The sequence below is a fragment of the Streptomyces sp. NPDC056144 genome (assembly GCF_042264145.1).
GTDB lineage: Bacteria > Actinomycetota > Actinomycetes > Streptomycetales > Streptomycetaceae > Streptomyces.
In genome coordinates, this window is sequence record NZ_JBHJVF010000002.1 from 628693 (window position 1) to 852283 (window position 223591).

At 73.5% G+C, this 223591-nt stretch carries 199 protein-coding genes, 4 pseudogenes and 1 riboswitch (2 of these 204 running past the window's edge); of the genes and pseudogenes, 103 read left to right on the forward strand and 100 right to left on the reverse strand.

Going from position 1 to position 223591, the window contains the following annotated elements; genetic code table 11:
• From ACFC0Z_RS09310 to ACFC0Z_RS09325, 4 genes are all read right to left on the reverse strand, one after another.
• Positions 1-28 carry the 5' end (the start) of a LysR family transcriptional regulator gene (locus tag ACFC0Z_RS09310; RefSeq protein ID WP_376434449.1) on the reverse strand. 887 nt of this gene lie to the left of the window's left edge, so only the first 28 of its 915 coding nucleotides appear in the window; the start codon lies at positions 26-28; its stop codon lies beyond the left edge, outside the window.
• Between the two features lie 60 nt (positions 29-88).
• Positions 89-1288, reverse strand: coding sequence for a glycine C-acetyltransferase (locus ACFC0Z_RS09315; protein ID WP_376434451.1), 1200 nt, complete (start codon positions 1286-1288; stop codon positions 89-91).
• 3 nt (positions 1289-1291) lie between these two features.
• A complete protein-coding gene (gene tdh / locus ACFC0Z_RS09320; RefSeq protein WP_376434453.1) occupies positions 1292-2326 on the reverse strand; it encodes an L-threonine 3-dehydrogenase in 1035 nt (344 codons plus the stop codon).
• Positions 2327-2494: 168 nt separating this feature from the next.
• Entirely contained in the window at positions 2495-4090 is a 1596-nt protein-coding gene (locus ACFC0Z_RS09325) for a phytoene desaturase family protein (RefSeq protein ID WP_376434455.1), read from the reverse strand.
• A 129-nt stretch (positions 4091-4219) separates the two neighbouring features.
• On the opposite strand from ACFC0Z_RS09325, the gene ACFC0Z_RS09330 reads away from it, so the two are divergent.
• Complete coding sequence (locus ACFC0Z_RS09330; protein WP_376434457.1) at positions 4220-4441, forward strand: hypothetical protein; 222 nt, start codon at positions 4220-4222, stop codon at positions 4439-4441.
• 284 nt (positions 4442-4725) lie between these two features.
• Positions 4726-5454, forward strand: coding sequence for a DUF6585 family protein (locus ACFC0Z_RS09335; RefSeq protein WP_376434459.1), 729 nt, complete (start codon positions 4726-4728; stop codon positions 5452-5454).
• A gap of 110 nt (positions 5455-5564) precedes the next feature.
• Here ACFC0Z_RS09335 and ACFC0Z_RS09340 read toward each other — a convergent pair whose 3' ends face one another.
• On the reverse strand, positions 5565-5834 hold the full coding sequence (locus ACFC0Z_RS09340) for a hypothetical protein (protein WP_376434460.1): 270 nt from the start codon (positions 5832-5834) through the stop codon (positions 5565-5567).
• A 113-nt stretch (positions 5835-5947) separates the two neighbouring features.
• Between ACFC0Z_RS09340 and ACFC0Z_RS09345 the strand changes: the two genes are divergently transcribed.
• A complete protein-coding gene (locus ACFC0Z_RS09345) occupies positions 5948-6610 on the forward strand; it encodes a M15 family metallopeptidase (protein ID WP_376434462.1) in 663 nt (220 codons plus the stop codon).
• 7 nt (positions 6611-6617) lie between these two features.
• Here the strand turns inward: ACFC0Z_RS09345 and ACFC0Z_RS09350 are convergent, their stop codons facing one another.
• The 3 genes from ACFC0Z_RS09350 to ACFC0Z_RS09360 form a co-directional block, all read right to left on the reverse strand.
• Positions 6618-8885 (reverse strand): tetratricopeptide repeat protein, encoded by a 2268-nt coding sequence (locus ACFC0Z_RS09350; RefSeq protein WP_376434464.1) that lies wholly within the window; start codon positions 8883-8885, stop codon positions 6618-6620.
• A 91-nt stretch (positions 8886-8976) separates the two neighbouring features.
• Positions 8977-9858: an oxygenase MpaB family protein gene (locus ACFC0Z_RS09355; protein ID WP_376434466.1), complete on the reverse strand. Its 882-nt coding sequence runs from the start codon at positions 9856-9858 to the stop codon at positions 8977-8979.
• Positions 9859-9953: 95 nt separating this feature from the next.
• Entirely contained in the window at positions 9954-12476 is a 2523-nt protein-coding gene (locus ACFC0Z_RS09360) for an ATP-dependent Clp protease ATP-binding subunit (RefSeq protein ID WP_376434468.1), read from the reverse strand.
• 255 nt (positions 12477-12731) lie between these two features.
• Between ACFC0Z_RS09360 and ACFC0Z_RS09365 the strand changes: the two genes are divergently transcribed.
• Positions 12732-13121, forward strand: coding sequence for a VOC family protein (locus ACFC0Z_RS09365; RefSeq protein WP_376434470.1), 390 nt, complete (start codon positions 12732-12734; stop codon positions 13119-13121).
• A 145-nt stretch (positions 13122-13266) separates the two neighbouring features.
• The gene (locus ACFC0Z_RS09370; RefSeq protein ID WP_376434472.1) at positions 13267-14175 is read left to right on the forward strand and encodes a potassium channel family protein; all 909 of its coding nucleotides are present in this window, start codon (positions 13267-13269) and stop codon (positions 14173-14175) included.
• Here ACFC0Z_RS09370 and ACFC0Z_RS09375 read toward each other — a convergent pair.
• The 3 genes from ACFC0Z_RS09375 to ACFC0Z_RS09385 form a co-directional block, all read right to left on the reverse strand.
• Complete coding sequence (locus tag ACFC0Z_RS09375) at positions 14172-14585, reverse strand: nuclear transport factor 2 family protein (RefSeq protein ID WP_376434473.1); 414 nt, start codon at positions 14583-14585, stop codon at positions 14172-14174. The two genes, ACFC0Z_RS09370 and ACFC0Z_RS09375, sit on opposite strands and share 4 nt — an antisense overlap.
• Positions 14586-14692: 107 nt before the next feature.
• A complete protein-coding gene (locus ACFC0Z_RS09380) occupies positions 14693-15883 on the reverse strand; it encodes an acyl-CoA dehydrogenase family protein (RefSeq protein WP_376434475.1) in 1191 nt (396 codons plus the stop codon).
• A gap of 193 nt (positions 15884-16076) precedes the next feature.
• Positions 16077-16277: a hypothetical protein gene (locus ACFC0Z_RS09385; RefSeq protein ID WP_376434477.1), complete on the reverse strand. Its 201-nt coding sequence runs from the start codon at positions 16275-16277 to the stop codon at positions 16077-16079.
• 169 nt (positions 16278-16446) lie between these two features.
• Here ACFC0Z_RS09385 and ACFC0Z_RS09390 point away from each other — a divergent pair, with 169 nt between their 5' ends.
• Together ACFC0Z_RS09390 and ACFC0Z_RS09395 are read left to right on the forward strand one after the other, a co-directional pair.
• Positions 16447-18534, forward strand: a complete 2088-nt coding sequence (locus ACFC0Z_RS09390; protein ID WP_376434479.1) for a SpoIIE family protein phosphatase — start codon at positions 16447-16449, stop codon at positions 18532-18534.
• A gap of 10 nt (positions 18535-18544) precedes the next feature.
• Positions 18545-19588: a PHP domain-containing protein gene (locus ACFC0Z_RS09395; protein WP_376434481.1), complete on the forward strand. Its 1044-nt coding sequence runs from the start codon at positions 18545-18547 to the stop codon at positions 19586-19588.
• A 21-nt stretch (positions 19589-19609) separates the two neighbouring features.
• On the opposite strand, the gene ACFC0Z_RS09400 is transcribed toward ACFC0Z_RS09395, so the two are convergent.
• Together ACFC0Z_RS09400 and ACFC0Z_RS09405 are read right to left on the reverse strand one after the other, a co-directional pair.
• Positions 19610-21007: an NADP-dependent succinic semialdehyde dehydrogenase gene (locus ACFC0Z_RS09400; protein WP_376434483.1), complete on the reverse strand. Its 1398-nt coding sequence runs from the start codon at positions 21005-21007 to the stop codon at positions 19610-19612.
• Between the two features lie 175 nt (positions 21008-21182).
• Positions 21183-21842: a ThuA domain-containing protein gene (locus ACFC0Z_RS09405; protein ID WP_376434485.1), complete on the reverse strand. Its 660-nt coding sequence runs from the start codon at positions 21840-21842 to the stop codon at positions 21183-21185.
• Positions 21843-22043: 201 nt separating this feature from the next.
• On the opposite strand from ACFC0Z_RS09405, the gene ACFC0Z_RS09410 reads away from it, so the two are divergent.
• Positions 22044-22856 carry a DUF3626 domain-containing protein gene (locus tag ACFC0Z_RS09410; protein WP_376434487.1) on the forward strand — a complete coding sequence of 271 codons (813 nt, stop codon included), beginning with the start codon at positions 22044-22046 and terminating at the stop codon, positions 22854-22856.
• Here the strand turns inward: ACFC0Z_RS09410 and ACFC0Z_RS09415 are convergent.
• On the reverse strand, positions 22826-23464 hold the full coding sequence (locus tag ACFC0Z_RS09415; RefSeq protein ID WP_376434489.1) for a TetR/AcrR family transcriptional regulator: 639 nt from the start codon (positions 23462-23464) through the stop codon (positions 22826-22828). The genes ACFC0Z_RS09410 and ACFC0Z_RS09415 overlap by 31 nt on opposite strands.
• Before the next feature lie 102 nt (positions 23465-23566).
• On the opposite strand from ACFC0Z_RS09415, the gene ACFC0Z_RS09420 reads away from it, so the two are divergent.
• Genes ACFC0Z_RS09420 through ACFC0Z_RS09430 form a run of 3 tightly spaced genes read left to right on the forward strand, consistent with a single transcriptional unit; the run spans position 23567 to position 27903 of the window.
• Complete coding sequence (locus ACFC0Z_RS09420) at positions 23567-26086, forward strand: FHA domain-containing protein (protein ID WP_376434491.1); 2520 nt, start codon at positions 23567-23569, stop codon at positions 26084-26086.
• A 3-nt stretch (positions 26087-26089) separates the two neighbouring features.
• On the forward strand, positions 26090-26893 hold the full coding sequence (locus ACFC0Z_RS09425) for a hypothetical protein (protein WP_376434493.1): 804 nt from the start codon (positions 26090-26092) through the stop codon (positions 26891-26893).
• On the forward strand, positions 26893-27903 hold the full coding sequence (locus tag ACFC0Z_RS09430) for a serine/threonine-protein kinase (protein ID WP_376434495.1): 1011 nt from the start codon (positions 26893-26895) through the stop codon (positions 27901-27903). The genes ACFC0Z_RS09425 and ACFC0Z_RS09430 overlap by 1 nt, the downstream gene beginning before the upstream one ends.
• A gap of 42 nt (positions 27904-27945) precedes the next feature.
• Here ACFC0Z_RS09430 and ACFC0Z_RS09435 read toward each other — a convergent pair whose 3' ends face one another.
• On the reverse strand, positions 27946-29283 hold the full coding sequence (locus ACFC0Z_RS09435) for a streptophobe family protein (RefSeq protein ID WP_376434497.1): 1338 nt from the start codon (positions 29281-29283) through the stop codon (positions 27946-27948).
• 107 nt (positions 29284-29390) lie between these two features.
• On the opposite strand from ACFC0Z_RS09435, the gene ACFC0Z_RS09440 reads away from it, so the two are divergent.
• A complete protein-coding gene (locus ACFC0Z_RS09440; RefSeq protein WP_376434499.1) occupies positions 29391-31022 on the forward strand; it encodes a DUF6777 domain-containing protein in 1632 nt (543 codons plus the stop codon).
• Between the two features lie 3 nt (positions 31023-31025).
• On the opposite strand, the gene ACFC0Z_RS09445 is transcribed toward ACFC0Z_RS09440, so the two are convergent.
• The gene (locus tag ACFC0Z_RS09445) at positions 31026-31175 is read right to left on the reverse strand and encodes a hypothetical protein (protein WP_376434501.1); all 150 of its coding nucleotides are present in this window, start codon (positions 31173-31175) and stop codon (positions 31026-31028) included.
• Between the two features lie 98 nt (positions 31176-31273).
• Here ACFC0Z_RS09445 and ACFC0Z_RS09450 point away from each other — a divergent pair, with 98 nt between their 5' ends.
• Both ACFC0Z_RS09450 and ACFC0Z_RS09455 read left to right on the forward strand, forming a co-directional pair.
• Positions 31274-32746: a PLP-dependent aminotransferase family protein gene (locus tag ACFC0Z_RS09450; RefSeq protein WP_376434503.1), complete on the forward strand. Its 1473-nt coding sequence runs from the start codon at positions 31274-31276 to the stop codon at positions 32744-32746.
• A gap of 20 nt (positions 32747-32766) precedes the next feature.
• Positions 32767-33306, forward strand: a complete 540-nt coding sequence (locus ACFC0Z_RS09455) for an FBP domain-containing protein (protein ID WP_376434505.1) — start codon at positions 32767-32769, stop codon at positions 33304-33306.
• Positions 33307-33335: 29 nt separating this feature from the next.
• On the opposite strand, the gene ACFC0Z_RS09460 is transcribed toward ACFC0Z_RS09455, so the two are convergent.
• The gene (locus tag ACFC0Z_RS09460) at positions 33336-34517 is read right to left on the reverse strand and encodes an acyl-CoA dehydrogenase family protein (RefSeq protein WP_376434507.1); all 1182 of its coding nucleotides are present in this window, start codon (positions 34515-34517) and stop codon (positions 33336-33338) included.
• Positions 34518-34740: 223 nt separating this feature from the next.
• On the opposite strand from ACFC0Z_RS09460, the gene ACFC0Z_RS09465 reads away from it, so the two are divergent.
• From ACFC0Z_RS09465 to ACFC0Z_RS09480, 4 genes are all read left to right on the forward strand, one after another.
• Positions 34741-35925: a CaiB/BaiF CoA transferase family protein gene (locus ACFC0Z_RS09465; protein WP_376434509.1), complete on the forward strand. Its 1185-nt coding sequence runs from the start codon at positions 34741-34743 to the stop codon at positions 35923-35925.
• Between the two features lie 54 nt (positions 35926-35979).
• Positions 35980-36651, forward strand: a complete 672-nt coding sequence (locus tag ACFC0Z_RS09470; RefSeq protein ID WP_376434511.1) for a GntR family transcriptional regulator — start codon at positions 35980-35982, stop codon at positions 36649-36651.
• Positions 36652-36709: 58 nt separating this feature from the next.
• On the forward strand, positions 36710-37303 hold the full coding sequence (locus ACFC0Z_RS09475) for a TetR/AcrR family transcriptional regulator (RefSeq protein WP_376434513.1): 594 nt from the start codon (positions 36710-36712) through the stop codon (positions 37301-37303).
• 134 nt (positions 37304-37437) lie between these two features.
• Positions 37438-39510, forward strand: a complete 2073-nt coding sequence (locus ACFC0Z_RS09480; RefSeq protein ID WP_376434515.1) for a discoidin domain-containing protein — start codon at positions 37438-37440, stop codon at positions 39508-39510.
• Between the two features lie 30 nt (positions 39511-39540).
• Here the strand turns inward: ACFC0Z_RS09480 and ACFC0Z_RS09485 are convergent, their stop codons facing one another.
• Positions 39541-40806: a YncE family protein gene (locus ACFC0Z_RS09485; protein WP_376434517.1), complete on the reverse strand. Its 1266-nt coding sequence runs from the start codon at positions 40804-40806 to the stop codon at positions 39541-39543.
• A gap of 137 nt (positions 40807-40943) precedes the next feature.
• Here ACFC0Z_RS09485 and ACFC0Z_RS09490 point away from each other — a divergent pair, with 137 nt between their 5' ends.
• Positions 40944-41582: a CBS domain-containing protein gene (locus ACFC0Z_RS09490; RefSeq protein ID WP_376434519.1), complete on the forward strand. Its 639-nt coding sequence runs from the start codon at positions 40944-40946 to the stop codon at positions 41580-41582.
• On the opposite strand, the gene ACFC0Z_RS09495 is transcribed toward ACFC0Z_RS09490, so the two are convergent.
• Positions 41579-41878 (reverse strand): DUF1876 domain-containing protein, encoded by a 300-nt coding sequence (locus ACFC0Z_RS09495; RefSeq protein ID WP_376434521.1) that lies wholly within the window; start codon positions 41876-41878, stop codon positions 41579-41581. The genes ACFC0Z_RS09490 and ACFC0Z_RS09495 overlap by 4 nt on opposite strands.
• A 123-nt stretch (positions 41879-42001) precedes the next feature.
• On the opposite strand from ACFC0Z_RS09495, the gene argG reads away from it, so the two are divergent.
• Positions 42002-43447 (forward strand): argininosuccinate synthase, encoded by a 1446-nt coding sequence (gene argG / locus ACFC0Z_RS09500; protein WP_376434523.1) that lies wholly within the window; start codon positions 42002-42004, stop codon positions 43445-43447.
• Positions 43448-43890: 443 nt separating this feature from the next.
• Here the strand turns inward: argG and ACFC0Z_RS09505 are convergent, their stop codons facing one another.
• Complete coding sequence (locus ACFC0Z_RS09505; protein ID WP_376434525.1) at positions 43891-44532, reverse strand: MerR family transcriptional regulator; 642 nt, start codon at positions 44530-44532, stop codon at positions 43891-43893.
• A gap of 124 nt (positions 44533-44656) precedes the next feature.
• Here ACFC0Z_RS09505 and ACFC0Z_RS09510 point away from each other — a divergent pair, with 124 nt between their 5' ends.
• Positions 44657-46015, forward strand: a complete 1359-nt coding sequence (locus ACFC0Z_RS09510; protein ID WP_376434527.1) for a YhgE/Pip domain-containing protein — start codon at positions 44657-44659, stop codon at positions 46013-46015.
• Here ACFC0Z_RS09510 and ACFC0Z_RS09515 read toward each other — a convergent pair.
• The 14 genes from ACFC0Z_RS09515 to ACFC0Z_RS09580 all read right to left on the reverse strand — a co-directional run bounded on the left by ACFC0Z_RS09515 (position 46008) and on the right by ACFC0Z_RS09580 (position 64218).
• On the reverse strand, positions 46008-47375 hold the full coding sequence (locus tag ACFC0Z_RS09515) for an alkaline phosphatase family protein (protein WP_376434528.1): 1368 nt from the start codon (positions 47373-47375) through the stop codon (positions 46008-46010). The genes ACFC0Z_RS09510 and ACFC0Z_RS09515 overlap by 8 nt on opposite strands.
• On the reverse strand, positions 47372-48574 hold the full coding sequence (eboE, locus tag ACFC0Z_RS09520) for a metabolite traffic protein EboE (RefSeq protein ID WP_376434530.1): 1203 nt from the start codon (positions 48572-48574) through the stop codon (positions 47372-47374). The genes ACFC0Z_RS09515 and eboE overlap by 4 nt, the downstream gene beginning before the upstream one ends.
• Positions 48574-49431, reverse strand: a complete 858-nt coding sequence (locus tag ACFC0Z_RS09525; RefSeq protein ID WP_376434531.1) for a TatD family hydrolase — start codon at positions 49429-49431, stop codon at positions 48574-48576. The genes eboE and ACFC0Z_RS09525 overlap by 1 nt, the downstream gene beginning before the upstream one ends.
• Positions 49418-50851, reverse strand: coding sequence for an EboA domain-containing protein (locus tag ACFC0Z_RS09530; RefSeq protein WP_376434533.1), 1434 nt, complete (start codon positions 50849-50851; stop codon positions 49418-49420). Before ACFC0Z_RS09530 ends, ACFC0Z_RS09525 begins: the two co-directional genes overlap by 14 nt.
• Positions 50848-51729 carry an SCO3242 family prenyltransferase gene (locus ACFC0Z_RS09535; protein ID WP_376434535.1) on the reverse strand — a complete coding sequence of 294 codons (882 nt, stop codon included), beginning with the start codon at positions 51727-51729 and terminating at the stop codon, positions 50848-50850. Before ACFC0Z_RS09535 ends, ACFC0Z_RS09530 begins: the two co-directional genes overlap by 4 nt.
• A complete protein-coding gene (locus ACFC0Z_RS09540; protein ID WP_376434537.1) occupies positions 51726-52913 on the reverse strand; it encodes an inositol-3-phosphate synthase in 1188 nt (395 codons plus the stop codon). The genes ACFC0Z_RS09535 and ACFC0Z_RS09540 overlap by 4 nt, the downstream gene beginning before the upstream one ends.
• The gene (locus ACFC0Z_RS09545) at positions 52906-53964 is read right to left on the reverse strand and encodes a sugar phosphate isomerase/epimerase family protein (protein WP_376434539.1); all 1059 of its coding nucleotides are present in this window, start codon (positions 53962-53964) and stop codon (positions 52906-52908) included. The genes ACFC0Z_RS09540 and ACFC0Z_RS09545 overlap by 8 nt, the downstream gene beginning before the upstream one ends.
• A 134-nt stretch (positions 53965-54098) precedes the next feature.
• The gene (locus tag ACFC0Z_RS09550) at positions 54099-57635 is read right to left on the reverse strand and encodes a ThuA domain-containing protein (protein ID WP_376434541.1); all 3537 of its coding nucleotides are present in this window, start codon (positions 57633-57635) and stop codon (positions 54099-54101) included.
• A 43-nt stretch (positions 57636-57678) separates the two neighbouring features.
• Complete coding sequence (locus ACFC0Z_RS09555; protein WP_376434543.1) at positions 57679-58512, reverse strand: sugar phosphate isomerase/epimerase family protein; 834 nt, start codon at positions 58510-58512, stop codon at positions 57679-57681.
• Complete coding sequence (locus tag ACFC0Z_RS09560; protein WP_376434545.1) at positions 58512-59744, reverse strand: substrate-binding domain-containing protein; 1233 nt, start codon at positions 59742-59744, stop codon at positions 58512-58514. The genes ACFC0Z_RS09555 and ACFC0Z_RS09560 overlap by 1 nt, the downstream gene beginning before the upstream one ends.
• A gap of 10 nt (positions 59745-59754) precedes the next feature.
• Positions 59755-60702 carry an ABC transporter permease gene (locus ACFC0Z_RS09565; protein WP_376434547.1) on the reverse strand — a complete coding sequence of 316 codons (948 nt, stop codon included), beginning with the start codon at positions 60700-60702 and terminating at the stop codon, positions 59755-59757.
• The gene (locus ACFC0Z_RS09570) at positions 60699-61688 is read right to left on the reverse strand and encodes an ABC transporter permease (protein ID WP_376434549.1); all 990 of its coding nucleotides are present in this window, start codon (positions 61686-61688) and stop codon (positions 60699-60701) included. The genes ACFC0Z_RS09565 and ACFC0Z_RS09570 overlap by 4 nt, the downstream gene beginning before the upstream one ends.
• On the reverse strand, positions 61685-63133 hold the full coding sequence (locus ACFC0Z_RS09575; RefSeq protein ID WP_376434550.1) for a sugar ABC transporter ATP-binding protein: 1449 nt from the start codon (positions 63131-63133) through the stop codon (positions 61685-61687). Before ACFC0Z_RS09575 ends, ACFC0Z_RS09570 begins: the two co-directional genes overlap by 4 nt.
• Positions 63127-64218 (reverse strand): Gfo/Idh/MocA family protein, encoded by a 1092-nt coding sequence (locus ACFC0Z_RS09580; protein WP_376434552.1) that lies wholly within the window; start codon positions 64216-64218, stop codon positions 63127-63129. The genes ACFC0Z_RS09575 and ACFC0Z_RS09580 overlap by 7 nt, the downstream gene beginning before the upstream one ends.
• A gap of 110 nt (positions 64219-64328) precedes the next feature.
• On the opposite strand from ACFC0Z_RS09580, the gene ACFC0Z_RS09585 reads away from it, so the two are divergent.
• On the forward strand, positions 64329-65528 hold the full coding sequence (locus ACFC0Z_RS09585; protein ID WP_376434554.1) for an ROK family protein: 1200 nt from the start codon (positions 64329-64331) through the stop codon (positions 65526-65528).
• A 33-nt stretch (positions 65529-65561) separates the two neighbouring features.
• On the opposite strand, the gene ACFC0Z_RS09590 is transcribed toward ACFC0Z_RS09585, so the two are convergent.
• Entirely contained in the window at positions 65562-66266 is a 705-nt protein-coding gene (locus ACFC0Z_RS09590) for a FadR/GntR family transcriptional regulator (RefSeq protein WP_376434556.1), read from the reverse strand.
• Between the two features lie 194 nt (positions 66267-66460).
• Between ACFC0Z_RS09590 and ACFC0Z_RS09595 the strand changes: the two genes are divergently transcribed.
• The 3 genes from ACFC0Z_RS09595 to ACFC0Z_RS09605 all read left to right on the forward strand — a co-directional run bounded on the left by ACFC0Z_RS09595 (position 66461) and on the right by ACFC0Z_RS09605 (position 69755).
• A complete protein-coding gene (locus ACFC0Z_RS09595) occupies positions 66461-67048 on the forward strand; it encodes a dihydrofolate reductase family protein (protein WP_376434558.1) in 588 nt (195 codons plus the stop codon).
• The gene (locus ACFC0Z_RS09600; protein ID WP_376434560.1) at positions 67045-67686 is read left to right on the forward strand and encodes a TetR/AcrR family transcriptional regulator; all 642 of its coding nucleotides are present in this window, start codon (positions 67045-67047) and stop codon (positions 67684-67686) included. The genes ACFC0Z_RS09595 and ACFC0Z_RS09600 overlap by 4 nt, the downstream gene beginning before the upstream one ends.
• Before the next feature lie 104 nt (positions 67687-67790).
• Positions 67791-69755, forward strand: coding sequence for an alkyl/aryl-sulfatase (locus ACFC0Z_RS09605; RefSeq protein ID WP_376434562.1), 1965 nt, complete (start codon positions 67791-67793; stop codon positions 69753-69755).
• Positions 69756-69778: 23 nt separating this feature from the next.
• Here ACFC0Z_RS09605 and ACFC0Z_RS09610 read toward each other — a convergent pair whose 3' ends face one another.
• Together ACFC0Z_RS09610 and ACFC0Z_RS09615 are read right to left on the reverse strand one after the other, a co-directional pair.
• Positions 69779-70381: a TetR/AcrR family transcriptional regulator gene (locus tag ACFC0Z_RS09610; protein WP_376434564.1), complete on the reverse strand. Its 603-nt coding sequence runs from the start codon at positions 70379-70381 to the stop codon at positions 69779-69781.
• Positions 70382-70540: 159 nt separating this feature from the next.
• The gene (locus tag ACFC0Z_RS09615; protein WP_376434566.1) at positions 70541-71911 is read right to left on the reverse strand and encodes an alanine racemase; all 1371 of its coding nucleotides are present in this window, start codon (positions 71909-71911) and stop codon (positions 70541-70543) included.
• 105 nt (positions 71912-72016) lie between these two features.
• On the opposite strand from ACFC0Z_RS09615, the gene ACFC0Z_RS09620 reads away from it, so the two are divergent.
• Positions 72017-73354: a D-arabinono-1,4-lactone oxidase gene (locus ACFC0Z_RS09620; RefSeq protein ID WP_376434568.1), complete on the forward strand. Its 1338-nt coding sequence runs from the start codon at positions 72017-72019 to the stop codon at positions 73352-73354.
• Between the two features lie 79 nt (positions 73355-73433).
• Here ACFC0Z_RS09620 and ACFC0Z_RS09625 read toward each other — a convergent pair whose 3' ends face one another.
• Entirely contained in the window at positions 73434-73640 is a 207-nt protein-coding gene (locus ACFC0Z_RS09625) for a hypothetical protein (RefSeq protein WP_376434570.1), read from the reverse strand.
• 421 nt (positions 73641-74061) lie between these two features.
• Between ACFC0Z_RS09625 and ACFC0Z_RS09630 the strand changes: the two are divergent.
• Positions 74062-74236, forward strand: a pseudogene (locus ACFC0Z_RS09630) (CorA family divalent cation transporter); the annotation flags it as partial.
• A 139-nt stretch (positions 74237-74375) separates the two neighbouring features.
• Here the strand turns inward: ACFC0Z_RS09630 and ACFC0Z_RS09635 are convergent.
• The 5 genes and pseudogenes from ACFC0Z_RS09635 to ACFC0Z_RS09655 all read right to left on the reverse strand — a co-directional run bounded on the left by ACFC0Z_RS09635 (position 74376) and on the right by ACFC0Z_RS09655 (position 78707).
• Positions 74376-74876 carry a hypothetical protein gene (locus ACFC0Z_RS09635; RefSeq protein ID WP_376434572.1) on the reverse strand — a complete coding sequence of 167 codons (501 nt, stop codon included), beginning with the start codon at positions 74874-74876 and terminating at the stop codon, positions 74376-74378.
• A 214-nt stretch (positions 74877-75090) separates the two neighbouring features.
• Positions 75091-75219, reverse strand: a pseudogene (locus ACFC0Z_RS09640) (RacP protein); the annotation flags it as partial.
• Positions 75220-75867: 648 nt separating this feature from the next.
• The gene (locus tag ACFC0Z_RS09645; protein WP_376434574.1) at positions 75868-76779 is read right to left on the reverse strand and encodes an N-acetylmuramic acid 6-phosphate etherase; all 912 of its coding nucleotides are present in this window, start codon (positions 76777-76779) and stop codon (positions 75868-75870) included.
• 43 nt (positions 76780-76822) lie between these two features.
• A complete protein-coding gene (locus tag ACFC0Z_RS09650) occupies positions 76823-77713 on the reverse strand; it encodes a MurR/RpiR family transcriptional regulator (RefSeq protein ID WP_376434576.1) in 891 nt (296 codons plus the stop codon).
• Complete coding sequence (locus ACFC0Z_RS09655; RefSeq protein WP_376434577.1) at positions 77703-78707, reverse strand: hypothetical protein; 1005 nt, start codon at positions 78705-78707, stop codon at positions 77703-77705. The genes ACFC0Z_RS09650 and ACFC0Z_RS09655 overlap by 11 nt, the downstream gene beginning before the upstream one ends.
• 269 nt (positions 78708-78976) lie before the next feature.
• Between ACFC0Z_RS09655 and ACFC0Z_RS09660 the strand changes: the two genes are divergently transcribed.
• The 4 genes from ACFC0Z_RS09660 (at position 78977) to ACFC0Z_RS09675 (ending at position 83083) form a co-directional block, all read left to right on the forward strand.
• Positions 78977-80035, forward strand: a complete 1059-nt coding sequence (locus ACFC0Z_RS09660; protein ID WP_376434579.1) for an ABC transporter substrate-binding protein — start codon at positions 78977-78979, stop codon at positions 80033-80035.
• 95 nt (positions 80036-80130) lie between these two features.
• Entirely contained in the window at positions 80131-80994 is an 864-nt protein-coding gene (locus ACFC0Z_RS09665; RefSeq protein ID WP_376434581.1) for an ABC transporter permease, read from the forward strand.
• Positions 80973-81728: an ABC transporter ATP-binding protein gene (locus ACFC0Z_RS09670; RefSeq protein WP_376434583.1), complete on the forward strand. Its 756-nt coding sequence runs from the start codon at positions 80973-80975 to the stop codon at positions 81726-81728. The genes ACFC0Z_RS09665 and ACFC0Z_RS09670 overlap by 22 nt, the downstream gene beginning before the upstream one ends.
• Positions 81729-81844: 116 nt before the next feature.
• The gene (locus ACFC0Z_RS09675; protein ID WP_376434585.1) at positions 81845-83083 is read left to right on the forward strand and encodes a discoidin domain-containing protein; all 1239 of its coding nucleotides are present in this window, start codon (positions 81845-81847) and stop codon (positions 83081-83083) included.
• A gap of 261 nt (positions 83084-83344) precedes the next feature.
• Here ACFC0Z_RS09675 and ACFC0Z_RS09680 read toward each other — a convergent pair.
• Positions 83345-83488 (reverse strand): annotated as a pseudogene (locus ACFC0Z_RS09680) (flavoprotein); the annotation flags it as partial.
• Positions 83489-83787: 299 nt separating this feature from the next.
• Between ACFC0Z_RS09680 and dhaK the strand changes: the two are divergent.
• The 10 genes from dhaK to ACFC0Z_RS09730 all read left to right on the forward strand — a co-directional run bounded on the left by dhaK (position 83788) and on the right by ACFC0Z_RS09730 (position 93082).
• Positions 83788-84780 carry a dihydroxyacetone kinase subunit DhaK gene (dhaK, locus tag ACFC0Z_RS09685; protein ID WP_376434587.1) on the forward strand — a complete coding sequence of 331 codons (993 nt, stop codon included), beginning with the start codon at positions 83788-83790 and terminating at the stop codon, positions 84778-84780.
• A 5-nt stretch (positions 84781-84785) separates the two neighbouring features.
• Positions 84786-85406 carry a dihydroxyacetone kinase subunit DhaL gene (gene dhaL / locus ACFC0Z_RS09690; RefSeq protein ID WP_376435064.1) on the forward strand — a complete coding sequence of 207 codons (621 nt, stop codon included), beginning with the start codon at positions 84786-84788 and terminating at the stop codon, positions 85404-85406.
• The gene (locus ACFC0Z_RS09695) at positions 85403-85819 is read left to right on the forward strand and encodes a PTS-dependent dihydroxyacetone kinase phosphotransferase subunit DhaM (protein ID WP_376434589.1); all 417 of its coding nucleotides are present in this window, start codon (positions 85403-85405) and stop codon (positions 85817-85819) included. The genes dhaL and ACFC0Z_RS09695 overlap by 4 nt, the downstream gene beginning before the upstream one ends.
• Positions 85820-85882: 63 nt before the next feature.
• A riboswitch (cobalamin riboswitch) is annotated at positions 85883-86120 on the forward strand.
• 28 nt (positions 86121-86148) lie between these two features.
• Positions 86149-86850, forward strand: coding sequence for an energy-coupling factor ABC transporter permease (locus ACFC0Z_RS09700; protein WP_376434591.1), 702 nt, complete (start codon positions 86149-86151; stop codon positions 86848-86850).
• Complete coding sequence (locus ACFC0Z_RS09705; protein WP_376434593.1) at positions 86847-87272, forward strand: energy-coupling factor ABC transporter substrate-binding protein; 426 nt, start codon at positions 86847-86849, stop codon at positions 87270-87272. The genes ACFC0Z_RS09700 and ACFC0Z_RS09705 overlap by 4 nt, the downstream gene beginning before the upstream one ends.
• 6 nt (positions 87273-87278) lie before the next feature.
• Positions 87279-88028 (forward strand): cobalt ECF transporter T component CbiQ, encoded by a 750-nt coding sequence (gene cbiQ, locus ACFC0Z_RS09710; RefSeq protein ID WP_376434595.1) that lies wholly within the window; start codon positions 87279-87281, stop codon positions 88026-88028.
• Positions 88025-88909 carry an ATP-binding cassette domain-containing protein gene (locus ACFC0Z_RS09715; RefSeq protein WP_376434597.1) on the forward strand — a complete coding sequence of 295 codons (885 nt, stop codon included), beginning with the start codon at positions 88025-88027 and terminating at the stop codon, positions 88907-88909. Before cbiQ ends, ACFC0Z_RS09715 begins: the two co-directional genes overlap by 4 nt.
• 98 nt (positions 88910-89007) lie before the next feature.
• Complete coding sequence (locus ACFC0Z_RS09720) at positions 89008-91029, forward strand: FAD-dependent oxidoreductase (protein ID WP_376434599.1); 2022 nt, start codon at positions 89008-89010, stop codon at positions 91027-91029.
• A gap of 26 nt (positions 91030-91055) precedes the next feature.
• Entirely contained in the window at positions 91056-91586 is a 531-nt protein-coding gene (locus ACFC0Z_RS09725) for a PadR family transcriptional regulator (RefSeq protein WP_376434601.1), read from the forward strand.
• A 101-nt stretch (positions 91587-91687) separates the two neighbouring features.
• A complete protein-coding gene (locus tag ACFC0Z_RS09730) occupies positions 91688-93082 on the forward strand; it encodes an NAD(P)/FAD-dependent oxidoreductase (protein ID WP_376434602.1) in 1395 nt (464 codons plus the stop codon).
• A 110-nt stretch (positions 93083-93192) separates the two neighbouring features.
• On the opposite strand, the gene ACFC0Z_RS09735 is transcribed toward ACFC0Z_RS09730, so the two are convergent.
• Positions 93193-94533, reverse strand: a complete 1341-nt coding sequence (locus ACFC0Z_RS09735; protein ID WP_376434604.1) for a DUF2252 domain-containing protein — start codon at positions 94531-94533, stop codon at positions 93193-93195.
• 187 nt (positions 94534-94720) lie between these two features.
• On the opposite strand from ACFC0Z_RS09735, the gene ACFC0Z_RS09740 reads away from it, so the two are divergent.
• Complete coding sequence (locus ACFC0Z_RS09740; protein WP_376434606.1) at positions 94721-95518, forward strand: GntR family transcriptional regulator; 798 nt, start codon at positions 94721-94723, stop codon at positions 95516-95518.
• 24 nt (positions 95519-95542) lie between these two features.
• Here ACFC0Z_RS09740 and ACFC0Z_RS09745 read toward each other — a convergent pair whose 3' ends face one another.
• Positions 95543-97075 (reverse strand): amino acid permease, encoded by a 1533-nt coding sequence (locus ACFC0Z_RS09745; RefSeq protein ID WP_376434608.1) that lies wholly within the window; start codon positions 97073-97075, stop codon positions 95543-95545.
• 78 nt (positions 97076-97153) lie between these two features.
• Positions 97154-98128 carry a hypothetical protein gene (locus tag ACFC0Z_RS09750; protein ID WP_376434610.1) on the reverse strand — a complete coding sequence of 325 codons (975 nt, stop codon included), beginning with the start codon at positions 98126-98128 and terminating at the stop codon, positions 97154-97156.
• Between the two features lie 318 nt (positions 98129-98446).
• Between ACFC0Z_RS09750 and ACFC0Z_RS09755 the strand changes: the two genes are divergently transcribed.
• From ACFC0Z_RS09755 to ACFC0Z_RS09775, 5 genes are all read left to right on the forward strand, one after another.
• Complete coding sequence (locus ACFC0Z_RS09755) at positions 98447-99895, forward strand: FGGY family carbohydrate kinase (protein ID WP_376434612.1); 1449 nt, start codon at positions 98447-98449, stop codon at positions 99893-99895.
• Positions 99892-101310, forward strand: coding sequence for an FAD-dependent oxidoreductase (locus tag ACFC0Z_RS09760; RefSeq protein WP_376434614.1), 1419 nt, complete (start codon positions 99892-99894; stop codon positions 101308-101310). The genes ACFC0Z_RS09755 and ACFC0Z_RS09760 overlap by 4 nt, the downstream gene beginning before the upstream one ends.
• Positions 101307-102503 carry an FAD-dependent oxidoreductase gene (locus tag ACFC0Z_RS09765; RefSeq protein WP_376434616.1) on the forward strand — a complete coding sequence of 399 codons (1197 nt, stop codon included), beginning with the start codon at positions 101307-101309 and terminating at the stop codon, positions 102501-102503. The genes ACFC0Z_RS09760 and ACFC0Z_RS09765 overlap by 4 nt, the downstream gene beginning before the upstream one ends.
• Before the next feature lie 23 nt (positions 102504-102526).
• Positions 102527-103003, forward strand: coding sequence for an NUDIX domain-containing protein (locus ACFC0Z_RS09770; protein ID WP_376434618.1), 477 nt, complete (start codon positions 102527-102529; stop codon positions 103001-103003).
• Between the two features lie 118 nt (positions 103004-103121).
• Positions 103122-103367: a hypothetical protein gene (locus ACFC0Z_RS09775; RefSeq protein WP_376434620.1), complete on the forward strand. Its 246-nt coding sequence runs from the start codon at positions 103122-103124 to the stop codon at positions 103365-103367.
• 47 nt (positions 103368-103414) lie between these two features.
• On the opposite strand, the gene ACFC0Z_RS09780 is transcribed toward ACFC0Z_RS09775, so the two are convergent.
• Both ACFC0Z_RS09780 and ACFC0Z_RS09785 read right to left on the reverse strand, forming a co-directional pair.
• Positions 103415-104620 (reverse strand): cytochrome P450, encoded by a 1206-nt coding sequence (locus ACFC0Z_RS09780; RefSeq protein ID WP_376435067.1) that lies wholly within the window; start codon positions 104618-104620, stop codon positions 103415-103417.
• Positions 104621-104743: 123 nt separating this feature from the next.
• Positions 104744-106813, reverse strand: coding sequence for an NAD-binding protein (locus tag ACFC0Z_RS09785; protein WP_376435069.1), 2070 nt, complete (start codon positions 106811-106813; stop codon positions 104744-104746).
• Between the two features lie 1301 nt (positions 106814-108114).
• Here ACFC0Z_RS09785 and ACFC0Z_RS09790 point away from each other — a divergent pair.
• The gene (locus tag ACFC0Z_RS09790) at positions 108115-109458 is read left to right on the forward strand and encodes a D-alanyl-D-alanine carboxypeptidase family protein (RefSeq protein WP_376434622.1); all 1344 of its coding nucleotides are present in this window, start codon (positions 108115-108117) and stop codon (positions 109456-109458) included.
• A gap of 90 nt (positions 109459-109548) precedes the next feature.
• Positions 109549-110196, forward strand: coding sequence for a DUF6058 family natural product biosynthesis protein (locus tag ACFC0Z_RS09795; protein ID WP_376434624.1), 648 nt, complete (start codon positions 109549-109551; stop codon positions 110194-110196).
• A gap of 12 nt (positions 110197-110208) precedes the next feature.
• Here the strand turns inward: ACFC0Z_RS09795 and ACFC0Z_RS09800 are convergent, their stop codons facing one another.
• Both ACFC0Z_RS09800 and ACFC0Z_RS09805 read right to left on the reverse strand, forming a co-directional pair.
• On the reverse strand, positions 110209-112629 hold the full coding sequence (locus ACFC0Z_RS09800) for an ATP-binding cassette domain-containing protein (RefSeq protein ID WP_376434626.1): 2421 nt from the start codon (positions 112627-112629) through the stop codon (positions 110209-110211).
• Positions 112630-112738: 109 nt separating this feature from the next.
• Entirely contained in the window at positions 112739-112951 is a 213-nt protein-coding gene (locus ACFC0Z_RS09805; RefSeq protein WP_376434628.1) for a DUF5133 domain-containing protein, read from the reverse strand.
• 169 nt (positions 112952-113120) lie between these two features.
• Between ACFC0Z_RS09805 and ACFC0Z_RS09810 the strand changes: the two genes are divergently transcribed.
• A complete protein-coding gene (locus ACFC0Z_RS09810; protein ID WP_376434630.1) occupies positions 113121-114158 on the forward strand; it encodes an NAD-dependent epimerase/dehydratase family protein in 1038 nt (345 codons plus the stop codon).
• A gap of 90 nt (positions 114159-114248) precedes the next feature.
• Here the strand turns inward: ACFC0Z_RS09810 and ACFC0Z_RS09815 are convergent, their stop codons facing one another.
• The gene (locus tag ACFC0Z_RS09815) at positions 114249-115118 is read right to left on the reverse strand and encodes a glutathione S-transferase C-terminal domain-containing protein (RefSeq protein ID WP_376434632.1); all 870 of its coding nucleotides are present in this window, start codon (positions 115116-115118) and stop codon (positions 114249-114251) included.
• Between the two features lie 422 nt (positions 115119-115540).
• Here ACFC0Z_RS09815 and ACFC0Z_RS09820 point away from each other — a divergent pair, with 422 nt between their 5' ends.
• The 4 genes from ACFC0Z_RS09820 to ACFC0Z_RS09835 all read left to right on the forward strand — a co-directional run bounded on the left by ACFC0Z_RS09820 (position 115541) and on the right by ACFC0Z_RS09835 (position 119350).
• Positions 115541-115996 carry an RrF2 family transcriptional regulator gene (locus ACFC0Z_RS09820; protein WP_376434634.1) on the forward strand — a complete coding sequence of 152 codons (456 nt, stop codon included), beginning with the start codon at positions 115541-115543 and terminating at the stop codon, positions 115994-115996.
• A 215-nt stretch (positions 115997-116211) separates the two neighbouring features.
• Positions 116212-117525 (forward strand): acyl-CoA dehydrogenase, encoded by a 1314-nt coding sequence (locus ACFC0Z_RS09825; RefSeq protein WP_376434636.1) that lies wholly within the window; start codon positions 116212-116214, stop codon positions 117523-117525.
• 145 nt (positions 117526-117670) lie between these two features.
• Complete coding sequence (locus ACFC0Z_RS09830) at positions 117671-118543, forward strand: universal stress protein (RefSeq protein ID WP_376434638.1); 873 nt, start codon at positions 117671-117673, stop codon at positions 118541-118543.
• Positions 118544-118684: 141 nt separating this feature from the next.
• A complete protein-coding gene (locus tag ACFC0Z_RS09835) occupies positions 118685-119350 on the forward strand; it encodes a CAP domain-containing protein (RefSeq protein WP_376434640.1) in 666 nt (221 codons plus the stop codon).
• Positions 119351-119376: 26 nt separating this feature from the next.
• On the opposite strand, the gene ACFC0Z_RS09840 is transcribed toward ACFC0Z_RS09835, so the two are convergent.
• The 8 genes from ACFC0Z_RS09840 to ACFC0Z_RS09875 all read right to left on the reverse strand — a co-directional run bounded on the left by ACFC0Z_RS09840 (position 119377) and on the right by ACFC0Z_RS09875 (position 126844).
• Positions 119377-119670, reverse strand: coding sequence for a hypothetical protein (locus ACFC0Z_RS09840; protein WP_376434641.1), 294 nt, complete (start codon positions 119668-119670; stop codon positions 119377-119379).
• Between the two features lie 108 nt (positions 119671-119778).
• Positions 119779-121998 (reverse strand): NADP-dependent isocitrate dehydrogenase, encoded by a 2220-nt coding sequence (locus ACFC0Z_RS09845; protein ID WP_376434643.1) that lies wholly within the window; start codon positions 121996-121998, stop codon positions 119779-119781.
• Positions 121999-122044: 46 nt separating this feature from the next.
• Complete coding sequence (locus ACFC0Z_RS09850; protein WP_376434644.1) at positions 122045-123115, reverse strand: phosphatase PAP2 family protein; 1071 nt, start codon at positions 123113-123115, stop codon at positions 122045-122047.
• 121 nt (positions 123116-123236) lie between these two features.
• Positions 123237-124088 carry a serine protease gene (locus ACFC0Z_RS09855; protein WP_376434646.1) on the reverse strand — a complete coding sequence of 284 codons (852 nt, stop codon included), beginning with the start codon at positions 124086-124088 and terminating at the stop codon, positions 123237-123239.
• Positions 124089-124182: 94 nt separating this feature from the next.
• A complete protein-coding gene (locus ACFC0Z_RS09860; protein ID WP_376434648.1) occupies positions 124183-124479 on the reverse strand; it encodes a hypothetical protein in 297 nt (98 codons plus the stop codon).
• A gap of 105 nt (positions 124480-124584) precedes the next feature.
• On the reverse strand, positions 124585-125619 hold the full coding sequence (locus ACFC0Z_RS09865) for a LacI family DNA-binding transcriptional regulator (protein WP_376434650.1): 1035 nt from the start codon (positions 125617-125619) through the stop codon (positions 124585-124587).
• An 82-nt stretch (positions 125620-125701) separates the two neighbouring features.
• Entirely contained in the window at positions 125702-126031 is a 330-nt protein-coding gene (locus tag ACFC0Z_RS09870) for a putative quinol monooxygenase (RefSeq protein WP_376434652.1), read from the reverse strand.
• Positions 126032-126076: 45 nt separating this feature from the next.
• Positions 126077-126844: an IclR family transcriptional regulator gene (locus ACFC0Z_RS09875; protein ID WP_376434653.1), complete on the reverse strand. Its 768-nt coding sequence runs from the start codon at positions 126842-126844 to the stop codon at positions 126077-126079.
• A gap of 162 nt (positions 126845-127006) precedes the next feature.
• Between ACFC0Z_RS09875 and ACFC0Z_RS09880 the strand changes: the two genes are divergently transcribed.
• From ACFC0Z_RS09880 to ACFC0Z_RS09895, 4 genes are all read left to right on the forward strand, one after another.
• On the forward strand, positions 127007-128749 hold the full coding sequence (locus tag ACFC0Z_RS09880; protein WP_376434655.1) for a VanW family protein: 1743 nt from the start codon (positions 127007-127009) through the stop codon (positions 128747-128749).
• 126 nt (positions 128750-128875) lie between these two features.
• Positions 128876-129901, forward strand: a complete 1026-nt coding sequence (locus ACFC0Z_RS09885) for a serine hydrolase domain-containing protein (protein WP_376434657.1) — start codon at positions 128876-128878, stop codon at positions 129899-129901.
• Between the two features lie 121 nt (positions 129902-130022).
• On the forward strand, positions 130023-130676 hold the full coding sequence (locus tag ACFC0Z_RS09890; RefSeq protein WP_376434659.1) for a GNAT family N-acetyltransferase: 654 nt from the start codon (positions 130023-130025) through the stop codon (positions 130674-130676).
• Between the two features lie 58 nt (positions 130677-130734).
• A complete protein-coding gene (locus ACFC0Z_RS09895; RefSeq protein WP_376434661.1) occupies positions 130735-132180 on the forward strand; it encodes a glyceraldehyde-3-phosphate dehydrogenase in 1446 nt (481 codons plus the stop codon).
• Positions 132181-132267: 87 nt separating this feature from the next.
• Here ACFC0Z_RS09895 and ACFC0Z_RS09900 read toward each other — a convergent pair whose 3' ends face one another.
• The gene (locus ACFC0Z_RS09900) at positions 132268-133491 is read right to left on the reverse strand and encodes a S8 family peptidase (protein ID WP_376434663.1); all 1224 of its coding nucleotides are present in this window, start codon (positions 133489-133491) and stop codon (positions 132268-132270) included.
• A gap of 281 nt (positions 133492-133772) precedes the next feature.
• Here ACFC0Z_RS09900 and ACFC0Z_RS09905 point away from each other — a divergent pair, with 281 nt between their 5' ends.
• Positions 133773-134255 (forward strand): GreA/GreB family elongation factor, encoded by a 483-nt coding sequence (locus tag ACFC0Z_RS09905; protein WP_376434665.1) that lies wholly within the window; start codon positions 133773-133775, stop codon positions 134253-134255.
• Positions 134252-135070 (forward strand): hypothetical protein, encoded by an 819-nt coding sequence (locus tag ACFC0Z_RS09910; RefSeq protein WP_376435071.1) that lies wholly within the window; start codon positions 134252-134254, stop codon positions 135068-135070. The genes ACFC0Z_RS09905 and ACFC0Z_RS09910 overlap by 4 nt, the downstream gene beginning before the upstream one ends.
• Before the next feature lie 31 nt (positions 135071-135101).
• On the opposite strand, the gene ACFC0Z_RS09915 is transcribed toward ACFC0Z_RS09910, so the two are convergent.
• From ACFC0Z_RS09915 to ACFC0Z_RS09940, 6 genes and pseudogenes are all read right to left on the reverse strand, one after another.
• A complete protein-coding gene (locus ACFC0Z_RS09915) occupies positions 135102-136733 on the reverse strand; it encodes a CocE/NonD family hydrolase (protein WP_376434667.1) in 1632 nt (543 codons plus the stop codon).
• Positions 136734-136923: 190 nt separating this feature from the next.
• Complete coding sequence (locus ACFC0Z_RS09920) at positions 136924-137559, reverse strand: DUF1345 domain-containing protein (RefSeq protein WP_376434668.1); 636 nt, start codon at positions 137557-137559, stop codon at positions 136924-136926.
• Between the two features lie 3 nt (positions 137560-137562).
• Positions 137563-138390 carry a family 1 encapsulin nanocompartment shell protein gene (locus ACFC0Z_RS09925; RefSeq protein WP_376434670.1) on the reverse strand — a complete coding sequence of 276 codons (828 nt, stop codon included), beginning with the start codon at positions 138388-138390 and terminating at the stop codon, positions 137563-137565.
• Positions 138387-139418, reverse strand: coding sequence for a Dyp-type peroxidase (locus tag ACFC0Z_RS09930; protein WP_376434672.1), 1032 nt, complete (start codon positions 139416-139418; stop codon positions 138387-138389). The genes ACFC0Z_RS09925 and ACFC0Z_RS09930 overlap by 4 nt, the downstream gene beginning before the upstream one ends.
• A 130-nt stretch (positions 139419-139548) precedes the next feature.
• Positions 139549-140136 (reverse strand): hypothetical protein, encoded by a 588-nt coding sequence (locus ACFC0Z_RS09935; RefSeq protein ID WP_376434674.1) that lies wholly within the window; start codon positions 140134-140136, stop codon positions 139549-139551.
• 151 nt (positions 140137-140287) lie between these two features.
• Positions 140288-141073 (reverse strand): annotated as a pseudogene (locus ACFC0Z_RS09940) (hypothetical protein); the annotation flags it as partial.
• On the opposite strand from ACFC0Z_RS09940, the gene ACFC0Z_RS09945 reads away from it, so the two are divergent.
• Positions 141072-141509, forward strand: a complete 438-nt coding sequence (locus ACFC0Z_RS09945; RefSeq protein ID WP_376434676.1) for a nitroreductase family deazaflavin-dependent oxidoreductase — start codon at positions 141072-141074, stop codon at positions 141507-141509. The pseudogene ACFC0Z_RS09940 and the gene ACFC0Z_RS09945 overlap by 2 nt on opposite strands.
• A 38-nt stretch (positions 141510-141547) precedes the next feature.
• Here the strand turns inward: ACFC0Z_RS09945 and ACFC0Z_RS09950 are convergent, their stop codons facing one another.
• A complete protein-coding gene (locus ACFC0Z_RS09950) occupies positions 141548-141973 on the reverse strand; it encodes a MarR family winged helix-turn-helix transcriptional regulator (protein ID WP_376434678.1) in 426 nt (141 codons plus the stop codon).
• 120 nt (positions 141974-142093) lie between these two features.
• Here ACFC0Z_RS09950 and ACFC0Z_RS09955 point away from each other — a divergent pair, with 120 nt between their 5' ends.
• The 5 genes from ACFC0Z_RS09955 (at position 142094) to ACFC0Z_RS09975 (ending at position 147583) form a co-directional block, all read left to right on the forward strand.
• A complete protein-coding gene (locus ACFC0Z_RS09955) occupies positions 142094-142858 on the forward strand; it encodes a crotonase/enoyl-CoA hydratase family protein (protein ID WP_376434679.1) in 765 nt (254 codons plus the stop codon).
• Positions 142855-144882 (forward strand): acetoacetate--CoA ligase, encoded by a 2028-nt coding sequence (locus ACFC0Z_RS09960; protein ID WP_376434681.1) that lies wholly within the window; start codon positions 142855-142857, stop codon positions 144880-144882. The genes ACFC0Z_RS09955 and ACFC0Z_RS09960 overlap by 4 nt, the downstream gene beginning before the upstream one ends.
• Positions 144879-145763: a 3-hydroxyacyl-CoA dehydrogenase NAD-binding domain-containing protein gene (locus tag ACFC0Z_RS09965; protein WP_376434683.1), complete on the forward strand. Its 885-nt coding sequence runs from the start codon at positions 144879-144881 to the stop codon at positions 145761-145763. Before ACFC0Z_RS09960 ends, ACFC0Z_RS09965 begins: the two co-directional genes overlap by 4 nt.
• A 7-nt stretch (positions 145764-145770) precedes the next feature.
• On the forward strand, positions 145771-146640 hold the full coding sequence (locus tag ACFC0Z_RS09970; RefSeq protein WP_376434685.1) for an amidohydrolase family protein: 870 nt from the start codon (positions 145771-145773) through the stop codon (positions 146638-146640).
• Between the two features lie 109 nt (positions 146641-146749).
• Complete coding sequence (locus ACFC0Z_RS09975) at positions 146750-147583, forward strand: RICIN domain-containing protein (protein WP_376434687.1); 834 nt, start codon at positions 146750-146752, stop codon at positions 147581-147583.
• A gap of 1 nt (position 147584) precedes the next feature.
• Here ACFC0Z_RS09975 and ACFC0Z_RS09980 read toward each other — a convergent pair whose 3' ends face one another.
• A complete protein-coding gene (locus ACFC0Z_RS09980; RefSeq protein ID WP_376434689.1) occupies positions 147585-149024 on the reverse strand; it encodes a family 43 glycosylhydrolase in 1440 nt (479 codons plus the stop codon).
• 218 nt (positions 149025-149242) lie between these two features.
• Between ACFC0Z_RS09980 and ACFC0Z_RS09985 the strand changes: the two genes are divergently transcribed.
• Positions 149243-150163, forward strand: coding sequence for a hypothetical protein (locus ACFC0Z_RS09985; RefSeq protein ID WP_376434691.1), 921 nt, complete (start codon positions 149243-149245; stop codon positions 150161-150163).
• A gap of 78 nt (positions 150164-150241) precedes the next feature.
• The gene (locus tag ACFC0Z_RS09990; protein WP_376434693.1) at positions 150242-150694 is read left to right on the forward strand and encodes a hypothetical protein; all 453 of its coding nucleotides are present in this window, start codon (positions 150242-150244) and stop codon (positions 150692-150694) included.
• Positions 150695-150708: 14 nt separating this feature from the next.
• On the opposite strand, the gene ACFC0Z_RS09995 is transcribed toward ACFC0Z_RS09990, so the two are convergent.
• On the reverse strand, positions 150709-152109 hold the full coding sequence (locus ACFC0Z_RS09995) for a tetratricopeptide repeat protein (protein ID WP_376434695.1): 1401 nt from the start codon (positions 152107-152109) through the stop codon (positions 150709-150711).
• A 255-nt stretch (positions 152110-152364) separates the two neighbouring features.
• Positions 152365-155817: a BTAD domain-containing putative transcriptional regulator gene (locus ACFC0Z_RS10000; RefSeq protein WP_376434697.1), complete on the reverse strand. Its 3453-nt coding sequence runs from the start codon at positions 155815-155817 to the stop codon at positions 152365-152367.
• A 157-nt stretch (positions 155818-155974) separates the two neighbouring features.
• On the opposite strand from ACFC0Z_RS10000, the gene ACFC0Z_RS10005 reads away from it, so the two are divergent.
• From ACFC0Z_RS10005 to ACFC0Z_RS10020, 4 genes are all read left to right on the forward strand, one after another.
• Entirely contained in the window at positions 155975-156532 is a 558-nt protein-coding gene (locus tag ACFC0Z_RS10005; protein ID WP_376434699.1) for an SDR family NAD(P)-dependent oxidoreductase, read from the forward strand.
• A gap of 130 nt (positions 156533-156662) precedes the next feature.
• Positions 156663-157964, forward strand: a complete 1302-nt coding sequence (locus ACFC0Z_RS10010; protein ID WP_376434701.1) for an MFS transporter — start codon at positions 156663-156665, stop codon at positions 157962-157964.
• Positions 157965-158249: 285 nt separating this feature from the next.
• Positions 158250-159401, forward strand: coding sequence for a transposase (locus ACFC0Z_RS10015; RefSeq protein WP_376434703.1), 1152 nt, complete (start codon positions 158250-158252; stop codon positions 159399-159401).
• A gap of 1 nt (position 159402) precedes the next feature.
• A complete protein-coding gene (locus tag ACFC0Z_RS10020; RefSeq protein ID WP_376434705.1) occupies positions 159403-160116 on the forward strand; it encodes a response regulator transcription factor in 714 nt (237 codons plus the stop codon).
• Positions 160117-160188: 72 nt separating this feature from the next.
• On the opposite strand, the gene ACFC0Z_RS10025 is transcribed toward ACFC0Z_RS10020, so the two are convergent.
• Complete coding sequence (locus ACFC0Z_RS10025) at positions 160189-160947, reverse strand: arylmalonate decarboxylase (RefSeq protein ID WP_376434707.1); 759 nt, start codon at positions 160945-160947, stop codon at positions 160189-160191.
• A 240-nt stretch (positions 160948-161187) separates the two neighbouring features.
• On the opposite strand from ACFC0Z_RS10025, the gene ACFC0Z_RS10030 reads away from it, so the two are divergent.
• From ACFC0Z_RS10030 to ACFC0Z_RS10085, 12 genes are all read left to right on the forward strand, one after another.
• On the forward strand, positions 161188-162339 hold the full coding sequence (locus tag ACFC0Z_RS10030; RefSeq protein ID WP_376434709.1) for an isopropylmalate synthase: 1152 nt from the start codon (positions 161188-161190) through the stop codon (positions 162337-162339).
• Between the two features lie 160 nt (positions 162340-162499).
• Entirely contained in the window at positions 162500-162685 is a 186-nt protein-coding gene (locus tag ACFC0Z_RS10035; RefSeq protein WP_376434711.1) for a lysine biosynthesis protein LysW, read from the forward strand.
• Between the two features lies 1 nt (position 162686).
• Positions 162687-163541, forward strand: coding sequence for a RimK family alpha-L-glutamate ligase (locus ACFC0Z_RS10040; RefSeq protein WP_376434713.1), 855 nt, complete (start codon positions 162687-162689; stop codon positions 163539-163541).
• Positions 163538-164593: an N-acetyl-gamma-glutamyl-phosphate reductase gene (gene argC, locus ACFC0Z_RS10045; RefSeq protein WP_376434715.1), complete on the forward strand. Its 1056-nt coding sequence runs from the start codon at positions 163538-163540 to the stop codon at positions 164591-164593. The genes ACFC0Z_RS10040 and argC overlap by 4 nt, the downstream gene beginning before the upstream one ends.
• Positions 164590-165429 carry an acetylglutamate kinase gene (locus ACFC0Z_RS10050; protein WP_376434717.1) on the forward strand — a complete coding sequence of 280 codons (840 nt, stop codon included), beginning with the start codon at positions 164590-164592 and terminating at the stop codon, positions 165427-165429. Before argC ends, ACFC0Z_RS10050 begins: the two co-directional genes overlap by 4 nt.
• Positions 165426-165989 carry a type 1 glutamine amidotransferase gene (locus ACFC0Z_RS10055; RefSeq protein ID WP_376434719.1) on the forward strand — a complete coding sequence of 188 codons (564 nt, stop codon included), beginning with the start codon at positions 165426-165428 and terminating at the stop codon, positions 165987-165989. The genes ACFC0Z_RS10050 and ACFC0Z_RS10055 overlap by 4 nt, the downstream gene beginning before the upstream one ends.
• Before the next feature lie 50 nt (positions 165990-166039).
• Positions 166040-167155, forward strand: coding sequence for a Glu/Leu/Phe/Val dehydrogenase dimerization domain-containing protein (locus tag ACFC0Z_RS10060; RefSeq protein WP_376434721.1), 1116 nt, complete (start codon positions 166040-166042; stop codon positions 167153-167155).
• Positions 167155-168882, forward strand: coding sequence for an AMP-binding protein (locus tag ACFC0Z_RS10065; RefSeq protein ID WP_376434723.1), 1728 nt, complete (start codon positions 167155-167157; stop codon positions 168880-168882). The genes ACFC0Z_RS10060 and ACFC0Z_RS10065 overlap by 1 nt, the downstream gene beginning before the upstream one ends.
• A 106-nt stretch (positions 168883-168988) precedes the next feature.
• A complete protein-coding gene (locus tag ACFC0Z_RS10070; RefSeq protein ID WP_376434725.1) occupies positions 168989-170299 on the forward strand; it encodes a pyridoxal phosphate-dependent aminotransferase in 1311 nt (436 codons plus the stop codon).
• A gap of 67 nt (positions 170300-170366) precedes the next feature.
• Positions 170367-171341: a fumarylacetoacetate (FAA) hydrolase gene (locus tag ACFC0Z_RS10075; protein WP_376434727.1), complete on the forward strand. Its 975-nt coding sequence runs from the start codon at positions 170367-170369 to the stop codon at positions 171339-171341.
• Between the two features lie 133 nt (positions 171342-171474).
• Positions 171475-172857 (forward strand): NtaA/DmoA family FMN-dependent monooxygenase, encoded by a 1383-nt coding sequence (locus ACFC0Z_RS10080; RefSeq protein ID WP_376434729.1) that lies wholly within the window; start codon positions 171475-171477, stop codon positions 172855-172857.
• Entirely contained in the window at positions 172854-174113 is a 1260-nt protein-coding gene (locus tag ACFC0Z_RS10085; RefSeq protein ID WP_376434731.1) for an LLM class flavin-dependent oxidoreductase, read from the forward strand. The genes ACFC0Z_RS10080 and ACFC0Z_RS10085 overlap by 4 nt, the downstream gene beginning before the upstream one ends.
• Here the strand turns inward: ACFC0Z_RS10085 and ACFC0Z_RS10090 are convergent.
• The 6 genes from ACFC0Z_RS10090 to ACFC0Z_RS10115 all read right to left on the reverse strand — a co-directional run bounded on the left by ACFC0Z_RS10090 (position 174095) and on the right by ACFC0Z_RS10115 (position 180738).
• Positions 174095-175987, reverse strand: coding sequence for a helix-turn-helix domain-containing protein (locus ACFC0Z_RS10090; protein WP_376434733.1), 1893 nt, complete (start codon positions 175985-175987; stop codon positions 174095-174097). The genes ACFC0Z_RS10085 and ACFC0Z_RS10090 overlap by 19 nt on opposite strands.
• A 92-nt stretch (positions 175988-176079) precedes the next feature.
• Entirely contained in the window at positions 176080-176874 is a 795-nt protein-coding gene (locus ACFC0Z_RS10095; RefSeq protein WP_376434735.1) for a 3-hydroxybutyrate dehydrogenase, read from the reverse strand.
• Between the two features lie 55 nt (positions 176875-176929).
• The gene (locus tag ACFC0Z_RS10100) at positions 176930-177412 is read right to left on the reverse strand and encodes an NUDIX domain-containing protein (RefSeq protein ID WP_376434737.1); all 483 of its coding nucleotides are present in this window, start codon (positions 177410-177412) and stop codon (positions 176930-176932) included.
• An 83-nt stretch (positions 177413-177495) separates the two neighbouring features.
• Positions 177496-179112: an apolipoprotein N-acyltransferase gene (gene lnt, locus ACFC0Z_RS10105; protein WP_376434739.1), complete on the reverse strand. Its 1617-nt coding sequence runs from the start codon at positions 179110-179112 to the stop codon at positions 177496-177498.
• 142 nt (positions 179113-179254) lie between these two features.
• The gene (locus ACFC0Z_RS10110; protein ID WP_376434741.1) at positions 179255-179878 is read right to left on the reverse strand and encodes a hypothetical protein; all 624 of its coding nucleotides are present in this window, start codon (positions 179876-179878) and stop codon (positions 179255-179257) included.
• Positions 179879-179940: 62 nt separating this feature from the next.
• A complete protein-coding gene (locus ACFC0Z_RS10115) occupies positions 179941-180738 on the reverse strand; it encodes a glutamate racemase (RefSeq protein ID WP_376434742.1) in 798 nt (265 codons plus the stop codon).
• Positions 180739-180796: 58 nt separating this feature from the next.
• Between ACFC0Z_RS10115 and ACFC0Z_RS10120 the strand changes: the two genes are divergently transcribed.
• The 6 genes from ACFC0Z_RS10120 (at position 180797) to ACFC0Z_RS10145 (ending at position 188679) form a co-directional block, all read left to right on the forward strand.
• The gene (locus tag ACFC0Z_RS10120) at positions 180797-182026 is read left to right on the forward strand and encodes a glycosyltransferase (RefSeq protein WP_376434744.1); all 1230 of its coding nucleotides are present in this window, start codon (positions 180797-180799) and stop codon (positions 182024-182026) included.
• A 134-nt stretch (positions 182027-182160) separates the two neighbouring features.
• Positions 182161-183588 (forward strand): amidase, encoded by a 1428-nt coding sequence (locus ACFC0Z_RS10125; protein WP_376434746.1) that lies wholly within the window; start codon positions 182161-182163, stop codon positions 183586-183588.
• A gap of 294 nt (positions 183589-183882) precedes the next feature.
• Positions 183883-184413, forward strand: a complete 531-nt coding sequence (locus ACFC0Z_RS10130) for a DUF6643 family protein (RefSeq protein ID WP_376434748.1) — start codon at positions 183883-183885, stop codon at positions 184411-184413.
• 103 nt (positions 184414-184516) lie between these two features.
• Complete coding sequence (locus ACFC0Z_RS10135) at positions 184517-185344, forward strand: MOSC domain-containing protein (protein ID WP_376434750.1); 828 nt, start codon at positions 184517-184519, stop codon at positions 185342-185344.
• Positions 185345-185471: 127 nt separating this feature from the next.
• Positions 185472-186080 (forward strand): hypothetical protein, encoded by a 609-nt coding sequence (locus tag ACFC0Z_RS10140; RefSeq protein ID WP_376434752.1) that lies wholly within the window; start codon positions 185472-185474, stop codon positions 186078-186080.
• A 175-nt stretch (positions 186081-186255) separates the two neighbouring features.
• Complete coding sequence (locus ACFC0Z_RS10145) at positions 186256-188679, forward strand: right-handed parallel beta-helix repeat-containing protein (protein WP_376434754.1); 2424 nt, start codon at positions 186256-186258, stop codon at positions 188677-188679.
• On the opposite strand, the gene ACFC0Z_RS10150 is transcribed toward ACFC0Z_RS10145, so the two are convergent.
• The gene (locus tag ACFC0Z_RS10150; RefSeq protein WP_376434756.1) at positions 188649-191009 is read right to left on the reverse strand and encodes a hypothetical protein; all 2361 of its coding nucleotides are present in this window, start codon (positions 191007-191009) and stop codon (positions 188649-188651) included. The genes ACFC0Z_RS10145 and ACFC0Z_RS10150 overlap by 31 nt on opposite strands.
• A gap of 136 nt (positions 191010-191145) precedes the next feature.
• Between ACFC0Z_RS10150 and ACFC0Z_RS10155 the strand changes: the two genes are divergently transcribed.
• The 3 genes from ACFC0Z_RS10155 (at position 191146) to ACFC0Z_RS10165 (ending at position 193023) form a co-directional block, all read left to right on the forward strand.
• Positions 191146-191976 carry a DeoR/GlpR family DNA-binding transcription regulator gene (locus ACFC0Z_RS10155; RefSeq protein ID WP_376434758.1) on the forward strand — a complete coding sequence of 277 codons (831 nt, stop codon included), beginning with the start codon at positions 191146-191148 and terminating at the stop codon, positions 191974-191976.
• Positions 191973-192419: an SRPBCC family protein gene (locus tag ACFC0Z_RS10160; protein WP_376434760.1), complete on the forward strand. Its 447-nt coding sequence runs from the start codon at positions 191973-191975 to the stop codon at positions 192417-192419. Before ACFC0Z_RS10155 ends, ACFC0Z_RS10160 begins: the two co-directional genes overlap by 4 nt.
• 103 nt (positions 192420-192522) lie before the next feature.
• On the forward strand, positions 192523-193023 hold the full coding sequence (locus tag ACFC0Z_RS10165) for an SRPBCC family protein (protein WP_376434762.1): 501 nt from the start codon (positions 192523-192525) through the stop codon (positions 193021-193023).
• Here the strand turns inward: ACFC0Z_RS10165 and ACFC0Z_RS10170 are convergent.
• On the reverse strand, positions 192983-194113 hold the full coding sequence (locus ACFC0Z_RS10170) for a PLP-dependent cysteine synthase family protein (RefSeq protein WP_376434764.1): 1131 nt from the start codon (positions 194111-194113) through the stop codon (positions 192983-192985). The genes ACFC0Z_RS10165 and ACFC0Z_RS10170 overlap by 41 nt on opposite strands.
• 207 nt (positions 194114-194320) lie before the next feature.
• Between ACFC0Z_RS10170 and ACFC0Z_RS10175 the strand changes: the two genes are divergently transcribed.
• Together ACFC0Z_RS10175 and ACFC0Z_RS10180 are read left to right on the forward strand one after the other, a co-directional pair.
• Positions 194321-194602: a hypothetical protein gene (locus ACFC0Z_RS10175; RefSeq protein WP_376434766.1), complete on the forward strand. Its 282-nt coding sequence runs from the start codon at positions 194321-194323 to the stop codon at positions 194600-194602.
• A 105-nt stretch (positions 194603-194707) separates the two neighbouring features.
• Entirely contained in the window at positions 194708-195286 is a 579-nt protein-coding gene (locus tag ACFC0Z_RS10180; RefSeq protein ID WP_376434768.1) for an ATP-binding protein, read from the forward strand.
• 16 nt (positions 195287-195302) lie between these two features.
• Here the strand turns inward: ACFC0Z_RS10180 and ACFC0Z_RS10185 are convergent, their stop codons facing one another.
• The 3 genes from ACFC0Z_RS10185 to ACFC0Z_RS10195 all read right to left on the reverse strand — a co-directional run bounded on the left by ACFC0Z_RS10185 (position 195303) and on the right by ACFC0Z_RS10195 (position 197880).
• The gene (locus tag ACFC0Z_RS10185) at positions 195303-195584 is read right to left on the reverse strand and encodes an SHOCT domain-containing protein (RefSeq protein WP_376434770.1); all 282 of its coding nucleotides are present in this window, start codon (positions 195582-195584) and stop codon (positions 195303-195305) included.
• 141 nt (positions 195585-195725) lie between these two features.
• A complete protein-coding gene (locus tag ACFC0Z_RS10190) occupies positions 195726-196508 on the reverse strand; it encodes an SAM-dependent methyltransferase (protein ID WP_376434772.1) in 783 nt (260 codons plus the stop codon).
• 145 nt (positions 196509-196653) lie between these two features.
• Complete coding sequence (locus tag ACFC0Z_RS10195; protein ID WP_376434774.1) at positions 196654-197880, reverse strand: ROK family protein; 1227 nt, start codon at positions 197878-197880, stop codon at positions 196654-196656.
• A 234-nt stretch (positions 197881-198114) separates the two neighbouring features.
• Between ACFC0Z_RS10195 and ACFC0Z_RS10200 the strand changes: the two genes are divergently transcribed.
• Positions 198115-199410, forward strand: a complete 1296-nt coding sequence (locus ACFC0Z_RS10200) for an MFS transporter (RefSeq protein WP_376434776.1) — start codon at positions 198115-198117, stop codon at positions 199408-199410.
• A 103-nt stretch (positions 199411-199513) separates the two neighbouring features.
• Positions 199514-200251, forward strand: coding sequence for a maleylpyruvate isomerase family mycothiol-dependent enzyme (locus ACFC0Z_RS10205; protein ID WP_376434778.1), 738 nt, complete (start codon positions 199514-199516; stop codon positions 200249-200251).
• Positions 200252-200266: 15 nt separating this feature from the next.
• On the opposite strand, the gene ACFC0Z_RS10210 is transcribed toward ACFC0Z_RS10205, so the two are convergent.
• The 3 genes from ACFC0Z_RS10210 to ACFC0Z_RS10220 all read right to left on the reverse strand — a co-directional run bounded on the left by ACFC0Z_RS10210 (position 200267) and on the right by ACFC0Z_RS10220 (position 203033).
• Positions 200267-200932 (reverse strand): response regulator, encoded by a 666-nt coding sequence (locus tag ACFC0Z_RS10210; protein ID WP_376434780.1) that lies wholly within the window; start codon positions 200930-200932, stop codon positions 200267-200269.
• Positions 200929-202218: a sensor histidine kinase gene (locus tag ACFC0Z_RS10215; protein WP_376434782.1), complete on the reverse strand. Its 1290-nt coding sequence runs from the start codon at positions 202216-202218 to the stop codon at positions 200929-200931. Before ACFC0Z_RS10215 ends, ACFC0Z_RS10210 begins: the two co-directional genes overlap by 4 nt.
• Before the next feature lie 116 nt (positions 202219-202334).
• Positions 202335-203033 (reverse strand): TetR/AcrR family transcriptional regulator, encoded by a 699-nt coding sequence (locus tag ACFC0Z_RS10220; RefSeq protein ID WP_376434783.1) that lies wholly within the window; start codon positions 203031-203033, stop codon positions 202335-202337.
• Between the two features lie 152 nt (positions 203034-203185).
• Between ACFC0Z_RS10220 and ACFC0Z_RS10225 the strand changes: the two genes are divergently transcribed.
• Entirely contained in the window at positions 203186-203665 is a 480-nt protein-coding gene (locus ACFC0Z_RS10225) for a nitroreductase family deazaflavin-dependent oxidoreductase (protein WP_376434785.1), read from the forward strand.
• A gap of 58 nt (positions 203666-203723) precedes the next feature.
• Here ACFC0Z_RS10225 and ACFC0Z_RS10230 read toward each other — a convergent pair whose 3' ends face one another.
• Entirely contained in the window at positions 203724-205190 is a 1467-nt protein-coding gene (locus tag ACFC0Z_RS10230) for a geranylgeranyl reductase family protein (RefSeq protein WP_376434787.1), read from the reverse strand.
• 167 nt (positions 205191-205357) lie between these two features.
• On the opposite strand from ACFC0Z_RS10230, the gene ACFC0Z_RS10235 reads away from it, so the two are divergent.
• From ACFC0Z_RS10235 to ACFC0Z_RS10245, 3 genes are all read left to right on the forward strand, one after another.
• Positions 205358-206722, forward strand: coding sequence for a dipeptidase (locus ACFC0Z_RS10235; RefSeq protein WP_376434789.1), 1365 nt, complete (start codon positions 205358-205360; stop codon positions 206720-206722).
• A gap of 91 nt (positions 206723-206813) precedes the next feature.
• Positions 206814-207515 (forward strand): MBL fold metallo-hydrolase, encoded by a 702-nt coding sequence (locus ACFC0Z_RS10240; protein WP_376434791.1) that lies wholly within the window; start codon positions 206814-206816, stop codon positions 207513-207515.
• Positions 207512-207994 carry a MarR family winged helix-turn-helix transcriptional regulator gene (locus tag ACFC0Z_RS10245; RefSeq protein ID WP_376434793.1) on the forward strand — a complete coding sequence of 161 codons (483 nt, stop codon included), beginning with the start codon at positions 207512-207514 and terminating at the stop codon, positions 207992-207994. The genes ACFC0Z_RS10240 and ACFC0Z_RS10245 overlap by 4 nt, the downstream gene beginning before the upstream one ends.
• Positions 207995-208025: 31 nt before the next feature.
• Here ACFC0Z_RS10245 and ACFC0Z_RS10250 read toward each other — a convergent pair whose 3' ends face one another.
• A complete protein-coding gene (locus tag ACFC0Z_RS10250; RefSeq protein WP_376434795.1) occupies positions 208026-209060 on the reverse strand; it encodes an NUDIX domain-containing protein in 1035 nt (344 codons plus the stop codon).
• Between the two features lie 243 nt (positions 209061-209303).
• Positions 209304-210227, reverse strand: a complete 924-nt coding sequence (locus ACFC0Z_RS10255; RefSeq protein ID WP_376435073.1) for an ROK family protein — start codon at positions 210225-210227, stop codon at positions 209304-209306.
• A gap of 208 nt (positions 210228-210435) precedes the next feature.
• Here ACFC0Z_RS10255 and ACFC0Z_RS10260 point away from each other — a divergent pair, with 208 nt between their 5' ends.
• The gene (locus ACFC0Z_RS10260; protein WP_376434796.1) at positions 210436-211482 is read left to right on the forward strand and encodes a LacI family DNA-binding transcriptional regulator; all 1047 of its coding nucleotides are present in this window, start codon (positions 210436-210438) and stop codon (positions 211480-211482) included.
• Between the two features lie 14 nt (positions 211483-211496).
• Here ACFC0Z_RS10260 and ACFC0Z_RS10265 read toward each other — a convergent pair whose 3' ends face one another.
• The 6 genes from ACFC0Z_RS10265 to ACFC0Z_RS10290 all read right to left on the reverse strand — a co-directional run bounded on the left by ACFC0Z_RS10265 (position 211497) and on the right by ACFC0Z_RS10290 (position 218209).
• The gene (locus ACFC0Z_RS10265; RefSeq protein WP_376434798.1) at positions 211497-213557 is read right to left on the reverse strand and encodes a protein kinase; all 2061 of its coding nucleotides are present in this window, start codon (positions 213555-213557) and stop codon (positions 211497-211499) included.
• Between the two features lie 100 nt (positions 213558-213657).
• Entirely contained in the window at positions 213658-214956 is a 1299-nt protein-coding gene (locus ACFC0Z_RS10270) for a DUF6986 family protein (protein ID WP_376434800.1), read from the reverse strand.
• 166 nt (positions 214957-215122) lie between these two features.
• Entirely contained in the window at positions 215123-216085 is a 963-nt protein-coding gene (locus tag ACFC0Z_RS10275) for an electron transfer flavoprotein subunit alpha/FixB family protein (protein WP_376434802.1), read from the reverse strand.
• A gap of 54 nt (positions 216086-216139) precedes the next feature.
• Positions 216140-216925, reverse strand: coding sequence for an electron transfer flavoprotein subunit beta/FixA family protein (locus ACFC0Z_RS10280; RefSeq protein ID WP_376434804.1), 786 nt, complete (start codon positions 216923-216925; stop codon positions 216140-216142).
• Positions 216926-217124: 199 nt separating this feature from the next.
• Complete coding sequence (locus ACFC0Z_RS10285) at positions 217125-217637, reverse strand: flavin reductase family protein (RefSeq protein WP_376434806.1); 513 nt, start codon at positions 217635-217637, stop codon at positions 217125-217127.
• A gap of 260 nt (positions 217638-217897) precedes the next feature.
• Positions 217898-218209, reverse strand: a complete 312-nt coding sequence (locus tag ACFC0Z_RS10290; protein ID WP_376434807.1) for a TlpA family protein disulfide reductase — start codon at positions 218207-218209, stop codon at positions 217898-217900.
• Positions 218210-218453: 244 nt separating this feature from the next.
• Here ACFC0Z_RS10290 and ACFC0Z_RS10295 point away from each other — a divergent pair, with 244 nt between their 5' ends.
• On the forward strand, positions 218454-219176 hold the full coding sequence (locus ACFC0Z_RS10295) for a lysophospholipid acyltransferase family protein (RefSeq protein WP_376434809.1): 723 nt from the start codon (positions 218454-218456) through the stop codon (positions 219174-219176).
• Positions 219177-219179: 3 nt separating this feature from the next.
• On the opposite strand, the gene ACFC0Z_RS10300 is transcribed toward ACFC0Z_RS10295, so the two are convergent.
• The 5 genes from ACFC0Z_RS10300 to ACFC0Z_RS10320 all read right to left on the reverse strand — a co-directional run.
• The gene (locus ACFC0Z_RS10300; RefSeq protein WP_376434811.1) at positions 219180-219779 is read right to left on the reverse strand and encodes a transglutaminase family protein; all 600 of its coding nucleotides are present in this window, start codon (positions 219777-219779) and stop codon (positions 219180-219182) included.
• Positions 219780-219872: 93 nt separating this feature from the next.
• Complete coding sequence (locus tag ACFC0Z_RS10305) at positions 219873-220952, reverse strand: threonine aldolase family protein (RefSeq protein WP_376434813.1); 1080 nt, start codon at positions 220950-220952, stop codon at positions 219873-219875.
• Complete coding sequence (locus ACFC0Z_RS10310) at positions 220949-221713, reverse strand: SDR family NAD(P)-dependent oxidoreductase (RefSeq protein ID WP_376434814.1); 765 nt, start codon at positions 221711-221713, stop codon at positions 220949-220951. Before ACFC0Z_RS10310 ends, ACFC0Z_RS10305 begins: the two co-directional genes overlap by 4 nt.
• Before the next feature lie 32 nt (positions 221714-221745).
• Positions 221746-223152: a DUF6421 family protein gene (locus tag ACFC0Z_RS10315; protein WP_376434816.1), complete on the reverse strand. Its 1407-nt coding sequence runs from the start codon at positions 223150-223152 to the stop codon at positions 221746-221748.
• A 168-nt stretch (positions 223153-223320) separates the two neighbouring features.
• Positions 223321-223591, reverse strand: the 3' end of a protein-coding gene (locus tag ACFC0Z_RS10320) for a GNAT family N-acetyltransferase (protein WP_376434818.1). 281 nt of this gene lie beyond the right edge of the window; 271 of the gene's 552 nt are visible here — the last part of the coding sequence; the start codon falls outside the window, past its right edge; the stop codon is at positions 223321-223323.

Consider the following 223591-nt stretch of genomic DNA (forward strand, 5'->3'; position numbering starts at 1 on the left):
GGATGTGCAACCGCCGCGCTTCGATCATGTTCCTATTTTCGCAGGCGCCGGGGCCTGCTCAGGACCCTTGCGGAGCCCTGTTCCCGCCTCAGCCCTGGAGGGCGGCGCGGGCGTCGACGAAGGCGTCGACGGCCCGGTTCACGTCCTCCGTGGAGTGCGCGGCGGACAGCTGCACGCGGATGCGCGCCTGGCCCTGCGGCACGACGGGGTACGAGAAGCCGATCACGTACACGCCGCGCTCCAGGAGCAGTTCGGCCATCCGTCCGGCGACGGCGGCGTCGCCGATCATGACGGGGGCGATGGCGTGGTCGCCGGGGAGGATGTCGAAGCCCTCCTCGGTCATGCGGGAGCGGAAGAGCGCCGTGTTGGCGTTCAGCCGCTCGCGCAGGTCGCCGGCGGACTCCAGGAGGTCGAGGACCTTGAGGGAGGCGGCGGCGATGACCGGGGCGAGGGTGTTCGAGAAGAGGTACGGGCGCGAGCGCTGGCGCAGCAGGGCGACGATCTCGGCGCGGGCGGCGACGTAGCCGCCGGAGGCGCCGCCGAGGGCCTTGCCGAGGGTGCCGGTGATGATGTCCACGCGGTCCATGACGCCGTGCAGCTCGGGGGTGCCGCGGCCGCCGGGGCCGACGAAGCCGACGGCGTGCGAGTCGTCGACCATGACCATGGCGTCGTACTGCTCGGCGAGGTCGCAGATCGCGTCGAGCGGGGCGACGTAGCCGTCCATGGAGAAGACGCCGTCGGTGACGATCAGCTTGCGGCGGGCGCCGCCCTCGACGGCGGCCTTGAGCTGCTGCTCCAGGTCGGCCATGTCGCGGTTGGCGTAGCGGAAGCGGCGGGCCTTGGAGAGGCGGATGCCGTCGATGATCGAGGCGTGGTTGAGGGCGTCGGAGATGACGGCGTCCTCGGGGCCGAGGATCGTCTCGAAGACGCCGCCGTTGGCGTCGAAGCACGAGGAGTAGAGGATCGTGTCCTCCTGGCCGAGGAAGGAGGACAGGCGCGCCTCCAGCTCCTTGTGGACCTCCTGCGTGCCGCAGATGAAGCGGACGGACGCCATGCCGTAGCCCCAGCGGTCGAGGGCCTCGTGGGCGGCGGCGACGATCTCGGGGTTGTCGGCGAGGCCGAGGTAGTTGTTGGCGCAGAAGTTCAGGACCTCGCCCGGGCGGCCGCCCGAGGTGACGGCGACGGTGGCCGACTGCGGGGTGCCGATGACGCGCTCGGGCTTGTGGAGCCCGGCCTCGCGGATCTCTTCGAGGGTGGCGCGGATGTCGTCGCGTACGGAATCGAACATGGGTCAGGCTCCCGCAGTCCAGTCGAGGATGATCTTGCCGCTCTTGCCGGAGGCCGCGTCGTCGAAGGCGGCCTCGAAGTCCGTGTAGTCGTACCGGCCGGTGATGACGGGGCTGAGGTCGAGACCCGCCTCCAGGAGCACCGACATCGCGTACCAGGTCTCGAACATCTCGCGTCCGTAGATGCCCTTGACCGTGATCATGGAGGTGACGATCTTCGCCCAGTCGACGGCGAAGTCCTCGGCGGGCAGGCCGAGCATGGCGATCTTGCCGCCGTTGGTCATGTTGGCGACCATGTCCCGCATCGCGTGCGGGTTGCCCGACATCTCCAGGCCGACGTCGAAGCCCTCCTTGAGACCGAGGGTGCGCTGGCCGTCGGCGATGGTCTGCTCGGCCACGTTGAGGGCGAGGGAGACGCCCGTCTTGCGGGCCAGGGCGAGGCGCTCCTCGCTGACGTCGGTGATGACGACGTTGCGCGCGCCGGCGTGCTTGGCGACGGCGGCGGCCATGATGCCGATCGGGCCGGCGCCGGTGACGAGGACATCCTCGCCGACGAGCGGGAAGGAGAGCGCGGTGTGCACCGCGTTGCCGAAGGGGTCGAAGATCGCGGCGACGTCGAGGTCGACGGGGACGCGGTGCACCCACACGTTGGAGGCGGGCAGCGCGACGTACTCGGCGAACGCGCCGTCGCGGCCGACGCCGAGGCCGATGGTGGCGCGGCAGAGGTGACGGCGGCCGGCGAGACAGTTGCGGCACTTGCCGCAGACGAGGTGGCCCTCGCCGCTGACCAGGTCGCCGACGGCGATGTCCGCGACGTCACGGCCGACGGAGACGACCTCGCCGACGAACTCGTGGCCGATCGTCAGCGGGGTGGCGATCGTCTTCTGCGCCCAGCCGTCCCAGGAACGGATGTGCAGGTCGGTGCCGCAGATACCGGTCCGCTTGACCTTGATGAGCACGTCCCCGGGGCCGGTCTCCGGCTCGGGCACGTCCGTGAGCCAGAGTCCCGGCTCCGCCTTCAGCTTGACCAGCGCCTTCAATGCAACGGCTCCCGACGTGCGTGTCCTGTGATGTACGGGTGCGGGCACACTTCGGCGCCCAAGATCCCTGGAACAAAATCTTCCGTACGTCGCGCTCGTGGTCCATCGAGGATTTCTTAAGCGCGCTCGCAGATCAGCTTCACACCCACGGCGGGAGGCCGCCACGCGTCAGCGACCGAGCACCGCCATGGCGGCGTTGTGGCCCGGGATGCCGCTGACGCCACCGCCGCGCACGGCACCGGCGCCGCAGAGGAGGACGTTGGCGTGTCCGGTCCCGACCCCCCACCGCCCACTGTTCCGGTCCTCGTCCGGCTCGTCCGGCTCGTACGGGAAGGAGAGATCCCGATGGAAGATGTGCCCGCCGGGCAGCCGGAGATCGCGTTCGAGGTCGAGCGGCGTCTTGGCCTCGACGCAGGGCCGGCCGTCGGCGTCGAGGGCGAGGCAGTCGGCGATCGGCTCGTCGAGGTGGGCGTCGAGCTGGGCGAGGGTCGCCTTGAGGAGCGCGGCGCGGGCGCCGTCGTTGTCGGCGGCGAAGAGCCGGGCGGGCGCGTGGAGCCCGAAGAGGGTGAGGGTCTGGTGCCCGGTGGCGGCGAGCTCGGGCCCGAGGATGGTCGGGTCGGTCAAGGAGTGGCAGTAGATCTCGGAGGGCGGGGCGGTCGGCAGCTGCCCAGCCGCCGCCTCGGCGTGGGCGGCGGCCAGCTGCCCGTACCCCTCGGCGACGTGGAAGGTCCCGGCGAAGGCCTCACGGGGATCGACGGACCGGTCCCGGAGCCTCGGCAGCCGGGTCAGCAGCATGTTCACCTTCAGCTGCGCGCCCTCGGGCGCGGGCGGCGGCGTCTCGCCGAGCAGGACGGCGAGCTCCTGCGGGGAGGCGTTGACGAGCACCCGGCCGGCCTCCACGCTCCCCTCCGTGTCGGCGGTCCGGTAGGAGACGGCGGCCCGTGCCCCGTCGCTCTCGATCCGGACGACCTCGTGCCCGGTGAGGATGCGGGCCCCTGCGGCCCGGGCGGCGTCCGCGAGCGCGTCGGTGAGGGCGCCCATGCCGCCGACGGGAACGTCCCAGTCCCCCGTACCGCCGCCGATCACGTGATAGAGGAAGCAGCGGTTCTGCAGCAGGGTCGGGTCATGGGCGTCCGCGAAGGTGCCGATGAGCGCGTCGGTGAGAACGACGCCTCGGATCAGGTCGTCCTGGAAGGTCCGCTCGACGGCAACACCGAGGGGCTCCTCGAAGAGCATCCGCCACGTCTCGTCGTCGCCGACGCGCGCGCGGAGGGCCTCCCGGGTCGGGAGCGGCTCGGTGAGCGTGGGAAAGATCCGCCGCGCGGCCTCGGCCGTACGCCCGTAGAACGCCCGCCACGCCTCGAACTCCCGGTCGGACCCGGTGAGCGCGGCGAAGGAGGCCCGTGTCCGCGCCTCCCCGCCCCCCACGAGCAGGCCCCCGTCCCCCCGGGGCGTGTACGAGGACACCGACCGCTTCCGCACGGCGAACCGCAGCCCGAGCTCCCGCACGATCTTCTCGGGAAGCAGCGAGACGAGATACGAGTACCGCGAGAGCCGGGCATCGACCCCGGCGAACGTCCGCGCGGACACGGCGGCCCCACCGGTGTGCCCCAGCCGCTCCAACACCACCACGGACAGTCCGGCCCGAGCCAGATAGGCGGCGGCCACAAGCCCGTTGTGCCCACCTCCGACGATCACGACATCGGCGGATCGAGGCGCGCCGGAGGCGCCAAGGGCACCGGAATGCGAGACGAGGTCGGTCATGACTCATGCTCACACGCCCCGGCGAAGACAGGGAAGAAGCCCGAGCTGCGCAAGCACATGGCGCGGGAAGAGCGGTTGCTGCGGGTGTGAACGACCGTAGCGGATCCGCGTGGGCGCATACTGGCAGCAATGACAAAGCCCAGTGCACCAAAGCGCTTCCTGCCCACCAGCCCCTTCAAAGCCCCCGTCGCGCCTCCTCCCAAGCTGTTCGCCGTAGGCGACCAGGTCACCCACGACGTGTACGGACTCGGCCGGGTCACCGGCATCGAGGACGGGATAGCGGCGATCGTGGATTTCGGTGCGACGCAAGAGCGGATCTTGAGTCCGTACGCCAAGATGAGCAAGCTCTAGGACCACGACGCCCGGTCACGGCACACCGGTATCCCGCGCGAAGAGGATCCCCGTCATCCGCTCCTGTGAGAAGGCCCAGGTCCGCGACCTGGGCCTTCGGCGTTGTCCGGATCTCGACGGGTGGCGGCCCTATCGGATGCGAACGCCGGACCTTCATAATGGAACGCCGGTTTCCGGGTGGGGAGGCTTGGGTGTCGTCGTCGTCGGAGCGTAGTACCGCAGGCGTCCCGGACGCGTTACGTGTCGCAGCACGGGAGCACGGGCTGGGGGCCCGCAAGGGGCTGGTGCAGAACGAGCCGAAGCGCTTCCCCTGGGGTGGCGTGCTGCCCGTGGGCGTGCTCGGCGTGTTCCTCGGGTGGCTGGCCCTGTCGTACGCGATCGAGGACCAGCGGGAGCAGGGCGCCTGGTACTACTCGCTTCCGCTGCTCATTCTCGCGGCGATCCCGCTGGTATTCGTCGGGTACTTCCTCCTTGTCTGGCTGCTCCGTCCCCGGCCGCCCCAGATCTGGGTGGCCTGGTACGAGCACGGCGCCCTCCGGCACGTCGACCGCGGGCAGACGGAGGCGTACACCTGGGACGAGATCGCCTCCGTCACCCGGCAGGACATCACGGTGAGCAATGGGGTCACCAGCGCCACCACGCACCGGCTGACCATCCAGCCCGAACAAGGTGCCGAGATCGTGGTGGGGGACGAGTTCGGCGGGATGGTCCCGTTCGCCGAGGGCCTCGACGACGCGTTCGGCCACGCACGGGTGCCGCGGGACGCTGCCCGGCTGGAAGCCGGTGAACGGATCGACTTCGGAGTCGTCGACATCGACATCTCCGGCGTCGGACAAGGCAGCCGCCGCATCGGCTGGCGGGAGGTGGCGCGAGTCGACGTGAAGCAGGGCCGCGTAGAGATCCACCGTCACGGCGACCGCAAACCGTGGATGACGCTCCCGGCCCCCGGCTTCCCCAACCTGACCGTCTTCCTGACCCTCGCCGACGCGCTGCGGCGGCACCACGCATCCTGAGAAGTGTCGGCCCCTCGCGTCGCGGTCCCGCGCACCATGCGGGCCTACGGCCTCCGTTTCCGCAGGCCAGAGGCCATCAGCATGCCCAGGTGCCGGTGCGATTCCCCAGCTCATGGCGCGGGTTCGCTTCTCGCCATCCCCTCGTGAACGATGCGTGGCCCCATGTCGCCGTGGACGGCGAGGCCGCCGTGCGGGGCCAGCCGGTCGAGGTCGGCCAGGCGGGCCGGACCGCCGACGGGGTCGGGGAACGCGGCGCGGGACGTCAGGTGGTCGTAGCCGAGGCCGGCCGCGTAGGCGGCCTGCTCGGCACCGCCGTCACCGCCGACGTCGACGATGCGGGTGGCGACGGCGGCTTTGGTCGTGCTGGGATCCCTCGGCACCCTCGTGGGTTACGTGGCCGCAGGTGTCCTCTTCGCCGTCGTCGTGGCCGTCGGTGTGGCCGTCGGTGTGGCGGGTCGGCGCCACGAGCGGGGCCGTGAGGGATGATCATCGGATGACTGAGATCATCCTGATGTCCGATCCGCGCGTCGCCGCGATACCCGTCGAAGAGTGCGGCGAAGCGCTCGTGGACCTCCGTCGGGACGGGCGGCTCGTCGTCGACGCGCGCAAGGAGGACGCCGACGGTGCCTTTTCGCACCTGAGGGCCGGCGTCGTCGAGCGGCTGGTGAAGGCTCAGGCCTTGTTGCCGGGCGGGGTGCGGCTGCTGTTCGTCGAGGGGTATCGGCCGCCGTCGCTCCAGCGGGCGTACTTCGAGGAGTACGCGGACGAGCTGCGCGCGCTGCACCCGGAGTGGGGTGCGGAGGAGATTCGTAGCGCTGCCAGCCGTTACGTGTCCCCGCCGGAGATCGCGCCGCACAGTGCGGGGGCGGCGGTCGATCTGACGCTCGTCGGGGCCGACGGGGGCGAGCTCGATCTGGGGACCCGGATGAACGCCGGGCCGGAGGAGAGCGACGGTGCCTGTTACACCGGGGCGGCGAACGTGAGTGCCGAGGCCCGGGCCAATCGGGAGCTGCTCGGGTCCGTGCTGACCGCCGCCGGGCTCGTCAACTACCCCACGGAGTGGTGGCACTGGTCCTACGGTGACCGGTACTGGGCGCTAGCGACTGGGGCGAGCGCCGCGCTCTACGGGCCGAAGGAGCTCGCGGCGGCCGGCTGAGCGTCGGTCACCCGGTGGTTCTCGCCTGGCAGCGGGCCTCGTCGGACAGGGCCGTGCGGGTGTCGGGGTGATCGGGGCCCAGGACGCGGATGCGGGCGGCGGCGATGTCCTGGTACGCCGCCAGGGCCTCGGAGGCGCGGCCCAGGCGCTCCAGGGCCACGGCGGTCTCGCGGTGGCTGGCGAGGGTGTCCGGGTGGTCGGGGCCGAGGACGCGCTCCCGGAGGGAGCGGACGCTCTCGGACTCGTCGAGGGCCTCCGCCCAGCGGCCGAGGCGGCCGAGGTTGACCGCCAGGGCATGGCGGGCGCGGAGGGTCTCGGGGCCGTCCGAGCCCTGCACGCGCGTGCGGGCGGCGACGACGTCCCGGCAGACGGCCAGGGCGTCCGCCGCCTGGCCGAGTCGGCCCAGGCAGACCCCCGTCTCGTACCGGGCGGCGAGGGTGTCGGGGTGGTCCTCGCCGAGGGCGGCGGCGCGTGCGTCGGCCACCGCGCGGTACTGCGCGAGGGCCTCCGTGCCGCGCCCGAGGCGCGCCAGCGTGAACGCGACCTCGTGGCGGGTCACGAGGGTGTCGGGGTGTCCCTCGCCGAGCAGTCCGGCCCGGGCCTCCGCGACCTCGTGCGCCGTACGGTACGACTCCTCCAGGCGGCCGAGGCGGCCGAGCGTGAAGGCCAGGTTGTGGCGGCAGCGCAGGGTGTCCGGGTGGTCGGCGCCGACCGTGCGCTCGCGGGCGGCGAGCACCTCCACGTACACCTCGTACGCCTCCGGGTGCCGGCCGAGGCGGCCGAGGGCGTACGCCCGCTCCTGGCGCGCGGCGAGCGTGTCGGGGTGGTCGGCGCCGAGCACGCGCGCGCGTCCCCGGGCGACCCGCTCGAAGACGGCGAGTGCCTCGGCGGGGCGGTCGAGCCGGGCGAGGGCGAAGCCGACCTCGTACCGGCTGGACAGGGTGTCCGGGTGGTCCTCGCCGAGCGCGCGGGCGCGGTGGTCGGCGACGGACCGGTGGACCGACTCGGCCTCGTCCCAGCGGTCGAGGCGGCCGAGGCCGATCCCGGCCCGGTGGCGTCCGGCGAGGACCGCGAGGAGCTCCGCCGAGGCGCCGAGGGCGGGGGCGGAGGCCGGCGCGGGGGTCTCGGACGCGAGGGAACTCGCGTCGGAGGCGTGCCGGGCGGTGGTCCACTCGGTGGTGAGGACGGCGGCGACCGGGTCCTGGAGGGCGGGTCGCGCCGACGCGGCCACGGTGGAGAGGCGGAGTCCGCCGCTCATGTCCCGGGCCCACGCGGGCGCGTGCGGGGCCCCGGGCGTGGCCGCGGGCGTGTGCGGCGCCTCGGGCACGCCGGGGACCGGGTAGGGCGCGGTGGGCGCGAGCCCGGTGCTCGCGCCTTCGGTCGCCGGGTCGTACGGCGTCCGCGGAGCGGGCGGCACGTGCGGGCCGACACGGCCGGAGACGATCCGGCGGCGCAGGTCGCCCGCGTCGGCCGGCCGCTCGGCGGGGGTCTTGGCGAGCAGGTCGACGACGAGCCGGTCGAAGTACGGCGGCAGCTCGGCACGGTGGGCGCGCGGCGGGCTCGGCACGGTGTCCCGGTGGCCGATGAGGATGGCCCAGGAGTCGCCGAGGTCGAACGGCGGGGACCCGGTGGCCAGTTCGTACAGCACGCAGCCCAGCGAGTAGAGGTCGCTGCGGTGGTCGACCTCACCGCCGCCGATCTGCTCCGGGGACATGTAGTGCGGGGTGCCCATGGCGATGCCGGTGCCGGTGAGCTTGGAGGTGAAGCTCATGTCGGTGCCGAGGCGCGCTATCCCGAAGTCGCAGATCTTCACCGTCCCGTCGTGCAGCCGCATGATGTTCGCGGGCTTGAGGTCGCGGTGCACGATGCCCTGCCGGTGCGTGTACGCGAGGGCGTCGGCGACCTGGTCGGCGATCTCGACGACGTCCTGGACGGGCAGCGGGTTCTGCGGGTCGGCCGCGAGGAGCTGGCTGAGGTTCCGGCCCTCCAGGAGCTCCATCACGAGGAAGAGCACGCCGTCGTACTCGCCGAAGTCGTGGACGACGGTGATGCCCCGGTGCTGGAGCGCGGCGGCGACGCGCGCCTCGCGCCGGAAGCGCTCGCGGACCACCGTGAGGAACTGGGGGTCGTGCTGCGGGCCGAGCGGCTTGAGGCACTTCACGGCGACCCGGCGGCCGAGCGCCTCGTCCGTGGCACGCCAGACCTCGCCCATGCCCCCGCGGCCGATGACCTCGTCCAGGCGGTACCGGCCCTGGATCAGCCTGGTCTCCCCCATCGTGTGCAGTCGCCCCCGTCGTTTCTTTATGTTCCCCCGACATGTCCAGTATGGCCGCCGCCTCTGACAGTGGGTACGGGCAGGGCGTGTGTCAGCGTCCGGAACCCTTCTCGCGGGCGTCCGTCCCACTCCCCGGGCCGAGGTTCGCGTACGGGTCGGGCCGGGTGTCGGCGCCGAGCCGGGCCATCGCGCGGAGGATGTGCCGGGGCGGCAGCCTCCAGCGGAGCCGGGCCGGGACGCAGCGCAGGAGGTTGGCCGTGGCGACGAGCCGGTGGGTGACGGTGTCCTCGTCGGGCGCGGCGGTGCCGTAGAGCGCGTGGGCGTACGGGGGCAGGGTGTCGTACGCGAGCGCCGCCACGCGCCGCCAGATCACCTCGCGCGCCGGTACCAGCACGGGTTTGACCGGTGGGCGGCGCAGGAAGTCCTCGACGGTGCGCGCGTCGGCGCCGCCGGCGAGCCGGGGCCGTATCTCCTCGAAGTAGGAGGCGAGTTCGGCCACGGAGGCCGGGGCGCCCTCCGGGTCGAGGCCGACGAGCCGGGCGGAGACGCGGTGCTCGTCGACGTAGCGGTCCGCCTGCGCGTCGGTCATCGGGACGCCGGAGCGACGGGCCACGGAGAGGTACGAGTCGACCTCGGCGCAGTGGACCCAGAGCAGCAGCTCGGGATCGTCCACGCCGAGCAGCCGGTGGATCCTGCGGACACGGGCGCCCGCCGCCTCGGCGGCCTCCGCGGTGCCGTAACTGAGGGTGCCGACAAAGCTCGCGGTCCGCAGGAGACGGCCCCAGGGGTCCTCGCGGAAGGTGCTGTTGATCATGATCCCGCGCACGGCGACGGGGTGAAGGGCCTGGAGCCACAGGGCCCTGACTCCGGCGATCCACATCACCGGGTCGCTGTGCAGCTGCCAGGTGACGGATTCCGGGCCGAAGAGTCCGGGGTCGGGACCAGGGAGTCCGGGGTCGACGTCCTGCCTCATGCCGCTCAGGCTACGCCGGAAGCAGTACCTCCAAACCGGGCCGGAGCGAACGAAAACGCCGGGCACGCGCGTGCGTGCCCGGCGTCTCCCTCCGGTCAGGCAGCCTCGGCGTCCTCACCACCGCCCGCCGTGCCCTTCCGGACCGTGCAGTGCAACGAGTCGTCGACGACGTCCGCCACGATCGTGTCGCCGGGTTCGGCCTCGCCGCCGAGCAGCAGGGACGCGACCCGGTTGTCCAGCTCCCGCTGGATCGTGCGGCGCAGCGGGCGGGCGCCGAAGGCCGGCTGGTACCCGTGCGCGACGAGGAGCTTCTTCGCCGCCTCGGTGACCTCGAGGGTCAGACCCTGGGCGTGGACGCGGTGCTTGCTGCGGTCGAGGAGGTTCTCCAGGATCTCCGACAGGTCGCCCTCGGTGAGGCTGTGGAAGACGATGATGTCGTCGATGCGGTTGAGGAACTCGGGCAGGAACTTCTGCCGCAGGTCCTGCATCAGCTCGTCCTTGAGCTCGGCCGCGTCGCCCTCGTGGGCGAGGATCCGGTGGGCGCCGATGTTGGACGTCATGATGACGACGCAGTGCCGGAAGTCGACCGTGCGGCCCTGGCCGTCGGTGAGGCGGCCGTCGTCGAGGATCTGGAGCAGCGTGTTGAAGACGTCGGGGTGGCCCTTCTCCACCTCGTCGAAGAGGACCACGCTGTACGGCTGGCGGCGGACCTTCTCGGTGAGCTGGCCGGCCTCCTCGTAGCCGACGTATCCGGGAGGGGCGCCGACGAGCCGGGCGACGGTGTGCTTCTCCTGGAACTCGCTCATGTCGAACCGGATCATCCGGTCCTCGTCGCCGAAGAGGAGCTCGGCGAGGGTCTTGGCGAGTTCGGTCTTGCCGACGCCGGTGGGGCCGAGGAAGAGGAAGGAGCCGACGGGACGGTTCGGGTCGCCCATGCCGGCGCGGTTGCGGCGGACGGCCTCGGAGACGGCGGTGACGGCCTCTTCCTGGCCGACGATCCTCGCGTGCATCTCCTCCTCCAGCTTGAGCAGCTTCTCCTTCTCGCTGGCGGTCAGCTGGGCGACGGGGATGCCGGTGCGGCGGGAGACGATCTCGGCGATGTCGGCGGCGGTGACGGACACGACGCCCTCGCGGCGCTCTTCCACTCCGGCGAGTTCGCCCTCGACCTCGGCGATCTGCCGCTTGAGGTCGGATGCCTTGTCGAACTCCTCGCCCGCGACGGCCTGGTCCTTCTCGCGGCGGAGCTTGGCGAGGCGGTCCTCGCGGCTGACGACCTCGGTGGAGCGGCCGGCGCTGCGGAGCCGTACGCGCGCGCCCGCCTGGTCCATGAGGTCGATGGCCTTGTCGGGCAGGAAGCGGTCGCTGATGTACCGGTCGGAGAGCTCGGCCGCCGCCGTCAGGGCGCCGTCGGCGAACCGGACCCGGTGGTGGGCCTCGTACGCGTCCCGGAGTCCTTCGAGGATCTGGACCGTCTCCTCGACGGTGGGTTCGGGGATGAGCACGGGCTGGAAGCGGCGTTCGAGGGCGGCGTCCTTCTCGACGTGCTTGCGGTACTCGTCGATCGTCGTCGCGCCGACGACGTGCAGCTCGCCGCGCGCGAGGGCGGGCTTGAGCATGTTGCCCGCGTCCATGGCGCCCTCGCCGGTGGCTCCGGCGCCGACGACGGTGTGGAGTTCGTCGATGAAGAGGATGATCTCGCCCTCGGACTCCTGGACGTCCTCGATGACCTTCTTGAGGCGCTCCTCGAACTGGCCGCGGTACTGGGCTCCCGCGACCATGCCGGACATGTCGAGGGAGACGACCCGCTTGTCCTTGAGGGTGTCGGGCACCTCGCCCGCGACGATCCGCTGGGCGAGGCCCTCGACGATGGCGGTCTTGCCGACGCCGGGCTCGCCGATGAGGACGGGGTTGTTCTTGGAGCGGCGGGACAGGATCTCGACGGTCTGCTCGATCTCGTCGGCGCGGCCGACGACCGGGTCGAGCCTGCCCGCCCGCGCCTCCTCGGTGAGGTCGCGGCCGAACTCGTCGAGGGTGGTGGCGGGCTGCTGGCCCTGCTTCCCGGCGGCGGGCGAGGCGTCCCCGCGGGAGGCCTGGTCGGCGAGGCCGCGCACCTTGGGTACGTCGACGTCCTCGGCGCGCAGGAAGCGGCCGGCGCCCGAGTCGGCGTCGCGCAGGAGCGCGCCGAGGATGTGCTCGGGGCCGATGTAGGAGACGCCGGCGGCCTGGGAGGTGGCGTGGGCGAGGGCGAGGGTCCGCTTGGCGGCGGGGGTGAGGCCGGGCTCGGCGGAGGGTTCGGCGGACTCGCTCGGAAGCGCCTTCTCGATCTCGGCGGCGAGGCCGGCGGGGTCGACGCCCGCCTGGGCGAGGAGCCGCCGCGAGGGGTCCACCTGGGTGGTGGCCCAGAGCAGGTGCTCGGTGTCGAGGTCGGCGGTGCCGTCCTCGGCGGCCTTGCGCGCGGCCAGGTTGAGCAGGTCGCGGGACGATTCGGTCAGCAACCGTCCGATGGGCACGCGCTGCACCGCCGGGGGAGACGAGGCGGGCGACATCCCGAAGAACCGGTTCAGCAGGTCACTGAAGGGATCGGACGAACCGAAGGGTGAACCGAACGCCATCGACATGACGGACTCCAGACGCACAGCGGCAACGGCCCCCCTGACTTTCCCCCACCGCCACGAAAACCCGTCGGCGCCTGCCCCGCAAACGCAGGCGGGCGGACGGCCGCAGGAGCCGGAATGCGCCGAAGCTCCGCGTTTCAGGCGCCGTTGTCAGAGGGCTGTGCCAGAGTGGATCATGACTGGGGCAGCAGGGAACACACCCGTACGGCCCGCCGCCGACCCGCGGCCGAGAGTCCCGACAAGAGCGGAGAATCACTCATGCGCGTCAAAGCCCTCGACCACCTGGTCCTCAACGTGACCGACGTCGAAAGGTCCCTGGAGTTCTACGTCGGCTCGCTCGGCCTGGAGCCCGAGCGCGTCGAGCAGTGGCGCGAGGGCAAGGTGGGGTTCCCGTCCGTGCGCATCGACGAGAGCACCATCATCGACCTGTTCTCGCGTCCCCGCGGCGAGTCGAACGTGGACCACATATGTCTGGTCGTGGACCCGCTGGACTGGCAGGAGGTCATCGACACCGGCGAGTTCGACGTCATCGAGGGCCCGGTCCCGCGCTGGGGCGCGCGCGGCTCGGCGCAGTCGGTGTACGTGAGGGACCCCGACGGCAACACGGTCGAGCTGCGCTGGTACCCGCAGGACGTCACCGAGGCCTGAGCGGCCCGTAGCCGCTCGGTCCCGGCCCGTACCGGCTCCGTACCGGCTCCCTACCGGCTCCTTGGCGTGACCGACCGCCCGCCGCCCCGTCCCCGTGCGGGGCGGCGGGCGGTCGCGCATGCTCGGAGCAGGGAAAGGGGCCGCCATGTCCTGGCTCGTGACGCCGCTGGGCGCCCTCCTGGTGCTGCTGGTCCTCAGGGACGTCTTCCACACGCTGTGGCACCCGACCCGGCACGGCGGACTGAGCAGGCTGATCATGCGGGCCGTGTGGCGGCTGTCGGCCCATCGCCGCGCGCGCTGGCGCCCGGCGGGGCTCGCCGGGCCGCTCGGGATGATCCTGGTGGTCGTCGCCTGGGCGGTGACGGTGTCCGTGGGGTGGGCGCTCGTCTACTGGCCCCGGATGCCCGGGGACTTCTCGTACGCGGACGGGCTCACGCCCTCCGAGCACGCGGGCCCGCTCGACGCCCTGTACCTCTCGCTGGTCACCCTGGCCACGCTCGGCCTGGGCGACATCGCGCCCACGGCGGGCTGGCTGCGCGTCCTGGCCCCCGTGGAGGCCCTCGTGGGCTTCGTCCTGCTCTCGGCGACGGTGGCCTGGATCCTCGGGATCTACCCGGCGCTCGCCCGCCGCAGGACGCTCGCCCTGCGCCTCTCCCACCTGCGCGGCAGCCGGGCCTCGGCCGGGGCCCTGGACTCCGCCGGCGGGGCGGCGGTCCTCGACGGGCTCGCCGCCGGTCTCGCCACCCTCACCGTCGACTTCCTCCAGTACCCGGAGTCGTACTACTTCCACGACGCCGACGAGGACACGGCGCTGCCCCGGCGGCTCGGGTACGCCCTGGGCCTCGCCGACCGCGCCGACGGGGCCGCCCATCCGGACGTCCGCCTCTCCGGCTCCGTCCTGCGCCGGGCCCTCGACGACCTCGCCGCCGTCCTCGACGAACGCTTCCTGCGGACCGGCGGGACGACCGACCGCGTCTTCGCGGCCTACGCCCGCGACCACGGGCATCCGTGGGCCGCCCAGGGCCCGCAGCCAGGCCCCGGCGCCGGGCGTTAGACCGCCCCCGCGGCCCCCGCAGCCCCCGCCGCCTCCGCCGCGATCCGGTCGAACTGGGCGCCCATCGCCTCGGCGAGCGCCTTGGCGGCGGACAGCGGCCGGACCATGACCATGAAGTCGTCGATCCTCCCCTCCTCGTCGAAGTGGAGGAAGTCGCAGCCCTGGATCTCCCGTCCGCCCACCGTGGCGGTGAAGACGAGCGCGTGGTCGCGGCCGTCCGGGTTCGCGATCTCGCGGACGTAGGTGAAGTCCTCGCAGACCCTGATCACCCCGCGCAGGATGGCGGCGGTGATCGCCTTGCCCGTGTACGGCGTGAAGGCGACGGGGCTGGTGAACACGACGTCCTCGGCGAGGAGCGCCTCGATGGCGGCCTCGTCTCGATCCTCGACGGCCTTGCGGAACGGATGCACGACACCCCCTGTACTCAATAAATTGACTAGGTGCGTCGGAGGCTATGTTCCCGCCCCGGGGGCTGTCCAGCCCTCCCCCGGGGCGACGCGCGGACGTCCGGGCCCGCTCAGCGGCGGACGCGGGGCATGCCCAGACCGATCCAGGAGATGATCTCGCGCTGGATCTCGTTGTTGCCGCCGCCGAAGGTGAAGATGACGGCGGAGCGGTAGCCGCGTTCCAGTTCGCCGTGGAGGACGGCGCCCTTCGAGCCCTCCTTGAGGGCGCCCGCCGAGCCGACGACCTCCATGAGGGCCGCATAGGCGTCGCGGCGGGCCTCGGAGCCGTACACCTTGACGGCGGAGGCGTCCTGGGGGGTGAGGGTGCCGTTCTGGACGGCGCTCACCATCTGCCAGTTGAGGAGCTTCATCGCGTCGAGGCGGGCGTGGGTACGGGCCAGGGTGCGGCGGACCCAGGGGAGGTCGAGGACCCGGCGGCCGTCGGTGAGCTCGGTCGCGGCGGCCCAGCGCTGGACGTCGTGGAGGGCGCGGATCGCCATCGTGCCGTGTGCCGCGAGGGTGACGCGCTCGTGGTTGAGCTGGTTGGTGATGAGCCGCCAGCCCTTGTTCTCCTCGCCGACCCGGCGGGAGGCCGGGACGCGGACGTCGTCGTAGTAGCTGGCGGTCGTGTCGTGCGAGGCCAGGGTGTTGATGATGGTGCAGGAGTAGCCGGGGTCGCTCGTGGGGACCAGGAGCATGGTGATGCCCTTGTGGGGCGGGGCGTCCGGGTCGGTGCGGACCGCGAGCCACACCCAGTCGGCCGTGTCGCCGTTGGTCGTCCAGATCTTCTGGCCGTTCACCGTGTAGTGGCCGGTCTCCGTGTCCCCCTCCCGCACCGCGCGGGTCTTCAGGGCGGCCAGGTCGGTGCCCGCGTCGGGCTCGCTGTAGCCGATGGCGAAGTCGATCTCGCCGGAGAGGATCCGGGGCAGGAACCAGGCCTTCTGCTCGTCGGTGCCGTACCGCATGATCGTCGGCCCGACCGTGTTCAGGGCCATCAGCGGCAGCGGCACGCCCGCCTGGGCGGCCTCGTCGAAGAAGATGAACTGCTCCATGGGGGTGAGGCCACGGCCCCCGTACTCCGTGGGCCAGCCGACCCCGAGCCAGCCGTCGGTGCCGAGACGGCGCACGGTCTCGCGGTAGAAGCGCTTCTGCGCGGCCGGCTCCTCGTACCGCGTGTGGAAGTCCTCGGGGACGAGTTCGGCGAAGTACGCCCGCAGCTCGGCGCGGAGGCGGTTCTGCTCGGGCGTGTATTCGAGGTGCATGCGGGCCTCCCGTGGCGGCGTGCTGCGACGGCGGCCACGGTAGAACGTGTTCCATAAATGCGGAAGCCCCCGCGGGGCCGAGCCCGCTGGGGAAGCCCCCGCGAGGCCGAGCCCGCGCGGCACGCACGCCGCTGCCCCGGTTCGCCCGCCGAACCGGGGTCGTGCGGCAAAGGGGCCGACTGCCCTCCCCTGTCTAGGGCAGCAGCTCGTCCATGGATGCCCGGCCCTTCTCGGCGATGCGCCGTTCGGCCCACTCCAGGTTCTTCGGATTCACGTCACGGCCTGATGCGAGGACCAGGTCCTCCGCCGTGAACTCGCCCTCCGAGCCGGCGTGGAGCAGCCGGTCCGGGGTCGGGCTCTCCCCCGGGGACGTCTTGTCGGGCTCAGCGTTCATGCCGCCTCCTACGTGTTCTTCCGACACCCGCCATTCTCGTGTGGCGCCCACGGGAGCGCATCCGGGACCTCCCGCGGGGGCCGCCGGACGGGCCACTCCGGCGGCGAACTCGCGCCACGCCGTGTCACCGCCATGGCGTCCGAGGGGTACGGGTTCGACAATGGGGACGATGACCGATGACGACCGGCTGACGCGCGGTGGCGAGATCGGGCCCGCCGAGCGGCTCGCCATGAACCGGACCGGCAGCTTCGACTGGGATCTCGACACGGGCACCATCGATGTCGACGAGGCCGGGCTGCTGGTCTTCGGGCTGTCCCCCGACACCTACGACGGCCGGACGGAGACGCTCGTCGCCCGTCTGGCCCCCGAGGAACGGACCCGCCTCGACACCATCGTCCGGGAGGCGATGCGCAGCGGCTCCGTCTCGTACACGGCGCACTTCCCCATCCCCCAGGACGACGGTTCCGCCCACTGGACGCACGTCCAGGCGCGGATCCTGCGCACGCCCGACGGGCGGGCGCAGCGGATCGTCGGGATGGTCCGGGACACCACCGCCGAGGTGACGCACTCCGCCTTCCTCCTGGAGCTGGAGAAGCGCCGCGAGGTGCAGACGAGCATCGTCGAGCGGACCACGAACGCGCTCTCGCGCGCGGTGACCGTCGACGACGTGACCGCCGCCCTGACCGGGCCCGGCGGACTCGCCCGGCTCGGCGCGGAAGGGCTCGCGCTCGGCCTCGTCGAGAACGGCTCGCTCAACGTGATCGCGCTGAGCGGCGAGTCCCTCGACGCCCTGAACGACTTCCGCACCCGGCGGCTCGACCGGGGCCTGCCGCTGGCCGAGACGGTGCTGAGCGGCCGGCCGCGCTTCGTCTCCTCGTTCGCCTCGCTCGGCCGGGAGTTCCCCGAGCTCGCCCCGTACCTCTCCCGGCTCGAATTCCGTTCGGCCTGCTACCTGCCGCTGGTCGCGCAGGCGCGCTCGCTCGGCGGGATGGCCCTGTTCTACCGGGGCCGGTCGTCCTTCAACGCCGACGAGCGGAACCTCGCGCTCGGCCTCGCGGCGATCGTCGCGCAATCCCTCCAGCGGGCGATCCTCTTCGACGAGGAGCGGGAGCTCGCGACCGGGCTCCAGGCCACGATGCTGCCGCGCCGGATCCCGGAGATCACCGGCGGCGAGATCGCCGTCCGCTACCACGCGGCCTGGAGCGGCCGGCAGGTCGGCGGCGACTGGTACGACGTGATCTCGCTGCCCCGGGGCCGGGTCGGCATCGTCGTCGGCGACGTTCAGGGGCACGACACGCACGCCGCCGCCATCATGGGCCAGCTGCGGATCGCGCTCAGGGCGTACGCGGGTGAGGGCCACGCCCCTTCGACGGTCCTCGCCCGGGCCTCCCGCTTCCTCGCCGAGCTCGACACCAACCGCTTCGCGACCTGCACGTACGCCCAGGTGGACCTGGCCAGCGGCACCCTGCGCGCGGTACGGGCCGGGCACCTCGGCCCGCTCATCCGGCACAACGACGGCCGGGTGGGGCAGCCCAACCTGCGTGGCGGGCTGCCGCTGGGGCTCGCGACGGTCTTCGGCGACGAGGAGTTCCCCGAGACGCGCCTCGACCTCGTGCCCGGCGAGACGCTCGTCCTGTGCACGGACGGGCTCGTGGAGCAGCCCGGCTCCGACATCGCGACCGGTCTCGACGCGCTCTCGGAGGCGATCCGCAGCGGCCCGCCGCAGGCGGAGGCGCTCGCCGACCACCTCTCCGAGCGGCTGTGGGAGCGGTGGGGCTCCGGCGACGACGTGGCGCTCCTGGTGCTGCGGCGCACCCCGGACCCGGGCACGCCCCGGGCGCCCCGCATCCACCAGTACATCCACCAGGCCGATCCGCAGGGCCTCTCGGACGCGCGGGCGGCCGTGGGGCAGGCGCTGCGGGACTGGGGCCTGCCGGAGCTGTCGGACGACGCCGAGCTGCTCACGGGCGAGCTGCTCGTCAACGTGCTGCTGCACACGGAGGGCGGCGCGGTCCTCACCCTGGAGGTGCTGCCCGAGCCGGTGCGGCGGGTCCGGCTGTCCGTGCAGGACCGTTCCAGCGCCTGGCCCCGGCGGCGTACCCCCGGCGAGGCGGCCACCTCGGGCCGCGGACTGCTGCTGCTCGACGCGCTGGCGTCGCGGTGGGGCGTGGAACCGCGGGGCGAGGGCAAGGCGGTGTGGTGCGAGATCGGACCGGAGCCGGCGGTGGCGGACGCCGGGGCCCCCGGCGGCAGGTGAGGAGGCTCCGATGGACCCCGTGGCCGCGCTCAACCGGATCGCCTTCCTCCTGGAGCGGGCGCAGGCGCCCGGGTACCGCGCGCGGGCCTTCCGCACCGCCGCGACCGCGCTGACCGCCCTGCCGGAGGGCGAGGCGGCGCGGCGGGCGGCGGACGGCACCCTGGAGGCGGTGAAGGGGATCGGCCCGAAGACGGCGGCGGTGGTCCGCGAGGCCCTGGAGGGCCGGGTGCCGGAGTACCTGGCGCGCCTTGAGGCCGAGTTGGAGGAGAGCCTCGGGCCCGGTGCGTCTTCGGACGGCGACGGCGGCGTCGGTGTCGGTACGGCCCTGAGGGCGGCGCTGCGCGGCGACTGTCACCTGCACTCGGACTGGTCCGACGGCGGGGCGACGATCGAGGACATGGGCCGTGCGGCGGCGTCGATCGGTCACGAGTGGGCGGTCCTGACGGACCACTCCCCCCGGCTGACGGTGGCGCGCGGCCTTTCCTCCGACCGGCTGCGCGAGCAGCTCGACGTGGTGGCGCGGCTCAACGCGGAGTGGGCGCCGTTCCGGCTGCTCACCGGGATCGAGTGCGACATCCTGGACGACGGTTCGCTCGACCAGGAGCCCGAGCTGCTCGACCGGCTCGACCTGGTCGTGGGCTCGGTGCACTCGAAGCTGCGGATGGACGCGCGATCGATGACCCGCCGTCTCGAACGGGCCGTAAGAAGCCCCCTGATGGACGTGCTCGGGCACTGCACGGGCCGGCTCGTGGCGGGCGGACGGCTGCGGCCCGCGTCGGAGTTCGACGCCGAGCGGGTCTTCGCGGCCTGCGCGGAGGCGGGCACGGCGGTGGAGATCAACAGCCGCCCGGAACGGCTCGATCCGCCCCGTGCGCTGCTGCGGCTCGCGGTGGAGGCGGGGACCCTTTTCGCGATCGACACGGACGCGCACGCCCCCGGCCAGCTGGAGTGGCAGATCCTCGGCTGCGCGCGGGCGGAGGAGTGCGGGGTGCCGGAGGACCGCGTGATCAACACCTGGCCCGCGGAGCGGCTGCTGGAGTGGGCGGCGGCCTGAGAAACCCCCGGGCCATGGGCGTCAGGCGCGCTGCCAGACCGTGGTCGCGTTGCAGAACTCGCGGATGCCGTGGCCGGCGAGCTCGCGGCCGTAGCCCGAGCGCTTGATCCCGCCGAAGGGAAGTGCCGGGTGGGAGGCGGTCATGCCGTTGACGAAGACGCCGCCGGCCTCCAGGTCACGGACGAAGAAGGCGATGTCCTCTTCCTTGCGGGTCCACACGTTGGAACTGAGGCCGAACGGGGAGTCGTTGGCGACGGCCACCGCCTCCTCGATGTCGCTGACCGGGTAGACGGTGGCGACCGGGCCGAAGGTCTCCTCGTGGTGGACGCGCATCGCGGGGGTGATGCCGGTGAGGACGGTGGGACGGTAGTACCAGCCGTTCGCGAGCTCCGGCTCCTCGGGCCTGCGCCCGCCGCACAGGACGGTCGCGCCCTTGCGCACGGCGTCGTCGACGAGGGCCTCCAGGTCGGCGCGGCCCTGCTCGGTGGCGAGGGGGCCGACGTCGGTGGACTCGTCGAGGGGGTCGCCGACGGTGAGGGCGTTCATGGCGGCGGTGAAGCGCTCGGCGAAGTCGTCGTAGACGTCCTGGTGGACGATGAACCGCTTGGCGGCGATGCAGGACTGGCCGTTGTTCTGCACGCGCGCGGTGACGGCGGTCTTCACCGCCCGCACCACGTCGGCGGAGGGCATGACGATGTACGGGTCGCTGCCGCCGAGCTCCAGGACCGTCTTCTTGATCTCGTCGCCCGCGACGGAGGCGACGGCGCGGCCCGCGGGTTCGCTCCCGGTGAGGGTGGCGGCGACGACCCGGGGGTCGCGCAGGACGGCCTCGACGTCGCGGGAGCCGATCAGGAGGGTCTGGAAGCAGCCGTCCGGGTATCCGGCGCGGCGGAACAGGTCACCGAGGTAGAGCGCGGTCCTCGGCACGTTGGAGGCGTGCTTCAGGAGGCCGGTGTTGCCCGCCATGAGCGCGGGCGCGGCGAAGCGGATGACCTGCCAGAGCGGGAAGTTCCACGGCATGACGGCGAGGACCGGGCCCAGGGGCCGGTAGTGGACGCGTGCGGTGTCGGCGCCGGAGTCCTGGACGTCGCTCTCGGCGGGGTGCTCGTCGGCGAGCAGCCGCTCGGCGTTGGCCGCGTACCAGCGCATGGCCTTGGCGCACTTGGCGGCCTCGGCGCGGGCGGCGACGATCGGCTTGCCCATCTCCAGGGTCATGGTGCGGGCGATGTCGTCGCCGTCCTCGTCGAGGAGGGTGGCGGCGGCGCGGAGGAGGCGGGCGCGTTCGGCGAAGGAGGTGGTGCGGTACTGGCGGAACGCCGCGTGCGCGGCGGCGACGCGCCGCTCGACCTCCTCGGGCCCGTGGGCCTCGTAGGTGCGCAGCGTCTCGCCCGTCGCGGGGTTCACCGTGGCGATGCCCATGCCGGTTCTCCTCCTGGCCCGGGGCCGTTCGGCCCCCACGGGAAACCTCCCGCGCCGGGCGCGGGGGCGCAACAGGGGTGGGGCGGTGGGGTGACCGCGCGGGACCTGACCGCCGGGGTCGGGCGGTAAGCCCGGGGTCGGGTGGCGCGCCCGGGGTCAGGCGGTGAGCCCGGGGTCAGGCGGTGAGCCAGTCCAGGGCGCCGCCGAGGTGCGCGCGGAAGGCGGGGTCCTCGTACGCCTCCGCCGCGTGCCCGAGCGCGGTGAAGAGGAAGCGGCCCCGGCCGACCTCCCGGCACCAGACGAGCGGGTGGTCGTCGCCGTGCGTGCCGCCCTCGTACGAGGACTCGTCGACGCGCGCCAGGACGTGGACGCCCGCCGCGCGCGGCGCCGACGTGAAGTCGTACCACTCGTCGGTCCACTCCCAGACGGCCGGGAGCGGCGCCGTCGCGGGGTGGCCGGGGTCCTCGACGAGGACCGTGCCGGGCTGGAGGTCGGGGTGGCCGGCGAAGCGGGTGCCGAGGAGCTCGCCGTAGAGCGGCCAGTCGGGCTCGGCGTTGGCCGCCGCGTGGACGGCGAGGAGCGCGCCGCCGCCCCGCAGGTATGCCTCGCAGGCGGTACGGCCCTCGGGGGTCAGGACGGTGCCGGTCGTGGACACCAGGACGACGGCGGGGCGGCCGGCGAGGCCCTCGGGCGTGAACGCGGCCGGGTCGTCGGTGATGTCGGCGCCCCAGCCCCGCTCGCGGGCGAGGTCGGCGAGCGCGGCAGCGGCGGCGGGGAGGGAGTCGTGGCGATAGCCCGCGGTACGGGTGTAGATCAGGACATCGGCGGTGGGCACGCGGCGAGCTCCCCGGTCGGTCATGGCAGGGGGACGTTCCCCGCCGGGGACCGTAACCAAGGACGTCATCCGGCCACAACTCACGTCCGGCGCCGCCGTGGTGAGCCAGGTGGACGGCGGGCGGCACCACGTCCCGCTCCCGTGCCCGGGGCTGCCGAAAACACCGCGCCTCGCGGCCGGCCCCTCGGGCAGACTGCCCTGATGACGCCCCTTCACGATCATGCCCGCCGCGCCCTCGCGCACGTCGCCGACCGCTCCACCGGCGGGCCGGTCGCGCCCGGTCTGCGGGTCACGCTCAACTTCCACCCGCACTTCCTCGACCGGCTCGCCGAGGACGGCGTCTACCGCTCGCAGTTCGTCACCGGGACCGGGAACGGCGGGCTGACGGCGCGGCCCGGCGGGGACCGGTGGCGGTGGGAGAGCCGGATCTTCGGCGGGGTGTACGACGAGGCGCCCGCGGACACCCGACCGGTGTACGGGGCCCTGAACTACGGCCGTCGCCCCTTCGGCGCCGCGCCCCGCTTCGGCTCGGCGCACCTGCGGCTCACGGCCGAGGCGGTGGGGCGGGCGTCGTTCTGCTACCCGGACAGCTTCCTGGAGCCCACCGACTTCGGCGTCGCCTCGCGCATGGGGCTCGTCGCCCTCGCCGAGGCCGATGACGCGGACCCGCTCGACGACTACGTCGAGGCGCAGGTCCACGGGCCCGTCGTCATCGGCCGTGACGTGGAGGCCCTGGTCCTCGACCCCAGCCACCGGGGTACGGAGGTCGAGGCGGCGGCCCTGCGGCTGGGCTGCCCCGTGGAGTGGCACGGCGGTTTCCGGCTCTCCGTCGAGGAGCTGCGCCTGCGCCCCGACTTCCGGGGCCCGGAGTACGTGGAGCTCGGCGCCCGGATCGCCGTCGACGGGTTCCTCGACGCCCGGACCGTGCAGGAGGCGGCGGGATCAGGGGCGTACGACCCCCAGGACGTGAAGCGGGTCTGGCACTACCTGGCCCGGTTCGGCGCTCCCAGCTGACGGGTCGAGGCCTCCAGGAGCGGGGCGAGGAACTCCCGCTCCAGGGTGCCGGGCGGCAGCGCCTCCGGCTCGACGTAGCTCTGCGCGAGACCGCCCTCCCGCAGGGCGATGACCAGGCGGGCGAACCGGTCGGCGTCCACCGTGAGTTCCCGCCCGGCCCGGCGCAGGACCAGCGTCAGGCCGCGGGCGATCTCGGCGCGCAGCCGCTCGTCGTGGCGGGCGAGGACCCAGGCCGTCTGCGGGTCGCGGATGGCCCGCAGGGTGAACTCGGTGGTCACCACGTACCAGTCCCGCTCGTCCGGTTCGATCCGCGCGGCGAGCTCCGCGATCCGCGGCAGTGTGCACTCCTCCGGGGTCAGCGCGTCGATGGCCTCCGAGAGCCGCCGCACGATCCGGTCGCTGTGCTCGTCGAAGAGGGCGAGGAAGAGCTCGTCCTTGCCGGCGAAGTTCGAGTAGTACGCGCCCCGCGTGTAGCCCGCGCGCTCGCAGATCTGCTCGATCGTCGCCGCGTGGAAACCGTGCTCGGCGAAGACCTCCAGGGCTGCCTTCAGGAGCGCCGCTCGGGTCTGGGGCCGGCGCCTGGCGACGCCGGGGGCATCTTTCGGCACGGCGGGGACTCCTCGGTGGTCGTGGGACGGACACCCACCTTACCGACGGCCCCGACGGCCCCTTCCCGGGCGCGGGCCGACGGCGGCGGATAAAGTTGACCCATGGGAGAGCGGCCCGTCGCGCCCGCCGCGCCCGCCTTGGTCCTCGAGATCGACGGGGACGCGACCCTCATGAACCCGGGCCGTGTCTATCGCATCGGACGCGACCCCACCAGCGACATCGTGCTCGCCGACGCCCGCGCGTCCTGGCACCACGCCCTGCTCCGTACCGTGGCCGGGCACTGGGATCTGGAGGACGAGGGCAGTACGAACGGGACCTACGCGAACGGTCTTCGGGTGGCGGGATCCCGGGAGACGGGCTCGCGGGCCGTCGGTCCCGGGACGGTCGTGCGGTTCGGGCACCCGGAGGACGGACCGAGAGCGGTGCTCTCGTCCCCGGCGGCGCAGCCGCTGCCCCCGGAGGCACCTGAGGCACCCGAGGTACGTGAGGCGCCTGAAGTGCCTGAGGTACGCGAGGTGCCTGAGGCACCCGCGGCCCAGGCAGCCCCGGAGACCCCAGTGGTCCCGGAGCCCGCGCCGCCCTCGCTCCCGCGCCCCTCCTCCGTCTCCCACCCCGCCGCCACCGGCACCTTCCGTGAGCCGACCTCTGTCCGCCCGCTTCCCGTCCGCAGCGTCCGGATCGGCCGCTCGCCCGACAACGACATCGTCGTCGACGACCTCGTCGTCTCCCGCCACCACGCCGAGCTGCGGGCCGAGCCCGACGGCACGTACCGCATCCGGGACCTCGGGAGCCACAACGGCACCTTCCTCAACGGCGGCGCCGTCGTCGACGCGCGGGTGACGCCCGACGACATCGTCGGCATCGGCCGGAGCGCGTTCTGCCTCATCGGCGGGCAGCTCGTCGAGTTCACCGACACCGGCGAGATCTCCCTCGACGTGCAGGAGCTCGCCGTCACCGTCGACCACGGGCGCAAGACCCTGCTCGACGGCGTCTCCTTCCCCGTCGGCCAGAAGTGCCTGCTCGCCGTCGTCGGCCCCTCCGGAGCCGGGAAGTCGACGCTCCTGGGCGCGCTGACCGGCCAGCGCCCCGCCGACCGGGGCACGGTGCTCTACGACGGCCGCGACCTCTACCGCGACTACGCCGAGCTGCGTCAGCGCATCGGGCTCGTCCCGCAGGACGACATCCTGCACCTCCAGCTCACCGTCCACCGCGCCCTCTCGTACGCCGCCGAACTTCGCTTCCCCGAGGACACCGACCCCGCCGAGCGCCGGGCCCGGGTCGACGAGGTGATCCGCGAGCTCGGGCTCGTCGAGCGGGCCGAGCAGCCCATCCACAGCCTCTCCGGCGGTCAGCGCAAGCGCGTCAGCGTCGCCCTCGAACTGCTCACCAAGCCGTCCCTGCTCTTCCTCGACGAGCCGACCTCCGGCCTCGACCCGGGCATGGACCGGTCCGTGATGCACATGCTGCGCGGGCTCGCGGACGACGGGCGCACGGTCGTCGTCGTCACCCACAGCGTGCTCAGCCTCGACGTCTGCGACCGGCTCCTCGTCCTCGCGCCCGGGGGCAAGGTGGCCTACTACGGGCCGCCCGCCGACACGCTCGGCTTCTTCGGGTACGACCAGTGGCCGGAGGCCTTCGAGGCGTTCGAGAGCGAACGGGACCGCGACTGGGCGGGGCAGTACCGTTCCTCCCGCTTCCACCGCCGGTACGTCGAGGACGCCACGCAACGCCCCTTCGTTCCCGTCGCGAGTCCCCACGGCGACGCCGCGACGCCGGGTCCGCAGGAGCCCGGGCCGCCGCCGAAGGCGCAGAGCTGGGGCTCGCAACTGCGGACCCTGGTCCGCCGGTACGCCGCCGCGCTCTCCGCCGACCGGACCTTCCTCGCGATCATGATCGCGCTGCCGTTCGTCATGGGCGCGATGGCCCGTGCCCTGTCCGAGGGCAGCCTGGGCCCCGAGTCGACCATGAACGTCCTGCTCATCCTCTGCGTGGGCGGGGTCCTGACGGGCGCGGCGAACGCCGTGCGCGAGCTGGTCAAGGAGCGGTCGATCTACCGGCGCGAGAGAGCCGTCGGCCTGTCCCGCTCCGCCTACCTCGCCTCCAAGGTGGTCGTCCTCGGGGTGATCACGGTCGTGCAGGCGGTCGTCCTGACCCTCGTGGCCCTGATCGGCGTCCCGCTCAACGTGCCCGGCGGCAAGGGCGTCCTCATGCCGCCGCTCGTGGAGATCACGCTCGCCGTAGCGCTGCTCGCCTTCACCGCGATGATGCTCGGCCTCCTCGTCTCGGCGGTGGTCCGCAAGGAGGAGGTGACGATGCCGCTGCTCGTCCTCCTCGCGATCGTGCAGGTGGTCTTCTGCGGCGCGCTGCTCTCCGTACGCGGTACGCCGGTCCTGTCGCAGCTGGCCTGGCTGGTGCCCTCCCGGTGGGCGTTCGCGGCGATGGGCGCGACGATCGACATCGGGAAGGTCGCGCCGAGCGAGAAGACCGACGATCCCCTGATGCGGCACACGGCGGAGGCGTGGCTGTTCGACATGGGCATGCTGGTGGTGCTCTGTCTCGTCCTCGGCTTCGTCGTGGCGCGGCTGCTGCGCCGCCACGAGCCGGTCGTGATGCGGAGGTAGGCCGTGAGCGTCCCCGTACCGGAGTACGTGCCGGACTTCCGGCCCACCCATGTCGTACCGCGCGACGGCCTGCCCGCCTGGGAGGCGCCGGACCCGGCGCTGCCGACGGCGCCGCTGGACGCGTTCCTGCCGGTGCGGCTGACCGAGCGGGCCGGCGACTGGGGACGGATCCTCTGCTCCAACGGCTGGTCGGCGTGGGTCGACGCGCGCCTGCTCGTCTCCGTGCCCGACGACCCCCCGGCGGCGGGCCGGCCGATGGCGAGGACGGCCGATCCCCGGCCGCTGATCGCCCGCGCCGAGGACGCGCTCGGCCGGTACCGGTGGGCGGCCGAGGAGCTGGGCGCGGGCCGCTCGGACGGCGAGGGCTTCCGGCTGCGGACGCGCGGGCTGCGGGTCGGGATGGTCGTGGACGGGGAGTCGGTGTGGCTGTACGACGCCGAGCACGAGCGGTGGGTGTACTGCGACGGGCTCGGGCTCCATACGTACGCGGCCTCGGCGAGCCCTTCGGTGACGGCACCGCCGACGGCGGTACGACATGCCCCGACGGCGGTGGAGCAGGCCCCGCCCGGACCCCCTGAGCCGTCCGATGCCCGCTCCGCGGCCCCGGCCGCCGCACCGGCGCCCTCCCCCGGCCCCGTCCCCGCCGCGTACGAGCCGACCCAGGTGGTGCCGCAGGTCGATCCGGCCGTGGCGGCCGGGCCGCCGCCGACGCAGGTCGTCGAACAGCCGCCGGGACCGCACGGCCCGCCCGGTGCGCACGGCTCGGGCGGCTCGGGCGGCTCGCACGGCGAGAACGGTGAGCGCTGATGGCGGGCGACGGCGGGACGCGCGGGGACGCGGACATCCCGGCGGGCCGCCCCTCGGGGCTCGTCGGCAAGGAGATCGCGGGCTACCGCGTGGAGGGCGAGATCGGGCGCGGCGGCATGGCCGTCGTCTACCGGGCCCGTGACCTGCGCCTCGGCCGTACGGTCGCGCTGAAGCTGCTCGCCCCCGAGCTGGCCCGTAACGACACCTTCCGCAAGCGGTTCGCGCACGAGTCGCGGGTGGCCGCCTCGATCGACCACCCGAACATCGTGCCGGTCTTCGGGGCCGGCGAGACGGAGGGCGTCCTGTACATCGCCATGCGGTTCGTGCCCGGGCAGGACCTGGTGGCGCTGCTCGACCGCGAGGGGCCGCTGCCGCCCCTGAAGGCGGGGCGGATCGCCGTGCAGGTCGCCTCGGCCCTGGACGCGGCGCACGCCCACGACCTGGTGCACCGGGACGTGAAGCCCGGCAACATCCTCGTCGACGAGGGCACCGACGGCGACCATCCCGAGCACGTCTACCTGACGGACTTCGGGCTGACGAAGAAGTCGCTGTCGCTGACCGGTTTCACGACGGTCGGCGAGTTCGTCGGGACGCTCGACTACGTGGCGCCCGAGCAGATCTCCGGGAAGCCGGTGGACGGCCGGTGCGACGTCTACAGCCTGGCCTGCGTGGTCTTCGAGACGCTGGCGGGGGCGCCGCCGTTCCGCCGTGACACCGACTACGCGGTGATGTGGGCCCAGCAGTACGACCCGCCGCCCCCGCTCTCCGAGCTGCGGCCGGGGCTGCCGGAGGCGGCGGACGCGGTCTTCGCGAAGGCGCTGGCCAAGTCGCCCGAGGAGCGGTACGGGACGTGCCTGGAATTCGTGACGAGGCTGCGGGCCTCGCTCGCGGAGGCGGGAACGCCGGGTGACGGGCCCGGACCCGGGGGGTCGGGGCGGCCGAGCGCCCGGCGGCCCGGTCCGCCGCCGGAGCCGCCCGCGTGGGCGCGGCCGGTGTTCCGGGAGCTGTGACAGCCGTCAGCGGTGCTGCTTCCGTCAGCGGTGCTGCTTCCGTCAGCGGTGCTGCTTCGCGTTCGCGGGATCAGTCCCGTTCCCGGTCCCGGTCTCGACCTCGCCCTTGCGGTGGACGCGGGTGGCGAGGAGCGCGCCGAGGAAACCCGTCGCCAGGCCCCAGAGGAGGGCGAGGCCGACCGTCTTCCAGATGTCCGGGCGGAGCACGACCTGGCCGCCCAGCGAGGAGAGGTCGCCGATGCCGAGGATCGAGAGGCCGAAGCGGGCCTCGACGAGAGTGAGCGGGGTGACCACCAGCATCGTCACGGCGAAGGCGACGCCCATGCGCAGCGAGTGCTGCCAGAGCCGGGTCCTGGCCGGGGAGCGGACGGCGGCGCCGAAGGCGGCGGCGAGGAGGAGGACGGCGGCGACGGGCAGCAGCCACCAGGCCCTGGCGTCCTCCGCGGCGAGGGTGGACAGGTCGACGGTGGAGAGCTTCGAGGCCGTGTCCCCGTCGCCTCCGCGCGCGCGGAGGACCGCGTCGAGGACCTGGGGCATGGGGAGGCCGAACGGGCCCTCCACGGTGCCCTGCCAGGAGCCGCCGATGCCGACGCCGAGGGCGAGCCAGGTGATGTTGGGCAGGCCGAGCAGGAGGACGGCGAGGGTCTCCGCCGCGTGGCCCTTGGTCGCCGCGACGACGAGGCCGATGACCAGGCCGAGGGCCACGTACGCGAGGAGCAGCAGGAGCATCGCGTGGGCGGCGGGCCTGACGGGCTCGTGGAAGCGCACGAGGCGGGCGGGGACCGGGGTCTTGCGGGAGACGAGGAGGGCGACGACGAGGACGCCGAGGATCCACAGGAGGCCGTAGAAGAGCGTGGGGCCGAGGTCGGTGCGGAAGCCGACGGTGGGGTTCGCGGCGTCCAGGAGGTCCCCGAAGAGGTCGCCCAGGGTGTCCCCGGAGTCCTGGGCGGTGTCGCCGCCCAGGGTGATCGGGAAGTCGTGCCGGGCGAGGGCGGAGAGGCCCGCGAGACCCGCCAGCCAGAGGGCGACGGTGGCGGCGGCGCGCAGCAGGAGTTCACGTCCGCCGGCCACGGCGTGGTGGCGCAGGGGGCGGAGGAAGCAGAAGCCGGTGACGAGGGCGCCCACCAGGGTCACGGTGAGCGGCATGGCGGTCAGTTCGGCCTGGGTGCCCGCGAGGGCCCCGGCGTCGCCGGAGAGGTCGATCTTTCCGCCGGTGGCCATGACGACGACGGCCGCGAGGACGGCGGTGAAGCCGCCCGGCAGGTCGGCGGCGCCCGCGGCCCAGAGGCCGAGACCGGCGACGACGCCCATGGCGACGTACCCGGCGAACACCGCCGCCAGCGCCTGGACTCCGACGCGGAGAGTGCTCACCCTGCCCACGCTAGTACGGTCGACGGCCGCCCGCAGTGCGGTCGGGAGCCGTCCGCTTGCGGGCGGGTACCCTCCCGCGCGCACAATGAGCGCGGAACGGAAGAAAGGGAACAAACATGACTTCCCACCCCCCGTCCGGCTCGTCGGGCCCCCCGCCCGGCTCCTCGCCGGGCCCTTCGTCCGGCCCCTCGTCCGGACCTTCCTCCGGGCCCCCGTCGGGCCCCCCTTCGATCCCGCCGTCGGGGCCGCCGTCCGGCCCGCTCTCGGGCCGGGGGACCAGCCCCGGCGCCGCCGGTCCCCCGCCGCCCGCCGGACCGCCCTCGGGCGGCGGAGGCGGCGGTGGGGGCGGTGGCGGCGGCTCCGGCGGAGGGGGCGGGGGCTCCCCAGGAGGCCCGGCCGGTGACGGCGCCGGCGGCGGCTCCTCGAAGGGCGGCGGCCCTTGGTGGCGCTCCGTCCCGAAGGTCGCCTCGGCCACCGCCGTGCTCGTCGCGGGCGTCGCCCTGGCCGTGGTCCTGACCAACCAGCCCGGCGACAAGAACGACACCTCGGGCTCCGGCGGCGGCGAGGTCTTCCTCCAGAACGCCTCGGCCTCGGGCCCCGACCCGTTCACGCAGTCCACGGCCCGCACCGACGGCGGTTCCGCCGCCCCCGCCTCGCTGCCGCCCCGCTCCTCCTCCGCCGAGGCCGGCACCCCGAAGGTCTCGGGCGCGGCGCCCGGGCTCTACGGCGGTACGCAGAACGTCGCGAGCTGCAACGTCGAACAGCAGGTCCGGTTCCTCGCCGCCGAGCCCTCGCGGAACGCGGCCTTCGCCTCGGTCCTGAGCATCAAGCCCGACCAAGTCCCTTCGTACCTGCGCTCCTTGACGCCCCTCCAGCTGCGGGCGGACACCCGCGTGACGAACCACGGCTTCAAGGACGGCTCCCCCACGACGTACCAGGCGGTGCTGCAGAGCGGGACCGCCGTCCTCGTCGACGAGCGGGGCATGCCCCGGGTGCGCTGCGCCTGCGGCAACCCGCTGACCGACGCGGTGGCGCAGAAGGCGCCGCGGACCTCGGGCACGCCGTGGCAGGGGTACAACTCCACCCAGGTCGTGGTCGTGGCGCCGTCGGTGACGGTCATGAACGTCTTCGTCGTGTACGACCCCCAGGACGACGACTGGTTCGCCCGGAAGCACGGCGACACCGGCCGGCACGACAAGCCGACCCCGCCGCCGCCTCCCCCGCCGACCCACTCGACGTCGCCGTCCGTCTCGCCGTCGACGTCGCTCTCCCCCTCGCCCTCGGAGTCGACGCTGTCGCCGATCCCGTGCGTGACGGTGACCGGTACGGAGACGCCCGCGCCCCGGAACGGCGTCACACCGTCGCCGTGCCCGTCGACGCTCTCGCCGACGCCGTCCACGTCGACACCGTCCACGGACTCGTCCTCCCCGTCCACGGACTCGTCCTCGCCGAGCTCGCCGTCCGACTCGACGAGCCCGTCCGACGAGTCGCCGTCCACGGACTCGTCCTCGCCGTCGGCACAGTCACTGGCACCCGAATCCGGTCCGGTGACGGACGGCACGTCGTCCTCGGCCGCCGGAACGGAGTCCGGAACGGAGTCCGGCACCGCACCCGGGACCGCGTCCCCGCTGTCCCCGTCCCCGCTGTCCCCGTCGCTGACGCTGTCGACCTCGCCCACCCCCACCGGGACGGCGACGACCTCGTCCTCGGCACCGGCACCCGGCCCCGGCGGCGTCCGCGCCGCCTGACCGTCACACCCCGCTGTGGCCCCTGCGCGCGTCGCGTCCCCGCGACGCGCGCAGGGCGCGGAGCCAGGCCGTGAGCGGGCGGGGGCCGGGCGGGCGCTCCTCGGCGCGCTGCTGCCACATCCGCTCGTCGCGGTCGGTGAACTGTCCTGACATCGCTCGTCTCCCCTCGTGATGGCATGGCCGGAGGGCCACTGAGAGAGACTCTGTACTCTTATTGGCCCGGACATCAGAGCCAATGAGGAGTGATTGGCATGGCAGTGGCACGCGTGGTCCACACAGCGGACCGGACCCTGACGGGCCGCCAGCTGGCGTCGCTCCTCACCCCGCCTCCGGACGGCCGTTTCGGCTACCGGGACCTGGCGCGGGCGGTCCGGGAGGCGCTGCTCGACGGCCGGGTGGCGCTGCGCCTGCGGCTGCCGGCCGAGCGCGAGCTCGCGACGGTCCTCGCGGTGAGCCGGACGACCGTGACGGGGGCGTACGACCTGCTGCGGGAGAGCGGGTACGCACACAGCCGCCGGGGCGCGGGGACCTGGACCGCGCTGCCGGACGGGCAGGTGCCGACGGCGCTCGGCGGCGCCTTCCAGGAAGACGCCGAGGCGACGATCGACTTCGCCCTCGCCGCGCCGCACGCCCCGGTGGCGGAGCTCTCCGCCGCCCTTGCCGCGGCGGCCGCCGAACTGCCCCGGTACGCGGGGGCTCCGGGCTACCACCCGTACGGACTGCCCGTCCTGCGGGCCGCCATCGCCGACCGGTACACGGCCAGGGGGCTGCCGACGCTGCCGGAGCAGATCCTCGTCACGACCGGGGCACAACAGGCCCTCTCGCTGGTCCTCACGCTGCTCGGACGGTCCGGCGACCGGGTGCTCGCGGAGAACCCCTCGTACACCAACGCCCTCGACGCGATGCGCGGCCGGATGCTGCGGATCACGCCGGTGCCGGTGACGGAGGCGGGCTGGGACTCCGGGCTCGTGGACGCGGCGCTGCGGCAGACGGCGCCGCGCCTGGCGTACCTGATCCCGGACTTCCACAACCCGACCGGGCACGTGATGCCGCCGGAGCAGCGGCGGGAGGTGGCGCGGTCCGCGCGGGCCAGCGGGACGTGGGTGGTGGCGGACGAGACCCTCACGGACATCTCGCTCGACGTGCCGCCGCCGGTGCCGTTCGCGGCGGCGGCCGGCGGGGGCGACGGGGAGCAGATCGTGTCCGTCGGCTCGCTGAGCAAGAGCTGCTGGGGCGGGCTGCGGGTCGGCTGGGTGCGGGCGGCCTCGCGGGTGGTGACCGAACTGGCGCGGGTACGGATCACGGCCGACTTCGCGGGTTCGGTCCTCGACCAGCTGGTGGCGGTCTCGCTGATCGGCGAGCTGGACACGATCCTGCCGAGGCGCCGGGCGGAGCTGCGGAGCCGCCGGGAGGCGCTGACGGCGGCGCTCGCCCGGCACGTACCGGAGTGGCGGTGGGTGACGCCGCCGGGCGGGATGTGCCTCTGGATCGACCTGGGCCGTCCGGTCGCCTCGACCGTGGCCGCGCGTGCGCTCCGGCACGGGGTACGGGTGGAGGGGGGCGCCCGGTTCGGGGTGGACCCGGGGACGCACGAGCACCGGCTGCGGATTCCGTTCACGCTGCCGGAGGAGGTCTACGAGCCCGCGACGGAGCGGCTCGCGGCGGCCCTGGAGGGGGCGCCGGGGCGGGTGGTGGGTCCGGCGCTGCCGGACTGGGTGGCCTGACGGGCCCCGCCGATATCCGGATGCCTGCCGCCGGAGGTCCGTGTACGGTCCACCGGGTGAAACCGCTGACCGACAAAGAGATCCGTTCGTCCTTCGTGAACTGCACCAAGGGCGAGGCGGCGCGTCTGAAACTGCCGCTCGACTTCGCCGAACTCCCCTGGGAGGACCTGGACTTCCTGGGCTGGGTGGACCCGGGCGCGCCGTTGCGCGCGCACCTGGTCCTGCCGCGCGAGGACGGTCCGCTCGGGGTGAGCCTGCGGGTCCCGGCCACCGCCCGGACGAGCGCGGTGAAGTCCAGCATGTGCCAGGTCTGCATGACCGCGCACGCGTCCTCGGGCGTCACGCTTCTCGTCGCGCCGCTCGCGGGTGCCCGGGGCCGCGAGGGGAACACGGTCGGGATCTACCTCTGCGCCGACCTCGCCTGCTCCCTGTACGTGCGGGGCAAGCGGGAGCCGAAGCTGCGCGGGCGGCGCCACGAGGAGTCGCTGACGCTCGACGAGCAGGTCGCCCGGCTGACGGGCAACCTGGATGCCTTCGTGAACCGCGTGACGGCGGGCTGACGCCGACCGTCAGCCCGTGAGAGCGCCGGTCAGCGGAAGGCCTGCTCGCCGGTGAGCGCCTTGCCGATGACCAGGGAGTGGACCTCGCTCGTGCCCTCGTAGGTGAGGACCGACTCCAGGTTGTTGGCGTGGCGCAGGACCGGGTACTCCAGGGTGATGCCGTTGGCGCCGAGGATCGTGCGGCACTCGCGGGCGATGGAGATGGCCTCGCGGACGTTGTTCAGCTTGCCGACGCTGATCTGGTCGGCGGTGATGCGGCCCGCGTCCTTGAGGCGGCCGAGGTGGAGGGCGAGCAGCATGCCCTTGCCGAGCTCGACGGACATGTCCGCGAGCTTCTGCTGCGTGAGCTGGTAGGAGGCGAGGGAGCGCTCGAAGACGACGCGGTCCTTGGCGTAGGAGATCGCGGTCTCCAGGCAGTCGCGGGCGGCACCGAGGGCTCCGAAGACGATGCCGAAGCGGGCCTCGTTGAGGCAGCCGAGCGGGCCGGAGAGGCCGCGGGCCTCGGGCAGCATCGCGTCGGCGGGGAGCCGGACGTCCTCGAGGACGAGCTCGCTGGTGACGCTGGCGCGCAGCGAGAGCTTCATCTTGATCTCGGGGGCGCTGAAGCCGGGGGTGCCGGCGGGGACGAGGAAGCCGCGGACGCCCTCCTCGGTGCGGGCCCAGACGACGGCGACGTCGGCGACGGAGCCGTTGGTGATCCACATCTTGGTGCCGTTGAGCACCCAGTCCGAGCCGTCACGCTTGGCGTTCGTCCGCATCGAGCCCGGGTCCGAGCCCGCGTCGGGCTCGGTGAGGCCGAAGCAGCCGATGTACTCGCCGGCCGCCATCTTCGGCAGCCAGCGCTGCTTCTGCTCCTCGGAGCCGTACTTCCAGATCGCGTACATGGCGAGGGAGCCCTGCACGGAGACGAGGGAGCGCAGGCCGGAGTCGACGGCCTCCAGCTCCAGGCAGGCGAGGCCGTACGCGACGGAGTTGGTGCCCGCGCAGCCGTAGCCCTCCAGGTGCATGCCGAGGACGCCGATCCCGCCGAGGGTGCGGGCGAGCTCGCGGGCGGGGATCTCGCCCTTCTCGAACCAGCCGGCGACGTGCGGGCGCAGCTCGCGGTCGGCGACGGCGCGCACGGTCCGGCGGATCTCGCGCTCCTCGTCGGTGAGCAGCCCGTCGATCGCGAGCAGGTCGAAGGGGTGGACGGGAGTGGACGACGACTTCACGGACGGCCTCCTGGCGACGGGCGGGCAACACCGAGTGGGCAACGCGGCGAGCGGCAGCCTAGCCGGAGATCGGATATTGGATCCAGTATTGAAAATCCGGCGCCAGCCCCCTACGGTCCCGATTGGATCCAATATTCGGATCCCATCTTTTGGATCCGCGTACGGGATCCAACCCCTGGATCCGCATACGGGATCCCATGTGCGGAGAGCGAGGAACCGACGCATGCGCGCAGACCAGCCGGAGACCCCCGAGGCACCCGCCCCCGGGGCCCTGTCCGGGATCGTCGTCGCCGACTTCGGCCGGGTCCTCGCGGGCCCGTACATGACGATGCTCCTCGCCGACCTGGGCGCGGACGTGATCAAGATCGAGCGGCCCGGCTCCGGCGACGACACGCGCGCGTGGGGCCCGCCGTTCGCCGGCGGCGAGGCCGCGTACTTCCTCGGAGTGAATCGCAACAAGCGCTCCGTCACGCTCGACCTCACCGACCCGGAGGACCTGGCGACGGCCCGCGCGATCGTCGACCGCGCGGACGTGCTCGTGGAGAACTTCCGCCCCGGGACGATGGAGAAGCTGGGGCTCGGGTACGAGGACGTCCGCGCCGGCAACCCCGGGCTCGTGTACTGCTCCGTGACCGGCTTCGGCACCGCCGAGGGCGCCCACCTGCCGGGTTACGACCTGCTCGTGCAGGCCATGGGCGGCCTCATGAGCGTGACCGGCGAGCCGGAGGGCCCCGGGACGAAGGCCGGGGTCGCCCTCGTCGACGTCATCACCGGCCTCCACGCGGGGCTCGGCGTCCTCGCCGCCCTCCGCCACCGCGAACGCACCGGCGAGGGCCAGCGCGTCGAGGTCTCGCTGCTCACCTCGCTCCTCTCCGCCCTCACCAACCAGGCCGCCGCCCACCTCGGCGCCGGGGTCGTGCCGCGCGCCATGGGCAACCGGCACCCGAGCATCGCCCCGTACGAGGTCGTCGAGGCCCGGGACCGCCCGCTCGCTCTCGCCGTCGGCACCGACCGGCAGTTCCGCACCCTGTGCGAGCGTCTCGGTCTCCCGGCGCTCGCCGAGGACGCGCGCTTCGCGACCAACACCGCCCGGGTCGCCCACCGCGAGGAGCTCCTCGCGGCCCTCGCGGGCCCGCTGGGGACCCGTACCGCCGACGAGTGGTTCGAGGAGCTGACCGCCGTCGGCGTGCCCTGCGGTCCCATCAACGACCTGGCCGGCGCCTTCGGTCTCGCCGACCGGCTCGGGCTCGCCGCGCGCGTCCCCGAGGCCGCCGCCGGACCCGGCCAGGTCGCCAACCCGATCGGCCTCGCCGCCACCCCCGCGGCCTACCGGAGCGCTCCCCCGCGCCTGGGCGAGCACACGGACGAGCTGCTCGCCGCCCTGGGGCGGCCCGCGCGCACGCCCTGATCCGTAGGAAGATGGGGCACGGTCCCCGAGCGAAGGAACGGAAGGTCACAGGCGATGAGCAGCGCGGAGCGGAAGCGGCGGCCGCAGACCGCCCAGCAGTTCGTCCTTGAGGAACTGCGGCGCGCCATCACCAGCGGGGAGCTCAGGCCGGGCGACCAGATCCGCCAGGAGACGCTCGCGGCCCGGCTCGACGTGAGCCGGGTGCCGCTGCGGGAGGCCCTGAAGTCGCTGGAGGCCGAGGGCCTCGTCGTGCACCGCATACACCGCGGGTACTTCGTCGCCGAGCTGTCGCTCGCGGACCTGGAGGAGATCTACCGGATCCGTGAGCTCCTGGAGACCGAGGCGGTCCGGGCGGCCATGCGGCGCATGCCGGACGGCACGCTGGACGCGCTCTGGGAGATCCAGCGCGAGGTCGAGCGGGCGGCCTCGGACGGGGACGTGACCGCGATGGCGGCGGCGAACCGGCGGTTCCACTTCGCGCTCGTCGAGGCCTCGGGGATGCCCCGTCTCATCCGTCTCATCGCGACGCTGTGGGACTCCACCGACGCCTACCGCTCGCTGTACTACACCGAACTCGCCCACCGCGAGCAGGCCGTGCACGAGCACCGCGCGGTGCTCTCGGCGCTGCTCCACGGCGACGAGGCCGCCGCCGTGCGGTGGCTCGACGAGCACCGCGCCCACGCGGTGGCGGCCCTGCGCGAGGTCCTGGACCTGGACCGGGGCTGACGCCTCGGACAGGCCCTGAGCAGGTCCCGTACCCTGGCGCCCGACGCGAGGAGGAACCATGGCGCGGATGCCGTCGGCCGAACGACGTGCCCAGCTGGTCGAGGCGGCGATCAGGGCGATGACCAGGGACGGGGTCGCGCGGACGACCACCCGGTCGATCTGCGCCGAGGCGGGTGTGTCGCTGAGCGTCTTCCACTACTGCTTCGACTCCAAGCAGGCGCTGCTCGAAGCCGCGATCCAGACGATCAACGCCAACTACGTGGCGCGGGTGAAGTCGGCGGTCGAGCCGAAGGCCACCCTCCGCGAGACGGTACGGGCCGGTCTGCGGACGTACTGGGAGCACGTCACGGCCCATCCCGGCGAGCACATGCTGACGTACGACCTCACCCAGTACGCCCTGCGCGAGCCGGGGTTCGAGCACCTGGCCCGCGCGCAGTACGAGCAGTACATCGCCTCGGCCGTCGTCCTCGTCGACCGGGTGCGCGAGACGCACGGCACGGAGCACCGGGTTCCAGCGGACGCCGTCGGGCGCTACCTGGCGGCGGCGATCGACGGGCTCACCCTCCAGTTCCTCGTCCTCGGGGACGAGCAAGGGGCCCTCCGGAACCTGGACATGACGGCGGATCAGCTGGTCTCCATGCTGGAGAGGTGACGAGCTCACGGACACCTTACCCATGAGTCACTTTCCCAACAGGTCATTTGACCCGGACTCTTGACTCACTGGCTCCGCACCGGGATTCTCGGGTCGCCCGGCACACCCCCCAACGACCGGAGGCCTGACCCGACATGACCCCACCCTCATCCCGGAGGACGGGCAGAAGAGCCTCTCTTCTCGCCCTCTTCCTCGCTCTCGCCGCCGTGCTCTTCGGATCCGGCCCGGTCCCCGCGCTCGCCGCGGGATCCGCGACCGGCTCCTGGTGGGAGCCGGTCTCCCGGCCCGCCCAGGACTCCCAGATCAACGTCACCGGCACGCCGTTCAGCGGCACCGACGCCCAGGGGCGGGTGCGCGGCTTCGTCGACGCGCACAACCACCTCATGTCCAACGAGGGCTTCGGCGGCCGGCTCATCTGCGGCAAGACCTTCTCCCCGGCCGGCATCGCCGACGCGCTGAAGGACTGTCCCGAGCACTACCCCGACGGCTCCCTCGCGCTGTTCGAGAACGTCACCGGCGGCGCGGACGGCAAGCACGACCCGAACGGCTGGCCGACCTTCAAGGACTGGCCCGCCCACAACTCCCTGACGCACCAGCAGAACTACTACGCCTGGGTCGAGCGCGCCTGGCGCGGCGGCCAGCGCGTGCTGGTCAACGACCTGGTGACCAACGGACTCCTCTGCTCGATCCAGCCCCGGGACCGCGGCTGTGACGAGATGGAGGCGATCCGCCTGGAGGCCCGCAAGACCTACGAGCTCCAGGACTACGTCGACGGGATGTTCGGCGGCCCCGGCAAGGGCTGGTTCCGGATCGTCACCAGCGCCGACCAGGCCCGCAAGGTCGTCGAGCAGGGCAAGCTCGCGGTCGTGCTCGGCGTCGAGACCTCCGAGCCCTTCGGCTGCAAGCAGATCCTCGACGTCGCCCAGTGCTCCCAGGCGGACATCGACCGCGGCCTCGACGAGCTGTACGGGCTCGGCGTGCGCAGCATGTTCCTGTGCCACAAGTTCGACAACGCGCTGTGCGGTGTGCGCTTCGACTCGGGCACGATCGGCACGGCCGTCAACATCGGCCAGTTCCTGTCCACCGGAACCTTCTGGCAGACGGAGCAGTGCGCGGGCCCGCAGCACGACAACCCGATCGGCAACGCGGCGGCGCCCGTGGCGGCCTCGAAGCTGCCCGCCGGGGTGAGCGTGCCCTCGTACGCCGACGGAGCCCAGTGCAACAAGCGCGGCCTCAGCCGGCTCGGCGAGCACGCCCTGAAGGGGATGATCGACCGCGGGATGATGCTGGAGCTCGACCACATGAGCGTCAAGGCCGCCGGCCGCGCGCTCGACATCCTGGAGTCGCAGGAGTACCCGGGCGTCCTGTCCACGCACAGCTGGATGGACATGGACTGGACCGAGCGGCTCTACCGTCTGGGCGGTTTCGCCGCCTCCTACATGCACGGCGCGCAGGGCTTCATCGGCGAGGCGGCCCAGAAGGCCGACCTGCGGAAGAAGTACGGCGTCGGCTTCGGCTACGGCACGGACATGAACGGGGTCGGCGGCTGGCCGGGCCCGGTCGGCGCCGACGCGCCGAACGCCGTGAAGTACCCCTTCCGCAGCGCCGACGGCGGCTCGGTCATCGACCGTCAGGTCACCGGTGAGCGGACCTGGGACCTCAACACCGACGGCGCCGCCCACAACGGCCTGGTCCCGGACTGGATCGAGCAGATCCGGCTCAGCGGCGGCCAGAGCGTCGTGGACGAGCTCGCCGGTGGCGCGGAATCGTACCTGCGGACGTGGCGGGCGACCGAGAAGCACGAGCCGGGCGTGAACCTGGCGGCCGGGGCCCCGGCGTCGGCGAGCTCCACCGAGTGGCACCCGTGGATCAGCTACGCGGCCGGTCGCGCCGTCGACGGCGACACGGACAGCCGCTGGGCGAGCGACTGGTCGGACGACCAGTGGATGCAGGTGGACCTGGGCGCGGTGCACCCGGTCGGCCGGGTGACCCTGGACTGGGAGCGGGCGTACGCGCGCGCGTACCGGATCGAGGTGTCGGAGAACGGCTCGGACTGGCGTCAGGTCTGGTCGACGGACGCCGGTGACGGCGGCTACGACACGGCGACGTTCGCCTCGACGCCGGCCCGCTACGTACGGATGCACGCCGTGGGCCGCGCGACCCAGTGGGGTTACTCGGTCTACGAGATGTCCGTCCACCGGGCCTGACGCGGCACCTGGCTCAGGGGCGCGTCCGGCTCAACTCCCCGCGGGTCCCGTCCAGTCGGCGGGGACGCGGGCGAGCCGGACGCGCTGGGGGTGGTCACCGACATCGACGGTGGCCACCTTCCGGCCGGTCGCGAAGTCGATCGCGGTCACCCGGTCGGCGCCGCTCTCGGAGATCACGCAGGACGTGCCGTCTCCGCTGACGGTCGCCCAGTAGGGCTTCGAGGCCTCGACGAGCGGACCCTCCCGCAGGGTCTTCCGGTCGACGACGGTGGCGTAGTCGTCCATCGTCCCGGCGACGCACAGCTTCGCGCCGTCGGGGCTGATGGACAGGCCGTGGTGACGCGAGTCGTTGACCCAGGTCGTGCGGTCCGGGTCGGTGGCGGGGTTGCCCGGGAGGTACTTGGCCCGGGTGATCCGGTCGGCGGCGATGTCGTACTCCAGGAAGCCGCTGAGGAAGGAGACCTGGAAGTACAGGGTCTTCTCGTCCGGGGTCAGGACCAGCGGCCGTACGGCGTCGGAGAGGTCGTCGCGGCCGAAGGCGTCCAGACGGTCGCGCATGTCGATGACGCGGACGGTCTCGAAGGTGGTGGTGTCGACGACGGTGATGCGGCGGTCGCCCTTGGTCCAGTCGAGCCAGGGCGCGTCGAGGGCGGTGGTCACCTCCCCGATCGACATGTTCCACAGGCGCCCGTCGGAGGTGAAGACGTTCTCGTGCGGCTTGTCGCCGGTGGCGAAGGAGCCGACCTGATGGCCGGTGGCGATGTCGAGGACGTGGACCTTGTTCGCCGTGGAGGCGGAGACGGCGACCCGGGTGCCGTCGGGCGAGACGGCCATGTGGTCGGCCCGGTAACCGGCCACGGGGAAGCGCCAGTTGATCCGGCCGGTGCGCAGGTCGAGGGAGACGACGTCGGCGAAGCTGGGGCGGGAGACGACCATGGCGGTGCCGTCGGGGGTCGCGTACATGTCGTCGACGAACTGGTCGTGCCCCTCGCCCGGACCGCTGCGGACACCGAGGAAGAAGGCGAGCCGGACGGGGTTCAGGTAGATCTCGCGCAGCCGTTCCGCCTTGTCGGGGACGACATTGACGCGCGCGATGCGGCGGAACGCGCCGCGGTCCTCGATGACGTCGGCCGTGCCGTCCCAGTTGTTGCCGACGAACATCACCTCCCGGAGGCCGGCCGGGCTCGTCCCCGCCTGGGAGGTGCCGGTGGCTCCCGTCGTCGCGAGCAGGGCGAGGGCCAGGGCGAGGGCGCCGCCGAACCGGCGGCGGCGACGGGGAACACGAGGGGACTCCATGAGGGGCCTTCTTCCATAGCGGGACCAGGACTTACCCGAAGTAACCATGTACATGTCAATCCAGGCAACCCCTCGTACCGGCACCGGGCCCGATGCGGGATCATGGAGGCAGGAACATCGAAGGGACGGAACGGACGATGAGGCACCGCAGTGTCGCCGACCTGATGACGCCGACCGCGATCGCGGTGCAGCGCGAGACCTCGTTCAAGGAGATCGCGCGGCTCCTCGACGAGTACGGCATCACGGCCGTCCCGGTCGTCGACGAGGAGAACCACCCCGTGGGCATCGTCTCCGAGGCGGACCTCCTGCGGCGGCACAGCGCGAAGGGCGGCCCCAGCACCGCCGAGGCGATGATGTCCACCCCCGTCCGCACGGCCCGCCCCTCCTGGACGGCGGTCGAGGCGGCCCGCCTCATGGAACGGCACCGGGTGAAGCGCCTGCCCGTGGTCGACGCGAACGGGCTGCTGATCGGCGTCCTGAGCCGCAGCGACCTGCTCCAGCTGTTCCTGCGGCGCGACCGCTCGATCCAGGAGGAGATCCGCGAGGACGTCGTCGTCCGCATCCTGCGCCTCTCCCCCGCCGCCGTCCACATCGACGTCGACGAGGGCGTGGTGACGCTCAGCGGCACGCTGGAACGGCCGGACCTGGGGCCGATCCTGGTCCGGCTGTGCGAGACGGTCGACGGCGTCGTCGAGGTCGTCGACCGGATCGCGTACGAGGACGAGGACGAGAACGAGAACAGGGGCGGGGACGGGAGCGAGGGCGGCGCGTCCTAGGAGACCGCCTCCGGCCAGCCGTATCCGGGGCCGGTGCGCCGGGGCAGGGTCCCCGAGCCCGCCGCCTCGATCTCGCGGTCGGCCTCCCTCGCGAGCTTCCCCGCCAGGTCCTTCATCGCCCGGCTCGCGGCGAGCTCGTCGCCGATGGCCGGGACGTTCCTGTCCGAGGGGTTGCAGCGGGCGGAGCCGTGGCCCGTGAGGGTCGACGCGCCGGTCCTCAGCCGCGCCTCGGCCTCGGTCCTGCTGCCCTCCTCGACCAGCTCCACGCCGACCGTCCATTCCATCTTGCGTGTCATGGCGCGCCTCCTCAGCTGTCGCGCTACCTCCAGCATCCGCCCCTCCCCGCCGTGGCGCACCGTCGCGCGGGGCTCCGGCGGCCCCACGTTGCATGACCATGCAGGATGATGCATACTCTTCCTATGTCTAAGGTCCTCACCTCCCTTCCCGCCGGCGAGCGCGTCGGCATCGCCTTCTCGGGCGGCCTCGACACCTCCGTCGCGGTCGCGTGGATGCGTGACAAGGGCGCCGTCCCCTGCACCTACACCGCCGACATCGGCCAGTACGACGAGCCCGACATCGCCTCGGTCCCGGGCCGCGCCAAGACCTACGGCGCCGAGATCGCCCGCCTGGTCGACTGCCGCGCCGCCCTGGTCGAGGAAGGCCTCGCCGCGCTGACCTGCGGCGCCTTCCACATCCGCTCCGGCGGCCGGGCCTACTTCAACACCACGCCGCTCGGTCGCGCGGTCACCGGCACGCTGCTCGTCCGCGCGATGCTGGAAGACGACGTGCAGATCTGGGGCGACGGCTCGACGTTCAAGGGCAACGACATCGAGCGCTTCTACCGGTACGGCCTGCTGGCCAACCCGCACCTGCGGATCTACAAGCCGTGGCTCGACGCCGACTTCGTGACGGAGCTCGGCGGCCGCAAGGAGATGTCGGAGTGGCTGCTCGCCCACGACCTCCCCTACCGGGACAGCGCCGAGAAGGCGTACTCCACCGACGCCAACATCTGGGGCGCCACGCACGAGGCGAAGACCCTGGAGCACCTGAACACGGGCGTCGAGACCGTGGAACCGATCATGGGCGTCCGCTTCTGGGACCCCTCGGTCGAGATCGCCACCGAGGACGTCACGATCGGCTTCGACCAGGGCCGCCCGGTGACGATCAACGGCAAGGAGTTCTCCTCCCCCGTCGACCTCGTCATGGAGGCCAACGCCATCGGCGGCCGCCACGGCATGGGCATGTCGGACCAGATCGAGAACCGGATCATCGAGGCCAAGAGCCGCGGCATCTACGAGGCGCCCGGCATGGCCCTGCTCCACGCGGCCTACGAGCGGCTCGTGAACGCGATCCACAACGAGGACACCCTCGCCCAGTACCACAACGAGGGCCGGCGTCTCGGCCGCCTCATGTACGAGGGCCGGTGGCTGGACCCGCAGGCGCTCATGGTCCGTGAGTCCCTCCAGCGGTGGGTCGGCGCGGCCGTCACCGGCGAGGTGACCCTGCGGCTGCGGCGCGGCGAGGACTACTCGATCCTCGACACGACGGGCCCGGCGTTCAGCTACCACCCGGACAAGCTCTCCATGGAGCGGACCGAGGACTCGGCTTTCGGCCCGGTGGACCGGATCGGCCAGCTCACCATGCGGAACCTCGACATCGCGGACTCGCGCGCCAAGCTGGAGCAGTACGCCACGCTCGGCCTGATCGGCTCGACCAGCCCGGCCATCGGCGCCGCGCAGGCCGCCGCGACCGGCCTGATCGGCTCCATGCCGGAGGGCGGCGCCGAGGCGATCGCCTCGCGCGGCGAGGTCTCCGGCGACGACGAGGCGCTGGACCGCGCCGCGATGGAGTTCGGCACGGACTGACCCGTACCCCGTGAGCACAGAGGGCCCGCCCGGCGCACCACGCGCCGGGCGGGCCCTTCGCGCTGCCCGCGCCCTCGGGGCCGATGGTCTCGCCGACGCGGCGGGCGGTGCCGGGGAGCGCGGCGCGGGCGAGGACGGCCCTGATCTCGCCCACGCGTCAGGCGTAGTGCGGGTACGCGCGGTCACTGACGGGCGGCGGGAGCCGGGAAAGTGGCGGGCCGTGCGGCCCTCGTACCCGCCGCAGTGGACGACCGCCCGCGCGTACGGCTCGGGGCCGTCGGTGACGAGGAAGCCGCCCTCGCCGGTGTTGATGGGCTGGTCGGCCAGGGGCCGCGGCGGCGAGCGGGGATCCGGCCGGCAGGTCCGGGGCGAGCGGGGCGAGCGCGATGGCGGCGGTGCGCTGGTGCGGGCCAGGGCGTGGGCGCGCCCGAGCCGCTCGGGTTTCAACCGCCCCCGGGGGGTGTCTCGGCCTTCCTCCGGCGGGCCTCGGCCTCCTGGGCGAGGCGGCGCAGGACGGCGAGGACGGGTTCGAGGAGGAGGACGACGATCGCGGCGTGCTCCGCGAGGCGGAGGCGGTCCTCGATGTTCTGGAGCCGGTCGAGGTCGAGTTCGGCCGCGGCGGCGGCGAGTTCGGCGTACGGGAGGAGGTCCTCGGTCGTGTAGTCCATGCCGAGTCGGCCGAGGTCCATGAGGCTCGCGGCGAGCGCGCGGCGGTGCGGGGACTGCGGGGAGACCTCCCAGCCCATCGCGTCGAGGAGCCGGTCGACCTCCGGGGCCCGCTCGTCGACGGCGTCCGTCTCGGCGGCGTCGACCGGGGTGGGCAGGGCGTAGTGGACGACCTCCAGGGTGGCGAGCGGGTCGAGGGGCTCGTCGAGCGCGGCGAGGACATCGCGGGTGGCGGCGATGGAGAGGCCGCCGCGCGAGGTGAGGGCGCGGATGAGGCGCAGCCGCTCGACGTGCTCGTCCCCGTACAGGGTCAGGGTCGCGCCGAGCGCGCGGCCGGGCGGGAGCAGGCCCTCGCGCAGGTAGTACTTGATCGTCCCGACCGGTGTCCCGGACAGGCGGCTGAGGTCGGAGATTCTCATGCGGCTCACTCGCTCGATCGGTCCTGTGTGAGCAGTCTCCCAGATTCCCAGGTGGGCGCGGAGACTGGAAAGTTTCACTGCTAGGTTAGAAAGTGCAACTTTCCAGAGCGTCATTGGGAGCCCCATGCCACCCCCCAGCCCCCACAAGCCGAGCCCCGCCCTCCGGGTGAGCGCACGCGGTCTGCTCCGCCGACGCAGCCTGTGGCTGACCTCGGCACTGACCGTCGGGCTGTTGTCCTTCGTCCTCTCGCTGCTCTACCTGGGTGCCAACAACGACCCCGTCGGCTCCCTGAAGGACCTGCCGGTCGCGCTCGTCGTCGAGGACCGCGGAGCCGAGGTCGGCGGCAAGCACGTCGACCTCGGGGCGCAGGTGGCGGAGCAGATCACGGCCTCCTCCCAGCTCGAGGACAAGGTCGCCTGGCAGCGAGTGGACCGGGCCGCCGCCGACGAGCTGCTCGACAGCAACAAGGTGTACGGCGCGCTCGTCATCCCCGAGGACTTCTCCGCCTCCGTCGCCGCGCTCGCGGGCCCGGTCCAGAACCGGCCCCACCCGCCGGCCATGACCGTGCTGACCAACCCCGCCGCCGGCAGCTTCGGCTCCTCGATGGCCGCCGAGATCAACCGCGAGGTCGTCCACACGACCTCCACGCAGTTGGGCGAGCGGCTCACCGCCCTGCTGAGCAAGCGCAGCGCCCACGCCGCCACGGCCGCGAAGCCCGGCGCCGCCGCGCAGCTGATGATCGCCGACCCGATCACGGTCACGGTCGAGGAGGGCCACCCCCTCGGTGACCACAGCGGCCTCGGTCTGAGCGCCTTCTTCTACACCCTCGTGCTCGTCCTCGGCGGCATGCTCGGCGCCAACGTGATCCACGCGCAGCTCGACACCGCGCTCGGCTACCTCGCCCACGAGACCGGACCGATCCGCAGGACCAGGCCGGTCCAGCACATCAGCCGCGTCCGGCACTTCGCGGTCGCCACCGTCCTGATGACCGTGGTCTCCGCGCTGACCTCGGCGCTCGCGCTGCTCGCCGCCGTCGGCGTCGTCGGCATCGACGCCGCCCACCTGACCCAGCTGTGGTTCTTCGGGACGTGCGCCACCGCCGCGATGGGCATCACCGCCCTGGCGCTGCTGGCCACCTTCGGCGCGCCCGGCCCGATCGTCTCCATGCTGGTCCTGATCGGCCTGGCCATCCCCTCGGCGGGTGCCACCATCCCGCTGGAGGCGCTCCCCGGCTTCTACCGGTTCCTCGCCGACTTCGAACCCTTCCGCCAGGTCGTCGACGGCGTGCGGTCGATCCTCTACTTCGACGCCCAGGCCGAGGCCGGACTCGGCCGTGCCTGGGCGATGACCGGTTTCGGCTTCGCCCTCTCGCTCCTCGGCGGTCTCGCCGTGACCCGGTTCTACGACCGCAAGGGCCTGCACCGGGTCGCGCCGGACACCCCCGCCCCGCGGCCGGCCCCGGAACCCCTCCCCGTCAGCTGACCTCCAGGCAGGACAGCAGGAAGTCCTTGACCTCGGTGGCGTGGAAACGTTCCCGCGCGTGCGCGGGCCGCGAGCAGAGGAGTACGGGCCCGTCCTCCGGGTCCTCCGGAAGGCGGCCGTGGCTGCCCCGGACGCAGGACGGGTCCGTCGGGACGACGGACATGCCGCCCCGGATGCCCAGCTTGAACTTGGCGACGCTCATCGCCGCCCTGGCCATCACCAGCGGGTCGGCCGGGTCGAAGAACAGTTCCGCCGGGTCGTATCCGGGCTTGCGGTGGATCTCGACGCCCCGGGCGAAGTCCGGGGCGCGGTCCTCGTCCAGCCAGTAGTAGTAGGTGAACCAGCTGTCGGCGGCGGCCACCGCGACGAGTTCCCCGGCCCGGGGGTGGTCGAGCCCGGCCTTCGCCTGCCCGTCCCGGTCGAGGACCTGCTCGATGCCGTCGACCTCCAGGAGGAGTTCCCGTACGCGTTCCACGTCCTCGGGGTCGGCGACGTACACGTGCGAGAGCTGGTGGTCCGGGGTCGCGAAGGCCCGCGAGGTCCAGGGGTCGAGGTACTCCATCCCCTGCTGCGTGTGGACGTTCAGGAGGCCCTCGCGGCGCAGGACCCGGTTGATGTCCACGGGCCGCCGGACCTCGGTGATGCCGTACTCGCTCAGCGCCACGACCGTGCTCCCGCGCGCCGCGAGGGCCGCGAGGAGCGGGGCGAGGACGGTGTCGAGCTCGCGGGCCGCGGTACGGGCCCGCGGGGAGTCCGGGCCGAAGCGCTGGAGGTCGTAGTCCAGGTGCGGGAGGTAGACGAAGGCGAGGTCCGGGTCGTGGTCGGCGAGGATCCGGCGGGTCGCGTCGACGATCCACCGGGAGGAGGCGAGCCCCGCCCGGGGCCCCCAGTAGTCGAAGAGCGGGAAGGGGCCGAGCGCCTCGGTGAGGGTGTCGCGGAGGCCGGCCGGAACGGTGTAGCAGTCGGGCGACTTGCGGCCGTCGTAGTGGTAGACGGGTCGCGGGGTGACGGTGATGTCGACGTCGGCCCCCATCGCGTACCACCAGCAGATGTTGGCGACCTTGAGGCCGGGGCGGGCGCGGCGGGCCGTCTGCCAGATCTTCTCGCCCCGGACGAGGGCGTTGTGCTGCCGCCAGAAGGCGACCTCGCCCATGTCGCGGTCGTACCAGCCGTTGCCGACGATGCCGTGCTCGGCGGGCATGAGCCCGGTGAGGAAGGTGGACTGGACGGAGCAGGTGACGGCGGGCAGGACCGTGTCGAGGGCGGCGGTGAAGCCGGTCTCGGCGGCGGCGCGCAGGTGGGGCATGTGGGCGAGCGTGCGCGGGGTGAGGCCCACGACGTCCAGGACGACGACACTCATCGGCTTCGGGTGCTCCTGTTCGGTTCGGGGACCACGGTGTCTCCCGCCAGTCCGAGGGCGAGGAGTTCGCGGCGCGTCCAGTCGAGTTCGGCGGCGATTCCGGCGGCGAGACCCGCCGCGTCGGTCGGGGGTTCGGGCAGCACGGACCAGGTGTAGGTCTCGGTCTCCAGGTGCCGGGTGACCGGCTGGTCGGCGCGCAGGAGCGCGGCGAGGGCGGCCCGCAGGACGGGCCGGGTGGAGACGAGCGGGGGAACGGGGTCGGCGTGCAGGGGGATGTGGAAGTGCGTACGCCAGGGGCTGTCGTCCCCGAGGCCGGTGAGGGCCTCCGTCAGGTCGTCGGTGCCGGTGGCGGGCCGCCCCGGACCGGCGGGGGTCCGGCGGGTCTGGTGGAGGAAGCGGGGTTCGTCGAAGGCGGCGAGCGCCGCCCTGGTGGCCGGGTCGGCCGGGTCCTCGGCGTGCAGGGCGCAGGAGATCTGGGCCTTGACCACGGGGATTCCGGCGTCGGCGAGCCTGCCCAGGGCCTCCTCGGGGGTCTCGAAGGCGACGGCGAGGTGGCAGACGTCGAGGCAGAGACCGAAGTGGCGCGGGTCGAGCCCGGACAGGTGCCGGACGGCGTCGTCGGTGGTCTCGACGACGCAGCCGGGCTCCGGTTCGAAGGCGATCCGGATGGTGCGTCCGGTCTCCCGCCGGATCGCGTCGAGTTCGTCGCCGAGGAGCTTGACCTGGTGGCCCGCCAGACCGGAGTGGTCCGGGAGCCACCCGTCGCGCCAGCCGAACGGGAGGGTGGAGATGCTGCCTTCCGGCACGTCGTCGGGCAGGAGTCCGGCGAGGACGCAGGCCAGGTTCTCGGTGTAGAGCCGTCGTTCGGGCGAGGTCCAGTCCGGGTGGTAGACGGCGTGCTTGACGACGGGCTGGTGGAATCCGCCGTACGGGAAGCCGTTCAGGGTCACCACTTCGAGTCCGCGCGCGGTCAGTTCGGAGCGGAGACGCCGGGTCAGGGCGGGGTCGGCGGCGAGCTCGGCGGCCGGCTCGTGGGCGAGCCACAGGCCGATGCCGAGGACCGGCTCGTCGAGGCGTTCGCGTACGGGCAGGGCGTGGGTGTCGAGCTGGGCGAGGATGCCGGCCAGGTCCTCGGCCGGGTGCACGTTGGTGCAGTAGCCGAGGTGGACGGTCGCGCCGCCGGGGTGGGCCAGCCGCATCAGCAGCCGCCCCGCCGTACGGAGTTCCCGGCGAACAGGTCCTCGGCGGCGGGGAGTTCGGGTTCGTCGAGGAGGAGACGGCCGCTCTGTCCGTAGAACTCGACGGGGTTGCGCCACAGCACCTGGTCGACGTCGTCCTCGGTGAACCCGGCGCCGAGCATCGCGAGGGCGGTGGCGTGGGTGCGCAGCGGGTCGCTGTGGCCCCAGTCGGCGGCGGAGTTGACCAGGATCCGGCGGGTGCCGTGCGTCCTGAGGATCGCGACCATGCGGTCCGGGTCCATCTTGGTGTCGGGGTAGATGGAGAAGCCCATCCAGCAGCCGGAGGCGGCGACGAGCGGCGCGGTGACCTCGTTGAGGTGGTCGACGACGACGAGCGAGGGGTCGATGCCGTCGGCGCGGACGATCTCCAGGGTGCGGGCGGTGCCGACGGCCTTGTCGCGGTGCGGGGTGTGCACGAGCGCGGGCAGGCCGTGTGCGCGGGCGAGCGCGAGCTGCGTGGTGAAGGCGTGCTCCTCGGCCTCGGTCATCGCGTCGAAGCCGATCTCGCCGACGGCGACGACGTTGTCCTTCACCAGGTAGCGGGGCAGGTCGTCGAGGACCGGGAGGCAGCGGGGGTCGTTGGCCTCCTTGGGGTTGAGGGCGAGGGCGCAGTAGTGCCGGACGCCGTACTGGGCGGCCCGGTAGGGCTCCCAGCCGAGGAGGGCGTCGAAGTAGTCGCGGAAGCTGCCCGGGCTGGTGCGCGGCTGGCCGAGCCAGAACGCGGGCTCGACGAGGGCGCGGACGCCGGCGGCGGCCATGGCGCGGTAGTCGTCGGTGGTGCGGGAGGTCATGTGGATGTGGGGGTCAAAGATGCGCATGGCGGTCTCCCGTGTCGTGGAGGTCGAGCCGCGTCAGCAGGTCCTCGGGTACGGCCCGGCCGGCGGCGGTGCGCTCGGTCGCGAACGCCCGGAACATGCGGACGAGTTCGGGGTCGGTGCGGCGGGCGAGGCCCGCGACGGCGTCCAGCGGGATGCCCATGAAGACGCATTTCAGGACGGCCTGGCGCCAGGCGGCCTGGTCGAGGTGCCGGGCCGCGTACGGGCCGACGGCGGCGGTGACGAGCCGCGCGTCGTTGGCGCGGAGGGCGTCGGCGACGAGCGGGAGCGCCCCGTCCCCGAGGGCTCCGTCGCGGTCGAGGAGCGGCAGGGCCCGCAGGACGGCGAGCCGTTCGGCGGCGTCCCCCTGCCCGTACACCTCCGCCAGGGCCTTCGCCCGCTCGGGCCCGGTGCCGGGCAGGGCCTGGAGCAGCTGGGCGCGTACGGCGTCCCCGGTGCCGGGGGCCGTCTGTCGGGCGGCGACGGGGAAGAGCGTGGCGAGCGCGCCCGGGTCGGCGGCGACGCGGCGGACCGCTTCGGCCGTCCAGGGGTGGGCGGAGGCGGCCCGCAGGGCGTCGAGCGAACGGGCGGCGGTGCGCGGGCCGCTGTGGCCGTGGCGCGGGAGTTCGACGGAGACGAGCCCGCCGTACCCGGACGCGGCGAGCGCGGCGAGGACCGGCGGGAAGTCGATCTCGCCGTCCCCGAACTCCAGGTGCTCGTGGGTGCCCCGCCGCATGTCCTCGATCTGTACGTTGACGAGCCAGGGCGCGGCGCGGCGTACGCAGTCGGCGGGCGCGGCCGTCTCCAGGCACTGGCAGTGGCCGATGTCGAGGGTGAGGCCGAAGGTGTCCGGGTCCCCGAGGGCCGCGCGCAGCCGCTCGTACCCGTCGAGGTCCTCGATCAGCATCCCGGGCTCGGGCTCGAAGCCGAGCCGGACGCCGGTGAGCCGGGCGGTCTCGACGAGGGCCGCGCAGCCCTCGGCGAGGTGGCGGAAGGCCTCCTCGTCGGGCGTCCCGGGCTCGGGGCTCCCGCTCCAGAAGGAGACCGCCTCGGCCTCCAGGTCGGCCGCGATGCCGACGGCCCGGCGCAGGTACCCGAGCCTGCGGGCGCGTCCCTCCGGATCGCTGTCGAGCAGGGTGGGGGCGTGCTTGCGCCAGGGGTCGAGGAGGTAGCGGGCGCCGGTCTCGACGACGACGGCGAGGCCCAGGGCGGAGAGCCGGCGGCGGGTGCGGGCGAGCCGGCGCCCGAGGTCGGCGGTGTACGGGTCCAGGTGGCCGCGGTCGAGGGTGAGGGCGACTCCGGTGTAGCCGAGTCCGGCGATCACCTCGAGGGCCTCGTCGAGGCGGTGGTCGCCGAGGCCGTTGGTGCCGTAGCCGAAACGGAGCGCGGCGGGCCCGCCGGGGGGTGCGGGGGGTGCGGTCATGTCGGGGACACCTTCCGGGACAGGCCCCTGGCCAGGGGGTAGGCGGCCAGGAGCGAGAGCGCGGCACGGATCGAGCCGCCGCGCGCGGTCAGCGCCGCCTGGAGCGGGATCATGGCGTGGATCCCGGCCCCGACGGCCCGCTGGAGGTGGGGGGCGTCGGGGCGGACGGTCGCGGCCAGCTGGGCGGAGCCGGCCGCGAGGGCGTAGCCGCCGAGGAGGGCGGTGGAGGCGGCGCGGTGGGCGCGGGCGGCGGTCGGCGGGGTGAGCGCGGCGGCGACGAGGCCGACCGCGCCGGTGGCGGCGAGCGCCCCGGCGGGCAGGGAGGCGCCCCCGCCGAGGGTCTCGCGGCGGCTGACCGCCGTGACCGCGTACGTGTGCCCGGCGAGGAGGGCGGCGGGGGCGAGGGCGCGGCGGGACCGGCGGGCGCCCGCGCCCATGAGGACGTCGAGGCCCCGGGCGGCGGCCATGGCGGCGGGCCCGTACCGGGTGTTCTTGAGGCGGAGGTCGTAGGCCCAGACGGTGGCGGCGAGCGGGACGGCGACCGCCAGGGTGTCGCGGCCCCCGGCCGCGGCGGCGGCGGTGAGCCCGGCCGTGGTGAGCACGGCGGCGGTCGCGAGGGCGGCGCCGGGGCCGACCCGGCCCGAGGGCACGGGGCGGCCGGGGCGTTCCTCGGCGTCCTCCTCGCGGTCGGCGTAGTCGTTGAGCGCCATGCCCGCCCAGTACAGGCAGGTCGAGGCGGTCGCGAGGCGGACCGTCGGAGCGGCGGGGCGTCCGCTCGCGGCGGCGCCCGCGAGGGTGTCGCCGAGGACGGTGAGCGCGGCGGGAGCCCGGACGAGCTCCGCGAAGGCGCGGGCCCGCGCGCGGAGTCCGGCGGTCACCGGGCCGCCTCCCCCGCGTACCAGGCCCGCAGCGCCTCGAACTGGGTGACCAGACGGTGTTCGGCCGCCGAGCCCTCCGCCCGTACCGGGTCCTTGAAGAAGAAGGACAGCTGCTCCTGCGGTCCGGTGGCGCCGAGCTCGCGGGCGCGGGCGAGGAAGCGGGCGAGGTCGAGGACGAGGGGCGCGGCGAGCGCGGAGTCGACGCCCTGCCAGGTGAACTGGAGGGTCATGGCGGTGCCGAGGAAGCCGTCGAAGGCGATGTGGTCCCACGCCGTCTTCAGTTCGCCCATGCTCGGTACGTAGTCGATGTGGGTGAGGCCCTCGACGCCGTCGCCGAGCATGGCGGTGAGGCCGCTGCGCTTGGAGGTGTTCTTGCTGAGGGCGGCCTGGGGGTCGGCGAGGGTCGCGCCGTCGCCGCCGCCGAGCAGGTTGGTGCCGGACCAGGACCGTACGCGCAGGGCGCGGTGGGCGAACATCGGTCCCAGGGCCGTACGGACGAGGGTCTCGCCGGTCTTCCCGTCGCAGCCCGCGTACGGCAGGCGGCGCAGCTGGGCGAGGGTGTGCAGGGCCGGGACGCGGAGGCCCTGGGAGGGGGTGAACCCGATGTGGGCGCAGTCGGCGCGCAGGGCCGCGTAGGCATAGAGGGAGCTGGCCGGGAGGACGTCGGGCTCGTGGTCGAGGGCTTCCTCCAGGCTGGTGAGGTCGCCGTGGGCCGGGTGGGCGGCGGCCGGGGGTTCGGTGGAGGAGACGTCGACGACGACGATCTGGTCGAGGCCGTGGCGCTCGCGGAAGGAGACGAGGTCCGCGGTGAGCGCGGTGGCCGCCTCGCGCAGGGGCCGGGCGGAGGGCGTGCGGGCGCCGGGGCGGATCTCGCGGTCGGCGGCGAGGAGCGCCGTCTCGACGGCGGGGAGCAGCATCGCGGGGAACACTCCCCCGGCGGCGAGCTGTTCGGCCCGCTTGGTCAGCGGCGTGTCGGTGACGTCGTGGCCGCCGAGGACGAGGCGGTCGAGGGCGGGGAGTCCGGCGCCGTCGAAGTCGTCGAGGGCGGAGACCAGGCCGGTGGGCGGGACGAGGCCGGCGGCGAGGGCGGCGGCGCCGACGGCGGCCGTGGTGGCGACGGAGCCTCGGGCGCCGACGAACCAGACGCCGACGCGGCCGGGTGCGGCGGGGGTGTTCTCACTCATGGCGGGTTCCCTCCTTCGGGTCTTCGGTGTCGGTGGTGTCTCCGGTGGCGGCGGTGGCGAAGGCGGCGTCGAAGGACGCGGCCGGGAGCCGGGTGGCCGCGAGGCGGCGGATGAGACCGACGGCCTCAGCAGCTCCGTCGAGGCGGTCCATTCCGGCGTCCTCCCACTCGATGGAGACGGGGCCCTCGTAGCCGATGAAGTTGAGCGCGCGGAAGCAGTCCTCCCAGGGCACGTCCCCGCGGCCGGTGGAGACGAAGTCCCAGCCGCGCCGGGGGTCGCCCCAGGGCAGGTGGGAGGAGAGGCGTCCGCGGCGGCCGTCGCCGACACGGACGCGGGTGTCCTTGCAGTCGACGTGGTAGATGCGGTCGGCGAAGTCGAGGAGGAAGGCGGCGGGGTCGATGTCCTGCCAGACCATGTGGGACGGGTCCCAGTTGAGGCCGAAGGACGGCCGGTGGCCGATGGCGTCGAGGGTGCGGCGGGTGGTCCAGTAGTCGTAGGCGATCTCGCTGGGGTGAACTTCGAGGGCGAAGCGGACGCCGTGCTCCTCGAAGACGTCGAGGACGGGGTTCCAGCGGTCGGCGAAGTCGCGGTAGCCGGCCTCGATCATGCCGGGGGTGGCGGGCGGGAACATGGCGACGGTGTGCCAGATCGACGAGCCGGTGAAGCCGACGACGGTGTCGACGCCGAGGAGCGCCGCCGCCCGGGCGGTGTCGGCCATCTCGCGGGCCGCGTTGCGCCGTACGGTCTCGGGGTCCGCGTCCCAGAGGCGGGCGGGCAGGATCGCCCGGTGCCGCTCGTCGATGGGGTCGTCGCAGACGGCCTGGCCGACGAGGTGGTTGGAGATCGCCCAGACGGAGAGGCCGTGTGCGTCGAGGACCTCCCGCTTCCGGCGGACGTAGGCGGGGTCGGCGAGGGCGCGGTCGACCTCGAAGTGGTCGCCCCAGCAGGCGATCTCCAGGCCGTCGTAGCCCCATTGGGAGGCGAGCCGGCAGACCTCGTCGAACGGGAGGTCGGCCCACTGACCGGTGAAGAGGGTGATCGGACGGGTCATGGCGTGTCCACTTCCGGCATCAGGAACAGGGGGTGTGCGTGTGGTGCGGGAGGGGCGGGGCCGAGGGCCGCCGGGGTGGGGCCCGGGGCCGTCCGCGGTCAGGGTGCGGGCGGCCCCGGGTGTCCGGGTGGGGCTCAGCCGATCAGGCCGAACCTCCACAGCTGGCTGGTCGCGCGGTTGGCGCAGCGGACCGTGGTGAGCTGGACGTCGTTCGCGGTGGAGGCCTGCGGGATGTCCAGGCACTTGCCGGTGGAGACCGAGACGATCTGGTAGGAGCCCGTGGTCTTCTCCACGAGCTTCCAGCGCTGGTCGGTCGCGGTGGCGGAGCAGGTCCACTGCTGGACGTTCACGGCGCCCTTGGCGTCGGGCAGGTCCAGGCACTTGCCGCTGTGGACCGCGGAGAGGGTGAAGGCGCCGGTGCCGGCCGCCGTGAGCCGCCACTGCTGGTTGGTGCCGCCGTTGGCGTCGTACTGGATGACGGCCGCGCCGTCGGCGGTGGATCCGCCGCGCACGTCCATCTTCTTGGCGCTGTGGGCGCTGGTCACGGCGTAGGTGCGGCCGCTCTGCGGCGGGACCGGAACGCCGGTGCCGGAGCCGTCGAACTCGATCGCGTCCACGTCGTAGGAGCGGTTGGTGGGCGCCTTGAAGACCGCGTACACCGTCTGCGTACCGCCCGGATCGGTGATCGGGACCGGCACGGTGGTGACGTACGTGTCCCAGTCGCCGGTGGCCGGGACGGGGGTGGTGGAGATCAGGGCGCCGGTCGGCGAGCCGGCCCGGAGCTCGATGGAGCCGCCGGTCGCGGTCGGGGCCGAGAGGCGGAAGGTGACGGTCCGCACGCCGGTCAGGTTCAGGGGCGAGAAGGAGACCCAGTCGCCGTCGTCGATGTCGCCGAGGCGCTTGCCGTTCTCGGCGCCGCTCTGCTCGACGACGCGGATGCCGGACTGGGCGGTGAAGTACTCGGCCTGCTTGTGGCGGGGCTGGAGCTTCACCGTCGTGGTGCCCTGGAGCCCGCCGTCGTCGACGTAGTCGGCCGAGAGGACGACGGAGGTGTCGGCGGTGGCGTCGTGGCCCGAGGCGCTGGTGGTGATCGTGCCGGTGCAGCCGGTGAACTGGCCGGTGTCGTGGCTGTGGCTGTCGTGGCCGAGGGCTGCGGTGACGACGACCCGGGAGCAGTCGACGGCGCCGTCCTCGGGGTCGGTCACGGAGACCGTGTAGGTGAGCGTGTCGCCGTAGTTGACGACGCTGCCGTTGGCGGGGGTGACGAAGGTGACCTTGGGGCGGGTGTTGCCGACGGTGATGGTGGTGCTGGCGATGCCCGCCTTGCCCGCGGGGTCGGAGACCGTGAGCCGGGCCGTGTAGGTGCCGTTGACGGTGTAGGTGTGCGTCGGGTTCGCGCCCGTGCCGGTGGCGCCGTCGCCGAAGTCCCAGGCGTAGGTCAGGCCGTCGCCGTCGGGGTCGGCGGAGCCGGCCGCGGAGAAGGTGACCTGGAGCGGACCCTGACCGGAGTCGGGGGTGGCGGCGATCTTCGCGAGCGGGGTGCGGTTGCCGGCGACGTAGTCGACGCGGTAGATGCCGTCGTCGGTGTTGGAGTGGCCGAAGCCGTTGCCCCACTCGGCGACGTACAGGGCGCCGTCGGGGCCGAACTTCATGTCGATCGGCGCGCGCGGGGCGAGCTCGGCGACGAACGGGCTGATCTTGAGGAGGCCGCCGGCCCCGTCGAGACGGAACTCCTTGACGACGTTACGGCTCCACTCGTAGAAGAACGGCGTCTTGTCGTAGTACTCGGGGAACTTCCGCTCCGAGGTGCTGGCAGCGTCGTAGCGGTAGAACGGGCCGCCCATCGGGGCCGCGCCGCCGGTGACCTCGATCTCGGGGAACTCCTCGGAGGCGTGGTAGTCGTACCAGACCGTGGCCGCCTTGGCCGGGGGCAGGTTCGTCAGGCCGGTGTTGTTCGGCGAGTTGTTGACGGGCGCCGCGCAGTCGAACTTCGCGCCGGAGGTGCTGGTGGCGAAGTCGTAGTCGTTGAACGGGGTGTTGTTCCCCACACAGTACGGCCAGCCGTAGAAGCCGGGGCCCTTGATCAGGTTCCACTCGACGGTGCCCTCGGGTCCGCGGTTGGGGTTCTCCTGGCCCGCGTCGGGGCCGTACTCGCCGGCGGAGATCCAGCCGGTGACCGGGTCGACGCCGAAGCGGAAGACGTTGCGGAAGCCCATGGCGTAGATCTCGGGCCGGGTCTTGGCGGTGCCGGGCGCGAACATGTTGCCCGCCGGGACCGTGTAGCCGCCGCCCGCCTCGGGGTGGACGCGCAGGATCTTGCCGCGCAGGTCGTCGGTGTTGGCGGAGGAGCGCTGGGCGTCGTACTTCTCGCGGCCCGGCCGCTCGTCGATCGGCGTGTAGCCGTCGGAGGCGAAGGGGTTGGTGTCGTCGCCGACGCCGATGTAGAGGTTGCCGCCGGGGCCGAAGTCGAGGCCGCCGCCGGTGTGGCCGGGCTCGTCGGTCTCGCGGTAGGCCGGGACCTCGATGACGGTCTTCTCGCTGGCCATGTCGAGGGTGTCGTCGCTCTTGACGGTGAACCGCGAGACCCGGTTGATCTCGGCGGTGCCGGCCGGCGAGTGGTTCACGTACACCCAGCGGTTGGTGGCGAAGTCCGGGTCGAGGGCGAGGCCGATGCCGCCGTCCTCGCCGCCGTCGTACACGTTGAGGCGTCCGGCCACGTGGGTCTCGGGCACGTCGTCGTGGGTGTGGATGAAGTTGACCGCGCCGGAGCGGGAGACGTACCAGACCTCGCCGTCGTCCGCCACGTCCAGCTGCATGGGCTGGTCGGGCGCGCTGTCGAGGGTGACCTTCTGGTAGCGGTTCCTGACCGTGCCGCCGCAGTCACCGGCCTCGTTTCCGGCCGCCCACTTGAGGCCGCCGAGGAGGTGCTGCTTGAACAGCGGCTCGCTGTACGAGGCGGTCTCGTGGCCCATGGCGGTGGCCCAGACCTTGCCGCCCTCGGTGTTGCGGCACCAGGAGATGGGGTGGTCGGCGCCCATCCTCGCGCCGCCCGCGTCGTACGTGGTCTCGTCGGCCGTGACGAGGACGTGCACGTCACCGCGCGCGTTCTTGTCGAAGTTGTACCACTCCTCGGCCCGCGTCCAGCGGTCCGGGAGGCCCTTCGTGGACGGGTGGGCCTGGTCGGCGACCTTGGCGGTGCCCTGCACGATGCTGGAGTGCGCGGTCATGTGGGCGCCGGCCATGAGGACGTCGTCCCACCAGGGGAACTGGGACTCGATGTTCATGTCCGTGGCGTTGTGGACGGCCACGATGCCGTGTCCGCTGCGCACGTACTCCTGGGCGGCGGCGCGCTGGGCATCGGTGTCCCACACCATGCCGGAGGTCTGGAGCATGACCACGGCGTCGTAGGAGTTCAGGGTGGCGGTGTTGAAGACGCTCGCGTCCTCGCTGCGGTCCACCTGGAAGTTGTTGTCGGCACCGAGCTGGTCGAAGGCCTGGACGGCCGCGTCCATGGAGGCGTGCCGGTACGCGCCGGCCGCCGTCTTGGTGAAGAGGAGGACCTTGAAGTCGGGATTCTCGGCCGCCTGGGCGAGGGTGCCGGGCAGGAGGAGGGCGCCGAGTGTGGTGACGGTCAGAGCCGCCAGGAAGCGGCTCCGTCGTGATGTCTGCACTGTGATCTCCGTGAAGGGGAGGGGAGAGACGTGACGCGCGGTGTCAGAGGGTGCGGAGGAACGCGAGTCCGCCCGTGGCCAGGTCGTCCTGACTGGCCGCGAGGGGGCGCCAGACGGAGGCCGCGGTCGCGATCGTGGTGTTGTCCGGTGTGAAGGACTCGATGACCCACGGGCCGGTGTACTCCGCGTCCTTGACCGCCGAGGCGAAGGCGGTCCAGTCGAAGTGGTCGGCGCCGGGGGCGCCGCGGTCCGTGCCGCAGACCTGGAGGAGCGCGATACGGGATCCCGCGTCCCGGATCGCCTGGGCGGGGCTCCTTTCCTCGATGTTCAGGTGGTAGGTGTCGAGCGCGACGCCGCACTCGTCGGGGAGGGCGTCGAGGGCCTGTTCGACGGTGTTGATCAGGCTGGTCTCGTACCGGTTGAGCGGCTCGACCCCGATCCGTACGCCGCGCTCCCCGGCGTACGCGAGGACGGGCGCGAGGTTCTCCCGGAGCTCGGCGAGGACGGCGCGCCGCTCGCCCGCGTCGAGCTTCCAGGTGCGGCCCACGGAGGCGTAGGCCGGGCCGCAGACGGTCGGGGAGCCGACGGTGACGGCGACGTCCACGCAGTGCCGCAGGTAGTCCTGGGTGTCGCGGATCGTCTCGGGCGAGGCCGCCACGAGCTCGCGGCCGGGAGGCATGACGAGGACGACCGAGGCGGCGAGGCCGTGCTCGTGGAGGAGGGCGGCGGCCCGCTCGGGCGACCAGTCGCCCGGCTGCTCGACGGGGAGTTCGACGGTGTCGAAGCCCCATGCGGCGACCTTCGGGACGAGCCGGCCGAGCGTCCCGTCGGTGGACGGCGAGTCCCAGACCCAGGTGTTGACGCCGATCGCGGGCACTACTTCCCGCCCCACTTCTGCGGGTAGCCGGCCATCTTCTCGCAGCCGCAGAGCGCGTAGTGCAGCGGCGGCATGCCGGGCTTCAGATAGGTGTCCAGGTTCTCCTGGGTGATCGTCGGCTGCGGCAGGTTCCAGACCTTCGGGACGCTCTCGCCCTTGAGGATCCTCAGCGCGGCGAGGACCGGGGTACGCCACTGGTACGTCGGGTAGGTCGGGGCGATCGCGGTGAGCTTCGCGTCCTTCCACTTCTGGAGGAAGTCCTGCTGGTCCTCGCCGTTGATCGGCGGGACGGGCAGACCGGCGTCCTCGAAGGCCTCGATCGCGGCGACGGAGGTCGCTCCGGCGTCCAGCCAGACGCCGTCGATCTTCCCGTGGCGCTGGATGTAGTTGGTGACGATGCTCTTCGTCTTGGCGGCGTCGCCGTCGGTGAACTCCACGCCCACCACGTCGAGTTCGCTCTTGTCGAAGGCGACCTTCGCCGCCGACCACCGGGTCTCCAGGACGTCGACGCCGGGCAGGATCCGCAGGGCGAGGATCTTCCCGCCGGGCTTGACCTTCTCGGTGAGGAACTCGGCGGCCTCGGCGCCGAAGGCGTAGCCGCCGATCGGCTTGATGAAGGTGACGGGGCAGTCGGTGCCGACGCCGCGGTCGAAGACGATGACCGGGACCTTCGGGCAGGCGCCCTTGACGGCCGGGGTGAGGGTGGCGGTGGTGTTGGGCGAGACGATGAGGGCGTCGCAGCCCTTGGCCTGGAGCTCGGCGATGTCGGAGATCTGCTTGTCGTCCTTGCCCTCGGCGTCGAGGACGGTGAACTTGGCGATCTCGGGGTGGGCGGCGACCTCGGCCTGCATGGCCTTCCAGCCGACCTGGCGCCAGGGGTTGTTCGTGGCCGCGTTGGAGAAGCAGAGGTGGTACGGACCCGCCTTCTTGTACGTGGCGGTGTCGACCGGCTTCGGGTCGATGGCCTGCTCCCACGGCTTGTCGGCGGGGCCGGTCGGGGTCGCGGTGCGCATGGCGAGCTGGGCGTCGTAGTCGGCCTGGACGAAGAAGTCGGACTGCTCGCCGGTCTTCTTCGGTCCCTCGGTGCTCGCCCCCGCGCCGGGGGTCTTCGAGGCGTCGCTGGAGGCGCCGGGGGCGGCGGAGTCGGCCGGCAGGTCACTGGAGCAGCCGGCCAGCGCCACGAGGGCGGCCACGGCGGAGGCGGCGAGAACGCGTCTGGGAATGAGCTGCATGATGCTTCCTCTAGGCGGTGGTGGTGGCGGTGCGGGGGGTCCTGGGGCGCCGCGGGAGCCGGACGTTCCCGAGCGCGACGGCGACGACGAGGATCAGGCCCTGGACGGTGTATTCGAGGGCGCCGGAGATCCCGTACAGGTTGAGGAGGGTGAAGAGCGCCTGGAGCGTGAAGGCCCCGGCGATGGCGGCGACGGCCGAGCCGCGCCCGCCGCCCAGGGCCACGCCGCCGAGGACGACCGCGGTGATCGCCTGGAACTCCAGCCCCTCGCCGACCTTGGCGGAGACCCCGGCGAAGCCGCCGAGGAGTACCGCGCAGACCGCCGCGGAGAGGCCGGACAGGACGAAGGCCAGGATCTTCACCCGGTGCACCCGCACTCCGGAGAGCCCGGCGGCGACCGGGTTGTCGCCGGAGGCGAGGAGCGTACGGCCGAAGTCGGCGCGCATGAGGGCCAGTACGGCTCCGACGACGGCGACGAGGACGATCACGGACCACGGCACCGGGCCGAGGGTGCCCCGGCCGAAGCGGCGGAACTCCTCGGAGAGCGCGCCCCGCGGCGAGCCGTCGGTCCAGAGGAAGACGGCGCCGGACAGGACGAGGAGCATGCCGAGGGTGACGATGAACGACGGCACCCTCAGGAGGGTGGTCACCGCGCCGTTGACGAGGCCGACGAGGGCGCCGAAGGCGAGGAGGAGGGCGATCACCGGCCAGGTGGCGCCGGATTCGCCGTCGATGAGCCGGGCGGCGATGACGACCTCGGCGGTGACGAGGGAGCCGACGGAGAGGTCGAACTCGCCGGAGACGATGACGAAGTACTGGCCGGCGGCGAGGATCGCGAGCGGGGCGGCCCGCTTGACGAAGGCGAGGAAGCCCTCGGGTTCGAGGAAGAAGGGGTTCGCGGCCGAGACCGCGACGAGGAGGACGGCGAGGACGCCGAGGATGGGCAGGTTGCGTCTCATCGTGCGCGCCTCCGGCGGGCGTAGAGCGCCAGGGCGGCGACGAGGACGACTCCTCGGACGACGTCCTTGGCGAAGGAGTCGATCTCCAGCTGGTTGAAGACGCTGTCGAGGACGGCGAGGAGGAGGACTCCGCCGACCGTCCCGGCGACGCCGCCCTTGCCGCCGGCGAGGGCGGTGCCGCCGAGGACGACGGCGGCGATGGACTCCAGGTCGTAGCCGCCGTCGGTGCCGACGGTGGGGGCGCCGGCGCCGAGCCGGGCGGCGAGGAGCAGTCCGGCGGCCCCGGCCGTGAGGGAGCAGAGGACGTGGGTGGCGACGAGGACGCGGTCGGTCCGTACGCCGGAGAGGCGGGCGACCTCGGGGCCGCCGCCGACGGCGTGGATGCGGTAGCCGAGGGGCGTGCGGCGGAGCAGGAACCAGGCGGCGGCCGCGATGGCGAGCCAGAGCAGGGCCGAGACGGGCACGGGGCCGATCCGGTCGTAGCCGAGGTGCTGGAAGGACTCGGGGACGCGGCCCGCGGGTCCGTCGTAGCGGTGTTCGAGGATGCCCTTGATGACGAGGGAGACGCCGAGGGTGGCGATGAAGGCGTGCACCTTGAGGGCGGTGATGACCAGGCCGTTGACCAGCCCGGTGAGGGCGCTGACGAAGAGGACGGCGCCGATGGCGGGGAGCACGCCGTACGCGGCCATGGTCTCGGCGGCGACGAGCGAGCTGAGGCTCATCAGGAACGCGACGGAGAGGTCGAGGGAGCCGGCGAGGATGGCGAGGGTCTGGCCGACGGCGACGATGCCGAGGGCGGCGGAGCGCTGCTGGATGCCGACGATGTTGCCCTGGCTGAAGAACTGGCCGTCGTCGAGGACGAACAGCACCCAGCTGATCATGATCATGACACCCAAGGCCATGAAGACGGGCCTCGCCGGACTGTCGGCGGCGAAGCCCCGCAGCGCGGGCGGCTTGAGCGGGAGGGTCCGGAGCTGCAGGGTCATGATCCGGCCGCCAGGTGCATCACGGCTTCCTCCGAGGAGTCTGCGGGCAGGTGACCGGCGACGCGTCCGTCCCTGAGGACGACGACCCGGTCGCTCATGCCGATGAGTTCGGGAAGCTCGGAGGAGATCATCAGGACGGCCATGCCGTCCTCGGCGAGTTCCCTGACGAGCTCGTGGATGGCGGCCTTCGCCCCGACGTCGACCCCTCGGGTGGGCTCGTCGAAGAGGAGCACCTTCGGGGCGACCGTCAGCCACTTGGCGAGGACGACCTTCTGCTGGTTGCCGCCGGAGAGGTGGCGCACCTCCTGCTCGGGGCGCGGCGGGGCGAGGCGGACGCGCTCCAGGAGCTCCAGGACCTTCGGGCCCGGGACCCCGGCGCCCGGTCCGCCGCTCGCGCGGGCCACGAGCAGGGCGTTGTCCCGTACGGACTGGTGGAGGGCGAGCCCCTCCGCCTTGCGGTCCTCGGTGACGAGCCCGATGCCGGCGGCGATCGCCTCCCGCACGGAGCCGGGGCGGCGGGGCGTCATCTCGCCCCGGGTGAAGGGCTCGGCGCCGAAGAGGGCCTTGACCAGTTCCGTACGGCCCGCTCCCTGGAGTCCGGCGACGCCGACGATCTCCCCGGCGCGCAGCTCCAGGTCGATCCCGTCCAGGAGGTCGTTGCCGCCGCCGGTCACCGAGAGGAGGACCTCCCCGGCGGGGCGCGTGGCGCGCTCCGGGTAGTACTCGGTGAGCTCGCGGCCGACCATGAGGCGGACGAGCTCGGCGGTGGTGAGCTCCTCGATCGGCAGGGTCGCGACCTTGGCGCCGTCCTTCAGGACGGTGACGCGGGAGGCGAGTTCGAAGATCTCCCGGAGCCGGTGGGAGATGTAGAGGACGGCGACCCCACGCTCGCCGAGCCGGCGGACCAGCCGGTACAACAGCTCGACCTCGCTCTCGGCCAGGGCGGCGGTCGGCTCGTCCATGACGACGATCCGGGCGTCCACCGAGAGCGCCTTGACGATCTCGACGACCTGCTGCTGCGCCACGGAGAGGCGCCGTACGAGATCGCGCGGCCCGAAGGAGGTCTCGCCGAGCTCGTCGAGGAGCGAGGCCGTGGCCGCCTCCATCGCCGCGCGGTCGACGAGGCCGAAGCGCTTCGGCTCGCGGCCGAGGAAGACGTTCTCGGCGACGGTCCGCTCGGGCAGGAGGGTGAGCTCCTGGTAGATGATGGCCACCCCGGCGCGCTGGGCGTCCGTCGGGTGCTTGAACGTGACGGCGCTTCCGTCGAGTTCGATCGTCCCCTCGTCGGGGGTGTGGACCCCGGCGAGGATCTTCATCAGCGTCGACTTGCCCGCGCCGTTCTCCCCGATGAGGGCGTGCACCTCGCCCCGCTCGACGGCGAGGTCGACGTCGGTGAGGACGCGGGCGCCGGGGAAGCTCTTGCCGATGCCGGTCATCCTCAGCACGCGACCCACCCCCCGTCGTGCGCCGAGCGGAGCGCGGCGTCGGTGAGCTGGGCGGCGCGGGCGCCGTCCTCGAAGGTGGGCAGGCCGTCCCTGAACTCCCCGCCGATGGCGGCGTAGGTGTCCGCGACGAAGGCGTCGAAGCAGTCGTGGAAGCCCTGCGGATGGCCCGCGGGGAGCGGGGAGTACGGCCGGGCGGCATCGGAGAGGCTGAGCGGGTCGCGGACGAGCGCCCGGGAACCGTCGCGGCCGCCGAGCCAGAGCTGTTCGGGGTTCTCCTGGTCGAAGGCGAGGCTGCCGGAGGCCGCGGAGACCTCCAGGAAGAGGCGGTTCTTCCGGCCGGGGGCGACCTGGCTCACGGCGACGGAGCCGAGGGCGCCGGACGCGGTGGCGAACTGCACGGTGGCGAGGTCCTCGGTGAGGACCGGGCCGCTTCCCACGCGGTGCGGGACGACCACGGAGGTCTGGGCGCAGAGCTTGGTGATCCGGTCCCCCGTCACGAACTCGACGAGGTCGAACCAGTGCGAGCCGATGTCGCCGATGGTCCGTCCCGGGCCGCCGAGGGCGGGGTCGACGCGCCAGTTGTCGTCGGTCGATTCGAGCAGCCAGTCCTGGAGGTAGCTGCCCTGGACGAGGCTGACCCGGCCGAGGCCGGCCAGGCGGGCCCGCGCCTCCCTGACCATCGGGTGGAAGCGGTAGACGAAGGGGACGGCGGCGACCGCCTCCTTCTCCTTGGCCCGCTCCGCCATCGTCCGGGCCGTCGCGGAGTCGGTGGCGAGGGGTTTCTCGCAGACGACCGCGAGGCCCGCGTCGATCGCCGCGAGCGCGATCGGGGCGTGCAGGTGGTTGGGGGTGCAGACGTGGAGGACGTCGACGAGGCCGGAGGCGATGAGTTCGGCGGCCGACGCGAAGGCCCGCTCGGCGCCGAGCGCCCGCGCTCCCTCCTCGGCACTCCCCAGATCCGCTCCCGCGACGCCCACCAGGCGTGCGCCCGCTTGTCGCGCGGCTCGGGCGTGGATCCGGCCGATGAAGCCAGTTCCGACGATCCCTACCCGTACTTTCGCCGACTGCTGTTGTATGTCGAGCATGTTGCGAATCGTAGGGATGACTTATGACGAGCGTCAACCATAAGTACGCCGGGAGTTATGATTAGTGGGTTCCCACCAGTCCTGACCACGACAGGGAAGGAAACACCCAGGTGACCACCGAACCGGCAGGCGCCGGCGCCCTCTTGGCGATCCTGCGCGACGGACGCGCCCGTACCCGAACCGAGTTGGTGCAGATCACCGGCCTCGCGCGGTCGACCGTGTCCCAGCGGCTCGACGCCCTCGCGGACCAGCAGTGGATCCGCCCGACCGAGGACGCGATCTCCTCGGGGGGCCGGCCCGCCGTCGCCTTCTCCTTCAACTCCGAGGCGCGCACGGTCCTCGCCGCCGACCTCGGCGCCACGCACGCGCGGATCGCCCTCACCGACCTCGCCACCCGGGTCGTCGCCGAACGCGGTCACGACCTGCGCATCACCGAGGGCCCGGAGCACGTACTCGGCTGGCTCGTCGACCAGTTCACCGAGATGCTCGCCGAGACCGGCCGCACCCTCGACGACGTGTGCGGCGTCGGCATCGGCCTGCCCGGACCCGTCGAGCACACCTCGGGCCGGCCGGTGAACCCGCCGATCATGCCGGGCTGGGACGGCTTCGACGTCCCCGGCTGGCTCGCGCCCCGGCTCGGCGCCCCCGTCCTCGTCGACAACGACGTCAACATCATGGCCCTGGGGGAACACTGGGCCGCCAGCCCCGAGGTCGAGCACCTCCTCTTCGTCAAGGTCGGTACGGGCATCGGCTGCGGCATCATCACGGAGCACCGACTCCACCGGGGCGCCCAGGGCTCCGCGGGCGACATCGGCCACATCCGGGTCGCCGGCGCCGGGGAACAGCCCTGCCGCTGCGGCAACACCGGCTGCCTCGAAGCGGTCGCCGGCGGCGCCGCCCTCGCCGCCCGCCTCCGCGACGCCGGGGCGGACGCCCGGGACAGCCGGGACGTCGTGACCCTGGTCCGCGCCGGGAACCCGGCCGCGATCCAGCTGATCCGTCAGGCGGGCCGGGACCTCGGTGACGTGCTGGCCGCGCTGGTGAACTTCTTCAACCCCGGGGTGATCATCATCGGGGGTGACATCTCGGAGGCCGGCGAGCACCTCCTCGCCGGGGTACGGGAGGTCATCTACAGCCGCTCCCTGCCGCTGGCCACCCAGCACCTCGCCATCAGGGGCCGCGAACTCGGCGACCGCGCCGGGGTCATCGGGGCCTCGGTGATGGTGATCGAGCACATCCTGAGCCCGGCGGCGGTCGACCGGGCCATCGCGGGCTCGGGCGGCGGCTCCCCGGAGGGCGTACCCGCCTGACCAGTCAGCCCCGGTCAGCCCCGGTCGACCCGGTCAGCCCCGGTCGCGTCCCGAAGCCGTCGAGCCGAGCGCCTCGCGCACCCACTGCTCGACCTCGACGATGTGCACCGTCGTCCAGGCCTCGGCCAGTTCGGGCCGCCGGGTGACGACGGCCTCGTGGATCGCCCAGTGCTGCTGCCGGGTCCGCTCCACGGCGCTCTCGTCCACGCAGCCCCGCAGCAGCCGGGAGCGCGCGGTCGGCCCGAAGAGGCCCTCGATCAGCGAGGAGAGCACCGCGTTGCCCGAGCCCGCCGCGAGTCTGCGGTGGAACTCCAGGTCGTTCTCGATGAGTTCCTCGAGGCCCAGGTCGTCGCTTTCGAGCCGGTCGAGGACCTCGCCGAGCCCGGCGATCTCCTCCTCCGGCATCACCCGGGCCGCCATGGCCGCGGCGGCCGGTTCGAGGATCCGCCGGACCTCCAGGAACTGCAGGACGGTGTCGTCCTGCTGGAGATCGGCGACGAACGTCAGCGCGTCGAGCAGGAGACCGGGCTCCAGGCTGGTCACGTACGTCCCGTCGCCCTGCCGGACGTCGAGGACCCGGATGAGCGACAGCGCCCGCACGGCCTCGCGCAGCGAGTTGCGGGAGAGGCCGAGGCGCTCGGCGAGATCCGCCTCGCGGGGCAGCCGGGAACCGGGCCGGAGCTCACCACTGACGATCATGGCCTTGATCTTCTCGATCGCCGCATCGGTGACCGGCACGTTCGACCCCTCTCGCTCCGCGTCTCGCGTCTCACGTCTCACGTCTCGCGTCTCGCGTCCCGCGTCTCGTCTCTCGCCTCGTGGCCCCCGCAGGATAGGTCACTCGTCTGTTCGAGACCGCGAGCCGCCCGCCCTCCGCTCCCCTCCCGCCGTACGGTCGAGGGGACGGGACAGCTCACCGAGGAGGACGTCCGATGCGCAGGGTCACGTACGCGATGGGGGTCTCGCTCGACGGTTACATCGTCGGGCCGGACGGCGGATTCGACTGGACGGATCCGGACGACGAGGTGTTCCGCTTCTGGATCGACGAGATCCGCGGGGTCGACGTCCACCTCCTCGGGCGGCGGCTGTACGAGACGATGCTGTACTGGGAGACCGCCGCCGACGACCCGGCGCTCGACGAGGCGAACCGCGAGTGGGTCGGCCTCTGGAACCCGCTCCCGAAGGTGGTGTTCTCCCGCACGCTGACCGAGGTCGAGGGGGCCGCGGTCCTCGCCTCGGGCAGTCCGGCGCAGGAGATCGCGCGCCTGCGGGCCGAGCCCGGCGAGGGCGAGATCGCGATCGGCGGCGCGACGCTCGCCGCCGAGGTGGCGGCGGCGGGCCTGATCGACGAGTACCGCACCATGGTCCATCCGGTGCTGGTCGGCGGCGGCATCCCGTACTTCCCCCGCGAGGAGCGCCGGGTGGACCTCGAACTCGTCGAGACCCGCACCTTCCCCAACGGGGTGGTCTACCTCCGCCACCGGGTGGCGGGCACCCCTTCTGGGACCATGGCCGGGTGAGCGACACAGAGGCGAGGACGACCCCCGAGGGCGGCGAACCGGCCGCGCGCAAGCGCCGCCGGCGGGATCCGGAGTCGACGTACGCGGCGCTGCTCGACGCCCTGCTCCAGCTGGTCTCGGAGAGCGGCCGCGAGCCTACCCGCAAGGCCATCGCGGAGCGGGCGGGCGTCTCCGAGCGGACGGTGTTCGTGCACTTCGCCGACCGTGAGGCGCTGTACGTGGCGGCCGCCCGCCGCCAGGCCGGGCGCTGGCGCGTCCACGCGGAGCCCGTACCGCCGGAGGAGACGACCGACCGCAAGGTGGCCGCGCTCGTGGCACAGCGTGCCCGGATGTACGAGGTGATGACGCCGATCCGGAAGATCGGGCTCGGCCTGGAACCGGACTCCCCCGGGCTGCGCGGGGTGATGGCGGAGGGCGACGCCTGGTTCCGTACGGACCTGGCGGCGGTCTTCGCCCCGGAGCTGGGGCGGGTCCCGGACGCCGAGGAGCCCGGCGGGCTGCTCGACGCGGTGGAGGCCGCCGCGTCCTGGGCCTTCTGGGACCACCTGCGGACGCGCCGGGGGCTGGACGGGACGGCGGCCGGGGCGGCGATGACGCGCACGCTGCTGGCGCTGCTGGCGCAGACGGCGAGGCCCTGAATGGCACCCCGTGCCACCTGCGGGAAGGCGTCGCCAAACCCTTGACTCGTATTGCAGTCCGACTGCAATAGTGGCGTCCTCACCGAGAAGGGCGTGACACTGCCATGACTCCGATGAACCGGCGCGGCTTCGTCGCGGCCGCAGCCGCGATGGGCGCGGCGGCCGCCTCCATTTCCCTGAACCCGCAGACCGCCCAGGCGCTCGCCGAGCACGGGCGACTGCCCCAGGGGACGCGGACGCCCACGCGCACCGACGGGCTCCCGTACGAGGACGAGGCCGACTTCGCCGACGCGGACCGCGGGTTCATCGCCGCGTTCACCGGAGGACCGATCGTCAACGCGGCCGGGAAGACCGTCTGGGACCCGGCGGCGTACGCCTTCCTGGGCGACGAGGCCGGCGCCGACAAGGCCCCCGACACCGTCGACCCCAGCCTCTGGCGCCAGGCCCGGCTCCTCTCCCGCCAGGGCCTGTACCAGGTCACGGACCGGATCTACCAGGTCAGGGGCCTGGACCTGTCGAACATGACGATCGTCGAGGGCGACACCGGCATCATCGTCATCGACCCGCTCATCTCCGCCGAGACCGCCGCCGCGGCCCTGCGCCTCTACCGCGAGCACCGCGGCGACCGCGCGGTCCGGGCGATGATCTACACCCACCCGCACGTCGACCACTTCGGCGGCTGCCGCGGCGTCCTGCCGAACGGCGCCGGGGACGTCCCCGTCCTCGCCCCCGAGGGCTTCATGGAGCACGCGGTCAGCGAGAACGTGTACGTCGGTACGGCGATGGCCCGCCGCGCCGCCTACATGTACGGCTCCACGCTCCCGAAGAACGCGAAGGCGCAGGTCGGCTGCGGTCTCGGCCTCACGGTCTCGCTCGGTACGGTCGGCCTGATCGCGCCCACGAAGCTGATCGGCGCGACGGGCGAGGAGGTCGTCCTCGACGGCGTGCGCATCCGGTTCCAGATGACGCCGGGGACCGAGTGCCAGGAGGAGATGAACTTCCTCTTCCCCGACCTGCGCGCGGTCTGCATGGCGGAGAACGCCACCCACACCATGCACAACATCCTGACCCTGCGCGGCGCCCAGGTCCGCGACGCGCACGCCTGGGCCGGCTACCTCACCGAGTCGATCGGCCTGTACGAGGGCGTCGCCGACGTCGCGTTCGCCTCGCACCACTGGCCGACCTGGGGCAACGAGGCCATCGTCGGCCTCCTCACGCACCAGCGCGACCTGTACGGGTACCTGCACGACCAGACCGTCCGGCTGATCAACCGGGGCATGACCGGCATCGAGATCGCGGAAACGTTCCAGCTGCCGCCGCAGCTCGAAGGCATCTGGGCCAACCGCGGCTACTACGGCTCACTGAGCCACAACGTGAAGGCGGTCTACCAGCGGTACATGGGCTGGTTCGACGGCAACCCGGCCCACCTCTGGGAGCACCCGCCCGTCGAGCAGGCCCGCCTCTACGTGGAGTCCATGGGCGGCCAGGGGGCCGTGCGCGCCCGCGCCCGGCACTACGCGGACCGGGGCGAGCTTCGCTTCGCCGTCACCCTGCTCAACCACGCCGTCTTCAACGACCCCGACGACGCCCGCGCCAAGCGCCAGCTCGCCGGGCTCTACAACCGGCTGGGCCAGTCCGTCGAGAACGCGGTCTGGCGGAACTTCTACCTCACCGGCGCCCAGGAGCTCCTCCACGGCATCACCCCGCACTCCAGCGCCACCCTGGGTCCCGACATGTACCTGGCGCTCACGGTCGGCCAGATCATCGACAGCATGGCCGTCCGCGTCGACGGCCCGAAGGCCTGGTCGCTGCGGATGGCGATCGACTGGCACATCGGCGCCGACTACTGGCACCTGCGCCTGACGAACGGTCTCCTGACGTGGACGAAGGACACCGCCCCGGCCACGGACGCGGGCCTCACCCTCACCATGACGAAGCCCCAGCTCATCGCCCTGCTCGCGGGCAAGGGCACCACGGGCATCACCATGACCGGTGACCGGGCGCTCCTCCCGCGGCTCCTCGCGGTCCTGGAGGCCCCGACGACGGACTTCCCGATCGTCACGCCCTGAGACCCGGCGGCACCCGGCCGCGCTCAGCCCGCCCGGGGGGCGGCGAGCGCGGCCAGGTGCGCGGCGTAGGCGTCGAGGGCGGCCAGGGCCTGGGCGTCGTCGCGGTCGATGAGCCAGTTGAGGGTCAGACCGTCGAGGAGGTTCAGGCCGTAGCGGGCCAGGGTGCCGACATCCGTGGTCCACGTGATGTCCGCCTGGCGCGCGACGGATTCGAGGTGCTCGACGTTGGCGGCGAGGTAGCGCCGGTACTGCCGGCGGGCCACGTCCGCGAGACCGGGCTCGCGGAGCGCGTACTGCGTCAGCTCGTACGTGAGCTGGTGCTCGTCGGGGTGCTCGCGGATGCGGTCCCAGTAGGCGTGCAGCGTGGCGCGGATGACCTCCGGCGCGGGGGCGCCGGCCGCGAGCGCGACGGGCGGGAAGGCGAGCGAGCCGAGCATGATCCGCTCGATCACGCCGTGCAGGAGCTCCTGCTTGGAGCGGAAGCAGTAGTGGAAAGCCCCCAGGGGGAGCCCGGCCTCGCCGACGATCGCGCGGGTCGTGGCCTTGGCGACGCCGTCGCGGATCATGACGCGGAGGGCGGCCTCCACCAGCTGTTCGCGGCGCTCGTCGGCCGACTGGCGGGCCATGGTGGTCTCCCTGGGGCGTCGTCTGGTCGTACGGGGGTACGGGGCCGGGTCACGGTACCTCGCGACCAGCTGGACCGGGCGCAGAGGAAGGCGTGCCCCTCGCGACCGGCCGGACCAGGCTCAGAGGAGGCGTGCCCCTGGCGGCCAGCCGGACCGGGCTCAGAGGAAGGCGTGCCCCTCGCCCCGGTAGGTCGGGACGACGTCGACGACCCGGTCGCCCTCGACGAGGTGCAGCTCGTTCGCCCGCTCGCACAGTTCGCCGGCCTTGGCGTGCCGGAACCACACCCGGTCGCCGACGCGCAGGCCGTCGGCGGCGTCCCCGGTGAGCGGGGTCTGGACCTCGCCCGCTCCCTCGCGGGGCAGCAGCCGGAGCCCGGCCGGGTGCACCGGCACGGGCAGCCGGTCCGTGCCCGCCGGGCCGGAGGCCGTCCAGCCGCCGCCGAGGACGGTCACGTGCCGGGGCGCCGGCCTGCGGACGACGGACAGCACGAAGTGGGCGGCGGGCAGCGGGCTGAAGCTGCGGTAGTGGTCGAAGAGCACGGGGGCGTACAGGCCGGAGCCCGCCCCGAGTTCGGTCACGGCCGGTTCGGCGGAGGTGGTCTCCAGGCTGCCCGTCCCGCCGCCGTTGACGAACTCCAGCGGGGCGAGGGCCCGGACGGCCCGGACGGCGGCGGCACGGCGCTCGCGCAGTTCACGCGCGGAGGCGCGCCGCATCAGTCGGACGGCCGCGCGGGCCAGGGCGGGACCCGGCTGGTCGTCGCCGACGCCGGCGATCTGTCCCTCGTACGCCATGACGCCGACGAGCCGGAACCGCGGGCGGGCCAGGACGGCGCGGGCCAGCTCCGCGGCCTGTTCGGGCGCGTGCAGCGGTGAGCGGCGCATCCCGAGGTGGAGTCGGCCCCCGGCCAGGCGGAGCGAGGCGTCGAGGTCGAGGCAGACGCGCAGGGGCGGCCCGTCCGGGCCGACGGCGGAGGCGACGAACTCCAGGTTCTCCAGGGAGTCGACCATGAGCGTGACCCGCGCCGCGAGCCTTTCGTCGGCCGCGAGGCGGCGCAGGGCGGGGAGGTCGGCCGTGGGGTAGCCGACCAGGACGGCATGACCCCCCTCGTCGGTCCCGCCCACGCTCCCACCCTCGGCGAGCCACAGCGCCTCGGGAAGGGTGAAGGCCAGGATCCCGGAGAAGCCGGGCAGGCCGAGGACGTCGTCGATGAGCCGCCGGCAGCGGAGCGACTTGCTGGCCAGCCGGATCGGCTTCCCGCCGGACCGGCGGACCATCTGGGCGGCGTTGACCCGCAACGCGCCGAGGTCGACGACGGCGAACGGGGGCTGGAGGCCGGCGGTGGCGCGCTGGAGCTCGGGGAGGGTCGCGGGCCGCGGGGCCGGGGCCAGGACGGGGCCGCCCGGGACGGGGATGCCCGGGGCGGGGCTTCCGGTGGCGGGGGTGCCCGGAGCGGGGGCCGGAGTTGCCATGGCGTACGCGCCCTTCTCTCGACTGGCGCCCACCATGTCCTGGTCGGTTGTCCAGGTCAAGCGTCCTGACCCCTTGACTTGGACAACCGACCAAGTTCAGGCTGCGGTGGACCGCGCGGCTCCGCAGTGCGCGGCCGTTTCCATCCGTCGAGAGGACTTCCGGGCATGACCGAGGTGTGGCGCAACTGGTCGGGCAGCGAGGAGGCCCGGCCCGTCCGGGTCCTGCGACCGGGCAGCACGGCGGAGGTGGCCGCGGCCGTAGCGGAGGCGGCCCGGGACGGGCTGCGCGTCAAGGCGATCGGCTCCGGGCACTCGTTCAGCGGCGCGGCCGTCGCCCCCGGCGTGCAGCTGCGGCTGGACGGCCTGTCCGGCCTGCGCTCCGTGGACCCCGACACCGGCCTCGTCACGGTCGACGCGGGCATGCCGCTGTGGAAGCTGGGGCCGCTGCTCGCCTCCCACGGCCTCGCCATGGAGATCATGGGCGACATCGACCGGCAGACGGTCGCCGGGGCGATCTCCACCGGGACGCACGGCTCGGGGCTGCGTTTCGGCGGCATGGCCACGCAGGTCAGGGCGCTGAAGCTGGTGCTCGCCGACGGGACGTCGGTGCGCTGCTCGGCCGACGCGCGGCCGGAGCTGTTCCGGGCCGCCCGGGTGGGCCTCGGGGCGCTCGGCGTGATCACCGAGGTCACCCTCCAGTGCGTCGACCAGTTCGCGCTGCACGCCCGGGACACGGCGATGCCGGTCGCGGACGTCCTCGACCGGATCGAGGAACTCACGGAGGACAACGACCACTTCGAGTTCTTCTGGTTCCCGCACAGCGAGACCGCGCTGACCCGCCGCTTCCACCGCCTGCCCGCGACCGCGCCGCTCAAGCCGATCGGCGACCTGGCCCGCCGTTTCGACGAGACGGTCAGCGGCCTCGGTTTCGACGCCCTGTGCCGGCTCGGCACGGCGGTCCCCGCCCTGGTGCCGCCGATCGCCCGGCTCGCGGCGAAGGCGATGTCGGCGCGGGAGTTCACGGACCTCTCGCCCCGGGTGTTCGCCTCGCCCCGCGACGTACGGTTCCACGAGGGCGAGTACGCGATCCCGCGCGAGCACGCGGCGGAGGCGCTCCGCGAGATGAAGGCGTGGATCGACAAGACCGGCGAGCGGGTGTCGTTCCCCCTGGAGGTACGGTTCGCGGCCGCCGACGACATCACCCTGTCCACCGCGCAGGGCCGCGAGACCTGCTACATCGCGTTCCACCAGTACCACCGGATGCCGTACCGCCGGTACTTCGACGCGTGCGAGTCGATCCTCGGCGCCTACGGCGGCCGTCCCCACTGGGGCAAGATGCACACCCTCGACGCCGACACGCTGCGCACCCGCTACGACGGCTTCGACGAGTTCGTCACCCTGCGCGACACCCTCGACCCGACCGGCCGCTTCGCCAACCCGTACCTCGACCGCGTCCTGGGCGTCGCCCCCGACGCCGTACCAGTGACGCCGTCGGGCCCGTGACGGTACGGCTCGCGCTCAGTCTCCGAGCGCGAGCCGTCCGCCGAACGGTGCAGGGTCTCGTAGGCGACACGGGAGGCCATCAGGAGGGCGGTCCCCCCACCAAGGGGAAGACGCTCCACAGGAGCGTGCCCGTCTGGATCCCGAGGGCGACTCCCCCGGCCAGACTGCGGCGCCCCAGCGCCGAGGTGCGCTTGTGCGCGTGATCGAGGCGTCGGCGTCGCACCTTGCCGTGGAGACCGGCGACCTTGGCCACGGCCCGACGGTGGTTGGCGGTGCGGCTTGTCACGGCGTACTCGCGGGAACCGGGCAAGAGCCCGCTGTGCCGCTTCCAGCTTCGCGATGAACGTCGACACCATGCCAGGGCTGCACTGGGCGGGTCGGCCCGGTGGACGTCACCCTCGTCGCCTTCGGAGACAACCGCTTGAACGGCAAGATCACCCGTGCCCAGAGGGGCCTCCGACGAAGCCGCTCGTCTCCCGCAGGCCGTCGTCGTCCGACCCGTACAGGACCCGCGTCGAGAAGGTTCGCGGACAGCAACCGGCCCGTGAGCTCGGAGAGAAAGGAGAAGCGTCGCTCGGCCCCGGTGCCAGTCGAAACATCGCCGGGAACCGGCAGCCGCTGGCGAGGATCTGGGGTGAATGAACCTGCCCTGGGGATCGGCTGGGGAGCATGACCGCGTAAAGCAGCCTCAGCATGAAAGCTCCTGAGTCTCCTCGTGGGCAGTGATCCTGCTTGCACCCACACTGGTGGGAACGATGTACGGGATGGACTTCGACAACATGCCCGAGCTGCACCGGGCGGGCGGATATCCGTTCGCGGTGGCGCTGATGGCAGTGGTGTGCACGAGCCTGTACCTGCTTCAAGCGGAAGGACTGGCTGTAGCCGGGGAGTCGGAACCGGCGATGTGATCACAGAGCGTCGCACTCCATGATCACGGATCCGTGCCTGTGCCGTCTGCCAACTGGCCCCGCCCGCTGACGATCCGCGCGGCCTCCAGGGTCGCGATGCCACAGCAAGCGGCTCACTGCTCGTCCTCGACGCCCTCAACGTCGACAGGCTGCGTGCCGTTGAAGGTCACCAGGATTCCGTAGGGGTCCGCCAGCCGGAACCTGCTCTCCGTGAACCGGATTGCCCAGGTCTGGTCGGCCCACACCACTGCTTCGGGAACTGCCAACGGCAACTCCGGAAGATCCAGCCAGCTCAGTTCCTCGGATGTGAGTTCAAAGTGCCGCTCCCGAAGCCGGGTCCGGCAGTACCGCACGGCTCGGTCGACGAAGACGTCGAAACGGCTCACAACATCGTGAGCGAGTTGGAGGGTGGCCTCTTCAGGTGGCGCGGCCGGCTCCGTCACCAGACTGACAACCGCCGCGTTGCCGCCTGCCGACTCCGGGAAGCAGCCGGTCCAGCAGGCCAAAGACGAAGGGCTCTCCGTCCGTTCCAACGCAAGCCCGGCGATGCGCAGCGTTGTAGGCAGGTCCATACCTATGTCCGAGATGCTTGGCGGTTCGCCGTCGTCTGACATCGGCTCAGCATATGCCAAGCCCCATCACACCGATTGCCCGACCGTCGAGACACACGGAGACCGCGCGAGCACTTCCCAGAAACCCCAGACCGTGCGCCAGGGCGGAAGGTCCGCGGGCAGGGACCGCCGCTTGCTGCCCAGTCGGCGTCGGTGGTGTCGGTGGCATGGCTGCGGGGACGCATGGCAAACGGGTTCGTCCAGGCATGGGGTGCGAGGAGAGTCCGCTGGCGCGGACGAGCTGGTGGGAGTCCAGCCCGGCCGGACGGGCTTCGAGCAGGACGAAGCGGAGGACGCCGGCGTGCCGCCTGGCGGCGTCGCCCCGGTGCCGGGAGGCGCGGGGCACAGTCGCTGACCCCGCAGCATGTTCCGGCCACCGTGATCGACCTCGCCTCGCGCCGCCTGGCCGGCCGGCGGTCGCGGATCGCCCGCGACCGATCTCGTCGTGGATCGATGCCCTGGCCGCGGCCGGGCGGTGTCGCGGCGACCTGGGCGGTCATGCACACCGACCACGGCGCCCCGTACGCCGGCCGGGCGTTCGCCGAGGCCTGCCGCCAGGCCGGCGTCCGTCAATCCATGAGCGCGATCGGCAGCTCGGCGGACAACGTGCTCGCCGAGTCGTTCGACGCGACGTTCAAACGGGAGACGCTCCAGGTTCCGATGGCCGCACCGCTACAACCCCGACGCCGCCGATCCCGCCTCGGGCACCGCAGCCCTGTCGCCTACGAGACAGCGTCCGAAACAACATCAACTACGCTGCCGACAACCGCACAGCCCGTGTCCAGGATCCGGGGTCAAGGTCCCTTGATCAGCACAACCTTGGCCTGCACATCGAGACCGTCGGCAACGCCGCCTTCGTCCACCGCCCTTCATCGGCGTCCTGCTCGCCTCGCTCCGCAACGGCCTGGGCCGGCGCCCCACTCCTTGGCTCGCTCGGTCGACCACGACGGCCGGGTGCGGGTCCCGCCCGCGTCCATGCCCAGGAAGAGCGGACTCATCGGGCGGCTCCGGTGAGTTCCCGCATGGCGGCCCACGGCAGGCCCCCATGGCGGGCGAGAGCGGCCCGTGAGCCTTCCGGGTCGGTGTCGGTGCTGAGGGAGACGAGCGCGGTGGCCGTCTCGCCGTCGCAGGCCTCCAGCGAGGCCGCAGCGTCCTCACGGGAGACCTGGCAAGCGGTCGCCAGGGTGCGCACCGCGCGCTCGCGAAGCTTCTCGTTGCGGGCCGAGGCGGCGATCATCAGGTTCGACCAGGTACGGCCGGTGCGGACCATGAGGGCGGTGGAGAAGGCGTTGAGGGCGAGTTTCTGCGCCGTGCCCGCCTTCATGCGGGTGGAGCCGGTGACCACTTCGGGACCGGTGTCGAGAACGACGTGGAGGTCGGCGTGGGCCGCGGCCGGTGCCTGAGGATCCCCGGAGAGCAGTGCGGTGGCCGCACCGACGGCGCGCGCGGCACGCAGTGCCTCGACGACGTACGGGGTACGGCCGCTGGCGGTGACGCCGATCACCAGATCCCGGGCGACCGGGGCGTCGGTGGCGTCGGCCGGGCCGGTGTCCTCGGCGTCCTCGATGGCTGTGGAACCCGCGGCAGGGCCCCCGGCCAGGTGCGCGACGACGGTCTCGGCCCCCACGCCGTAGGTGGGTCCGAGTTCGAGCGCGTCGTTGAGGGCGATGCGCCCGGCCGCTCCGGCGCCGTAGTAGTGGACGCGTCCGCTGTGGGCGAGGGTGCGTTCGGCGAGGTCGACCAGGCGGGTCAGCTCGGGCAGCGCTGCGCGGACGGCAGCGGGGGCGGTGGCGTCCTCGCGGTTGATGAGTTCGAGGATCTCGCCGGTGGCGAGGCGGTCCAGGCCGAGCGTGCCGGGATTGCGGTGTTCGGTGGGCGGCAGGGAGGGGGTGGTGGCATCGGGCATGGGTGTCCGTCTTCCTCGGTGAGGGGGCGGGTGGCGGGTGGGTTCAGGTGCGTGGTCGGCGCTGGGTGTGCCGCAGCACCGCATCGTGGGCGCGTTGCAGGTGCTCGATGGTGCGGTCGTGTTCGCGCTGGGCGAGTGCCACGTACAGGCAGTCGATGACGGTGAGCTGGGCCGTGCGTGACGTGGTGCCTCCGCTGCGGAGGCTGGTCTCGCGGGCGGAGGTCAGGAGGACGATGCCGGCGCGTGCGGCGGCCGGTGAGCGCGGGTTGGAGGTGATGGCGGCCGTGGTGGCCCCGCAGCCGCGTGCCTGGTCGAGCACTTCGGTGATCTCGCGGGGACGCCCCGAATGGCTGATCGCGATCAGCACGTCGCCCTCGCGCAGCAGTGCCGCGTCCATCAGCGCGGCGTGCACGTCGCTGCGTGCCACCGCACCGTGGCCGAGGCGCAGGAGCTTGTCGGCCGCGTCCTGGGCGGCGAGCGCGCTGGAGCCGACGCCGACGACGAGCGTGCGACGGGCGGCCTGCACGGCGTCCGCGAGGGTGGCGAGCGCGTCGAGGTCGAGGTGAGCGGCTGTCTCCTCGGCGGCACGGGCGTTGGCATAGCCGGTCTTGCGGACCACCTGTTCGAGGGAGTCGTCGGGGCCGATGTCGGCGACGAGGTCGAGGCCGGCCCTGCTGTCGTCGCGGGTGCCCGCGCGCAGGCGTTCGGCCTCCGCCGCGAGGGCCAGGCGGAGTTGGGCGTAGCCGCGCAGGTCGAGGCTGCGGCAGAAGCGGTGCACGGTGGCGATGGAGGTGCCGGCGTCACGGGCGAGGTCGCTGATGGTGCGTTCGGCGGCGACGGACGGTTCGGCCAGGATGAGGTCGGCGATGGATTGCTCGGCGCGGGGTAGCTGCTCGCGGCGGGTGCGGATGAGGGCCAGCAGGTCATCGCGCATGTGCGGCTCCGTGGGCGGTGCGGATGGCGGCGAAGTGGGCGGGGGTCAGGCCTTCCGCGGGGAAGAGGCAGTACCGTCCGTCGCCGGAGGCGAGTGCGTGGCCGAGAGCCTCGGTGAAGGCGGCGAGGGGCACCTCGGTCCCCCAGTCGGCGGCGGTGCCGGTGACCGACCGGGCGTCGGCTGTGGTCTGCACCATAGGGATCACGGGTGTGGCACGCGGCAGGGAGCGGGTCACGGCGCCGACCCACTCGGGCTCACGGTGCACGATCGCGTGGTAGGTCATCGGCAGCAGTCCGTCGAAGAGTTCCCCCAGTGCCGTCGCGTCCTGACCCACGAGGCGTCTGCGGGCGTCGTCGTCGGCAGGTACCAGGAACGCGCCGAGCCACAGTCCGGGACGCGCCTCGCGTACGGCATCGCGCAGTTGCCGAGCCACGCCGGTCACGGCGTCGGTCCGGTACCGGGTCCATGCGTCGGCGTGGTCGCGTGCGATGCGGCGTGCCGCGTCCGCGCCGGTGCGGCCGTGCAGTTCGACGCCGCTGTGTGCCGTGAACCGGGCAAGGGTGTCGGCGTCGTACGAGGACGAGCGGGGCCGGGCACCGGGGCGCAGCTCCAGTTCCCAGTGCAGCGGCCAGCGCAGGAAGTCCAGGACGAGTCCGTCGGCCTTGGTCCCGGCGGCGGCCCGGCCGACGCCCTGCACCAACTGGTCGTTCCAACAGGGGTCGTTGGGTCGGACCCCGGCGTACCACTCCATCGGCTGCCAGTCGTGGCCGTCGTCACCGATCGTCCGGGGGCCCTCGGGGCCGCGGAAGCAGGCGACGCTGCCGAGCAGCCGCAGCCCGAAGCTCCTCACCGTCTCGGCGAGGGCGCTGGTGATCGCCTCGCTCTTGGTGACGAGCGTGTCGAGTCCGGCCGCGGAGGCGGCGCCGAGCAGGGTCCTCAGTCGAGGTGAGGCCGGATCGGCGACGGTGGAGGGGAACACGTAACAGGAGCGCACGGGGCAGGACTGTAATCGACCACGGTGTGGAACAGCGGCCACGGTTTGTAAATTATTTACGAACAGAGCCGACGACATGAAGCGCAACAGGCAAGGTCGCACTGGGCACCTGTCCGACGTTTCCGCAGGTAGAGGCCACGAAACATTGCGGCAATGATGAAAATAATTTCCAGTCGCTCGTTGACACCGAGCGACCGCTGTCGCCACGATGAGCGCCGTATTCAGGCCATGCCCGCCGCCAAGTCGACTGCCTTCGACCGGAGTTCCCCATGCTTGCTGCTCGTCGCCCGCTGCCACGCCACGTCCTCGGCCTGGCCTCACTGGCCGCCGCCGTGGCCCTGTCCGCCTCGGCCTGCGGCCCGGGGACCCCCGATGCCTCCGCCGGCGCTGCCAAGGCGGCCACCGCCGCCCTTCCGGCCTCCGTCCCCCGCGGCACGGTGCTGCGCATCGCCGACCAGAACCGGCTGCTCGAGTCGATCCTGCACGCGGCCGGCCAGGACCAGGGTCTCTCCTACACGGTCGAGTACGCGTCCTTCCAGGGTGGTCCGGCCGTCCTGGAGGCGTTCAGGGCCGGGGAGGCGGACGCGGGCTTCGTTTCGGACGCGCCGGTGGTCTTCGCCCAGGCGCACGGCCAGAACGTGAAGATCACCGGTGTGGTGCAGAACAGCCCCGACTCCACGCACCTGTGGACCTCACCGGACAGCGACGTGAAGGACCTCGCCGACCTCAAGGGCAAGAAGATCGCCTACTCCAAGGGCACGACCTTCCAGGCGGCGGTCCTCACCGCGCTGGACAAGGCCGGGCTGTCCAAGGACGACGTCACTCTGGTCAACCTCTCCGACCCGTCCCAGATCCCCGCCGCCCTCGCCTCCGGCAAGGTCGACGTCGGCACCCTCACCGAACCACTGGTGACCAAGTACTCCACCGCCTACGAGAAGAAGGGCGCGCGCGAGGTCACCGGTGACACCGGCCTCACCAGCGGCCTGCAGTTCATCGTCTCGCCCGGCGAAGCGCTCGCCGACCAGGCCAAGGCGGCGGCCCTCGCCGATCTGTCGGCACGCTTCACCAAGGCCGAACTCTGGCTCGCCGCACACAAGGAGGCATGGGTCGAGGACTACTACGTGAAGGTCCAGAAGGTCGACAAGGCCATCGGCCAGGCGGTCGTCGCCAACAACGGCACCCCCACGATCCCCCGTTACGACACCGCCGTCACCAAGCTCCAGAAGATCGCCGACGTGCTGTACGGCGGCGGCGCCATCGACAAGATCGACGTTTCCCAGTCCTTCGACACCCGCTTCGACGCGGTGCAGCAGGAAGCGGCCAAGTGAGCGGGGCGCCACGATTCGGCCTGGCGAAACAGGCCGGGACGGCGGTGCGACCGGACGGGTCCGATCAGGCCGGCGATGCTCCGGCGCGGGACCGCGTGGCGCCACACGGCGCCCAGGCGGCGGCGCCCGCCGCACGCGCCCTTCGCGACGCGACGGCCGGCTCCGGGCGGGGGCGCCGGGCCGGTCGCACACCGGGGCGCCTCGGTGCCCGCGTGCCCTTCGCCCGTGCTCTCGGCCCGCTCCTCCTGCTCGCCGTCTGGGAGCTCACGTCCCTCACCGGCACACTCGATCCGCAGACGCTCGCCGCGCCCGGCACAGTCGTCACGACCGCGTGGGACCTGGCGATCGACGGCCGGCTCGGAGACCACCTGCTCACCTCGCTGCAGCGCGCCGCCATCGGACTGTCCTTCGGCATGGTTGCCGCCGTCGCCCTGGCTCTGCTCGCCGGCCTCTCCCGACTGGGCGAGGCGCTCATCGACGGCACGGCCCAACTGCTGCGCGCCCTGCCGATCCTGGCCCTGGTCCCGCTGGCGATCCTCTGGTTCGGCATCGGGGAGGAAGTGAAGATCATCCTGGTGGCGCTCGGCACCTTCTTCCCCATCTACATCAACACGCACGCGGCGCTCACCGGCCTCGACCTGAAATGGGCCGAGTTGGCACAGGTCCTGGGGCTGTCCCGCCGGAAGTTCCTCCTGCGTGTCGTGCTGCCCGGCGCGGCACCCGGGTTCTTCACCGGACTGCGCCTGGCCGTCACCGTCTCCTGGCTGGTTCTCGTCGTCAGTGAGCAGATCAACGCCACCAGCGGCATCGGGTACCTGATGACCGAGGCCCGCACCTTCGGGGAGACCGACGTCATCGTGGTCGGTCTCGTCGTCTACGGCATGCTCGGACTGACCTCCGACACGCTCGTCCGTTCCATCGAGAGGAAGGTTCTGCAGTGGCGGACGACGCTCGCCTGACTTCCGGCTCCGGGCGGGCCGCGCGGCGCGGCCTCCGGATCCGCGGCCTGGTCCGCCGCTTCGGCGACCGCACCGTCCTCGACGGGGTCGATCTGGACATCGCGAACGGGGGGTTCACGGCGCTGCTCGGACACTCCGGCTCCGGCAAGTCGACTCTGCTGCGCGCCGCCGCCCGCCTCGACACCGGCATCACCTCCGGCACGGTCGAAGTCCCGGAGGCGTCAGCCGTCGTCTTCCAGGACGCCCGGCTGCTGCCCTGGGCCCGCGTGCTCGACAACGTCGTGCTCGGCCTGCCCGGCCCCCGGGCCGCCGCGCGCGAACGGGGCCGTGCGGCGCTCGCCGAAGTCGGCCTCGCCGGCAAGGAGGACGCCTGGCCCGGCACCCTCTCCGGCGGCGAGGCCCAGCGCGCCGCGCTCGCCCGTGCGCTGGTAGGTGCTCCCGGACTTCTCCTGCTCGACGAACCGTTCGGCGCCCTGGACGCGCTCACCCGCATCCGCATGCACGCACTCCTGCGGGACCTTTGCGACCGCCACCGCCCCGCCGTTCTGCTGGTGACCCATGACGTGGACGAGGCGATCGTGCTCGCCGACCGCGTTCTGGTCCTCGACGACGGCCGCTTCGCCACCGACCTGGACCTCGCCGACCGCTTCGGCGCCTCCGAGCGTCAAGCCCATCCCGAGTTCGCCGCCACGCGTGACGAACTCCTGGCCGTTCTCGGCGTCCACGCGGCCTGAAGCCGGCCCCACCGGTCATCTCGCGCACAGCCCCGGCACCCTCCGCCGGCCTCGCCATGCCCCGTCGCATCCTGTCGCACCTGCCGTCACGACCTCACAGGAGAAAGAGAGAGACCGTGCCTTTCACCGTTCCGCGTGCCGTCCCTCTGCACGCCCTCGTCCGCACCCTGCTCACGGCCGTCCTCGCGATCGCCGCACTCGCCCTGCCCGCACCCGCCCAGGCCGCCACCGGCTTCACCCTCTACGACAACACCAACTACGCGTCAACCACCATCGGCGGCACCTCCGTCGTCTCCGGTTTCGTCCCGAACCGCGTCTGCACCCCTCTCGTCGCGAACGGCGGCCTGCCCGGCGAGAACGAGTGGAAGACCATTGTCCAGTCCTACAACCGCAACACCGGCGGGCCGCTCGTCCTCGACTGCGAAACCCTCTACCTCAACTCCACCACCACCGCGGCCGACCACTACGCGCGCCTGCTGCAACTCCAGACCTGGGCCCGGGAAGTCGCGCCCGGGCAGGTCATCGGCTGGTACGGACTGCTCGGCAACACCACCAGCGCGAACTACCCCTACTACCGGAAACTGATCGCCGCAGACCCGAACACCGCCTTCTTCCCCTCGCTCTACACCTACTCCACCAACGAGACCTCCTGGAACTCCACCCTCACCGCCAACAGCGCCAAGGCCAAGGCCGTTGACCCGGCCGTACCGCTGCTGCCGTACATCTGGCCGCAGTACCACGGCGGTTCATCACCGTCCTCCCTGGACTACACCTTCGTCCCCGCGGCCCAGTGGTCCGTGCAGCTCGCCACGATCAGGGGACTGGGACTGCCCGGTGCCGTGGTGTGGGGCGGCTGGCCCATCAGCGAGACCTGCAACAACGCCTGCCAGGCCGCGGCCCCGACGGCCGGCTGGCTCGCCGCCACCCGGGCCTTCCTCGACGACCTCGCCGACCCTCGCACCGACCTGGCCCTCGGAGCGGCGGCGACCGCCTCCAGCGTCAACGTCACCGGCCGCGACGCCGCCAAGGCCGTCGACGGCGACCCCACCACCCGCTGGGGCAGCACCTATGCCGATCCGCAGTGGCTCACCGTCGACCTGGGTGCCTCGTACCACGTCAGCGGCGTGCGCCTCGTATGGGAGACGGCTTACGGGAGTTCGTACCAGATTCAGGTCTCGGACGACGGATCCACCTGGACCACGGCCTACTCGACCACGACCGGGGCGGGCGGCGTGGAACGCGTCAGCAGCCTGACCGCGACCGGCCGCTACGTCCGCCTCCACGGCACGGTCCGGGGAACGTCGTACGGCTATTCGCTGTGGAACTTCGAGGTGTACGGCACCGCGGCCTCCTGAGTCGCGTCGGCAGAGTCGGCACCCGCTGGAGGCCTACCCAGACCCGAATAGCGCCGGCGAGCTCGCGCACGCCTCTTCCACGGCCGTCGGGGTTTGATCAGCTCGGTCTTGAACAGGCCGATCGCGCTCTCCATCAGGGCGTTGTCGTGGGCCTGGCTGTGGGACGGCGACCGCGACAAGGCCCTCGTCGAGCTGGAGACCGCCGAGCGGATCGCTCCCCAGCTCGTACGGGACCACCCCATCGCCCGCTCCCCCGCCCGCCTTCGGCCGGTGCGGCTCGTACGACCCCGAGCGGATCGGGTACCCGGTCCGGGCCTCGATCGCCTCGGCATCGAGGAAGCCGAGGCCCTGGGGTGTGGCGATGACGCCGACGCCCCAGCCCTGCTCCTGCGCGGCGGTGAACAGAAGTCACGTCGGTCACCGTCATGTCTCGACGTGTCCGGCCGGAACCCGCGCCCACTGGCATGAACCACCTCTCGCACGGTCCTGCCGACGGGGCGAGCTGCGGGTCGACGTCACGCACCCCTGCGTACTCGTGTGCGACGCCGTCTCCCTCCGTACGGTCCGGTCGATGGTGCACCGTTCGCGCACGCTGTGAGGGAGAGCTGGTGAAGCCGACCGAGGAAGCGCTCCGGTGCGCGAGGGGGGCTTTGCGTCGAGAATCGTGTCGTGACGCACCTTCATGATGGCTCCAGGAGGTACCGGTGAAGCAACTGATCAACGTCCCCGAGACCGTGGTCACCGACGCGCTGCGCGGGATGGCCGCCGCGCATCCCGAGCTGACCGTGGACGTCGAGCGGCGGATCGTCGTGCGGCGGGACGCGCCCGTGGAGGGGAAGGTGGCGTTGGTGTCCGGGGGCGGGTCCGGGCACGAGCCGTTGCACGCGGGGTTCGTGGGGCCGGGGATGCTGGCCGCCGCTTGTGCCGGGGAGGTTTTCACGTCGCCCGTGCCGGATCAGATGGTGCGGGCCGCGGCGGCCGTCGACAGTGGGGCCGGGGTGTTGTTCGTCGTCAAGAACTACACCGGTGACGTCCTCAACTTCGAGATGGCCGCCGAGCTCGCCGAGGACGAGGGCGTGCGGGTCGCGAAGGTGCTCGTCGACGACGACGCGGCCGTGACGGACAGTCTGTACACGGCGGGGCGGCGCGGGACCGGCGGCACCCTGTTCGTGGAGAAGATCGCGGGCGCCGCCGCCGAGGAGGGCGCGCCGCTGGAGCGGGTCGAGGCCGTGGCCCGGCGGGTGAACGAGCGGTGCCGGTCCTTCGGGGTCGCGCTGAGCGCGTGCACCACGCCCGCCAAGGGGAGTCCGACCTTCGATCTCCCGGCCGGTGAGCTGGAGTTGGGCATCGGCATCCACGGAGAGCCCGGGCGTGAGCGGCGGGCGATGATGACCTCGCGGGAGATCGCGGACTACGCCGTGGACGTCGTCGTCGAGGACCTGCGGCCGACCGCGCCCGTGCTCGTCCTCGTCAACGGGATGGGCGGTACGCCGCTGCTCGAACTGTACGGGTTCAACGCGGAGGTGCAGCGGGTCCTCGGCGAGCGGGGTGTTCCGGTCGCCCGGACCCTCGTCGGGAACTACGTGACCTCCCTCGACATGGCCGGCTGTTCCGTCACCCTCTGCGAGGTCGACGAGGAGTTGCTGCGGCTCTGGGACGCGCCGGTGCGGACGGCCGCGCTGCGGTGGGGGCGGTGAGCGGGATGACGCGGGACATCGACGCCGGGTTCGTCGTGCGGTGGCTGACGGAGGCCGCCGCGGTCGTCTCCCGCGAGGCCGATCGGCTCACCGAGCTCGACTCCGCCATCGGCGACGCGGACCACGGTGCCAACCTCAGGCGCGGCTTCGCCGCCGTGGCCGAGACGCTCGCCAAGGAGCCGCCCGCGACGCCGGGGGCGGTGCTCGTCGCCGCCGGGCGGGAGCTGATCTCGACCGTGGGCGGGGCCTCGGGGCCGCTGTACGGGACGCTGCTGCGGCGGGCCGGCAAGGCCCTCGGCGAGGACACGGCCGTCAGCCGGGAGCGGCTCGCGGAGGCCCTCGACACCGGGGTCGCCGCCGTGGGGCAGCTCGGCGGGGCACGGGTGGGGGACAAGACCATGCTGGACGCGCTCGTTCCGGGCGTCGAGGGGCTGCGGACCTCCTTCGAGGACGGGCGTACGGCCGCCGAGGCGGGCGCCCTCGGGACCGTACCCCTCCAGGCGCGCAAGGGCCGGGCCAGTTACCTCGGCGAGCGGTCGGTCGGGCACGAGGATCCCGGGGCCGCCTCGTCGGCGCTGCTCCTCGCCGTACTGGCCGACACCGCCCGGACGGGGGGTCTCTCGTGACCGCGGGGGCGTCGGCGCGGGTGGGCATCGTGCTCGTCTCGCACAGCGCGGCCGTCGCCGCCTCGGTCGCCGACCTCGCCCGCGGCCTCGCGGGCGGCGGCGACACCGCCCCGATCCGGCCGGCCGGCGGACTCCCCGACGGCGGCCTCGGGACCAGCGCCGGGCTCGTCACGGCGGCGGCGGAGGCGGTCGACGGCGGGGCCGGGGTGGCGATCCTCGTCGACCTCGGCAGCGCGGTCCTCACCGTGAAGGCGCTCCTCGCCGAGGGCGACGAACTGCCCGAGGGCGCCCGCCTGGTGGACGCGCCCTTCGTCGAGGGCGCGGTCGCCGCGCTGGTGACGGCCAGCGCCGGCGGGGACCTCGACGCGGTGGCCGCGGCGGCCTCGGAGGCGTACGTCTACCGGAAGGGATGAGCGGGGCCGCGGAGGGCCCGCCGTGAGTGCGGGGAGTGACCGAGGGGCCGCGCCCGGTGGCGACCGTGTTGTGATCGGGCAGGTCAACACACTAGTGTCGCAGGGCCTTGGTGTACGGGAAACCGGTGCGGTACCGGTGCGGCCCTCGCCACTGTGATCGGGAGTTCCGGCTCCACACCCGGGGGGAGGTCCCTCCCGGGCAAGCCACTGGACCGTAGCGGGTGACCGCCTCGGTGTGGGAAGGCGGAGTCGGGACGTATGACCGTCAGCCAGGAGACCGGCCGGGGTGCGTTGTCCATCCACGAGGTGCTGGAGAGGGTCTCCCAACCATGCATATAGCCGAGGGGTATCTACCCCCCGTCCACGCCGCCGCCTGGGGCGTCGCGGCGGCCCCGTTCGTCGTCCACGGGGCCCGCGCCCTCACCCGCGAGGTGCGCGCGAACCCCGAGTCCACCCTGCTCCTCGGCGCGTCCGGGGCCTTCACCTTCGTCCTGTCGGCGCTCAAGCTGCCCTCGGTGACGGGCAGTTGCTCCCATCCGACCGGTACGGGCCTGGGCGCGATCCTGTTCCGGCCGCCGATCATGGCGGTCCTGGGGACGATCACGCTCCTCTTCCAGGCCCTGCTGCTCGCTCACGGCGGGCTCACCACGCTCGGCGCGAACGTCTTCTCCATGGCGATCGTCGGGCCGTGGGCGGGGTACGGGACCTACCTCCTGGCCCGCCGGTTCGGCGCGCCGCTGATGGTCGCCGTCTTCCTCGGCGCGTTCGTCGCCGACCTGTCGACGTACTGCGTCACCAGCGTCCAGCTCGCGCTGGCCTTCCCCGACCAGGGCAGCGGCGTCCTGGGCGCGCTCGCCAAGTTCGGTTCCATCTTCGCCGTCACGCAGATCCCCCTGGCCGTCAGCGAGGGCCTCCTGACGGTCCTCGTGATGCGGCTGCTCACGCAGTCCAGCAAGGGCGACCTGATCCGTCTGGGCGTCCTGTCCCGGACCGCTTCGGCGCGCCCCGCCGAGGAGGTGACCGCGCGATGAGCACCCCGCGTGTCAGCAAGAGCACGAAGATCAACCTGCTGCTCCTGTTCGTCGTCGTCGCGCTGGCGGTCCTCCCGCTCGCGCTCGGTCTGGGCGACCACAAGGAGGAGCCGTTCACCGGCGCGGACGCCGAGGCGGAGACCGCGATCACGGAGCTCCAGCCGGAGTACGAGCCCTGGTTCAGCCCCCTGTACGAGCCGCCGTCCGGGGAGATCGAGTCGGCGCTCTTCTCCCTCCAGGCGGCCCTGGGCGCCGGTGTCCTCGCGTACTACTTCGGCGTGCGGCGCGGACGGCGGCAGGGCGAGGCCCGGGCGCGGGCGGAGCTGACCCCTCCGGTTCCCGTAGGAGCCGTAGGAACCGCAGGAGCCGCAGGAGCCGTCGGCGCCGCCGCGACGGCCGACGCTTCGGGCAAGGACGCGTAGCCGCCCATGCTCCCCATCGACGCGGCGGCGCACAGCAGCCGCTGGCGGCGCAGGCATCCCGCCGAGAAGGCCCTGCTCGGCTTCGGTCTGACCCTGTGCGCGGTCTGCCTGCCACCGTGGCCCGGCGCCGTGCTCGTGGCGGCGGCCACCCTCGCCGTCCTCCTCGGGCCCGCCGCCGTGCCGGGCCGTCAGCTGTGGCGGGCCTTCCGGGTCCCGCTCGGCTTCTGCGTCACGGGGGCCGTCCCGCTGCTCTTCGAGGTCGGCGGGGCGCGCGGGTTCGTCGCGCTCGCGCCGGGCGGGCCCGGTCACGCGGTCGAGCTGCTGCTCCGTACCGCGTCCGCCTCGCTCGGCGTGCTGCTCTTCGCGTTCACCACGCCCGTCTCGGACGTGCTGCCCCGGCTCGTCCGTGCGGGCGTGCCGGCGCCGGTGGTGGACGTGGCGCTGGTGATGTACCGGATCATCTTCCTGCTGCTCGACTCGCTCACCAAGATCCGGCAGGCGCAGGCGGCCCGCCTCGGGCACACCACCCGCGCGGCGACCTGGCGCTCCCTTGCCGGGCTCGGGGCCACCACGTTCGTCCGCGCCTTCGACCGGGCGCAGCGGATGCAGTCCGGCCTAGCCGGGCGCGGTTACGACGGGACGCTGCGGGTCCTGGTGCCCGCCGCCGCGGTGTCGCGCCGGTTCCTGACGGCGACGGGCGCGCTCCTGGCGGGGCTCGTCGCCCTCACCCTCGTACTCGAAAGGTTCCTTCCGTGAGCAGCACCCCTTCCCGCCCGTCGGCCCCCGTCGTGGAGCTGGTGGGGGCGGGTTTCGCGTACGAGGACGGGCCCGCGGTCCTGTCGGGTGTGGACTTCGCGGTGCCGGAGGGCCGGGCCATCGCGCTCCTCGGCCGCAACGGCAGCGGGAAGACGACACTCCTGCGGCTGCTCAGCGGCGGGCTCCGCTGCGGGAGCGGCGCGCTGCTGCTCGACGGGGCGCCCGTCGCGTACGACCGGAAGGGACTCACCCGGCTGCGGACGACCGTGCAGCTCGTGGTGCAGGACCCGGACGACCAGCTGTTCGCGGCCTCGGTCGGGCAGGACGTGTCGTTCGGGCCGATGAACCTCGGTCTGCCGGAGGAGGAGGTACGGCTCCGGGTGCGCGAGGCCCTGGAGGCGCTGGACATCACGGCCCTGGAGGACCGGCCGACGCACCTGCTCTCGTACGGGCAGCGCAAGCGCGCCGCCATCGCGGGCGCGGTGGCGATGCGCCCCCGGGTGCTGATCATGGACGAGCCGACGGCGGGGCTCGACCCGCACGGGCAGGAGCGGATGCTCGACGCGCTGGCGCGGCTGCGCGCGGCCGGGACGACGGTGGTGATGGCCACGCACGACGTGGATCTCGCGCTGCGCTGGGCGGACGAGGCCGCCGTGCTCTCCCCCGCCGGGCTGCGGACGGGGCCGGTGGCCGAGCTGCTCGCGGACCACGCCCTGCTCGACGCGGCGCGGCTGCGGAGGCCGTGGGGGGCGTCGGTGGCGCGGCTGCTGCGCGCGCGGGGGCTGCTCGCGCCCGGGGAGGCCGTGCCCCGGACTCCGGAGGAGCTGGATGCCTGGCTGGAGACCACGGAAGGGGTCGCCCCGTCCTTTGCTACTGAGTAGTAGACATCACGTCCCGAATCTTCTGCAACTAGTTGCAGAAGGGGGCGGGGGCGCCGGAGACTGGCCTCGACCGATCCCGCGCGAGGAGGCGCCCCCACATGACCGCGACCCCGTACCCCCACCTGCTGAGCCCGCTCGACCTCGGGTTCACCACCCTCCCCAACCGGGTGATCATGGGTTCGATGCACGTCGGCCTGGAGGAGACGGAGCACGGCTTCGAGCGGATGGCCGCCTTCTACGCGGAGCGCGCCCGCGGCGGCGTCGGCCTGATCGTCACCGGCGGCATCTCCCCCAACGAGGCCGGCCGCCCCTGGGACGGCGGCGCCAAGCTGACGACCCCCGCCGAGGTCGCCGAGCACCGCCTGATCACGGACGCCGTGCACGCCGAGGGCGGCCGGATCGCGATGCAGATCCTGCACTTCGGCCGGTACGCGTACCACCCCGCCCTCGTCGGCCCGAGCGCGCTCAAGGCGCCGATCAGCCCCTTCGTCCCGAACGAGCTCACCGACGCCGAGGTCGAGCAGACCGTCGAGGACTACGCCCGCTGCGCCGAGCTCGCCAAGGAGGCCGGCTACGACGGTGTCGAGGTCATGGGCTCCGAGGGCTACCTCATCAACGAGTTCATCGCCGCCGCCACCAACCAGCGCACCGACCGCTGGGGCGGCTCGTACGAGAACCGCGTCCGCTTCCCGCTGGAGATCGTCCGCCGGATCCGCGAGCGGGTCGGCGAGGAGTTCATCCTCGTCTACCGCCTCTCCATGCTCGACCTGGTCCCCGGCGGCTCCACCCTGGAGGAGGTCGTCCGGCTCGCCAAGGAGATCGAGGCGGCCGGCGCCACCATCATCAACACCGGCATCGGCTGGCACGAGGCCCGCATCCCCACCATCGCCACCTCCGTGCCGCGCGGCGCCTACACCTGGGTGACGAAGAAGCTGATGGGCGAGGTCTCCGTCCCGCTCGTCACCTCCAACCGCATCAACACCCCCGAGGTCGCCGAGGAGATCCTCGCCGACGGCCGCGCCGACCTCGTCTCGCTGGCCCGCCCCTTCCTCGCCGACCCCGCCTTCGTCGCGAAGGCCGCCGAGGGCCGGTCCGACCGGATCAACACCTGCATCGGCTGCAACCAGGCCTGCCTGGACCACACCTTCAACCTGAAGATCACGTCCTGCCTGGTCAACCCGCGCGCCTGCCACGAGACCGAGCTCGTCCTCTCCCCCACCCGGCTCGCCAAGCGCGTCGCCGTCGTCGGCGCGGGCCCGGCCGGCCTGTCCTGCGCGGTGTCGGCGGCCGAACGCGGCCACGCCGTCACCCTCTTCGACGCCGGATCCGAGATCGGCGGCCAGCTCAACGTCGCCAAGCAGGTCCCGGGCAAGGACGAGTTCGAGGAGACCCTGCGCTACTTCCGCGTGCAGCTCGCCGAGCACGGCGTCGACGTCCGCCTGAACACGTACGTCTCCGCCGCCGACCTGGCTTCGTTCGACGAGGTCGTCGTGGCCACCGGCGTCACCCCCCGCACCCCGGAGATCCCGGGCGTCGACCACCCGAGCGTCGTCAGCTACCTCGACGTCCTCCGGGACGGCGCGCCGGTGGGCGAGCGGGTCGCGATCATCGGCGCCGGCGGCATCGGCTTCGACGTCGCCGAGTTCCTCACGGACGGCGGCGAGGGCGCGAGCCAGGACCCCGAGACGTACTTCCGCCAGTGGGGCGTCGACACCGCGTACGAGAACCGGGGCGGCCTGCGCGTCCCCGAGCGGCCCGCGCCGCCGCGCCGCGTGCACCTGCTCCAGCGCAAGACCTCCAAGGTCGGCGCCGGTCTCGGCAAGACCACCGGCTGGATCCACCGCACCGAGCTCAAGCACCGGGGCGTCGCCATGGTCGCGGGCGTGTCCTACGACCGCATCGACGACGAGGGCCTGCACCTGACGATCGACGGCGAGTCGCAGGTGCTGCCCGTGGACACGGTCGTCCTCTGCTCGGGGCAGGACCCGCAGCGGGAGCTGTACGAGGAGCTGGTCGCCGCCGGGCGCACCGCGCACCTCATCGGCGGCGCGGACGTGGCGGCGGAGCTGGACGCGAAGCGGGCCATCGACCAGGGGACGCGGCTCGCGGCAGCGCTGTGACCACCGCTGTTCCTTAGGATGCGAGCATGTCCCTGCCGCACGCGATCCTGACGGCGCTCCTGGAGAAGCCGTCCTCCGGCCTCGAACTGACGCGCCGCTTCGACAAGTCGATCGGCTACTTCTGGTCGGCGACGCATCAGCAGATCTACCGCGAGCTCGGGAGGCTGGAGGAGGCGGGGCACATCCGTGCCCTGCCTTCTCCGGTGCCCGCGCGGGGACAGAAGAAGGAGTACGAGGTCCTGCCCGCCGGCCGGGCGGAGCTGAGCGACTGGGTCGCGAGGTCCGAGAACCCGAAGCCGCTGCGGTCCGCCCTGCTGCTGAGGATGCGGGCGGCGGCGATGGTGGGCTCGACGGGGCTGCGGGCGGAGCTGGAGCGGCATCTCGCGCTGCACCGGGCGCAGCTGGACGAGTACCTCGCGATCGAGGAGCGGGACTTCCCCGCGGAGCGGCGGAGCACGGAGCCGGACCGGCTGCGCCATCTCGTGCTGCGGGGCGGGGTGGACCTGGAGCGGTTCTGGGTGGAGTGGCTGACCTCCGCGCTCGCGGAGCTCGACTGACACGCCCCGCGCGCCGTTCGCACCCCGAACGCGCCCCCTGTGGCACCCCTCACGACCGTGGATACTGGGCAGTTGTGCATCCACGACACGAAGGGGCTGGTATGGCCGACGACTTGGGTCACCGCAAGGCGCGTCACGCGGTGGTCATCGGGGGAAGTCTCGCCGGACTCCTGGCGGCGCGGGTCCTCGCGGACCACGCGGAGAAGGTCACGGTCGTCGAGCGCGACCGCTTCCCGGAGGGCCCCGAGGCCCGGCCGGGCGTGCCGCAGGGGCGGCACATCCACGCACTGCTCCAGGGCGGCCAGGAGGCGCTCGACGAGCTGCTCCCGGGCTTCACCGACGAGCTGGGGGGCCTCGGCGCGCCCAAGGTCGGTGTTCCCGAGGACATGGTCCAGTGGCAGAACGGCCGCTGGTTCCACCGCGGTTCCCCGACCCTGCACTTCTACTCGGGGGCGCGGCCGCAGCTCGAATGGCTGGTCCGCAAGCGGGTGTTCGCCGATCCGCGCGTCGAACTGACCGAGGGCCACGAGACGGTGGGCCTCGTCGGCGACTCCTCGCGCGTCCGGGGCGTACGGCTCCGGGAGCGGGGCACGGGTGGCGGGAAGGAGACCCGCGTCATCGAGGCCGATCTCGTCGTGGACGCCTCCGGCCGCTCCACCAAGGCCCCCGACTGGCTGGCCGCGATCGGCGCCGAGGCCCCGCGCGAGGAGACCCTCGACACCGGACTCGCCTACAGCAGCCGGGTCTACCGGGCGCCGGACCGCGCCCTGGACAGCGACACCGTGGGGTACTTCATCGTGCCCAACCCCGCCCAGGTGTACGGGGCCGTGGTGCTGCCCGTCGGCGACGGGCAGCACCTGGTCACCCTGTCGGGGCTGCGTGACGACCAGCCGCCCACGGACGAGGCGGGGTTCGAGGAGTACGCGAAGCGGATGCCGCATCCGGTCGTCAGCGAGTGGCTGGCGACCGCCGAGGCCGTCTCCCCCGTCTACGGTTTCCGGAACACCGCCAACATCCGGCGCCGGTACGACCTTCCGGGCCGCCGCCCGGCCGGATTCCTCGCCACCGGTGACGCGCTCTGCGCCTTCAACCCGATCTACGGTCAGGGCATGACCGTCGCCGCTCTCACCGCGGTCGCCCTGCGCAAGGCGCTCGCCGACCCGAAGCGGACCCCGAGCACGGGGCGGGTGCAGCGGGCGCTGCTCGAAGCGTCCCGGCAGGCATGGGACATCTCGGCGGGCTCCGACAAGAAGATGCCGGGTGTCGTCGGGGACGCGACGAAGGTCACACCGGCGGACAAGGCCGTCGGGTGGTACATGGCACGCCTCCAGGCCCGGGCCGCGGGCGACCCGGCCGTCGGCGAGGTCTTCCGCGCGGTGCTCCACCTCACCGCCCCGATGACGGCGCTCTTCGCGCCCTCGGTGGCACGGTCGGTCCTCTTCGGCCCGGTGCCGGAGTCACCGGCCGCTCCGCCGCTGCGCCGGGACGCCCGGTAGGGCCTGTCTGACGCCAATTGTCAGACAGGCCCTGAGGCCGAACGGGTGAGGGCGGCCGCCCTGGAACCCGTACGGAAGGCGCCGTACGGGTTCCAGGGCGGCCCGCCGTGTCAGGCGCCGGGGGCCGCCGTCACCATGCCGGCGGCGATGGCGGCGCCGAGGGCCGCGTAGTCGTCGGCGTTCTGGCCGGCGTAGGCGAGGGAGAAGTCGGCCGTGGCGCGGTCGAAGACGTCCGAGCTGCCGAGGTAGCCGGCGATGGCGATCCGGTCGCCGGAGCGGGCGTGGGCGCGGGCCAGGGCGCGGCCGCAGAGCCGGGCGTAGTCCCTGAGGGTGGCCGGGGACATGGTCTCGACCTCGGCCGAGCCCTTCATGTCGCGCAACTGGCGCCAGTAGAAGTGCCGCTGCTCGGGTCCGGTCATCCAGCCGAGGAAGATGTCGCTGGCCGCCTGGGTGAGCCGCTGGCCCGCGACGACCCGGCGGCCCTGGTGGTCGTACGTGGTCGACGGCAGGTACGGCTCCAGGACGGAGCGGCCGGCCTCCTTGATCTGGAGGATCAGCGGGTCGCCCTCGTCGCGGCCTTCGAGGAGGAGGACGAAGCAGCGGGTGCCGACGCTGCCGACGCCGACGACCTTCCGGGCGGCGTCCACGAAGCGGTAGCGGTCGAGGAGCAGGCGCCGTTCGTCGGAGAGCGAGCTGCGGTAGTCGCTGAAGATCTTGCCGAGGGTCACCCGGTCGAGGTCGGCGACCCGTTCCAGGAGCGGCGGGTCCTCGGCGATGTGCCGCACGCCCTTCGCGTCGGTCTCGGTGAGCTTGGAGAGGGCCTGGAGGCTGGTGCGGCGGCGGGCCCGGGCGAGGCGGTTGGCGAAGCGGGCGCGGTCGTCCTTGCGGACCACGGGCAGCAGGTCGTCGGCGGCTATCCGCTCGTACCAGACCGCGAGCTCGCCGAGTCCGGCGAGCCGGTGCATGGTCGTGCGGTACGACTCCGCGGCGACGCGAGCGGCACGGTGGGCCTTGGCCTTCGTGCTGCCGTTCTGGAGGGCGGCGACGGCGACGCTGGCGGCGAGCCGCTTGACGTCCCACTCGAAGGGGCCGGGGAGCGTCTCGTCGAAGTCGTTCACGTCGAACAGAAGCGCCCGTTCGGGTGAGGCGTACACCCCGAAGTTGAGCAGATGGGCGTCGCCGCAGAGCTGGACGTTGAGACCGGTGTGGCGCTGGGCGCCGAGGTCGGCGGCCATGACGGCGGCCGCTCCGCGCAGGAAGGCGAAGGGCGAGACCGCCATCCGGCCGTACCGCAGCGGCACGAGGTCGGGCAGGCGGTCGACTGCCTGGCGCTCCAGGACGCTCAGCGCGTCGGGGCGCTGGGAGGAGGGGATCCAGCGGCCGTGGGAAGAACGGGGTACGCGCTTCCGCGCCGCCCGCCCACGCGCCGCCCGCTCCGACGGAGTCGTCATTCGGCCTCACGCGTCCCTTCCGCCGCAGCGGCTCGGCATCGCCGCCTGGTCCCCATTACAAGGCGCTGCGCTCGTTTCGGCCACTCTGACGGGCTCACCTAGCGAAATGGTTTAGACCAATGATAGGAATGAACACGATCACCGATACGACCCCCGCGGTCACGCTGTGCTTGAGAGAGGGTTGATCATGGCCGAGCCCGATGCCGAAGGGGCGGACGTGCCGCTCTACCTCCGGGTCGCCGCCGTCCTGCGCGAGGATCTCGCCCATCGGCGCATCTCCCCCGGAAGCCGGCTCCCTTCGGAGCGGTCCCTGTCCCAGAGGTACCACGTCAACCGCCAGACGGTCCGCAGCGCGCTCCAACTGCTGCGCGACGAGCGGCTCGTGGTCACCGACCGCCGCGGCACCTTCGCCGCGGCCGCCGACGTCGAACCGGAGCACGGGAGTTGGCCCGACGCGCCCGTCGTGCCCGTCGGGGCCGCGGCGCCCGTGCGCGCCGCCCGGCGTCCCACGTTCCCCGGCGGCCCCCGGGTGAGCGAGTCGCTCATCCGGGCCTCCCTCACCTGGGAACCGCCGCCGACCCCGCTCACCTCGCGCCTGATGCTCGCGCCCGGCGAGCCGACGCTCGTCCACCGGCACCTCGTGCTCGGGCCCCAAGGAGCGGCGCTCCAACGGGCGGTGTCCTGGTTCTCCCGGCCGGCGCTCGCCGAGATCCCCCAACTCGCCCGCTACCGGCGCGTCAAGGACAGCCACCACCAGCCGGACCTGCGGCTGCTCTACCACTGGATGCACCAGGCGGGGCTGCGCGTCACCCACCGCGAGTCGGTCGGCGTCCCGCCCGGCCAGGCCGCCGCGACGATGGCGGCCGGCGCGGCCCGGCTGCTCGTCCACCGGGTGGTGAGCGACCAGCACGGGCGCGCCCTGGAGATCACGGACATCGACTTCTCGGCCCAGTCGGCGCCCTGGACCTACGAGTTCAGCGCCTGACACCCGCTGGGAGGCGAGAGGCCCCTAGACGATCCCCTCCGCGATCTCCGCCTCCTCGCGGGCCGTGCCGTACGGGGTCGGGGTGCCGTACGAGCGGCGGGCCACGTACCACCAGACGCTGGCCAGGACGAGGACCACGGCGAGGGCGATGACGGCGTAGTTCATCGTGTCGACCGTGACCGGGGACTTCTGCGGGAGGCAGAAGAGGACGGTCACGAGCGCGACCCAGACCACGGCGGTCCAGCCGATCGGCTTGCTCCAGCGGCCGAGGCTCCACGGTCCGGGGACGAAGCGGTCCCCGGCGCGGAGGCGGAGGTAGATCGGGATGGCGTAGGCGGGGGTGATGCCGATGACGTTGATCGCGGTGACCGCGCCGTACGCCGTGGCGGAGTAGAGGGACGGGAGGGCGAGGACGGCCGCCACGCCGACGGAGAACCAGACCGCCGCGACCGGCGTCTGGGTGCGCGGGCTGACCTTGCGCCAGATCGCGGACCCCGGAAGGGCGTTGTCGCGGCTGAAGGCGAAGACCATGCGGCTGGCGGCGGCGACCTCGGCGTTGCCGCAGAAGATCTGGGCGGCGATGACGACGAGCAGCAGCGCGCTGGCGCCGCCGGTGCCGAGGGCGTCGAGGAAGATCTGGGCGGGCGGCACGCCGGTGGCGCTGTTCTGCGTGGCGGCGTAGTCCTGGATGGCGAAGGTCAGACCGGCGAGGAGGGCGAAGCCGGCGATCCAGGAGACCCAGATGGAGCGGACGATGCCCTTGGCGGCGGCGACGGAGGCGTTCGAGGTCTCCTCGGAGAGGTGGGCCGAGGCGTCGTAGCCGGAGAAGGTGTACTGGGCGAGGAGCAGGCCGATCGCGGCGACGTACAGCGGGTTGGCCCAGCCGGTGTCGTTGACGAACTCGGTGAAGACGAAGCTCGCGGACTGGTGGCGGTCGGGGACGACGGCGAGCACGCCGACGATGACGGCGACGCCGCCGAGGTGCCACCAGACGCTGATCGAGTTGAGGACGCTGACGAGGCGGACGCCGAAGAGGTTGAGGACGGCGTGCAGCAGGAGGATCGCCAGGAAGATCAGGAAGGTGGACCCGGGGGTGGGGACGAAGCCCCACTGGAGGTTGAGGAAGGCGCCGGTGAAGAGGGCCGCGCCGTAGTCGATGCCGGCGATGGCTCCGAGCAGGCCGAGCAGGTTCAGCCAGCCGGTGTACCAGCCCCAGCGGCGTCCGCCCAGCCGGTCGGCCATGTAGTAGAGCGCGCCGGAGGTGGGGTAGGCGCTGGTGACCTCGGCGAGCGCGAGGCCGACGCAGAGGACGAAGAGGCCGACGCCCGCCCAGCCCCAGAGCATGACGGCGGGGCCGCCGGTTCCGAGGCCGAAGCCGTAGAGCGTCATGCAGCCGGAGAGGATCGAGATGACGGAGAAACTGATCGCGAAGTTGCCGAAGCCGCCCATGCGGCGGGCCAGGACCGGCTGGTAGCCGAGTTCTCTCAGCCGCTCCTCCTCGTCGGGGGCGGACGACGGGCGGCGTATCGACTCGTTCGGGGGCGCGCTGGTCGCCATGGGGGTTACCTCCGGGGGACGGGACAGGTGGGGAGCGGGGTGGAGCCGGGTGGGACGCCGGGGGGGGTGACGTGAGGGTCAGCCGCTCAGACAGCGGCTGCGGGCGCGGAGGAAGAGCTCTTCGGCCGCCGCCCGGTCGTCGGGGCGTTCGGTCCGGTACGCCCACGGGATCGTCGTGTAGTACGGGCCGAGCGCCTCGAAGACCCGGGCCGCGTCGGTGAAGCGGAGGGCGCCGTACAGCGCGTGGGCGAGATGGTTCAGGTCGAGGAGGGAGGCCTCCTCGGTGGCGCAGAAGAGGTACCAGGCGTCGAGGGCCCGTTCGGCGTCGCGTACGGCGTCCTCGGCGACCCAGTGGAGGTCCAGCGCCTTCTCGTGGCCGCGCTCGCGCCGGTACCGCTCGACGCGCACGTACAGCGGCAGCGCGTGCAGGGCGGAGCCGACGGGCGCGGAAGTGGCGGCCCACTGGGCGTAGTTGAAGGCCTCGGAAAGGGGCCCCGGACTGCGTGCGTAGACGAACTGGAGCATGCGGTGGTGCGCTTCGCGGTTGTGCGGGTCGCGCTTCTCGGCCTCGGCGAGGAGGCCCCAGGGCCCGGGTGCCAGCATGGGCGCGGGCGGTGACAGCCGGTGCTCGGGGACGGACCGGCCCGCTTCGAGGGCGGCGAGGGCGAGCAGGCCCACCCAGGGCACGGGGTCGGCGGGGACGAGCTCGGCGGTGTCGCGGCAGGCCGTCCAGGCCTCCTGCCACAGCTCGCGGGTGCGGGCGTGTCCGGCCCGGTGCGCGCGGAGGGCCCGTTCGACGGCGACGCGGCAGTGCATCACGGCGGCGGCGACGCTGCCGGGCTGTTCGGTCCGCCAGATGTGGACGACGTCGGTGCCCGCCGCGACGGTCGCGAGGACCTGGGTGCGCCGGGTCCAGCCGTCCCAGCCCGTCGTCTCGTCGAGGAGTTGCGCCATGGCCACCCAGCGGCCGGTGCGGAGGTCCTGGACGGCTCCGCGTAACGCGTGGTCGTGGCCGGCGGGGTGGTAGACGGGCCGGAAGCCGTGCGGCGCCATCAGGGGGCGGGGCGTGGTGTGGGCGACATGGGACCTCGGGTGGATGCCTGCGGGGGGAACGGAGGGGCGGCCGGCGCCCCGACGGGCATCCCTGCCGTTGATCGGCGATCACTATAGAGGGCGCTGGAGGCGCCCACTCCACTCTCTTTTGCGACAGTAACTATTTGGACAGCAGCTGATTTTGACTTTCCATCAGGTGTGACCGACGGACCTGACGGTCTTCTCCCCCGCCCCTTGACGCGGGAGGGCGCCGCGGGCACCCTGACCCTTTTCGACGATCGGACGATCATCCTCCGATCCGGCGACGGGAGCACCACGATGACCGGCGGCCCGATCCTCGCCGTCGACCAGGGCACCTCGGGCACCAAGGCCCTCGTCCTGTGTCCCGAGCGCGGGGTGATCGGCAGCGGTACGGCCCCGGTCCGGCCCCGCTACCTGCCGGGCGGTCTGGTCGAGGTCGACCCCCGTGAGCTGTACGACTCCGTGGTCGTCGCCGGGCGCGCGGCCCTCGCCGAGGCCGGCACGGAGGTCGAGGCCGTGGGGCTCGCCAACCAGGGCGAGACGGTGCTCGCCTGGGACCCCGTCACCGGCGATCCGCTCACCGACGCGCTCGTCTGGCAGGACCGCCGGGCCGCCGACGTCTGCGCGGAACTCGACGACCACGCGGAACGGTTGCGTCACCTGACCGGCCTTCCGGTCGACCCCTATTTCGCCGCCCCCAAGATGGCCTGGATCCGCCGTCACGCGACCGGCGCCGGAGTGGTCACCACGAGCGACGCGTGGCTCGTGCACCGCCTGACGGGCGCGTTCGTCACCGACGCGGCGACGGCGGGCCGGACCGGGCTCCTCGACCTGGACACGGCCGCCTGGTCGGACACGGCCCTCGACCTCTACGGGCTCGGCGGCGAGCGGCTCCCCCGGGTCGTGGACTGCGACACCCCGGTGGGCACCACGACGGCCTTCGGCCCGCCCCTGCCGGTGACGGGGCTCCTCGTCGACCAGCAGGCCGCCCTTCTCGCGCAGAGCGCGAGCGACCCGTCCGCCGCCAAGTGCACGTACGGCACCGGCGCGTTCCTGCTCGCGCAGACCGGACCCGAGCCCCGGCGCGGGACCTCGGGCCTGGTCAGCTGTGTCGCCTGGCGGCTCGACGGCCGGGTCGCCCACTGCCTGGACGGCCAGGTGTACACGGTCGCCTCGGCGGTCCGCTGGCTCACGGAGCTGGGGGTGATCGCGGGCGCCGAAGAGCTCGACCCGGTCGGCGGCGGCGTGCCGGACACGGGCGGCGTCACCTTCGTACCCGCGCTCGCGGGCCTGGCCGCACCCTGGTGGCGCGGTGACGTGCGGGGCTCCCTGACCGGGCTCGGCCTGGACACCACGCCGGGCCATCTGGTGCGGGCCCTGTGCGAGGGCATCGCCGCGCAGGTCGTGGAGCTCGCCGCCGCGGCCGCCGCGGACCGGGGCGCGCCCCTGACCTCGCTGCGCGCCGACGGGGGCCTGACCCGGTCCGCGCTGCTCATGCAGACCCAGGCCGACCTGCTCCAGCTCCCCGTGGAGGTCTCCTCGCTGCCGGACGCGACGGCGCTCGGCGTCGGCGCGGTGGCCCGGCTCGGCCGGTACCCGGGGCTCGCGCTCCGGGAGGCCGTACCGGAGTGGAAGCCCTCGGCCGTGTACGAGCCGCGGATCTCACGCGACGAGGCGGCCTCGCGCCTGGACCTCTTCCGTACGGAGGTGTCGGCGCTGCTCGCGCGGGGCGGGGCCGCCCAGTGAGCGTCACGCGGAGCGGGCCGCTGCCCGGCGGCCGGGAGGCCGCGTACGACGTCGTGGTCGTCGGCGCGGGAGTCGTCGGCAGCGCGATCGCCCGCGCCCTCGCCCGCCACCCGCTGCGGGTGGCGCTCGTGGAGGCCGCGAACGATGTCGGCGACGGCACGTCGAAGGCCAACACGGCCATTCTGCACACCGGTTTCGACGCCACGCCCGGCACGCTGGAAGCGCGTCTCGTCCGGGACGGGCACCGCCTGCTGGGCGCGTACGCCCGCGAGGTGGGCATCCCCGTCGAGCCGCTCGGCGCACTGCTCGTCGCCTGGGACGCGGAACAGCTGGCGGCGCTGCCCCGGCTCGCGGCGAAGGCGGAGCGCAACGGCCACCGCCTGACCCGCGTCCTGACCGCCGACGAGCTGCGGGCGCGCGAACCCCACGTGGCGCCGGGCGCGCTGGGGGCCCTCGCGGTGCCCGGCGAGTCGGTGATCTGCCCGTGGTCGACGACCCTCGCGTACGCGACCCAGGCGGTCCGCTCGGGCGTCGACCTGCACCTCAACTGCCGGGTGGAACAAGTCCGTACGGACGCGACGGGGCACCGTCTCACCACCGGGCGCGGGGAGCTCCGCACCCGACTCCTCGTCAACGCCTGCGGGTTGTACGCGGACGCCTTCGACGCCCTCATGGACCGGCGGGACTTCACGGTCACCCCGCGCCGCGGCCAGCTCCTCGTCTTCGACAAGTTCGCCCGCGACCTGGTCCGGCACATCCTCCTCCCCGTGCCGGGACCGCTCGGCAAAGGAGTGCTCGTCTCACCCACCGTGTACGGGAACGTCATGCTCGGCCCCACCGCCGAGGACCTCGACGACAAGACCGCCACCGGCACGACGGCGGAGGGGCTCGCCGGGCTGCGCGAACAGGGCGGCCGGATACTCCCCGCGCTGCTCGACGAAGAGGTCACGGCAGTCTACGCGGGACTGCGGGCCGCCACCGGCCAGGAGGACTACCGGGTGGCGGCGCATCCCGGGCTCGGGTACGTGACGGTGGGCGGTATCCGCTCCACCGGGCTCTCCGCGTCCCTGGCCATCGCCGAGCACGTCCTCGGCCTCCTCGCCGACTGCGGGCTCGGCCTCGGGCCCGAGCGCCCGCTCGCCCCGCTGCGCGTGCCGAACCTCGGCGAGGCCTTCCCCCGCCCGTACCGTGACGCCGAACTCATGGCCACGAACCCTGAGTTCGGCGCCATCGTCTGCCACTGCGAGCGGGTGACCCGGGGCGAGGTCCGCGCCGCGTACGCCTCCACGATCCCCCCGGCCGGCCCGGAGGGACTCCGGCGCCGGACCCGGGCGCGAGGCGGCCGCTGCCAGGGCCACTTCTGCGGCGCGGAGCTGCGGGCCCTGAGCGAGCGGTACGGGAAGGGGGCCCGGTGAACCGCACGGTCGACGTCCTGGTGGTGGGCGCGGGGCCCGCCGGGCTCGCGGCGGCGCGGCGGCTCGCCGCGGCGGGCGCGGGCCGGATCGAGGTCCTGGAGCGGGAGCTCACGGCCGGAGGCGTGCCCCGGCACTGCGCCCACCCGGGCTTCGGCACGGACCGGCGGGGCCGCCCGCTGGACGGACCGGCGTACGCGCGCCGCGCGGTACGGGCGGCGGTGCGGGCCGGCGCGGTCGTCCGTACCGGCGTCTCGGCCACAGGATGGGCCGGGCCGCTGACCCTCGACGTCACGGCGCCGACCGGCCTCGAACGGATCACGGCACGGGCCGTGATCCTCGCGACCGGCGCGCGCGAACGGCCGCGCAGCGCACGGCTCGTGCCGGGAAGCCGACCGGCCGGGGTGATGACGACGGGCGAACTCCAGCAGGCCGTGGCCCTGTTCGGGCAGCGCGTCGGCCGCCGGGCCGTGGTGGTCGGCGGCGAACCGGTCGCCCGACGGGCGGTGGCCGTCCTGCGCGGAGCAGGAGTGGAGGTGGCCGCGGTCGTCACGGAACTCCCTCGCGTGGCGCCCGGATTCGGCGCGACACCGGTCCTCACGCGCACCACGGTGACCGAACTCCTCGGACGCGGCCGACTGACGGGGGTAGCCGTGCGGACAGCCGACGGCCGGAACCACGTCCTGCGCGGGGACACGGTCGTCTTCACCGGCGACTGGATCCCGGACCACGAGCTGGCCCGCGCCGGGGGCCTCGCCCTGGCACCGGGCACACGCGGGCCGCTGACGGACGCGGACTTCCGCACGACCGTGCCCGGCGTCCTCGCCGTCGGCAACCTGCTGCACGGGGTGGAACCGGCACAGGTGGCCGAGGCGGAGGGACGCGCGGCGGCGGACGCCGTCCTGGACGCGACGGCCGGGCGGGCCGCGCGGGCCGCCTCGGTGACCGTGGAGGTGGCGGGCCCCCTGCGCTGGGTGACCCCCGGCCTCCTGGGCCCGACGCCCGCGCCCCTCCTCGTACGCCCGGAGCACCAGCTCACCCGCCCCGTCCTGACGGTCACCCAGAGCGGCGCCGTACTGCGGCGCGACCGACTGCACGGAAGCCTCGTCCCGTGGCGCTCTGCACGGCTCGGCCCCGAGTGGACACGCGGGGCGGACCCGGCGGGCGGCCCGGTGGTGGTACGCGCGGAGGGATGAGGGCCGCTGCCACACTGGGCGGCATGACAGGCAAACGCAGCGCGGGTCTCCTGGTCTTCCGCCGCACGGCGGGCGGGGGCGTCGAGGTACTGATCGGTCACATGGGCGGCCCCTTCTGGGCGTCGCAGGAGAACGGGGCCTGGTCGATCCCCAAAGGGGAGTACACACCGGACGAGCCCCCCGAGGCGGCCGCGCGCCGCGAGTTCCTGGAGGAACTGGGCCACCCGGCACCGGCCGGACCGTGGATCCCCCTCGGCGAGACCCGCCAGCGCAGCGGCAAGACGGTGGTGGCCTGGGCGGTGGAGGGCGACCTGGACCCGGCGGAGGTGATCCCGGGCACGTTCACCATGGAGTGGCCGCCGCACTCCGGCGAGCACCAGGAGTTCCCGGAGATCGACCGCGTCGCCTGGACCACCCCGGAAGCGGCGGCCCCCCTCCTCGTGACGGGCCAGCAGGTCTTCCTGGAACGGCTGACGGAACACCTCTCCGGGGGCGGGTGAGCGGGGCCCCGGGCCTCGCGGACCGGGTGTCAGGCTCCGCTCGCACCCCGCCTCCGGACTCGTTGTCAGACCCATGCGCTTAGGTGGAGGGTGCCGAACTGTCGAGAGGGAGCCCGACATGATCACGATGACCGCGAGCGAGCGCGCGGCGGCGCAGGCGTACCTGCGGCTGCTCGAGTCCACCCAGGCCGTATTGACCGATCCGGAGCTCGTCCCGTACGCCGGGGTGATGCTCACCTGCCCGATGGCCGAGGCCGACGCGGCTCTCCGGGCCGCCGGGTTCTCGGGGAACGAGGACCGGCTGCTGCGGCTCGTCTCCTCGCTGAGGGCCTCCCCGGCGGAGGTGTGGGGGCGGACCGGGTAGCCGGACCGGGCCGTCAGGCCCGGTCACGGGGGCACGGGGTGACGCCGTTACGGCGTCAGGCGGACCGGGAGTTTTCGCACGCTGTTGCCGACGAAGCCGGAGTGGCGGGTCAGCTCCGTCTCCGGGATCGCCAGGTCCAGGTCCGGGTAGCGGGTGAAGAGGGACTCCAGGGCGATGGCCGCCTCCATGCGGGCCAGTGGGGCGCCCAGGCAGTAGTGGGGGCCGTGGCCGAGCGAGAGGTGCTTGGCAGCCGTGGCGCGGGTGAGGTCGAAGCGGTCCGCGTCCGGCCCGTGCGCCTTCGTGTCCCGGCCCGCCGCCGAGTATCCGGCGAGGACCGGCGTGCCCTTCGGAATGAGCGTGCCGTCCACCGTGAGGTCCCGGGTCGGGTAGCGGAACGGGAAGTAGCTGACCGGGCTGTCCCAGCGCAGCGTCTCCTCCACGACGTCCGCCCACGTGGCCCGGCCGTCGAGCACCAGCCCGAGCTGTTCGCGGTGGCCGCACAGCGCCCGTACGGCGTTGGTGACCAGGTTGAGCGTCGTCTCGTGCCCGGCGATGATCATCAGGAGCAGCGTGCCGATGAGCTCCGGCTGGCTCAGCCGGTCGCCGCCCTCGTCGCGCGCCGCGATGAGCGCGCTGGTGAGGTCGTCGCCCGGTTCCCGGGCCTTGGCGCCCGCGATGGCCGCCAGGAGTTCGACCAGTTCCCGGTTGGCCGCCACGGCCTGCGCGGGCTCCGTGTCCGTGGCGACGACCAGGCTGGAGAGGTGGTGCAGCCGGTCCTGGTGGGCGGGGTCGACGCCGAGCAGTTCGCAGATCACCCCGAGCGGCAGCGGCAGCGCGTAGTGGCGCCGCAGGTCCGCGACGCCTCCCCCGGCCTCGGCCGCCTCCGCGAGCCCGTCGAGGAGCCCCGCCGTCACGGCCTCCACGCGCGGGTGCAGCTCCTCGACCCGGCGTGCCGTGAAGGCGCTGCTGACCAGGGCCCGCAGCCGGCGGTGGTCGGCGCCGTCCGCCGTCGTCATGCCCGGCACCGTCGCGAACGTCCGCAGCGGCCAGCCGTCGGGTATCCGGCCCTCCGTCAGGGCGGTGAAGTGCTGTGGGCCCTTGGCGACGTCGGGGTGGGAGAGGAAGTCACGCAGGGCGTCGTGGCCGAGCACCGCCATGCCCTCGATCTCGCCGGGCAGGACAACCGGCGTCACCGCGCCCTCGGCGAGCAGCCGGGCGTTGTCGGCGTGCGGGCAGCCGCCGGCCGGGTCCATGCGGTGGGCCGGCCGGCCGGGGACGGCGCTGTGCGGGGTGTTCAACGAAGGCACTCCTGACTGCGGAGGCGGGCCGATGTGGCACGCGAGCGGTCAGATCCTACGGTCAACCCCGTTCGCTGCCTAAGGAGTTCGGGTACGGGCACGTGGCTCGTCCGGGCGCTGCTCCGCGTCGGGCCCGCGGCCGAGGAGCTCCGCCAGGCCGCGGCGGGTGGCGGCCACGATCACCTGCTCGCCGGCGTGGAGGACGCGGTCGGGGGCGAGCCGCCAGTCGCGGTCTCCTGAGGCGTCCGGCGAGCGGAAGCGGGGGCGGCGGGTACGGGGGCCGGTGCGGGGGCCCGCGCCCGTGGCTGTGGCCGTGGCCGTGGCCGTACGAGATCCCGTACCGGAACCCGTACCGAGTCCCGTGCCCGTCCTCGGGTCGTACGGGTAGCCGTACGCGCCGTCCGGCCCGCCGCCCCTCCGGTCCAGGGCGACGACCCGCCAGGCCCCCGGCCGGAACGCCTCCGCCACCGTACGGCCCTCCAGGAGCGGATGCGCGGCGACGTCGACCGCCGCGAAGAGCAGGACCCGGCGCTCGACCGGTACGGCTCCGAGGATCTGGCGGCCCATCATGGCGCCCGCGAAGGCCGGCGCGGAGAGGTGGGAGACGCTGCGGCTGCGGGTGCGGGCCTCGGGGTGCGCGGCGCGCAGGGTGCGGTAGACGGCGGTGGAGAAGTCGTCGTCGTACAGCCGGAGCACGACCCGCAGGCCGGGGGCGACGGAGCGGGCGGAGAGCGCCGCCTCCAGGTTGGTGATGTCGACGCTGGTCAGGGCGAGGAGCGCGTCGGCGCGGTGGATGCGGGCGGCCTCAAGGACGCCCTCCTCGGTGAAGTCGCCGATGACCGTCGGCACCCGCAGCCGTCGCGCGACCGCGATGCCGCGCGCCTCCGGGTCCGACTCGACGCACACCACCGCGATGCCCATCCGGCGCAGCCGCGTGAGGACCCGGGTCCCGACCTTGCCCAGGCCGAGGAGCACGACATGGCCGGAGAGCGCGCGGGAGGGACGGCGCAGGGTCGTCGCCGAACGGAAGGTGCCCAGACCTTCGAGGAGGGCGGCGACGATCACCGGGAGCAGCAGCAGCCCGACGAACCCGGAGAGGATCTGGAGGAGCTGACGGCTCACCGGGTCCTCGACCGCCGGGTCGCCGATGGCGAAGATGTCGAGAAGCGTGAGGTAGGCGGCGTGCAGGGGGTGGTCCCCGGTCATGAACGCCAGGGCGAGGGCCAGGCCCACGACGGCGGCGACCGCGCCCGCGAGCGACCAGCGCAGTCGGCGCGAGAAGAGCGAGCCGACCGGGAGGCCCGAGCCGCCGAAGCGCCGCGGCGCCAGGGCGGCGCCCACCGGGCGTACCGCTTCGAGCGTCACCGTCGCCCTGCCGGCCGCCGCCGCCACCGTACGGTCGTCGGGCAGGAGGCGCGGTCCGGCGTCGCCGCTGCGCTCGGAGCCCTCCCAGCCCGCCGGGTCGCCCGCGGTCGCCGACAGCAGCGCGAGCGTGCAGAGCCCGGGAGCGGGCGCCTCGCCCGAGGCGGAGGGGAGCCGCTCGACGGCGTGCAGCAGCAGGCCGCCCGCCTGGACGACCTTGCTGGAGTTGGTGACGGCCGCGGCGGCGAGCCCCGGAGCGGCGGTGTCCACGTCGGAGAGGACGGTGGTGACGGCGTCCGTCGTCTCGGGGTCGAGCCCCGGTTCGGCGACGGCCGCGGCCTGGTCGAGGAGGGTGGCGAGATGCTGGCCCAGTCTGCGGTTGTACAGGCGGATGACCAGGCGCAGCCTGGGGTTGAGGCGGCGGGCGGCGAGGGCGGCCCGGATGTTGGTCTCGTCGTCCTCGTGGACGAGGGCGAGCGCGGCGGCACGCTCGACTCCGGCCTCCGTGAGGGCCCGGTCGTCGGCCTCCCCGGACTCGACGACCCGCAGGCTCCCCACGGGCTCGCTCCCGTCCGGGGCCCCCGTCGCGGCGGCGGCCCCGGCCGTCCGCGACACGGCCGCGGTGACGACCCGCCCGAACAGTGCGAGGGCCCGCCCCGTGCGCCCGGCGTGCGTCGGCTCGGCATCCGGCCGCGCGGGCACGAGCAGGGTGACCCGCTCCCCGTACACCGTCTGCAGCTCCCCCGCGAGGCGGTGGGCGAGGGCGTCGTCCCCGCAGACGATCATGTGCCCGGTGGGCGGGGCCGTACGCGTCTGCCGCTCCCCGCGGAACGACGGCGTGGCGAAGCCCCGCCCGGGCGGGGGCAGCAGACCCCCGGAAAGCCCGAGGCTCGCGCGGACACCCGCGACACCCGGTATCCCGGAGGGCTCGGGAGCCCGCCCGGGAGCCCGCCCGGGGGCGGGGACGGGGGTGGGCGCGGGCGTGGGGGCAGGTACGGGCGTGGGTCCGGGAGCGGGTGCGGGCACGGGCGCGGTTCCGGGCGCGGGCGCGGCTCCCGGCACGGGCGCGGCTCCCGGCACGGGTACGGCTCCCGGCACGGGCGCGGCTCCCGGCGCGGGTACGGGCTCGGGGTCGGGGACGCCCCCGGGCCCCGGATCGGCAGTGGGGCCGGCGCCCGCGTCGGTCCCCGCCTCGGAGCCGCCGCGGCCGACCGGTCCGCCGGACGCACCGGACGCGGGCCCGGCCACGTCGGCGGCGGCCGAACCGCCGGGGCGGCCTGTGCCGGAACCCGTGCCGGTCCCGGCGCGACCGGCCGTGGTCACGCCGGACGCCGGCACGGCGGTGCCGCCCGCCACACGTGTGACCGAGCTGCTGGTCGCGTCGCCCTCCGAACCCGCACGGGCACCGGCACCGGCACCCGGGCGGTCGGTGGCGTCGGACACGCGCCCGTCGTCCCCGGCAGGAGCCCAGGCACCGGGGTCGCCCGACGCCGCACCGGCACGTGGACGTCCGTCCCCACCGGCAGCCGCGCCGCCGGTCGAGTCGTCGTTCCGGCCCGGGGCGGAGTCCGCTCGGCCGCTCCCGCCCCGGTTCCCGTCCCCCTCCCCGTCCGGGGCCGGGACGGGGGCGGGGGCGGGGCCTGCCGCGGCGGTCATCGCGGCTGGCGGCACGTCCGGTGTACCCGGCCGCCGTTCGGCGACGGGCGGGCCGTCGAGCGGCCCGGGCAGCTCCGTCCGCCCGGTCGGCGGCTCGGGCAGCGTTGTCCGCCCGGTCCGCTCGGTCCGCTCTGTCGGCTCGTCCGGCTCGGACGGCTCCGTCGGCTCGACCGGCTCGACCGGCTCGACCGGCTCCGTCGGTTCGACCGGCTCGACCGGCTCGACCGGCTCCGTCGGAAAACCGTTGGCAGGGTTCGGGTGTGAGGGCACGTCATCAGCATGCCCTGTCCCGCTGACAGTCCGTGAGGGAGGGCACGCAGCCCGCGCCCTCCCCCGGGCGGACGCACCACGCACCGCCGTACGCCGGAACCTCTACGCCGGTCGGCGCACTCCGCTCTGCGTGCTTCCACCCGTCTCCCTACGGTGGCCGAATGATCGTCACGTCAGCTGTCCGTCATGCCGCCGCCGGGACCGCGGCGTTGCTGTTCGCGCTGCCCGCTCCGGCCGCCGCGGCCGCGTCCGTCGGCGAGCCGACTCCCCCCGCCCGCCATTTCGTCGATCCCGCCCGGCTCGACCGGGAGGGGACGCAGGTGCAGCGGCTGCCGGGCGCGCCCGCCCTGCCGTCGGTGTCGGCGCTGTCGTGGGTGGTCGCCGACGCCTCGTCCGGCGAGGTGCTCGCCGCGCACGACGCGCACCGGAAGCTGCCGCCCGCGAGCACGCTCAAGGCCCTCTTCGCCCTCACCGCGCTCCCCGGCAACGATCCTTCCGAGCGGCACACCGTCGCCGACGCCGAGCTGACCGGCATCGGCGAGGGGAGCAGTCTGGTGGGGGTCAAGGAGGGGTACACGTACCAGGTCTCCGACCTGTGGAACGGGGTCTTCCTCAGCTCGGGCAACGACGCCGTGCACGTCCTCGCCGCCATGAACGGCGGCTGGGACGCGATGTCCCAGAAGATGCAGGAGAAGGCCCGGTCCCTCGGGGCGCGGGACACGCACGTCGTCTCCCCCGACGGGTACGACGAGCCCGGTCAGGTCTCCTCCGCGTTCGACCTGGCCGTCTTCGGGCGGGCCGGGCTCCAGGACCCGGCCTTCACGCGGTACTGCTCGACGGCGTACGCGGACTTCCCCGCGGGCTCCTGGTCGTACGGCATCGCCAACACCAACCGCCTGCTCACCGGCGCGGACGGCGTGGCCCGCTACCCGGGGCTCCTCGGGATCAAGAACGGCTACACGACCAACGCCGGGAACACTCTGATCTCCGCCGCCCGCCGGGGCGACAGGACGCTGGTCGTCTCGGTGATGAACCCGCAGGCCGGGGGCGGTCTCGCCGTGTACGAGGAGACGCGCGCGCTGCTCGACTGGGGCTTCGAGGCGGCGGGGCGCGTCCAGCCGGTGGGGTCGCTGCTGCCGGGGAAGGGGCGGGCGAAGGCCGTCGTGACGAGCCCACAGGCGGGCGGTACGGCGGCGGCGCGCGCGACGAAGTCGAGGGGCGGAGCCCAGGCGGTGGCCGCCGAGGCGGCGGAGGCCGGGGAGACCTCAGAGTCGGAGGCGGGCTCCGGGACCGCCCGGGCGGAGGCGTTCGAGGCCGCCGGGCCCGCCTCCGGCTCCGGCTCCGAGGCCGACCTGGCCGACGCCCCGGGCACGGCGGCCACGGCCACCGCCGACGAGTCCCCGTCGGGACTCTCGTACGGTCTCCCCCTCGCGCTGGTCGGCTCGGCCTGCGCGGCGGCGCTCGCCCTGTGGGCACGGCGCCGGAGGTCGGCCCACCAGGGGTGAGGAACGGGCCGCTGTCGGGCACGGTTCGGCGACCGCCGCACGGTGGGGCTCCTACCGTTCCGGAAGACCGCCTTCCCGAGGAGTGACGTGATGCCGGAAACCCGACCGGAACCGACCCTTGCCCCGCTCGTCGCCGCCCGCTTCCGCGCGGTCAACGGCGACCATCCGATGTCCGCCGACGACGACGCGTACGTCTCCGCCCAGTTCGTCACCCTGGACGCCCTGTGCGCGGAGCTCGGCCGCGATCCCGACGCCGTCCGGCGCCTCATGCTCGACGGGCTCCTCCCGCTGCCCGGGTACCTCCGCTCGGACGGTGCCGAGATGGTGCCCCGTGACCTGTTCCGGCTGGCCGACGCGGCCCGTGGGGCCGGTGAGGCGGGTGGGGCGGGTGGGGCCGTTGGTGCCGGGGCCCTGCGGGAGTGGTTCGTCGCGCACTGGGAGGACCCCGCCGAGGGCGCGGCCGAGTGGGAGGCGTACCGGAGCGGACAGTACGTGTGTCTGCACACCGTCACTCCCGCGACGATCCGCCGGAAGGAGGAGCTGACGGCCGAGATATCCGGCGCGGTCGCCTCCGCTCCCGACACGCCCACGCGCGCGTGGCTTCTCGGCCTCCACGCGCGCGTGGACGAGCTCGACGCGCTGGAGCCCGCCTTCACCGGCTACGACCGGCTCCGCTTCGGCGGACCCACCTCCCGGGACACGTGCATTGACGCGCCCCGGGACCGGTTCCCGCTGTGACCCCCTGAGGGGTCAGGCTCCGACGTACGCGGCCAGGTGCTCGCCCGTGAGGGTCGAGCGGTCGGCGACCAGCTTCTCGGGCGTGCCCTCGAAGACGACCTTGCCGCCGTCGTGACCTGCGCCGGGGCCGAGGTCGATGATCCAGTCCGCGTGGGCCATGACCGCCTGGTGGTGCTCGATGACGATGACCGACTTGCCCGCGTCGACGAGCCGGTCGAGGAGGCCGAGGAGCTGTTCGACGTCGGCGAGGTGCAGGCCGGTGGTGGGCTCGTCGAGCACGTACACCCCGCCCTTGTCGGCCATGTGGGTGGCCAGCTTCAGCCGCTGGCGCTCGCCGCCGGAGAGGGTGGTGAGCGGCTGTCCGAGGGTCAGGTAGCCGAGGCCGACGTCGGCGAGCCGCTCCAGGATCTTGTGGGCGGCGGGGGTGCGCGCCTCGCCCTCGGCGAAGAACTCCTCGGCCTCGGTCACGGACATCGCGAGGACCTCGCTGATGTCCTTGCCGCCGAGGTGGTATTCGAGGACCTCGGCCTGGAACCGCTTGCCCTCGCAGTCCTCGCAGAGGGTGGAGACGCCCGCCATCATGGCCAGGTCGGTGTAGATGACGCCCGCGCCGTTGCAGGTGGGGCAGGCGCCCTCGGAGTTGGCGCTGAAGAGGGCCGGCTTGACGCCGTTGGCCTTGGCGAAGGCCTTGCGGATCGGGTCGAGCAGCCCGGTGTACGTGGCCGGGTTGCTGCGTCGCGAGCCCTTGATCGGGGCCTGGTCGACGGAGATGACCTCCTCCCCGTCGGGGAGGGCGTTCCGGACGAGGGAGCCGTGGATGAGGGAGCTCTTGCCGGAGCCGGCGACGCCGGTGACGACGACGAGGGCGCCGAGCGGGATGTCGACGTCGACGTTCTTGAGGTTGTTCGCGGTGGCGCCGCGGATCGGCAGGGTGCCGGTGGGCGTCCGGACGCCGTCCTTGAGGGTCGACCGGTCGTCGAGGTGGCGGCCGGTGCTGGTGTCGGCGGCCCGCAGTCCCTCGACGGTGCCCTCGAAGCAGACGGTTCCGCCGCCCGTACCGGCGCCGGGGCCGAGGTCGACGACGTGGTCGGCGATGGCGATGGTCTCGGGCTTGTGCTCGACGACGAGGACCGTGTTGCCCTTGTCGCGCAGGCGCAGGAGCAGGTCGTTCATGCGCTGGATGTCGTGCGGGTGCAGGCCGATGGTCGGCTCGTCGAAGACGTACGTGACGTCGGTGAGCGCGGAGCCGAGGTGGCGGATCATCTTGACGCGCTGCGCCTCGCCGCCGGAGAGGGTGCCGGCGGGGCGGTCGAGGGAGAGGTAGCCGAGGCCGATCTCGACGAACGAGTCCAGGGTCCGCTGGAGCGAGGCGAGCAGGGGCGCCACGGAGGGCTCCTTGAGGCCCCGGACCCACTCGGCGAGGTCCCTGATCTCCATTTGGCAGGCGTCGGCGATGGAGATCCGCTTGATCTTCGAGGAGCGGGCGCCCTCGCTGAGCCGGGTGCCGTCGCACTCGGGGCAGGTGGTGAAGGTGACGGCCCGCTCGACGAACGCGCGGATGTGCGGCTGCATGGCCTCCTTGTCCTTGGACAGGAAGGACTTCTGGATCTTCGGGATCAGGCCCTCGTAGGTGAGGTTGACGCCGTTGACCTTGACCTTGGTCGGTTCGCGGTAGAGGAAGTCCCGCATCTCCTGCTTGGTGAACCGGCGGATCGGCTTGTCGGGGTCGAGGAAGCCGGACTGGGCGTAGACGCCGACGGTCCAGACGTTGTCGGACTTCCAGCCGGGGATCGTGAACGCGCCCTCGGCGATCGACTTCGTGTCGTCGTACAGCTGCGTGAGGTCGATGTCGGAGACCTTGCCGCGGCCCTCGCAGTGCGTGCACATGCCGCCGGTGCGGTTGTACGTCGCCTTGACCGTCTTCGTCTTGGCGTCGCCGCGTTCGACGGTGATGCCGCCGCTCGCCCGGACCGTGGCCGTGTTGAAGGAGTACGCGCTGGGCGGGCCGATGTGCGGCTTGCCGAGGCGGCTGAAGAGGATGCGCAGCATCGCGTTGGCGTCGGTGGCGGTGCCGACGGTGGAGCGCGGGTCGGAGCCCATGCGCTGCTGGTCGACGGTGATCACGGTCGTGAGGCCTTCGAGGACGTCGACCTCGGGGCGCGCGAGGGTGGGCATGAAGCCCTGGACGAAGCTGCTGTACGTCTCGTTGATGAGGCGCTGCGACTCGGCCGCGATGGTGGTGAAGACCAGGGAGCTCTTGCCCGAGCCGGAGACGCCGGTGAAGACGGTCAGCCGCCGCTTCGGGATCTCGATGCTGACGTCCTTGAGGTTGTTCTCGCGGGCGCCGTGGACGCGGATCACGTCGTGGCTGTCGGCTCCGTGCGGCTCGGCCGCTCGCCGCTCGGCCGGCTGGGCGCTCTTCCTCGTGGCCATGCTGGTCGTGTCTCCCTCGCGTCGTACGTCCGTGCGGTTGTCCCGCCTGTCACGCTATCGGGGGCACGGCGGCCGTGCTTCTCTATTCGTGATCGGACACCCGGCCGCTTCACGCGGGGGCGCGTCCTTGCGAGACGTACCGCTCCGCCGCGCGCACCGCCTCGTGGGCCGTGCGCTCGCCCATCAGGACGCACAGCGTGTACGTCGTGTCCTCGAAGCGGCGGCGGACCGAGAGGTCCCGCGGGCTGGCGAGGACGGATTTCTCCTGGGTGCGGTAGTGCCGCAGCAGGCGGTCCACCGTGTTCGTGTCGGGCAGCAGCATGGCGTCCTCCTGTAAGCCCCCTTCCGGCCGTCCCCGTCCGTGCCCGTTCCCGTTCCGGGCCGTCCCATCCTCCCGGCGCCCGGCCACCGCCGCGACCCGCGCGGCCACGCTGGGTGACCAGGGGTGTTCCGGGGTGCGCCGCCGGGCTCCGTGGCGGAGGGTCGAGGACATGAACGGGAACGCGGGACAGCGGGTGGTCGTGACCGGAGCCACCGGCAACGTCGGTACGAGTCTGGTCCGGGCCCTGGCCCGCGAGCCGCGCGTCGGCTCCGTGCTCGGTCTCGCCCGCCGCAGGCCCGGCCTCGACCTGCCGGGCGTCGAGTGGGCCGAGGTCGACCTCTCGGAGGAGGGCGACGCGCCGCGCCTCGCGCGGTACGTGGCGGACGCGGACGCCGTCGTCCACCTGGCCTGGGCCTTCGGGCCGACCCACGACCCGGTGGCGACCTGGCGGACCAACGTCCTGGGCTCGGTGCGCGTCTTCGACGCGGTGGCCGCGGCGAGGGTGCCGACGCTCGTGTGCGCCTCGTCGGTCGGGGCGTACTCCCCCGGACCCGTCGGCGGTGCCCCCGTCTCCGAGGCGTGGCCGACGCACGGCTGGCCCGGCGCCGCGTACACCCGCGAGAAGGCCTACCTGGAACGGGTCCTCGACACCTTCGAACGCGACCACCCGCAGACCCGGGTGGTCCGGATGCGCCCGGCCTTCCTCTTCAAGGAGGAGTCGGCGAGCGGGCAGCGCCGGATCTTCGCGGGACGGTTCTTCCCCGGCCAGCTTGCACGGCCCGAACTCCTCCCGCTGCTCCCCGAGTTCGAGGGGCTGCGGTTCCAGGTCCTGCACACGGACGACGCGGCCGACGCGTACCGGCGCGCGCTGCTCCGGGACGTCAGGGGCGCCTTCAACCTCGCCGCCGAACCGGTCGTCGACGCGGAACTCCTCGGCCGCCTGTTCAAGGCCCGCCCGGTCAAGGTCCCGGCCGGAGCGGTGCGCGGCGCCCTCTCCGCGGCCTGGCACCTCCGCCTCGCCCCGGCCTCCCCCGGCCTCTTCGACGCCCTGCGGCGGATGCCCCTGCTCGCCACCGAGCGCGCCCGGCGGGAGCTGGAGTGGGAGCCGGAGGCGAGCTCCGTCGACGCCCTGGAGGCGTTCCTCCGGGGCGTCCGCACGGGCGCGGGCGACGAGACGGCCCCGCTGGCGGGGCACCGGATCGGCTGAGGCGGGGCGGAGGGGGCAGGCACCCCAGGGCCCCCGCCTCAGGCCGTCGCCTCAGGCCGTCGCCTCAGGCCGTCACCTCAGGCCGTCACCTCAGGCCGTCGTCGACTCCCTCGCCCAGTCCACGATCCGGATCCCCGCCCCCGCCGCCTCGCGGCCCCGGCAGTGGGCCCGGTGCCTGCGGAGTACGGCGTCGATGTCGAGGTGCCGGGCGAACTCGGGCCGGGCGGCGAGGCGTTGCGCGTACGCCCAGAGGGCCGGGTGTCCGGCGACACGGTCCATCGCGGCGGCGTCCAGGTGCCAGCGGTGGACCGTGTCGAGCTGGATCAGGGTGACCCAGACGTGCACGTCCGCGAGGGTCGGCGCGTCGCCGAGCACGTACGGGCCGTCGGCGAGGCGCCGCTCCAGCGTGCCGAGGGCCGCGAAGAGGACGGCCAGCGGGTCGCGGTGGGCGTCCGTGTCGTCCAGACCGAGCTCTCCGGCCCGTTGCGCGGCCTGGTTGACGCTCCGTTCGCACAGCTCGGCGATGGCGTCGATCTCCTCCCGGTGCTCCTCGGGCAGCAGGTCGAGGCCGCCTTCGCCCCGGAAGCGCAGGGCGAGGTCGCGCAGGATGTCGGGGGCGTGGGTGGTGACGATCCGCCCCGTCCACCCGTCGCTGAGGACGGGGGCGGCGGCGGGCCCCCGGTAGAGGTGGGCGCTGGCGTCGTACAGGGGGCGGAGTGCGGTGTAGCCGCCGTCGGGGCTGTCGGGGGTCTCCGGCAGGACGCTCAGCGGCAGCGTGTCGTCGAGGCCGAGGAGTCCGTGGGCGAGGGCGATGCTCAGACACCCGGGGCCCGAGGGGGCCAGGTGGAGGCGGTAGCGGTGCGGGACGGCGTAGTGGCCGCTGTGGACGTCGCGGCCGATGCGGCCGCGGAAGACGGGGACGGCGGAGGCGGGCAGGAGTGAGGACGGGACGACGGACATGCTGCTCCCTGGGGGCTGCTCGATGTCACGGAGAGAGGAGGCGAGGAGGAAGGGGGACGCGAGACGGGAGGCGGGAGGCGGAGGAAGGGGCCGCGGCGATCGGCGCACGGCTGCGCGCCGCCACAGAGACCGGCGGGCGCTTCACAGGGGCGGCGGGGGTCCGACGGGGACCCCGGCCGGGACGGCGGCGTCTACGCCGCGCTGCAGACCCGCAGCAGATCGATGTGGCGGCGGGAGGTGAGGGGCAGCGAGCGCGGGAAGGGGGCGGCGTGCGAGCTGTCCCGCCGGCCGGTGCGTCCCATCGTTCCCTATCCGTTCGCTCGGTTTCCCTGCCTCCGAGTCTCCGACCGGTCACCCGCCGCGTCAAGGGTGCGGTACGCCTCGGGAGGATTCGGCACACCCCTTGCGGAATAATGCGGCGCATGCGCATTTCAGCCAGGGCCGACTACGCGGTGCGGGCCGCCCTCCAGCTCGCCGCCGCCGAGGACAAGGGGCCGCTGAAGGCCGAGGCCATCGCCGAAGTCCAGGGCATCTCGCACAAGTTCCTCGAAGGCATCCTCGGCGACATGCGCAAGGGCGGGCTCGTCCTGAGCCAGCGGGGCGGCAACGGCGGGTACTGGCTGGCCAGGCCCGCCGACGCGATCTCGCTCGCGGAGGTCATCCGCTGCGTGGAGGGTCCGCTGGTCTCGGTGCGCGGCGAGCGTCCGCCGGACCTGGCGTACACGGGCCCCGCCGAGTCGCTGCTCCCCCTCTGGATCGCGCTCCGGGCGAGCGTCCGCGAGGTGCTCGGGGTGTCGCTCGCGGAGGTCGCCTCCGCGCAGCTCCCGGAGGCGATCACGGCACTCGCGGCCGACCCGGAGGCGTGGACCAACCCCTGACGGGTCTCCGGCCGGCCCGGGAACCAACCCATGGCCGAAGCCCGGCCGCCGCCTGACCGGCACCGCCCCGCCCCGCCCCGCCCCGCCCGTCAACCACGCGTCTCATCGATCAAGACACCCCCGTCCAACCCTCGGACGCCCCTTGGGAGTCCGACCCCACCTCTGCCAGTATCCCTAGCATTCCAGTGGGGATACGAGGAGTCAGGTGAGGTGACGTGAGCACACCAAGGAATGCGCCCAGAAGATCCGCGATACACCCCGCCGACGACGCGATCTGGCACCGCGTCACCCGCGAACTCGCCGACGACCTCGCCGCCGACGCCCCCGTCAGGGACCGCGCGGGCAAGGCGCCCTTCGACGAGGTCGCCCGGCTCCAGGAGGCCGGACTCCCCGCGCTCCTGACCGCCCCGGGTGCCGACCGGCGCGGTGCCGACTGGCGGGCCGCGTCCGCCGTCGTCCGGGAGATCTCCGCCGCCGACAGCTCCGTCGGCGAACTCCTCGCCCACCACTACGTCCTCTCCTGGAGCAGCCGCTTCTTCACCGGCGCGCCGGAGGACGGCACGTTCCTGCCCCTCGGTACGTGTACGGCAGACGAGCAGTGGCTCCTCGCCGGTGACATCGAGCCGCCCCGCGCCGAGTCCGAGCCCGCGGCCGGAGCCGTCCTCGGCTCCGGGCTCACGCTCACCCCCGCCGCCGACGGCTGGCTCCTCGACGGCCGCCGCGCGTTCGCCTCCGGCGTCACCGTGGCCGACCGCCTCGTCGTCGGAGCCCGGCAGGGCGGGTCCGGGGACTGGCTCGTCGTCCTGGTCGACCCGGCGCACCCCGGTGTGTTCACCGAGCCCGGCACGGACCGGGTCGGGCAGCGGCTCTCCGGCGCGGGCCACGTCACGTTCGACCGGGTGCCGGTCCCGGCCGCGCACGTCATCGGCGTACTCCCCCACGACGAGCACGCCGTCACGCCGTTCGCCGCCCTCGCCCCGCTCGCCCTGCGTCTGCTGCTCGTGCAGGTCGGGCTCGGCATCGCCGAAGGGGCGCTCGCCGAGGCCCGGGACGTCAACCGGGCCGGACACGCCGGCCCGCCCCCGGGCTCCGCCGCGATCGGACCCGGCTCCGCCGTCGGCCCGGAGCAGGTGGCGACCGGGGACGACCCGTATCTGCTCCTCGCCTACGGCGAGCTGGCCACGACCGCGCACGCCGCCTCCGCCGTCGTGGAGCGGGCGACCGATGCCCTGGCGCGCGGCCTGGAGACCGGACCGGCGCTGACGCCCGAGGAACGGGCCGACATCGCCGTCCTCGTCGCGGCGGCCGAGACCCTCACCGGACGGGCGGCCGTACGGATCACCACCCGCGTCCTCGAACTCGTCGACGGGGCCGAGGGCGCCGACGTACGGGGCGGGGGACCCGGCTTCGACCGCTTCTGGCGCAACGCCCGCGCGCTCACGGCCCACACCCGGCCCTCGCACCGGCTCCGCGACATCGGCGACCACTACCTCAACGGCACCCACGCCCGCCTCACGCTGCCGGTCTGACGCGCCGACAGCACGACGGAAGGGACCGACGGTCCGGCATGTCGGGACGTCCGCCCCTCTCGCCGGACCGCCGTTGGGCCCAAGCTGGACCCAGGAGGGTCCGTGCGCACGACGGGCCCGCACGTCACCGACGGAGGCAAGCCCGATGAGTCGTGAGATCGTCGCAGGAGTGGACGGTTCCCCGGAGAGCCTGGCGGCGGCCGACTGGGCCGCTCGCGAGGCGCTCCACCGGGGGCTCCCGCTGCGACTCGCCCACGCGTGGCGCTGGGAACCCCTCGACATCCCGCTCGTCCAGGACCCCACCGACCAGCAGCGGGCCGCCCGTGAGGTGCTGCGCGAGGCGGAGGAGACGCTCGCCGCGCGCCACCCGGAGCTCGCCCTCACCGCCGAACTGCTCCCCGACACCCCGGTCGCGGCCCTGCTCTCCACCGAGGAGCGGGCCGAGATGCTCGTCATCGGCTCGCGCGGGTACGGCGCCGTGGCCGGCTTCCTGCTCGGCTCGTACGGTCAGCAGATCATCGCGTCCGCCACCCGGCCGGTCGTGGCCGTCAGGTCCCGCGACGGCGAACCCGCCGAGCCGCCGGCCGGCGAGATCCTGGTCGGCCAGCTCGGCAGCCCGGAGGACAGCGCCGCCGCGCTCGGTTTCGCCTTCGCGACGGCCGCCGCGCGCGGGGCGTCCGTGCGGGCCGTCCGCGCCTGGAGCCTGCCGCCGCTGTACGCGTACAGCCCGGCGTCGATGCGGCTCGCCGACGAGGCCGGCGGGCTCGTCCCGTACGAGGAGAAGGCGCTCGGCGAGGCGCTCGCGCCCTGGCGTGAGCGGTACCCGGAGGTCCCGGTGACCGAGCACGTGGAGCTGGGCAGCGCGGGGCAGGTGCTGCTCTCGGCCTCGGGCGCGGCGCAGCTCCTGGTGGTGGGCCGGCGGGCCAAGCGCGGCGCCCACGGCCCCCGGATCGGGTCGGTGGCGCACGCGGCGCTCCACCTCGCGCCCTGCCCGGTGGCGGTCATCCCGCAGGGCTGAAATTCTCGTCGGTGGGTTGACGTGTCGGATTGACGAGGAGTGTCGGGGCGGCCGGGGCCGGAAAGGGTTAGGCCCGTCGCCCCGGTGGCCCTCACGAGGTCGCCGGACCGTCCGGCGACCTCGGCGAGAGAGCGGAGCTCCATGCGACACCAGCACGACCACCCCCGTCACCCCGAAGAACCGGAGCCCGGTCCCGCTCCCGTGTCCGTGTCCGTACGGAGGAGGGGGCGGCACCGCAGACGCCTCGGCGCACGCCGGCGGCCCGGATTCCGGGTCGCGGTCGCCTCCGCCGGGGCCTTGTGCGTCCTCCTGACGGTGGCGGCGGGCGTGTACGCGGCGGGGGCGGGGGCCGGAAGGGCCGAGGCGGCCGCCCGGACCGCCGCCGGTACCGCCGCCTCCCGTACCACCGCAGCCGACACCGCCGCCGACTTCGTCCGTGACGTCGTCGCCCTCGCGAACGAGGAGCGCGACAAGGCCGGTTGCGGCCCGCTCCACACCGAGACACATCTCCGGAACGCGGCCCAGGGGCACGCCGACGACATGGCCAGGCGGGACTACTACCAGCACGACAGCCCGGAGGGCCGGGACGCCGGCGACCGGATCACGGGGGCCGGGTACACGTGGTCGCGCTGGGGCGAGAACATCCACCGCGGGCCGAGGACCCCGGCCGACGCCATGTCGGACTGGATGGACAGCCCGAGCCACCGGGAGAACATCCTCGACTGCGCGTTCAAGGACATCGGCGTCGGGGTGACCCTCACCTCCAATGGTCCCTGGTGGGTCCAGAACTTCGGCGCCAAGCGCTGACGGTCCTCTAGGGGACGTCCCCGCCCCTAGCCCACCGCCCCGGGCAGTCTCGGGACCGTGGCGCCGCCTCCGGCCCGTACGGCCTCCACGACCGCCTCGTGGAGCTCCCGGCTCTCCTCCTCCGTCGCGCACGGAACGGGACTGCCCGACATGGTGAACCAGTCGGAAGCGCCGCTGTACTGCACGGCTACCTTCGCCTCCCGGTCGGCGGTCCAGGTCGTGTGCACGGTCAGATCGCCCGTGACGACGCCGGCCTCCTCGGTCAGCACTCCGCCTCGCCCGGCGTAGACACCGGGGGTCGTCCAAGATGCCCAGCTCATCCATCCAGGTTCACACCCGATCGGCGGATGCGCCACCGACGGGCGACAGAATGACAGAACCGCCCCGCCCGGGGAATCCCGGACGGGGCGGCTGGTGTCACCTCACACTCAGGCGAGGGACGCGATGGCCTCGTTCAGCGTGGCGGACGGGCGCATCACGGCCGCGGCCTTGGCCGGGTCGGGCTGGTAGTAGCCGCCGATCTCGGCCGGGGAGCCCTGGACGGCGTTCAGCTCGTCGACGATCTTCTGCTCGTTCGCCGAGAGGGTCTCGGCGAGCGGCGCGAAGGCCTTGGCGAGCGCGGCGTCCTCGGTCTGGGCGGCCAGCTCCTGGGCCCAGTACAGGCCGAGGTAGAAGTGGCTGCCGCGGTTGTCGATGCCACCGAGGCGACGGGTCGGCGACTTGTCCTCGTTGAGGAAGGTGCCGGTGGCGCGGTCGAGGGTGTCGGCGAGGACCTGGGCGCGGGAGTTGCCCGTGGTGGTCGCGAGGTGCTCGAAGGAGGCGGCCAGGGCGAAGAACTCGCCGAGGCTGTCCCAGCGGAGGTAGTTCTCCTTGACGAGCTGCTGGACGTGCTTCGGGGCGGAGCCGCCGGCGCCGGTCTCGAAGAGGCCGCCGCCCGCCATCAGCGGGACGACCGACAGCATCTTGGCGCTGGTGCCCAGCTCCAGGATCGGGAAGAGGTCGGTCAGGTAGTCGCGGAGGACGTTGCCGGTGACGGAGATGGTGTCCTCGCCGCGGCGGATGCGCTCCAGGGAGAACGCGGTGGCCTCGACCGGGGACAGGATCTTGATCTCCAGGCCCTCGGTGTCGTGCTCCGGCAGGTACTGCTTCACCTTGGCGATGAGCTGCGCGTCGTGGGCGCGGTTCTCGTCGAGCCAGAAGACGGCCGGGGCGCCGGTGGCGCGGGCGCGGGTGACGGCCAGCTTGACCCAGTCCTGGATGGGCAGGTCCTTGGTCTGGCAGGCGCGGAAGATGTCGCCCTCGGCGACCTCCTGCTCCAGGACGACGTTGCCCGCGGCGTCGACGAGGCGGACGGTGCCGGCCTCGGCGATCTCGAAGGTCTTGTCGTGGGAGCCGTACTCCTCCGCCTTCTGCGCCATGAGGCCGACGTTCGGGACGGAGCCCATGGTGGCCGGGTCGAAGGCGCCGTGGGCGCGGCAGTCCTCGATGACGGCCTGGTACACGCCGGAGTAGCTGTGGTCCGGGAGGACGGCGAGGGTGTCGGCCTCCTGGCCGTCCGGGCCCCACATGTGGCCGGAGGTGCGGATCATGGCCGGCATCGAGGCGTCGACGATGACGTCGGACGGCACGTGCAGGTTGGTGATGCCCTTGTCGGAGTCGACCATCGCGAGGGCGGGGCCCTCGGCGAGCTCGGCGTCGAAGGAGGCCTTGATCTCGGCGCCGTTCGGGAGGGCGTCGAGGCCGGCGAGGACGGTGCCGAGGCCGTCGTTCGGGGAGAGGCCGGCGGCGGTGAGGGCCTCGCCGTACTTCGCGAAGGTGTTCGGGAAGAAGGCGCGGACGACGTGGCCGAAGACGATCGGGTCGGAGACCTTCATCATCGTGGCCTTGAGGTGCACGGAGAAGAGGACGTCCTCGGCCTTCGCGCGGGCGACCTGCTCGCTCAGGAAGGTGCGCAGGGCGGCGGCGCGCATGACGGCGGTGTCGACGACCTCGCCGGCGATGACCTTCAGCGGGGCGCGGAGCTCGCTGACGGTGCCGTCGGCGGCGGTGAACTCGAAGCGCAGGGTGTCGTCGGCGGCGATGACGGCGGACTTCTCCGTGGAGGCGAAGTCGTTCTCGCTCATCGTGGCGACGTTGGTCTTGGACTCGGGGGTCCAGGCGCCCATGCGGTGCGGGTGGTTCTTGGCGTAGTTCTTGACCGAACCCGGCGCGCGGCGGTCGGAGTTGCCCTCGCGCAGGACCGGGTTGACGGCCGAGCCCTTGATCTTGTCGTACCGGGCGCGGACGTCCTTGTCCTGGTCCGTCTGCGGGTCGTCCGGGTAGTCCGGGAGGGCGTAGCCCTGCGCCTGGAGCTCGGCGATCGCGGCCTTCAGCTGCGGGATGGACGCCGAGACGTTCGGCAGCTTGATGATGTTGGCGCCGGGCGTCTTGGCCAGTTCACCGAGCTCGGTGAGGGCGTCGGCGATGCGCTGGCCCTCTTCCAGGAACTCGGGGAAGACGGCGATGATGCGGCCCGCGAGGGAGATGTCCCGCGTCTCGACCGTGATTCCGGCCTGCGAGGCGTACGCCTGGATCACGGGCAGGAGCGAGTACGTCGCCAGGGCGGGCGCCTCGTCAGTGTGGGTGTAGATGATGGTCGAGTCAGTCACCGGGTGCTCCGCTCCACGTCTTCTGCGTCTTCGAGATTGCTCGACATCAAGATATCTCGTGATCGCGGTCCGGAGTAAAGGGGCCCACGGAGGAGTCGTCGTCCGGCACCCCCGAGGCCTCCACGAAGGGCCCTCCGAGGCGGTACGGGTTCGGGGCCCCGTCCACGTCGACGCGGCGGAGCAGGAGCAGCAGGAGCAGTCCCGCGGCGGCGGTGACGCCGGTGGCGAGGGCCTGTCCGCAGCGGTGGGCGATCCGGAGCTCCTGCGGGTCGTACGGCGCGGCGGCGGGCAGCGAGAGCGAGTCGCCGAGGAGCCAGACGCCCGCGGCGAGCCCGGCGGCGGCGAGGGCGGCGAGCGGGACGGCGACGAGGAGGCCGAGCGCGAGGGGGCCGCCCGGGGCGGGGCGGACCTTGCCGCGGCGGGCGAGGACGGTGAGCAGCCCGCAGTACACGGCGAGGACGACGAGGACGGCGGCGATGACGTCGCCGGGGCGGTGTTCGCCCGCCGCCACGGTGTAGCCGCCGACGGTGGAGGCCCAGAGGACGCCGAGGAGCAGCACGAGGCCCCGGTGGCGGTACGGGACGAGGAGGGCGAGGCCGAGCGCGGTGCCGACGGCGAGGGTCGTCTGGGCGCTGGGGAAGCCGCTCGGGAGGAGGGCTCCCGCGGAGTCCACGAGGTGGGGGCGGGGCGCGTACCGCTGGAGGAGTCCGGTGACCGCGAGCGAGGTGACGAGGGCGCCGCCGACGGCGACCGTGAGCGCGTACCGCTTGCGCAGGAGTCCGACGGCGAGGAGCAGGAGACAGCCGGCGACCAGCGAGAGCGTGGTGAGGCCGGCGAGCGAGGGGTGCTCGCGGAGCACGGTGGCGGCGGCGCTGTCGGCGCGTCGTCCGGTGAGGGCGGCGTCGCCCCAGCGGCGGCCGGTCGCGGTGAGCACGAGGCCCGCGTAGACGACCGTGAGCAGGAGGACGGCCGCGAGGCAGGCACGGCGGGTCCGTGTGCGGACCCGGGTGCTGAACGAGCCGGCGGCCTCGCCGGCCACGGCGGCGTACCACCAGGTGTCGCCGGCCTTCAGCGGCCTCGGGGTGCCGCCGGTGCGGGGCCTGTCGTAGGAAGCCATGCCCCGATTCGAACCGATGCGCGGCCGCCTCGCCCGCTGGATGCACCCGAACGACACGCCGAAGGGGTGTACGGCGGCCCCGCCGGACGCCGGTGGTCCGGCGGGCCGGCGGGGTGCGGGGTCAGGGCTTGGGCAGGGCGCAGCCGGCGCGGTTCAGGTCGATCACGTTGCCGGGGCCGACGCACGGGACGAGCGTGTAGGTCTGCTGCGCGTAGTTGATGCCCCGGCGGACCGTGACGGCGCCGTTCTGGTCGACCTCGCACGGGTTGTTGACCGTGCAGCTCTGGCCGTCCTCGTTGCCCGTGTTGTTGACGGCGACGACCCGGCCGGTGACCGTGTCGATCACGGGCGAGCCGGAGGTTCCGCCGATCGTGTTGCACTCCGGGGTGTAGCGGACCGAGTCCTTCCAGGTCCACTCGCCTTCCTTGAGGCGGTACGCGAAGCCGTCGACGGAGCAGGTGTAGATCCGCTTCCAGTACCCGGAGACCACCTTGATGGACTGGCCCGCGACCGGGTGGGCGTCGTCGAGGGTGAGGGCGCTGATCCCGTACTGGCTCTGGATCTGCGCGTAGGTCTTGGTGACCTGGTACACCGACATGTCCGTGTCGGTCATGGTCGCGTACGCGATCTTGCTCGCGCGCAGGGTCGCGGCCTTGCCGCCGGCCGAGTTCAGCAGAGTGAAGGAGCGGGTGGACTTCTGGTCCTTGACGACCTGGCCCGCGGCCGGGAAGCCGGACTCCAGGCAGTGGCCGTTGGAGAGGACCAGCGCGAGGTCGTTCGGCTGGGAGGCGGGCACGCGGACGAGGGAGCCGGAACAGTTGCTGAGCGCGACCGTCCCGGCGAAGTCGACGGTGACCGCGGCGGCCTGGGGGGTCCGGGGCGCCTGGGGGGCCTGGTTCCCGGCGGCTGCGGGGGCCGCTGCCGCGCCTGCCATGACGAGACCGAGCAGGGCACCGGCGAAACGCTTCTTCATGCGGAGCTTCCCCTCTGAGGGCCACGCAACCGAAGATCCTTCGATTGTCATGAGCATTCTTAGAAGGAAGCCGTCCCCGGCGGCAAGAGGGCGTCTAGGACTTCGCTTCCGCGGGGCGCTGGGCCACGACCATCAGGCCGAAGCCCGCGAGCAGGACGACCAGGCTCGCGCTGCCGACACCGGCGTCGGCCCCCGGGGACTCGAACAGGGCCGTCGCCACCTTCGTCGCGAACGCGGCGGCGATCACCAGCTGCGCCCAGCCGAAGAGCTTGACGCGGTGCACGTGCCGCCGCTGCCAGGGCAGGACCCAGCCGGTGCGGAGCGCCGCGACGCCGCCCGCGGCGAAGAGCAGCGCGAGCAGCGCGGTCGGGACGGCGAGATACCAGGACACGGTCCACCCCCTCGTACGCCTCCGGCCCCTGCCGGAAGGTCGCCGCGATCATGACACGGCGGGATGGCGGCGGAGCGAACGACGCGCGACCCCTGCGGGCCGGGGTCAGGAGGACGCGCGCACGACCAGTTCGGTGGGGAGCATCCGCCGGGGCTGCTCGTCGGCCTCGCTCGGGGAGGCGATCTCGTCGAGCAGCAGCCGGGCCATGGTCCTGCCCATCTCCTCGATGGGCTGGCGGACGCTGGTCAGCGGCGGGTCCATGTGCCGGGCGACGGCCGAGTCGTCGACGCCGACGAGCGCGACGTCCTCGGGGACCCGGCGCCCCGCCTCGCGCAGGACCGCGCGCGCCCCGGCCGCCATCACGTCGGAGGCGGCGAAGACGGCGTCCAGGTCGGGAACGCGCTCCAGGAGCTCGCGCATGGCGCGCCGGCCGCCGTCCTCGGTGAAGTCGCCGGTCGCGACGAGGGTCTCGTCGGCCGGGAGTCCGGCTTCGTCCAGGCCCTCGCGGTAGCCGTCGAGGCGGCAGCGGGCCACGTACATGTCGAGGGGGCCGGTGACGGTCGCGATCCGGCGGCGGCCCCGGGCGGCGAGGTGGGCGACGGCGGCCCGGCCCGCGCCCGTGTTGTCGGAGTCGACGAAGGCGACGCACTCGTCCTCGCGGCGGCGGCCGTTGAGGACGGCCGGCAGACCGAGGGCGCGGACCTGGTCGGGCAGCGGGTCCTCGTCGTGGACGGAGACCAGGAGGACGCCGTCCACGCGCTGGGCGGCGAGGTACTGCTCGAAGCGCTGCCGTTCCCGGTCGCTGCGGATCAGGGTGAGCAGGAGCTGCTTGTCGGCGTCGGCGAGCTCGGTGCTGACCCCGCGGATGATGGCGAGGAAGTACGGCTCCGCGAAGAGGCGGGCCTCGGTCTCGGGGATGACGAGGGCGATGGCGTCGGTACGGCTGCCGGCGAGGGCGCGGGCGGCGCGGTTCGGTACGTAGCCGAGTTCGGCGACGGCCCGTTCGACGGCGGCCTTGGCCTGTTCGCTCACCTTCGGGGAGCCGTTGATCACCCGGGAGACGGTGCCGCGGCCGACTCCGGCCCTGGCCGCCACCTCCTCAAGGGTGGGCCTGCCGGTCTGCCGTCCGCTCGCCGCCATGTGCCGCTGCTCCCCTCTCGGGCCGCCGCCCCCGCCTCCGCGTGCGGTGAACCTATCAGGCGGGGGCGCGGCGACCGGGGGCTCAGGCGCCGGTCGGCGCGAGCTCCGCCATGGCGCCCCAGCCCTGCTGCGGGACCTCGACGTTGATGATCTCCGGGGTGGTGGCGATGGCCCCGGCCATGGCGGCGAGACCGGCGGCGAAGTGGTCGGAGGCGACGTGGACGGCCCCCGCCTCGGCGTCGGCGAAGGCCTCCAGGAGGACGAAGACGTTCGGGTCGTCGACGCTGCGGGACCAGTCGAAGAAGAGGTTGCCGGGCTCCGCGCGGGTGGCGCGGGTGAAGTCGGCGACGAGGTCGAGCCAGCGGTCGGCGAGCTCGGGGCGGGCGGTGAAACGGACGGCGATGAAGATCATGCGTCCACTCTGCGGCGGTCCGCCCGGCCGGCCAAGGCGGGCCGGTCAGGATTCCGGCAGGGCCGGAAACTCGGGCACGGCGCGGGCGAGCGCCGCCCGCAGCTCCCCCTGGCGCCCCGCGAAGTCGGCGGTGGGCAGGGAGACGGAGAGCGCGTGGACGATGCCGTCGCCGCGCTCGGGCAGGGCGACGGCGAGGCAGGTGTACGCGAGGTCCGCCTCGCCCACCGAGACGGCGAAGCCCTGCTCGCGCACCCGGCCGACCTCGGCCTCGAAGCGCTCGGCGCTGGTGATGGTCCGCTCGGTGAAGCGGGCCATGCCGTGCTCGGCGAGGTAGCGGCGGCGCAGCGGGCGCGGGAGCGCGGCCAGGAGGGCCTTGCCGTGGGCGGTCGCGTGGGCGCGGTCCTCGGGCCCCGGGGTGAAGGGGTGGGTGGCGTCGGTCACCGGCGCGGTGGTGTCGACGACGGTGATCAGGCCGTCGCGGTAGGCCGTGTGGTACGCCTCCGCTCCCGTGGCCCGGCGGAGCCGGCCGAGGAGGTCGCCGGTGGCGGCGCCGAGGCCGTGGTGGCGCTGGTGGGAGCGGTGCAGGGCGGGGACGCGGGGCCCGGGGGCGTACCCCTCGGCGGTGCGGACGAGGTAGCCGCGCGCGAGCAGCGGGCCGGCGAGGTGGTAGACGGTCGACAGTGCGCAGCCGAGGTTCCTGGCCAGCGTCTTCGCCGCGACGGGCCGGTCGGCGTCGGCGACGGCGTCGAGGACGGCGAGCGCCCGCTCGACGGACTGGGGACCGGTGTGCGGGCCGGGGGTGACGGGCGGCATGCCTCCAGGTTAGGCGGCGGCGCGGAACGCTTCGTACCGATTCCGCTCCCTGGCACATCGACGCAGGTCACACCAGCTTTATGTGCATTTGACACTCTTTCGGCGTACCGTCGAGAGGATCCCCCTGTCCCCTGTGCCCCGGGAGAACGTGTGCCCCGCTCCATGACGACCCCCGCCCCGACGCCCCGCGAGGGGCGCCGTCCGCGCCTCCGGACGGCGGCGATCGCGACGGGTGTGGTGGCCGTCGCCGCGGGCGGGCTGTACGTGGCGGGCCTGGCCACCACCGGTGACGACATATCCGCCGGTACCACCGTCGGCGGCGTCGACGTGGGCGGCATGAGCCGCTCCGAGGCGGCGGCGAAGCTCTCGGCCCAGGCCCCGGCCGCGTGGACCGCCCCCCTCTCCGTCACCGTCGGCGATCGCGCCACGACCGTCTCCCCCGCCGCCGCGGGCCTCACCGTGGACGCGGCGAAGACCGCCGAACGGGCGGCCGACCCGTCCAGGGACCCCGTCACCGTCATCGGCCGCCTCTTCTCCTCCGGGCAGCGCGAGATCGAGCCCGTCTTCGCCTACGACGAGGCCAAGGCGAAGGCCGTGGTCGGCGAGATCGCGCGGAAGAACGACCGCAAGGCCCGCGAGGGCTCCGTCACCTTCCGCGACGGCGAGGCCGTCGCCACCAAGGCCGTGACCGGCCAGAAGCTGGACACCGCGCGGGCCGCCGAGGCCCTGCGCGCCGCCTACCCGGCCGCGTCCGGCGCCTCCGCCGTCGCCCTCCCCGTCACCGTGACCGAGCCGAAGCTCGGCAACGCCGAGGTGACGCGCTTCATGGACACCTACGCGAAGCCGGCCGTCTCCGGTCCGGTCACGCTGACCGCCGGTGCCGAGCGGCTGCGGATATCCCCGGCCACGCTCGGCGACCACCTCACGGTGAAGGCCCAGGACGGCAAGCTGTCCGCCTCCCTCGACGCCGACGCGCTGCTCCAGGACCCCGACGTGGCCCGGCCCCTCGCCTCGGTCTCCGGCGCGCCGGTGGAGGCCACCCTCGGCGTGCGGGACGGCAAGGTCGTCGTCGAGAAGGAGGGCAGGGCCGGACAGGAGGTCACGGCGAAGGCCCTCGGCGAGGCCGTGCGCCCGCTGCTCACCAAGACCGGCGCGTCGGCCCGTACGGCCGCGGTGGCCACCTCGGTCACCCAGCCCGAGCTGACCTCCGCCTCGCTCGCCCGGCTCGGCATCACCGACCAGATGTCGACGTTCACCGTGAACTTCCCCACGGCCCCCTACCGCACCACGAACATCGGCCGCGCCGCCGAGCTGATCAACGGCTCGGTCGTGCAGCCGGGCGAGGTGTGGTCCTTCAACAAGACGGTCGGCGAGCGGACCGCCGAGAACGGCTTCGTGGACGGCACGATGATCCTCGACGGCCAGTACCGCTCGGCGCCGGGCGGCGGCGTCTCGGCCATGGCGACCACCGTCTTCAACGCGATGTTCTTCGCCGGTGTCGACCCCGTCGAGTACGGGGCGCACTCCTTCTACATCGAGCGGTACCCGGCAGGCCGGGAGGCCACCGTGGCCTGGGGCAGCCTGGACCTGAAGTGGCGCAACGACACGGGCAAGCCGATCTACATCAAGGCGAACGCGACGGACTCCTCCGTCACCGTGAGCTTCCTCGGGACGAAGAAGTACGACAGCGTCGAGGCGGTCGCCGGGCCGCGCACCAACCTGACGCAGCCGAAGAAGGCCGTGAGCACCGACAAGGCGTGCGTCCCGCAGCCGCCGCTGGAGGGCTTCGACATCACGGTGGACCGGGTGTTCAAGAAGGACGGTGCCGAGGTGAAGCGCGAGCCGTTCAAGACGCATTACACCCCGCGTGACGAGGTCACGTGCAAGACGACTCCCGAGGCGTGAGCTGACGGAAGGGTGTCTTCCCTTACCGCGCGGGCATGACATCGGGGCGGGGCCCGTCGGAGGACGACGGGCCCCGCCCCGGCGGCGTGGTGGCGGCGGGTCGGCCCGACCCGCCGGAGGCACGCCATGACCCACGACCCTTTCGCGCGGCTCCTCGACGACGGTGTGCGCGCGGGGGTGTACCCCGGCGCCGTGTGGGCCGTGGGCGACGCCCGTACGACCCTCTCCGAGGGTGCCGTGGGCCCGCTCCACCCGGCGGTGCCGGGAGCGCCCATGCGCCGGGACACCCTCTTCGACGTGGCCAGCCTCACCAAGATCCTCGCGGTGTGGAGCGTGGTCGGCACGCTCGTCGACGCGGGGAAGCTGGACCCGGCCGCGCCGCTCGGCTCGTACTGGCACGAGGCCGCCGGCCGCCCCCTCGCCGGGGTGACGGCGCTCGACCTCCTCACCCACACCGCGGGCCTGCCGCTCCGCGCCAATCTGCGGCACCTGTACGGCTCCGACCCGCAGGACGTACGGGACGGGGTCCTCGCCGAACCGCTCCGGCACCGCCCCGGCGAGGCCGTCGCGTACACCGACCGGGCGGCCCTCGTCCTCGGCTACCTCGCCGAGCACCTCACCCGCCGGGCGCTCCCCCGCCTCGCCCGGGACCGGGTCTGGACCCCGCTCGGCATGGCCGACACCCGCTACGGGCCGCTGCCCGCCGCGCTCCGGGAGCGCTGCGCCCCCACCGAGTACGACGAGGAGACCGGCGCGCCCCTCCAGGGCACCGTCCACGACTTCTCGGCCCGGCTCCTCGGCGGAGCCTGCGGGATCGCGGGCGTCTTCACCACCGCCGCCGACATCGGCCTCTTCCTGCGCCACCTCCTCGCCCCGCTGCCCGGGACCTTCTCGCCCGACTGGACGGCCGCCTCGCTGCGGGTCCGCACGGGCGCGCTCGACCCGCCGCGCGGCCTCTTCTGGCACCCCGCGCCGGGCACGGAGCCGACGGACGACGTCTGGGCGCACTTCGGCTTCACGGGCACGGGCCTGTGGGTGTCGCCGAGCCGGGGCCGGTGGGCCGTGCTGCTCACCAACCGCCTGTACTTCACGCGCGACCCCGGACCGCTGTCCCGCGTGCGCGACCGCTTCCGCGGTCTCGCCTTCCGCTGACGGCCTCTCGGCCGCGATATCCACGTGCCGGGACGGCCGGACTCTGCGAGCCTGCTCACGCCCCGTCGGCCTCCCGCCGTACGAGCCCGAGCCGACATCCCCGTACCCGGAGCGCAGAACGATGACTTTCCGTCTTGAGGGACCGGTCCTGGAAGGCGCGTGCGTGCGCCTGGAGCCGCTGGCCCGGCACCACGTTCCCGGGCTCGCCGAGGCCGCCGACGAGGACCGGGACTCGTACGGCTACACCTGGGTGCCCCGGCGCGACGAGGTCGCCGCGTACGTCGACACGCAGCTCGGCCACGCCGCCGCCGGCAGGCTCGCGCCGTACGCGCAGGTGGCCGCGGACAGCGGCCGGGTACTCGGTACGACGTCCTTCTGGGACCCGCGCCTGTGGCCCGACGGGGAGCGCCTGCACGCGGTGGAGATCGGCTGGACGTGGCTCGCGGCCTCGGCGCAGGGCACGGGCGTGAACGCCGAGGCGAAGTACCTGCTCTTCCGGCACGCCTTCGAGGAGTGGGGCGCGGCCCGCGTCGACCTGAAGACGGACGCGCGCAACGCGCGCTCGCGCGCGGCGATCGCGCGGGTGGGCGCGACCTTCGAGGGGGTGCTGCGCAACGGGTCCGTGTCGACGGCCCCGGGAGAGGAGGGACGGCTGCGGGACACGGCCGTGTTCTCGGTCCTCGCGGAGGAGTGGCCCGAGCGGCGGGCGGCCCTGGAATCCCGCCTCGCGGGCACGTGGGAGCGGCACCGCTCGTTCGACCAGGGAGCCCCTTGATGGGTCGAGGAAGGCCCGGGTTACCATATGAGCGCCGCCTAGCTCGAAAGATAAACACGTGACTGTCAATGACGACTCGTTCACCAGCTGGAAGAACCGCGAGGAGATCGCGGAGTCGATGATCCCGATCATCGGGAAGCTGCACCGGGAGCAGGACGTCACCGTCCTGGTCCACAGCCGCTCCCTGGTGAACAAGTCGGTGGTCAGCATCCTGAAGACCCACCGCTTCGCCCGGCAGATCGACGGCGAGGAGCTCTCGGTCACCGAGACGCTTCCGTTCCTCCAGACGCTCACGACCCTCGACCTGGGCCCCTGCCAGATCGACATCGGCGTGCTCGCCGCGGACTACAAGACCGACACGCGCGGCCTGTCCGTGGCCGAGTTCACCGCCGAGGCCGTCGCCGGCGCCACCGGTGAGAACAAGATCGAGCGCCGTGACGGACGCGACGTCGTCCTCTACGGCTTCGGCCGCATCGGCCGCCTCGTCGCCCGCCTCCTCATCGAGAAAGCCGGCTCCGGCAACGGTCTGCGCCTGCGCGCGATCGTCGTCCGCGGCGGTGGCGAGCAGGACCTGGTCAAGCGCGCCTCGCTGCTGCGCCGCGACTCGATCCACGGCCAGTTCCAGGGCACGATCACGGTCGACGAGGCGAACAGCACCATCGTCGCCAACGGCAACACGATCAAGGTCATCTACGCCAACGACCCCTCCGAGGTCGACTACACGGCGTACGGCATCGACAACGCCATCCTGATCGACAACACCGGCAAGTGGCGGGACCGCGAGGGCCTCTCGAAGCACCTGCGCCCCGGCATCGACAAGGTCGTCCTGACCGCGCCCGGCAAGGGTGACGTGCCGAACATCGTGCACGGCGTCAACCACGAGACGGTCAAGCCGGACGAGCAGATCCTGTCCTGCGCCTCCTGCACCACGAACGCGATCGTCCCGCCGCTCAAGGCGATGGACGACGAGTACGGCGTGCTGCGCGGCCACGTGGAGACGGTCCACTCGTTCACGAACGACCAGAACCTCCTGGACAACTACCACAAGGCCGACCGTCGCGGCCGTTCCGCGCCGCTCAACATGGTCATCACCGAGACCGGTGCCGCCTCGGCCGTCGCGAAGGCGCTGCCGGACCTCAAGGCCCCGATCACCGGCTCCTCGATCCGCGTCCCCGTCCCGGACGTCTCGATCGCCATCCTGAGCCTGCGCCTGGGCCGCGAGACCACCCGCGACGAGGTCCTCGAGTACCTCCGTGACGTCTCGCTGCACTCGCCGCTGAAGCGCCAGATCGACTTCACCACGGCCCCCGACGCCGTCTCGATGGACTTCGTCGGCTCGCGCCACGCGTCCATCGTCGACGCCGGCGCGACCAAGGTCGACGGCGACAACGCGATCCTGTACCTGTGGTACGACAACGAGTTCGGCTACTCGTGCCAGGTCATCCGGGTCGTCCAGCACGTCTCCGGCGTGGAGTACCCGACCTTCCCGGCCCCGGCGGTCTGATCCGGGTCCCCGCGGCACGACGGCGCGCCGCACTCCCCTGGTGAGGGGGGTGCGGCGCGCCTGTGTGTTCCCGTCCCGACGTCGCCGTTACGGCACGAGGCGCAGGAGGCGGTTCGGGGAGCCGCTGCCCGGGCTGGTGACCTTGTTGACGGTGGCGCCGTTCACGAGGGCGGTGGCGACCTGGGCCGGGGTGGCGGAGGTGTGTCCCGCGAGGTAGACGGCGGCGGCGCCCGCGACGTGCGGGGTCGCCATCGACGTACCGGAGATGGTGTTGGTGGCGGTGTCGCTGGTGTTCCAGCCGGCGGTGATCGAGACGCCGGGGGCGAAGAGGTCGAGGACCGAGCCGTAGTTGGACCAGCTCGCCTTCGCGTCCGTGTTGCTCGTGGCGCCGACCGTGATGGCGGCGGCGACGCGGGCGGGGGACGTGGAGGAGGCGTTGGTGCCGGAGTTGCCCGCCGCGACGGCGTAGGTGACACCGTCCGCGATGGAGTTCTTCACCGCGTTGTCGAGGGCGGTGGAGGCACCGCCGCCGAGGGAGAGGTTGGCGACGGCCGGGGCGCCCGCCTGGTGGTTCGAGGTCACCCAGTCGATGCCGGCGATGACGCCGGCGGTGGTGCCGGAGCCGTTGTTGTCGAGGACGCGGACGGCGACGATCCTCGCGGCCTTGGCGACGCCGTAGGTGGAGCCCGCGATGGTGGTGGCGACGTGGGTGCCGTGACCGTTGCCGTCCTGGGCGACCGAGTCGCCCTCGACGGCGTCGTAGCCGTTGACGGCGCGGCCGCCGAACTGGGCGTGGCTGATGCGGACACCGGTGTCGATGACGTACGCGGTGACACCGGCGCCGGCGCTGTCCGGGTAGGTGTACGTGCCGGAGAGCGGCAGATCGGCCTGGTCGATGCGGTCGAGGCCCCAGGGCGCGTTGGTCTGGGTGGCGTCGGCGCGGAAGACCTGGTTCTGCTCGACGGAGGCGACGGCGGGGTCGGCGGCGAGGCGACGGGCCTCGGTGGCGCCGAGGGTGGCCGTGTAGCCGTTGAGGGCGGAGCCGAAGGTCTTGTGGACGGCGCCGCCGTAACCGGCTATGAGCTGGCGCCCCTTGGCGGAGGCGGCCTTGAAGCCCGCGCCCTGCTTGAGGGTGACGATGTAGCTGCCGGGCACCGCGTCGGGCGAACCGGCGGCGAGGACGACGCCCTCGGCGGGGGCGGCCGGGGCGGCCTGCGCGGGGACGGCGGCGAAGGTGCCGAGCAGGGCGACGGCGGTCGCGGCGGAGACGGTCAGGGCCAGGCGAGCCGTGGGGTGCTGCGGGAGTGCCATGAGCGGATGCCTCCTGTCGGGCGCCGGGCCCCGGATGGGCGAACCGGCGGTGCCCAGAAGCCTGTTCGCTCTACGGGCGTAGCTCAAGGAAAACGGAGGCTTGTCATGCATCTGCCATGACGCTGCAAGGGTGCCGCAATCGAACTCCCGCCGAACCGTCAGAAACCGCCCGCCGTCCGGGGGGTGTCGGTTCATCAGGCTGCCACGGTGGCCGCACAGCGCCTGCTAAGTTCCGACATATCAGGACTTCCGCACCTGCCTCTACCTGGACGGGATCAGAGATGACCGGTGGACCCGAACCCCTCAGCGCCGTCGCCCGCGAGGCGTTCGTCCGCGAGCGCGCCGCGCTGCGCACCGAACGCGAGGCCGTCGCCGCCACGCTGCGGGGCGGCGGTGACGGCGAGCGGGGCGACAGCGCCGACCAGGCCGACGAACTCCAGCGCGCGACCGAACTCGAACGCCTCGACGCCCGCATCGAGGTGATCGACGAGCGGCTGCGCGAGGGAGGCGCGGCCGGGCCGCCGAGCACCGACGCGATCGGTGTCGGGTCGACCGTGACCGTACGGTTCGAGGACGGGACGGAGACGGTCGTCCAGATCGACGCCGTCGCCGAGGTCCTGGACGCGACCATGGTCACCTCCGACAGCCCGCTCGGGGCGGCGCTCCTCGGCCACCGGGCCGGGGACACGGTCACGTACGTCACGCCCGAGGGGCGGACGACGGCGGTCGTGGTCGCGCTCGGCGCCGGGGGCGAAGCCCCATAGCCGGGAAGACCTTCCGCGAGACGGACCGGAAGGGCGGTCCCGGCCACACGGTCCTCTTCGCGCTCGCGCTGGCGCTGCCGGTCGCGAAGGTCGCGTACACCGTCGGCGGCGGCGACGCCGTCCGGGACGTCCTGGTCGGCATGGAGCCCGGCAACTGGCCGGAGGTCGTCCTCGGCATGGTGATCACGGACCCCCTCCTCGGCTCCGTGCTCGGCGTCGTCGTCTCCCGGGTCGTCTTCGCCGTGTTCGCCGCGCGCGGCGCGGTACCGACGGGCGGCGGTGCCGCCAGGGCGTTCCGCCGGGCGGCCCTCACGGTCGCCAACCCGCTCGCGATCGCCGTGATCGACGCCTGCTTCTTCGGCCCGTGGTGGGGCCTGGCCACCGGCCTGGCGGCGTACGCGCTCCGCCAGGGCGTGGTCGTCGAGTACCGCACGGGCCGCCGCCGCACCCACCACGACGCCGGCCACGACGCCCCTCACGACTCCGGCCACGGCCACGGCCACGACCCCGGCTACGCACCCCCCGCCTGGCTCCGCCGCGCGGCGGCGGCCGAGCAGTGGGTCGCCCTGACCCTGACCGTCCTGGTCCTGCCCTTCCTGACCGCGGCCTCGGCCCTCGACGGCCAGTCGTGGACGACGATCGTCGACTGCCGGGTCACGTACGGCACGGAGACCCGCGACGCCCGCCTGATCGAGCTGAGCCGCAAGGGCGACGGCGTCGTCGGCTGGGACCTGCACGCCGACCAGATCTCGAACGGGCTCGGCTGCGTGAGCGAGGAGACCCGCTACGTACGCGAGCCCTGGTGGCGTACGTAGCGGGCGGGCCTGCCGGGTTACCGGGGTCCTGTCAGGCGAGGGGCAGGTCCAGGTAGGACGGGGCACCCTCGGGCGAGGAGAAGGTGAGCTTCCCGCCGGCCTCGTTGGCGTCGCCGTAGAACGGGTCCTGGGTGTCGACGACGAGGATCAGGCGGTGTCCGGCGGGCACGTCGTAACCGGCGGCCTGGAGGGCGATGTCCGCGACGACCGGCTCACCCGGGGCGGCGCCCCGGACGGTGAAGGGCGCGTGGGTGACGATCGAGGCGTTGCCGTCGGCGGCCGCGTCGAAGAGGTACGCGACGAACGTGGCCTTCGCGGCGCTCGGCTGGAACGTCAGCCGCAGCCGAGGGATTCCACGGACCTTGGCCGTCTCGGTCAGGGGCTCGCCCGCCCACACGGCGGCATGCGTGCGGCTGATGTCGCCCGTCGCGTAGACCTTGGGCTTGCCGAGCATCTCGGCGTAGCCGGTCTTGATGATCGCGTCGGCGACGGTGGCCGGGGTGTCCGTGCCGGTGGACACGACGCTGGTCCAGCCGCTCTGGGGCTTCTCCGCGAGGCCGCCGTCGGTGGCGCCGACGGCGGGCCCGGTCAGGTGCAGGCGTGTGGCGAGGCCCACCGCCGCGTCCCAGCTCGGGTGGGACTCCAGGGGCGCCTGGGGCTTGCTCCACATGATCTCGCTGACGACCTCGGCGTCGGTGATGCCGTTCTGCGCGCCCTTGAGGTGGTGGTCGAGCCAGCGGTGGGCGTCGGCCCAGATCCGGTTGGGCAGGCCGATCAGGCCGCCCATCTCCGGGGAGGAATGGTCGCCGATCGCCAGGTCGAGGCGCTTGGGGCCGGTGAGGGTGTTGAACAGCTCCAGCGTCTGGTTGACGGGGAAGAGCGTCTCGTGCCAGGCGTGCGAGAAGAAGACCGGCACGTGCCGCTCGCTGAGCCTCTCGGCGTACGTGAGCGGGGAGCGCTCGTTCGCCCACTCCCGGAGCTCGTCGGAGATGGTCTCGTTCTTCTCCATCTGGTCGAAGGCCCACACGGTCCGCTCGCTGAGCCGGGCCTTGGCTGCGGCGCCCCGCAGCGCGGCGACCGAGGCCACGTGGGTGGTGTCGTTCTCGCGGAACGCCTCGAACAGGCTGCCCCAGGTACTCAGGGCGCCGACGACCCGCACCCGGGGGTCGTGCGCGGCGACCAGCTGGCTGATGCCGGAGCCGTACGAGTCGCCGACGAAGCCGACCCGGCTCGGGTCGGCGCCGGGCAGGTTCGCCAGCACGAAGTCGAGGGCGGAGCTGCCGTCCTGGACGTCGGCGGAACCGACGACCTCGACCTCGCCGGTGGACTTCCCGAACCCGCGGGGCGTGTAGGCCAGCACGACGTAGTCCTTGAGCGCGAGCTTGGTCGCCTGCATCGCGTACGCAATCCAGCCCAGGTTCGCCCACGGCGCGGGCATGACCACGACGGGGAACGGTCCCGCGCCCTTCGGCGTCCACAGCGCGGCGTCCAGCTCGGCTCCCCCGACCGGCACCCGGACCCTGGAGAACTGGATCAGACCGCGCGCCTGGTTCGTCTCCTCGGCCAGCTCGGCGGAGAGCGTCGAGGTACCGCCCTCCAGCGCGGTGACGAACTGCGTGAGCACCGCCTCGTCCAGCTGCGGGTACAGACCTTCTGCTGCCATGTTCGTACCGTCCTCTAACGTCACGTGGGTACGCCTCTGTTCGTGGAACTCCCCGGTAACAAGTCCCGGAGCGGCATCAGTATCGGCAGACGGATCCGCCGCCGGAGCGCGTGGTTCGCGATTGCCCGGAAGTGATCAAGAAAGATCGCGTGAACGGATGTTTCCGGCCTTGAGGCGCGGCCTGTCGGCCTCACCCCGTGACGACCCCGGTCACCAGGTTGATCGTGGTGGCGAGGATGCCGGTGCCGAAGACGTACGACAGCAGGCAGTGGCGCAGGACGATCGAGCGGATCTCGGGCTTCGAGACGTTCGTGTCGCTGACCTGGTAGGTCATCCCGAGGTTGAAGCTGAAGTAGAGGAAGTCGCTGTAGCGCGGCGGTTCCTCCGTGTTGAAGTCGATGCCGCCGCCCGGTTTCAGGGCGTAGTAGTGGTACGCGTACCGGGTGGCGTACATGAGGTGGAGCGCCGCCCAGCCCATGGAGACGCCGCAGAGGGCCAGCGCGGCGGCGGCCTCGCCCATCGTGGACTTGCCGACGAGGAGCATCACGACGATGCCGACGAGACCGCCGAGGGCGGCCCCGACGACCACGAGTTCCTCGGCGACGGGGCGGAACTCCTCGCGCCGGACGTTGCGGTGGGTGGCGACGGCGTCCATCGGCCACAGCACCCACAGTCCGGTGGCGACGAAGACGGAGTGCATCGCCGCGATGCCCGCGAGGATGCCCATGGGCGCGTCGACGAATGCCCCGACGGCCCAGCCGACCGCCGCCCCGCACAGCGTCGCCCCGGTCAGCCGGAGCACCCCGCCGAACGGCCGGGCGGGCACGGCTCAGCCCTCCAGGACGACCACGGCCTCGTCGGTGTACGCGAGGAAGGTCAGCGTCTCGTGGAGGAAGAGGTCCACGGTGTCCGCGTCGTGCCCCGCGTACCCGATCGCCAGGTCCTGCCCGAGCCGGAGTTCGAAGTCGCCGCCCCGGGTCGAGAGGACGAACCCGCCGCTGAGCGCGGGCGCCCAGAGGGGCGGGCCGTCGAGCATCCGGGCCAGGTGGGCGGCGATCGGGTAGCCGTGGTCGGAGGTCTCGCTGACCGCCCGGTACTCGTCCGCGCCGAGCAGCAGCGCGTACGGTCCTTCGACGCCGACGAGCCGCAGCTCCGTCAGGGCGCGGCTGACCGCGTCGGGGTAGTCGCGCGGCTCGGCCGGCAGCCGCAGGACGGGGTGCGAGGAACGGGCGCGGAGGCCGTCGACCCCGGCGGCCGCGTACCCGTCGAAGATCGCGCGGTCCTCGACGTACGCCATCGTGCGCGCCGCGTCCTTGACCGGCTGCCAGTCGGAGTCCTTGGCGCCGCGCTCGACGTCGTCGACGGCGGCGCGGGAGACGGTGAACGGGACGCGCAGTTCGACGATCGGCCGGGTCTCACGGAGCCGCGCGGAGACGCCGGGCGCGGGCGGGTCGATGAGGCCCAGGTGGCCGAGACCGACGGCGGAGAGTCCGGGACCGGCCGGGTCGGGCACGTCGACGACGCGCCGGCCCGCGACGAGACGGCGGAAGGTGCGGCGGACCTCCTCCTCGATCTCCGCCCAGGCGGCGGGCGTGATCGGGGCGAGTTCGCGGTGGAGGTTGTCCGTCACGGCGGGAGCGGGCGTGGGGGACGTCATGAGGCGGGTACACCTTTCAGGCTGCCGATGCCCAGCGACGGCGGGGCGGCCGCTTCCCGCGCGAACGCGGGCGGGGCGCCCGGGAGGTCGTCGAGCAGGTCGGCGCTCGGGACGAAGAACAGGCCGCCGGTGACGGCGCGGGAGAAGTCGAGGATGCGGTCGGTGGTGCCGGGCGGGTCGCCGAGGAACATGTTGCGGAGCATCCGCTCGGTGACGGCGGGCGTGCGGGCGTAGCCGATGAAGTACGTGCCGAACTCCCCGCCGCCACCGGCCCCGCCGCCCAGCTGCCCGAACGGCATGTTCTCGCGCACGATCCGCCGCTCGGTGCCGTCCTCGTCGACGATCGTGTTGAGCGCGACGTGCGAGTCGGCCGGCTTCACGCCGTCGGGCAGCTCCACGTTCTCCGCCTTGGTCCGGCCGATGACGCGTTCCTGCTCCTCGACGCTCAGCTCCGCCCACGCGGCCATGTCGTGCAGGTACTTCTGCACGACGACGTAGCTCCCGCCCCGGAAACCCGGGTCCTCGTCACCGATGTGCACCGCGTCGACGGCGGCGGCGCCGGTCGGGTTCTCACTGCCGTCGACGAACCCGAGCAGGTCGCGTTCGTCGAAGTACGTGAAACCGTGCACCTCGTCGACGACCGACACCGAGGGGCCCCACTGGTCGAGCACCAGCCTGGCCAGCTCGAAGCACAGGTCCATCCGCCGGGCACGCAGATGGAGAAGGACGTCGCCGGGGGTGGCGGGCGCGTGGTGCCGGGGGCCGTGCAGGGGGGTGAACGGGCGCAGCTCCCGGGGGCGGGGCTCGCCGACGAGCCGCCCCCAGGCCTCGGCGCCGATACCGGCGACGCAGGTGAGGGCGGAGTCGGGGGCCCGGAACGCCACCGAACGGGTCAGCCCCGACAGCCCCTGCAGGCCGTCCCTGACGTCGGCCTCAGCACCGGGCGCGACGGTGAGGACGAGGAAGAGGGCGGCGCGGGTGGGCGGCCGGACGGGCGGGGAGAGGACGGGCTGAGGGTCGTCGGCCATGGGACTCCCGTCGGACGGACGAATCCGCACGCGGCGGACACATCGGACGGCGTCAGCGTATCGGCGGGGCTCACGGCCCGCCCGGCCGAAGGGGCCGGGTGGGGGGTGATCCGCGACGCGCGGTCCCCTCCTACCCTCCCGGCACCGGCACGAGTTCCGTCTCCCCGCCCGCCGGGGTCCCACCGGGCGGGACCACCGCCAGGCCCTCGGCGAACGCGAGGCCGCGCAGCATCCCCGGCCCGTCGAACGGGAGCGGCGCCACCCCGCCCGCCACCCGGCGGACCGGGAGCAGCCGCGTGTCCCGGTCGTGCCCCGTCAGGGTCACGGCGGCCCGCACCCGGTACGGCTCCGCCCGCACGTGCCCGCCGAGGCGGCGCAGCAGCGGTACGGCGAGGGTGACCGCGCCCGCAACGGCCGCGAGCGGCCCGCCGGGGAGGCCCACGAGCAGACGGCGCCGGCCGTCCGCCGTCGGCGGCAGCTCGGCGAGCAGCGCGGATCCCCCGGGCCGTACGGCGACGGAGTCGACCAGGACCCGGCCGCCGAGCCCCGCGACCGCGGCGCGCAGACGCTCCGGCCGTGACGACGACGTCGCCGGTGGAGTCGCCGACGGCGTCCCGCGGCGCCCCCTCGGGGGTGTCCGCGCCGCACCGGCGCACCGCCACCTCGGCGCCCGCGCCGCGCAACCACGGGACCAGGGCCGAGCCGAGGGCCGCGTCAAGGGCCGCGCGGTGCGGCTCGGGCCCCGGCCGGGCCCTCTCGAAGACGAGCAGCTCCACGAAGGGGCGGCGGTGGACGGTCGCGGTGGTGTGGCCTGCCGTCGTCGCGAGGCCCAGGGTCGCCGGGGTCAGCGCCGTACCCGCCGGAATCAGGCACTCACCGGCGCGGCACTCCTGACCCCGCGGCCGTACGTGGCCACCGGCGCCGAGGTTCCCGGAGGCGGCCCGGAGCAGCCCGCCCGGCGGCGGTCCCGCGCCGCCGTCCTCGCGGCGCAGTACGGCCGTCGTCCCGTCGGGGAGGCGGGCGCCCGCGGCGACGGCCGCGGCGGCGCCGGGGCCGAGGCGTTCCGGCGGCGGACCGTCGGCGTCGAGCCGCCACGGGCCCTCCCCCGCGACCGCCCAGCCGTCCACGGCGGAGGTGGCGTACGGCGGGAGGTCGACGAGGGCGAACAGGGGCTCGGAGAGGGCGTGACCGAGCAGGGCGGCGGCATTGCGGGTGTCCAGACCCAGGCCCAGGCTCACATCCAAGTCCACCGTCACCCCCTCCAGCGGGCCGCCCGCGCTCTCCCTCGACCGTGCCCGTGCCGTCTCCCACGCCACGCGGCCGGGCCCCTGGTCCCGTACGGTCCCGTCGGTTCCGGTCCGTCCCCGCGCCAGCGCCGCCGTCGCCTCCTCCAGGCGCTCGCGGGTGAGCTCGGCCTCCCACTCGGCCTCGACCGCGGCGATCCACTGGCGCATGTCCCGCATCCGGCTCCGTTCCCGTGCTCCGGTCCCCTGTTCCGATGAACCGTCATCCGACCACGAAGCACCCGGCCCCGCCGTGTGACACCTCCGCACGGCACACCCGCTCACCCGCGCCGCCGCACGTGATCGGCTAGCGTCGGGAGGAGCGCGGTACCGGCATCCGGTGCCGACCGCCGCACACGAAAGGACCGCCATGCCTCTCGAAGGTGAGTACGAGCCCAGCCCGAACACGTGGGTGCGCGAGCAGGTCGAGCTGTACGAGTCGTCCGGCGGCACGGAGGGCACGACGATGCGGGACCTGCCCGTCGTGCTCGTGACGACCGTCGGCGCCCGGAGCGGCAAGCTCCGCAAGACGCCCCTGATGCGGGTGGAGCACGAGGGCGCGTACGCGATCGTGGCGTCCAACGGCGGCGCGACCGCTCACCCCGTCTGGTACCACAACATCGTCGCCTCTCCGCTGGTCGAGCTGCGCGACCGGACCGAGAAGTGGGACATGAAGGCCCGCGTCGCCACCGGCGAGGAGCGGCAGGCCTGGTGGGAGCGGGCCGTCGAGGCGTTCCCCGACTACGCCGACTACCAGCGGAAGACGGACCGGGAGATCCCGCTCTTCGTCCTGGAGCGGATCAGCTGAGCCGGGAGCCCTGACCGCCGGGCCGCACGCGCGCGCTCTCAGCCGAGTGCCGCGCGCGAGCGGTTCAGGTAGTCACGGAAGGCCGACCGTTCACGGGCGGTGAAGCCCGTGAGCATCTCGTCCTCCAGCGCCTGGACGGCCGGGGCGTGGAGGTCGAGCAGCGCGCGGCCCGCGTCGGTGAGGCTGATGACCTGGCGCCGCTTGCTCAGCGGGTCGGGGGACTTCACGACGAGGCCGCGCCGCTCCAGCGCGCCGACGAGGTCGGACATCGACTGGGGCGTGACGAAGGAGTTGCGGGCGAGCTCCGCCGAGGACATGTTGTCCCGGCGTTCGAGCACCGTGAGTGCCGTGTACTGGAGGGCGGTGACGCCCGAGGGCTTGAGCAGGTCGTCGAGCCGTGCCCGGGTGGCCAGTTCGACCTGTTTCACCGAGTACAGCAGCGACGGCACCGTGGCCTCCGTCACTGTCCCTCCCTCTCCTCAAGCCATCATCAGGAATCCTGTCGAAAATTCTAGCCCAACCCCCTTGTCCGGAGGAGGCTTCCCTGTCGATACTCAGGATTCCTGATAATCGAGGAGTCCTTCTTGAGCACGCTTTCGATCGACCGCCGCGACGGAGTGGCGATCCTGACGCTCTGCCGCCCGGCCAAGCGCAACGCCCTCGACGACGCCACGGTGCTGCGCATCGAGGAGTTCTTCCGCAAGCCGGGCGCCGACGTCCGCGCGGTCGTCCTGGACGCCGAGGGAGACCACTTCTCGGCCGGACTCGACCTCGGCGAGCTGACCGAGCGGTCCACCGGCGAGGCCCTGGAGCACTCGCTCATGTGGCACCGGGTCTTCGACACCATCGAGGGCGGCGGCGTGCCCGTGGTCGCCGCGCTGAAGGGCGCCGTGATCGGCGGCGGTCTGGAGCTGGCCGCCACCGCGCACCTCCGCGTGGCCGAGCCCTCCACGTTCTACGCGCTCCCCGAGGGCCAGCGCGGCCTGTTCGTCGGAGGCGGCGGCTCGGTCCGTATCCCCCGGCTCATCGGCGCGCACCGCATGGCGGACATGATGCTCACCGGCCGTGTCCTGAGCGCCGACGAGGGGCAGGCCTTCGGCCTCTCCCACTACCTCACCGCGGAGGGCGGCGCCCGCGCCAAGGCCGTGGAGCTGGCCGAGCGGATCGCCACGAACGCGCCGCTCACCAACTTCGCCGTCCTCCAGGCGCTCCCCCGGATCGCCGAGGCCTCCCCGGCCGGCGGCATGCTGCTGGAATCCCTGATGTCCTCCGTCGCCGCCGGCAGCGCCGACGCCCAGGAGAGGATGCGGGCGTTCCTCGACGGCCGCGCCGGAAAGGTCACCCGATGAGCGAGAGCAGCAGAGCGACCCCCGGCGACGCCCCGGACGGCGAGATCCTCGGCGTCCCCGGCGCCGACGTCCTCGACGCGTCCGAGATCGGCCGCTTCATCGGCTGGCTCGCCGCCGAGCGCGGGCTGACGTTCACCGACTACGACGGCCTGTGGCAGTGGTCCGTCACGGACCTCGAAGGCTTCTGGTCGGCGGTCTGGGAGTTCTTCGACGTCCGCCCGCACACCGAGCCGACGGCCGTCCTCGGCCGGAAGTCGATGCCGGACACCGAGTGGTTCCCCGGCGCGACCCTCAACTACGCCGAGCACGTCCTGCGCCGGGTCGGCGCCGACGGCACGGAGCACGACGACTCCGCCGTCGCGGTCGTCGCCCACTCGCAGACCCGCGAGCCGGTCGAGCTGACCTTCGGCGAGCTGCGCGAGCAGGTCGGCCGGGCCCGCGCCGGTCTGCTCCGCCTCGGCGTCCGCGAGGGCGACCGGGTCGTCGCGTACCTCCCGAACATCCCCGAGACGCTCGTCGCCTTCCTCGCCACCGCGAGCATCGGCGCGGTCTGGGCGGCCTGCGCGCCGGAGTTCGGCCCGCGCAGCGTCGTCGACCGCTTCGCCCAGCTCGAACCGAAGGTGCTGCTGACCGTCGCCGGGTACCGCTTCGGCGAGAAGGACGTCGACCGCCGTGCCGAGGTGGCGGAGATCGTCGCCCAGCTGCCGACCCTCCAGCACGTCGTGCACGTGCCGTACGGCGCGAACGGGCTTCCCGACACCCTGCCCTGGGGCGAGCTGCTCGCCGAGCCCGGCGAGGCCGTGTTCGCGCCGGTGCCGTTCGACCACCCGCTGTTCGTGCTCTTCTCCTCCGGCACCACCGGCATCCCGAAGGCGATCGTCCACCGCCACGGCGGGATCCTGCTCGAACACCTCAAGAACAACGCGCTGAGCTGGGACCTCAAGCCGGGCGACCGGATGCTGTGGTTCAGCACGACCGCGTGGATGCTCTGGAACACGCTGGTCTCGGCGCTCCTCGTCCGCGCCTCGGTCGTCATGATCGACGGCAACCCCGTCCACCCCGACCTGCGGGCGCAGTGGCGCATCGCGGAGGAGACGGGCGCGACTCTCATGGGCGTCAGCCCCGGCTACCTGATGGCCTGCCGGAAGGCCGGCGTCCGCCCCGCCGAGGAGTTCGACCTCTCGCGCCTGCGGCAGCTCGGCGCCGCCGGCAGCCCGCTGGCCGCCGAGGGCTTCCGCTGGGTGGCCGAGCAGTTCGGCGACCGGGTGCTCCTGAACGTCGGCTGCGGCGGTACGGACGTGTGCACCGGCATCCTCCAGGGCAGCCCGCTCCAGACCGTCCGCGCGGGCGAGATCTCCGGCCCGTGCCTCGGCGTCGCCGCGTACGCCTTCGACAGCCGGGGCGAGCGGGTCGTCGGCGAACTGGGCGAGCTGGTGATCACCGAGCCTATGCCGTCGATGCCGGTCGGCTTCTGGGGTGACACCGACGGTTCGCGCTACCGCGCCGCGTACTTCGAGGAGTTCCCGGGCGTGTGGCGGCACGGCGACTGGGTGCGGTTCGCCGAGGAGGGCCACTGCGTCGTCGCGGGCCGCTCCGACGCCACCCTCAACCGGGGCGGTGTCCGGCTCGGCACGGCGGAGTTCTACGCGGTCGTCGAGGACCTGCCGGAGATCGAGGACAGCCTCGTCGTCCACATCGAGGACCCGGAGGGCGGCAACGGCGAACTGCTCCTCTTCGTCTCGGGACCGGTCGACCTCGACGACGTGCTCCGCAAGAAGATCGCCGTGGCGCTCCGCACCGCCCTCTCGCCGCGCCACGTCCCCGACGTCGTCGCGCGGGTGCCGCTGATCCCGCGCAACCGCACGGGCAAGAAGCTGGAGGTCCCGGTGAAGCGGATCCTCCTCGGCGCGACCCCCGAGTCCGTCGCGAGCAAGGACGTCCTCGCCGACCCGCGCTCGCTCGACGCCTTCGTCGCGTACGCCGCCGAGCGCGCGGCCGCGGTCACCGGCGGGAGCGCGTCATGAGGGTCGCCGTCGTCGGCACCGGAGTCATCGGCGCCTCCTGGACGACGCTCTTCCTCCGGTACGGGCACGAGGTCGTCGCCACCGACCCCGCGCCGGGCGCGGAGGACCGGCTGCGGGCGGCCGTCACCGCCGACCAGGACCTGCTGACGTTCACGGCCGACCTCGAAGAGGCCGTAGCGGACGCCGAGTTCGTCCAGGAGAACGGGCCCGAGCGGCCCGAACTCAAGGACGGGGTCTTCGCCGCGCTCGACGCGGCCGCCCCGGCCGGGACGGTCCTGGCGAGCAGCTCCTCCGGGCTGCTCCCCTCCCGGATCCAGCAGGCCTGCGCGGCCCACCCCGAGCGGGTCCTCGTCGGCCACCCCTTCAACCCGCCGCACCTCATCCCGCTGGTCGAGGTCGTGCCGGGCGAACGGACGAGCGAGACGGCCGTCGAGACGGCCCTGGCCTTCTACCGGAGCCTCGGCCGCCGGCCGATCCGGCTCCGCCGGGAGCTCCCCGGCCACGTCGCCAACCGGCTCCAGGCGGCCCTGTGGCGGGAGGCGTACTCCCTGGTGGACCAGGGCGCGGCGACGGTCTCCGACATCGACACCGCCATCGCCCACGGCCCCGGCCTGCGCTGGGCGCTGCTCGGCCCGTTCCTCAACCAGCACCTCTCGGGCGGCGCGGGCGGCATCGCGCACGTCCTGGAGCACCTCGGCCCGCCGATGGAGGACTGGTGGGCCGACCTGGGCACGCCGAGCCTGACGCCGGAGCTCGCGCGGCGGATCACCGAGGGGGTCGCGGAGGAGCTGGCCGGGACCGCCGTGGAGTCGCTGACCGCCGAGCGGGACGCCCTCCTGAACCATCTCATCGAAGCCAAGAACCGGACCGAGCACCTGTGAGCCCCCGATGAACGCACTCAACGTCGCCGGCCTGACGGCGATCGACTTCCACGTCCACGTGGAGCAGGACGCCCACGGTCATCTCGCCCTCGACGCCGAGCTGATGGACGCCTCGGCCGCGTACTTCAAGTCCGGCCAGGACCGCACCCCGACCGTCGAGCGGCTCGCCGAGCACTACCGCGAGCGGAACATGGCGGCCGTGATCTTCACGGTGGACGCCACGACGGGCCTCGGCCACCCGGCCCTGTCCAGCGAGGAGATCGCCCGGGCGGCCGCCGAACACCCCGACGTGCTCGTCCCGTTCGGCTCGGTCGACCCGCACCGCCCGGACGCCGTCGAGCGGGCCCGCTCGCTCGTCCTCGACCACGGCGTGCGCGGCTTCAAGTTCCACCCGAGCCTCCAGGCCTTCGCCCCGAACGCCCCCGAGCACTACCCGCTCTACGAGGCGCTCCAGGAGCTCGGCGTCCCCGCCCTGTTCCACACGGGACAGACGGGCATCGGCGCGGGCCTGCCCGGCGGGCGCGGGATCAAGCTGCGGTACTCCGACCCGATGCTCCTCGACGACGTCGCCGCCGACTTCCCCGGTCTGACGATCGTCCTGGCGCACCCGTCGGTGCCGTGGCAGGACGAGGCGATCTCGATCGCCACGCACAAGGCGAACGTGTACATCGACCTGTCGGGCTGGTCGCCGAAGTACTTCCCGCCGCAGCTCGTCCGTGCCGCCGGCTCCTTCCTCCGGCACAAGGTGCTGTTCGGCTCGGACTTCCCGGTGGTCACCCCCGACCGCTGGCTGCGCGACTTCGACACCCTCGACATCAAGCCGGAGGTCCGTCCGCTGATCCTGAAGGAGAACGCGATCCGGGTCCTGGGGCTCTGACACCCCCTCGGAAGGGTGAACCCGTTTGCCAGCCTGATCCGCCGCGCCCTACCGTTCTGAGCTGCTGAAACGCCCCACGCCTCACGCTCCAGGACAGAAGGGCGCCTCCATGGCTGCCGACCGGCCTGACGACGACCGACCGGCCCGCGCGCTCGGCAGGGCGCTGCGCGACCTCCAACGACGCTCCGGGTGCACGCTGAAGGCCCTGGAGGAGAAGGTCCTCATCAGCGACTCCTCGCTCTCCCGGTACTTCCGGGGGACGACGGTGCCGCCGTGGGAGACCGTGCGCGACCTGTGCGAGGCGCTGGACGGCGACCCGTCGGCGTACCGGCATCTGTGGCTGGCGGCGGACGGCGGTCAGCGGAAGGCGGCGACGCCCGCGCCGGAGGAGACACCGGCGCCGGAGCCCGTGCCCGTACCCGTTCGAAAGGCGCGCGGGGCCGGGGGACTTGCCGGGGTCGCCCTCGGTCTGGCGCTCGGGATCACGGGCACGGTGCTCGTGGTCCAGCCGGAGTCGCCGCCTTCGTCGGCCGGCGGCGACGAGGCGCCACCGGCCGCCGGACGGGCGGGCTCCGCCGCCTCCGACGTCCATCGCATCTTCGTGAGCCGCGCGACGGGCGCCTGCCTCGACGACAGTCTCGACCAGGGCACCCGTTCGTACGCGTGCAACGGCATGTCCTACCAGCGCTGGACGGTGCACACCACGGAGGACGGCGGTGTGGAACTGCGGAACCACGCGACGGGCCGGTGCCTTGAGCACACACCCCGGGGGCCGTCGGCCCGGGACTGCGGACCGGCGCCGAGCCAGCGGTGGACCGTGACCGCCCGGGACGACACGGCGGTGGAGGTCCGGAGCGCGACCTCCGGGCTCTGCCTCGACGACGGCACGGAGGGCCTGCGCGCGCTCCCGTGCGACCGGTCGGCGCGCCAGCAGTGGGGTTAGGTCAGGACAGGCCCTCGCCGGCCGACCTCACCTGCACGGCGTCCAGCTCCGCGTACCGCTCCCCCTTGGTGAGACGGACGGTGTTCCACCCCTTGCCGAGGTCCACGTCCAGCGGGACCTCGCGCGAGCGCCACTCGTCCCAGCCGGTGTACGGGTAGTCGACGGCGCCCGCGGACGTTCCGTTCACCGTGAGGGAGTGGGTCGCGGACGCGGGAGCCCCGGCGACGTCCAGGGAGCCGTTGCCGTAACGGACGCTCAGGGTGTGCCGCCCGGCGTCGCTCGCGAAGACGCGGAACTCCACGAAGCTGTCGGGCTCGTCGATGTGGCCGACGGCCCGGTCGCCCCAGGCGTCCCTGGCCTGCCGGACGGTCGCCCGGTGGAGGCGGGCGAGCTCGGCCTCGTACGTGACCTTGTTGCCGGAGACGTACGGGCGGCCGTCCTCGAACGTCAGCGCGGCCGCGTACAGCACCCGGCGTGAACGGTCGGCGCCGACGTACCCGTGGAAGAGGATCCGGTCCCGGCCGTCGGGTCCGGTGACGACGTCCTGCCCGCCGGGTCCGCCCACGGCGCCCGACCAGGACTCCGTGGTCATGAGGGGCGCGTCCCCCTTCACGTACGGGCCGGTGAGGGTGTCGGCGGTGGCCCAGCCCGTCGCGTACCCGTCACCACGGTAGTCGCCGGCCGAGTACAGGAGGACGTACCGGCCGTGGCGCTTCACGAGCGTGGGCGCCTCGACGAGTCCGTTCTCCCAGGCCCGGTCCTGCTTCACGAGCCGCACCGCCTCGCCGGTGACGCGGGTGCCGTCCTGGGCGAGCGGCTGGAGGTGGAGCCAGGTGTCCAGCTCGCAGCAGTTGCCGTCGCTCTTCCAGAGCAGGTGGCGCGTGCCGTTCTCGGTGTACGTGGACGCGTCGATGGCGCCGCCTTCCTCGGTCGGGCAGACGAGTGGCCGGTCTCCGGCCGGGCGGAACGGGCCGCCGGGCGTGGCGGCGAGGGCCGCTCCGACGCACTGCCGTCCGCCGACGCGGTCGCGGGCCGTGTAGAGGAGGGTGAACCCGTCGCCGTTGTCGAAGACCTCGGGTGCCCAGACGTGCCCGGGCGGGTCGAGCGTGACCCAGGCGCCGACGGTGGGCAGTACGTCGGCCGGGTCGGCGGTCCAGTGGACCAGGTCGGTCGAGGTGGCGTGCTGGATGTTCCGGCCGTGGGCGTTGGTGGCGTAGGCGTGGAAGACGCCGTCGGCCGCCCGGACGACGTCCGGGTCGGCGAAGTCCTGGTCGAGGACGGGGGCGAGGGGCGCGGACCGTACAAGGGCGGCGGGGGCAACGGGGGCGGGCCGCGCGGGCGCGGGGCCGACGGGCAGCGCCGCGAGGCAGGACGCGGCGCCCAGGACGAGTGCCGCGGCGGCGGTCCGCCGGGGGATTCCGTTCTTCTTCGGTCTGTTCACACCAGGAGAACGACGACGGCGGCGCGGCGTCCCGGGATGGGTACGTCCCCGCAGGTCAGGAGAGGTGGGATCCCGACTTGGCGGGACTGCCCGGGACACGCTTGCGGCCGTGTTCCCGACCCCCGCATGCTTCGGTTTGTCGGGCCAGGGCCGCCGCCGCGGCACCGCCGACGGCGCGCCCCTTCCCTCCCCCACCCCACTCTCCGCGAGGAGCCCCCGTGCCCAGGCACCCCCATGTCCGCACCCTCACCGCGACCGCCCTCACCGCGCTCTCCGCCCTCACGGCCCTGGCTCTCCTGACCGGCCCGGACGGACCGGCGGCGGAGGAGCGACCACCCCCGTCCCTGCCCCGTGCCGCCGGAGCGGCCACGGCGGAGGACCGCCTCCTGCACGACGCCGAACAGCGGCTGCTCCGCGACTGCATGGCCCGGCAGGGCTTCACGTACCGCGTCTTCCCGCTCGACGAGGTGCCCGAGGCGAGGACCTTCGCGTACGTGCTCGACGACGCGGCTTGGGCCGGGAAGCACGGTTACGGCTCCGAGTTGCGGCGGCGGCAACGGGAACTCGCCCGGACCGACCCGAACCGCGCCTACTTCGCCGCCCTGCCGGCCGCCCGCAAGGCGGCGGCCCTCGTCGCCGCCAACGGCCCCTCCCCGGAGGGCCTGACGGTACGGCTCCCGGGCGGCGGAACGGTCCGGCGCAGCGACCGCGGCTGCGTCGCCGAGTCCCGGCGGCTGCTGTACGGGGACGCCGTCGCCTGGTTCCGTACGTCGACCCGCGTCGAGGCGCTGGAGCAGCTCCGGCGCGGCCGCGTCACGGCCGACGCCGCCTACGGCGCGCGGCTTGCCGCCTGGCGCCTGTGCCTGCGGCGCGCCGGGCACCCGTACGCCACCCCGGCCGAGGCCCGTGACGCCGCGCTCTCCCCCGTACGCCCGCTCACCAGGGACCGCGAGCTCGCCCTCGCGCTCGCGGAGGTGCGGTGCGCAGGGGAGTCGGGGCTCGCCCGGACGGCGCGGGAGCTCGACGACCACCACGGCAGGCTCCTGGCCCGCGAGTACCGCGCGGACGTCGAGACGTACGAGCGGCTCAGGGCGGCGGCGCTGCCCCGCGCGCGCCGCGTCCTGGCGCCCGGCGCCTGACCCGGCCCTGACGGGGCCCCCAGACCCCGCCGCGTGCACCTCACCCGGCGGTCGACCCACCCGAGAAGGAGATCCACCATGCGTATCAAGCGTGCCCTCGTCACCGCGCTCACCGTCGGGGCCATGGCCCTGATGACGGCCCCGGGGGCCGAGGCCTCCGCGACCGCGCCCACAACCGCCTCCGCCTCTGCCTCCGTGCCCTCGTCCGTCCCCGCGCCCGACGGCTTCCTCTACGCCTGGGAGCACCCGCACGCCGGCGGGTTCCACTGCCGCTGGAACGCGGAGAACGCCAACTGGGCCGGCTGCCGCAACAAGGTCTCGGACGTGTGGAACAACGGCTTCCCGGGTCGTGGTGAGGACGTCCGGCTGTTCTACGGGCTCAACATGACGGGCTCCTGGGTCTGCCTCCACCGGGGCGACTCCTTCCCCGACCTGGAGACCGACGACGTGCGCTTCTTCAGCGTCGGCGCGGGCCGGGGCGAGCGCGTGAACGACAACGTGTCCTCGCACGACTGGGTCGACCGCTGCTGAGACCGCTCCTGAGGTCAGCCTCTCACCGGTGCCGGCCCGACGGGACTGTCCGTCGGGCCGGCGCCCTGTGCGGCGGCGAGCCGGGCCTGGGTCAGCCGGTTGTAGGGGCTGTCGGGCCGCAGTCCGCTCCGCTCGCTGAGGAGGGCGCGGGCGAGGTCGTACCGTCCGGCGGCGAGCGCCGATTCGAGCAGGGTCTTCTGGACGGCGTCGCGCTGGGCGTGGCTGCCGCCGTACTCGTGGAGACGGCGGCGGATCGGCGCGAGGAGGTCGACGACGGCGGCGTGGTCGCCGCGGGCGTGGGCGAGCAGGGCGCGGCAGACGGGGAGGCCGATGTCGGCGGTCATGGCACGGTTGGAGACGACGAACTCGCCGGGGTTGTCGTGCCGTTGGAGCCATCGCTCGCGCTCGCCGATCAGCCGCTCGGCGGCGGCGGGCCGGCCGGCGCCGACGTAGGCCATGACGGCGTGTACGTCGTTGAAGGCGTAGAAGGCCGGGTCGTCCCGCAGGGCCCAGGCGTCGGCGAGCGCCTCCCACCGTGCGGTCTGCTCGGCACCGGCCAGGTGGAACCGCCACAACAGGGCCGAGGCGTCGAGGAGTTGCATGGCGAGGTCGGGGGACTCGCCGGTGTGCAGGGAGGTGTCGTAGACCCGCAGGGCGGTGTCGGTGTCACCGGTTTCGAGCGCGAAGAGGGCGTAGTGCCACCAGTTGTGCACCGTGAGGAAGTTGCCGTCGGTCCAGTCGCCGGTGCGCGCGTCGAGATAGGCGACGCCCTCGCCGAACCGGCCCCGCATCTCGTGGGTGTGCACGACCGCGTGGATGGCCCACACGTCGCGGGGGTGACGGGCGACCGCCTCCTGACCCACGTCCTCCGCGCGGTCGTACTGCCCCGACTCCTCCAGGCCGAAGGCGTACATGCCGAGCAGCGGGCCCCGGTGAGGGTCGTCCGCGTCCCAGGCGGAGAGCGCGCCGCCGATCCGGTCGCGCAGGCGCACGGCGTCGCCGGTGAGGAAGTCGAGCTGGTGGCCGACGAAGAGCGCGAGGGCGTCGCGCGGGTACGCGAGGGTGAGCTCCTCCAGCACCCCGGACGCCCGCCCGAGGTCGCCCGCGAGCAGCGCCTCGGCGGCGGCCGTGTGCAGCCGCTCGCGCGGCGGGAGCGCCGTACGGTCGAGGCCGGAGGCGTACGTGTCGAACCGGCGCCGCGCGGCGGCGGCGTCGGCGGGTTCGGTGCCGAGGACGCCCAGGTAGGCGGCGAAGGCCTGCCCGACGGGCGAGGCGGGGTCGGCGAGCAGGAGGTCCTCGACGGCCGGGGAGACCTCGGGCCGGAAGAAGAGCAGGGCCTCGACGGCCCGGTCCAGGTGCGCGGCCCCTTCCGCCGTGCCTTCGTGGAGGGTGTGGCCGTACCGGTCGTGCACCACCGTGGATCACCTCACGTCCGCCAGGAGCCGCCAGGGCCGTTCGGTCCCGATGGTAGGGCCTGTCTGACAATTGGCGTCGGATCAGGCCGGGTCGTTCGGTGCGTGCGATCGGCGTGCGGCCGGGGCGCCGTCGATGGGGCCTCCCCTGCTCGAGCGAAGCCGAGAGCTTGGGGAAGGAGCTACGGGGGCGTTTCGGCCGTGCGGCGAGCGTGCGTGCCGGGCGGGCCGGACCCGGCGGGAATGGTCAGGCAGGCCCTAGCGGCCGGGGGCGGATCCCGTGCGGGCCTGGCGGACCGCGTCCTCCGGGTCCAGCCGGGCGCCTCGCTCGTACGCCTCCGTGAACGCGTCCGCTCCCAGCGCGCCCCGCGCGGCGGCGGTCACCCGGTCGACGTCGGCGCGTTCGGCGGGCGGGAGCGGGGCCCCGGCCCGGCGCCGGGCGGCGGCGGCCGCGCCCAGGAGGAGGGCCGCGCGGGTGGCGGCGGGGCCGTCGCCGGGGAGGGCGGCGGCGCCGGCGAGGCCCTCCAGGGAGAGGGCCAGGGCGCGGGGCTCGGCGAGGGCGAGGGCGACGTCCAGGCCGGCCAGGTGGTGGGAGGCGGCGGCGCGCGCGTCGCCGCGCAGCTCGGCGACGAAGCCGAGTTCGGCCAGGAGCAGGTGGTCGCCCGCCTGGGAGGAGACGTCGGCGTGGCCGTCGCGGATGCGCAGCAGGTGCGCCTCGGCCGCGTCGAGGTCGCCCGAGCGGCGGGCGCCGAGGGCGAGGCCCATCTGGGAGTGGATCTCGCCGTACCGGTAGCCCTGTTCGGCGGCGATCCGATGCGCCTGTTCGTGCAGGTCGCGGGCGCGGTCCCAGTCGCGGGCGAGCAGCGCGAGCCGTCCGAGGCCCGATAGCCGCGCGGACACCTCCGCCTCCAGGCCCCATTCCCGGGCCAGCAGCAGCCCTTCGTGCTGGAGGCGCTCCGCCTCCCCGTACTCGCCCTTGATCTCGGCGAGCGCGGCAAGCGGCGAGACCGTCTGCAACTCCCCCCACCTGTCTCCGAGTTCACGGAAGTTCCGGGCGCTGCGCCGCCCGTCGCGGCCGAGTCCGGCGAGGTCGCCGCGGACCAGCGCGAGGGTGGCGCGCAGCCCGAGCGCGGCGGCGGTGCCCCACGCGTCCTCCGCGGTGGTGGAGAGCGCGAGGGCGCGGGTGTTCAGCTCGGCGCTCCCGGCCGCGTCTCCCGCGCTGAACAGGCCGTATGCGCAGAGCCAGAGCGCGCGGGCCCGGCGGACGGGATCGGCGATGGTGTCGGCGACCTCGTCGGCAAGGGTGTCGGCGGCGGGGGTGGCGGCCGCGTGACCGGGGTCCTCGGCCGTCGTGGCGGCTGCCGTGTGATCGCCGGTGAGCAGGGCGAAGGCGGCGTGCAGCAGGGCCAGTTCAGCGGGACCGGCCTGGGCGGCGGCGCCGGCGGTGGTCCCGCCGGTCGCGGCCAGCACCGCGCCGAGGCTGCGGCGGGCCTCCGTGAGGCGGCCGCGCAGCAGCCACCACCACGCCAGGGCCGTGGCCAGCCGGACCGCCTGGCCCGGGTCGCCCGCGCCCGCCCGGCGCACCGCCTCGTCGAGCGCCGCGCGCAGGTTGCCGGCCTCCGCGTCGAGCCGGGTCAGCCACGGCCGCTGCCCGGCGCCGCGCAGGTGCGGCTCGGCGCGTTCGGCCAGGTCCAGGTAGTGGCGCAAATGCCGGTCCCGTACGGCGGCGAGGTCCTCCATCTCGTGGAGCCGCTCGGTCGCGTACGCGGCGACGGACTCCAGGAGCCGGTAGCGGGGTCCCGTGGGCCCGTCCACCATGACCACCAGGGACCGGTGGACCAGCCGGGTGACGAGGTCGAGCACCTCGTCACGGCCGACGCCGTCCCCCGCGCAGACGGCCTCGGCGGCGGCCAGGTCGCAGCCGTCGCTGTGGGCGGCGAGGCGGCGCAGGACGATCCGTTCGGGCGCGCTGAGAAGCTCCCAGCTCCAGTCGATCACCGCCCGCAGCGTCTGCTGCCGGGGCGGGGCGCCGCGCTGCCCGAAGGTCAGCACCCGGAACCGGTCGTTGAGCCGTTCCGCCAACTCCCGTACACCGATGGCCCGTACCCGGGTGGCGGCGAGCTCCAGCGCGAGCGGGATGCCGTCGAGACGACGGCAGATCTCGGCGACGGCCCGCCGGTCGGGGTCGTCCGGCGCGTCCGGGTCGCGCGGGAAGCCGGGGGTGGCGGCGGAGGCGCGCTCCATGAACATCCGGACCGCGTCGGCGGGCGGCAGCGGCTCGACGAGGAACATCACCTCGCCCGCCAGGCCGAGCGGCTCCTGCCCGGTGGCGAGGATCCGCAGGCCGGGGGCGGTGCGCAGGAGCAGCTCGGCGAGCTCGGCGGCGGCGTCGACGACGTGCTCGCAGTTGTCCAGGACGAGCAGGATGCGGCGGTCGCGCAGGGCCGCGGCGAGGCGGTGCGGCAGGGAGGGGGTTCCGGTGCCGGTGACCGGCAGCGAGTGCGGGGTGTCGTCGCGGACGCCGAGCGTGGCGGCGACGACCTGGGCCAGGTCGGCGGCGGTGGCGGCGCGGATGCCGGAGAACTCCACGAGCCAGACCCCGTCGGCCGGTTCACCGTCTCGACCGCCGTCCCGGCCGGCGTTCCGACCCCCGTCCTGACCGGCGTTCCGCTCGGCGGTGGCCGCCGCCACGGCCAGCCGCGTCTTGCCGACGCCTCCGGGGCCGGTGAGCGTCACCAGCCGGGTGCCGGAGAGCAGCCGGGAGAGATCGGCGAGTGCTTCGCGTCGGCCGACGAGCGAGGTGAGGGGCACGGGGAGGTTGGAGGGGGAGGGGGCCTGCGGGGCGGGAGGCGCGTCCGGCACGGGCACCGCGGGCGCCTCGTCCCGGTCCCGCGCGGGCGCCGTGGCCGGCGTGAGGTCCGCCGGGTCGGTGGTGCGGTTCGGCGCCGACCCGTACGCGTAGGCCCCCGCGCTCAGTTCGGGTTCCTGGCGCAGCACCGCCCGGTGCAGCGAGGCCAGTTCGGGGCTCGGGTCGACGCCCAGCTCCTCCACCAGCCGGATGCGCAGGTCCTCGTACGAGGCGAGGGCCTCGCTCTGGCGCCCGGCCGCGTACAGGACCCGTATCTGGACGGCGCGCAGGCGCTCCCGCAGCGGGTGGGCCGTCACGAGGTCGGCCAACTCCCCGGCGAGGAGCGCGTGGTCCCCCGCTTCGAGGCGGGCCTCCGCCTGTTCCTCCAGCACCGAGAGGCGCTGCTCCGCGAGGCGTTGGGCGGCTCCCCGGACGAAGGGGCCGTCGGCGAAGTCGGCGTACGCCGGTCCGCGCCACAGCTCCAGGGCCTCGGTGAGCAGCGCGGCCCGCGCGCGCGGGTCCCTGATGGGACGGGCCTCGGTCACCAGGGCGCGGAACCGTACGGCGTCGACCTCGTCGGGCTCGTCGCCGTCGAGCCGGAGCCGGTAGCCGGGGGGCTGGCGGACCACCCGGTCGCGGCCGACGACCCGGCGCAGCTGGGAGACCTTGGCCTGGAGGGCGCCCGAGGGGCTGGCGGGAGGGGCGTCGCCCCACAGGTCGTGGATGAGCCGGTCGGCGGAGACGGGTTCCCCGTCGTGCGCGAGCAGGTCGGCGAGCAGGGCCCTGACCTTGGCTTCGGGGACTGCGACTTCCCGTCCCTCGCCGTCCCACACCACCAGTGACCCCAGCACCCCGTACCGCATGACCGCCACCGTACATGCCCGTCGGACCGGCGCCGCGGCCCTCGGCCGCCCCGAAGGATTCCCGAAGGTTTCCCGAAGCGCTCGGGCGCAGAGTCGTTCCTGCCGGTGGCAGCACTCCACCGGGGAGCAGCGGGCACGTGGGAAGGGACTGGGGCCGATGACCAGGTACGCGGGCAGAAGGGCCCTGGTCGCCGGTGAGGTCACCGGCATCGGTCTGGCCATCGCCAAGCGCCTCGTGGAGGGCGGGGCGACGGTCCTGCTGACCGCCCGCGACGGCGAGGAGCGCGCGCACGCGGTCGCCGAACTCGGCTCCACCGCCGTCGTTCTCGCGCCGGCGGACCTGGCGGCGGCGCTCGCCGGAGGGGACGCGCCCGGCTTCGGCGGCGTCGACCTCCTCTTCGCCGACACCGTCCCCGCCGCGCGCCCCCTGCTGCCGTACCTGAAGGACGGCGGAGCGATCGTGCTGACGGCCCCCACCCGACCCTCCGAGGCCGTGCCGGCGTTCGCCGCCGAGCTCGCCTCCCGGGGTGTCCGGGTCAACGCGGTGGCCCCGGGCTGTATCGAGGCGCCGGGCTCCGGCGCCGTACCCCTGCCGCCGCTGGGACGGCTCGGTGCCGCCGAGGAGGTGGCCCGCGCCGCGCTGTTCCTCGCCACGGAGGCGACGTTCACGACGGGGGCCAGGCTCCCCGTCGACGGCGGCCTCGGCCGCCCGTGAACCGGCCTGCACCCGCCCTCCGGCCCCGGCCCCGGCCTCGACTCCGGCTCCGGCTCCGGCTCCGGCTCCGGCCGCCCTCTGCCCTTTCTCAGACTCCGCATCCCCTTTTCGTGACCCTGGAGCACACCCCATGAGCACCGCACCCGACACGGCGCCGTCCGCCGCCGCGGACCCGCAGGCGAAGACCGGGGGCGACGAGCAGCGGAAGCTTCCGCTGTTCGCGCTGCTGGCCCTGGCCACAGCCGTCTTCATCACCAGCCTCACCGAGACCCTTCCCGCCGGTCTGCTGCCCGCGATGAGCCAGGACCTGGGGGTCAGCGAGTCCGCGACCGGCCAGACGGTCACCGTGTACGCGATCGGCACCGCCCTGACCGCGATCCCGCTCACCGCGGCCACCGCGGGCTGGCGGCGCAAGAAGCTGCTGCTCACGGCCGTGGCCGGGTTCGCCCTCGCCAACACCGTGACGGCCGTGTCGTCGGTGTACGAGCTGACCATGGCGGCCCGGTTCGTCGCCGGTGTCGCGGCCGGTGTCGCCTGGGCCCTGCTCGCCGGGTACTCCCGCCGCATGGCCCCCGTCCACCTCCAGGGCAAGGCGATGGCCATCGCCATGGCCGGCATCCCCGTGGCGCTCTCCCTCGGCGTCCCCGCCGGCACGTTCCTCGGGGACTGGCTCGGCTGGCGGGTGGCCTTCCTGTCGATGACGGCCCTCACGGTCGTGCTCCTGGTGTGGATCTTCGCCGCCGTGCCGGACTACCCCGGGCAGGAGCGCGGCGAGCGGCCCAGGATGCTGCAGGCCCTGCGCGTCCCCGGGGTCACCCCGGTCCTCTTCGTCACGCTGGTCTTCGTCCTCGCACACACGATCCTGTACGCGTACATCGCCACCTACCTGGAGGACCTCGGCCTCGGCTCCTCCACCGGGCTGATCCTGCTCGTCTTCGGCGCCGCCTCGCTGGCGAGCATCTGGGTCGTCGGCGCGCAGATCAACCGCCGTCTGCGCGGACTCACCATCGGCGGCGCCCTGCTCGTCGCCGCCGCCGCGCTGCTGCTTGGCGTGTTCTCCGGCTCCACCGCCCTCGTCTACGTCGCCGCGGTGCTGTGGGGACTCGGCTGGGGTGGCGTGCCGACCCTGCTCCAGACCGCCGTGGGCGACGCGGGCGGTGACTCCGCGGACGCGGCCCAGGCGATGCTCGTGACGCTCTGGAACGTCGCGATGGCGGGCGGCGGCATCGTCGGCGGCATCCTCCTCGACGTGGTCGGCAGCGAGTCCTTCCCGTGGACGGTCCTGCTGCTCCTGCTGCCGGTGATCGCGGTCGTGCTCCAGGCCCGTCAGGCGGGCTTCCCCGCCCGACGGCCGGTGGCCGCCGAGGCCGACGTCGAGGCCGACACCGACGCCGACACCGTCGCCGAGGAGTCCTCGACTCCGGTCTCCTGAGGCCGGGTCAGCACCGTGTCGTGGCTATGTTCATGATTTGTTGACACTTCACCAGTCAGCCCCGCCGAACCGGCTCCACCACGGGTGGAGCCGGTTCTGCTACCTGCACGCACCGCCCGCGCATACCTGGCTGGATCGCGTTTCCGCAGGTCGGACGGTGAATTCGCGAAATGGGCGGCCGATCGCGGAAAAAGCCGCCCCGAACGATACTTTCGCCTCGTACTGATGTGCCATGCATCGGCTCGGGCACGAGCGATGCCGAGTATCGAGGGGGCGTGGCGTTCCATGCCGTCAAGTGAAGTACGCGCGCCGGCGCCGGGCGATGCCGCGGGCATCCAGGCGTTCTCCGACGAGATCTTCCGGGCCTTCCCGAGGCCAGAGCAGCGCCGCTGGGCCCAGGCGTATCTGTGGGCACTGATCCATGGAGACGGCAAGAAGACGCCTCGGCGGATGGCACTGGCCGATTCCTTACCGGCGGCCGCGGCACACGGCTTCCACCAGTTCATCAACGCCAGCCCCTGGGACTGGAATCCGGTACGCCGCAGGCTGGCCGGCCGGGTGGCCGCGCGGACGACACCGCGGGCCTGGACCGTCGCCGAACTCGTCATCCCGAAGCGGGGCGAGCACTCGGTGGGCGTGCGCCGAAGGGTGGACGCCGACACCGGACGCACCGTCAACTCCCAGCGCGCGCTGGTCTTCTTCCTCGCCTCGGGCACCCAGTGCTACCCGGTGGGCTGGAGCCTCGTGCTCGACGGCCCGTGGGAATCGGACCGGGAGCGCAGACGCCGGGCGCGGATCCCGGGGTCCGAGGCCGGGCGCACCGCCGCCGACCACGTCAGCGGGTTCGCCGCCGCGGTGGCGGCTCAGCCCCGACTCCCCCGTGTGCCCTGGGTGTTGGACCTGACCCGCTGCGACCAGGCGGCCGGGGTCCTCGCGGGTCTCGCCCGGGAGCGGGCCGACGTGGTGTGCGAGGTCTCCCCGGACCGTCCCGTGCTCCCGGGCGGGCCGCCGACGTCCGTCGTGACCACCGTGAGCGCGCTCATGGAGACGCGGCACGCCCGGCAGACCTCCATCATGCTGCGGAAGCCCCCCGAGGGCCGGGTCCGGGCGGTGCCCGTGCACACGTACGCGGGCACGGTGACCGTGCCCCGGCCGGCGCCGGGCGAGGGCGGGGGCGTACGCCCGTACCGCCTCCTGGAACGGCCCGACCCCGACGGCCGGAGACCACCCCGGTACTGGCTGACCACGCTCACCGAGCACCGGGTGGACGAGGTCCTGCGGCTGGCGCGCAGCCACACCGCGGCGCTCTCCGCCGTGTCGGTGCTCCGTGAGCGGTTCGGCGTCCTCGACTTCGAGGGCCGTTCCTTCCCCGGCTGGCACCACCACATGACCATGGCCTCGGCGGCCTACGTCCACCAGCTCCTTCCCCACGCCTGACGTGACCGACGAGAAAGGAGGGCGCGTGAGACGGGTACTCGTGGTGGAGCCGGACGCCGCCGCGGCGACGGCCAGGGTGGGGCATCTGCGGCGGCAGGGATTCCACGCCCGCAGTGTCTCCACCGGGGAGCGGGCCCTGCGGGAGTACGGCGACGCGGATCTGGTGCTCTTCTCGCTGGATCTGCCCGACATCGACGGACTGGAGCTGTGCCGGTCCCTGCACGACGGCGGGACCACCGCGCTGATCGCGGTCGCCGAGGCCGACGCCGAACTGGAGCGGGTCCTGGTACTCCACGCGGGCGCGGACGACTGTGTGGTGAAGACCTGGGGATTCCGGGAGGTCGGGGCCAGAATCGAAGCGGTGCTGCGTCGCGCCCAGCCCCGGAGAAACCTTCCGGCGACCATTTCCCTGCGTCATCTGCATATCGATCCGGAGGTGCGGGAAGTGCGCCTGCACGACCGGCTCGTCGATGTCACGGGGAAGGAATTCGACCTGCTGTACACCCTGGCCGCGACCCCCGAAACGGTGGTCACGCGAAAAGAGCTGATGGCCCGGGTCTGGGGAAACGAATGGGGGCACAACAGCCGCACGATCGACACGCACGTGAGCAGCCTCCGGGCGAAACTCGGAGCCGTCGGCTGGATCGTGACGGTCCGGGGCGTCGGCTACCGGATGGGGTACGTCCGGCGGATGCCGGAGACGTCCACCGGCTGAGCGGACCGCGGCACTGAGCGGACCGCGGTGACGGGGAGCGCCCCGGGGCACGGTGTCCCGGGGCGCTCTCCGTCAGACCGCCGCCCTTTCGAGGCGGCGCAGCAGCGGGTGGTGCGCCTCGCTCGTCTCCCCCACCGCCCGTCGCGCCCACCAGGCCGAGGCCAGGTTCGAGGTCAGCAGCGTGCGGTGCGGGTCCGTCCGGGCCAGCTCGGCGAGGGCGGCGAGCGTGCCCATGCCCGTACCCGTGAAGAGCAGGGCCGTGTCCGAGGGCAGCTCCCGTTCCCGTATCGCGCGGAGTATCGCCTCGGTCGTCACCGCGTACGGGTCGTAGCGCGCGTCCCCGTCCACGCTCGTGGCCGGCTCCGCCGGGACGAGCACCACCCCGTCGACCGTGAGCCCGGCCTGCTCCCAGAAGGCGCGGGAGGTGTCGGTGAGCCACGGCTCGTACGGGGAGACGAGGGTCAGGCGGGTCACTCCGAGCGCCTCGCAGGCCGCGAGGATCGCCTGTGTGGAGGACTGGACGGGCGAGCCGACCCGCTCGGACAAGGCCTCGCAGAAGGCCCGGTCGCCCGCCGGCTCCAGCAGGTAGTGCGAGGCGCTGCACGCCACGACGGTGGCGTCCAGGCGCAGCGCTCCGAAGCTGCCGAGCAGCTCCGGCAGCACGTCGTTGTACGTCTCCAGCATCGTCCGGAGCCCGGCTCCCGGGGTCACCGGGAAACGGGAGGTGTACACGTTCATCCCGTCACCGAGCAGATGGTTGAACTCCGGTTCCGCCGTGGGGTTTTCCGGCGGAACGACGACCCCCAGCCGGGGCAGCGAGAAGAGATCCATGCCCGCACAGTAGGGCGCGAGCCGCCCCGACGGGGGCTCCGCGCCCGCTCTTTGGCACGCCCGCACATCACCTTTGCGCCGCCTGTCCTTCCTGACATTCCCCGACACTGCGCAATACAGCCCTCACACGGCAGGCGTTGCCCTTTCCGGCCAGGCGCCGAAGGATATGGATCAACGAACGCGGGGTCCTGACGAACGGATCCGCGATCGCCGGCCTTTCCCGGACGAGAGGAAAAGGAAATGACAGCGGAAGCACCGGATCCGGAGAGTCCGCCCCGGATATCCGACGCGACACTGCGGGACTCGGCACACATGGCGGGGGTCGAGTTCGGTCCCGAGGACGCCGCAGCCATCGCCGGCCTGCTGGTGCGCACGGGCGTCGAACTCGTCGAGGTGGGCATGGTGTCCGGCCCGGACTCCAAGGACGCCGACCTCGTCCTCGCCACCCACGAGGCGATCACCCCCGAGCGGAGCATGACGCTCCTCGTCGTGCGCGACCGGCATCAGGTCGCCACCGCACTGGACGAGGCCGAGCGCCTCGGCGTGCGGCACATCATGTACTCCATCCCCACCTCCGAGGAGCACGCGCGGCTGAAGCTGGACTCGGCCAGTCCGAAGTTCCTTCAGGTGCTGGCCCGTTCGGCGATCCAGCAGGCCAAGGAGCGCGGCTTCCACGTCACGTTCAGCGGCGAGGACGGCGCCCGTACGCCCAGGGAGCGGCTCGTTCCCTACGTGGAGGCGGGGTTCGCCGCGGGGGCCGACCGGTTCCGGCTCGCGGAGACGGTCGCGTACCTCTCACCCTGGCAGATGGAGAAGGTGATCGCCGATCTGACGGCGATCGACGGCTCCGAGATCGAGATCCACTCGCACAACATGCTGGGCATGGCCGTCGCCAACTCCCTGGCCGCCGTGCGGGCGGGCGCCCAGTGGATCTCCGCGACCGTCGGCGGCATCGGCGAGCGCGGCGGCAACGCCCCGCTGGCCGAACTGCTCACCTCGCTCCGCGTGATCCACGGCGACACGCGCTTCGACCTCACCCACCTCACCGAGCTGTCCCGGCTCGCCCTCAGGGGCACCGGCCTCGGGGAAGCCTTCCAGTCCGGGCCGACCACCCCGCACGCCTTCGCCTACGAGCTGCCGGGCCAGCTGAGCAACCCGGAGGCCTACGAGACGCTTCCGGCCGAACTCGTCGGGAACACGCGCGAGTTGCGGGTGCGCAGCCGTCTCACCACCGCCCTGGTCCGCTGGGCCCTGAAGGACTCGGGCCTCGAGGTCGACGTCGACGCCTTCACCGCCTGGCTGGCCGAGCGGCAGGAGCGGGACGGCAGGCCGCTCCTCGACCGGAGCACGATCCGTGCCGCGGCCGCCGACTTCCGGCTCGTTCCCGCATAAGCCGCGTACGCCGCGTAACCCGCGTCACCCGCAACACCTGCGCGACCCGCGCGACCTGCGCGTCCCGCGTGTCCCGCGTGTCCCGCGTGTCCCGCGTGTCCCGCGTACCCGCGTGTCCGCGTACCCGCACAACCCACCTTATTTCTCACAGGAGTTCCTCATGCCCACCGCCACCCTGACCGGCGTATGCCCCGAGTGCGAGACCGACCTGACCGTGCCCCCGGTCACCCAGGGCGAGACGCTCTCCTGCCCCGAGTGCATCCTGACCCTCCGTGTCGAGGCGGTCGTGGACGGCCGTCTGACGCTGGAGATGGTCGAGGTCCAGCTGCGCGACTGGGGCCAGTGACATGGGCGCCCCCCGTCCCGTCGCGGTCGTCGCGGACCGTGTCGCCTGGGAGGAACGCCTGCTCATCGAGGCGGCCCCGGCCTTCGGTCTCCGTATCGACTGGGTCAACGACGAATCCCTCTCCCTCGGCCACCCGGACGCCCCGGCGATCAGGGGGTACGACACCCTCCTGATCCGCAGCCGCAGCTACACCCGCGGCGGGCTCATCGCCACGCTCGCCGAAGCCGCCGGCGTCCCCACCCTGAACACCGCCCGCGCCGTCCACGCCTGCGAGAACAAGGCCGCGCTGCGCGCCCTGCTCCGGACGGCGGGCGTGCCGGTGCCGGACCACCGGCTCGCGCTCTCCCGCAAGGACTTCGACAAGGCGCTCGGCGATCTGCCGCTGCCCCTCGTCCTCAAGCCCGTCTTCGGCGGGATGGGCAAGCGGGTCACCCTCATCCGTGACGCCGACACCGCCCACTCCGTGTACGACTACGTCGAGGACCTGGCCCACGCCTTCGAGCAGGCCAGCCTGGTCGAGCCGTACCTCGGCGGCAGCTCGGTGCGGTGCTTCGTCGTCGGGCGTGAGCTGATCGGCGCCGCCGAGTTCCAGAGCGGCGGCAGCGACTGGCGCAACAACGCGGCCCTCGGCAACAAGAACCGCGCGATCGCCCACGACCCCGACATCGTCAAGATCGTCGACGGAGTGGTGGACGCCCTCGGCCCCGGGATCTACGGGGTCGACCTCTTCGCCACCCCCGACGGCTACGTCGTCAACGAGGTCAACCACGCCCCCGCCTTCCGGGCCGTGGCCTCCGCCACCGGAGCGGACATCCCTTCGGCCATCGGCCGTTATCTACAGGAGCTCCTCGCGTGATCCGTGCAGGAGTCGTCGGCGCCTCCGGGCTCGCCGGCGGCGAACTCATCCGCCTCATCACCCAGCACCCCGACCTGGAACTGACCTTCCTGGGCGGCTCCTCCCACATCGGACGGCGGCCCTCCGAGCTCCACCCCGGCCTCCGCCTCGACCACGGCCTGACCGTGCGACCCGTCACCGAGGAGGTCGCGGACGAGGTCGACGTCCTGTTCCTGGCCACCCCGGCGCCGGTCTCCGCCGAGCTCTCCTCGCTCCTCGCGGACCGCGTCCCGGCCATCGTCGACCTCAGCGGCGCCTTCCGGATCCGCACCCCGGAGCTCCACGACCGCTGGTACCCGAAGGTCAGCCGGCGCACCGACCTCGCGGACCGCTTCGTCTACGGCGTGCCCGAGCTCATCGGCGACCGGCTCAAGGACGCCGCGCTGATCTCGCTCCCCGGCTGCTACGCCACCGCGATCACCCTGGGCCTGGCCCCGCTCACCCTCGGACTCGGGCTCGACCTGAAGACGGTCGTGGTGGACGGGAAGAGCGGGTCCAGCGGCGGCGGCATCAAGCTGCGCACCTCCGACCTGCACCCCTTCCGGGCCGGGGCCATCGCCCCGTACTCCCCGACCGGGCACCGGCACGCCGCCGAGGTCGGCGACTTCCTGAAGCGGAGCGGGTCCGGCACGATCGGGAACCTGTCCATGTCGGCGTACGGCGTCCCCAACGTCCGTGGCCTGCTGACCAGTTCGTACGTGTTCACCGACGAGAAGGTGTCCCAGCGCGAGCTGAACCGGGCCTACCTCCGCTTCTACAAGGGGCGCCCGTTCGTCCGGGTGCGGCGGCACGACGAGACGCTGATCCCGGTTCCCGACCCCCAGGTCGTCCTCGGCTCCAACTACGCGGACGTCACCGTCCTGCTCGACGAGGAAGGCGGCCGGATCGTCGTGCTCGCCGCGCTCGACAACCTCGTCAAGGGGGCCGCGGGCCAGGCCGTGCAGGTGACGAACCTGCGGTTCGGCCTGCCGGAGGAGACGGGACTGACGCAGCAGCCGGTGATGCCGGCGTGAGCACCCGAACCCGGCCTTCCGCCCCCGTCGTTCCCACCGTGGTGAAGCTCGGCGGCAGCTGCCTCGACGACCTCGACGGCGGCTGGTGGGACGATCTCGCCCGCCACGGCAGGGACCGCCCCCTCATCCTCGTCCACGGCTGGTCCAAGCCCCTGAAGAAGCTCGACGCCCGCTACAGCGAGCCGTCGGCGATCCTCCGCGACCGGTACGGCAACCAGAGCCGGTGGACCACACCCGAGGTCATCGCCGACATCAAGACCGTCAGCGCCACGCTCGCCGAGGACGTCATCGGCCGGCTGGAGAGCCGGGGCATCACCGCAGGCCGGCTGCTCGGCAGCGACGGGCTGGTCAGCGCGGGCGAGGGCGAGCGGTGGTGGTGGCGGGAGAAGCAGCTCGTCGAGCTGGAGAACCTCGTCGGCCCGATCACCGGGGTGAACGCGGCGCGCATCGGGAACCTCCTGCCGGGCCACGCCTGGCTCGTCACCCCGCTCGCCCGGGACGCGGCGGGCCGGGAGGTCAACACCGACGCCGACCGGGCCGCCGCCGCGATCGCCGGCGCCACCGGCGCCCGTGACCTGGTCCTCGTCACCGACGTGGCCCACCTGCTGATCGACGAGGAGCCGGTGCGCCGGATCAGCGCCGAGGACGCCGCCGCCTTCCGCGACAAGGGCGCCAAGGGCGGCATGCGCAAGAAGCTGCGGGCCGCCGGCGAGGCCCTGGAGCAGGGCGTCGAGCGGGTCGTCATCGGCAGCGCCGCGGTGACGGAGCTCCTCGACGGCACCACCGGCACGGTCGTCACCGGGACCCGGGCCCCCACGACAGGAGCGAACGCATGACGCGGCCCCGAGTGCTCGTCGTGAACAACGGCACTCTTTCCCTCCCGCAACTCCGTTCACGGTTCGAGGAGTTGGGATCGGACACCGAGACCGTCGACGCCTCGTCCGTGCCCGCCCGGGTGGACGGTCGCTACCAGGCGATCGTCCTGAGCGGCACCAAGGTGCGCGCGTACGACAGCGAGTTCTACAAGCCGCTGATCGACCTGGTCACCACCGCGGACGTGCCGGTCTTCGGCATCTGCGGCGGGATGCAGATCCTCGCCGTCGCGGCCGGCGGGCGCCTCGCGGAGGGGCCGCAGCGCGTCGGCGGCCACGAGGCGCAGGTCGACACGGAGGAACCGCTCTTCGCGTACGTGAAGCCGACGGTCACCGTCTTCCACCGGCACACGCTGTACCTCCAGGAGGCTCCGGCGGGCTACCGCTCGATCGGGCGCTCCGAGCACGCGCCCGTGGAGTTCCTGCGCTCGGACGACGGCCGCATCCAGGGCTCCCAGGCCCACCTGGAGTTCCGCAAGGACGGCCTGGAGATCCTGCGCGGATTCGCCCAGCTCTACCAGTGACCCGCCGCTCCACACGTCCTCCACACGCCTGACAGAACAGGGATATCTCCATGAGCGCACCGGAAGAACCGCAGGACCCCGCCCTCGCCGTCCGCCTCCACGGCAGCGGCGGCGCCATCAAGGGATGGGTGGTCGTCGACACGCTCGTCGACGGCCTGGCGATGGGCGGCACCCGGATGACCGCCGGGGTGACCGAGGAAGAGGTCGCGGGCCTGGCCCGGGACATGACCGAGAAGTTCACCCTGGCGGGGCTCCGCATCGGCGGTGCCAAGGCCGGGATCGTCGCCGACGGAAGCGACCGCGAGGAGACCTTCCGCACCTTCGGCCGCACGGTGAAGCCGCTCCTGCACGGCGGCATCCACCTCGGCATCGACATGGGAGTCACCCCTGCCGACCGGGCCGTCTTCTTCGAGGAGGCGGGGTACGACCCCCGCTTCCGGCTCGGCGCCCCCGACATGCCGATCGACTGGCGCACGTACTACGAGCCGCTGATCGACGCCACCGGTCACGGAGTCGGGGTCGCCGCGATCACCGCCCTGGAGGCGAGCGGCCACAGCGGCCCCGCCCGTGTCGTGGTGCAGGGGTTCGGCGCGGTGGGCCGGGCGGTGGCCCGGTTCCTCGAGGACCGCGGGCACGTCGTCGTGGGCGTCGCCGACGTCCAGGGCACGATCACCGCGGACCGGCTGCCGGTGGCCGATCTGGTGGCGATCACCGACCAGTTCGGGGCCATCGACCGCACCCGGCTGCCGGGGGACGTGAAGCTCTCCGGCGAGCCGGACGCGTGGCTGGACGTCGACGCGGACATTCTGATCCTCGCGGCGCAGAAGTACGCGCTGTCCGCCGAGAACGCCCACCGTCTGCGGGCGGGTCTCGTGGTGGAGGGCGCCAACCTCGCCTCCAGCGCGGCGGCGAAGGAGAAGGTGGCCGCGTCGGGGGCCCGGCTGGTCCCGGGCGTCATCGCCAACATCGGCGGCGCCGCCTCGGCCGCCCTCGCGGTCACCCGGGTCGTCCCGTTCGACCTGCCGGCCGAGGCCCGCAAGACCTGGGTCTTCGACTGGGTCGGCGACCGGGTCCGGCGCAACACCCGCGACCTGCTGGAGATCGCGGCCTCCCGGGCGGGCAACCCGCTGCCCGAGCTGCTCGCGGCCCGCCGGAAGGAGCGCTGATGGCCACGGCGGCGGAGAAGCGGCCGGCGATCGGTACGGGCTCCGGCGCGGCGGCCGTCTCCGAGGAGCGGGCCGCCGAGTACCGCCGCCGGGGCTGGTGGCGGGACGAGACCTTCCTCGACGACCTGCACCGGCAGGCCCGTACGCGTCCGCGCCGGCTGGCCATCGCGGGCCGGCGCGTCGCGGAGTCCCGTACCGACACCCTCGACTACGCCGAACTGAACCGGCTCACCGACCGGTTCGCCCTGTCCCTGCTCGAACTCGGCGTCCGTCCGGGCGACTTCGTCGCCGTCCAGCTCCCCAACCGGTGGGAGATGGTGGCACTGATCTTCGCCTCGATCCGCACCGGCGCGGTCATCATCCCGATCTCGCCGATCTGCACGGAGGAGGAGCTGCGCCACCGGCTCGGCCTCACCGAGGCGCGGGTGATCATCACGCTCCCCGAGTGGTCGGGCACCCCCCTGGCGGAGATCGCCACCCGTCTCAAGGGCGAACTCCCCTCCCTTGAGCATGTGGTGGTGGTCGACGGGCCGCTGCCCGAGGGCGCGCTCCCCTTCCACGAGCACTTCGTGGCCGAGGAACGGGAGGAGCGGGACGGCGCCACGGCACGGCTGGACGGCCTGGCGCTCGGCCCGGACGATCCGTTCGTGGTGCTCTTCACCTCCGGTACGACCGGACTGTCCAAGGGCGTCCTGCACAGCCAGAACACCGTCCACTCCGCCGTCCGCGGCTATGTCGACGCGTTCGGGGCGGGCGACGACTGGGTGGCCGCGGTCTCCACGCCCCTGGTCCACTACTCGGGGTTCGCCCAGGGGGTCCTGGCCGGGGTCATGCTGGGCGGCACCGTCGCCTTCCAGGACGTCCGCCGCAACGAGGCGCTGCTCGACCTCGTCGAGCGGTACGGGGCGACGCTGCTGTACGGGCCGCCGGCCACCCTCGCCGACGTGGCCGCCTCCCAGCGGGCCGAGCGGCGGGACGTCCGCACCCTGCGCCATGTGGTGATCGGCTCGGCGCCGGTGCTGCGGGAGCTGGCCGACGAGGTCCGGGCGACGCTCGGCGCCCGCGCCCACTCCCTGTGGGGCATGTCGGAGAACGGCCCCGTGACCACCACCCGGCCCGAGGACCCCGAGGGCTGGGCGGCACGGAGCAACGGCAGCCCGATCGACGCCATGGAGACCCGGATCGAGACGTCGGACGCGTACGGGACCCCCGGGGAGACACCCGGAGCCACGGACGCCGTGGGCCGGCTCAAGGTGCGTGGGGCGTCGCTCGCCCTCGGGTACCACCGGCGCCCCGAGGCGTTCGCGGCGGAGCTCGACGAGGACGGCTGGTTCGACACCGGCGACCTCGCCCGGGACGACGGCCGGGGCGGCATCCGCATCATCGGCCGGGCCAGGGACGCGGTCCTGCGGGACGGGCAGGTGGCTCCGGTCACCGAGCTGGAGGCCGTGATCGGCAGCCACCCGAAGGCGGTCGAGGCCGCGCTGGTGGGCCTCGGGCCTTCGGGCGCGGGCGGGGACGACGAGGTGATCGTCGCCGTCGTCGTGCCGCGGGGCGGCCACGGTCCGACGCTCGACGAGGTCCGGGACCGGGTCACGGAGGCGGGCCACGACACCCGCTTCCTGCCGGACCGGGTGGAGCTCGTCCCCGCCCTCCCCAAGACCCTCACGGGCAAGGTCCGCAAGGCGGAGCTGCGGGGCCGGTACGCCACGAGCGCCTCCGCCTGACCCGTACTCCCCTCGCCGCCACCCGCCTCGCCACCACCTCCCGCGCCACCGCCTCTCTCACCACCCTTCCCTCGCCACCCTCGCATCGAGCTCTGGAGCCGCCGTCATGCCCGAACCCACCCCCGTCGCCATGTCGGCGACGCTCGCCGCCGACGAGGCGCTCGCCCGGCGGCGCCTGGCCGGGGAGCGCGTCCTGTCCATGGCCAGCGGGGAGATCGGGCTGCCCGTCCTCCCCGCGCTCCGGGACCGGCTCGCGGCGGCGGCCGACGAGAACGCGTACGGCTCCGTCGCCGGGAGCCTTGCCCTGCGGACGGCCGTCGCCGGGTACTGGGCGCGGCGCGGCCTGCCCGTCGACCCGGAGCTCGTGGTGGCGGGCCCCGGCAGCAAGTCGCTGCTGTTCGCCCTGCTCCTCGCCGTCGGCGGGGACGTGGTCGTGCCGGTGCCGAGCTGGGTGAGCTACGCGGCCCAGGCCCGCCTCGTCGGAGCGCGGCCCCTGCCCGTACCGATCCTGCCGGGGCAGGGCGGGGTGCCGGACCCGGACCGGCTGCGCGAGGCGGTCGCCGACGCGCGGGCCGCCGGCCGGCACGTCGGCGCCGTGGTCGTGACCGTGCCGGACAACCCGACCGGCACGGTCGCCTCGGCCGACACCGTGCGGCGGCTGGCCGAGGCCGCCCGCGAACTGGACCTGGTCGTCGTCTCCGACGAGATCTACCGCGACCTGGTCTACGACGGCTCCGAGCCTGCCGTCTCCCCGGCGGTGTACGCCCCCGAGCGGACCGTCGCCACCACCGGGCTCACCAAGAACCTCGCGCTCGGCGGCTGGCGCACGGGCGTGGCCCGGCTCCCCGACGGCGAGCTCGGGCGCGCGCTGCGCACCCGGCTCGTCGCGGTCGCCAGCCAGATCTGGTCCAGCCCGCCCGCGCCGGTGCAGACGGCCGCCGCCTACGCGTTCGGGGAGCCGCCGGAGGTCGTCGAGCGGATCGCGGCGAGCCGGCGCCTGCACGAGGCGGTGGTGCGCGCGGTCGCCGCCCGCTTCACCGCTGTCGGCGCGGAGCTGGCTCCCGTCGCGGCGACCTGCTACCTCTACCCGGACTTCGAGCCCCTGCGGGAGCGGCTGGCCGACGCGCACGGCGTGCACGACGGCGACGGTCTTTCCGCTCTGCTCTCCGAGCGGTACGGGGTCGGGGTCCTCCCCGCGAGCGCGTTCGGGGAGACCGGGCGAGCCCTGCGCATCCGCGCGGCGACCAGTCACTTCTACGGGGACACCGTCGAGCGGCGCACGGCGGCGCTGGAGGCGGCGGACCCGCTCGCCCTGCCGTGGATACGGGAGTCGGTCGACCGGGTCGGCGAGGTGCTGTCCGACCTGACGGGCGTCTCGGCGCCCACGGTCGCCGCCGCGGCCGCCGCGCGCTCCTGATCCCTCCCCCTCTCCCTCGCCTCCCCGACCCGCCCGCACACCCACACACACCTGAGGAGTCATCGCCATGTCCCACCCACACCTCCCGGTCCTCTTCGAGGCGCTCTACCGCGGCGAACGCCACGTCGGGTTCGGCCGCCCCGAGGAGGGCGTGCGGCACACCCTGTACCGGGTGGAGGACGGCGGCGTCGCCGCCGCCTTCATCGCCACCGACGGCTCGGAGGAGGCGCTGCGGGCCGCTCTCACCGAGGGCGCGGCGACCGTCGAGGTCACCGCGGACGACCCGGAGCTGCGGTTCCTTCCGCCCCTCCTGCCGCAGGCCTCGGGCAAGGCCCTGCTGAGCGGCTTCATGGGCACGCACAAGAAGAAGTGGGGCGGCGAGACCGCCCCGGAGGACGGCGAGTTCACCCCGCCCAAGTGGTTCTTCAAGGGGTTCGGCGACTGGGTGCGGCTGCCCGGCGAGGACCTGGTCGTGCCCGCGAGCCCGGTCGCCCTCATCGAGGAGCCGGAGGTCGCCCTCGTCTACGTCAACGACGCCGACGGCACACCCCACTACGCCGGCTACACCTTCGGCAACGACCTGTGCGACATCGGCCTGCACCGCCAGGACCCGGGCTACAACCCGTACTGCAAGCTGTGCGACACGGCCCTCACCCCGTGGCTCTTCCTCGGTCCGCCGCCGCGCACGGTGACCGGCCGGGTCACCATCGTCCGGGACGGCGCGACGGCCTGGGAGGGCCCGTTCGACTGCGGCGACGACGCCCTCTACTACCGGATCCGGGACATGGCGGACCACCTGTTCACGTTCCCCGCGGTCCGCCGTCCCGGGCTGGTCAACTACGTCCTCCTGGGCGCGGACGAGGCCAGCTTCCACGACGGGTTCCGGATCGCCGACGGCGACGTCATCGGCATCGACGTGAAGAGCCACGGAGTCGCCTTCGAGAACCGGGTGCGGTACGTGTCCCCGACCCCCGCCACGACCCCGGCCGCCGCTCCGGCTCCCGGGACCCCCGAGGATCCCGCGGCTGTCACCGCACCGTGAACACCTCGTGAAACAGGCCCGATCGGCCTGTGCGGACGCCGCACCGCACAGGCACGCTCGGAGCGTCACCACCCACTTCGCAGGAGGAGCCGGCACCGTGCCCGCCACCGCCACCCCCACCGCCAAAAAACAGGTGCATCTCGCAGCGCAGCTGCCCGCCATCCACAACGTGACCGTCTGGCAGGACCCTCGCTCCGAGAGCCAGATATCCATCGACTCCTTCATCCGGCTCGCGCAGACCATCGAGCGGGGCAAGTTCGACTTCTTCTTCCTCGCCGAAGGCCTGCGGCTGCGCGAGCACAAGGGGCAGGTCTACGACCTGGACATCGCGGGGCGTCCGGAGAACCTGACGGTCCTGAGCGCCCTGGCCGCCGTCACCACCCACCTGGGTCTCGCCGGCACGGTCAACGCCACCTTCAACGAGCCGTACGAGGTGGCGCGCCGCCTCGCCACCCTGGACCGGCTCAGCGGCGGCCGGGCCGCCTGGAACGTGGTCACCAGCTACGACGCCTTCACCGGCGAGAACTTCCGCCGGGGCGGCTTCCTCCCCGAGGCCGACCGTTACACCCGGGCCGCCGAATTCCTCACCGCGGCACGGACGTTGTGGGACAGCTGGTCGGACGGGGACGTGAAGGCCGACCGTGCCACGGGAGAGTTCCTCGCTCCCGGGGCGGGCCGATTCGCCCACCAGGGACAGCACTTCGACATCTCCGGCCGGTTCACCACCCCGTCGGGACCGCAGGGTCATCCGGTCGTCATCCAGGCCGGCGAGTCCGACGCCGGACGGGAGTTCGCCGCCTCCGACGCCGAGGTCATCTTCAGCAAGCACAACCGGATCGACGTGGCCCGGGAGTTCTACCGGGACGTGAAGCGGCGCCTGGCCGCGTACGGCCGGAGCCCCGACGACCTGCTGATCCTCCCCACCGCCAACGCGGTCGTCGCGGACACCGACGAGGAGGCCGCCGCGTACGCGGAGGAGATCAGCCGCGAGCTGGTCAGCCCGCAGACCGCGATCGCCCACCTGGAGGCGGTCTGGGGCCGTGACCTGTCCGGATACGACCCGGACGGGCCGCTGCCCGACATCGAGCCGGAGGACGAGGCCCACTTCCTGAAGGGGCACTCCGTCTTCCGTGCCGGCCGGGCGGAGACGGCCCGGCGGTGGCGCAAGCTCGCGGAGGAGCGGAACCTCTCCATCCGGGAGCTGGTCATCGAGGTCAACGGGCGTCCGACCTTCGTGGGCAGCCCCCAGACGGTCGCCGACGCCCTCGACGACTACGTGCAGACCGGGGGCGCCGACGGCTTCGTCCTCGTGCCGCACCTCACCCCGGGCGGTCTGGACGACTTCGTGGACCGGGTCGTGCCGATCCTCCAGGAGAAGGGCGTCCACCGCGAGGAGTACACCGGCACCACGCTCCGGGATCACCTGGGCCTGTCCGACGCGCCCCGGCCGGCCGGCTGGGGCGGCCCCGGACAGTCCCCGCGCGACCGGCACGACCACGAGGAGACCTCCGCATGACCGGCACCCCTGACAACGCCGCCGACACCGGCGATGCCGCGGACGCCCCCGCCGCCCCGCTGCACCTGGCCGTCGCCCTCGACGGCGCGGGCTGGCACCCGGCGGCCTGGCGCGAGGCGGACGCCCGGCCCGGTGAGCTGCTCGACGCCGCCTACTGGGCCGACCTGGTCGCCGAGGCCGAACGCGGCCTGATCGACTTCGTCACCTTCGAGGACGCCCTCGGCCTCCAGTCCGCCGCCTTCCACCGTCCCGACGACCGCACGGACCAGGTCAGGGGCAGCGTCGACGCGGTACTGCTCGCCTCCTACCTCGCCCCGCTCACCCGCCACATCGGCCTGGTCCCCACCACCAACGTCACCCACACCGAACCGTTCCACGTGGCCATCGGCATCGCGACCCTCGACCACGCGAGCCGGGGCCGGGCCGGCTGGCGCCCGCAGATCGCGTCCCGCGCCGCCGACGCCGACCACTTCGGCCGCCGCGCCACACCCCTGCTCACCGAGGAGGACGTCACCGACTCGGAGAGCATCTCCCGGCCCCTGCGCCCCCTCTTCGCGGAGGGCGCCGAGGTGGTGGAGGTGGCACGGCGGCTCTGGGACAGCTGGGAGGACGACGCGGAGATACGGGACGCGGCGACGGGCCGCTTCCTCGACCGCGCCAAGGTCCACCACGTCGACTTCCAGGGCGGCACGTTCAGCGTGAAGGGCCCGTCGATCACCCCGCGCTCCCCGCAGGGCCGGCCGCCGGTGGTGAGCCTCGCGCACGCGACCACGCCGTACGAGTTCGCGGCACGCGCCTCGGACGTCGTCGCCGTCACGCCGCACGACCGGGCGGGCACGGCGGGGATCCTCGCCGAGGTCGCCGCAGCGGTGGAGCGCACCGGCCGGGACGTGGCGGAACGCCCGCTGAAGGTCCTGGCCGATCTCCTCGTCTTCCTCGACGAGGAACCCGGCGCTGCGGCGCGGCGCAGGTCCCGCCTGGACGAGGCGGCCGGGGCCGAACTCGCCTCCGACGCGGAGATCTTCGCGGGCACCCCCGCCGAACTGGCCGACCTGCTCCTCGACTGGCGCTCCACCGGCCTCGACGGCTTCCGCCTCCGCCCGGCCACCCTCCCGCACGACCTCACGGCGATCACCCGGGGTCTGGTCCCGGAGCTGCAGCGGCGCGGGGTGTTCCGCACGGAGTACGCGTCCACCACGCTCCGCGGCCACCTGGGCCTGGCGCGCCCGGCCAGCCGCTACGCATCGGAGGGCTGACCGGACAGCGCGTGCAGCCGCAGGGCGAGCTGGATCTCCAGGGCGCGGGCGGGGGACTGCCAGTCGGCGCCGAGCAGGCGGCCGACGCGTTCGAGGCGTTGGGCCACCGTGTTGACGTGGACGTGGAGGTCGTCCTTCGTCCGGGCCGGGCTCATGCCGCTGGCGAAGTAGGCGTCCAGGGTGCGGACCAGGTCGGTGCCTCTGCGGTGGTCGTACGCCACGACCTGGCCGATCGTCCGGTCGACGAAGCCGCCGATGTCGCGGCTGTCGGCGAGCAGCAGGCCGAGGAAGCCGAGGTCCTCGGCGGCGGCGCCCTCGCCGGAGCGGTGGAGCAGGCGCAGGGTCTCCAGGCAGCGGCGGGCCTCCGCGTACGCGAGGGAGACCCGGTCCACGTGGTCGAGGGGCTCCCGCACGGGCGCGGAGGCGCCGACGGTGACCGGTTCGCGGAGGGTGCCGCCGAGGTGGCGGGCGGTCTGGCGGGCGAGTTCGGCGGCGGTCTCGCCGGGGCCGAGCGGCAGCAGCAGGACCGTGCCCCCGTCGCGTACGGAGGCGAGTCCGCGGCGGGTGGCGGCGAGGTGCGAGGCGGCGGAGCCGAGGCGACGGCGGTCGGCCGTCTCCCTGCGGCCGGCCTCGGCCTCGGACACGCCGTCCGGCCGGTCGACGCGGGCGGCGAGCACCACGTGGGGCGCGTCGCTGTCGGCGCGGAGCCGGGCTGCCCGCTCGCGCAGGAGGCGGCGGTCGCGGTCCGGGGCGTCGAGCAGGTCGTCGAGGAGTTCGCCGCGGACCCGCTGCTCGGCCTCGCCCGCGGAACGGCGGGCGAGCAGCAGCAGGGAGGTGACCAGCGCGGCCCGTTCCAGCGTCCGCTGGTCGACGGGGTCGAGCTCGGGGCGGCCGCGCAGCACGAGCGCGCCGAGCGTCTCGCCGCCGACGGAGACGGCGGCCACCCAGTCGTCGCCCTCGCGGACGGCGTGGCCCTCGGCGCGGCGCGCGGATCCGGCGTCCGCCTCGGTGAACTCGACGGTGCCGCCGATGACCTCGGAGACGGCCTCGGCCACGTCGTGGACACCGCCGCCGTGCAGGACGAGCTCGGAGAGCCGGTCGTGGACCTCGGAGGCCCGCTCGATGACGGCGCTGTGCTCGCGGATGATGCCGTTGGCCCGCTCCAGACCCGCGAGGGCCGCGCGGGTCTCGGCGAGCAGGTGGGCCGTGTCGAGGGCGACGGCGGCGTGCGCGGCGAAGGAGCAGAGCAGGGAGACCTGCTCGCGTTCGAAGACCCTGGACCTGCGGTCGGCGGCGAAGAGGACGCCGATGACCTGGCTGCCGATGCTCAGGGGCACGCCGAGGATGGCGACGAGGCCCTCGTCCCGTACGGCCGTGTCGATGGTGCGGGTGTGCTGGAAGCGCGCGTCGCCGAAGTAGTCGGCGGTGACGTAAGGCCGGGCGGTCTGGGCGACGAGGCCGCCGAGTCCTTCGCCCATGCCGAGCCGCACCTGCTGGAAGCGGGCGGAGACGGAGCCCTCGGTGACCCGCATGTACGTGTCCCCGGCGTCGGGGTCGTTGAGGCTGAGGTAGGCGACCTCGGTGCCGAGGAGCGAGCGGGCGCGCTGGACGATGGCGCGGAGCACGGCGTCGAGGTCGCGGAGGCCCGCGAGGTCGTGGGCGGTCTCGAAGAGCGCGGACAGCTCGGCCTCGCGGCGGCGGCGCCCTTCGAGGTCGGCGCGGACGCGCAGGGCGAGCGCCCTGGCCTCTTCGAGCGCGGCGAGCTCCTCGGGGCCCGCGCCGGAGGCACGGGCCAGGAGCACGGGCCGGTCGTAGGCCTCCGTGGCGGCTCCCCGGGCGAGGAGTTCCAGGTAGGAGACGTGTTCGTGGGACATGGACCTAGGGATACCTGGCGGGGACGGCATCGCACCAGCCCCCTCACGCCGCCCTGTGGACAACCTTCGCCCCCGCCGGGAGGTGACGCCGGTCAGTGGGCCGTCCAGCCGCCGTCCATGGTGAGCGAGCCTCCGGTGACGAAGGCGGCCTGCGGGGTGCACAGGTAGAGGACGGCCTCGGCGACCTCCTCGGGCTCGATGAGCCGCTTGAGCGCCGAGTCCTTGAGGAGGACCTCGGCGAGGACCCGCTCCTCGGGGAGACCGTGGACGGCGGCCTGGTCGGCGATCTGGCGCTCCACCAGGGGCGTCCGCACATAGCCGGGGCACACACAGTTCGAGGTGACACCGTGGGGGGCGCCTTCGAGGGCGGCGGTCTTCGAGAGGCCTTCGAGGCCGTGCTTGGCGGCCACGTAGGCGGACTTGAAGGGGGAGGCGCGCAGGCCGTGGACGGAGGAGATGTTGACGATCCGGCCCCAGCCCTGGCCGTACATGTGGGGCAGGGCGCCCCTGATGAGCCGGAAGGGCGCCTCCAGCATCACGGTGAGGACGGTGTGGAAGACGTCCGGCGGGAACTCCTCCAGGGGGCGGACGAGCTGGAGCCCCGCGTTGTTCACGAGGATGTCGGTGCCCGCGGCGACGGCCTCGGCCGAGTCCAGGTCGGTGAGGTCGAGGGTCTCCGGTTCGACGCTCCCGGGGAGTCCGGGGAGCGCGGCGGCCTCCTCGGCCAGGGCGGCGAGCCCCTCGGCCGCCCGGTCGACGGCTCTCACCCGCGCCCCGGCGGCGGCGAGCCGCAGGGCGCAGGCGCGTCCGATGCCGCCGGCCGCGCCGGTGACGAGCGCGGTGCGGCCGGTGAGGTCCAGGGCGATGGCGGGGGTGGGGGCGCTCATGCTCCGCACCCTATGAACGGCCCACTCCCCCACACATGTGCGGCGAGCCCATAGTTCACTCGGTACCTGTGGTCCGGAACCATGTGGGTTCGTCGACCAGTGCCTTCTCGATCCGTCGGTACGAGAACCGCTTCATCTCCGGCAGGTCGTCCACGTCGAACCAGCCGACCTCCGTCGACTCGTCGTCGTTCACCACCGCCTCGCCGCCGACCGCACGGCAGCGGAAGGCCACGTCCATGTACTGGCAGGTGTCGCCGTTGGGGTACGTGATGGGCTTGGCCAGGGTCTCGACGAGGAGGATCCGCTCGGGCACGCACCGGACGGCCGTCTCCTCGAAGACCTCCCGCACCGCGCAGTCGGCGGGCTGCTCCCCCGGCTCGACGATGCCCCCGATGACCGCCCACATCCCGTTGTCGGACCGCTTGCCGAGCAGGACCCGGCCACGGTCGTCGAAGACGACCGCGCTGACGCCCGGGAGGAAGAGCAGCTGGTGACCGGCCGTCCGGCGCAGTTCACGAATGAAGTCAGGAGTTGCCATGGCCCCGACCCTAGGGGATGTCTTGATCATCTCCGGGTCGGGGCCATGGGCTCGTCGGTGGGTGAGGTGTCGCGGCCTCGTGCTCAGTCCGTCGGCGTGCGCCGGGCGCGTACCGCTCGCGCTCCCGCCCAGCCGAGACCGGCGACGGCGAGGGCCGCGAGCAGCGCCTCGGGCAGGGTGCCCATGCGGGTCGCCGGGGTCAGCGAGGAGCGCAGCGGCACCTTCTCGACGAGGACGTCCGGGGTGAACATCTTCGTCTGCGCGACGATCTCGCCGTCGGGCCGGATGACGGCGCTGACGCCGCTCGTGACGGGTACGACCACGGACCGGCTGTGCTCGACCGCCCGCACCCGCGACATGGCGAGCTGCTGGTAGGTCATCTCGCTGCGCCCGAAGGTGGCGTTGTTGCTGGGCACGGTGATGAGCTGCGCCCCGTCGGTGACGGTGTCGCGCACGGCCCAGTCGAAGGCGGCCTCGTAGCAGGTGGCGAGGCCGACCTTGGTGCCCGCGAGGTCGAAGACGCCGACCTTCGTGCCGGGCCCGAAGTCGCGGCTGACCCGGTCGACGTTGCTGTTGAAGAGCCGCACGAAGGACCGCATCGGGATGTACTCGCCGAAGGGCTGGACGTGCCGCTTGTCGTACGTGGCGACCGGGCCCTTCCCCGGCTCCCACTGGATGAGCGTGTTGCGGAGCTTGCCGGTCGGCGGGGAGATGACGGCGCCGATGACGGTGGGCGCGTCGATCGCCGCGACGGCCTCGTTGATGACCTCGGCGGCGTCGGGGTTGGCGTACGGGTCGATGTCGGAGGAGTTCTCCGGCCACAGGACGAAGTCGGGCTGCGGCTCGCGGCCCTCCTTGACGGCCGCCGCGAGCTCGCGGGTGCGGGCCGCGTGGTTGTCGAGGACGGCGCGGCGCTGGGCGTTGAAGTCGAGGCCGAGGCGGGGCACGTTGCCCTGGACGGCGGCGACGGTGGCGGTGCCGTCCTCGGCGGAGTCGTCGACGAGCGGGAGGGCGGCGAAGGCGCCGGTGACCGGGACGAGCACGGCGAGCGCGGCGGCGGCGAGCGGGCCGCGCGGGACGGTGCCGGTGGCGCGGTAGGCACGGAACTGCCGGTACGCCTCGTACAGGCCGAAGCCGCAGAGGGCGACGGCGAAGCCGAGCACCGGGGTGCCGCCGACGGCGGCGAGCGGCAGGAAGAAGCCGTCGGCCTGGCCGAAGGCGATCTTGCCCCAGGGGAAGCCCCCGAAGGGCACGCGCGCGCGTGCCGCCTCGCCGAGGATCCACACGCCGGCCGCGAAGAACGGCCACGCGGGCAGCCGGGAGACGGCGGCGATGCCGAGTCCCGCTGCGGCGACGAAGAGCGCCTCGACGGCGGCGAGGGCGAGCCAGGGCCCCGGCCCGACCTCCTCGCCGGTCCAGACGAGGAGCGGGAGCATGAAGCCGAGTCCCGCCAGGTAGCCGAGCCCGAAGCCGGCGCGGAGCCGGCGGCCCCCGAGGACCCAGCCGAGCAGCGCGAAGGCGGGCAGCGCGAGCCACCACAGGGGGCGCGGCGGGAAGCTCAGGAAGAGCAGGATTCCGGACAGCAGTGCCGCTCCGGGCCGGACGAACCGCCGCAGCGGGGAAACCTTTTCGCTCACGGCTTCCGGCGCGGGCGCGCCCTCGGGGCCGGGCTCGTCGACTGGGGTGATGGTGGCGCTCACCTTGCGGAGTCTACGGTGCGCCCCTGTGGGCCTGGAGGCGGGACCGGGAGCCTTCCGCTCGCGGTCCCCGTGCCCGTACGGCTCCGGCGAGAACCGATCGGAACCGGCCATGTCGTCGGCGTCGTCCCGTACGCGCCGGTGCTCAGGCGCCCGTGGGCGCGGGCGGGGCGGCGGGCCCGGAGGCCGCGGGGCCGGTGGGCGCGGGCGGCGGTGCGGTCGGCGGTCCCGGCGGCCGCTCGCGCAGGAGCTCCTCGATGACCCGTACCGCCGACGCGGCGTCGTCCACGGTCACCGTGAACGTACGGCCGTCGTCGAGACGCAGGACGAGGCCCTCGCCGCCCCGGACGATCACGCCGGTTCCGTGCTCGGGGCGCCAGCGGTAGCCCCAGCCGCCCCAGTGCCGGGGCGTGACGCTCGGCACGTAGGCGACCGCGGCGACCCGGGCGAGGGGAATGCGCCGGCGCGGCAGCCCCATGTGCCCGCAGCGGACCTCCATGGCGCGTTCGTCGACCGTGACCGCCACATGGACGAAGGCGACCGTGCCGAAGAGGACGAGCAGTCCGGCCGCGAGGCAGCCGACGACCGCCATGACGAGGGCCGCGATGCCGGAGGTCCAGGCCGAACCGACGGCCAGCGTGATGCCGAGGGCCATGAAGGCGGCGCCCGCGAGGGCGGCGAGCCACTGGAAGCGGTTCGTGGCGCGCCCGGTCCACACGGCCGGCCTGTGCCTGCCGTGGCGCGCGTGGTCCCGGGAGTGCTCCCTCATACCGAGAACGGTACCCAGGTTCCTCCGGGTCAGCGCGCCGGAGAGCGATCGCGCGCGCACGGTCAGTGAGCGGTGGCGGTGGCTCCCAGGAGGCGCGCCTCGGCGTAGGTGAGGGCGGCGGCGGGGAGCGTGCCGGGACGTCCGCTGAGGAGGACGGAGAGGCGGCCGGTGGGCTCGGCGTCGGGCGCCGGCTCGGCGCCGATGCGGCGCAGCGCCTGCGCGGCGACGGCCTCGGCGGAGCCGTGGAAGACGAGCTTCGGGAGTCCGGCGGCGCGGCCGCGCGCTTCGAGGGCGGCGAGGATGCGGTCCTCGACGAGCTCGTAGTGGGTGCAGCCGAGGACGACCGCGCGGACGTCGGAGGGGGTGAGGGCGGCCGCGGCGGCGACGGCCCGGTCGACGGCCTCCGGGTCGGCGTGCTCGACGGCGTCGGCGAGCCCCGGGCACGGGACCTCGGTGACCTCGGCGCCGTCGGCGAAGTCGCGGATGAGTCCGCGCTGGTAGGCGCTGCCGGTGGTGGCCGGGGTGGCCCAGATGGCGATCTTGCCGCCGCCCGCGGCGGCGGGCTTGACGGCGGGGACGGTGCCGATGACCGGGATCTCGGGTTCGAGGGCGGCCCGGAGGGCCGGCAGGGCGTGCACGCTGGCGGTGTTGCAGGCGACGACGAGGGCGTCCGGCCGGTGCTCGGCGGCGGCGAGGGCGACCGCGAGGGCGCGGGCGGTCAGGTCCTCGGGGGTACGGGGTCCCCAGGGCATGCCGTCCGGGTCGTTGGAGATGAGCAGATCCGCGTCCGGCCGCAGCCGGCGCGTCGCGGCAGCCGCCGGGAGCAGGCCGATTCCGGAGTCCATGAGCGCGATCTTCACCCGGTCACCCTAGCCGATGGGCTCCTTCACCCCGGCGAACTGGGGCAGACTGCGACGAATGACCACCCTCGCCTGGTGCGCGTCCGTCTCCCTGGCCGTCTGGGTCTGGCTGCTGTTCGGCCAGGGCTTCTTCTGGCGCACGGACCAGCGCCTGCCCCCCGCGCCCTCCGAACCGGCGGACGGACCGGCGGGCGAACCGGCGGGCGGACCGGCGGGAGGGTGGCCGCGCGTGGTGATCGTCGTACCGGCGCGGGACGAGGCCGAGGTGCTTCCGCTCAGCCTGCCGTCGCTGCTCGCGCAGGACTATCCGGGCGAGGCGGAGGTCGTGCTCGTGGACGACGGGAGCACGGACGGTACGGGCCGGGTCGCCGCGGAACTGGCGGCCGGGGTCCCGGGGCGCGGCGGGGGCCTGCCGCTCACCGTCGTGTCGCCGGGCGAGCCGGAGCCGGGCTGGACGGGAAAGCTGTGGGCGCTGCGGCACGGGATCGCGCTGGCACGCGCGCGCGAGCCGGAGTTCCTGCTCCTGACGGACGCGGACATCGCCCACGCGCCGGACAGTCTGCGGCTCCTCGTGACGGCGGCGCGGGGGCACGGCCTGGACCTGGTCTCGCAGATGGCCCGGCTGCGGGCCGCGAGCCCGTGGGAGCGGCTGGTCGTGCCGGCGTTCGTCTACTTCTTCGCGCAGCTCTATCCCTTCCGCTGGATCAACGGGCCGCGGCCCCGGGCGACGGCGGCGGCGGGTGGCTGCGTGCTGCTGCGGACGGAGACGGCGGTGGCTGCGGGGGTGCCGGAGGTCATCCGGCAGGCGGTGATCGACGACGTGTCGCTCGCGCGGGCGGTGCGCCGGGCGGGCGGACGGATCTGGCTGGGGCTCGCGGACCACGTGGACAGCGTCCGCCCGTACCCGGGGCTCGGGGAGCTGTGGCGGATGGTGTCGCGGAGCGCGTACGCGCAGCTGCGGCACAACCCGCTGCTCCTCGCTGGGACGGTCGCGGGTCTGACGCTGGTCTATCTGCTGCCGCCGGCGGCCGTGGCCGTCGGCGCGGTCACGGGTGACGCCCCGGCGGTGTGGGCGGGGGCGGCGGCCTGGGCGGTGATGACGGGGACGTACCTGCCGATGCTCCGCTACTACCGGCAGCCCTTCCTGCTCGCGCCGCTGCTGCCGTTCACCGCGTTCCTCTACCTCCTGATGACGGTGGACTCCGCCGTCCAGCACCACCGGGGCAGGGGGGCGGCGTGGAAGGGGCGGACGTACGCGGCTCCCGAGGTGTCGCGGAACGCGGAGTAGTCGCCGACCGGCCGGGGCGGTGACCTCGGCCTTACGTCAACGCCGTTGACCCTCGACGGAGGCGGCGGTTCGATGCTGCCAGCGTGGCGGCCGCCCGCCCGCGACTCGCACCCCGCTCCAGGAAGGCACCTGCCATGACCGACCCCGGCGACCTCGCCTACATACCGGCCTCCGAGGCCCTCGCCCGATTCCGCGACCGTTCGCACTCCCCCGTCGAGCTGATGACCGCCGTCATCGAGCGCGCCGAGGCGGTCGAGCCCCGGGTGAACTCCCTCGCCGAGCGGACCTTCGAGGAGGCGCTCGCCGCCGCGCGCGTCGCCGAGGCGCGCTACGCGGGCAAGGGCGAGGCGCCCCGCGCCCTGGAGGGGCTGGCGGTCGCGACGAAGGAGGAGCAGCCGATCGCGGGCCGCCGCGCCACGGACGGTTCGCTGGCCTTCCGCGACGAGATCGCCGACGAGACGCACCCGGTGGTCGACCGGATCCAGGCCGCGGGCGGCATCGTGCACGCGCGGACGACGACCCCGGAGTTCAGCTGCGCGGCCTTCACCCAGTCACGGCTGTGGGGCGTGACGCGCAACCCGTGGAACCTGGAGTTCAGCCCGGGCGGCTCCTCCGGCGGCGCGGGCGCGGCGCTCGCGGCCGGCGAGACGACGCTGGCGACGGGCTCGGACATCGGCGGATCGATCCGCATCCCGGCCTCCTTCACCGGCACGGTCGGCTACAAGCCGCCGTACGGCCGGGTTCCGGCGATGGCGCCGTTCAACCTCGACACGTACTGCCACGACGGCCCGATGGCGCGGTCCGTCGCCGACGTCGCGCTCCTCCAGAACGTGATCGCGGGCCCGCACCCGCTCGACGCGGTCTCGCTGCGCCCCAAGTTCACGCTGCCGGAGCGGTTCGAGGGCGTCGAGGGCATGCGGGTGGCGCTGTCGGTGACGCTCGGGGACTGGGTGGTCGACCCCGAGGTGGAGGCGAACACGCGGGCCGTCGCCGGCGCCCTGCGGGCGGCGGGGGCGATCGTCGAGGAGGTGGAGGTGCCGATCCGCCGGGCCGACGTCATGGAGGCGGCGAACATCCACTTCGGCTCGATCTTCGGCCCGTACGTGACCTCGGTGGCCGCCGAGCACGGCGACCTGCTCAACGCGTACGCCCTCGACTTCGCGGAGAAGACCGCCGCCGCCGTCCGCGAGCCGGGCAGCATCATGCACGGCCTGGAGATCGAGGCCGGTATACAGTCCACCCTCGGCCTGCTCCTCGACCGGTACGACGTCCTGCTCTGCCCCACCACCGCGATCCCCGCGCTGCGGGCGGACGACGACTACGTGTCGACCAAGGTCGTGGTCAACGGCGTCGAGCTGGAGAACTACCTGGAGGCCGCGATGACCACGGTCTTCAACATCGCCAGCCGCTGCCCCGTCATGAGCGTGCCCTCGGGCTTCGCGTCGAACGGCGTCCCGACGGGCGTCCAGGTCGTCGGTCGCACCTACGACGACACCAGCGTCTTCCGGGTGGCCACCGCGATCGAGGCGGTACGCCCCTGGCGGGTCCGTCCGGCCCTCTGACCGATCCGATCGATCAAAGTGATCGATCAAAAGGCCTTTTCCGAGGGCGATTGTTACTGACGGTACTCCGTCGATAATCCTGCGTTTCGAACGCGCGGGAGCGAATGCCGTCCGCACCGCGCGCGAGCGGGCGGACGGCACGTTCACTTCACCTTCCGCGCACGGGAAATCCCCCGTTGTTAACACGGTCTTTATCAATGTTTCGGCAGGTCAGGGCGGCAAAACCCGCGTAAATCGGATCGGCCGAAGATGGGGACTCCCCAACCGGCACATCGTGGGCTTAACTTATGTGCCATGACCTCCCCCCGTGGCACCTATGGAGGCGGTTTCCACACCGCGCCGTCCTTCCCGGACACCCCCATCTACGACTCCTTGGTCGCGGAACGGGGTACGCCTCAGATCGCCCCGATCCGAGTGCCCGCCGCCTACGACACCGGCAGCGGTTTCCCCACCCCCGGGAGCGGCTTCCCCAACCCCGGAAGCGGCTCCTACCTGCCGGCGCTCCCCGCGGCACTGCCGGCCCTCCCGGCCGCGCCCGTCCAGCAGCACGCCCCGGCCTACGGGGGCGGCGGCTACGGCTACCCGCAGCCCGCCCCGCAGATGGCCCAGGCGCCGCTCCAGCAGGCCCCCGGCCCGTACATCCCGCCGCAGCCGGTGGCCCCGCGCGGCTACCAGGGCTCGCCGTACCCGCAGCAGCCCCGCCCGGCCGCCGCCGGATACGAGGCGATGCGCCCGGCCGCCCCGCGGCCCGTACCGGCTCAGGTCCCGGCGCCCTCCCCGTACGACGACCCGTACAACCGCCCCTACCAGGGCGGGGGTTACTGACCCGCACGGCGACCCGAGCGCCGACCCGAGCGCCGGCCCGAGCGGTGAACGGCACACGTCGAACGGCCGTCGGCGAGCCGGAGCGGCTGGCAGGATGACCCCCATGTCCATACCTGTACTCCGCTCCGTCCACATCCACCCCGTGAAGGCCATGCGCGCGCTGTCGCGCACGGAGGCCGAGGTGCAGCCCTGGGGGCTCGCCCACGACCGTCGATGGACCGTCGTCGACAGCGCGGGCAAGATCGTGACCCAGCGCAAGCACCCGAGGCTCGCGCTGGCCTCGGCGGAGCCGACGGCGGACGGCGGTGTCGTGCTGTCCGCGCCCGGGCACCCCACTCTGGAGGTCGGGGTGCCCGACGCCTCCCTCGGGACCATCACCACGGAGGTCTTCGAGGACCTCGTCGAGGCCGTCCCGGCCGGCCCCGAGGCCGCCGCCTGGGTCTCCGCCTACCTGGGGATCGACGCCCGGCTCGTCCACATGGACGCCCCCGAGCTGCGTCGGCCGGTCGCCCCGAAGTACGCCCTGCCCGGCGAGACCGTGACCTTCGCGGACGGCTATCCGGTGCTCGTCGCCACCACCGCCTCCCTGGACGCCCTCAACGTGCTCATCGCCCAGGGCGACCACGCCCACGAGGGCCCTCTGCCGATGTCCCGCTTCCGCCCCAACCTGGTGGTCGACGGCACCGAGGCCTGGGCCGAGGACGGCTGGACCCGGCTCGCCGTCGGCGAGGTCACCTTCCGCGTCGCGCGCGACTGCGGCCGCTGCGTCGTCACCACGACCGACCAGGACACCGCCGCCCGGGGCAAGGAGCCCCTGCGCACCCTCGCCCGGCACCGCAATATCGACCAGCGGACCATCTTCGGCCAGCTCCTCGTCCCCGAGCACCGCGGCACGGTCCGCGTCGGCGACCAGGTGACGATCCTCGGCTGACACCTCCGCCCCCCAGCCCGTTCCCCGCCGACATCCGCCGCCGCCACGCCGACTCGCTCGACGCGCGGGGAACGGTCGCCCGGTGCACACTCGTTGGAGCAGTGGCGAACAACGAGGGGGTCTTGCCGTGCGCGCAGCGACCGGAGTCTGGCGTTGGCGGCGCAATCCCCTGCGCCGCACCACCGATCTCATAGAGGCCTGGGTCGGCCTCGCCGCGGCGGCCCTGCTCTGCGTCGTGGTGCCGCTGGCCGGGTGGGCGGCCGGTTCCACCGCGCACGCCTCCCTCCAGCGCGCCGTCCGCGCCCAGCAGGAACAGCGGCAGCCGGCCACGGCCCAGGTGCTGCGCCTCGACGAGAGGCCCACGCGCGGCGGCTCCACGGCGGGGGCACTCGGCGAGGAGCGGCTGCGCGCGTCCGTCGTGGCCCGCTGGACCGCCCCGGACGGCACGAGCCGTACGGGCACGGTGGCCGCCGTGCGCGAGGAGCCGCGCCCCGGCGACACCTTCACCCTCTGGACCGACCGGGAGGGGCGCCCGGCGGCGGCGCCGATGCGGTCGGGCACGGCCAAGGCGCACGCGGCCATCGTCGGCGTGATGGTCGCCGTCCTCGCCGGCCTCCTCGTCGACACGATCCGCCGCCTCGCCGTGCGCCGCCTGGTCCTGCGGCGGTACGCGCGCCTGGACCGCGCGTGGGCGTCGGTCGGCCCCGACTGGGGCCGCGCGGACACCGGCAGCTGAACCGCCCGGAGCGCCTCGCCCGCACGGGAGCTCCTCCCCCCGGCGCGCCCCGGTCCGCCCCGCGCCCCCACCCGTACGGGTCAGCCCCCACGACCCGTCAACCCGCGGGCCCCGCGCGCGCTACGGTGGGGCATCGGTTCAACGGCGAGGCGCGAGGCGGGGGCAGGGCACACCCATGGCACAGGGCACGGTCCAGGTGACGCACACCGGCACATCGCGGTGGCGGCGCCGCACGGGCGAGTACGCCACGCTCGCCGCCGCCCTGGAGGCCGCGAGTGACGGAGACGTCCTGACCGTCGCGCCCGGAACCTACCGGGAGAACCTCGTCCTGCGGCGCGCGGTCACCCTGCGCGGACCCGAGGGCGGGCTCGGCTCGGTGCGGATCGCGCCGCCGGACGGCGTGCCCCTGACCGTACGGGCCTCGGTCACGATCCAGGACCTGCACATCGAGGGGCAGGACGTCGCCGCGCCCGCGCTGCTCGTCGAGGACGGCACCCCCGAACTCCTCGACCTGCGGATCATGACCCGCTCGGCCGCCGGGATCGAGGTGCGCGGCACGGCCCGGCCGACGGTCCGCCGCTGCACGGTCGACAACCCGGCCGGGGTCGGCATCGCCGTCGTCGACGGCGCGGGCGGGGTCTTCGAGGAGTGCGAGGTGGTCTCCGCCGGGCAGGCGGGCGTCTCGGTCCGGGGCGGGGCGCACCCGCGCCTGGAGCGCTGCCGGGTGCACCACGCCTCCGGCGCCGGGATCGCCGTCTCCGGGGAGGGCAGCGGCCTGGAGGGCGTCGGCTGCGAGGTGTACGAGATCAAGGGCGCCGGCCTCCAGATCGCGGCCCGCGGGACCGCGCACCTCACCGACTCCTCGGTGCACCGCACCTCGGCGGACGGGATCACGCTCGACACGGACGCGGTGCTGACGCTCTCGGACTGCGACATCCACGACGTCCCGGAGAACGCGGTCGACCTGCGTTCGCGCTCGGTCCTCACGCTGACCCGGTCGACGGTCCGCCGCTTCGGCCGCAACGGCCTGTCGGTGTGGGACCCGGGGACGCGGGTGGACGCCAACCAGTGCGAGATCCACGACAGTACGGGCGACTACCCGGCGGTGTGGGTGAGCGACGGGGCGACCGCCGTGCTCGACTCCTGCCGGGTGCACGACGTGCCGGACGCGCTCTTCGTCCTCGACCGGGGTTCGCGGGTCGACGTGGTCGACAGCGACCTCTCGCAGGTGCGGAACACGGCGGTGTCGGTCAGCGACGGGGCGACGGCCCAGCTCGACGACTGCCGCATCCGGGAGGCGTCCACGGGCGCCTGGTTCCGGGACCACGGCAGCGGCGGCACGCTCGCCGGGTGCACGATCGACGCGGTGCAGACCGGGGTCATCGTCACCAAGGGCGCCGACCCGACGATCGAGCGGTGCACGGTCACCTCGCCCGCCGAGGCCGGTTTCTACGTCTCCGCCGAGGGCCGCGGCTCCTTCCACGGCTGCCGGGTCTCGGGGAGCGGCGGGTACGGCTTCCATGTGACGGACGGCTGCCGGACGCAGCTGCGGAGGTGCCGGACGGAGCGGTGCGCGCGCGGCGGGTACGAGTTCCCTGAGGAGGGCGCGGTCGCGGAGGGGTGCACCAGCGACGAGAGCGCGGTCCGCTCGTCCGTGCCGGAGGGCGGCACGGTCCTGACGGCCACGCAGGCCGCGCCGGGGCTGCTCGGGACGGTTCCCCCGCCCCGTACCGGCCCTGCCGTCGCCGCCGTCGTCGCGCCGGTGGCCGGGGAGCCCGCCGCCGGGGAGCGGTCCTCCCAGGAGGTGCTGGGCGAACTGGACGCGCTGGTGGGCCTGGAGAGCGTCAAGCACGAGGTGCGGACGCTGACGAACATGATCGAGGTGGGCCGGCGCCGTCAGGAGGCGGGGCTCAAGGCGGCCCCGGTCCGCCGCCACCTCGTCTTCACCGGGAACCCCGGCACCGGCAAGACGACCGTCGCCCGGCTGTACGGGGAGATCCTCGCCGCCCTGGGCGTTCTGGAGCGCGGGCATTTGGTCGAGGTGTCCCGGGTGGACCTGGTCGGCGAGCACATCGGCTCGACCGCGATCCGGACGCAGGAGGCCTTCGACCGGGCGCGCGGCGGGGTCCTGTTCGTCGACGAGGCGTACGCGCTGTCGCCGGAGGACTCGGGGCGCGACTTCGGCCGTGAGGCGATCGACACGCTGGTGAAGCTGATGGAGGACCACCGGGACGCGGTCGTGGTGATCGTCGCGGGGTACACGGCGGAGATGGAGCGCTTCCTCACCGTCAACCCCGGTGTGGCGTCCCGTTTCTCACGGACCATCAGCTTCGCCGACTACCTGCCGGACGAGTTGACGCGGATCGTCGGCCAGCAGGCCGACGAGCACGAGTACCGGCTCGCCCCGGGTCTGGACGAGGCCCTGCACACGTACTTCGAGAAGCTGCCGAAGGGCCCGGCCTTCGGCAACGGCCGTACGGCGCGCCAGACGTTCGAGTCGATGGTGGAGCGGCACGCGGGCCGGGCCGCCGCGCTCGCCGAGCCGAGCACGGACGACCTGACCCTGCTCTACCCGGAGGACCTCCCCGAACTCCCCTGACGTTCCCCGTCGTTCGGATCGCGCGGGCGCGGCACGGCGGGCGGGAGGCTGTCGAGGAGGGCGGCCCGGCGCCGGGCGAACTCGGGGTCGGCCTGGTAGTCGGAGTGGCCCAGGAGCGGTTCGGGCAGCGGGTGTTCGCGGGTGCGGCCGTACGCGACCGGGTCGAGCAGCACGGCTCCGTCGACGTCCGGCCGGTCGTCCTCGGCGGGGACGCGGACGGGCCCGCCGATGGGGTCGGTCGCGCGGTGCAGGTTGGACCAGCAGTGGACCGTGCGGTGCAGGGCGCGCAGCGCGTCGGGGCCGAAGTAGGCGGGGAACCAGCGGCCGTAGAGCCGCTCCAGGGGGGACCCGTAGGTGAGCAGCGCGACCCGGCCCCGGGTGGCGGCCGGCAGCTGCCAGACGGCCGCGGCGGCGAGGACGCTGCCCTGGGAGTGGCCCGAGATGACGAGCCGTCCGCCGGTGCTGCCGGTCCAGGAGCTCATGCGCCAGGTGAGGTCGGGGACGGCCCGTTCGGCGTAACAGGGCGGGGCGAAGGGGTGGGCGGCGCGCGGCCAGAAGGTGCCGACATCCCAGAGGATGCCGATGGTGCGGCGGGCGGAGGCGTCCTTGTAGGCGCGGCGGCCCCAGGTGACGAAGAGCAGGAAGCCGACGCCGATGAGCCAGGAGCCGAGCTCCTGGGCGGTGGCGGCCGCGGAGGCGACGGCGGGGTGGGCGCCGTCGAAGGCACGCCCAGGAACGTTTCCGCTGGTCCAGGCTCCGGCCACGGACGCGGCACCGAGGAGCAGGGTGGCGCCCGAGACGACGCCGACGAGGACGGGCGCGGAGTCGGTGAGCCCGGCGCGGGCCCGGCCGGCCGCGATCTGCCCGGTGCGGACGGGGTCGGGCGCGCCCGTGGCGCCGTACTCCGCCTCGACGACGGGACCGAGCCGCCGGGCGGTGAGCACGGTCCGCACGACGAGGAGGACGGCGGGGACGAGCAGGAGGAGGAGCAGGACGGGGATGACGGAGGCCTGCCAGCTGAGGAGGACCGGCGGGGCGATCCCGGCCCCCGTCCGGAGGCTTTCGGCGGCGTCGGCGTCCAGCCAGTCGGCGACCCACTGGGCGACGCCGCCGGACATGACCCCGGCGAGGGCGCAGGCGAGCATGGCGACGGCGGGCCCGCCGAGTCCGCGCAGGGCGGTACGGGGGTCGGCGTCGGCCCGTCCGAGGAACAGGGCCACCACGCCGAGGGCGAGGACCAGGCCGCCCTGGGCGAGGGTGAGCGTGCCGAAGGCCGCGTCGCCGGGGAGGGTCCCGTCGGAGGCCCAGCCGGGACGGGGCCACGCCGTGTGCAGGGCGGTGGCGGCGAGCAGGGCGAGCGAGGCGGCGGGCAGCACGGAGACCACGCGCCCGACCCGCAGGTCCACCCGGCGCTCGCTGCGGCCCCGGCGGCAGACGACCCACAGGACGACGAACGCGAGGCCGACGACGACGGTCCGCAGGCCGAGGCCGAGGGCGGCGAGGAGGCCGGTGTCGTGACGGGCGGTGACGGCGGCGAGGGCGGCGGCGACGGTGAGGAACCCGGCGGCGGTGTGCGCGGCCCGGAGACGGGCGACGAGCCGGCGCCCGTACCAGAAGCCGGGGCGCCCGAGGGCGGGGCGGGGGTCGGCGGGGGCGGGGGCCGGCGTCTTTCCGGCGGGCGCGCCGGTGGCCTCGTCTCCCGTGGGCGGGCGCTGGGCCTCGTACGCGCTCCAGGTCCGGGTCGACAGGTACCAGAGCAGTCCGACCAGCGCCGTCGGCACCAGGGCGGCGAGCGCGAGGCGGCGGCCCGGCGCCGACCACCAGCCGCCCCGGTCGGCCGCGAGGAAGCCGAGCCAGGGCGAGCCCTCGGCGCAGGCGGCCGTCCCGGCGCACTGCCAGGCGGTCAGGTCGAGCGCGACCTCGCAGGCGGCGGCGGTGAGCAGCACGGTCAGGGTGAGGGCTACGAGCCGGACGAGGACCCCGTACAGCCGGACGAGGACCGGCCGGCCGGGGGCGGGCGGGCGCATCCAGTGGGCGAGGTTGGCGACCATGAAGGGCAGGAGCAGCAGCCAGAGCGCGCGGGCGCCGTCGCCGGAGGTGAGGTGGGACCAGCAGTACGCCTCCGGGACCGGGCCCGCCGCGTACCGCTCGGGGTGGTCCTCGGCGTCGAGGTCCTCGGCCCGGCGGTGCACGGCGGCGGTGGCGTCGCCGGTGACGCGGACGGTGCTCGGGGCGTCCAGCATGGACTGGGGGGTGGCTCCGCCGACTCCGTGGACGAGGAGTTCGAGCGCCGCGCCCCCGGGCTGCGGGGCGGGTGTGGCAGGGGACACTTAGGGGACTTCCTCTCTGGATGGGAGGATGCGACGTCGGGACCAGGATCGCGGACGGGTGGCCGCACGCGCACCGCCCTCGCCGATTCCGGTCCGACTTCTCCCCTTGTCCCCTGCGGAAGGACCGGCCCCGGCGGTGACTGACAACCAGAACCTCCTCGCGGAACAGCGGCGCGCCCTGATCCTCGACGAGGTCCGGCGGCGCGGCGGCGTGCGGGTCAACGAGCTGACCCGGCGGCTGAACGTCTCGGACATGACGATCCGTCGCGACCTGGACGCGCTCGCCCGGCAGGGCGTCCTGGAGAAGGTGCACGGCGGGGCCGTGCCCGTGGTCGAGGCGAGCACGCACGAGCCCGGCTTCGAGGCCAAGTCGGCGCTCGAACCGAGCGCGAAGGACGAGATCGCGCGCGCGGCGGCGGCGCTCGTCCCGCCCGGTTCGGCCGTCGCCCTGTCGGGCGGGACGACGACGTACGCGCTCGCCCGGCACCTGCTCGACGTGCCGGACCTGACGGTCGTGACGAACTCGGTGCGGGTAGCCGACGTCTTCCACGAGGCCCAACTGACCGGCGGCGGGGGCGAGGTGCGGCGCGGAGCGGCGACGGTCGTCCTCACCGGCGGCATGCGCACGCCCTCGGACGCGCTGGTCGGTCCGGTCGCGGACCGGGCGATCCGCTCGCTCCACTTCGACGTGCTCTTCCTCGGGGTGCACGGCATCTCGGCCGAGGCGGGCCTGTCGACGCCGAACCTGGCGGAGGCGGAGACCAACCACTGCCTGATGCGCTCGGCGCGCCGGGTCGTGGTGGCCGCCGACCACACCAAGTGGGGGACGGTCGGCCTGAGTTCCTTCGCCGGCCTCGACGAGGTGGACACCTGGGTGACGGACCGGGGCATGGACGAGGGCATCAGGGCCGAGGTCGCGGAGCACGTGGCGGAGCTGCTGGTGGCGGGCGAGGAGCCGGCGGAGTGACCCTGTTCCGGGTCGAGCGGACCGTGCCGATGACGCCGGAGGAGGCGTGGGCTCGGCTGACGGACTGGCGGGCGCACGGGCGCCAGGTCCCGCTGACGCGGACGACCGTCCTCACGCCGGGACCGAACGGGCCGGGGACGCGGTTCACCGCGCGGACCGGGGTCGGGCCGATCGCCTTCGACGACCCGATGGAGGTCGTGCGCTGGGAGCCGCCTGAGGCCGAGGCCGGTCGGCCGGGCGCGTGCCGGCTGGTGAAGTCGGGCCGGATCGTCCGGGGCTGGGCCCTGGTGGAGGTCACGGAGGCGCCCGGCGGCGGCTCGCGGGTGGTGTGGACGGAGGACCTCTCCGTACGCGGTCTGCCGGGCCTCTTCGATCCGCTGCTCGCGCGGGCGGGGCGGCTGCTGTTCGGGCGGGCGATGGACGGGCTGCTGCGGGGGCGCTGAGGCCCCCCCCCGGGGGGCGCCGAGCGCCGGGGGGGGCGCTGTGTTCATGACGTGACGTCAGCTAAGGTTCTGGTCCACTGCCGTCCCAGGGGAGGTTCGGTCCATGGCACGCCGACTGAGGCCGGTGGAGCTCGACTTCACCGCATCCGCGCCCGTCCGCCTGGCGTTCACGACGACGCTCGCCGCGCCGCCGTCGGCCGTCTACCGGGCGGTGGCCGTCGAAGTGGGCAGCATGCCGGCCTGGTTCACCGCGGTCTCCTCCGCCGTCCCGAGCGGCGACGGGTCGGGCCGTACGATCCGGCTGCGGGGCGGGATCCGCTTCGAGGAGACGATCCTCGCCTCGGAACCCGACCTCCGCTACGCGTACCGGGTGGACGCGACCAACGCGCCCGCCGTGACGGCCATGGCGGAGGAGTGGTCCCTCTCCCCCGCCGGGAAGGGCACGCGCCTGCGCTGGGTCATGGCCGTGGACGGCTCGGCACCGTTCCGGGTCGCCCTGCGCCTCGCCGGTCCCGGTCTCGGACTCTCGTTCCGGGACGCGGCGCGACGCCTGGACCGGCGCCTCACTCCGGCCAGACCCCCGTCTCCAGGAACCGCTCGATAGCCACGCTGTACGGGGCGATGTCGAGGCCCTGGGCCGCGAGCCACTCGTCGGAGTAGTACTTGTCGAGGTACCGGTCGCCGGAGTCGCAGATCAGGGTGACGACGCTGCCGGTGCGTTCCTGCTCGACCATCTCGGCGATGATCTTGAAGGCGCTCCAGAGGCCGGTGCCGGTGGAGCCGCCCGCCTTGCGCCCTATGGCGACCTCCAGGGCCCGGACGGCGGCGACGCTCGCCGCGTCGGGGACCTTCATCATGCGGTCGATCGCGCCGGGCACGAAGCTCGGCTCCATGCGCGGGCGGCCGATGCCCTCGATGCGGGAGCCGCAGTCGGCCGTCGCCTCGGGGTCGTCGTGGGTCCAGCCGTCGAAGAAACAGGAGTTCTCCGGGTCGGCGACGCAGATCCGGGTGTCGTGCTGCATGTAGTGCACGTAGCGGGCGATCGTGGCCGAGGTGCCGCCGGTTCCCGCCGTGGCCACGATCCAGGCCGGCTCCGGGTACCGCTCCAGGCGCAGCTGCTGGTACATCGACTCGGCGATGTTGTTGTTGCCGCGCCAGTCGGTGGCCCGCTCGGCGTACGTGAACTGGTCCATGTAGTGGCCGCCGGTGCGCGCGGCGAGCGCCGCCGCCTCCTCGTACATGGTCCGCGAGTCGTCGACGAAGTGGCACTCGCCGCCGTGGAACTCGATGAGCCGGCACTTCTCGGAGCTGGTCGTGCGGGGCATCACGGCGATGAACGGGACGCCGATGAGCTTCGCGAAGTACGCCTCCGAGACGGCGGTCGAACCGCTGGACGCCTCGATGACGGGCTTCCCGGGCCGGATCCAGCCGTTGCAGAGCCCGTAGAGGAAGAGGGAGCGGGCGAGGCGGTGCTTGAGGCTGCCGGTGGGGTGGGTGGACTCGTCCTTGAGGTAGAGGTCGATGCCCCACTTCTCGGGGAGCGGGAAGCGCAGCAGGTGCGTGTCGGCGGACCGGTTGGAGTCGGCCTGGACCTTGCGGACGGCCTCCTTCAGCCAGCTCCGGTACGCCGGGTCGCTGCGGTCGACGTCGACGGTCGACGGTGCCGCGATCACACGGTTCTCGGTGGTGCTCATCCGTCCCACTCCTCGTTGCCTGGCACCGGTACTCACACCGCCGCCTTCTGTCGACGATACCCCTCCCACCTGGGCAAACGTTCTCTTTGATGTTCCATAGGAGTTGCTTGTGGGAGGCCGTCGAGCGGGGTCACTGGTGCGCGCGCGGGCCGCCCGGCACACTGGAGACCGGCAACCGGATGGGACCGGCGAGAGGGGTGGACCGGCATGGCGGAACCCGAGTTCAGCGCGCGGGGCGTACGGATCGCGCGCTGGCCGCGCTCGCTGACGCGCGCGGGCGAGGTGCGGATCGAGGACGGCAGGCTCGCCCTGCTCACGAGCTACGGCAGCGAGATCGACAGCGCCCCGGTGACCGACGTGCGGGCGGGGCGGCCGTGGTTCGCGAAGGCGGACGAGGCGGTGGCGACGGTGAACGGCACGCGGTACCGGCTGACGGGCGGGAAGGGGTTCCGCGCCGCGCTGAAGCGGGCGGCGGACGAACGCCGCTGACCTGGGCCGCGTCGCCGCGAGTTGCGGCTCGGTCACGGCTGGTTCACGCTGGTGGTGAGATCCACATCTTCGTCTTCTTCCGGACTACTTCGGGGAGTCGCAGCCGTGATCAGCGAGCCCAGCAGGTACTACGCGGTGGAGCTCCACGCCCTGCCGACGCGGATCGGTCAGGTCCGCAGAATCGTCTCCGCGCATCTGCGCCACTGGCAGCTCGACGCCTTGGTCGACCCTGCCGCGCTCGGGCTCACCGAGCTGCTGACCAACGTCCACCGGCACGCGCGGCCGGACATCCGGTGCGCGGTCGAGATCGAGCTGCTGCTCGACCGGCTGACCGTGTCCGTCAGGGACCACGACCCCCGAATACCTCAGGCCGGCACCCTCTCCCTCTTCGACGACAGGGATCTCGACACGGATCTCGTCGCGGATCTCGACGCGTTCGAGGCGCTCGCCACGTCGGGCCGCGGCCTCGCCATCGTCGGCGCCGTCAGCGAGAGCTGGGGCGTGCGGTCGTGCGGTGACGCCGGCAAGGTCGTGTGGTTCACGCTGTCCGCGCCGCCGCCGGACGCCCCGGCCGAGGAGCGCGCCCACGTGGCGCACGTCCCCGGGGCCGAGAGCCTGTTCACGGAGTACGACCTGCCGGCACCGGTGGCCGGACGCCCGGTTCTCGCCGGGCGCCCCTCCTGACGTACCGCCAGATCCGCTACTTCTTGCCCCTGTTCACGTCGTCGCGCCCGAACTGCTCCTCCAGGACGGTCAGTCGCCGCCAGTACTCGTCCTCGTCGATCTCCCCGGCGGCGAACCGGTGGCCGAGCAGGGCGATCGGCGAGCGCTCGTCCGGCCCCTCGTCGCGGAAGGGCCGCCCGCCGCGTCCGTACCGCCGGGCGCGGCGGAACAGGGTGACGAGCCCGAAGACGACGGCGGCCCAGACGAGCGGCACGAAGAGGACCCACGGGCCGGGGCCCGCGGAGGCGAGGGTGTTCATGACGGTTCAGCTCCTCGATGCGATGCGATGCGGTGATGTCCGTGGTTCCAGACTCGCGCGAGGAGGGGGTGCGGGTCGTCGTACGGGCAGCGGCTTCGCGCGTACGACGGCGGGAGTACGAGGAGGGGGCCCCGGCAGGGATCAGGCGACCGCGACCAGGGTGAGGTAGGCGATGCCGAGGACCCCGCGGTAACCGTTCAGCCAGCTGGAACGCTGCCGGTCGACGCGCTCGCGGGTCTCGGCTGCGAGCGGGTGACCGGGGTTCGCGGCGAGCCAGAGCTCGGTGTCGTACCGGTAGCCCGACTCGAACTCCTCCCACTCGTCGACGCCCGCCGTCTCGATCCACGCGGGCCGGAACCCCGCCTCGATCGCGAGCTCCACGAGCGCGCCGAGCGAGAGGTGGTCGGCCGCCGTGGCGCCGGGCCACATCCCGGCCAGCTCCTCGTCCGTCGGGGTCCGCTCCCAGAAGCCCTCGCCGAGCACGACCCGGCCGCCCGGGCGGACCAGCCGCCGCAGCTCGCGCAGGACGGCGGCGGGGTCGTACGGCAGCTCGGGATCGCAGAGCGCCTGGCTCGACCCGAGGCAGAGGACCGCGTCGACGGGTCCGCGGCCGGTGCCGAGCGCGGACTCCTCGACGAAGAGGACACGGTCGGCGAGCCCGCGCCCGTCCGCGAGGGCCCGGCCGCGGGCCAGGTCCTCGGTGTTGATGTCGATCCCGACGCCCTTGGCGTCCGGGGCGTTCTCCAGTACGCGCAGGAGCAACTCGCCCCAGCCGCACCCGATGTCGAGCACGTCGGCGGGCCGCGCGGCGGCGAGACGCCCGATCATGCGGGCGGCGCGGGCCTCGGAGAGGGGGCCGTGGAAGGTGAGGCTGCCGAGGCGCGGGGGGAGCGAGGAGGAGTCGACGGAATCCTTGGTGATCATGAGGGCGAAGCGTACGTGCCGGACCGCGTCCGCCCCAGCCATTTTCCGCCCCGGCGGGGCGGCCCGGCGCCGTACGGCCGGGCTCGCGGCCTCTCGGGCGGGCTCTCGGCCGAAGGCGCTCAGCCCGGCGAGCGGCCGAAGGCGCTCAGGCGGACTCGCGGCCGAGCGCGGTCAGGGGGTCGTCGAGGACCGGCTGCCAGGCGAGTTCCGCCGCGCCCACGAGGCTGTTGTGGTCCAGGGTGCACGGCAGAATCGGTACGCCTCCGCTGCGACCCCACAGGCTGCGGTCGGCGACGACCGCGCGGAGGCGTTCGGGGTCGGCGTCGAGGAGCTCGCGGTGGAGACCGCCCAGGATGATCCGGTCCGGGTTGAGGATGTTCACGAGGCCGGCGAGTCCGAGGCCGAGGCGGTCGATCAGTTCGCCGACGGCCACCCGTACCCCCGGGTCGTCCGGGTGCGTGCGCAGGAGGTCGCGGGCCTGCTGGAGGAGCGAGACCTCGGGGCCTGGTTCGCGGCCCGCGGCCAGCAGGAAGGCGAGCGGGTCGGTCTCGACGTCGAGGCAGCCGCGGCTGCCGCAGTGGCAGGGCCGCCCCTCCGGGTTGACCGTGAGGTGGCCGACCTCCAGGGCGAGGCCCGAACTCCCCGTGTGGAGGCGCCCGTCGAGGACGAGCGCGCCGCCGACACCCCGGTGCCCGGTGGCCACGCAGAGCAGGTCGCGGGCCCCTCGCCCGGCGCCGTGGCGGTGCTCGGCGAGGGCGGCGAGGTTGACGTCGTTGCCGGTGAAGGAGGGGCCCTCGATGCCCGCGGCCCGGACCCGCTCGGCGAAGATCTCGCGCACCGGCGCTCCGGCGGGCCAGGCGAGGTGGAGCGGGTTGAGGGCGGTGCCCTCGGGTTCGGCGACGGCGGAGGGCGCGGCGAGCCCGGCGCCCACGCAGCGGCGGCCGCTCTCCCGGAGCAGGGCGGCGCCCGCGTCGACGACGGCGCCGAGGACCTGCGCGGGGTCGGCGGAGACGGTGACGTGGCCGGGGGCGGTGGCGACGATCGTCCCGCCGAGGCCGACGAGCGCGGCGCGGAAGCCGTCCGCGTGGACCTGGGCGGCGAGGACGACGGGGCCCTTCTCGTCGACGGCCAGCCGGTGCGAGGGGCGGCCCTGGGAGCCGGCGGCGGCGCCGGGGTTGGAGTCGACGCGGATGAGGCCGAGGGCTTCGAGCTCGGCGGCGACCGCACCGGCGGTGGCGCGGGTGACCCCGAGTTCGGCGGTGAGGACGGCCCGCGTCGGAGCCCTGCCGGTGTGCACCAGCTCCAGCGCGGGACCGAGCGCGTTGCGCCCCCTGTCCAGCCGTGTCCGGGTCGTCGTCGCCTTGCCGTTCATGGGGGCGAGTCTCCCATGATCAGGCCGGGCACCGGACCCGAACCCCGTCCACCCGCGCTCCCGCGACGCCTCCGGGACCGCGCGTCGGCCGCCCGCCGGGGGCCGTGCGGCACCTCCGTACCGCCGTCGTACCGCCACCGGCGACGGGGGCGCGTCCAGGCCGTACCCGGGCCGCGCCCCTGCCTACTTCCCGGCCGCTTGAATCCGGGGCCCAGTGCCCCCTATCCTGCGTTTGTGCCGCTACTAAACAAAGTACGGACGGCCGCATCCGGGGGCTACGGCGGAGACACCGCCGTCGACTCCCTGACCCGCCTCCGCGTCGCCCTGACCGTCTTCTTCGCCCTCGACGGCTTCCTCTTCGCCGGCTGGGTGGTCCGCATCCCCGCCGTCAAGCAGCAGACCGGCGCCACCGCCGGCGACCTCGGCCTCGCCCTCCTCGGCGTCTCGGCGGGCGCCGTCGTGACGATGACGCTCACCGGGCGGCTCTGCCGCCGCTTCGGCAGCCGTGCCGTGACCGTCGTCACCGCCGTCCTGCTCTCCCTCTCCGTCGCGCTCCCCGCCCTGACCCGCTCGCCGTTGGCGCTCGGCCTGGTCCTGCTGGTCTTCGGCGCCGCGTACGGCGGCATCAACGTCGCCATGAACAGCGCGGCCGTCGAGCTGGTGACCGCCCTGCGCCGCCCGGTGATGCCGAGCTTCCACGCGGCGTTCAGCCTCGGCGGGATGCTCGGCGCGGGCCTCGGCGGGCTCCTCGCCGGGAGCCTCTCCCCCACCGTCCACCTGCTCGGCCTCACGGTCGTCGGGCTCGCCCTGACGGCCGCCGCCGGCCCCGTCCTGCTGCGGCACGCCGCACCCGCCCCTCCCGAGTCGCTCCCCCGTGACCCCGGGGCCGACCGGGCCGGGAAGCCCTCGCGGGCGGCCCGCCGTACCGTCGTCGTCTTCGGCGTCATCGCGCTCTGCACGGCGTACGGCGAAGGGGCCCTCGCCGACTGGGGCGCCCTCCACCTCGCCCAGGACCTGGACGCCCACCCGGGCGTCGCCGCCGCCGGGTACTCCGTCTTCGCCCTCACCATGACCGCCGGACGCCTCTCCGGCACCCTGCTCCTGGAGCGGCTCGGCCAGACCCGCACACTCGTCGCGGGCGGCGCCACGGCGGCGGCCGGCATGCTCCTCGGCGCGCTCGCCCCGACCGTCTGGGCGGCGCTCCTCGGCTTCGCCGTGACGGGCCTGGGGCTTGCCAACATCTTCCCCGTCGCCGTCGCCCGCGCGGGCGCGATCGCGGGCCCCGGCGGCGTGGCGACCGCCTCCACCCTCGGCTACGGGGGCATGCTTCTCGGCCCGCCGACGATCGGCTTCCTCGCCGACTGGATCTCGCTGCCGGTGGCGCTCACCACCGTCGCCGTCCTCGCCGCGGGGGCCGCCGCCATGGGGTACGGGGCGCGGAACGCGGGCGCGGAGACGGACCCGGGGGCCGGGACGGCCGGGACCTCCGTCGTACGGGAAGGGGCAAGGCGTCGGACCCCGGCCGCGTAATCCCCCGGCCGCGTAATCCCCGGCCGAGGTGGCGCGGACCTGCCAGAATCCGTCCGAGTCCGCACCGGCGTCCCGCCCGAGGACGCGGAGACTGGGGGAAACGATGAAGATCACGGAACACGTCGACGCTCTGGAGGCGGCCGGCCGGGCCTTGGCCGACGCCGCCGCCGGGGCCAGTGCCGACGCGGAGGTGCCGACCTGTCCGGGGTGGCGGGTCCGCGACCTCCTCCGGCACACGGCCGCCGTGCACCGCTGGGCCGCGTCCTTCGTGGTCGAGGGGCATGCCGCGCCTCGACCCATGGGCCCCGAAACGGACCTCGACGGCGACGAGTTGGTCGCGTACTACCGCGAGGCCCACGCCGACCTGGTCGCCGCGCTGCGCGCGGCACCGGAGACCCTGGAGTGCTGGGCCTTCCTGCCCGCGCCCTCGCCGCTCGCCTTCTGGGCGCGGCGGCAGGCCCACGAGACGGCGGTGCACCGCGCGGACGCCGAGTCGGCGCTCGGGTCCGCGTTCGCCGCGGTCGACGCGGAGTTCGCCGCCGACGGGATCGACGAGCTGCTGACCGGCTTCCACGCCAGGGACCGCAGCCGGGTCCGTACGCCCGAGCCCCGCACCCTGCGCGTACGGACGACGGACACCGGTGACGTGTGGACCGTACGGCTCTCGGCGGAGCGCCCGCCGCTGACCGAGCGCGGCGCGGAGGGGCCGTCGGACGCCGAATTCGCCGGCACCGCCGAGCGGTTGTACCTGACGCTGTGGAACCGGCTTCCGCTGGAAGGGGTGGCGGTCACGGGCGACGAGGCCCTCGCCGGGCTGTGGCGCGAAACCTCGCGGATCTGACCCGCAGGGTCGGCGTCAGCCCAGCCATCCGGGCCGTACGAGGCCCGACTCATAGGCCATCACCACGAGTTGGGCCCGGTCCCGGGCGCCGAGCTTCACCATCGCGCGGCTGACGTGCGTCTTGGCGGTGAGCGGGCTGACGACGAGTCTGCGGGCGATCTCCTCGTTCGACAGGCCGATGCCGACGAGGGCCATCACCTCCCGTTCGCGGTCGGTGAGCGCGGCGAGGGCAGCCGTCGCCGCCGGGGCCTTGGAGCGGGCCGCGAACTCCTCGATCAGGCGCCGGGTCACCCCCGGGGAGAGCAGCGCGTCCCCGTGGACGACGGCCCGCACCGCCCGCAGCAGCTCCTCCGGTTCGGTGTCCTTGACGAGGAAGCCGGAGGCACCGGCGCGGATCGCCTCGAAGACGTACTCGTCGAGCTCGAAGGTGGTCAGCATGACGACCCGTACCCCCGCCAGGGCCGGGTCGTCCGTGATGCGGCGGGTGGCGTCGAGGCCGTCGGCCCTCGGCATCCGGATGTCCATGAGGACGACATCGGGCCGCAGCGCCCGTACCCGCTCCACGGCCTCCTCCCCGTCGGCGGCCTCCCCCGCGACCTCGATGTCGGGCTGGGCATCGAGCAGGGCCCGGAATCCCGCGCGAACGAGGGCCTGGTCGTCGGCGAGCAGGACGCGGATCACGGGGTCTCCTGGGTTTCGGGAGCTTCGGGGGCTTCGGGGGCTTCGGGAGGCTGGGGGGCTTCGGGGGCTTCGTCGGGGCCGAGCGGAAGGACGGCGTGGACGCGGAAGCCGCCGTCCGGGCGGGTGCCCGCGTCGATCGTGCCGCCGAGCGCGGCGGCGCGCTCCCGCATCCCGGCGAGGCCGTTGCCGCTGCCCCCCGCCTCGGTGCCGGTGGCGGGGCCGTCGTCGTCGACGCGCAGGTCCAGCCGGTCGGGGCCGCGCGCGATCTCGACGCGGGCGGTCCGGGAGCCGGAGTGGCGCACCACGTTGGTCAGGGCCTCCTGCACGATCCGGAAGGCCGCGAGGTCGGCGCCGGGCGGCAGGGCCGTACGCGGGCCGCTGACGGTGACGGACACGTCCAGGCCCGTGGCGGCGGCCTGTTCGACGAGTTCGGGGAGGCGGTCGAGCCCCGGGGCCGGGGCGCGGGGCGCGGCGCCGGGGGCGCGGAGGGTGTCGAGGACCTGCCGCACCTCGCCGAGCGCCTCCTTGCTCGCCGCCTTGATGGTCGCCAGCGCGGTCCTGGCCTGCTCGGGGTCGGTGTCGAGGAGGGCGAGGCCGACACCGGCCTGCACGTTGATCACGGAGATCGAGTGGGCGAGGACGTCGTGGAGCTCCCGCGCGATCCGCAGCCGCTCTTCGTCGGCGCGGCGCCGCTCGGCGGCGGCCCGCTCGGCGCGCAGCTGCGCCCGCTGCTCGCGCCGGACCCGGGCGAACTCGGACGTGGCGAGTACGGCGACGGCGAAGGCGGCGGCGGGCAGCTCCTGGCCCCAGGGCGCGGGGCCGTCGCCCGCCGGGGGCAACCAGCGGTAGAGCCAGTGGGCGAGCAGCAGGTGTCCGGCCCAGAGCACGCCGAAGGCGCACCAGACGGCCTTGCGGTGGCCGTGGACGACGCCGGCGAAGGCGGCGACGGCGACCAGGAGGAAGACCGGGCCGTACGGGTATCCGGCGGCGAGGTAGGCGAGGGTGGCCGCGACGACGGCGAACACGACGAGGACCGGCCTGCGGTGCCGGAACAGCAGGGGGGCGGCGCCGAGCAGGAGCAGGGCGCGGCCGAGGGCGTCGAGCGTCTCGCGGTCGGGCTGCCGGCGTCCGGCGATGCCGACGCCCGCGACGACGAGGACGGCGACGACGAGCGTGGAGCGCCAGGGCAGCCGCCGCTCGCTCCACCTCTCCTCCCACGAACCCCAGGGCCGCCGCCCGCCGGGGCCTCCGTCCTCCCGCCGCCGGGTGGTGCGCTCGTCGTCCATGCGGCCCACGCTAACCGCGCGCGGGGCGACCGGGCGTCAGCCGTGCGGGGTGGCCCGGCGTACTCCGCGGGGAGTAGCGCCGCGCTGCCGGGACCCTCGGAACCCCGCCACGGAAGTCAGGCGCGCGGGAGGAGGCCGACGTCCTGGCCGAGGCGGCGGGCGGCGTGGGCGAAGAAGGTGTCGCGGTCCTCGACGACGTTGTGGAACTGGCCGAAGACCTCGAAGGAGACGAGCCCGAAGAGCTGCGACCAGGCGGCGACGAGGGCGACGGCGAGGGCCGGCGGGAGGTCGGGGGCGAGGTCGCCGGCCATGCGGGAGGCCTCGGGGCGCAGGTCCTCGGGGAGCGGCGGAAGGGCGACGCCCTCGCCGGAGTGGGCCTGGCGGACGAGCTCGACGAGGACGAGACCGACGCGGGCGGCGGGGGCGATGGTGTCCTGCGGCGCGGTGTAGCCGGGGACGGGGGAACCGTAGATGAGGGCGTACTCGTGCGGGTGGGCGACGGCCCAGGCGCGGACGGCGCGGCAGACGGCGGTCCAGCGGGCGAGGGGGCGCTCGGCGAGGGTGTCGGCGGCGGCCTTCTCGGCGGCGGCGCCGACGGCGTCGTAGGCGTCGACGATGAGGGCGGTCAGGAGGTCGTCGCGGCTGGGGAAGTACCGGTAGAGGGCCGAGGAGACCATGCCGAGCTCGCGGGCGACGGCGCGCAGCGACAGCTTGGCGGCGCCTTCGGCGGCGAGCTGCGTGCGGGCCTCGTCCTTGATGGCTGCGGTGATCTCGATACGGGCGCGGGCGCGGGCTCCGCTGACGGCGGCGGTCATGGAGAGCAGTGTGCCATTAACGGAGCATCGATCCAATTCGAGAGCAGTGCTCTTGCATGGGAGCACTGCTCCGTGCAGACTGGGAGCACGGAAACGAGAGCACTGCTCTCGGTTGATGCGTCGTCTGATACGTCGAAGTCGAAGGAGCCCTCATGTCCGCCCAGCCCGCCACCCACGTCATCAAGCCCGGCTGGTTCACGGTCAACGTGTTCAACCGCGCCGTCGCCTGGTTCACCCGCCGGGGCATCAGCCTCCGGGGCTCCCGCGTCCTCGCGGTCCGCGGCCGCAAGAGCGGCGAGTGGCGCCGCACCCCCGTCAACCCCCTGACGGTGAACGGCGCCGAGTACCTGGTCGCCCCGCGCGGCCACGTCCAGTGGACGCACAACATGCGGGCCGCCGGCGGCGGTCAGCTGCTCCTCGGCAAGCGCGCCGTGGAGTTCACCGCCGTCGAGGTGGCCGACGACGAGAAGCCCGCCCTGCTCCGCGCCTACCTCAAGCGCTGGAAGGCCGAGGTCGGCGTCTTCTTCGACGGCGTCGGCCCCGACTCCTCCGACGAGGAGCTCCGCGCCATCGCGCCCAAGCACCCCGTCTTCCGCGTCACGACGACGGGCCCCGCCACCACGCCCGCGTGACGCGGCCGAGGAAGCGGAGCCCGTACGCCTCGTGGACGAGGCCGGTCGATCAGGTCCGTCAGGACAGCTCCGAGGTCTCCGACAGCGAGCCGCCGGACGCCTTCCCGGACGCCTCGCCCGCGGCCTCGCCCGCCGTCCCGTCCGCGGTCTGGTCCGTCGTCTCGCCCGTCGTCCGGTCCGTCCCGCGCTCCCGCGCGCTGACGCCCCGGCCCGCCGGGCCGACGCCCGACGTGGTGTCCATCCGCTTGTCGAGGATCTCCAGGGCCCGCCGGGCCATGCCGTTCGAGCGGACCATGCCGCCGAGGGTGGCCGCGCCGCGGGTGATGTCGGCGAACGCGTTCCACGCGGGCCGGAAGCCCGTGAGGGTGGCGTGCAGCAGCCCGGGTCGGCGCTCGAACAGCGCGAGCATGCGCCGCCCCACGGCCATCTCCACGCCGAGCCCCGCCTTGATGGCGAAGGCGTAGTTGAGCGCCTGGCGCCGCGCGTCGACCGCGTCGTTCGCCTCGGCGACCCTGACCGCCCACTCCCCCGCGAGCCGGCCCGAGCGGAGCGCGTACGAGATGCCCTCGCGGGTCCACGGCTCCAGGAGTCCGGCCGCGTCACCGCAGACGAGGACCCGGCCGCGCGAGAGCGGCGAGTCGTCGGCGCGGCAGCGGGTCAGGTGGCCCGAGGAGATCGACGGCTCGAAGCCGGAGAGGCCGAGGCGGGCGACGAAGTCCTCCATGTACCGCTTGGTGGCGGCGCCCTCGCCGCGCGCCGAGATGACGCCGACGGTCAGCGTGCCGCCCTTGGGGAAGACCCAGCCGTAACTTCCGGGCATCGGGCCCCAGTCGATGAGGACGCGGCCCTTCCAGTCCTCGGCGACGGACGGCGGCACCGGGATCTCCGCTTCGAGGCCCAGGTCGACCTGACCGAGCTTCACCCCGACATGCGCCCCTATCCGGCTGGCGCTGCCGTCGGCGCCGACGACCGCGCGCGCGAGGACGGTCTCGCCGTCGGCGAGGACGACCGCGACCGTACGCCGGTCCGGCACGGACGGGCCGTGCTGCTCCACCCGGGCCACGGTGGCGCCGGTACGCAGCTGGGCGCCGGCCTTCTGGGCGTGCTCGACGAGCTGGGCGTCGAACTCCGGCCGGTTGATGAGGCCGAAGAGCATGCGGCGCGAGCGGCGGGTGCGGGCGAAGCGGCCGTCGAGCGAGAAGGTGACGGCGTGCACCCGGTCCTGGAGCGGGAGTTCGAAGCCCGGCGGGAGGGAGTCCCGGGAGGGGCCGATGATGCCGCCGCCGCAGGTCTTGTACCGGGGCAGCTCGGACTTCTCCAGGAGGAGGACCCGGCGGCCCGCGACCGCGGCCGCGTACGCGGCGGACGCGCCGGCCGGACCGGCGCCGACGACGACCACGTCCCAGACGTCGGCGTCCTCGGAGCCCTCGACGGCCGCGGCTCCCACCGCCACCGCCTCGGCCTGCTCGGGGTCGGCACCGGCTGCGTTCTCGGGACCGGCGTTCTCTGTGTGCTCGCTGCTCACGATGTGGTTCCTGCTCCTGATCCGACCGGTGAAGTCTGCTCTCGACGCATCCTACGGCGCGGTAGCCGGGGCCCCGCGCCGTAGGATCAACGGTGCGTTCGCCGTACCACGACATACGACGAACGTCGTCCATACGTCGTAACGTCGCACCCACCAGGAGCGTGCCCATGACCGCCCATCCGATCGCCGAAACCGTCCGGTCCCTGATGCCCCGGGCCAAGGCCGAGCTGACGGAGCTCGTGGCCTTCGAGTCGGTGGCGGACGAGGCCGTGGCACCACGCAGCGAGTGCGAGGCCGCGGCGAACTGGGTCGCGGACGCGCTGCGCGCGGAGGACTTCCAGGACGTGGCGCTGCTCGACACGCCCGACGGTTCGCAGGCCGTGTACGGCATCCTGCCCGGCCCGGCCGGTGCGCCGACCGTGCTCCTGTACGCGCACTACGACGTGCAGCCGAAGCTGGACGAGTCCGCGTGGCTCACTCCGCCGTTCGAGCTGACCGAGCGCGACGGCCGCTGGTACGGGCGCGGCGCGGCCGACTGCAAGGGCGGTTTCATCCTGCACCTGCTCGCGCTGCGCGCCCTCAAGGCCAACGGCGGCGTCCCGGTGACGGTCAAGATGATCGTCGAGGGTTCGGAGGAGCAGGGCACGGGCGGTCTGGAGCGGTACGCGGAGCAGCACCCGGAGGTGCTCGTCGCCGACACGATCGTCATCGGTGACGCGGGCAACTTCCGCGTGGGCCTGCCGACCGTGACCGCGACCCTGCGCGGCATGACGATGATCCGCGTGCAGATCGACACCCTTGAGGGCAACCTGCACTCCGGTCAGTTCGGCGGCGCCGCGCCGGACGCGCTGGCCGCGCTGATCCGGGTCCTCGACTCGCTGCGCGGCCCCGACGGTTCCACGGTCATCGACGGCCTCCCGGCCGACACGGCGTGGGAGGGTCTCCAGTACCCGGAGGAGGACTTCCGCCAGGACGCGAAGGTCCTCGCGGGCGTCGACCTGCCGGGCAACGGCACGGTCGCCGACCGCATCTGGGCGCGCCCCGCCGTGACCGTCATCGGCATCGACTGTCACCCGGTCGCCGGCGCGACCCCGTCGATCCCGGCGTCGGCGCGCGCGCAGATCAGCCTGCGGGTGCCGCCCGGCCAGGACGCGGCCGAGGCGACGAAGCTGCTGTACGCCCACATCGAGAAGCACACGCCGTGGAACGCGCGGGTCTCCTTCGAGCAGGTCGGCCAGGGCCAGCCGTTCCAGGCGGACACGTCGAGCCCGGCGTACGCGTCGATGGCCGAGGCGATGCGGATCGCGTACCCCGGCCAGGAGATGCAGACGGCGGGCATGGGCGGCTCGATCCCGCTGTGCAACACGCTGGCCTCGCTCTACCCGGAGGCGGAGATCCTCCTCATCGGCCTGAGCGAGCCGGAGGCGCAGATCCACGCGCCGAACGAGTCGGTGTCCCCGGAGGAGCTGGAGCGGCTCTCGGTCGCCGAGGCGCACTTCCTGGTCAACTACGCCCGCTCGAAGCAGGCCTGACGACCCGGTTTCCCTGATGTTCAGCGCTGGGCGAAGCTCGCCCAGCGCGTAGAACCAGGCGGCGGACCCGCGCGGACCGTAGGTTCGCCGCATGGAACTCATCCCGATCAGCCCGCGTCTGCACCTCCTCGACTACTCCATAGGCCAGGCCTATCTGTGGCGCGACGAGGAGGAGTTGACCCTCGTCGACGCCGGGTGGGCCGGTAGGGCCGACGAGACGACGGCGGTGATCCGGTCGGCCGGTCTCGACCCGGCCCGACTGCGCCGGATCGTCCTGACCCACTGCCACCGCGACCACGTGGGCGCCGCCCAGGAGCTGGCGGACCGGCACGGCGCGGAGATCCTCGCGCACCGGCTCGACGCCCCGGTGATCCGGGGCGAGGCCCCGGTCCCCGAGCCGGATCTCCTCGACTGGGAACGCCCGTTGTACGCCCACGGGCTCACCACCCCCGAGGCGCCGCCGACCCGCGTGGACCGCGAGGTCGAGGACGGCGAGGAACTCGGCTTCGGCGACGGCGCGGTGGCCCTCCACACCCCGGGCCACACGCCCGGCTCGCTCGCGGTCCATCTCCCGCGCCACGGCGTCCTGTTCACCGGCGACACGGTCGCGACGGTCCAGGGCGTCACCTTCGGCGTCTTCCACGTGGACCGCGCCCAGGCGACGGAGTCGATGCGCCGCCTGGCGAAGCTGGAGCCGTCGGTCCTGTGCTGCGGCCACGGCGCCCCGGTGACCACGGACACGGCGGCCCAGCTGACGGCCGCGGTGGCCGGGCAGGGGCCGGACCGACCGTGAGCGCCGAACGCACCGGCCAGGCCCCGGCCGACCCGACGGCCGCCGACGGCGCCCTGGCCTCCCAGCCCGTCGGTTACTGGACCGGCCTCGCCCACACGGCCGTCACCCGGCACCTGCGGGACGCCATGGCCCGTATCGACGTCACCCAGCCGCAGTACTGGGTGCTCAACCGCGTGCACGGCGCGCCCGCAGCACCCCCGCGCGCCGAGGTCGTGAGCGGGCTGACGCCCCTGGCGGACGGGCCGCACGACATTCCCCGCGTCGTCGACCAGCTCCTGCACCGGGGCTGGATCCACGCGGACGACGGGGACCGGCTGCACCTCACGGACGCGGGCGAGGCCGCCCGCGTCCGCCTCCGCCGACTCGTCACCGAGGTGCGCGCCGAGGTCCACGAGGGCGTCACGGACGCCGAGTACGTGGCCGCGCTCAAGGTCCTGCGCCGGATGGTCGCCAACGTGGAAGGCGCCGGGATCCGGTAGGCGTTCCCCGTGCGGGTGTCGCCGCCCCTGGTCAGCCCACCGGGACCCCCGCCTCCAGGTTGAGCACCGTGCCGCGTTCGCGGGCGCGGAGGGCCCAGCGGAGGCGGTGGTAGCGGACCGGCGGGAGGAGTTCGGCGGCCTCTTCCTCCGTGACGAAGCGCCAGGCGCGGAGTTCGGCTCCGGGGAGGCGGAGGCGGTCGGTGTCGGCGGGGGCGAGTCTGCCGCCGTCGAAGAGCAGGCGGAGGCCGCCGTAGCCGGGCGGCTTCGGTCGTTCCCAGTCGACGAGGAGCAGCCGGGGTACGGCGTCGAGTTCGAGCCCGATCTCCTCGGCGACCTCGCGCATGCCCGCCCGTGCCGGGGGCTCGCCCGGCTCGACGACTCCGCCCGGGAACTCCCAGCCCGGCTTGTACGTCGGGTCGACGAGCAGGAAGCGGTCCTCGTCGTCGAAGAGGAGCACCCCGGCGGCCAGGGTCTCGCCGGTCGGTTCGGCGGTCTGGACGATCCCGCAGGGTGCGGCCAGGTCCTTCCGGACCGCGTCGGCGACGGTCCGGGCGGCCTCGGCCGGGGTGAGCGTCGAGTTGTCGACGACGTACGCGTCCCGGGCGAGCCAGGCGTGGGCGGCGCGGTACGGCGGTATGCGGCCGTGGCACCACTCGCGTACCCGGGCGTCGGTCCCGGGATCGCCGTACTCGCTCCGGGCGTCGATCCGCTGACGCAGGATCGTTTCCTCGGGGTCGAGCAGAATGTGGCGCACCTCGATGCGGCGGGCCGCGAGCCCGCCGAAGATCTCGTCCCGGTACTCCTGCCGGAGCAGGGTCATCGGCACCACGAGCACGCCGCCGACCTCGGCGAGCAGCGCGGCGGCCGTGTCGACGACCATCCGCCGCCACATCGGCAGGTCCTGGTGGTCCTCGACCTCGCCGAGCCGCTTCGCCGGCAGCAGCCGGGTCAGGGAGCGGCCGATCACCTCGGGGTCGAGCAGGGTGCTGTACGGGATCAGATCGACCAGTTCACGCGCGGTACTCGACTTCCCCGCCCCGAACGCACCGTTGATCCAGACGATCACGATTCCCCCCTCTTCGGTAGCCCCCAGTGGCTTGCCCGCAACACCCTGCCACGGAAACCCCGGCCGCACGCCGAGGCGGGGCGCGCCCCGGAGCGCGGGGGCGCGCACCCGGAGCGGGACCGGAGCGGGGCCGCTGACCTCGTGTTTCTCCTGTTCGTCGCCCAGTCCGTACGGCTCAAGCCGTACCGATGACCTCGTACGGCGGCGGGGCCGGGGGCCGGGCCGCCCCGGCGCGCCCCGCCGTCACGCCCCCGAGAACGCGGCCGCCGCCGCGCCCAGGAGCCCCGCGTCCGTGCCCGTGGCGGCCGGGACGACGCGGAGGTCCCGTACGAAGGAGAGCGTCGCGTACTCCGCGAGGCTCCGGCGCAGCGGGGCGAAGAGGATCTCGCCCGCACCCGCCACCCCGCCGCCGACCACCGCGATGTCGATCTCCACGAGGGTCGCCGTGGCGGCGATGCCCGCCGCGAGCGCCCGCGCCGCGCGGGCGAAGGAGGCGAGCGCGATCGGGTCGCCCGCCCGTGCGGCGGCGGCCACGCCCGCCGCCGAGTCGTCGCCGTCGGGGCCCGGGCGCCAGCCGTTGTCCAGGGCGCGGCGGGCGAGGTGCGGTCCCGCGGCGAGGCGTTCGACGCAGCCTCGGCTGCCGCAGGCGCAGGGGTCGCCGTCCAGGTCCACCGAGATGTGCCCGAGGTGGCCGGCGTTGCCCGTGGGGCCGGTGTGGAGCCGGCCGCCGAGGACGAGTCCGCCGCCGACGCCCGTGGAGACCACCAGGCACAGCGCGTTGTCGTGGCCCCGGGCCGCGCCGAGCCAGTGTTCGGCGGCGGTCATGGCGACGCCGTCGCCGACGAGTGTCACCGGTCGCCCGCCGACCACCCGGCGGACCCGTTCGACGAGCGGGAAGTCCCGCCACCCCGGCACGTTCACCGGACTCACGGTCCCCCGCGCGGCGTCGACCGGCCCCGCGCTGCCGATGCCGACGGCCCCCGCCGCCTCCCACAGCGGCGAGGCGGCGAGCTCGCCGAGCACCTCCTCCACGGCCCGCATCACCGTCTCGCCTGACTCCCGCGCGGGCGTGTCCCGTCGCGCCCGCGCGTGCGGCCGGCCCTCGCCGTCGACGAGCGCCCCGGCGATCTTCGTACCGCCGATGTCGAGCGCGACGACCAGCCCCACGGCCGGAGGCGCGGCGGGGTCGGGGCACAGGTCGGGACACGGCGGGGCGGGCAGGGGCGTGGGCAGGGGCACGGAGCCTCCAGACGGTGGCCGGAGCGAGCGGGCGGGTTCCGCACAGTCTCCCTCGCCCTCCCCGATCTGACAACGTTGTCCACCGCTTATGCTCGGGCCATTCACCGATCCGCTCCCGACGGAGGAACCCCGCACCGTGGCCGACATCGCCCGCCGCCTCGAACCGCACCGCTACGGCAACCGGCCCACGATGAAGGACGTCGCCGCCCGCGCGGGCGTCGGCCTGAAGACGGTGTCCCGGGTGGTGAACGGCGAGCCGGGGGTCACCCCCGAGACCGGCCGCCGCGTCCTGGAGGCCATCGAGGCCCTCGGATTCCGCCGCAACGACAGCGCCCGCGTCCTGCGCAAGGGCAGGACCGCCACCGTCGGCCTGGTCCTGGAGGACCTCGCCGACCCGTTCTACGGCCCGCTCAGCCGCGCCGTCGAGGAGGTCGCCCGCGCCCACGGCACTCTCCTCATCAACGGATCGAGCGCCGAGGACCCGGACCGCGAGCAGGAGCTGGCGCTCGCGCTCTGCGCGCGCCGGGTCGACGGCCTCATCGTCATCCCCGCCGGGGACGACCACCGCTACCTGGAGCCCGAGATCCGGGCGGGCGTCGCCACCGTCTTCGTCGACCGCCCCGCCGGACGGATCGACGCCGACGCCGTCCTCTCCGACTGCTTCGGCGGCGCCCGCGAGGGCGTGGCGCACCTCGTCGCCCACGGCCACCGCCGGATCGGCTTCGTCGGCGACCGCCCGGGCATCCACACCGGCGCCGAGCGCCTGCGCGGCTACCGCGCGGCGATGGAGGACGCGGGTCTCCCGGTCCACGAGGCCTGGGTCTCGCTCGGGTCGACGCACCCGGAGCGCGTGAGCCGTGCGGTACGGGAGCTGGTGACCGGCCCCGAGCCGGTGACGGCCCTCTTCGCGGGCAACAACCGCGTCACCGTCACCGCCGTCCGCACCCTCGCCGCGCACCCCTCGCCGGTCGGCCCGGTCGCCCTCGTCGGCTTCGACGACATCGAGCTCGCCGACCTGCTCGGCATCACCGTCGTCGCCCAGGACGCCGCCGCGCTCGGCCGGACCGCGGCGGAGCGGCTGTTCCGCCGCCTCGAAGGGGCGGGCGGGGCACCGGAACAGGTCGTGCTCGGGACGACGCTGCTCGCCCGCGGCTCGGGCGAGATCGCGCCGTCCCTCACGTAGGGGTGTCTCGCGGCTCAGCAGACGCGCAGGCCTGCCACCGGGCCTCCGGACGCGCCGCCCGACAGGTGCAGGACGCTGAAGTAGACGTTCGTGTTGCCGCTGTCGTCGTCGGTCCTGGCGAACCAGCGGCTGCTGACCCCGCCGTACGACTCGGTGTGGTCCAGGTCCACCTGGCAGTAGAAGGTGTGCGGGCCCGCGCCGATCGTCCCCATCTCGCCGCCGTCGTGGCGGCTCGTCGTCGCGCTCCGCACGACCTGGCAGGTCGAGGAGGAGCCGGAGGACTCGCAGCCGGAGGAGGGCGCCGGGGCCTCGGTGGTCGGCGCGGCGGTGCTGCCGCCCGAGCCGCCGTCGGCGGGGGCGGTGGTCGTCGTGCCGCCGGAGGCGGGGGCCGTGGCGCCGGTCGTCCCGCCGGAGGCCGTACCGCCGCCGGAGCCGGAGGTGGAGCCCGCGCCGGAGGTGGAGGAGGAGCTCGTCCCCGTTCCTCCGCTGCCCGTGCCGGAGCCGGACCCGGTGCCGGTGCCGGTGTCCGTGCCGGAGGAGCCCGCGCCCGACACCGTGGCCGATCCCGCGCCTCCCCCGGTCGCCGCCGCCGCACCCCCGCCGGAGCCGCCGTCCGCGCCCGTGCCGGGGTCCGTACCGTCGCCTCCGGCGCCGCCGGTGGCCGTGCCTCCGCCGCCAGGACCGGCGGACGCCCCCACGGACGGAGACGCTCCGTCGGACGTCGAGGCGGAGGGCTTCGCGGACCCGCTCGCCGTGCCGGACGAGGGGGCGCCGGGGCTGCCCGGGTCCATGACCCGCCCGTCCTCCCCGCCCGTGCCACCGCCGGAGCCGCCGTCCGCCGGGCTGCCGCCCGCGGTCTGCCGCTGCCCGGGGTCGCGGTCCACGAGGACGTACGTGAGGCCGCCACCGGCCAGGAGGACGGCGGCCACGGAGGCGGCGATCAGCGCGTTCCGCCGCCGTCCGGCGGCACGGGCGGCGCGACGGCCCGGCGCGGCGGGCGCGGCGGGCGCCCCGAGGCTCCCGGGGACCCCGGAGGGCGCGGGGGCCCCGGAGAGCGCGAACGGCGCGGAATCCAGGGGCGTGACCTCGACGACCGGCTCGACGGCGGGCCCGGTCGGCGCCACCGACACGACGGGCTCAGGCATCACGACAGCCTCAGGCGCAACCGGCCCAGCGGGCGCCACCGGCGGCCCGAACCCCTCCGGCGCCACCGGCGGCACCGGCGCAGTCCCCGCCGCCCCCGCCGCCCCCACGGCCCCCAGCAGCCCCGCCGCCTCCCGCGCCCCCGGCCGTGTCGCCGGGTCCTTGTCCAGGAGCCGCAGCAGGATCGGCGTCAGCGGCCCCGCCCGCCGGGGCTCCGGCAGCGGTTCGGTGACGATGGCGGCGAGCGTCGACCAGGTCGACGTACGGCGGAAGGGAGAGGCTCCCTCGACGGCCGCGTACAGCGTCGCGCCGACCGCCCACACGTCGGACGCGGGTCCCGGGTCCTGGCCGCGGGCCCGCTCGGGCGCGAGGAAGTCGAGGGAGCCGATGATCTCGCCGCTGCGCGTGAGGTGCGTCGCGGAGCCGTCGCCGGGGTCCTCCATGGTCGCGATGCCGAAGTCGGTGAGGACGATCCGGCCGGACCGGTCGAGCAGGATGTTCCCCGGCTTCACGTCCCGGTGGAGGACGCCGACCTCGTGCGCCGCGGCGAGCGCCTCCAGGACGTGGGCGCCGATGCGGGCCGCCTCGACCGGGTCGATGGTGCCGCGTTCGGCGAGGACGTCGTCGAGGGAGGGTCCGTCGACGAGTTCCATGACGATGACCGGCCGGCCCTCGTGCTCGGTGACGTCGTGGACGGCGACGACTCCGGGGTGGCGGACGCGGGCGGCGGCGCGCGCCTCCCGGGTCATCCGCAGGCGCAGGTCGGCGAGTTCGGGCACGCCCGCGTCCGAGTACGTACGGAGTTCCTTGACGGCCACCTCGCGGCCGAGGACCTCGTCGACGGCCCTCCAGACGACTCCCATGCCTCCGCGCCCGAGTTGGCGCACGATTCTGTACCGGTCGGCGATCCGACCGTTCTCCCCCGAAGACACCGCTGCCCCGTTCCCCTGTTGAACTCGAACTCGGACACGACCGCCGAACGATCATGTGAACTCGACAAGAGTACGGGGCAGTTGGCCGAAAACTCAGCCCTTACCGCTCGGAGGCCGTGAGGTCTCCCCGGCGCGGGGCGGCGAAGCGGTCGAGGGCGGCGCGGGTCATGCCGGTGAGGGCGTCGACCTCCGCCGTGTCGAGGGCTCCGCAGTCGATGCCGCGCAGCAGGTAGGAGGAGAGGGCCTTGGCGGTGGCGGGCTCGTCCATGACGTCGCCGCCGGCGTGGTTGGCGTACGCGGAGAGGCGCTTGGCGGCGGCCTCGAAGCCCTCGCGGTAGAAGGCGAAGACGGCGGCGTAGCGCGTGGGGATGTGACCGGGGTGCATGTCCCAGCCCTGGTAGTAGGCGCGGGAGAGGGCGCGGCGGGTGAGGCCGTAGTGCAGCCGCCAGGCCTCGTGGACGTGCTCGGTGGAGCCGACCGGGAGGACGTTGGTGGAGCCGTCGGAGACGCGGACGCCGGTGCCGGCGGCAGCGACCTGCATGATCGCCTTGGCGTGGTCGGCGGCGGGGTGGTCGCTTGCCTGGTAGGCGGCGGAGACGCCGAGGCAGGCGCTGTAGTCGAAGGTGCCGTAGTGCAGTCCGGTGGCGCGGCCCTCGGCGGCGCCGATCATGCGGGCGACGGCGGCGGTGCCGTCGGTGGCGAGGATGGACTGGCTGGTCTCGATCTGGATCTCGAAGCCGAGGCGGCCGGCGTCGAGGCCGTGGGCCTTCTCGAAGGCCTCCAGGAGGCGGACGAAGGCGGTGACCTGCTCGGGGTAGGTCACCTTGGGGAGGGTGAGGACGAGGCCGTCGGGGAGACCGCCGTTCTCCAGGAGGCCGGTGAGGAAGACGTCGGTGGTGCGGATGCCCCGGTCGCGTACGGCGGCCTCCATGCACTTCATCCGGATGCCCATGTAGGGGGCGGCGGTGCCGTCGGCGTACGCCTGCGTGATCAGGCGCGCGGCCCGGGCGGCGTCCATGTCTTCGGCGTCCCCGCCCTCGCCCGCGTAGCCGTCCTCGAAGTCGACCCGGAGGTCCTCGATGGGCTCGCGCTCCAGCTTGGCGCGGACGCGGCCGTAGACGTCCTCGGCGAGGTCGTCGGAGAGGCCGAGGACGGCGGCGAAGGAGGCGGCGTCGGGGGCGTGCTCGTCGAGGGCGGCGAGGGCCTGGTCGCCCCAGGAGCGGATGGTTCCGGCGTCGAAGACGTTGCCGGGGACGTAGACCGTGTGGACGGGCTGACGGGTGCCGGGGTCGCCCGGGTAGCGGCGGTCGAGCTCGGCGTCCACCTCCGCGAGGGAGGCGCTGATGCCCTCGCTGACGGCACCCGCGAGGCTCGTCGACACCTTCTCCTGCTGACCCATCCGAACACCCTCCTGTTTTCCGCTTCACGGAATCAACAATCCGTATAGCGAAGTTAGTAGGCACCCTTGACCTGAGTCAATGTCTACCTGGGAGCGTCCCAAAAACGGCCGGGGGCCGCGCGGCGACGAATCGCCACGCGGCCCCCGGACCGTACGGACCCGCAGGTCAGCCCTTGCGGGCCTGAACCTCGGCGGTCAGCTGCGGGACGACGTCGAAGAGGTCGCCCACCACGCCGTAGTCGACGAGGTCGAAGATCGGAGCCTCGGCGTCCTTGTTGATCGCGACGATGGTCTTCGAGGTCTGCATGCCCGCGCGGTGCTGGATCGCGCCGGAGATGCCGGAGGCGATGTACAGCTGCGGCGAGACCGACTTGCCGGTCTGGCCGACCTGGTTGGAGTGCGGGTACCAGCCGGCGTCGACGGCGGCGCGGGAGGCGCCGACGGCGGCACCGAGCGAGTCGGCGAGCGCCTCGATGATCGCGAAGTTCTCGGCGCCGTTGACGCCACGGCCGCCGGAGACGACGATCGCGGCCTCGGTCAGCTCCGGACGGCCGGTGGACTCGCGCGGGGTGCGGGAGGTCACCTTGGTGCCGAGCGCCTTCTCGGAGAAGGAGACGGCGAGCGCCTCGACGGCGCCGGCGGCCGGGGCGGCCTCGACGGGGGCCGAGTTCGGCTTGACCGTGATGACCGGGGTGCCCTTGGAGACACGGGACTTGGTGGTGTACGAGGCGGCGAACGCGGACTGCGTGGCGACGGGGCCCTCGGCACCGGCCTCCAGGTCCACGGCGTCGGTGATGATGCCGGAGCCGATGCGGACCGCGAGGCGGGCCGCGATCTCCTTGTTCTCACCCGACGAGGGGAGCAGCACGGCGGCCGGGGAAACGGCCTCGTACGCGGCCTGGAGGGCCTCCACCTTCGGGACGACGAGGTACTCGGCGAACTCGGGGGCGTCGGCGGTGAGGACCTTCACGGCACCGTGCTCGGCGAGCGCGGCGGCGGTGTCGGCGGCGCCGTTGCCGAGGGCGACGGCGACGGGCTCGCCGAGGCGGCGGGCGAGGGTCAGCAGCTCCAGGGTGGGCTTGCGGACGGCACCGTCGACGTGGTCGACGTAGACGAGAATCTCAGCCATGGGACGTCAATCTCCTGCGAACGATAGGGGCGGTCTGAGCGGCTCGCGGGAGCCTTAGATGAACTTCTGGCTCGCGAGGAACTCGGCGAGCTGCTTGCCGCCCTCGCCCTCGTCCTTGACGATCGTGCCGGCGGTGCGGGCCGGACGCTCGGCGGCCGTGTCGACCGCGGTCCAGGCGCCCTCGAGGCCGACCTCGTCGGCGTCGATGCCGAGGTCGTCCAGGTCGAGGGACTCGACCGGCTTCTTCTTGGCGGCCATGATGCCCTTGAAGGACGGGTAGCGGGCCTCGCCCGACTGGTCCGTCACGGAGACGACGGCCGGAAGCGCGGCCTCCAGCTGCTCGGAGGCGCTGTCGCCGTCACGACGGCCCTTGACGACGCCGTCCTCGACGGAGACCTCGGAGAGCAGGGTGACCTGCGGGACGCCCAGGCGCTCGGCGAGGATCGCGGGCAGGACGCCCATGGTGCCGTCGGTGGAGGCCATGCCGGCGATGACGACGTCGTAGCCGACCTTCTCGATCGCCTTGGCGAGCACGAGCGAGGTGCCCATGACGTCGGTGCCGTGCAGGTCGTCGTCCTCGACGTGAACGGCCTTGTCGGCGCCCATGGAGAGCGCCTTGCGCAGCGCGTCCTTGGCGTCCTCGGGGCCGACCGTGAGCACGGTGACCTCGGCCTCGTCCGCCTCCTCGGCGATCTGCAGGGCCTGCTCGACCGCGTACTCGTCGAGCTCCGACAGCAGGCCGTCGACGTCGTCGCGGTCGACCGTGAGGTCATCCGCGAACTTCCGGTCTCCGGTCGCGTCGGGCACGTACTTCACACAGACAACGATCCTCAAGCTCACGCCGGCTCTCCTACTGCATCGTCATAACTGGGCTGCCTTGTTGCTCGCAGCATAGGCGCCTGAAGGGCGGGTTTCCGGTCGGGGCGCCGGACGCCCCGACCGAAATATTACTCGCCAGTACACCCAGTTCGTGACCAGTAAGCAAGCGCTCAGCCATGTGACCTTGCCAACGCGCGGAGAGCGGCGCGCACGGGAACTCTCAGTCGCGCAGCGCGTTGAAGCGCCCGTGGTGGTAGAGCAACGGCCGGCCCGCCCCGTCGGGGTCGCCGGCGACGGCCTCCGCGATCACGATCCGGTGGTCACCGGCGGGCACACGGGCGATCACCCGGCAGACCAGCCAGGCCAGGACACCGTCGAGCACGGGCACGCCCTCGGGCCCCACGCTCCAGCCGGTCCCCTCGCCGAACCGGTCGGCCCCGCTGCGCGCGAAGGTGGCGGCCAGCTCCTCCTGGTGTTCGCCGAGTATGTGGACCCCGATGTACTCGGCCTCGGCCACCACCGGCCAGCTGGAGGAGCCGGTGCCGACGCCGAACGAGATCAGCGGGGGCTCGGCGGCCACGGAGTTGAGCGAGGTCGCGGTGAAACCGACGGGACCGTCGCCGTACGCGGTGATCACGGCGACTCCGGCGGCGTGCCGGCGGAAGACGGAGCGGAGGAGATCGGGTCCGGCCTGGAGGCCGGGGGTGACCCGGAGATCGGGGGAAACCGTCATGGAGTTGTCCTTCTGCGAGGGCGGCATGGAGGTGGTCCTGCGGTGCTCAGACACCGGGACAGCGCGCGCTCGCGTTGCGGGCCAGGTCGACGTGGACCCGGCCGTAGAGAAGGAGTTCAGGGGGCACTCCGTCAGGGTGACGATATGTGTGGGACGCAGTCAAGTGCGTACCGCGATATGGGAGGAGCGTCACTGCGTCACAGCGGTACGTGAGGGGTCCCCGGTACGCCGGTGGGGTGGGTGTGCGTCCTGTCTCCACGTCAGACCGCCCGCCCCAGCGCCGCGATGACGTCCGCCCTGCGCGGCTGCCCCGCGGCACGGCGGACGACGCGGCCCGCCCGGTCGAGCACGAGGACGGTCGGCGTCCGGACGATGTCCAGTTCCCGTACGAGATCGAGCCGTTCCTCGGCGTCGATCTCGACGTGTCCCACGCCCGGCACCATGGCGGCGACCTCGGCGAGGGTGCGGCGGGTGGCCCGGCAGGGCTGACAGAAGGCGGTCGAGAACTGGACGAGGGTGGCCCGCTCCCCCAGCTCGGCGCCGAGTACCTCCGGCCCCAGGACCTCACTCATGCCACTCCCCTTCGCCCGCGTTCGCTCGCACGTTCCTCAGGTGCAGCGTCCCACGCCCGCGTTCGATTCCCTTTCCCGTCCCTTTCCGGACACCGCGAGTGACGAGAATCTCCCCGTGCGGCGGCGTCTGGACTGGTCTCGGGGGCCCTCATGGGGCACGATCTGCCCAAAGCCGAAAACCTACGGCCGCGTAACTTCGCCGGGAGCACCCACTCCGGGCACACGAAGAAGAGGTTCCTCTCCGATGGCAGAACTCGTCTATCGACCGGTCGTCGGTGCCGCGCTCACCCTGTTCAAGGCGCTCGACCTGAAGATCGACACGCAGGGTTCGGAGCACATCCCGCGCACCGGCGGCGCGGTGCTCGTGAGCAACCACATCAGCTACCTGGACTTCATCTTCACCGGCCTCGCGGCCCTGCCCCAGAAGCGCCTGGTCCGCTTCATGGCGAAGGACTCCGTCTTCAAGCACAAGGTCTCGGGGCCGCTCATGCGCGGCATGAAGCACATCCCCGTCGACCGCTCGGCCGGCGAGCACGCCTACAAGCACGCGCTCGAATCCCTGCGGGCCGGCGAGATCGTCGGCGTCTTCCCCGAGGCGACGATCTCCCAGTCCTTCACGCTCAAGGGCTTCAAGACGGGCGCGGCGCGCCTGGCGCAGGAGGCGGGCGTCCCGCTGATCCCGATGGCGCTCTGGGGCACCCAGCGCCTCTGGACGAAGGGCCACCCCAAGAACTTCAAGCGCAGCCACATCCCGGTGACGATCCGCGTCGGCGAGCCCTTGGAGGCCCCCGCCGACCAGTACGCGGGCGCGATCACCCGGCGGCTGCGCGAGCGCGTCCAGGAGCTCCTGGAGGCCGCGCAGCGCGCCTACCCGGTCCGCCCGAAGGACGCCGACGACACGTGGTGGGTGCCCGCCCACCTCGGCGGTACGGCTCCGACGGCGGCGCAGGTCAAGGAAGCCGGCTGACCGTCAGAGCCGGTCGGGAAGCGTCCGCCACAGCACCGGGCCGTCCGGGGCCGCCTTGAGGGCGCCCAGGACGGCCCCGTGCGGTGCGGCGTACAGCTCCGGGTAGTCCAGCTCGCCGAGCTCGGGCCGTACGGTCCAGGCGAGGCGCTCCTCCCGCAGCGAGAACCGGGCGTCGATGCCCGGCTTGTTCCCCCGTACGTCCTGCCGGGCCCAGGCGGTCTCGCCGGGCAGCAGGACGGCGACGAGGCCGTGGACGACCGGGTCCGAGCCGTCGTCCTCGGTGAGCCGCTGGTAGCAGAGGGCGGCGGGGATGCCCCGGGCGCGCAGGAGCGCGGTGTACGCGATCGACTTGGCGTAGCAGATCCCGGTGCGGTGCTCCAGGACGTCGGAGGCCCGCCAGGTCACGCGCCGGTCCCCGGTGTCCATGGAGTGCGGGATCTCGTCCCGTACGTACGCGAAGGCCGCCTCGGCGTATGAGTATTCATCCGGGTAGGTGTCGGCAAGCCGGTCCGCCACGGCCCTGACGTGCGGGTGCTCGTGGTCGACGGCCTCGCTCGCGGCCAAGTAAGCAGCGATGTCGGCGTCTTGCTGGATGAGTTCCATGCGGGACGACCCTACGGAAACGGCCGGACGGAAGTCAATGACTTTCCGTCCGGCCGTATCTTTATGCAGTTCTCGGCGCTGAGCTCGTCCCGACTAGCGGGCGAGCTCCTCCTTCAGCGCCTGGAGGAACGCGTCGATGTCGTCCTCCGTCGTGTCGAAGGAGCACATCCAGCGCACGACGCCGGCGGCCTCATCCCAGAAGTAGAAGCGGAAACGCTCCTGCAGGCGACGGCTCACCTCCTGCGGCAGCTTCGCGAAGACCGCGTTGGCCTGGACCGGGTAGAGGATCTCCACCCCGTCGAGGTCGCGCACGCCGGTCGCGAGGCGCTGGGCCATCGCGTTGCCGTGGCTCGCGTTCCGCAGCCACAGGTCTCCGGCGAGGAGCGCCTCGAACTGGACCGACAGGAAGCGCATCTTCGACGCGAGCTGCATGGACAGCTTGCGCAGGTGCTTCATGTGGCTGACCGCGTCCGGGTTGAGGACGACGACGGCCTCGCCGAAGAGCAGACCGTTCTTCGTCCCGCCGTACGAGAGGACGTCGACGCCCACGTCGGTGGTGAACGCGCGCAGCGGCACCCCGAGCGAGGCGGCGGCGTTGGCGATGCGGGCCCCGTCCAGGTGCACCTTCATGCCCTTGGCGTGGGCGTGCTCGACGATCGCGCGGATCTCCTCCACCGAGTAGAGGGTGCCGAGCTCGGTGTTCTGGGTGATCGAGACGACCTGCGGCATCGCACGGTGCTCGTCCTCCCAGCCCCAGGCCTGCCGGTCGATGAGCTCGGGGGTGAGCTTGCCGTCCGGCGTGGGCACGGTGAGCAGCTTGAGGCCGCCCATCCGCTCGGGCGCTCCGCCCTCGTCCACGTTGATGTGCGCGGACTCGGCGCAGATGACGGCGCCCCAGCGGTCGGTGAGCGCCTGGAGCGCGGTCACGTTGGCACCGGTGCCGTTGAAGACCGGGAAGGCCTCGGCGGTGGGGCCGAAGTGGCTCCGCATGACCTCCTGGAGGTGCTCGGTGTACTGGTCCTCGCCGTACGCGACCTGGTGGCCCTCGTTGGCGAGGACGATGGCCGCGAGGATCTCGGGGTGCACGCCGGCGTAGTTGTCGCTGGCGAAGCCCCGGACCGACGGGTCGTGACGCCGACGCGCGTCGGTCGGCGTGGCGGTGGTCTCGGTCACGGCTTGGGAGTCAGCCACAGGCGCTGTCCGTTCACTTCCTGGGCGGGCTTGTCCCACAGACCGGCGATCTCGTCGGCCAGGTCCTTCACGTCGGTGAAGCCCGCGAACTTCGCATCGGGGCGCTCCGCGCGCATGGCGTCGTGCACCAGTGCCTTGATCACCAGGATGGCAGCCCCGGCCTGCGGGCCGTCCTCGCCCCCCAGCTTGCGGAACGAGTCGGCCATGGCGAGCGTCCAGGCCTCGGCCGCCGCCTTGCCGGCGTTGTACGCGGCGTTGTTGGCCAGCGGCTTGTGCGCGCCGACCTGGCTGACCAGCGCGTACCGGCCGCGACCGCCGGCGGCCAGGAGGCCGTCGTGGAAGGCGAGCGAGGTGTGCTGGACGGTGCGGATGAGGAGCTTCTCCAGGAAGTCCCAGTCCGCGAGGTCGGTCGTGGTGAAGGACTTGCTGCCGCGCCAGCCGCCGACCAGGTGGACCAGGCCGTCGACACGGCCGAAGTCCTTCTCGATCTTGGCGGCCCAGTCGCGGGTGGCGTCCAGGTCGAGCAGGTCGACGGTGTCGCCGACGACGGTGGCGCCGCCGTGGGCGTACCGGGCGGCGTCGACGGCCTCGGCGAGGCGCACCGGGTCGGCGTCGGAGCCGACCACGGTCGCGCCGGCCTCGGCGAGGCGCATCAGGGTGGCACGGCCCGCGGGGCCGGCCGCGCCGGCCACCGCGATGACGGCGCCGTCGAGCGGTCCACCGTTCCCGTTGCTGGCGTTCACGGGCGCCTCCTCCGTCGGGTCGATGAGGTCGCTCACGCGGCGACCCGCGCGATGCTCGGGACGTCGGCGGCGGTGATCCCCTTGGTGTCGGCGATCACGCCCTTCAGCTTCTTGGCGAGGGCCTCAAAGAACATGCTGAGCGGAAACTCGTCCGGAAGCACGTCGTCGACCAGCTTGCGCGGCGGCAGCGTGAGGTCGAGGGCGTCGGAGCCCTTGGCCCACTTGGAGGCCGGGTGCGGGGCGAGGTAGGTGGTGACGAACTCGTACGCCTTGATCCAGTGGACCAGCTTCGGGCGGTCGATGCCGTCGCGGTAGAGCGTCTCGATCTCGGCGCACAGCTGGTTGGTGACCTCGGGGGCCCGCTGCCAGTCGATCGTGAGGACGTTGTCCGTCCAGCGCACCACGTCGTGCTTGTGGAGGTACGCGAAGAGCAGCTGGCCGCCCAGGCTGTCGTAGTTCCGGGTCCGGTCGCCGGTGAGCGGGAAGCGGAACATGCGGTCGAAGAGGACCGCGTACTGCACGTCACGGCCGTGGGCGTTGCCCTCGGACTCCAGGATCACGGCCTGCTTGAAGGCGGTGAGGTCGCAGCGGAGCTCCTCCAGGCCGTACATCCAGAACGGCTGGCGCTGCTTGATCATGAAGGGGTCGAACGGCAGGTCGCCGCGGCTGTGGGCGCGGTCGTGGACCAGGTCCCAGAGCACGAAGGCCTGCTCGCAGCGGCTCTGGTCGTCGACCATGGCGGCGATGTCCTCGGGCAGCTTGACGCCCAGGGTCTCGACGGCGGCCTCGGTGACCTTGCGGAAGCGCGCGGCCTCGCGGTCGCAGAAGATGCCGCCCCAGGTGAAGCGCTCGGGAACCTCGCGCACGGCGACGGTCTCCGGGAAGAGGACGGCCGAGTTGGTGTCGTACCCGGCGGTGAAGTCCTCGAAGGTGATGCCGCAGAAGCCGGGGTTGTCGAAGCGGGCGGCCTCCAGCTCGGAGAGCCACTCGGGCCAGACCATGCGGAGCACGACGGCCTCGAAGTTGCGGTCGAGGTTGCCGTTCTGCGTGTACATCGGGAAGAGCACGAGGTGCTGGAGCCCGTCGGCACGGCCGGCGGCGGGGTGGAACTCCATGAGGGAGTCCAGGAAGTCCGGCACGGTGAAGCCGCTCTCGACCCACTTGCGCAGGTCCGCGACGAGGGCGCGGTGGTAGGCGCCGTCGTGCGGGACGAGCGGGGAGAGCTGCTCCACGGACGCGATCAGGCGGTCCACGGTCAGCTCGACGAGCGCGCGGGCGGGCGCGCCCTCGGCCTCGAAGTCGATGGAGCCGTCCGCGCTCTGCCAGGGGCGGATCTCCTCCACGGCATTCTTGAGCTCGGTCCAGGCCGCGTGCTCGATGACCCGGGCCTCGGTGGATATCCCCCCACCGGTCACGTCCTGCACAAGAATTTCCGTCATGCCTCTTCCTCCACAGGAGAACCTTGCGTTAAAGAACCGTATCGAGACATGGCTCTTCCCCGCAAGAGGAGGCAGAAGAAATTATCCTGTGCGACCCCATGGTCACCGAAATTTTTCCTGCCTCCCAGGGCCGAAAGCCCTCATCCGCCGGATGGATGGCCCGAACACTCAGTCCAGCGGCTTGACGAGGAGCTCGAACTCCAGGTCGTCGCGCTGGGGCAGTCCGAAGCGCTCGTCGCCGTACGGGAAGGGGGTCGTCCGCCCCGTACGCCGGTACCCGCGCCGCTCGTACCAGGCGATGAGCTCCTCGCGCACCGAGATCACCGTCATGTGCATCTCGCGGACGTCCCAGAGCTCGCGCACCCGGCGCTCGGCCTCGGCGATGATCCGCTTGCCGAGACCGGCACCCTGGAGTTCGGGGCGGACGGCGAACATGCCG

Excerpts from the sequence above, each read along its gene's own strand:
- ACFC0Z_RS09315 (WP_376434451.1), bottom strand. The coding sequence starts at position 1,288 with ATGTTCGATTCCGTACGCGACGACATCCGCGCCACCCTCGAAGAGATC.
- ACFC0Z_RS09325 (WP_376434455.1), bottom strand. The coding sequence starts at position 4,090 with ATGACCGACCTCGTCTCGCATTCCGGTGCCCTTGGCGCCTCCGGCGCG.
- ACFC0Z_RS09330 (WP_376434457.1), top strand. The coding sequence starts at position 4,220 with ATGACAAAGCCCAGTGCACCAAAGCGCTTCCTGCCCACCAGCCCCTTC.
- ACFC0Z_RS09345 (WP_376434462.1), top strand. The coding sequence starts at position 5,948 with ATGACTGAGATCATCCTGATGTCCGATCCGCGCGTCGCCGCGATACCC.
- ACFC0Z_RS09350 (WP_376434464.1), bottom strand. The coding sequence starts at position 8,885 with ATGGGGGAGACCAGGCTGATCCAGGGCCGGTACCGCCTGGACGAGGTC.
- ACFC0Z_RS09355 (WP_376434466.1), bottom strand. The coding sequence starts at position 9,858 with ATGAGGCAGGACGTCGACCCCGGACTCCCTGGTCCCGACCCCGGACTC.
- ACFC0Z_RS09360 (WP_376434468.1), bottom strand. The coding sequence starts at position 12,476 with ATGTCGATGGCGTTCGGTTCACCCTTCGGTTCGTCCGATCCCTTCAGT.
- ACFC0Z_RS09365 (WP_376434470.1), top strand. The coding sequence starts at position 12,732 with ATGCGCGTCAAAGCCCTCGACCACCTGGTCCTCAACGTGACCGACGTC.
- ACFC0Z_RS09370 (WP_376434472.1), top strand. The coding sequence starts at position 13,267 with ATGTCCTGGCTCGTGACGCCGCTGGGCGCCCTCCTGGTGCTGCTGGTC.
- ACFC0Z_RS09380 (WP_376434475.1), bottom strand. The coding sequence starts at position 15,883 with ATGCACCTCGAATACACGCCCGAGCAGAACCGCCTCCGCGCCGAGCTG.
- ACFC0Z_RS09385 (WP_376434477.1), bottom strand. The coding sequence starts at position 16,277 with ATGAACGCTGAGCCCGACAAGACGTCCCCGGGGGAGAGCCCGACCCCG.
- ACFC0Z_RS09390 (WP_376434479.1), top strand. The coding sequence starts at position 16,447 with ATGACCGATGACGACCGGCTGACGCGCGGTGGCGAGATCGGGCCCGCC.
- ACFC0Z_RS09395 (WP_376434481.1), top strand. The coding sequence starts at position 18,545 with ATGGACCCCGTGGCCGCGCTCAACCGGATCGCCTTCCTCCTGGAGCGG.
- ACFC0Z_RS09400 (WP_376434483.1), bottom strand. The coding sequence starts at position 21,007 with ATGGGCATCGCCACGGTGAACCCCGCGACGGGCGAGACGCTGCGCACC.
- ACFC0Z_RS09410 (WP_376434487.1), top strand. The coding sequence starts at position 22,044 with ATGACGCCCCTTCACGATCATGCCCGCCGCGCCCTCGCGCACGTCGCC.
- ACFC0Z_RS09420 (WP_376434491.1), top strand. The coding sequence starts at position 23,567 with ATGGGAGAGCGGCCCGTCGCGCCCGCCGCGCCCGCCTTGGTCCTCGAG.
- ACFC0Z_RS09430 (WP_376434495.1), top strand. The coding sequence starts at position 26,893 with ATGGCGGGCGACGGCGGGACGCGCGGGGACGCGGACATCCCGGCGGGC.
- ACFC0Z_RS09440 (WP_376434499.1), top strand. The coding sequence starts at position 29,391 with ATGACTTCCCACCCCCCGTCCGGCTCGTCGGGCCCCCCGCCCGGCTCC.
- ACFC0Z_RS09445 (WP_376434501.1), bottom strand. The coding sequence starts at position 31,175 with ATGTCAGGACAGTTCACCGACCGCGACGAGCGGATGTGGCAGCAGCGC.
- ACFC0Z_RS09450 (WP_376434503.1), top strand. The coding sequence starts at position 31,274 with ATGGCAGTGGCACGCGTGGTCCACACAGCGGACCGGACCCTGACGGGC.
- ACFC0Z_RS09455 (WP_376434505.1), top strand. The coding sequence starts at position 32,767 with ATGCCTGCCGCCGGAGGTCCGTGTACGGTCCACCGGGTGAAACCGCTG.
- ACFC0Z_RS09465 (WP_376434509.1), top strand. The coding sequence starts at position 34,741 with ATGCGCGCAGACCAGCCGGAGACCCCCGAGGCACCCGCCCCCGGGGCC.
- ACFC0Z_RS09470 (WP_376434511.1), top strand. The coding sequence starts at position 35,980 with ATGAGCAGCGCGGAGCGGAAGCGGCGGCCGCAGACCGCCCAGCAGTTC.
- ACFC0Z_RS09475 (WP_376434513.1), top strand. The coding sequence starts at position 36,710 with ATGGCGCGGATGCCGTCGGCCGAACGACGTGCCCAGCTGGTCGAGGCG.
- ACFC0Z_RS09480 (WP_376434515.1), top strand. The coding sequence starts at position 37,438 with ATGACCCCACCCTCATCCCGGAGGACGGGCAGAAGAGCCTCTCTTCTC.
- ACFC0Z_RS09485 (WP_376434517.1), bottom strand. The coding sequence starts at position 40,806 with ATGGAGTCCCCTCGTGTTCCCCGTCGCCGCCGCCGGTTCGGCGGCGCC.
- ACFC0Z_RS09490 (WP_376434519.1), top strand. The coding sequence starts at position 40,944 with ATGAGGCACCGCAGTGTCGCCGACCTGATGACGCCGACCGCGATCGCG.
- ACFC0Z_RS09495 (WP_376434521.1), bottom strand. The coding sequence starts at position 41,878 with ATGACACGCAAGATGGAATGGACGGTCGGCGTGGAGCTGGTCGAGGAG.
- argG (WP_376434523.1), top strand. The coding sequence starts at position 42,002 with ATGTCTAAGGTCCTCACCTCCCTTCCCGCCGGCGAGCGCGTCGGCATC.
- ACFC0Z_RS09505 (WP_376434525.1), bottom strand. The coding sequence starts at position 44,532 with ATGAGAATCTCCGACCTCAGCCGCCTGTCCGGGACACCGGTCGGGACG.
- ACFC0Z_RS09510 (WP_376434527.1), top strand. The coding sequence starts at position 44,657 with ATGCCACCCCCCAGCCCCCACAAGCCGAGCCCCGCCCTCCGGGTGAGC.
- ACFC0Z_RS09515 (WP_376434528.1), bottom strand. The coding sequence starts at position 47,375 with ATGAGTGTCGTCGTCCTGGACGTCGTGGGCCTCACCCCGCGCACGCTC.
- eboE (WP_376434530.1), bottom strand. The coding sequence starts at position 48,574 with ATGCGGCTGGCCCACCCCGGCGGCGCGACCGTCCACCTCGGCTACTGC.
- ACFC0Z_RS09525 (WP_376434531.1), bottom strand. The coding sequence starts at position 49,431 with ATGCGCATCTTTGACCCCCACATCCACATGACCTCCCGCACCACCGAC.
- ACFC0Z_RS09530 (WP_376434533.1), bottom strand. The coding sequence starts at position 50,851 with ATGACCGCACCCCCCGCACCCCCCGGCGGGCCCGCCGCGCTCCGTTTC.
- ACFC0Z_RS09540 (WP_376434537.1), bottom strand. The coding sequence starts at position 52,913 with ATGAGTGAGAACACCCCCGCCGCACCCGGCCGCGTCGGCGTCTGGTTC.
- ACFC0Z_RS09545 (WP_376434539.1), bottom strand. The coding sequence starts at position 53,964 with ATGACCCGTCCGATCACCCTCTTCACCGGTCAGTGGGCCGACCTCCCG.
- ACFC0Z_RS09560 (WP_376434545.1), bottom strand. The coding sequence starts at position 59,744 with ATGCAGCTCATTCCCAGACGCGTTCTCGCCGCCTCCGCCGTGGCCGCC.
- ACFC0Z_RS09565 (WP_376434547.1), bottom strand. The coding sequence starts at position 60,702 with ATGAGACGCAACCTGCCCATCCTCGGCGTCCTCGCCGTCCTCCTCGTC.
- ACFC0Z_RS09570 (WP_376434549.1), bottom strand. The coding sequence starts at position 61,688 with ATGACCCTGCAGCTCCGGACCCTCCCGCTCAAGCCGCCCGCGCTGCGG.
- ACFC0Z_RS09580 (WP_376434552.1), bottom strand. The coding sequence starts at position 64,218 with ATGCTCGACATACAACAGCAGTCGGCGAAAGTACGGGTAGGGATCGTC.
- ACFC0Z_RS09595 (WP_376434558.1), top strand. The coding sequence starts at position 66,461 with ATGCGCAGGGTCACGTACGCGATGGGGGTCTCGCTCGACGGTTACATC.
- ACFC0Z_RS09605 (WP_376434562.1), top strand. The coding sequence starts at position 67,791 with ATGACTCCGATGAACCGGCGCGGCTTCGTCGCGGCCGCAGCCGCGATG.
- ACFC0Z_RS09610 (WP_376434564.1), bottom strand. The coding sequence starts at position 70,381 with ATGGCCCGCCAGTCGGCCGACGAGCGCCGCGAACAGCTGGTGGAGGCC.
- ACFC0Z_RS09620 (WP_376434568.1), top strand. The coding sequence starts at position 72,017 with ATGACCGAGGTGTGGCGCAACTGGTCGGGCAGCGAGGAGGCCCGGCCC.
- ACFC0Z_RS09635 (WP_376434572.1), bottom strand. The coding sequence starts at position 74,876 with ATGTCAGACGACGGCGAACCGCCAAGCATCTCGGACATAGGTATGGAC.
- ACFC0Z_RS09645 (WP_376434574.1), bottom strand. The coding sequence starts at position 76,779 with ATGCCCGATGCCACCACCCCCTCCCTGCCGCCCACCGAACACCGCAAT.
- ACFC0Z_RS09650 (WP_376434576.1), bottom strand. The coding sequence starts at position 77,713 with ATGCGCGATGACCTGCTGGCCCTCATCCGCACCCGCCGCGAGCAGCTA.
- ACFC0Z_RS09660 (WP_376434579.1), top strand. The coding sequence starts at position 78,977 with ATGCTTGCTGCTCGTCGCCCGCTGCCACGCCACGTCCTCGGCCTGGCC.
- dhaL (WP_376435064.1), top strand. The coding sequence starts at position 84,786 with ATGACGCGGGACATCGACGCCGGGTTCGTCGTGCGGTGGCTGACGGAG.
- ACFC0Z_RS09700 (WP_376434591.1), top strand. The coding sequence starts at position 86,149 with ATGCATATAGCCGAGGGGTATCTACCCCCCGTCCACGCCGCCGCCTGG.
- ACFC0Z_RS09705 (WP_376434593.1), top strand. The coding sequence starts at position 86,847 with ATGAGCACCCCGCGTGTCAGCAAGAGCACGAAGATCAACCTGCTGCTC.
- cbiQ (WP_376434595.1), top strand. The coding sequence starts at position 87,279 with ATGCTCCCCATCGACGCGGCGGCGCACAGCAGCCGCTGGCGGCGCAGG.
- ACFC0Z_RS09720 (WP_376434599.1), top strand. The coding sequence starts at position 89,008 with ATGACCGCGACCCCGTACCCCCACCTGCTGAGCCCGCTCGACCTCGGG.
- ACFC0Z_RS09725 (WP_376434601.1), top strand. The coding sequence starts at position 91,056 with ATGTCCCTGCCGCACGCGATCCTGACGGCGCTCCTGGAGAAGCCGTCC.
- ACFC0Z_RS09730 (WP_376434602.1), top strand. The coding sequence starts at position 91,688 with ATGGCCGACGACTTGGGTCACCGCAAGGCGCGTCACGCGGTGGTCATC.
- ACFC0Z_RS09735 (WP_376434604.1), bottom strand. The coding sequence starts at position 94,533 with ATGACGACTCCGTCGGAGCGGGCGGCGCGTGGGCGGGCGGCGCGGAAG.
- ACFC0Z_RS09740 (WP_376434606.1), top strand. The coding sequence starts at position 94,721 with ATGGCCGAGCCCGATGCCGAAGGGGCGGACGTGCCGCTCTACCTCCGG.
- ACFC0Z_RS09745 (WP_376434608.1), bottom strand. The coding sequence starts at position 97,075 with ATGGCGACCAGCGCGCCCCCGAACGAGTCGATACGCCGCCCGTCGTCC.
- ACFC0Z_RS09750 (WP_376434610.1), bottom strand. The coding sequence starts at position 98,128 with ATGGCGCCGCACGGCTTCCGGCCCGTCTACCACCCCGCCGGCCACGAC.
- ACFC0Z_RS09755 (WP_376434612.1), top strand. The coding sequence starts at position 98,447 with ATGACCGGCGGCCCGATCCTCGCCGTCGACCAGGGCACCTCGGGCACC.
- ACFC0Z_RS09770 (WP_376434618.1), top strand. The coding sequence starts at position 102,527 with ATGACAGGCAAACGCAGCGCGGGTCTCCTGGTCTTCCGCCGCACGGCG.
- ACFC0Z_RS09775 (WP_376434620.1), top strand. The coding sequence starts at position 103,122 with ATGATCACGATGACCGCGAGCGAGCGCGCGGCGGCGCAGGCGTACCTG.
- ACFC0Z_RS09780 (WP_376435067.1), bottom strand. The coding sequence starts at position 104,620 with ATGGACCCGGCCGGCGGCTGCCCGCACGCCGACAACGCCCGGCTGCTC.
- ACFC0Z_RS09785 (WP_376435069.1), bottom strand. The coding sequence starts at position 106,813 with ATGATCGTCTGCGGGGACGACGCCCTCGCCCACCGCCTCGCGGGGGAG.
- ACFC0Z_RS09790 (WP_376434622.1), top strand. The coding sequence starts at position 108,115 with ATGATCGTCACGTCAGCTGTCCGTCATGCCGCCGCCGGGACCGCGGCG.
- ACFC0Z_RS09795 (WP_376434624.1), top strand. The coding sequence starts at position 109,549 with ATGCCGGAAACCCGACCGGAACCGACCCTTGCCCCGCTCGTCGCCGCC.
- ACFC0Z_RS09800 (WP_376434626.1), bottom strand. The coding sequence starts at position 112,629 with ATGGCCACGAGGAAGAGCGCCCAGCCGGCCGAGCGGCGAGCGGCCGAG.
- ACFC0Z_RS09805 (WP_376434628.1), bottom strand. The coding sequence starts at position 112,951 with ATGCTGCTGCCCGACACGAACACGGTGGACCGCCTGCTGCGGCACTAC.
- ACFC0Z_RS09810 (WP_376434630.1), top strand. The coding sequence starts at position 113,121 with ATGAACGGGAACGCGGGACAGCGGGTGGTCGTGACCGGAGCCACCGGC.
- ACFC0Z_RS09815 (WP_376434632.1), bottom strand. The coding sequence starts at position 115,118 with ATGTCCGTCGTCCCGTCCTCACTCCTGCCCGCCTCCGCCGTCCCCGTC.
- ACFC0Z_RS09820 (WP_376434634.1), top strand. The coding sequence starts at position 115,541 with ATGCGCATTTCAGCCAGGGCCGACTACGCGGTGCGGGCCGCCCTCCAG.
- ACFC0Z_RS09830 (WP_376434638.1), top strand. The coding sequence starts at position 117,671 with ATGAGTCGTGAGATCGTCGCAGGAGTGGACGGTTCCCCGGAGAGCCTG.
- ACFC0Z_RS09835 (WP_376434640.1), top strand. The coding sequence starts at position 118,685 with ATGCGACACCAGCACGACCACCCCCGTCACCCCGAAGAACCGGAGCCC.
- ACFC0Z_RS09840 (WP_376434641.1), bottom strand. The coding sequence starts at position 119,670 with ATGAGCTGGGCATCTTGGACGACCCCCGGTGTCTACGCCGGGCGAGGC.
- ACFC0Z_RS09850 (WP_376434644.1), bottom strand. The coding sequence starts at position 123,115 with ATGGCTTCCTACGACAGGCCCCGCACCGGCGGCACCCCGAGGCCGCTG.
- ACFC0Z_RS09855 (WP_376434646.1), bottom strand. The coding sequence starts at position 124,088 with ATGAAGAAGCGTTTCGCCGGTGCCCTGCTCGGTCTCGTCATGGCAGGC.
- ACFC0Z_RS09865 (WP_376434650.1), bottom strand. The coding sequence starts at position 125,619 with ATGGCGGCGAGCGGACGGCAGACCGGCAGGCCCACCCTTGAGGAGGTG.
- ACFC0Z_RS09870 (WP_376434652.1), bottom strand. The coding sequence starts at position 126,031 with ATGATCTTCATCGCCGTCCGTTTCACCGCCCGCCCCGAGCTCGCCGAC.
- ACFC0Z_RS09875 (WP_376434653.1), bottom strand. The coding sequence starts at position 126,844 with ATGCCGCCCGTCACCCCCGGCCCGCACACCGGTCCCCAGTCCGTCGAG.
- ACFC0Z_RS09880 (WP_376434655.1), top strand. The coding sequence starts at position 127,007 with ATGACGACCCCCGCCCCGACGCCCCGCGAGGGGCGCCGTCCGCGCCTC.
- ACFC0Z_RS09885 (WP_376434657.1), top strand. The coding sequence starts at position 128,876 with ATGACCCACGACCCTTTCGCGCGGCTCCTCGACGACGGTGTGCGCGCG.
- ACFC0Z_RS09890 (WP_376434659.1), top strand. The coding sequence starts at position 130,023 with ATGACTTTCCGTCTTGAGGGACCGGTCCTGGAAGGCGCGTGCGTGCGC.
- ACFC0Z_RS09900 (WP_376434663.1), bottom strand. The coding sequence starts at position 133,491 with ATGGCACTCCCGCAGCACCCCACGGCTCGCCTGGCCCTGACCGTCTCC.
- ACFC0Z_RS09905 (WP_376434665.1), top strand. The coding sequence starts at position 133,773 with ATGACCGGTGGACCCGAACCCCTCAGCGCCGTCGCCCGCGAGGCGTTC.
- ACFC0Z_RS09915 (WP_376434667.1), bottom strand. The coding sequence starts at position 136,733 with ATGGCAGCAGAAGGTCTGTACCCGCAGCTGGACGAGGCGGTGCTCACG.
- ACFC0Z_RS09925 (WP_376434670.1), bottom strand. The coding sequence starts at position 138,390 with ATGACGTCCCCCACGCCCGCTCCCGCCGTGACGGACAACCTCCACCGC.
- ACFC0Z_RS09930 (WP_376434672.1), bottom strand. The coding sequence starts at position 139,418 with ATGGCCGACGACCCTCAGCCCGTCCTCTCCCCGCCCGTCCGGCCGCCC.
- ACFC0Z_RS09945 (WP_376434676.1), top strand. The coding sequence starts at position 141,072 with ATGCCTCTCGAAGGTGAGTACGAGCCCAGCCCGAACACGTGGGTGCGC.
- ACFC0Z_RS09960 (WP_376434681.1), top strand. The coding sequence starts at position 142,855 with ATGAGCGAGAGCAGCAGAGCGACCCCCGGCGACGCCCCGGACGGCGAG.
- ACFC0Z_RS09965 (WP_376434683.1), top strand. The coding sequence starts at position 144,879 with ATGAGGGTCGCCGTCGTCGGCACCGGAGTCATCGGCGCCTCCTGGACG.
- ACFC0Z_RS09970 (WP_376434685.1), top strand. The coding sequence starts at position 145,771 with ATGAACGCACTCAACGTCGCCGGCCTGACGGCGATCGACTTCCACGTC.
- ACFC0Z_RS09975 (WP_376434687.1), top strand. The coding sequence starts at position 146,750 with ATGGCTGCCGACCGGCCTGACGACGACCGACCGGCCCGCGCGCTCGGC.
- ACFC0Z_RS09990 (WP_376434693.1), top strand. The coding sequence starts at position 150,242 with ATGCGTATCAAGCGTGCCCTCGTCACCGCGCTCACCGTCGGGGCCATG.
- ACFC0Z_RS10000 (WP_376434697.1), bottom strand. The coding sequence starts at position 155,817 with ATGCGGTACGGGGTGCTGGGGTCACTGGTGGTGTGGGACGGCGAGGGA.
- ACFC0Z_RS10005 (WP_376434699.1), top strand. The coding sequence starts at position 155,975 with ATGACCAGGTACGCGGGCAGAAGGGCCCTGGTCGCCGGTGAGGTCACC.
- ACFC0Z_RS10010 (WP_376434701.1), top strand. The coding sequence starts at position 156,663 with ATGAGCACCGCACCCGACACGGCGCCGTCCGCCGCCGCGGACCCGCAG.
- ACFC0Z_RS10015 (WP_376434703.1), top strand. The coding sequence starts at position 158,250 with ATGCCGTCAAGTGAAGTACGCGCGCCGGCGCCGGGCGATGCCGCGGGC.
- ACFC0Z_RS10025 (WP_376434707.1), bottom strand. The coding sequence starts at position 160,947 with ATGGATCTCTTCTCGCTGCCCCGGCTGGGGGTCGTCGTTCCGCCGGAA.
- ACFC0Z_RS10030 (WP_376434709.1), top strand. The coding sequence starts at position 161,188 with ATGACAGCGGAAGCACCGGATCCGGAGAGTCCGCCCCGGATATCCGAC.
- ACFC0Z_RS10035 (WP_376434711.1), top strand. The coding sequence starts at position 162,500 with ATGCCCACCGCCACCCTGACCGGCGTATGCCCCGAGTGCGAGACCGAC.
- ACFC0Z_RS10040 (WP_376434713.1), top strand. The coding sequence starts at position 162,687 with ATGGGCGCCCCCCGTCCCGTCGCGGTCGTCGCGGACCGTGTCGCCTGG.
- ACFC0Z_RS10055 (WP_376434719.1), top strand. The coding sequence starts at position 165,426 with ATGACGCGGCCCCGAGTGCTCGTCGTGAACAACGGCACTCTTTCCCTC.
- ACFC0Z_RS10060 (WP_376434721.1), top strand. The coding sequence starts at position 166,040 with ATGAGCGCACCGGAAGAACCGCAGGACCCCGCCCTCGCCGTCCGCCTC.
- ACFC0Z_RS10065 (WP_376434723.1), top strand. The coding sequence starts at position 167,155 with ATGGCCACGGCGGCGGAGAAGCGGCCGGCGATCGGTACGGGCTCCGGC.
- ACFC0Z_RS10070 (WP_376434725.1), top strand. The coding sequence starts at position 168,989 with ATGCCCGAACCCACCCCCGTCGCCATGTCGGCGACGCTCGCCGCCGAC.
- ACFC0Z_RS10075 (WP_376434727.1), top strand. The coding sequence starts at position 170,367 with ATGTCCCACCCACACCTCCCGGTCCTCTTCGAGGCGCTCTACCGCGGC.
- ACFC0Z_RS10085 (WP_376434731.1), top strand. The coding sequence starts at position 172,854 with ATGACCGGCACCCCTGACAACGCCGCCGACACCGGCGATGCCGCGGAC.
- ACFC0Z_RS10090 (WP_376434733.1), bottom strand. The coding sequence starts at position 175,987 with ATGTCCCACGAACACGTCTCCTACCTGGAACTCCTCGCCCGGGGAGCC.
- ACFC0Z_RS10095 (WP_376434735.1), bottom strand. The coding sequence starts at position 176,874 with ATGAGCGCCCCCACCCCCGCCATCGCCCTGGACCTCACCGGCCGCACC.
- ACFC0Z_RS10100 (WP_376434737.1), bottom strand. The coding sequence starts at position 177,412 with ATGGCAACTCCTGACTTCATTCGTGAACTGCGCCGGACGGCCGGTCAC.
- ACFC0Z_RS10110 (WP_376434741.1), bottom strand. The coding sequence starts at position 179,878 with ATGAGGGAGCACTCCCGGGACCACGCGCGCCACGGCAGGCACAGGCCG.
- ACFC0Z_RS10120 (WP_376434744.1), top strand. The coding sequence starts at position 180,797 with ATGACCACCCTCGCCTGGTGCGCGTCCGTCTCCCTGGCCGTCTGGGTC.
- ACFC0Z_RS10125 (WP_376434746.1), top strand. The coding sequence starts at position 182,161 with ATGACCGACCCCGGCGACCTCGCCTACATACCGGCCTCCGAGGCCCTC.
- ACFC0Z_RS10130 (WP_376434748.1), top strand. The coding sequence starts at position 183,883 with ATGACCTCCCCCCGTGGCACCTATGGAGGCGGTTTCCACACCGCGCCG.
- ACFC0Z_RS10135 (WP_376434750.1), top strand. The coding sequence starts at position 184,517 with ATGTCCATACCTGTACTCCGCTCCGTCCACATCCACCCCGTGAAGGCC.
- ACFC0Z_RS10145 (WP_376434754.1), top strand. The coding sequence starts at position 186,256 with ATGGCACAGGGCACGGTCCAGGTGACGCACACCGGCACATCGCGGTGG.
- ACFC0Z_RS10165 (WP_376434762.1), top strand. The coding sequence starts at position 192,523 with ATGGCACGCCGACTGAGGCCGGTGGAGCTCGACTTCACCGCATCCGCG.
- ACFC0Z_RS10170 (WP_376434764.1), bottom strand. The coding sequence starts at position 194,113 with ATGAGCACCACCGAGAACCGTGTGATCGCGGCACCGTCGACCGTCGAC.
- ACFC0Z_RS10175 (WP_376434766.1), top strand. The coding sequence starts at position 194,321 with ATGGCGGAACCCGAGTTCAGCGCGCGGGGCGTACGGATCGCGCGCTGG.
- ACFC0Z_RS10185 (WP_376434770.1), bottom strand. The coding sequence starts at position 195,584 with ATGAACACCCTCGCCTCCGCGGGCCCCGGCCCGTGGGTCCTCTTCGTG.
- ACFC0Z_RS10190 (WP_376434772.1), bottom strand. The coding sequence starts at position 196,508 with ATGATCACCAAGGATTCCGTCGACTCCTCCTCGCTCCCCCCGCGCCTC.
- ACFC0Z_RS10195 (WP_376434774.1), bottom strand. The coding sequence starts at position 197,880 with ATGAACGGCAAGGCGACGACGACCCGGACACGGCTGGACAGGGGGCGC.
- ACFC0Z_RS10205 (WP_376434778.1), top strand. The coding sequence starts at position 199,514 with ATGAAGATCACGGAACACGTCGACGCTCTGGAGGCGGCCGGCCGGGCC.
- ACFC0Z_RS10215 (WP_376434782.1), bottom strand. The coding sequence starts at position 202,218 with ATGGACGACGAGCGCACCACCCGGCGGCGGGAGGACGGAGGCCCCGGC.
- ACFC0Z_RS10220 (WP_376434783.1), bottom strand. The coding sequence starts at position 203,033 with ATGACCGCCGCCGTCAGCGGAGCCCGCGCCCGCGCCCGTATCGAGATC.
- ACFC0Z_RS10225 (WP_376434785.1), top strand. The coding sequence starts at position 203,186 with ATGTCCGCCCAGCCCGCCACCCACGTCATCAAGCCCGGCTGGTTCACG.
- ACFC0Z_RS10235 (WP_376434789.1), top strand. The coding sequence starts at position 205,358 with ATGACCGCCCATCCGATCGCCGAAACCGTCCGGTCCCTGATGCCCCGG.
- ACFC0Z_RS10240 (WP_376434791.1), top strand. The coding sequence starts at position 206,814 with ATGGAACTCATCCCGATCAGCCCGCGTCTGCACCTCCTCGACTACTCC.
- ACFC0Z_RS10270 (WP_376434800.1), bottom strand. The coding sequence starts at position 214,956 with ATGGGTCAGCAGGAGAAGGTGTCGACGAGCCTCGCGGGTGCCGTCAGC.
- ACFC0Z_RS10275 (WP_376434802.1), bottom strand. The coding sequence starts at position 216,085 with ATGGCTGAGATTCTCGTCTACGTCGACCACGTCGACGGTGCCGTCCGC.
- ACFC0Z_RS10285 (WP_376434806.1), bottom strand. The coding sequence starts at position 217,637 with ATGACGGTTTCCCCCGATCTCCGGGTCACCCCCGGCCTCCAGGCCGGA.
- ACFC0Z_RS10290 (WP_376434807.1), bottom strand. The coding sequence starts at position 218,209 with ATGAGTGAGGTCCTGGGGCCGGAGGTACTCGGCGCCGAGCTGGGGGAG.
- ACFC0Z_RS10295 (WP_376434809.1), top strand. The coding sequence starts at position 218,454 with ATGGCAGAACTCGTCTATCGACCGGTCGTCGGTGCCGCGCTCACCCTG.
- ACFC0Z_RS10300 (WP_376434811.1), bottom strand. The coding sequence starts at position 219,779 with ATGGAACTCATCCAGCAAGACGCCGACATCGCTGCTTACTTGGCCGCG.
- ACFC0Z_RS10315 (WP_376434816.1), bottom strand. The coding sequence starts at position 223,152 with ATGACGGAAATTCTTGTGCAGGACGTGACCGGTGGGGGGATATCCACC.